The 230686-nt window shown below is 49.3% G+C and carries 228 protein-coding genes, 3 tRNA genes and 1 other RNA gene (1 of these 232 cut by a window edge); 183 read left to right on the forward strand and 49 right to left on the reverse strand.

Going from position 1 to position 230686, the window contains the following annotated elements:
* The 5 genes from tnpA to mgtE all read left to right on the forward strand — a co-directional run.
* A partial coding sequence (tnpA, locus tag ACYVSB_RS05845; RefSeq protein WP_461218746.1) for an IS200/IS605 family transposase occupies positions 1-395 on the forward strand: 395 nt, incomplete at its 5' end.
* A gap of 62 nt (positions 396-457) precedes the next feature.
* On the forward strand, positions 458-1240 hold the full coding sequence (locus ACYVSB_RS05850; protein ID WP_125600847.1) for a GTP pyrophosphokinase: 783 nt from the start codon (positions 458-460) through the stop codon (positions 1238-1240).
* Entirely contained in the window at positions 1237-2067 is an 831-nt protein-coding gene (locus ACYVSB_RS05855; RefSeq protein ID WP_125600845.1) for an NAD kinase, read from the forward strand. The genes ACYVSB_RS05850 and ACYVSB_RS05855 overlap by 4 nt, the downstream gene beginning before the upstream one ends.
* The gene (locus ACYVSB_RS05860; RefSeq protein ID WP_225422200.1) at positions 2054-2965 is read left to right on the forward strand and encodes an RluA family pseudouridine synthase; all 912 of its coding nucleotides are present in this window, start codon (positions 2054-2056) and stop codon (positions 2963-2965) included. The genes ACYVSB_RS05855 and ACYVSB_RS05860 overlap by 14 nt, the downstream gene beginning before the upstream one ends.
* 22 nt (positions 2966-2987) lie before the next feature.
* Complete coding sequence (mgtE, locus tag ACYVSB_RS05865; RefSeq protein WP_125600842.1) at positions 2988-4355, forward strand: magnesium transporter; 1368 nt, start codon at positions 2988-2990, stop codon at positions 4353-4355.
* 94 nt (positions 4356-4449) lie between these two features.
* Here the strand turns inward: mgtE and ACYVSB_RS05870 are convergent, their stop codons facing one another.
* The 5 genes from ACYVSB_RS05870 to ACYVSB_RS05890 form a co-directional block, all read right to left on the reverse strand.
* The gene (locus ACYVSB_RS05870; protein ID WP_379861687.1) at positions 4450-4758 is read right to left on the reverse strand and encodes a hypothetical protein; all 309 of its coding nucleotides are present in this window, start codon (positions 4756-4758) and stop codon (positions 4450-4452) included.
* A 116-nt stretch (positions 4759-4874) separates the two neighbouring features.
* Positions 4875-5273: a hypothetical protein gene (locus ACYVSB_RS05875; RefSeq protein WP_379861685.1), complete on the reverse strand. Its 399-nt coding sequence runs from the start codon at positions 5271-5273 to the stop codon at positions 4875-4877.
* A 210-nt stretch (positions 5274-5483) separates the two neighbouring features.
* Positions 5484-5609: a hypothetical protein gene (locus ACYVSB_RS05880; RefSeq protein ID WP_263853211.1), complete on the reverse strand. Its 126-nt coding sequence runs from the start codon at positions 5607-5609 to the stop codon at positions 5484-5486.
* A 77-nt stretch (positions 5610-5686) separates the two neighbouring features.
* A complete protein-coding gene (locus tag ACYVSB_RS05885) occupies positions 5687-6958 on the reverse strand; it encodes a sensor histidine kinase (RefSeq protein WP_125600831.1) in 1272 nt (423 codons plus the stop codon).
* Positions 6948-7652 carry a response regulator transcription factor gene (locus tag ACYVSB_RS05890; protein WP_125600828.1) on the reverse strand — a complete coding sequence of 235 codons (705 nt, stop codon included), beginning with the start codon at positions 7650-7652 and terminating at the stop codon, positions 6948-6950. The genes ACYVSB_RS05885 and ACYVSB_RS05890 overlap by 11 nt, the downstream gene beginning before the upstream one ends.
* A 364-nt stretch (positions 7653-8016) precedes the next feature.
* On the opposite strand from ACYVSB_RS05890, the gene ACYVSB_RS05895 reads away from it, so the two are divergent.
* Together ACYVSB_RS05895 and ACYVSB_RS05900 are read left to right on the forward strand one after the other, a co-directional pair.
* Positions 8017-10551 carry a glycosyltransferase family 39 protein gene (locus ACYVSB_RS05895; protein ID WP_461218909.1) on the forward strand — a complete coding sequence of 845 codons (2535 nt, stop codon included), beginning with the start codon at positions 8017-8019 and terminating at the stop codon, positions 10549-10551.
* A gap of 107 nt (positions 10552-10658) precedes the next feature.
* A complete protein-coding gene (locus tag ACYVSB_RS05900) occupies positions 10659-11627 on the forward strand; it encodes a glycosyltransferase family 2 protein (protein ID WP_125600822.1) in 969 nt (322 codons plus the stop codon).
* Positions 11628-11820: 193 nt separating this feature from the next.
* Here the strand turns inward: ACYVSB_RS05900 and ACYVSB_RS05905 are convergent, their stop codons facing one another.
* The 6 genes from ACYVSB_RS05905 to ACYVSB_RS05930 form a co-directional block, all read right to left on the reverse strand.
* Positions 11821-12471: a copper homeostasis protein CutC gene (locus ACYVSB_RS05905; RefSeq protein WP_125600819.1), complete on the reverse strand. Its 651-nt coding sequence runs from the start codon at positions 12469-12471 to the stop codon at positions 11821-11823.
* 13 nt (positions 12472-12484) lie between these two features.
* Positions 12485-13324 (reverse strand): undecaprenyl-diphosphate phosphatase, encoded by an 840-nt coding sequence (locus tag ACYVSB_RS05910; protein ID WP_191987502.1) that lies wholly within the window; start codon positions 13322-13324, stop codon positions 12485-12487.
* A gap of 40 nt (positions 13325-13364) precedes the next feature.
* Positions 13365-14396, reverse strand: a complete 1032-nt coding sequence (locus ACYVSB_RS05915) for a lactonase family protein (RefSeq protein WP_461218747.1) — start codon at positions 14394-14396, stop codon at positions 13365-13367.
* Positions 14397-14574: 178 nt separating this feature from the next.
* The gene (locus tag ACYVSB_RS05920) at positions 14575-14943 is read right to left on the reverse strand and encodes a hypothetical protein (RefSeq protein WP_379861681.1); all 369 of its coding nucleotides are present in this window, start codon (positions 14941-14943) and stop codon (positions 14575-14577) included.
* Positions 14925-15443: a hypothetical protein gene (locus tag ACYVSB_RS05925; RefSeq protein WP_461218748.1), complete on the reverse strand. Its 519-nt coding sequence runs from the start codon at positions 15441-15443 to the stop codon at positions 14925-14927. The genes ACYVSB_RS05920 and ACYVSB_RS05925 overlap by 19 nt, the downstream gene beginning before the upstream one ends.
* A 143-nt stretch (positions 15444-15586) precedes the next feature.
* A complete protein-coding gene (locus ACYVSB_RS05930; protein ID WP_461218749.1) occupies positions 15587-15877 on the reverse strand; it encodes a hypothetical protein in 291 nt (96 codons plus the stop codon).
* Positions 15878-16014: 137 nt separating this feature from the next.
* Here ACYVSB_RS05930 and ACYVSB_RS05935 point away from each other — a divergent pair, with 137 nt between their 5' ends.
* The 13 genes from ACYVSB_RS05935 to ACYVSB_RS05995 all read left to right on the forward strand — a co-directional run bounded on the left by ACYVSB_RS05935 (position 16015) and on the right by ACYVSB_RS05995 (position 32282).
* Positions 16015-16389, forward strand: a complete 375-nt coding sequence (locus tag ACYVSB_RS05935) for a PTS glucitol/sorbitol transporter subunit IIA (RefSeq protein WP_125600804.1) — start codon at positions 16015-16017, stop codon at positions 16387-16389.
* Positions 16390-16407: 18 nt separating this feature from the next.
* On the forward strand, positions 16408-17658 hold the full coding sequence (locus ACYVSB_RS05940) for an AI-2E family transporter (protein WP_125600801.1): 1251 nt from the start codon (positions 16408-16410) through the stop codon (positions 17656-17658).
* A gap of 546 nt (positions 17659-18204) precedes the next feature.
* Positions 18205-18714 carry a tRNA (uridine(34)/cytosine(34)/5-carboxymethylaminomethyluridine(34)-2'-O)-methyltransferase TrmL gene (trmL, locus tag ACYVSB_RS05945; protein WP_125600798.1) on the forward strand — a complete coding sequence of 170 codons (510 nt, stop codon included), beginning with the start codon at positions 18205-18207 and terminating at the stop codon, positions 18712-18714.
* Positions 18715-18843: 129 nt separating this feature from the next.
* Positions 18844-21360, forward strand: a complete 2517-nt coding sequence (locus ACYVSB_RS05950; RefSeq protein WP_461218750.1) for a DNA translocase FtsK — start codon at positions 18844-18846, stop codon at positions 21358-21360.
* 331 nt (positions 21361-21691) lie between these two features.
* Positions 21692-22990, forward strand: coding sequence for a M16 family metallopeptidase (locus ACYVSB_RS05955; protein ID WP_461218751.1), 1299 nt, complete (start codon positions 21692-21694; stop codon positions 22988-22990).
* A complete protein-coding gene (gene yfmH / locus ACYVSB_RS05960) occupies positions 22968-24206 on the forward strand; it encodes an EF-P 5-aminopentanol modification-associated protein YfmH (protein ID WP_125600789.1) in 1239 nt (412 codons plus the stop codon). The genes ACYVSB_RS05955 and yfmH overlap by 23 nt, the downstream gene beginning before the upstream one ends.
* On the forward strand, positions 24206-24946 hold the full coding sequence (gene ymfI / locus ACYVSB_RS05965) for an elongation factor P 5-aminopentanone reductase (RefSeq protein WP_125600787.1): 741 nt from the start codon (positions 24206-24208) through the stop codon (positions 24944-24946). Before yfmH ends, ymfI begins: the two co-directional genes overlap by 1 nt.
* Before the next feature lie 79 nt (positions 24947-25025).
* Positions 25026-25946 (forward strand): helix-turn-helix domain-containing protein, encoded by a 921-nt coding sequence (locus ACYVSB_RS05970; protein ID WP_125600784.1) that lies wholly within the window; start codon positions 25026-25028, stop codon positions 25944-25946.
* Positions 25947-25967: 21 nt separating this feature from the next.
* Entirely contained in the window at positions 25968-26552 is a 585-nt protein-coding gene (pgsA, locus tag ACYVSB_RS05975; RefSeq protein WP_125600781.1) for a CDP-diacylglycerol--glycerol-3-phosphate 3-phosphatidyltransferase, read from the forward strand.
* A 112-nt stretch (positions 26553-26664) separates the two neighbouring features.
* Positions 26665-27906, forward strand: a complete 1242-nt coding sequence (locus tag ACYVSB_RS05980; protein WP_461218752.1) for a competence/damage-inducible protein A — start codon at positions 26665-26667, stop codon at positions 27904-27906.
* A 92-nt stretch (positions 27907-27998) separates the two neighbouring features.
* Positions 27999-29054 (forward strand): recombinase RecA, encoded by a 1056-nt coding sequence (recA, locus tag ACYVSB_RS05985; protein WP_125600775.1) that lies wholly within the window; start codon positions 27999-28001, stop codon positions 29052-29054.
* Positions 29055-29490: 436 nt separating this feature from the next.
* Positions 29491-31059 (forward strand): ribonuclease Y, encoded by a 1569-nt coding sequence (rny, locus tag ACYVSB_RS05990; protein WP_125600860.1) that lies wholly within the window; start codon positions 29491-29493, stop codon positions 31057-31059.
* Between the two features lie 122 nt (positions 31060-31181).
* Positions 31182-32282: a glycosyltransferase family 4 protein gene (locus ACYVSB_RS05995; RefSeq protein ID WP_461218753.1), complete on the forward strand. Its 1101-nt coding sequence runs from the start codon at positions 31182-31184 to the stop codon at positions 32280-32282.
* Between the two features lie 167 nt (positions 32283-32449).
* Here ACYVSB_RS05995 and ACYVSB_RS06000 read toward each other — a convergent pair whose 3' ends face one another.
* Entirely contained in the window at positions 32450-33136 is a 687-nt protein-coding gene (locus tag ACYVSB_RS06000; RefSeq protein ID WP_461218910.1) for a YigZ family protein, read from the reverse strand.
* Between ACYVSB_RS06000 and ACYVSB_RS06005 the strand changes: the two genes are divergently transcribed.
* From ACYVSB_RS06005 to ACYVSB_RS06080, 16 genes are all read left to right on the forward strand, one after another.
* Positions 33135-34508, forward strand: coding sequence for a DEAD/DEAH box helicase family protein (locus ACYVSB_RS06005; protein WP_461218754.1), 1374 nt, complete (start codon positions 33135-33137; stop codon positions 34506-34508). The genes ACYVSB_RS06000 and ACYVSB_RS06005 overlap by 2 nt on opposite strands.
* Positions 34508-35197, forward strand: a complete 690-nt coding sequence (locus tag ACYVSB_RS06010; protein WP_461218755.1) for a hypothetical protein — start codon at positions 34508-34510, stop codon at positions 35195-35197. The genes ACYVSB_RS06005 and ACYVSB_RS06010 overlap by 1 nt, the downstream gene beginning before the upstream one ends.
* 128 nt (positions 35198-35325) lie before the next feature.
* Entirely contained in the window at positions 35326-35895 is a 570-nt protein-coding gene (gene hpf, locus ACYVSB_RS06015) for a ribosome hibernation-promoting factor, HPF/YfiA family (protein WP_461218756.1), read from the forward strand.
* Positions 35896-36304: 409 nt separating this feature from the next.
* Entirely contained in the window at positions 36305-38668 is a 2364-nt protein-coding gene (gene secA, locus ACYVSB_RS06020) for a preprotein translocase subunit SecA (protein WP_461218757.1), read from the forward strand.
* A gap of 92 nt (positions 38669-38760) precedes the next feature.
* Positions 38761-39877, forward strand: a protein-coding gene (prfB, locus tag ACYVSB_RS06025; RefSeq protein ID WP_461218758.1) for a peptide chain release factor 2 whose coding sequence is annotated in 2 segments (ribosomal slippage) — positions 38761-38832 and positions 38834-39877 — 1116 coding nt in all. Because the reading frame shifts where the segments join, the coding sequence is not laid out codon by codon here.
* 18 nt (positions 39878-39895) lie between these two features.
* On the forward strand, positions 39896-40609 hold the full coding sequence (ftsE, locus tag ACYVSB_RS06030) for a cell division ATP-binding protein FtsE (RefSeq protein WP_461218759.1): 714 nt from the start codon (positions 39896-39898) through the stop codon (positions 40607-40609).
* The gene (ftsX, locus tag ACYVSB_RS06035; RefSeq protein ID WP_461218760.1) at positions 40572-41459 is read left to right on the forward strand and encodes a permease-like cell division protein FtsX; all 888 of its coding nucleotides are present in this window, start codon (positions 40572-40574) and stop codon (positions 41457-41459) included. Before ftsE ends, ftsX begins: the two co-directional genes overlap by 38 nt.
* 391 nt (positions 41460-41850) lie before the next feature.
* Entirely contained in the window at positions 41851-42552 is a 702-nt protein-coding gene (locus ACYVSB_RS06040) for a response regulator transcription factor (RefSeq protein ID WP_461218761.1), read from the forward strand.
* Positions 42542-44254, forward strand: a complete 1713-nt coding sequence (locus ACYVSB_RS06045; RefSeq protein ID WP_461218762.1) for a sensor histidine kinase — start codon at positions 42542-42544, stop codon at positions 44252-44254. Before ACYVSB_RS06040 ends, ACYVSB_RS06045 begins: the two co-directional genes overlap by 11 nt.
* An 84-nt stretch (positions 44255-44338) precedes the next feature.
* Positions 44339-45202, forward strand: coding sequence for a phosphate ABC transporter substrate-binding protein PstS family protein (locus ACYVSB_RS06050; protein WP_461218763.1), 864 nt, complete (start codon positions 44339-44341; stop codon positions 45200-45202).
* Positions 45199-46128 (forward strand): phosphate ABC transporter permease subunit PstC, encoded by a 930-nt coding sequence (pstC, locus tag ACYVSB_RS06055; protein WP_461218764.1) that lies wholly within the window; start codon positions 45199-45201, stop codon positions 46126-46128. The genes ACYVSB_RS06050 and pstC overlap by 4 nt, the downstream gene beginning before the upstream one ends.
* Positions 46125-47021 carry a phosphate ABC transporter permease PstA gene (pstA, locus tag ACYVSB_RS06060; RefSeq protein WP_125600740.1) on the forward strand — a complete coding sequence of 299 codons (897 nt, stop codon included), beginning with the start codon at positions 46125-46127 and terminating at the stop codon, positions 47019-47021. The genes pstC and pstA overlap by 4 nt, the downstream gene beginning before the upstream one ends.
* A 2-nt stretch (positions 47022-47023) precedes the next feature.
* A complete protein-coding gene (pstB, locus tag ACYVSB_RS06065; RefSeq protein ID WP_125600736.1) occupies positions 47024-47833 on the forward strand; it encodes a phosphate ABC transporter ATP-binding protein PstB in 810 nt (269 codons plus the stop codon).
* 14 nt (positions 47834-47847) lie between these two features.
* Positions 47848-48612: a phosphate ABC transporter ATP-binding protein PstB gene (gene pstB, locus ACYVSB_RS06070; RefSeq protein ID WP_125600733.1), complete on the forward strand. Its 765-nt coding sequence runs from the start codon at positions 47848-47850 to the stop codon at positions 48610-48612.
* Between the two features lie 42 nt (positions 48613-48654).
* Positions 48655-49338 (forward strand): phosphate signaling complex protein PhoU, encoded by a 684-nt coding sequence (phoU, locus tag ACYVSB_RS06075; protein WP_125600730.1) that lies wholly within the window; start codon positions 48655-48657, stop codon positions 49336-49338.
* A gap of 231 nt (positions 49339-49569) precedes the next feature.
* A complete protein-coding gene (locus tag ACYVSB_RS06080; protein ID WP_461218765.1) occupies positions 49570-50256 on the forward strand; it encodes a YoaK family protein in 687 nt (228 codons plus the stop codon).
* Here the strand turns inward: ACYVSB_RS06080 and ACYVSB_RS06085 are convergent.
* A complete protein-coding gene (locus ACYVSB_RS06085) occupies positions 50194-50523 on the reverse strand; it encodes a hypothetical protein (RefSeq protein WP_461218766.1) in 330 nt (109 codons plus the stop codon). The two genes, ACYVSB_RS06080 and ACYVSB_RS06085, sit on opposite strands and share 63 nt — an antisense overlap.
* Positions 50524-50733: 210 nt before the next feature.
* Here ACYVSB_RS06085 and ACYVSB_RS06090 point away from each other — a divergent pair, with 210 nt between their 5' ends.
* From ACYVSB_RS06090 to ACYVSB_RS06105, 4 genes are all read left to right on the forward strand, one after another.
* Positions 50734-51051, forward strand: a complete 318-nt coding sequence (locus tag ACYVSB_RS06090; protein ID WP_461218767.1) for a hypothetical protein — start codon at positions 50734-50736, stop codon at positions 51049-51051.
* A gap of 125 nt (positions 51052-51176) precedes the next feature.
* Positions 51177-52796 (forward strand): daptomycin-sensing surface protein LiaX, encoded by a 1620-nt coding sequence (liaX, locus tag ACYVSB_RS06095; protein ID WP_461218768.1) that lies wholly within the window; start codon positions 51177-51179, stop codon positions 52794-52796.
* A gap of 29 nt (positions 52797-52825) precedes the next feature.
* Entirely contained in the window at positions 52826-53077 is a 252-nt protein-coding gene (locus tag ACYVSB_RS06100; protein ID WP_461218769.1) for a PspC domain-containing protein, read from the forward strand.
* An 88-nt stretch (positions 53078-53165) separates the two neighbouring features.
* Positions 53166-53465, forward strand: coding sequence for a hypothetical protein (locus ACYVSB_RS06105; protein ID WP_461218770.1), 300 nt, complete (start codon positions 53166-53168; stop codon positions 53463-53465).
* A gap of 67 nt (positions 53466-53532) precedes the next feature.
* Here ACYVSB_RS06105 and ACYVSB_RS06110 read toward each other — a convergent pair whose 3' ends face one another.
* On the reverse strand, positions 53533-53664 hold the full coding sequence (locus ACYVSB_RS06110; protein WP_461218771.1) for a hypothetical protein: 132 nt from the start codon (positions 53662-53664) through the stop codon (positions 53533-53535).
* A gap of 146 nt (positions 53665-53810) precedes the next feature.
* Here ACYVSB_RS06110 and hprK point away from each other — a divergent pair, with 146 nt between their 5' ends.
* The 16 genes from hprK to ACYVSB_RS06190 all read left to right on the forward strand — a co-directional run bounded on the left by hprK (position 53811) and on the right by ACYVSB_RS06190 (position 75036).
* The gene (hprK, locus tag ACYVSB_RS06115; RefSeq protein WP_461218772.1) at positions 53811-54761 is read left to right on the forward strand and encodes an HPr(Ser) kinase/phosphatase; all 951 of its coding nucleotides are present in this window, start codon (positions 53811-53813) and stop codon (positions 54759-54761) included.
* On the forward strand, positions 54762-55616 hold the full coding sequence (gene lgt / locus ACYVSB_RS06120; RefSeq protein WP_461218773.1) for a prolipoprotein diacylglyceryl transferase: 855 nt from the start codon (positions 54762-54764) through the stop codon (positions 55614-55616).
* Positions 55617-55905: 289 nt separating this feature from the next.
* The gene (locus tag ACYVSB_RS06125) at positions 55906-56928 is read left to right on the forward strand and encodes an NAD(P)H-dependent glycerol-3-phosphate dehydrogenase (protein ID WP_461218911.1); all 1023 of its coding nucleotides are present in this window, start codon (positions 55906-55908) and stop codon (positions 56926-56928) included.
* Positions 56929-57019: 91 nt separating this feature from the next.
* A complete protein-coding gene (gene trxB / locus ACYVSB_RS06130) occupies positions 57020-57967 on the forward strand; it encodes a thioredoxin-disulfide reductase (RefSeq protein WP_461218774.1) in 948 nt (315 codons plus the stop codon).
* Positions 57968-58182: 215 nt separating this feature from the next.
* Positions 58183-59589: an MFS transporter gene (locus ACYVSB_RS06135; protein ID WP_461218775.1), complete on the forward strand. Its 1407-nt coding sequence runs from the start codon at positions 58183-58185 to the stop codon at positions 59587-59589.
* A 274-nt stretch (positions 59590-59863) separates the two neighbouring features.
* On the forward strand, positions 59864-61174 hold the full coding sequence (locus tag ACYVSB_RS06140; RefSeq protein WP_461218776.1) for an NCS2 family permease: 1311 nt from the start codon (positions 59864-59866) through the stop codon (positions 61172-61174).
* A 323-nt stretch (positions 61175-61497) separates the two neighbouring features.
* Positions 61498-63219 (forward strand): phospho-sugar mutase, encoded by a 1722-nt coding sequence (locus tag ACYVSB_RS06145; protein ID WP_461218777.1) that lies wholly within the window; start codon positions 61498-61500, stop codon positions 63217-63219.
* 1280 nt (positions 63220-64499) lie between these two features.
* Positions 64500-65138 (forward strand): YfbR-like 5'-deoxynucleotidase, encoded by a 639-nt coding sequence (locus tag ACYVSB_RS06150; protein WP_461218912.1) that lies wholly within the window; start codon positions 64500-64502, stop codon positions 65136-65138.
* 215 nt (positions 65139-65353) lie between these two features.
* Positions 65354-67357: an excinuclease ABC subunit UvrB gene (gene uvrB, locus ACYVSB_RS06155; RefSeq protein WP_461218778.1), complete on the forward strand. Its 2004-nt coding sequence runs from the start codon at positions 65354-65356 to the stop codon at positions 67355-67357.
* Between the two features lie 2 nt (positions 67358-67359).
* Complete coding sequence (uvrA, locus tag ACYVSB_RS06160) at positions 67360-70230, forward strand: excinuclease ABC subunit UvrA (protein ID WP_461218779.1); 2871 nt, start codon at positions 67360-67362, stop codon at positions 70228-70230.
* A gap of 559 nt (positions 70231-70789) precedes the next feature.
* The gene (locus ACYVSB_RS06165; RefSeq protein WP_461218780.1) at positions 70790-71329 is read left to right on the forward strand and encodes an HdeD family acid-resistance protein; all 540 of its coding nucleotides are present in this window, start codon (positions 70790-70792) and stop codon (positions 71327-71329) included.
* Positions 71330-71393: 64 nt separating this feature from the next.
* Entirely contained in the window at positions 71394-72284 is an 891-nt protein-coding gene (rapZ, locus tag ACYVSB_RS06170; protein ID WP_461218781.1) for an RNase adapter RapZ, read from the forward strand.
* On the forward strand, positions 72281-73294 hold the full coding sequence (locus tag ACYVSB_RS06175) for a gluconeogenesis factor YvcK family protein (protein WP_125601255.1): 1014 nt from the start codon (positions 72281-72283) through the stop codon (positions 73292-73294). Before rapZ ends, ACYVSB_RS06175 begins: the two co-directional genes overlap by 4 nt.
* A gap of 129 nt (positions 73295-73423) precedes the next feature.
* A complete protein-coding gene (gene whiA / locus ACYVSB_RS06180) occupies positions 73424-74371 on the forward strand; it encodes a DNA-binding protein WhiA (RefSeq protein ID WP_125601252.1) in 948 nt (315 codons plus the stop codon).
* A 16-nt stretch (positions 74372-74387) separates the two neighbouring features.
* Positions 74388-74858, forward strand: coding sequence for a MarR family winged helix-turn-helix transcriptional regulator (locus ACYVSB_RS06185; protein ID WP_125601250.1), 471 nt, complete (start codon positions 74388-74390; stop codon positions 74856-74858).
* Between the two features lie 106 nt (positions 74859-74964).
* A tRNA-Arg gene (locus ACYVSB_RS06190) sits at positions 74965-75036 on the forward strand.
* 141 nt (positions 75037-75177) lie between these two features.
* Here ACYVSB_RS06190 and ACYVSB_RS06195 read toward each other — a convergent pair.
* The gene (locus tag ACYVSB_RS06195) at positions 75178-76104 is read right to left on the reverse strand and encodes an AraC family transcriptional regulator (protein ID WP_461218782.1); all 927 of its coding nucleotides are present in this window, start codon (positions 76102-76104) and stop codon (positions 75178-75180) included.
* A 251-nt stretch (positions 76105-76355) separates the two neighbouring features.
* Here ACYVSB_RS06195 and ACYVSB_RS06200 point away from each other — a divergent pair, with 251 nt between their 5' ends.
* The 5 genes from ACYVSB_RS06200 to clpP all read left to right on the forward strand — a co-directional run bounded on the left by ACYVSB_RS06200 (position 76356) and on the right by clpP (position 82389).
* Complete coding sequence (locus ACYVSB_RS06200) at positions 76356-77831, forward strand: alpha-L-fucosidase (RefSeq protein WP_461218783.1); 1476 nt, start codon at positions 76356-76358, stop codon at positions 77829-77831.
* A 421-nt stretch (positions 77832-78252) separates the two neighbouring features.
* On the forward strand, positions 78253-79461 hold the full coding sequence (locus tag ACYVSB_RS06205; RefSeq protein ID WP_461218784.1) for an MFS transporter: 1209 nt from the start codon (positions 78253-78255) through the stop codon (positions 79459-79461).
* 148 nt (positions 79462-79609) lie between these two features.
* The gene (locus ACYVSB_RS06210) at positions 79610-79927 is read left to right on the forward strand and encodes a hypothetical protein (RefSeq protein ID WP_461218785.1); all 318 of its coding nucleotides are present in this window, start codon (positions 79610-79612) and stop codon (positions 79925-79927) included.
* 844 nt (positions 79928-80771) lie between these two features.
* Positions 80772-81659, forward strand: a complete 888-nt coding sequence (locus ACYVSB_RS06215) for a glycosyltransferase family 8 protein (RefSeq protein WP_461218786.1) — start codon at positions 80772-80774, stop codon at positions 81657-81659.
* A 142-nt stretch (positions 81660-81801) separates the two neighbouring features.
* Entirely contained in the window at positions 81802-82389 is a 588-nt protein-coding gene (clpP, locus tag ACYVSB_RS06220) for an ATP-dependent Clp endopeptidase proteolytic subunit ClpP (protein ID WP_125601224.1), read from the forward strand.
* A gap of 142 nt (positions 82390-82531) precedes the next feature.
* Here clpP and ACYVSB_RS06225 read toward each other — a convergent pair whose 3' ends face one another.
* Positions 82532-83683 (reverse strand): cobalamin-independent methionine synthase II family protein, encoded by a 1152-nt coding sequence (locus ACYVSB_RS06225; protein ID WP_461218787.1) that lies wholly within the window; start codon positions 83681-83683, stop codon positions 82532-82534.
* Between the two features lie 113 nt (positions 83684-83796).
* Here ACYVSB_RS06225 and ACYVSB_RS06230 point away from each other — a divergent pair, with 113 nt between their 5' ends.
* From ACYVSB_RS06230 to eno, 7 genes are all read left to right on the forward strand, one after another.
* Entirely contained in the window at positions 83797-84723 is a 927-nt protein-coding gene (locus tag ACYVSB_RS06230) for a LysR family transcriptional regulator (RefSeq protein WP_461218788.1), read from the forward strand.
* 216 nt (positions 84724-84939) lie between these two features.
* Positions 84940-85221, forward strand: coding sequence for a hypothetical protein (locus ACYVSB_RS06235; protein WP_461218789.1), 282 nt, complete (start codon positions 84940-84942; stop codon positions 85219-85221).
* Between the two features lie 283 nt (positions 85222-85504).
* On the forward strand, positions 85505-86542 hold the full coding sequence (locus ACYVSB_RS06240) for a sugar-binding transcriptional regulator (RefSeq protein WP_461218790.1): 1038 nt from the start codon (positions 85505-85507) through the stop codon (positions 86540-86542).
* A gap of 35 nt (positions 86543-86577) precedes the next feature.
* Positions 86578-87603 (forward strand): type I glyceraldehyde-3-phosphate dehydrogenase, encoded by a 1026-nt coding sequence (gene gap / locus ACYVSB_RS06245; protein ID WP_125601209.1) that lies wholly within the window; start codon positions 86578-86580, stop codon positions 87601-87603.
* Between the two features lie 97 nt (positions 87604-87700).
* Entirely contained in the window at positions 87701-88912 is a 1212-nt protein-coding gene (locus ACYVSB_RS06250) for a phosphoglycerate kinase (protein ID WP_461218791.1), read from the forward strand.
* Between the two features lie 31 nt (positions 88913-88943).
* Positions 88944-89699: a triose-phosphate isomerase gene (gene tpiA / locus ACYVSB_RS06255; RefSeq protein WP_461218792.1), complete on the forward strand. Its 756-nt coding sequence runs from the start codon at positions 88944-88946 to the stop codon at positions 89697-89699.
* An 89-nt stretch (positions 89700-89788) separates the two neighbouring features.
* Complete coding sequence (eno, locus tag ACYVSB_RS06260; protein ID WP_461218793.1) at positions 89789-91084, forward strand: phosphopyruvate hydratase; 1296 nt, start codon at positions 89789-89791, stop codon at positions 91082-91084.
* A gap of 257 nt (positions 91085-91341) precedes the next feature.
* Here eno and ACYVSB_RS06265 read toward each other — a convergent pair whose 3' ends face one another.
* Positions 91342-91557, reverse strand: a complete 216-nt coding sequence (locus ACYVSB_RS06265) for a hypothetical protein (protein ID WP_461218794.1) — start codon at positions 91555-91557, stop codon at positions 91342-91344.
* Between the two features lie 571 nt (positions 91558-92128).
* Between ACYVSB_RS06265 and ACYVSB_RS06270 the strand changes: the two genes are divergently transcribed.
* From ACYVSB_RS06270 to ACYVSB_RS06290, 5 genes are all read left to right on the forward strand, one after another.
* Entirely contained in the window at positions 92129-92344 is a 216-nt protein-coding gene (locus tag ACYVSB_RS06270) for a hypothetical protein (RefSeq protein ID WP_461218795.1), read from the forward strand.
* A 385-nt stretch (positions 92345-92729) separates the two neighbouring features.
* Entirely contained in the window at positions 92730-93587 is an 858-nt protein-coding gene (locus ACYVSB_RS06275) for a carbohydrate ABC transporter permease (protein WP_461218796.1), read from the forward strand.
* 12 nt (positions 93588-93599) lie between these two features.
* Positions 93600-94412: a carbohydrate ABC transporter permease gene (locus ACYVSB_RS06280; protein ID WP_461218797.1), complete on the forward strand. Its 813-nt coding sequence runs from the start codon at positions 93600-93602 to the stop codon at positions 94410-94412.
* A 27-nt stretch (positions 94413-94439) separates the two neighbouring features.
* The gene (locus tag ACYVSB_RS06285; RefSeq protein WP_461218798.1) at positions 94440-95675 is read left to right on the forward strand and encodes an ABC transporter substrate-binding protein; all 1236 of its coding nucleotides are present in this window, start codon (positions 94440-94442) and stop codon (positions 95673-95675) included.
* Positions 95676-96058: 383 nt separating this feature from the next.
* Positions 96059-96682, forward strand: a complete 624-nt coding sequence (locus tag ACYVSB_RS06290; RefSeq protein ID WP_461218799.1) for a YitT family protein — start codon at positions 96059-96061, stop codon at positions 96680-96682.
* A 223-nt stretch (positions 96683-96905) separates the two neighbouring features.
* On the opposite strand, the gene ACYVSB_RS06295 is transcribed toward ACYVSB_RS06290, so the two are convergent.
* From ACYVSB_RS06295 to ACYVSB_RS06310, 4 genes are all read right to left on the reverse strand, one after another.
* Positions 96906-99116 carry a DUF4129 domain-containing transglutaminase family protein gene (locus tag ACYVSB_RS06295; protein ID WP_461218800.1) on the reverse strand — a complete coding sequence of 737 codons (2211 nt, stop codon included), beginning with the start codon at positions 99114-99116 and terminating at the stop codon, positions 96906-96908.
* Complete coding sequence (locus ACYVSB_RS06300) at positions 99100-100149, reverse strand: DUF58 domain-containing protein (RefSeq protein WP_461218801.1); 1050 nt, start codon at positions 100147-100149, stop codon at positions 99100-99102. Before ACYVSB_RS06300 ends, ACYVSB_RS06295 begins: the two co-directional genes overlap by 17 nt.
* Positions 100150-100152: 3 nt before the next feature.
* A complete protein-coding gene (locus tag ACYVSB_RS06305) occupies positions 100153-101091 on the reverse strand; it encodes an AAA family ATPase (protein WP_461218802.1) in 939 nt (312 codons plus the stop codon).
* Between the two features lie 147 nt (positions 101092-101238).
* On the reverse strand, positions 101239-101385 hold the full coding sequence (locus ACYVSB_RS06310) for a hypothetical protein (protein WP_461218803.1): 147 nt from the start codon (positions 101383-101385) through the stop codon (positions 101239-101241).
* A gap of 580 nt (positions 101386-101965) precedes the next feature.
* On the opposite strand from ACYVSB_RS06310, the gene ACYVSB_RS06315 reads away from it, so the two are divergent.
* Positions 101966-102193 carry a hypothetical protein gene (locus ACYVSB_RS06315; protein ID WP_461218804.1) on the forward strand — a complete coding sequence of 76 codons (228 nt, stop codon included), beginning with the start codon at positions 101966-101968 and terminating at the stop codon, positions 102191-102193.
* On the opposite strand, the gene ACYVSB_RS06320 is transcribed toward ACYVSB_RS06315, so the two are convergent.
* From ACYVSB_RS06320 to ACYVSB_RS06330, 3 genes are all read right to left on the reverse strand, one after another.
* The gene (locus ACYVSB_RS06320) at positions 102185-102913 is read right to left on the reverse strand and encodes an AzlC family ABC transporter permease (protein WP_125598276.1); all 729 of its coding nucleotides are present in this window, start codon (positions 102911-102913) and stop codon (positions 102185-102187) included. The genes ACYVSB_RS06315 and ACYVSB_RS06320 overlap by 9 nt on opposite strands.
* Before the next feature lie 119 nt (positions 102914-103032).
* A complete protein-coding gene (locus ACYVSB_RS06325; RefSeq protein WP_125598278.1) occupies positions 103033-103356 on the reverse strand; it encodes an AzlD domain-containing protein in 324 nt (107 codons plus the stop codon).
* A complete protein-coding gene (locus ACYVSB_RS06330; protein WP_461218805.1) occupies positions 103343-104050 on the reverse strand; it encodes an AzlC family ABC transporter permease in 708 nt (235 codons plus the stop codon). The genes ACYVSB_RS06325 and ACYVSB_RS06330 overlap by 14 nt, the downstream gene beginning before the upstream one ends.
* A gap of 248 nt (positions 104051-104298) precedes the next feature.
* Between ACYVSB_RS06330 and ACYVSB_RS06335 the strand changes: the two genes are divergently transcribed.
* The 3 genes from ACYVSB_RS06335 to ACYVSB_RS06345 all read left to right on the forward strand — a co-directional run bounded on the left by ACYVSB_RS06335 (position 104299) and on the right by ACYVSB_RS06345 (position 107818).
* Positions 104299-105474, forward strand: a complete 1176-nt coding sequence (locus ACYVSB_RS06335; RefSeq protein ID WP_125598284.1) for a polysaccharide deacetylase family protein — start codon at positions 104299-104301, stop codon at positions 105472-105474.
* A 155-nt stretch (positions 105475-105629) separates the two neighbouring features.
* A complete protein-coding gene (locus ACYVSB_RS06340; RefSeq protein ID WP_461218806.1) occupies positions 105630-106883 on the forward strand; it encodes a PTS transporter subunit EIIC in 1254 nt (417 codons plus the stop codon).
* A 2-nt stretch (positions 106884-106885) separates the two neighbouring features.
* Positions 106886-107818, forward strand: a complete 933-nt coding sequence (locus ACYVSB_RS06345) for an alpha/beta hydrolase (protein WP_125598290.1) — start codon at positions 106886-106888, stop codon at positions 107816-107818.
* Positions 107819-107972: 154 nt separating this feature from the next.
* On the opposite strand, the gene ACYVSB_RS06350 is transcribed toward ACYVSB_RS06345, so the two are convergent.
* A complete protein-coding gene (locus ACYVSB_RS06350; RefSeq protein WP_125598292.1) occupies positions 107973-108629 on the reverse strand; it encodes a cell surface protein in 657 nt (218 codons plus the stop codon).
* 390 nt (positions 108630-109019) lie between these two features.
* On the opposite strand from ACYVSB_RS06350, the gene secG reads away from it, so the two are divergent.
* The 7 genes from secG (at position 109020) to ACYVSB_RS06385 (ending at position 115489) form a co-directional block, all read left to right on the forward strand.
* Positions 109020-109256 (forward strand): preprotein translocase subunit SecG, encoded by a 237-nt coding sequence (secG, locus tag ACYVSB_RS06355; RefSeq protein ID WP_125598295.1) that lies wholly within the window; start codon positions 109020-109022, stop codon positions 109254-109256.
* Positions 109257-109352: 96 nt separating this feature from the next.
* Positions 109353-110096: an alpha/beta hydrolase gene (locus ACYVSB_RS06360; RefSeq protein ID WP_461218807.1), complete on the forward strand. Its 744-nt coding sequence runs from the start codon at positions 109353-109355 to the stop codon at positions 110094-110096.
* A 195-nt stretch (positions 110097-110291) separates the two neighbouring features.
* Entirely contained in the window at positions 110292-110480 is a 189-nt protein-coding gene (locus ACYVSB_RS06365; RefSeq protein WP_461218808.1) for a hypothetical protein, read from the forward strand.
* Positions 110481-110543: 63 nt separating this feature from the next.
* Positions 110544-112985, forward strand: coding sequence for a ribonuclease R (gene rnr, locus ACYVSB_RS06370; RefSeq protein WP_461218809.1), 2442 nt, complete (start codon positions 110544-110546; stop codon positions 112983-112985).
* A 45-nt stretch (positions 112986-113030) separates the two neighbouring features.
* Positions 113031-113492: an SsrA-binding protein SmpB gene (smpB, locus tag ACYVSB_RS06375; protein WP_125598674.1), complete on the forward strand. Its 462-nt coding sequence runs from the start codon at positions 113031-113033 to the stop codon at positions 113490-113492.
* 275 nt (positions 113493-113767) lie between these two features.
* Entirely contained in the window at positions 113768-114859 is a 1092-nt protein-coding gene (locus tag ACYVSB_RS06380) for an LCP family glycopolymer transferase (protein WP_461218810.1), read from the forward strand.
* 135 nt (positions 114860-114994) lie between these two features.
* Complete coding sequence (locus tag ACYVSB_RS06385; RefSeq protein WP_461218811.1) at positions 114995-115489, forward strand: hypothetical protein; 495 nt, start codon at positions 114995-114997, stop codon at positions 115487-115489.
* 147 nt (positions 115490-115636) lie between these two features.
* On the opposite strand, the gene ACYVSB_RS06390 is transcribed toward ACYVSB_RS06385, so the two are convergent.
* From ACYVSB_RS06390 to ACYVSB_RS06415, 6 genes are all read right to left on the reverse strand, one after another.
* Positions 115637-116902: an MBL fold metallo-hydrolase gene (locus ACYVSB_RS06390; RefSeq protein WP_461218812.1), complete on the reverse strand. Its 1266-nt coding sequence runs from the start codon at positions 116900-116902 to the stop codon at positions 115637-115639.
* A 336-nt stretch (positions 116903-117238) separates the two neighbouring features.
* The gene (locus tag ACYVSB_RS06395) at positions 117239-118495 is read right to left on the reverse strand and encodes a methionine gamma-lyase family protein (protein ID WP_125598315.1); all 1257 of its coding nucleotides are present in this window, start codon (positions 118493-118495) and stop codon (positions 117239-117241) included.
* Between the two features lie 574 nt (positions 118496-119069).
* Entirely contained in the window at positions 119070-120380 is a 1311-nt protein-coding gene (locus tag ACYVSB_RS06400) for an ABC transporter substrate-binding protein (RefSeq protein WP_461218813.1), read from the reverse strand.
* Between the two features lie 10 nt (positions 120381-120390).
* On the reverse strand, positions 120391-121212 hold the full coding sequence (locus ACYVSB_RS06405; protein WP_461218814.1) for a carbohydrate ABC transporter permease: 822 nt from the start codon (positions 121210-121212) through the stop codon (positions 120391-120393).
* Positions 121213-121230: 18 nt separating this feature from the next.
* Entirely contained in the window at positions 121231-122124 is an 894-nt protein-coding gene (locus ACYVSB_RS06410; protein WP_461218815.1) for a carbohydrate ABC transporter permease, read from the reverse strand.
* The gene (locus ACYVSB_RS06415; protein WP_125598327.1) at positions 122114-123175 is read right to left on the reverse strand and encodes an ABC transporter ATP-binding protein; all 1062 of its coding nucleotides are present in this window, start codon (positions 123173-123175) and stop codon (positions 122114-122116) included. The genes ACYVSB_RS06410 and ACYVSB_RS06415 overlap by 11 nt, the downstream gene beginning before the upstream one ends.
* Before the next feature lie 266 nt (positions 123176-123441).
* Here ACYVSB_RS06415 and ACYVSB_RS06420 point away from each other — a divergent pair, with 266 nt between their 5' ends.
* The 4 genes from ACYVSB_RS06420 to ACYVSB_RS06435 all read left to right on the forward strand — a co-directional run bounded on the left by ACYVSB_RS06420 (position 123442) and on the right by ACYVSB_RS06435 (position 127589).
* A complete protein-coding gene (locus ACYVSB_RS06420) occupies positions 123442-123963 on the forward strand; it encodes a hypothetical protein (protein WP_461218816.1) in 522 nt (173 codons plus the stop codon).
* Between the two features lie 228 nt (positions 123964-124191).
* On the forward strand, positions 124192-124764 hold the full coding sequence (locus ACYVSB_RS06425) for a GNAT family N-acetyltransferase (RefSeq protein ID WP_461218817.1): 573 nt from the start codon (positions 124192-124194) through the stop codon (positions 124762-124764).
* Between the two features lie 522 nt (positions 124765-125286).
* Entirely contained in the window at positions 125287-126282 is a 996-nt protein-coding gene (locus tag ACYVSB_RS06430) for an aldo/keto reductase (RefSeq protein WP_461218818.1), read from the forward strand.
* 77 nt (positions 126283-126359) lie between these two features.
* Complete coding sequence (locus tag ACYVSB_RS06435) at positions 126360-127589, forward strand: chloride channel protein (RefSeq protein ID WP_461218819.1); 1230 nt, start codon at positions 126360-126362, stop codon at positions 127587-127589.
* A 175-nt stretch (positions 127590-127764) separates the two neighbouring features.
* On the opposite strand, the gene ACYVSB_RS06440 is transcribed toward ACYVSB_RS06435, so the two are convergent.
* Both ACYVSB_RS06440 and ACYVSB_RS06445 read right to left on the reverse strand, forming a co-directional pair.
* Positions 127765-128289 (reverse strand): LURP-one-related/scramblase family protein, encoded by a 525-nt coding sequence (locus ACYVSB_RS06440; protein ID WP_461218820.1) that lies wholly within the window; start codon positions 128287-128289, stop codon positions 127765-127767.
* A gap of 15 nt (positions 128290-128304) precedes the next feature.
* Positions 128305-129180, reverse strand: a complete 876-nt coding sequence (locus tag ACYVSB_RS06445; protein WP_461218821.1) for a Cof-type HAD-IIB family hydrolase — start codon at positions 129178-129180, stop codon at positions 128305-128307.
* Between the two features lie 305 nt (positions 129181-129485).
* On the opposite strand from ACYVSB_RS06445, the gene ACYVSB_RS06450 reads away from it, so the two are divergent.
* The 4 genes from ACYVSB_RS06450 (at position 129486) to ACYVSB_RS06465 (ending at position 132302) form a co-directional block, all read left to right on the forward strand.
* Complete coding sequence (locus tag ACYVSB_RS06450; protein WP_461218822.1) at positions 129486-130205, forward strand: uracil-DNA glycosylase; 720 nt, start codon at positions 129486-129488, stop codon at positions 130203-130205.
* Positions 130206-130279: 74 nt separating this feature from the next.
* The gene (gene pta, locus ACYVSB_RS06455; protein WP_461218823.1) at positions 130280-131263 is read left to right on the forward strand and encodes a phosphate acetyltransferase; all 984 of its coding nucleotides are present in this window, start codon (positions 130280-130282) and stop codon (positions 131261-131263) included.
* A gap of 39 nt (positions 131264-131302) precedes the next feature.
* Positions 131303-131779 carry a tRNA (adenosine(37)-N6)-threonylcarbamoyltransferase complex ATPase subunit type 1 TsaE gene (tsaE, locus tag ACYVSB_RS06460; RefSeq protein WP_461218913.1) on the forward strand — a complete coding sequence of 159 codons (477 nt, stop codon included), beginning with the start codon at positions 131303-131305 and terminating at the stop codon, positions 131777-131779.
* Positions 131772-132302 carry a GNAT family N-acetyltransferase gene (locus ACYVSB_RS06465; RefSeq protein ID WP_461218824.1) on the forward strand — a complete coding sequence of 177 codons (531 nt, stop codon included), beginning with the start codon at positions 131772-131774 and terminating at the stop codon, positions 132300-132302. Before tsaE ends, ACYVSB_RS06465 begins: the two co-directional genes overlap by 8 nt.
* An 85-nt stretch (positions 132303-132387) precedes the next feature.
* Here ACYVSB_RS06465 and ACYVSB_RS06470 read toward each other — a convergent pair whose 3' ends face one another.
* On the reverse strand, positions 132388-132921 hold the full coding sequence (locus tag ACYVSB_RS06470; RefSeq protein WP_461218825.1) for a 3'-5' exonuclease: 534 nt from the start codon (positions 132919-132921) through the stop codon (positions 132388-132390).
* Between the two features lie 5 nt (positions 132922-132926).
* Positions 132927-133697 carry an exodeoxyribonuclease III gene (locus tag ACYVSB_RS06475; RefSeq protein WP_461218826.1) on the reverse strand — a complete coding sequence of 257 codons (771 nt, stop codon included), beginning with the start codon at positions 133695-133697 and terminating at the stop codon, positions 132927-132929.
* A gap of 694 nt (positions 133698-134391) precedes the next feature.
* Here ACYVSB_RS06475 and murB point away from each other — a divergent pair.
* Positions 134392-135315 (forward strand): UDP-N-acetylmuramate dehydrogenase, encoded by a 924-nt coding sequence (gene murB / locus ACYVSB_RS06480; RefSeq protein ID WP_461218827.1) that lies wholly within the window; start codon positions 134392-134394, stop codon positions 135313-135315.
* Positions 135316-135550: 235 nt separating this feature from the next.
* Here the strand turns inward: murB and ACYVSB_RS06485 are convergent, their stop codons facing one another.
* The gene (locus ACYVSB_RS06485; RefSeq protein ID WP_461218828.1) at positions 135551-136576 is read right to left on the reverse strand and encodes an acrylyl-CoA reductase family protein; all 1026 of its coding nucleotides are present in this window, start codon (positions 136574-136576) and stop codon (positions 135551-135553) included.
* A 356-nt stretch (positions 136577-136932) separates the two neighbouring features.
* Between ACYVSB_RS06485 and ACYVSB_RS06490 the strand changes: the two genes are divergently transcribed.
* The 17 genes from ACYVSB_RS06490 to ACYVSB_RS06570 all read left to right on the forward strand — a co-directional run bounded on the left by ACYVSB_RS06490 (position 136933) and on the right by ACYVSB_RS06570 (position 153683).
* Complete coding sequence (locus tag ACYVSB_RS06490; RefSeq protein WP_125598370.1) at positions 136933-137475, forward strand: helix-turn-helix domain-containing protein; 543 nt, start codon at positions 136933-136935, stop codon at positions 137473-137475.
* Between the two features lie 11 nt (positions 137476-137486).
* Positions 137487-138578, forward strand: coding sequence for an ABC transporter ATP-binding protein (locus tag ACYVSB_RS06495; RefSeq protein WP_461218829.1), 1092 nt, complete (start codon positions 137487-137489; stop codon positions 138576-138578).
* A gap of 6 nt (positions 138579-138584) precedes the next feature.
* Positions 138585-139418 (forward strand): ABC transporter permease, encoded by an 834-nt coding sequence (locus ACYVSB_RS06500; RefSeq protein WP_461218830.1) that lies wholly within the window; start codon positions 138585-138587, stop codon positions 139416-139418.
* On the forward strand, positions 139399-140223 hold the full coding sequence (locus tag ACYVSB_RS06505) for an ABC transporter permease (protein ID WP_461218831.1): 825 nt from the start codon (positions 139399-139401) through the stop codon (positions 140221-140223). The genes ACYVSB_RS06500 and ACYVSB_RS06505 overlap by 20 nt, the downstream gene beginning before the upstream one ends.
* Positions 140220-141296, forward strand: a complete 1077-nt coding sequence (locus ACYVSB_RS06510) for an ABC transporter substrate-binding protein (protein WP_461218832.1) — start codon at positions 140220-140222, stop codon at positions 141294-141296. Before ACYVSB_RS06505 ends, ACYVSB_RS06510 begins: the two co-directional genes overlap by 4 nt.
* Before the next feature lie 320 nt (positions 141297-141616).
* Positions 141617-142474: a diadenylate cyclase CdaA gene (gene cdaA / locus ACYVSB_RS06515; protein WP_461218833.1), complete on the forward strand. Its 858-nt coding sequence runs from the start codon at positions 141617-141619 to the stop codon at positions 142472-142474.
* On the forward strand, positions 142471-143568 hold the full coding sequence (locus ACYVSB_RS06520) for a CdaR family protein (protein WP_461218834.1): 1098 nt from the start codon (positions 142471-142473) through the stop codon (positions 143566-143568). The genes cdaA and ACYVSB_RS06520 overlap by 4 nt, the downstream gene beginning before the upstream one ends.
* Positions 143569-143586: 18 nt before the next feature.
* On the forward strand, positions 143587-144954 hold the full coding sequence (gene glmM, locus ACYVSB_RS06525; RefSeq protein ID WP_461218835.1) for a phosphoglucosamine mutase: 1368 nt from the start codon (positions 143587-143589) through the stop codon (positions 144952-144954).
* A 382-nt stretch (positions 144955-145336) separates the two neighbouring features.
* Positions 145337-147151, forward strand: coding sequence for a glutamine--fructose-6-phosphate transaminase (isomerizing) (gene glmS / locus ACYVSB_RS06530; RefSeq protein ID WP_461218836.1), 1815 nt, complete (start codon positions 145337-145339; stop codon positions 147149-147151).
* A gap of 275 nt (positions 147152-147426) precedes the next feature.
* Entirely contained in the window at positions 147427-148320 is an 894-nt protein-coding gene (locus ACYVSB_RS06535; RefSeq protein WP_461218837.1) for a DegV family protein, read from the forward strand.
* Entirely contained in the window at positions 148317-148991 is a 675-nt protein-coding gene (locus tag ACYVSB_RS06540) for a GNAT family N-acetyltransferase (RefSeq protein ID WP_461218838.1), read from the forward strand. Before ACYVSB_RS06535 ends, ACYVSB_RS06540 begins: the two co-directional genes overlap by 4 nt.
* Positions 148988-149707 carry a DNA/RNA nuclease SfsA gene (gene sfsA, locus ACYVSB_RS06545; RefSeq protein WP_461218839.1) on the forward strand — a complete coding sequence of 240 codons (720 nt, stop codon included), beginning with the start codon at positions 148988-148990 and terminating at the stop codon, positions 149705-149707. The genes ACYVSB_RS06540 and sfsA overlap by 4 nt, the downstream gene beginning before the upstream one ends.
* 41 nt (positions 149708-149748) lie before the next feature.
* Positions 149749-150045 carry a hypothetical protein gene (locus ACYVSB_RS06550; RefSeq protein ID WP_461218840.1) on the forward strand — a complete coding sequence of 99 codons (297 nt, stop codon included), beginning with the start codon at positions 149749-149751 and terminating at the stop codon, positions 150043-150045.
* A 176-nt stretch (positions 150046-150221) separates the two neighbouring features.
* Positions 150222-150512: a hypothetical protein gene (locus ACYVSB_RS06555; protein ID WP_461218841.1), complete on the forward strand. Its 291-nt coding sequence runs from the start codon at positions 150222-150224 to the stop codon at positions 150510-150512.
* Between the two features lie 350 nt (positions 150513-150862).
* Positions 150863-151822, forward strand: a complete 960-nt coding sequence (locus ACYVSB_RS06560; protein WP_461218842.1) for an ABC transporter substrate binding protein — start codon at positions 150863-150865, stop codon at positions 151820-151822.
* Between the two features lie 150 nt (positions 151823-151972).
* Positions 151973-152884, forward strand: coding sequence for an ABC transporter permease (locus ACYVSB_RS06565; protein ID WP_461218843.1), 912 nt, complete (start codon positions 151973-151975; stop codon positions 152882-152884).
* Positions 152877-153683 (forward strand): ABC transporter ATP-binding protein, encoded by an 807-nt coding sequence (locus ACYVSB_RS06570; protein WP_461218844.1) that lies wholly within the window; start codon positions 152877-152879, stop codon positions 153681-153683. The genes ACYVSB_RS06565 and ACYVSB_RS06570 overlap by 8 nt, the downstream gene beginning before the upstream one ends.
* A gap of 221 nt (positions 153684-153904) precedes the next feature.
* On the opposite strand, the gene ACYVSB_RS06575 is transcribed toward ACYVSB_RS06570, so the two are convergent.
* Positions 153905-155128, reverse strand: a complete 1224-nt coding sequence (locus ACYVSB_RS06575) for a DUF4097 family beta strand repeat-containing protein (protein ID WP_461218845.1) — start codon at positions 155126-155128, stop codon at positions 153905-153907.
* A 182-nt stretch (positions 155129-155310) separates the two neighbouring features.
* On the opposite strand from ACYVSB_RS06575, the gene ACYVSB_RS06580 reads away from it, so the two are divergent.
* The 18 genes from ACYVSB_RS06580 to ACYVSB_RS06665 all read left to right on the forward strand — a co-directional run bounded on the left by ACYVSB_RS06580 (position 155311) and on the right by ACYVSB_RS06665 (position 167041).
* Positions 155311-155844 (forward strand): VanZ family protein, encoded by a 534-nt coding sequence (locus ACYVSB_RS06580; RefSeq protein ID WP_263853229.1) that lies wholly within the window; start codon positions 155311-155313, stop codon positions 155842-155844.
* A gap of 201 nt (positions 155845-156045) precedes the next feature.
* Positions 156046-156780: a YebC/PmpR family DNA-binding transcriptional regulator gene (locus ACYVSB_RS06585; protein WP_125598421.1), complete on the forward strand. Its 735-nt coding sequence runs from the start codon at positions 156046-156048 to the stop codon at positions 156778-156780.
* Between the two features lie 195 nt (positions 156781-156975).
* Positions 156976-157959, forward strand: coding sequence for a competence type IV pilus ATPase ComGA (gene comGA / locus ACYVSB_RS06590; protein ID WP_461218846.1), 984 nt, complete (start codon positions 156976-156978; stop codon positions 157957-157959).
* On the forward strand, positions 157952-158944 hold the full coding sequence (locus ACYVSB_RS06595; protein WP_164511110.1) for a type II secretion system F family protein: 993 nt from the start codon (positions 157952-157954) through the stop codon (positions 158942-158944). Before comGA ends, ACYVSB_RS06595 begins: the two co-directional genes overlap by 8 nt.
* A gap of 2 nt (positions 158945-158946) precedes the next feature.
* Complete coding sequence (comGC, locus tag ACYVSB_RS06600; RefSeq protein ID WP_125598430.1) at positions 158947-159294, forward strand: competence type IV pilus major pilin ComGC; 348 nt, start codon at positions 158947-158949, stop codon at positions 159292-159294.
* 43 nt (positions 159295-159337) lie between these two features.
* Complete coding sequence (locus ACYVSB_RS06605) at positions 159338-159724, forward strand: substrate-binding domain-containing protein (RefSeq protein WP_125598433.1); 387 nt, start codon at positions 159338-159340, stop codon at positions 159722-159724.
* Between the two features lie 34 nt (positions 159725-159758).
* The gene (locus ACYVSB_RS06610) at positions 159759-159986 is read left to right on the forward strand and encodes a hypothetical protein (protein WP_164511111.1); all 228 of its coding nucleotides are present in this window, start codon (positions 159759-159761) and stop codon (positions 159984-159986) included.
* Positions 159919-160560 (forward strand): competence type IV pilus minor pilin ComGF, encoded by a 642-nt coding sequence (locus tag ACYVSB_RS06615; protein WP_125598439.1) that lies wholly within the window; start codon positions 159919-159921, stop codon positions 160558-160560. The genes ACYVSB_RS06610 and ACYVSB_RS06615 overlap by 68 nt, the downstream gene beginning before the upstream one ends.
* A complete protein-coding gene (locus tag ACYVSB_RS06620) occupies positions 160547-160738 on the forward strand; it encodes a hypothetical protein (protein ID WP_125598442.1) in 192 nt (63 codons plus the stop codon). The genes ACYVSB_RS06615 and ACYVSB_RS06620 overlap by 14 nt, the downstream gene beginning before the upstream one ends.
* Before the next feature lie 124 nt (positions 160739-160862).
* Complete coding sequence (locus ACYVSB_RS06625; RefSeq protein WP_164511112.1) at positions 160863-161876, forward strand: class I SAM-dependent methyltransferase; 1014 nt, start codon at positions 160863-160865, stop codon at positions 161874-161876.
* A 13-nt stretch (positions 161877-161889) separates the two neighbouring features.
* The gene (locus ACYVSB_RS06630) at positions 161890-163083 is read left to right on the forward strand and encodes an acetate/propionate family kinase (RefSeq protein WP_125598448.1); all 1194 of its coding nucleotides are present in this window, start codon (positions 161890-161892) and stop codon (positions 163081-163083) included.
* 79 nt (positions 163084-163162) lie between these two features.
* Entirely contained in the window at positions 163163-163624 is a 462-nt protein-coding gene (locus tag ACYVSB_RS06635) for a hypothetical protein (protein ID WP_125598450.1), read from the forward strand.
* A gap of 23 nt (positions 163625-163647) precedes the next feature.
* A complete protein-coding gene (locus tag ACYVSB_RS06640; RefSeq protein WP_125598453.1) occupies positions 163648-164094 on the forward strand; it encodes a hypothetical protein in 447 nt (148 codons plus the stop codon).
* 246 nt (positions 164095-164340) lie between these two features.
* Positions 164341-164799 (forward strand): hypothetical protein, encoded by a 459-nt coding sequence (locus ACYVSB_RS06645; RefSeq protein WP_125598456.1) that lies wholly within the window; start codon positions 164341-164343, stop codon positions 164797-164799.
* A gap of 5 nt (positions 164800-164804) precedes the next feature.
* A complete protein-coding gene (locus tag ACYVSB_RS06650) occupies positions 164805-166064 on the forward strand; it encodes an ABC transporter permease (RefSeq protein WP_125598459.1) in 1260 nt (419 codons plus the stop codon).
* Position 166065: 1 nt separating this feature from the next.
* A complete protein-coding gene (locus ACYVSB_RS06655; protein WP_125598462.1) occupies positions 166066-166743 on the forward strand; it encodes an ABC transporter ATP-binding protein in 678 nt (225 codons plus the stop codon).
* A gap of 2 nt (positions 166744-166745) precedes the next feature.
* On the forward strand, positions 166746-166898 hold the full coding sequence (locus tag ACYVSB_RS06660) for a hypothetical protein (RefSeq protein WP_164511113.1): 153 nt from the start codon (positions 166746-166748) through the stop codon (positions 166896-166898).
* 5 nt (positions 166899-166903) lie between these two features.
* Positions 166904-167041, forward strand: a complete 138-nt coding sequence (locus ACYVSB_RS06665) for a hypothetical protein (RefSeq protein ID WP_164511114.1) — start codon at positions 166904-166906, stop codon at positions 167039-167041.
* 160 nt (positions 167042-167201) lie between these two features.
* Here the strand turns inward: ACYVSB_RS06665 and ssrA are convergent.
* Both ssrA and ACYVSB_RS06675 read right to left on the reverse strand, forming a co-directional pair.
* Positions 167202-167568, reverse strand: a transfer-messenger RNA (tmRNA) gene (ssrA, locus tag ACYVSB_RS06670).
* 283 nt (positions 167569-167851) lie between these two features.
* A complete protein-coding gene (locus tag ACYVSB_RS06675; RefSeq protein WP_125598465.1) occupies positions 167852-168628 on the reverse strand; it encodes a Cof-type HAD-IIB family hydrolase in 777 nt (258 codons plus the stop codon).
* Between the two features lie 296 nt (positions 168629-168924).
* Here ACYVSB_RS06675 and ACYVSB_RS06680 point away from each other — a divergent pair, with 296 nt between their 5' ends.
* From ACYVSB_RS06680 to ACYVSB_RS06690, 3 genes are all read left to right on the forward strand, one after another.
* A complete protein-coding gene (locus tag ACYVSB_RS06680) occupies positions 168925-169275 on the forward strand; it encodes a hypothetical protein (RefSeq protein ID WP_125598468.1) in 351 nt (116 codons plus the stop codon).
* Between the two features lie 379 nt (positions 169276-169654).
* Positions 169655-170392 carry a response regulator transcription factor gene (locus ACYVSB_RS06685; RefSeq protein WP_125598471.1) on the forward strand — a complete coding sequence of 246 codons (738 nt, stop codon included), beginning with the start codon at positions 169655-169657 and terminating at the stop codon, positions 170390-170392.
* The gene (locus tag ACYVSB_RS06690) at positions 170392-171906 is read left to right on the forward strand and encodes a sensor histidine kinase (protein WP_125598474.1); all 1515 of its coding nucleotides are present in this window, start codon (positions 170392-170394) and stop codon (positions 171904-171906) included. Before ACYVSB_RS06685 ends, ACYVSB_RS06690 begins: the two co-directional genes overlap by 1 nt.
* A 261-nt stretch (positions 171907-172167) precedes the next feature.
* Here the strand turns inward: ACYVSB_RS06690 and ACYVSB_RS06695 are convergent, their stop codons facing one another.
* Complete coding sequence (locus tag ACYVSB_RS06695; RefSeq protein ID WP_191987495.1) at positions 172168-174399, reverse strand: LTA synthase family protein; 2232 nt, start codon at positions 174397-174399, stop codon at positions 172168-172170.
* Between the two features lie 294 nt (positions 174400-174693).
* Between ACYVSB_RS06695 and ACYVSB_RS06700 the strand changes: the two genes are divergently transcribed.
* The 3 genes from ACYVSB_RS06700 to ACYVSB_RS06710 all read left to right on the forward strand — a co-directional run bounded on the left by ACYVSB_RS06700 (position 174694) and on the right by ACYVSB_RS06710 (position 177949).
* Complete coding sequence (locus ACYVSB_RS06700) at positions 174694-175326, forward strand: VanZ family protein (RefSeq protein WP_125598481.1); 633 nt, start codon at positions 174694-174696, stop codon at positions 175324-175326.
* Between the two features lie 173 nt (positions 175327-175499).
* Positions 175500-176381, forward strand: coding sequence for a class II fructose-bisphosphate aldolase (locus ACYVSB_RS06705; RefSeq protein ID WP_125598484.1), 882 nt, complete (start codon positions 175500-175502; stop codon positions 176379-176381).
* Between the two features lie 227 nt (positions 176382-176608).
* Positions 176609-177949 (forward strand): glucose-6-phosphate isomerase, encoded by a 1341-nt coding sequence (locus ACYVSB_RS06710; RefSeq protein WP_125598488.1) that lies wholly within the window; start codon positions 176609-176611, stop codon positions 177947-177949.
* Positions 177950-178084: 135 nt separating this feature from the next.
* On the opposite strand, the gene ACYVSB_RS06715 is transcribed toward ACYVSB_RS06710, so the two are convergent.
* Positions 178085-178603 carry a hypothetical protein gene (locus ACYVSB_RS06715; RefSeq protein WP_125598491.1) on the reverse strand — a complete coding sequence of 173 codons (519 nt, stop codon included), beginning with the start codon at positions 178601-178603 and terminating at the stop codon, positions 178085-178087.
* Between the two features lie 298 nt (positions 178604-178901).
* On the opposite strand from ACYVSB_RS06715, the gene ACYVSB_RS06720 reads away from it, so the two are divergent.
* Positions 178902-179537 carry a superoxide dismutase gene (locus ACYVSB_RS06720; RefSeq protein ID WP_125598494.1) on the forward strand — a complete coding sequence of 212 codons (636 nt, stop codon included), beginning with the start codon at positions 178902-178904 and terminating at the stop codon, positions 179535-179537.
* Positions 179538-179571: 34 nt separating this feature from the next.
* On the opposite strand, the gene ACYVSB_RS06725 is transcribed toward ACYVSB_RS06720, so the two are convergent.
* On the reverse strand, positions 179572-180243 hold the full coding sequence (locus ACYVSB_RS06725) for a histidine phosphatase family protein (protein WP_125598497.1): 672 nt from the start codon (positions 180241-180243) through the stop codon (positions 179572-179574).
* A gap of 73 nt (positions 180244-180316) precedes the next feature.
* Between ACYVSB_RS06725 and ACYVSB_RS06730 the strand changes: the two genes are divergently transcribed.
* The 4 genes from ACYVSB_RS06730 to ACYVSB_RS06745 all read left to right on the forward strand — a co-directional run bounded on the left by ACYVSB_RS06730 (position 180317) and on the right by ACYVSB_RS06745 (position 181164).
* Positions 180317-180643, forward strand: coding sequence for a hypothetical protein (locus ACYVSB_RS06730; RefSeq protein WP_125598500.1), 327 nt, complete (start codon positions 180317-180319; stop codon positions 180641-180643).
* A complete protein-coding gene (locus ACYVSB_RS06735) occupies positions 180636-180833 on the forward strand; it encodes a hypothetical protein (RefSeq protein WP_461218847.1) in 198 nt (65 codons plus the stop codon). The genes ACYVSB_RS06730 and ACYVSB_RS06735 overlap by 8 nt, the downstream gene beginning before the upstream one ends.
* A 181-nt stretch (positions 180834-181014) precedes the next feature.
* Positions 181015-181086, forward strand: a tRNA-Glu gene (locus ACYVSB_RS06740).
* Positions 181087-181091: 5 nt separating this feature from the next.
* Positions 181092-181164: transfer RNA gene (locus tag ACYVSB_RS06745), tRNA-Gln, on the forward strand.
* Positions 181165-181510: 346 nt separating this feature from the next.
* Here the strand turns inward: ACYVSB_RS06745 and ACYVSB_RS06750 are convergent.
* Positions 181511-182011: a TetR/AcrR family transcriptional regulator gene (locus tag ACYVSB_RS06750; RefSeq protein WP_461218848.1), complete on the reverse strand. Its 501-nt coding sequence runs from the start codon at positions 182009-182011 to the stop codon at positions 181511-181513.
* 276 nt (positions 182012-182287) lie between these two features.
* On the opposite strand from ACYVSB_RS06750, the gene ACYVSB_RS06755 reads away from it, so the two are divergent.
* Together ACYVSB_RS06755 and ACYVSB_RS06760 are read left to right on the forward strand one after the other, a co-directional pair.
* Positions 182288-183238 carry a prolyl oligopeptidase family serine peptidase gene (locus ACYVSB_RS06755; protein ID WP_461218849.1) on the forward strand — a complete coding sequence of 317 codons (951 nt, stop codon included), beginning with the start codon at positions 182288-182290 and terminating at the stop codon, positions 183236-183238.
* Positions 183239-183242: 4 nt separating this feature from the next.
* On the forward strand, positions 183243-184229 hold the full coding sequence (locus ACYVSB_RS06760; RefSeq protein ID WP_461218850.1) for an alpha/beta hydrolase: 987 nt from the start codon (positions 183243-183245) through the stop codon (positions 184227-184229).
* A gap of 118 nt (positions 184230-184347) precedes the next feature.
* Here ACYVSB_RS06760 and ACYVSB_RS06765 read toward each other — a convergent pair whose 3' ends face one another.
* The 5 genes from ACYVSB_RS06765 to ACYVSB_RS06785 form a co-directional block, all read right to left on the reverse strand.
* Positions 184348-185748, reverse strand: a complete 1401-nt coding sequence (locus tag ACYVSB_RS06765; protein ID WP_461218851.1) for a glycoside hydrolase family 1 protein — start codon at positions 185746-185748, stop codon at positions 184348-184350.
* The gene (locus tag ACYVSB_RS06770; RefSeq protein ID WP_461218852.1) at positions 185748-188039 is read right to left on the reverse strand and encodes a helix-turn-helix domain-containing protein; all 2292 of its coding nucleotides are present in this window, start codon (positions 188037-188039) and stop codon (positions 185748-185750) included. Before ACYVSB_RS06770 ends, ACYVSB_RS06765 begins: the two co-directional genes overlap by 1 nt.
* Positions 188032-188712 (reverse strand): DUF624 domain-containing protein, encoded by a 681-nt coding sequence (locus tag ACYVSB_RS06775; protein ID WP_461218853.1) that lies wholly within the window; start codon positions 188710-188712, stop codon positions 188032-188034. Before ACYVSB_RS06775 ends, ACYVSB_RS06770 begins: the two co-directional genes overlap by 8 nt.
* Positions 188713-188802: 90 nt before the next feature.
* A complete protein-coding gene (locus tag ACYVSB_RS06780; RefSeq protein ID WP_461218854.1) occupies positions 188803-190674 on the reverse strand; it encodes a family 20 glycosylhydrolase in 1872 nt (623 codons plus the stop codon).
* A 192-nt stretch (positions 190675-190866) separates the two neighbouring features.
* Positions 190867-191328, reverse strand: a complete 462-nt coding sequence (locus ACYVSB_RS06785; RefSeq protein ID WP_461218855.1) for a hypothetical protein — start codon at positions 191326-191328, stop codon at positions 190867-190869.
* Positions 191329-191495: 167 nt separating this feature from the next.
* Here ACYVSB_RS06785 and ACYVSB_RS06790 point away from each other — a divergent pair, with 167 nt between their 5' ends.
* The 12 genes from ACYVSB_RS06790 to ACYVSB_RS06845 all read left to right on the forward strand — a co-directional run bounded on the left by ACYVSB_RS06790 (position 191496) and on the right by ACYVSB_RS06845 (position 205415).
* Positions 191496-192896, forward strand: coding sequence for an alpha-L-fucosidase (locus tag ACYVSB_RS06790; RefSeq protein WP_461218856.1), 1401 nt, complete (start codon positions 191496-191498; stop codon positions 192894-192896).
* Positions 192897-192925: 29 nt separating this feature from the next.
* The gene (locus ACYVSB_RS06795; RefSeq protein ID WP_461218857.1) at positions 192926-193885 is read left to right on the forward strand and encodes an ABC transporter permease; all 960 of its coding nucleotides are present in this window, start codon (positions 192926-192928) and stop codon (positions 193883-193885) included.
* A gap of 15 nt (positions 193886-193900) precedes the next feature.
* On the forward strand, positions 193901-194824 hold the full coding sequence (locus ACYVSB_RS06800) for a carbohydrate ABC transporter permease (RefSeq protein ID WP_461218858.1): 924 nt from the start codon (positions 193901-193903) through the stop codon (positions 194822-194824).
* Between the two features lie 30 nt (positions 194825-194854).
* The gene (locus ACYVSB_RS06805) at positions 194855-196516 is read left to right on the forward strand and encodes an extracellular solute-binding protein (RefSeq protein WP_461218859.1); all 1662 of its coding nucleotides are present in this window, start codon (positions 194855-194857) and stop codon (positions 196514-196516) included.
* A 70-nt stretch (positions 196517-196586) separates the two neighbouring features.
* Positions 196587-197618, forward strand: a complete 1032-nt coding sequence (locus ACYVSB_RS06810; protein WP_461218860.1) for a glycoside hydrolase family 18 protein — start codon at positions 196587-196589, stop codon at positions 197616-197618.
* A gap of 238 nt (positions 197619-197856) precedes the next feature.
* Positions 197857-198609 carry a class I SAM-dependent methyltransferase gene (locus ACYVSB_RS06815; protein WP_461218861.1) on the forward strand — a complete coding sequence of 251 codons (753 nt, stop codon included), beginning with the start codon at positions 197857-197859 and terminating at the stop codon, positions 198607-198609.
* A 240-nt stretch (positions 198610-198849) separates the two neighbouring features.
* Positions 198850-199518 carry a TetR family transcriptional regulator gene (locus ACYVSB_RS06820; RefSeq protein ID WP_461218862.1) on the forward strand — a complete coding sequence of 223 codons (669 nt, stop codon included), beginning with the start codon at positions 198850-198852 and terminating at the stop codon, positions 199516-199518.
* Positions 199511-201247, forward strand: coding sequence for an ABC transporter ATP-binding protein (locus tag ACYVSB_RS06825; RefSeq protein ID WP_461218863.1), 1737 nt, complete (start codon positions 199511-199513; stop codon positions 201245-201247). The genes ACYVSB_RS06820 and ACYVSB_RS06825 overlap by 8 nt, the downstream gene beginning before the upstream one ends.
* Positions 201240-203129 (forward strand): ABC transporter ATP-binding protein, encoded by a 1890-nt coding sequence (locus tag ACYVSB_RS06830; RefSeq protein WP_461218864.1) that lies wholly within the window; start codon positions 201240-201242, stop codon positions 203127-203129. Before ACYVSB_RS06825 ends, ACYVSB_RS06830 begins: the two co-directional genes overlap by 8 nt.
* A gap of 29 nt (positions 203130-203158) precedes the next feature.
* Positions 203159-203899, forward strand: coding sequence for a hypothetical protein (locus ACYVSB_RS06835; RefSeq protein ID WP_461218865.1), 741 nt, complete (start codon positions 203159-203161; stop codon positions 203897-203899).
* A 271-nt stretch (positions 203900-204170) separates the two neighbouring features.
* Entirely contained in the window at positions 204171-204332 is a 162-nt protein-coding gene (locus ACYVSB_RS06840; RefSeq protein WP_461218866.1) for a hypothetical protein, read from the forward strand.
* A 69-nt stretch (positions 204333-204401) separates the two neighbouring features.
* Positions 204402-205415 carry a serine hydrolase domain-containing protein gene (locus tag ACYVSB_RS06845; protein WP_461218867.1) on the forward strand — a complete coding sequence of 338 codons (1014 nt, stop codon included), beginning with the start codon at positions 204402-204404 and terminating at the stop codon, positions 205413-205415.
* A 3-nt stretch (positions 205416-205418) separates the two neighbouring features.
* On the opposite strand, the gene ACYVSB_RS06850 is transcribed toward ACYVSB_RS06845, so the two are convergent.
* Positions 205419-206768 (reverse strand): Mur ligase family protein, encoded by a 1350-nt coding sequence (locus ACYVSB_RS06850; protein ID WP_318531101.1) that lies wholly within the window; start codon positions 206766-206768, stop codon positions 205419-205421.
* A gap of 321 nt (positions 206769-207089) precedes the next feature.
* Here ACYVSB_RS06850 and ACYVSB_RS06855 point away from each other — a divergent pair, with 321 nt between their 5' ends.
* The 30 genes from ACYVSB_RS06855 to ACYVSB_RS07000 form a co-directional block, all read left to right on the forward strand.
* Entirely contained in the window at positions 207090-207680 is a 591-nt protein-coding gene (locus tag ACYVSB_RS06855) for a thymidine kinase (RefSeq protein WP_461218868.1), read from the forward strand.
* Positions 207681-207737: 57 nt separating this feature from the next.
* On the forward strand, positions 207738-208835 hold the full coding sequence (gene prfA / locus ACYVSB_RS06860; protein ID WP_461218869.1) for a peptide chain release factor 1: 1098 nt from the start codon (positions 207738-207740) through the stop codon (positions 208833-208835).
* Positions 208813-209682: a peptide chain release factor N(5)-glutamine methyltransferase gene (gene prmC / locus ACYVSB_RS06865; protein ID WP_461218870.1), complete on the forward strand. Its 870-nt coding sequence runs from the start codon at positions 208813-208815 to the stop codon at positions 209680-209682. The genes prfA and prmC overlap by 23 nt, the downstream gene beginning before the upstream one ends.
* A gap of 74 nt (positions 209683-209756) precedes the next feature.
* Positions 209757-210800 carry an L-threonylcarbamoyladenylate synthase gene (locus tag ACYVSB_RS06870; protein WP_461218871.1) on the forward strand — a complete coding sequence of 348 codons (1044 nt, stop codon included), beginning with the start codon at positions 209757-209759 and terminating at the stop codon, positions 210798-210800.
* Positions 210801-211071: 271 nt separating this feature from the next.
* On the forward strand, positions 211072-212310 hold the full coding sequence (gene glyA, locus ACYVSB_RS06875) for a serine hydroxymethyltransferase (protein ID WP_461218872.1): 1239 nt from the start codon (positions 211072-211074) through the stop codon (positions 212308-212310).
* Positions 212311-212378: 68 nt separating this feature from the next.
* Positions 212379-213008: a uracil phosphoribosyltransferase gene (gene upp, locus ACYVSB_RS06880; protein WP_125598573.1), complete on the forward strand. Its 630-nt coding sequence runs from the start codon at positions 212379-212381 to the stop codon at positions 213006-213008.
* A gap of 167 nt (positions 213009-213175) precedes the next feature.
* Positions 213176-213895 (forward strand): F0F1 ATP synthase subunit A, encoded by a 720-nt coding sequence (gene atpB, locus ACYVSB_RS06885; protein ID WP_125598576.1) that lies wholly within the window; start codon positions 213176-213178, stop codon positions 213893-213895.
* A gap of 30 nt (positions 213896-213925) precedes the next feature.
* Positions 213926-214141: a F0F1 ATP synthase subunit C gene (gene atpE, locus ACYVSB_RS06890; RefSeq protein ID WP_125598579.1), complete on the forward strand. Its 216-nt coding sequence runs from the start codon at positions 213926-213928 to the stop codon at positions 214139-214141.
* A gap of 48 nt (positions 214142-214189) precedes the next feature.
* A complete protein-coding gene (atpF, locus tag ACYVSB_RS06895; RefSeq protein WP_461218873.1) occupies positions 214190-214723 on the forward strand; it encodes a F0F1 ATP synthase subunit B in 534 nt (177 codons plus the stop codon).
* The gene (atpH, locus tag ACYVSB_RS06900; protein WP_461218874.1) at positions 214704-215261 is read left to right on the forward strand and encodes an ATP synthase F1 subunit delta; all 558 of its coding nucleotides are present in this window, start codon (positions 214704-214706) and stop codon (positions 215259-215261) included. Before atpF ends, atpH begins: the two co-directional genes overlap by 20 nt.
* A 29-nt stretch (positions 215262-215290) precedes the next feature.
* Positions 215291-216802, forward strand: a complete 1512-nt coding sequence (atpA, locus tag ACYVSB_RS06905) for a F0F1 ATP synthase subunit alpha (protein ID WP_318531100.1) — start codon at positions 215291-215293, stop codon at positions 216800-216802.
* Between the two features lie 53 nt (positions 216803-216855).
* Positions 216856-217788 (forward strand): F0F1 ATP synthase subunit gamma, encoded by a 933-nt coding sequence (locus ACYVSB_RS06910; RefSeq protein ID WP_125598591.1) that lies wholly within the window; start codon positions 216856-216858, stop codon positions 217786-217788.
* Positions 217789-217816: 28 nt separating this feature from the next.
* Positions 217817-219232 carry a F0F1 ATP synthase subunit beta gene (gene atpD / locus ACYVSB_RS06915; RefSeq protein ID WP_461218875.1) on the forward strand — a complete coding sequence of 472 codons (1416 nt, stop codon included), beginning with the start codon at positions 217817-217819 and terminating at the stop codon, positions 219230-219232.
* 13 nt (positions 219233-219245) lie between these two features.
* On the forward strand, positions 219246-219683 hold the full coding sequence (locus tag ACYVSB_RS06920; RefSeq protein ID WP_125598599.1) for a F0F1 ATP synthase subunit epsilon: 438 nt from the start codon (positions 219246-219248) through the stop codon (positions 219681-219683).
* A 147-nt stretch (positions 219684-219830) separates the two neighbouring features.
* Positions 219831-220487, forward strand: a complete 657-nt coding sequence (locus ACYVSB_RS06925; protein ID WP_461218876.1) for a YczE/YyaS/YitT family protein — start codon at positions 219831-219833, stop codon at positions 220485-220487.
* A gap of 192 nt (positions 220488-220679) precedes the next feature.
* Positions 220680-220910: a DUF1146 family protein gene (locus ACYVSB_RS06930; RefSeq protein WP_461218877.1), complete on the forward strand. Its 231-nt coding sequence runs from the start codon at positions 220680-220682 to the stop codon at positions 220908-220910.
* 18 nt (positions 220911-220928) lie between these two features.
* Positions 220929-222230: a UDP-N-acetylglucosamine 1-carboxyvinyltransferase gene (gene murA / locus ACYVSB_RS06935; RefSeq protein WP_461218878.1), complete on the forward strand. Its 1302-nt coding sequence runs from the start codon at positions 220929-220931 to the stop codon at positions 222228-222230.
* 239 nt (positions 222231-222469) lie between these two features.
* On the forward strand, positions 222470-223459 hold the full coding sequence (gene mreB / locus ACYVSB_RS06940) for a rod shape-determining protein MreB (protein ID WP_461218879.1): 990 nt from the start codon (positions 222470-222472) through the stop codon (positions 223457-223459).
* Between the two features lie 14 nt (positions 223460-223473).
* The gene (locus ACYVSB_RS06945) at positions 223474-223659 is read left to right on the forward strand and encodes a DNA-directed RNA polymerase subunit beta (protein WP_461218880.1); all 186 of its coding nucleotides are present in this window, start codon (positions 223474-223476) and stop codon (positions 223657-223659) included.
* 18 nt (positions 223660-223677) lie between these two features.
* A complete protein-coding gene (gene yidD, locus ACYVSB_RS06950) occupies positions 223678-223983 on the forward strand; it encodes a membrane protein insertion efficiency factor YidD (protein ID WP_125598614.1) in 306 nt (101 codons plus the stop codon).
* Between the two features lie 3 nt (positions 223984-223986).
* Positions 223987-224205, forward strand: coding sequence for a DUF2969 family protein (locus ACYVSB_RS06955; protein WP_125598617.1), 219 nt, complete (start codon positions 223987-223989; stop codon positions 224203-224205).
* A 27-nt stretch (positions 224206-224232) separates the two neighbouring features.
* The gene (locus ACYVSB_RS06960; protein ID WP_461218881.1) at positions 224233-225441 is read left to right on the forward strand and encodes an FtsW/RodA/SpoVE family cell cycle protein; all 1209 of its coding nucleotides are present in this window, start codon (positions 224233-224235) and stop codon (positions 225439-225441) included.
* 93 nt (positions 225442-225534) lie between these two features.
* On the forward strand, positions 225535-225882 hold the full coding sequence (locus ACYVSB_RS06965) for a cupin domain-containing protein (protein ID WP_461218882.1): 348 nt from the start codon (positions 225535-225537) through the stop codon (positions 225880-225882).
* A complete protein-coding gene (locus ACYVSB_RS06970) occupies positions 225879-226181 on the forward strand; it encodes a cupin domain-containing protein (protein WP_461218883.1) in 303 nt (100 codons plus the stop codon). Before ACYVSB_RS06965 ends, ACYVSB_RS06970 begins: the two co-directional genes overlap by 4 nt.
* Before the next feature lie 111 nt (positions 226182-226292).
* Positions 226293-226574: a hypothetical protein gene (locus tag ACYVSB_RS06975; RefSeq protein ID WP_461218884.1), complete on the forward strand. Its 282-nt coding sequence runs from the start codon at positions 226293-226295 to the stop codon at positions 226572-226574.
* Positions 226575-227522: 948 nt separating this feature from the next.
* The gene (locus ACYVSB_RS06980) at positions 227523-227840 is read left to right on the forward strand and encodes a hypothetical protein (RefSeq protein WP_461218885.1); all 318 of its coding nucleotides are present in this window, start codon (positions 227523-227525) and stop codon (positions 227838-227840) included.
* Between the two features lie 102 nt (positions 227841-227942).
* Complete coding sequence (locus ACYVSB_RS06985) at positions 227943-228245, forward strand: glycine cleavage system H family protein (RefSeq protein WP_461218886.1); 303 nt, start codon at positions 227943-227945, stop codon at positions 228243-228245.
* 116 nt (positions 228246-228361) lie between these two features.
* Positions 228362-229150 (forward strand): Fe-S cluster assembly ATPase SufC, encoded by a 789-nt coding sequence (gene sufC, locus ACYVSB_RS06990; protein WP_461218887.1) that lies wholly within the window; start codon positions 228362-228364, stop codon positions 229148-229150.
* Between the two features lie 11 nt (positions 229151-229161).
* Positions 229162-230490, forward strand: coding sequence for a Fe-S cluster assembly protein SufD (sufD, locus tag ACYVSB_RS06995; RefSeq protein ID WP_461218888.1), 1329 nt, complete (start codon positions 229162-229164; stop codon positions 230488-230490).
* A protein-coding gene (locus ACYVSB_RS07000) for a cysteine desulfurase (protein ID WP_461218889.1) crosses the window boundary here: on the forward strand, positions 230459-230686 show its 5' end (the start). The gene runs 1002 nt beyond the window's last position; 228 of the gene's 1230 nt are visible here — the first part of the coding sequence; the start codon lies at positions 230459-230461; its stop codon lies off the right edge, out of view. Before sufD ends, ACYVSB_RS07000 begins: the two co-directional genes overlap by 32 nt.

The raw sequence follows: 230686 nt of genomic DNA on the forward strand, positions 1-230686 counted from the left end.
ACCACCTTGTGTGGGTCACCAAATATCGCCGACCAATTTTTGATACACCGCAGTATGTGGCGGAAATGCTTGAGATCCTAAAAACCACGGCAACTGATAACGAGATCACGATTGAACAAGCAGAGGTCATGCCGGATCATGTGCACCTTCTTTTGAGCTTCAAGCCCAAGTATGCGCCCGCAAACGTTGTCAAGATCTTAAAGGGTGCATCAGCTCGGACATGGTTCACAGCTCATCCTGAGACCAAGAAACTCCTTTGGGGTGGACATTTGTGGGCGCCAAGCTATTACATGGGGACACTCGGCAACATGTCAAAAGAGACGGTTGCCAACTATATTCAAAATCAGAGAACAGAAAGGGGCAAGGCGGGACGACCAAGCAAGAAAGCTAACTAGCGTTAGCAAGTGCAGGCTTTCCTCCTCTGACTAAAGTCTGAGGTTTCCCGCTCAAAATTGTAATGAAGAATTGGTCGCAATTTTTAATGCCTTATGGACAAGCGGTTGACGAGCTAAAATTGAAGTTTCGGGCATTACGAAAAGTTTATCAAAATCAAGGGGAGCATTCGCCGATTGAATTTGTGACGGGTCGGGTCAAGCCGGTCAACAGTATTCTAGAAAAAATGCAACGGCGCTATATTCGCGAGGATGTCTTGGAAACTGATATGCAAGACATTGCTGGTTTGCGAATCATGTGCCAATTTGTTGAAGACATTTATCAAGTGGCTGACTTGATTCGCCAGCGTAATGATATGACGGTGATCGAGGAGCGGGATTATGTGTCGAACAGTAAGCCGAGTGGTTATCGGTCGTATCACATTGTGATCGAATATCCGTTGCAGCTGATCGATCAGGAGAAGAAAGTGCTGGTCGAGATCCAGGTGCGGACGTTGTCGATGAATTTCTGGGCGACGGTGGAGCATTCGTTGAATTATAAATATCAAGGCGAGTTTCCTGAAGAGATCAGTGAGCGCTTGAAACGGGCTGCCGAAGCGTCGTTCATGTTGGATCAAGAAATGTCGGAGATTCGCGAGGAGATCCAAGAGGCGCAGCGGTATCAATATGACCAGCAGCAGGGCGATCCGGCAAGTCTTGAGGCAGATCTGTCGGCGGCCGACACTGGCACCGGCGCAGCAGATCACGCTGCTGGAACGGGCGTGCCAGCAAGCGACTCGTCACTTGCTCAGTCCGATGAACCAACAGCACCACAACATCCAAATGATAAAAATGGGGCGGCGTCATGAAAATCGCAGTTTTTGGCAATAGTGGCAGTCAATCAACGCGGGTAACCAATGAATTAAAGGCACGCTTGGCCGCGGTCAATATTCTGGTGGATCCGATCGATCCTGATTTGGTGATCAGCGTTGGTGGTGATGGGACGCTGCTGAATTGTTTCCATCGGTATAGTCATCAATTGGATCGAGTCCGCTTTGTCGGTGTCCATACTGGTCACTTGGGCTTTTACACGGACTGGCGGGACTACGAGCTGGCAGAGTTGGTGGAATCGATCGTGGCGGACCAAGGTCAAAGTGTCAGTTATCCGCTGTTGAACGTTGAAGTGGACTATGATGATCAAAATGAGCCTAGTCATTTCTTGTCGTTGAATGAGTCGTCGATTCGGCGGAACGCGCTGACGATCAAGGCGGACATTTATATTCGCGATGAGTTTTTTGAAAGCTTTCGTGGCGATGGGATTTGTGTGGCCACTCCCACCGGTTCGACGGGCTATAGCAAGTCATTAGGCGGGGCGGTTTTGCATCCGCGGTTGGAGGCGTTACAATTGACCGAGATCGCCTCGATCAATAATCGGGTTTTCCGCACGCTGTCCTCGCCGATCGTGATCGCGCCTGATGAGTGGATCACGGTCAAAACCAGCTGTGCCGCCGATTACACGTTAACGGTGGATCAGTTGAGCAGCCATAACCGCGCAATCAAGCAGATCAAATATCGGATTGCCGATGAACGGATTCGCTTCGCCAAATATCGCCATATGCATTTCTGGTCGCGGGTAGAAGATTCGTTTTTGGGCGCCCATCGTGAGGATAATGATGAACAACATGATGGCGTATAAGTGGATCTATCGCCAGGCGCCACATGAACGGCCGCTACTTTTGCAACAATTCTTGAAGCAACATGGTTTTTCGAAGGCGCAGATTGCCCGCTTGAAATTCTCAGGCGGACAACTTTTTGTTAATCACCACCAGCGTTACACCAATTATCAGTTGACTGATGGTGATGTGGTTCGGGTTTACTTGGCGCCAGAACCAGTGGCTGACTCGATCAGTCTCAGTCATTCTCCGCTGTCTGTGATCTATGAAGATGAGATGTTTCTGGTTTTGAATAAGCCACCGCTGGTTCCTTCGATCCCGTCGCGAAGCCACCCAACGGATACGATGGCTAATCGCGTCAAGGGTTACTTGGCCGCCCAAGGAGCGCCGAGTTTGGCGATCCATATCGTGACCCGCTTAGATATGGATACGTCAGGGCTGATTCTCTTCGCCAAAAGTTCTTACGCCCACAGCTTAATGGCGCAACAGGCCCAGACCAAACGCCTGCAGAAAACATATTTGGCGATTGCCGCTGGTGTGTTGACGCCGGCGCAAGGGCAGATCGACTTGCCGATTCGGCGGGCGGCAGAACATGGCATGCGGCGGATCATCGCGGCGGATGGCAAGGCCTCGCGCACCGACTACCAAGTGGTGGCGACCAGCGCCCACGCGTCCTTGGTGCGCTTGCGCTTATTGACGGGGCGGACTCATCAGATCCGGGTCCACTTGGCCGCCTTAGGTCATCCACTTTACGGCGATGCTTTGTATCAGGGACCACAGTGTGCGCAAGCGCCACGTCAAGCGTTACATTGCGCCCAGCTAAGTTTTTATCAGCCGATCTTGAAGCGAGAAATCACGTTGGTAGCGCCATTACCAACAGATATGGCGCGACTTTGGGCAGCGTTGTCATTAACGACTTAAGGTCGCTCAATGAGGTGAGTGCATGGAAAATAAACAGGAACCAACTGAAATTTTAAATGCCAAATTACTACAAGCCTTGGTTAAAGGCGAAAATAAGGTTTTTCGCAAAACCTTTTTAAACATGCATTTTTATGATCAGGCGCAGTTTTATCTGGCGCTTACTGATGAACAACGGCATTTGCTTTATCATATTTTGGATCCGCATGAAGTTGGGGATTTCTTTGATACGATTGAAGATGACCTGCCTGAAATGACGGAGCTTTTGGCGGAAATGGATCCGCAATACGCGGCGGAATTGTTGAACAGCATGTTCGATGATAACGCGGCGGATATTTTGGAGCACTTGCCGAAAGAAGACGTGGACCATTATTTGTCATTGATGGACAAGGCCGACGCCATTCAGTTGCGGAAACTGCTCCATTACGATACAGAAACCGCCGGCGGGATCATGACCACCAATTTCGTCAGTTTGCGGGCTGATTTAACGGTCGGTCAGGCTCTGGCCGAGTTGAAACGGGAGGCTGACGAAGCCGAGACGATTTACTATGTTTATCTAGTCGATGCCGATCGTTACTTGGTCGGGGTGATCACCTTGCGTGATTTGATCATTACCGACAATCACACAAAATTAGCGGAAGTGATGACGCCTAATGTGATCACCGCCAGCGTTCATGACGAACAAGCTGACGTCGCTCAGAAAATCCGGGATTACGACTTCATCGCCTTGCCCGTTGTTGACGACGCTCAGAAATTAGTCGGGATCATTACCGTTGATGACGTCATCGAAGTCATTGATGATGAGGCTCAATCCGATTACTCCGGGTTAGCCGGGGTCGATGTGGATGACGTTTCAGAAAATCCCTTCAAGGCCGCCTCAAAACGGTTACCATGGTTGATCACCCTTTTGTTCTTAGGGATGTCTACCGCCACCTTGATCAACCACTATGAATCGCTGTTAAGCGAAGCCAGTATCTTGGCGGTGTTCATTTCGCTGATCACCGGGACAGCCGGTAACGCCGGTACACAAAGTTTGGCCGTGGCGGTGCGCCGCTTGGCCTTGAGCAATGATGACAAACCCAAGTTATTGCGGTTGATCGGGAGTGAGATCTTGACCGGCTTGGTGACCGGGGTTGTCACCGGCTTAACGATTACCTTGATCGTCGGGATCTGGAAGCAGAATTTTGTCTTGGGTCTGACCATTGGCTTGGCCATGACCGCCGCCATCACCGTGGCCAATTTGGCCGGCAGTTTGATTCCCATGTTGATGGACAAATTGGGCTTCGATCCAGCGGTGGCCAGTGGACCGTTCATTACCACCTTGAGTGACTTGACCAGTGTGCTGATCTATTTCAGCATCGCTCAGATTTTCCTGCATGCTTTTTTGAATTGAGAACGGGTACTGTTTTGCTGGGCTGATCCCCAGCTAAAAAACCTGAAAGTAACGTCAATCGGAACTTGGCTGATTGCTTGCTTTCAGGCTTTTTTTATTCATTCATTTGGCCGGGCGGGCATGAAAGTAGGTTGGCCGCGGCTTGCGCTGCGAAATTCGGGGTGAGCTCGCTGTGGGCGCTGTTTTGAGCCAATCCGCAAAGTGCGCGGCTTGTCTCAAAATCAGGCCTTGTCCTAAGCGGCAGAGCCGCCAAGGACAATTTCACGGCGATCTCACCCCGAATTTCTCCGCTCCAGCCGCTCAACGTTTTAACAGCCGTTTGAGCACTCACGCCAATTGACAAGCTATCGCCAATTGATGAGGAGCCCCGCAATTGACGACCGTGGTTAGTGGTTATCAGCATTAAATTGGTGACACCAGTGCAGTCTGTCTGATGAACAAACCTAGCTCTCAGCGAATCAACTGAATCAGTCGATTTCCAACCATGAATCGTTCAGGAAACGAGTAAAAATGTTCAACCTACGTAAAATGTCTCGACCTCCTAATCCAAATCCGTTGGTATTGCAGTGCCACCATCAAAAGTAGGTTGGCCGCGGCTTGCGCTGCGAAATTCGGGGTGAGCTCGCTGTGGGCGCTGTTTTGAGCCAATCCGCAAAGTGCGCGGCTTGTCTCAAAATCAGGCCTTGTCCTAAGCGGCAAAGCCGCCAAGGACAATTTCACGGCGATCTCACCCCGAATTTCTCCGCTCCAGCTGCTCAACGTTATAACAGCCGTTTGAGCACTCACACCGACTAGCCAGCTATCGCCAACTGATGGAGAGCCACGCAATTGACGACCGTGGCTAGTGGTCACAAGCTTTAAATTGGTGACACCAGCGCAGCCTGTCTGATGAACTAAGGCAAGTTCTTGATGAATCAACCGAATCAGTTGGCCTTCACTCAAGTATTGTCTAGGGAGCAGGTAAAGTTGGTCAACCTACACATGATGGTCCGACCAACAAATCCGAATCCGTTGGTGTTGACATACCACCTCAAAAGTGGGCGATTGTTTGACCTCTATCTTGCAAAACCACTTCGTCAGATATCCAACTTCGATTGCAGATAGGCTCAATTCTGCCTAGCAACCGCCTCAGGACGTGTGGCTCAGCGGTGAGATTATTCTTAGCGATTTATCGCTTAGAATAAGGCTCGATTTGAAGACAAGCCGCTGGGCTTGCGGATTGGCTTCAAACGATGCCCACCGCGTTCCAGCCACGACAAACGTCCTGAGGCGGTTGCGTCTCCACTCAAACCCAGCACACCTAAAATCAAGCGAAGACTCAAAAACTGAACTTAGACCTTCTGCGGTAGCGTGACGGTAAACCGGGCGCCTTGTGGTTGCTGGTCACTGACCGTGATTGTCCCATGATGCTGAGAAACGATCAACTGCGCGATTGCCAGTCCTAAGCCGCTGCCCCCGGTTGCTTTGGAGCGGGAAGCGTCAGCGCGATAAAAGCGATCGAAAATATGGGCCTTGGCGCTATCTGGAATGGTCACGCCGGTGTCACTGACGCTAAATTGTGTGCGACCGTTGATATTCTTTACATTGACTGTGATACTGTCGCCGGTCTGGGTGTATTTTAAGGCGTTATCCAGCAGAATCACCAGCAGTTGCTGGAGTAATTGAGGGTCGCCCTGGAAATCATGGGGTTCGTAGTTCAGTAGGGTCAGAGATTTCTGTTGGCTGGCGGCGATTTCTTGATAAGGCGCCAGAAAATCGTTCCAGAAACTTGCCCCGGAGATTGTTTGCAAGGTCATTGGTAGGGCAGTGGCATCGGCGCGCGCCAAGGTCAACAGGTCGTGGGTGATTTTTTTCAGGCGGGCGGTTTCATTCAGGGCAGTGGCGATCGTTTCCGCCTCGGTTTCAATCTTTTCTTGAGGTTGGGTCAATAAATATTCCAAATTATTCTGGATCACGGTTAGCGGGGTGCGCAGTTCGTGGGCCGCGTCCGCGCTGAAATCCCGTTGGCGTTGCCAGGCGTTGATGATTGGTTTCATGCTGCGACGCGTCAAGAAATAAGCCAAGCCCACTGCCAGTAATTCGCAGATTGCTAAACTCATGACCAACACCAGCCGGAAATTCTTTAGCGCCTGGATCTGAGTATCAATATTTTGGATCAACAGGACATAATGCCCGGCGTAATGGGGTTCAGGGTTGCTGGCGCTGACCTTGACGAGCAAGGTACGGAAGTTGGCGGTTTGCGCCCCGCTAGTCACGCTGGTGGTGACCAATTGGTTTTTCTGGTCTTTGTTCAACTTGATTTTCTTGAAAAAGCGGTAATTCTGCTGACCGAGGAAATCCACATTCGTGATGTTGCCCTGACTGTCAAAAACCAAGGCATTGGCTTGAAACGGAATGCTGGGGGCGTCGGCGGGTTGGGGCGCTCGATTGGAGCGCAGTTGAGTTTGTTGTTGCGTTAAATCTTGGTCCACCGTGCGAAACAAACTGCTTTGGTAGAGGTTCAAGATCACCACTGCCAGAATCGCGAAAATCAAGGTGAAGCTGATCAATTCACTCCAAAATAGCCGTCGTTGCTGGTGTTGACTCACGGGGTCAGTTTTCATCGGCAGGGCCTCCAGGTTGTTCCAGCAGATAGCCAGCGTTGCGGATCGTGCGGATCGTTAGGTTGGCTTGGGCCTGTTTCAGTTTCTTCCGCAGATTGCTGAGGTAGACCTCGACCACGGTTTGTGCCGTGGTCGAATCGAAGCCCCACAAGCGTTCGAAAATCTGCGCCTTGGTCAAAATGATCTTGGGATTTTGCAAAAAGTAAACCAACAGGTCATATTCTTTGCCCGCAAAAGTTAGGTCCGTGGCGCCCACGGTGACCTGGTGGGTTTGCAGATCAACTTGGACGTTTCCTAGGCGCAATTTTTCCACGGTCACATCATGGCCGGAACGCCGCAAAAGTGCCTTGACGCGCATCAACAATTCCTCGCGGTGAAATGGTTTGACCAAATAGTCATCGGCGCCGAGATCAAAGCCTTGAGCCTTGTCAGCCAGCGTGTCTTTGGCGGTTAAAATCAAGACCGGCAGACTCAATTTGTCCTGTTGACGCCAGGCTTTCAAGATCGCGTAGCCGCTTTTGCCTGGGAGCATTAAGTCGAGAATCACCAGATCGAAGGCGCCGGTTTCACCAGCGACTTGGCCGGACAAGCCATTGGTCTCGATTTGGATCGTCGCGTCGTTCTTGAGAAAACGTTGGATGCCCAAAGCCAATTCTTGGTCATCTTCAATTAATAAAATATTGGTCGAGGTCATATTTCCTCCTTTTCTGAAACGTGCTCACCACCCCAGTGCTTTCCGCTTAGCTACGCAATTGTTCCGAAAGCGAAACCCGCTTTCAAAACAATTGCTAGGCTAATGCTCAGAAGCTGCCCAGGTCGGCTTGCACTCTTAGAAGTTTCGCAAAATGTTCATGTTTATTTAAGCTGACTTTATGGTTGGCCGGGTAAACTGAAGTCATTCATTAGTTAATCAGTATTTTGTAGTCAGCAGACGATGAATTACGCTTATTTTAGCACGTTTGCTGAGATGAATGATAAATGAGGTGACAATTTTGGATAGTACAACGCAGCAACACCCGCAAGCGCCACAACCAGCGGCGGTCAACAAACAACGCCCAGTGCGCGCGCGTCGGCGGCTTGATTGGTTCTTAGTTGGGATTTTGATCAGCGCGCTCTTTCTTTACGCCTGGAAAATTTGGGAGGCTGGCAGCGCCAATGATTTCTATACCGCGGCCATTGTCAGTATGACCAAAAGTTGGAAGAATTTCTGGTACGCCAGTTTCGATCCGGCGGGATTCATTACGGTTGATAAGCCGCCAGTGGCCTTATGGTTCATGGCGATCAGCGCGAAGATCTTCGGCGTGCACGGCTGGAGTGTCGTCTTGCCATCGGTTCTTTTCGGCGTCGGTTCGGTCTACTTAATGTATCGCTTGGTCCAGCCGAAATTCGGGCGCATCGCCGGTAATCTGGCGGCGCTGACAATGACCTTGACCCCGATCGTGGTGGCCGATTCTCGAACCAATAATATGGACGCCACGTTGATTTTCTTCTTATTATTAGCGCTTTACTTTTTGCAAAAAGCGACCCAGGCCCAACGACCTTGGTTCGTGATGGTCAGTTTCGGCTTGATCGGAGTTGCCTTCAACGTCAAAATGTTGCAGGCCTTTATGATTTTACCGATCATGTATGTTTACTACTGGTTGGCCACGAAGAAGCCTTGGCGGCGAAAGCTGGGGCATTTGGCCCTCGCCACGCTTTCCTTGGTTTTCTTCACCTTATTGTGGCCCTTATCCGTTGATTTGACTAGCGCCAGCGAGCGCCCGTATGAAGGTGGTTCGGAAACCAATTCGGTTTTGGAATTGGCTTTCGGCTATAACGGGACCCAACGCTTGCTGGGACAAACAACCGGTACCGGTGCTCGATTCAGTGGGATGGGTGGCAGTCGTTCAGAAATGGGTGGCGGCCAAACGCCACCGTCTGGCGATGGCACCGCTCAGGCTGGTGGTAACACAGCTGGCGCCAGCGATGGCACCACCGGGAATACGAATGGTGGGAGTAATACGCAAGCGGGAACGCCACCAACGGGAACACCACCAACGGGAACACCGCCAAGTGGTAGTCCTGGAAGCAGTAATGGCGCCACTACTGGCAACAGCCAAGGTCAGGGTGGTACGCCGCCAGCTGGCACCGCGCCTAGCGGGAATGGCCAGACCGACGGCACCACTAACGGGAACACGACGGCCGGCAACGGCACTGATGGGACGACCAATGGCAACACGGCCAACGGGAACACCACAAATGGCAACAGCACCAACGGCAACACCACTAATGGGACGACGACTCCCGGCGGCCCTGGTGGTCAGCAAATGAGAACAGGTGGTCCTGGCGGTGGAAACGGTGGCGCAGGTGGGGCCTTCAATATTGGCACCGCGGGACCTTTCCGAATCTTCCAGAAGGCTCTTGGTCAACAGGTTAGTTGGCTGCTGGCCGTCGCGATGGTTGGCTTGATCGGCGCGTTTTATTTCTATCGCCGGCGCAAGAACCGTTGGTACCAAACCACCGCTCGCCAAAATGAAGTGATCCTCTGGGCGGGTTGGTTGATTTTGACTTATGGATTCTTCTCCGTCGCCAGTTTCTTCCACCCTTACTATATGATCATGTTGGCGCCAGCGATCGCCGCGTTAGTCGGCATTGGGTTACCAGCCATTTGGCGGCAATTCTGGGCCAAGCGGAACCACTGGACTTTGGCGCTTTTGCCCTTGGCCATTCTGGTCACCAGTGGGTTACAGGCTTGGTATGTCTATAGCTATTACCCATGGTTAAGCTGGATCTTGTTGCTGGCCGGCGCGACAGCCGTTGCTTTGCTGTTGATCGGTAAGTTCAGTAATTTGAAAAAGAAATTAGTTCCGAGCATTCTGGTATCCAGTACGATCGCGATGGTGATCGCCCCGGCGTGGTGGTCCTTGACGCCAACGCTTTCCGGCGAATCCGCGGCGATTCCTTACGCCAGTCCGTCACTGTTGAGTACGGGGGGTAGTCAGGCAGGTGGGCTTGGTAGCGAAACCGTTAATAGTGGGCTACTCAGTTATCTGCAGAAACATCAAGGCAGCGCGACTTACCTGTTTGCGACGACCGATTCTGGCACAGCTGCCCCTTATATTATCGCTACTGGTGACGCGGTGATGGCCATCGGTGGCTTCAATGGCACCGATCCGGCGATCACGTTGAAGCAATTCAAGCAACTGGTCAAATCCGGTCAACTGAAGTATTTCTATGTCGCTGGCAAGAGCAGCAACAATACCATTGTCAAATGGGTCGAGAAGTACGGGAAGCAAGTCGCCGCTAGCAAGTATGGCGGCACGGACACCACCAGCACCAGTCAAAATAGTGGCGCCGGCCAAACTAATGGGACGACCACCGATGATGGGGCGTCGAACGGGACGACTACCATTGATCCTGGCAGTGACGATTCAACGGCGACGACCACGGATACTACGACCACGGACACTACTACCACGACGAAGTTAGCCACAGGCAGCAATGGCCCAACCACGAACAACAATCAAACCACAACGACTCAGCAAGGTGGTCCTGGCGCAGGTCTAGGTGGTGAAAGTGGCACACTATACGACTTAACCGGTATTTTTGACTAAGCTGGCAAGTTCCGGTGGCCATACTTGACCACCTTGCAACTGAGAAAAAAGACGGTGCCCCTAGCTGACGCAGCGGCACCGCAACGAACAATGAAAGGAGTTGTGCTATGACTCAAGAAACGATTTCGATTGTGTTACCTGTGTTCAATGAACATGAAATTTTGCCGACAACGATCCAAACTTTAGAGAATTTCGTCGCGGCGCAGTCACAGAACTATGAATTGATCTTTGTTGATGATGGCTCCAGTGATTACAGCGCCACGATCATTGAACATGCTCGTCAGCATTATGCCAACATCAAGCTGGTGCAGTTTGCTCGGAATTTCGGTCATCAAATCGCGATCACTGCGGGGATCCGCTATGCCAGCGGCGATGCGATCGTCGTGATGGACGCCGATCTGCAAGATCCCCCGGAAGTGATCAACGCGATGATCGCGCAATGGCATCAAGGTTATCAAGTTGTTTATGGCAAACGCGTTCAACGCGATGGCGAAACCTGGTTCAAGAAAACCAGCGCCCATCTTTTCTATCGCTTGCTGGCGCGACTCACCGACGTGGCCATTCCCACAGATACTGGGGATTTCCGCCTGATCGATCGCCAAGTCGCCGAAGTTCTCAAACGAATCAACGAAGATGACCCCTATGTGCGCGGGTTGATCAGTTGGGTTGGTTTTCGGCAAACGGCGGTGAGTTATGAACGCCACGAACGCCTAGCCGGTGAAAGTAAATATCCCCTGCGGAAAATGATCAAATTGGCGCTGGATGGCATCACCTCGTTCTCGGAAGTGCCCTTGAAGTTAGCCACTTGGTTTGGCGGCGGCTTGCTAGGGGGAGGCCTGCTGATCGGACTGATCAATTTATTGACCGGTAACCTTGGCGGCACGGGACTGATTGCCTTCCTACTAGTGAGTCTAAGCGGCTTGATTCTCCTGACCATCGGGGTGTTAGGCGCCTATCTGGGACGCATCTTCACCGCCAGTCGCCAACGGCCATTGTACATTGTGGCCAAGACGGAGGGGTTTCGCCAGAGCAACAGCCACACCCTGACTTGGGAACAACGCCAGATGACCAATTGACACCGACCCACCAAAACACCAAACAAAAACGCTAGCGGCGGCAGCCGTTAGCGCTTTTTGGCAGTTCTGAAATTCGTGATGACGATATTGATCGTTCCGATCAGCTTGGTTGCAATCACTGCAACGCGCCGCTTGGAGCCGGTTCGTTTGCCCGCATGCCGCCGGTCACCTGGTGAACTGACGCTGCGTCATCCTACTCGGCGCTAAGATCACCTAAGATCTTGGTACCGTGCAATTGACGGACGCCTAATTCAGCGGCGATCCGTTCGGCGTTCTCGTTGGTAATGCCACCACCTGGTAAGATCTCAATGCGGCCAGCCGCCAAGGCGATCGTTTGCGCCAGTTGCGCGAAATGTTGGTCGATCGGGGTGTTCAAAGGCCCACCATGGGTCAAAATCCGACTGACACCGTGATCCACCAGCCAGTCGATCGTGGCTTGTTGGCGCTGCACGGGAATCTCATCGAAGGCCATATGCATCACGACTTGTAAGCCGCCCGCCGCGCCAATCAACATCTCCATCGCTTCCGTATCCAAAGCGCGATCGGCGGTCAAGGCGCCGAAAGTGACCGCGTCCACGCCGACTTGTTGAGCGACGAATAAATCCGATTCCATGATTTTCAGTTCCAGATCATTGTAGACGAAATTGCCGCCACGGGGTCTGATCATCGCCACCAAGGGAATCTCTTGTTCATTCAAATAGCGGGCCGCTTCCGCCATCACCCCGTGACTAACGGTGGTACCGCCAACCGCTAAGTTGTCGTTGAGTTCGATTCGTTGAGCGCCAGCCTGAACCGCCGCGGGAATCTGGGTATAGTTTTCAACACAAACCTCTTTTAACACCATTGATCACTCCTTGTTAGAAACCTAGCATCGCTTTCAGTCCGAAGAACGCGATGACGATCACACCCAGCGCGATCCGGTACCAGCCAAATGCTTGGAAATCGTTCTTCTTGATATAGTTGAGTAAGAAACGAATCGACAGGTAGGCAACGACGAAGGAAACCAAGGTTCCGACCAGCAGCACCAACGATTGTTCACCTGTAAAGGAATTCCCCTTTAGGAAATATTTGCCGATTTTCAGCAAGCTGGCGCCGAACATTGTCGGAATGGCCAGGAAAAAGGAGAATTCGGTGCCGACGAAGCGAGAAGTCCCGATCATCATTGCGCCCAGAATCGTCGCACCGGAGCGTGACGTGCCTGGAATCAAGGCCAGAACCTGGAAGAGACCGATAAATAACGCCGTTTTATAGGGCAGCTGATTCAAATCAGTCAGATCACTTTGGCGATTCTTGTTGCGCCGTTCGATCAAAATGAACAGAACCCCATAGACAATCAAGGTTGTGGCGATCACTGGCCAAGAGGTCAAATGAGCGTCCATCCAGTCGTTCAAAGGTAGACCCACAATGATCGAAGGGAGGACCGCCACCAGGACCTTCAGCCATAACGTCCAAGTCTGCTGTTTCTCGTGGCTGTTTTTCTTCGGTGAGAAGGGGTTGAGTTTATGGAAGTAGAGCAGGATCACTGCCAGGATCGCGCCGAATTGGATCACGACCATGAACATATTGATGAACGCGGTGGATTCCTTCAGTTTGACAAACTCATTGGCCAAGTATAAATGGCCGGTAGAGCTGATTGGTAGAAATTCGGTGATACCTTCAATGATCCCCAGGATGATAGCTTTCAGAATATTCAACAGGGTAACGTCCCTTCAGTTTTTTTAGATATAGTTGCCGTGCTTAACGGGTGGGCAGGAACAAAACGCAGACACTTTCAGGCGTGTTGATGTCTTGTTGGATCTTCGTCAACAGGCCGGTCGCGGTGTTGCGGCGATAAAGGGTCGTATTATCTGTGTTCTGATTGGCGCAAACTAAGAATTCCTCGGTAGGATCTAAGTTGAAGTCCCGAGGGAAATCACCTTCAGAGCTGATCCGCTGGATTAAATTCAAGTCGCGGCCATCAGCGGTCACCGCGAAAACAGTCAGTGAATTGTGCCCGCGATTCGACGCGTAAAGGAATTTGCCATCACGGCTGATCCGAATCGCCGCGCTCCCATTGAAATCGGTATAATCGTCAGGAATCAATGAGTAGGTGGTGATCAAACTAAAGTGACCATCAGGATGGTAAGCCAAAACCTGGACCTTACTGGAAAGCTCGCCCAGCAAGTAAGCAATCTGCCCATTGGGATTGAAAACCAAGTGCCGTGGACCATAGCCCGCCTCGGTTCGATAGCTGGCAACCTTGGCCAAGTCGCCACTAGGACTGACATCATAGGTAACCAATTCGTCGATCCCCAAATCGCAAACGACTAAACGGTGATCGGGCGCCAGATCGGTGAAATGCACATGGGCGCTATCTTGTTCCGGCCGTGGACCACTGCCGACGTGATTGACCACACTAGCCAGCTCCAAGCCACCGTTGGCCAAGATCCGGTAAACTTGGACCTGACCCTTATGGTAATTAGCGCCGTAAACCAGTTGCCGATCTTCGTCAACCGCCACATAAGCTGGCGGTGCGCCGGCCGACGTGACCCGATTGATCAGCCGCGGCGTTCCACCAGAAAGATCATAGGCGCTAAGTCCGCCTTCTTCGCCTTCCTTAGTGACCGTGTACAAAACTTGGTTCTGGCTAAGCGCCAAGTAAGTCGGCTGGCCCACTTTGATAAAAGCCTGCGGTTCGTCGATTACTGCTTGTTCAGTATCCAAGGTGGCCTCGTAAATACCTTGACCAACGCGACGGGTATAACCGCCGAAGAGAATTTTTTCTTTCATGGTGTACCTCCATAATTTATCAATGTTAGTATAGCATAATCTAACAAACAAGCGGGCTTTTCTCGATGGTGAGTTTTTGTGCGTTGTGCGGTAATGACAAGCATGATGCGCTGGTATGACTGGCAAAAGTAGGTTGGCCGTGGCTTGCGCTGCAAAAGTAGGTTGGCCGCGGCTTGCGCTACAAAAGTAGATTGGCCGCAGCTTGCGCTGCGAAATTCGGGGTGAGCTCGCTGTGGGCGCTGTTTTGAGCCAATCCGCAAAGTGCGCGGCTTGTCTCAAAATCAGGCCTTGTCCTAAGCGGCAGAGCCGCCAAGGACAATTTCACGGCGATCTCACCCCGAATTTCTCCGCTCCAGCCGCTCAACGTTTTAGCAGTCGCTTGAGCACTCACGCCAGTTGACAAGCTATGGTCAATTGATGGGGAGCCACGCACTTGACGACCGTGGTTAGTGGTCACAAACTTTAAATTGGTGACACCAGCGCGGTCTGTCTGATGAACTGAGGCAAGTTCTTGATGAAGCAGCCGAATCAGTCGTTTTCCATCCATGAGTTGTTACGGAAACGGGTAGAGATATTCAGCCTATGCAAAATATTCCAACCTTCTAATCCAATCCGTTGGTATTGCGGTACCACCTCCAAAAGTAGGTTGGCCGCGGCTTGCGCTGCGAAATTCGGGGTGAGCTCGCTGTGGGCGCTGTTTTGAGCCAATCCGCAAAGGACGCGGCTTGTCTCAAAATCAGGCCTTGTCCTAAGCGGCAGAGCCGCCAAGGACAATTTCACGGCGATCTCACCCCGAATTTCTCCGCTCCAGCCGCTCAACGTTTTAACAGCCGTTTGAGCACTCACGCCAGTTGGCAAGCTATGGTCAATTGATGGGGAGCCACGTAATTGACGACCGTGGTTAGTGGTCACCAGCCTCAAATTGGTGACACCAGTACAGTCTGTCTGATGAACTAGGACTTGATCTTGATGAATCTCAGCTGAGTCGGTCGGTTTCCACCCGTGGAGTGTTACGGAAACGCATAGAAATGTGTTTGGTTTACGCAAAATGTTCCGAACTTCTAATCTGAATCTGTTGGTGTTGCCGTACCATTAAAAAAGGGCAATTGGTTGACCTCTAGCTTGCAAAAACACTTCGTCAGATACCCAACTTCGATTGCAGATAAGCTCGATTCTGCCTAGCAACCGCCTCAGGACGTGTGGCTCAGCGGTGAGATTATTCTTAGCGATTTATCGCTTAGAATAAGGCTCGATTTGAAGACAATTCCCGCTTTTGGAATTGGCTTCAAACGATGCCCACCGCGTTCCAGCCACGACAAACGTCCTGAGGCGGTTGCGTCACCACCCAACCCTGCGAACCCGCGATCAAGCGGACGATCAAGAATAGGAACCAGTCGTTCCCGATCAATTTCAAACGATGCCCACCACGTTCCAGTCCGCAACAGCAGTCCCAGCCGGTTGCGCTCACGTGCAACACCCACCAAAACCCGCAATCAAGCGCAAGCTCAGAAGCAGAACCGAACGTTCGAAATCAGTTCCCGCTCTTGCCAGTTCCGACATCTGGCCAACTGTGCTAGAATGACAGTAACAACATTTCAAAACGAGGTAGGTTTTTGACATGGATATTGAAGCAAAAGTAACAGCAGTCGGTCCCCAAGCGTTGACCAGCGGGGATCCGATGGTGATTCTGTTTAACGAAACAGCCAGCGCGGCCTTGCGCGAAGTGGCGGTGATTCAAACCTTCACCGATCCGACACAGATGCAACACTTGACCCTGAAAGTCGGCGATCGTTTGACAATCGCTGGGCAGGATTATCCCATCAAGAGCGTGGGAGAATTGGTCGATAATAATCTCCGCTCCATCGGACACGTGACGTTGGTCTTTGACGAAGCGGCGCCTATGGGCTTGCAAAACGCGATTCATTTCGCCAAACAGCCCAAACCGGCTTTCAAAGTGGGCACCACGATCATTTATCACTGTTCATTGGCTTGACGCTAAAGGAGGCCACTAATGGCGGCACAGAAATCTGAGAAAAAGAAACCAGGTTCGTGGTTTTATCAGTGGTTTTTAAATAATAAAGTGACCGTGATCCTGATCAACATCTTGCTTTTCTTAGCGGTGATCTGGATTTTTGCTAGTGTTAGCTGGGTCTTTCAGCCGGTGGGGGATTTCCTGGCGGTGGCGTTACCGCCGATTCTGTTGGCGGGCATTCTCTTCTATTTGATCGAGCCATTGGTTGAGCTAGCGGAGCGCCATCTGAAAATCCCGCGGATCTTGACGATCAGTTTGATTTTTGTGGCGGTTTTCGCGTTGATTGTGTGGGGGATCGTTAATTTGATCCCGATCATTCAAAATCAAACCCAACAGATTTTAGACAATTGGCCGCTATATTGGAAGAATATCGAAAACACCACTCGGAAAATCCTGAATGATTCTGAATTTGCCACGGTGCGTGACCAGATCAATCAGCAGTTGCAAAATATTTCCTCAGAATTTACCAAGCAACTTAATAGTAGTATTTCTGGCTGGTTCAGCAATATTGGTTCCGCGGTGGGCGCAGTTACGAATGTTTTGCTGGTTTTGGGGACGGCGCCATTCATCCTCTTCTTCATGTTGAAAGATGGTCCAAAATTCAAAGGCTATTTGCTGAAGTTCGTTCCAACGAAATTTCGCCACTCTACCGGCGAGCTTCTGACGGCCGTGAACTTATCTTTGAGTAATTATATTCGTGGTCAGCTGACTGTCGCGTTCTGGGTCGGTGTGATGTTTTCGGTGGGCTATGCCATCATTGGTCAGAAATACGCCCTGACTTTAGGTGTCTTAGCGGGTTTTCTGAACTTGATTCCTTATCTGGGCTCATTTTTGGCAATCATTCCCGCGTTGATCATCGCAGCTTTCACGAACACTTTCATGGTCATGAAAGTGCTGATTGTTTTCATGATCGAGCAAACGATCGAAAGCCGGGTCGTTTCCCCGTTGGTCGTGGGTAGCAAAATGGAGATGCATCCTGCCACCACGCTGATTTTGTTACTGGCAGCCGGGAAAATGTTCGGCCTGCTTGGCGTCCTTTTAGGGATTCCAACCTACGCGGTAGTGAAGATCCTGGTTTCACGCCTGTTCGATTGGTTCAAAACGGTGACTGGTCTCTATGATGAAGAAGAGCAATTGGGCTTGGTCGCACCGTCAGATGATCCGACCGCTGGCGGAACGCCGCCAACGGCAGAGCAACCGAAGCAAGAGCAGCATTCACCAAAATCATAACCGTTTTTCGGAAAGATTCACGAATTCTTTTCAGAAAATTCACTTTTTTCAGAAATAGGCTTGCCAATACTGAAAAATGCGTGGTATATTAGGTTCAAGGTCGAAGTCGGGCTTTTATCAAGGGTTTCCTTTGCTAAAAGTGACGGTGATGGTCTTACTAATGTAGCTTCTCGCTGTTGAAAAACCGAGGGGCTACATTTTTTTGTTTTCAGAGCGATCCTGGTTGACCGGTGGGGACTTGCAACCTTGATCCGTTAGCCGCGACCAGTGATTTTCAGTGATCAGTTCTGGATCGGGCCCGCTTTTGTCTCCCTGCCAACTATGTTAGAATAAACGTTGAAACTATTTGCTCGAAGTGGTTAACCACGGGCAAATTTTCTGATCAATGGCGTGGGCGCGAAACGGCGCCAACCTGGCCTGACTTGTTGTTCAGGAGAGGTTAGCACCGTGGACGCTTCCAACTTTAACTGTTTTAGCGGTGGTTTGGTCACGAATCGGTGCTAATCCAGGACACGCCAAAATTATCTATATTGAAGGACTTAGAAAATGACAAATCATATTGCTTTGTACCAACCGTTAATGCCAGCGAACACGGGCAATATCGCTCGGACTTGCGCGGCGACGGATACCGTTTTGCACTTGATCAAACCCCTGGGATTCCAAACTGATGATAAACATTTGAAGCGGGCGGGACTGGACTATTGGGACAAAGTTCGCCTAGTTTATCATGACGATCTGGCCGCGTTTCTGGCTACTGTGCCAGAAATGAAACGTTTGTATTTGATTACTAAATTTTCTGACCGGGTGTACAGCGAACCTGATTTCTCCGATATTTCGCTGGATCATTATTTCTTGTTTGGTAAAGAAACCACCGGTCTGCCAGAGGACTTCATGCGCGAACATCAGCAGAATTGTTTACGGATCCCGATGACTGATAATGTTCGGGCGCTGAATTTGTCGAATACGGCGGCGCTGGTGATTTATGAAGCCTTGCGTCAGCAGCGTTTCACTGGCTTGGAGCTGACCCATCAGTATCCGCATGATAAATTGAAATAGATTTCGTGAAGGCAAGCGCGGGCAGGCGAGTGCAGGTGTTAAGCCGGTCAAGCCGGTCCCTGCTTAGTTTGCCTGACTCAAAGCGCGGGGTATCACGAGTTTAGAAAGCACAGGAGGGAGTTTGGTAGCATGGCGAAACGTAAAGGCAAACGGCGCCAGTCACGGCGTAAGAAAAAATCAAATCTAACCATGAATATCGTGGGGCTGGTCTTCACGCTGTTCGCTGTTTTGGCGATTTTTCGCTGGGGGTTCTTGGGGAATCTGTTTGCTAACACCTTCCGCTTGTTTGTCGGGGACACTTATTTGATCGCGGCAGTGGTCTTTGGGATGACTGGACTATACATGTTGGTTCTGGGACATTTTCCCGACCGAATCCCGGCTCAACGCTTGTGGGGCATGATCTTGGTCTATTTGAGTAACCTGATTTTAAGCGCGACGATTCTGTTTCAGCATAACGCGATCCATGGTCAATTTCTGAAAGTGATCTGGAGTTTACTAGAGGCTGACTTTCGCCGCGGGCGTGTGACCCAATCTGTTGGTGGTGGCTTGCTGGGGACGGCTGCCTATAGCGCGACTTACTTCTTGGCCAGCAATTGGGGAACCATTATTTTCGCAATTATTATGATGATTGCTGGTTTGATGCTGTTCACCAATTTGCCATTCCAAGATCTTGTGCTGGGTTTGCAGAAAATACTAGGTTGGCTTCAACACGCTTTTCAAAAAATGGTTGCGGGTATTCGCGGGTTTCATCAACGGTTCTTTCAATCCGAGTCTGATCATGTGACAGCATCTAGTGCCAGTGAACCAAAACAATCCAGTTCGACGCCAGCGGCCACTGCGGCAGCGGATCAAACTGCGGCACCGACCCCACCACTGGACAAAAGTCAGGCGTCGGTGGATGCCATGATGGCGACGCCCTTTACGACCAGCAGCGCGGCGACCAATGACACCGCCGCGCCGGATCCAACATCGACGTTGGCGACGGACCCGGGCCCAGCGACTGATGACACCGATTTGCCGCGCCCGCACGATGGCTTTGATGTTCATTTTACGCCGACCGGTGGGGTGGTGGAACACGCGGCGACGGCGGCCTCCGCGGTTGCGCCAACTAGCGCGATCAAGCCGACCAAGCCGGTCAGTGTACCAGAACCGGAGCCGCAACCTGATTATGATCATTATCAGTTACCGACGACTTCGCTGCTCAGCGTGATTCCCCCGACGGATCAGTCTGGTGAATTAGCGTTGATCCAGAAAAATCGGACCACGTTGGATCAGACTTTTCGCAGTTTTGGGGTGGATGTTCAGATCATTCACGCTGATCTGGGGCCGACGGTGACGAAATATGAAGTCAAACCCGGTTTAGGCGTCAAGGTCAATAAAATCGTCAATTTAGCTGACGATTTGGCCTTAGCCTTGGCCGCCAAGGATATTCGGATCGAGGCGCCGATCCCGGGGAAACCTTATGTTGGGATCGAAGTGCCAAATCGCACGATTGCCACCGTCTCTTTCCGCGAAGTGATCGAAAAGCAGCAACGCCGACCGGAAAAGGTTTTGGAGGTGCCCCTAGGCAAATCCGTCACGGGCGAAATTGTTAGCGCGGATCTGACCAAGATGCCCCATTTGCTGATCGCCGGGTCCACGGGATCAGGGAAATCGGTGATGATCAACGTCATCATTACCAGTATTTTAATGCACGCTCGGCCAGATCAAGTCAAATTGATGCTGATCGATCCGAAGATGGTGGAACTCTCGATCTATAATGACATTCCCCATTTGCTGTTGCCGGTTGTGACCGAACCGAAAAAGGCGGCCAACGCGTTGAACAAGGCGGTCAGCGAGATGGAAGACCGTTACCAACGTTTTGAAGCCGCTGGTGTCCGCGACATCAAGGAATACAATACCAAGGTTCACCAGAATAACAGTGATAAGGCCAATCCAGTCATGACAGAAATGCCTTATTTAGTAATCGTGATCGATGAATTGGCGGATTTGATGATGGTCGCTGGCAATGAGGTCGAAACTTCGATCGTGCGGTTGGCCCAGAAAGCCAGGGCGGCCGGCGTGCATCTGATCATCGCCACTCAGCGCCCATCCGTGGATGTGATCACGGGCTTGATCAAGGCCAATATTCCTTCACGGATGGCCTTCGCAGTGTCCAGTGGGATCGACTCACGGACGATTTTGGACATGAACGGCGCCGAGAAGTTATTAGGACGTGGTGATATGATGTACGCGCCCTTGGGCCTATCGAAACCCGTTCGTGTGCAAGGCGCCTTCATTTCCAGTCAAGATGTGGAAACGATCAGTGATTTCGTCAAAAATCAGCAAGACGCTGAGTATGATGAAGAGTTGATCGCCCACGTCAATGATGTGAGCGATGATCACCAACAGAATGAACACGACGAGCACTTCGCTGAGGCGGTGGCCTATGTGATCCAAGAAGATAAGGCCAGCACTTCCATGGTGCAGCGGCGGTTTCGGATCGGTTACAATCGGGCGGCATTGATCGTGGAAGACATGGAGCAAATGGGTGTCGTCGGTCCATCCGAAGGTAGTAAGGGACGCAAAGTGATTTGGACCATGGCCAATTACCAGCAGTTTATGGCCGCTGAGGGTCCGGCTGATGGCTCGACTTACTTGTCTTAAGTTGTTTTTGCAGTGAGTTTTTGAATCGAGTCTTTGTATTCGACTTTTTGCAGTCAGTCAGCGCATTCATTTTTTATATTTGGCTCTCGTATCGTGTCTTGGCATCAAGTCTTTCCATTTAGTTTTTTGCCGGGCGTTATTTATATTGAGCCCTGGAATATCGGGCCCTAGAACCAAGGTTTAGAACCCGTGCCTAGGCGTGGCGACGTTGGTGGCGCCAGTTAATCGCCTCAAGCTCATTTTCAAAAAAAGTATCAGCGAATTCGGCCGTTGCGGCGACCCCGTTGTTATGGCGGTGGTCGCTTGATTAAATTAAGATCGAGGTTGTTGTGTGATATTTTCTCTTAAACCTGGGGTCCAATTGACTTGGACCACTACAACTAAATTTCAAACCAATGCGATCGAATGCCATTTCCTGCAGGGCATCGATCAGGCTAATTTCGGTGAGCTTAATTTGTTGAGCCGAATTTTAAGCAGTGGGTGTCAACGTTATCCCCATAGTGAGGAGCTCAGCGCGGCTTTGGCGGCTGGGTACGGCGCGGATCTGCAGATCAGTAATCGACCATTGGGGCAGTGGCATGACTTGATGTTTCGGCTGACCTTTGTGGAACCGCAAGCTGGTGGTGGCAATTGGCAAACTTGCTTGGCGCTGTTGCATGAGGTGATTTTCAAATCCCTCTTGAATACAGACCAAGCGGCGACCGCTTTTCAAGTCGAGAAAAGAGCGCTGATCAGTGAATTGCGTGATCTGCAAACGGATAATGGCTTCCAGGCCTTTTGCCAAACGAAAGCGGCTTTCTTTGTTGAGCCTACGTTTGCCAGCCAATTACAGTCGCCGTCGGTAGGGACACTGGCGGAGGTGGCAGCGGTGGATCTGGCGCGGATGCGTCAGTTGTATCGGGAAATTTTGGCGCAATGGCCGGTGCGGATCATGGGGCTATCGGCGTTGACTTTGCCTGAGGTGCAAGCGCAGTTGACGGCGGCTTTACCGTTTAGCGCCCGGAAGACTACGGCGGTGACCTTGCCGTTAGTTGTGCCGCAACAAGTTCGACCATTGCAACGCCGCGAATTACCGATTGCCGGGGCGCAGAGTCGGTTGTGCCTCGCATACATGGCGCCAACGCCATTAGTGCAGCAGCAACGGGACAACCTGCTGGTCCTGGGCCAAGTATTGGGTGGCAGTGAGCAGTCACTGTTATTTCAACAGGTGCGAGAAGAGCAGGGGCTAGTCTATGACATTAGCGCTTATTTCGATTTCACCTTAGGCTGGCTGCTGGTGGATGCTGGGGTGGCCGGTTCGCAATTGGACCAGGTGGCAAGCTTGGTCAGCGCCGCGCTCCAACAAGTGGCGGCTGGGGCAACGCCGGCGACCTTAGTTGGCTTGGTCCAAGATAATCTGATCCAGCGCCGTCGTCTGGTGGGGGATTCCCCGCAACGGCTGCTCAACCGGCAATTGAATCGCGTACTTCAGCCCCAATCATTGCGTTCCGACGCGGATTTTGCGGCGGCCTTACGCGCGATCACACCGGCGACTTTGGCGGCCAGTGTGGGTCAACTGAATTTACAAGTGGTGACCAAATTGATTGGCCAAGGAGAGGAGGAAGGCGATGAAAACGATGCAACTGAGTAATGGCTTGATGATCGATTTGATTGATAAGCCCGGCTATCTCAGTCAATTTGGCTTGGTGATGGTTGATTTCGGGGCGATCGATCGCCAAGCGGTCTGGCAGCAGCAACAATGGCAGTTTCCCGCCGGCACCGCGCACTTTCTTGAACACCAGCTGTTTAATAAAGCAAGTGGTGACATCAGTGAACGTTTCGCCGTCAATCAAGCGGAAACCAATGCTTTCACCACGCCTTCCAAGACCGCTTACTATTTTGCTGGCGCCGGGCAACTGGCCGAGAATTTAGACCTGCTAGGCGAATTGGTGGCGCAACCCTACTTCACCGCGGCCAACGTTGAGAAAGAGCGCGGCATTATCACGCAAGAACTGAATATGTATCGGGATCAGCCTGATTGGGCCTTGGTGATGGGCATCATGGCCCGACTTTACCCGCAGGAACCGATCGCGGAAGACGTTGGTGGCACGCCTGCCGCTTTAGCTCAGATCACGCCGGAATTGTTGTTGGCTGCCCACCACTGCTTCTATCAACCACAACGGATGCGTGTCAGTGTGGTTGCTGATCTCAGTCGGGTGGACTTGCCCCATTATTTCGCGGCGGCCTCAGTTTGGCAAAACCTGGGCCAGCTGCCCGCCCCAGCGCTGCGGGCGCCGAAGTTGGCTCCGTTGGCACGGGAGCAGGTGCCCACGGATAGTGTCGATGGTCCCACCAAAATTGCCCTAGGCTTTCGTGGTCAGCCATTGACTTCAAGTTTAGCGGCCATGACATTGCAAGTTGCCCTGGAGTTGGTTTTGACCACTTTATTCGGTGAAACGGCGAAACAATGGCGGCAATGGCGCGACGCCGGATTGGTGGATGACAGTTTCCAGTTCACGACTACGGTTGAACGGGCCTTCAATTACGTTTTATTGACCACTAACACCCCGCGACCGGCGGAATGCTTGGCGACGTTGCGGCAAGCGATCTTAACACCAGCAACCGTTGATGTGGCTGCTTTTGAGTTGGCGCGCAAGGAAATGCTTGGTAATGTGATGTTCAGTCAAGATAATTTGGAAAATCTCGGGGTCGAGGCCGCAGAATTAGGCTTTTACCACTGGGATTCCTGGGCCTTACGTGAGTATTTACAGACGGTCACGGTGGAACAAGCTTGGCAACAGGTGCGTCAATTCTTTGCGACCAGCAAAATGGCGGATTATCAAGTTATTGGAGATGACCAGGACTGATGGCAGACACAGCATATAAAGGGCGGGCCGTTGTTTTCGGCGCCTCGGGGAATATTGGCGGGGCGATTTGTCGCCAGTTGGCCGCCGCGGGTTGGTCCGTGACCATGCAGGCCTTTAAACACCAGGACGTGGTGCTGGGATTGATCAAGGAATTGAGCCGCGCTTACCCGCAACAGGATTTTCAGAGTTTTATCTGCGATCTGACCCGACCTGTGGCGCCTGATTTTTGGCAAACCCGGGGGGATTTCCAGGCCTTGGTGTTTGCGCAAGGGACGACGGATTATCAACTCTTTAGTAGCTTGTCCCGTGACCAGATCCAACGGATGTTCCAATTGCACTTATTGACACCGATGCAATTGATCCAACAGGCAGAGGCGAAACTTCTCCAACAGGAGCATGGTCGGATTGTCTTTGTGGGGTCGATCTATGGCGGGGTCGGTAGCGCGATGGAAGTGAGTTATAGTACCGTCAAGGGCGCTCAGTCTAGTTTCGCCAACGCTTACGCTCGGGAAGTGGCCGGCAGTGGGCTGACCGTCAATGTGGTGGCCCCTGGCGCAGTAGCCACGGCGATGAATGCCGATTTTTCTGACCAGGAGTTGGCCGATCTGCGGCAGGAGATTCCGCTGGGACGTTTAGCACAACCGGAAGAAATTGCGCTATGGGTCACCAATTTGGTGGCGCCGCAAGCGGATTATTTAACGGGGCAAACGCTGTACGTTGATGGCGGTTGGTTAAGGTGAAATATTAAGGAATCTTAATAGGTCTAATATTGAGAGTATGATATAATAATAACGATAATAGCTGGTGGTGAAGAAAGCGATGGACGAAGTAGGAAAGAAGTTAAAGAGTGCCCGGATCGAAAAGGGGTACACTTTAGATGATCTGCAACAGATCACCAAAATCCAAAAGCGATATTTGATTGCGATCGAGGACGGTAATTTTGATCAATTGCCGGGTGATTTTTATGTGCGTGCTTTCATTAAACAGTACGCCGAAACGGTCGGTCTGGACAGTCATGAGTTGCTAGATGAATTCAGTGACACGATCCCAGAAACCCAACCGCAAGACTACGTTGAAAATTCGATCGAGAACAAAAAGCGGACATTACACGATGAAACCAATTCGTTTGGCTATTGGTTACGTAATAATCTGGGCAAAATCATCATTGGTGTGGTGATCGTGATCGTGGTCGCCAGCTTGTATTTCTTTGCGGTTCGCGCGGCCAATCAACGCAAGACCCAGATCCCAGATGAGAGTTCTGCCTTGACCTCATCGACCAAGAGTAAGCAAAGTAGCAAAAAAGCCAGTTCAGAGAGTGCTGCCAAGTCTAGCTCCAAAGCGAAGGAATCGAGTCGCTCCAGTGAGAGCTCTGCCAAGAAAGACGAATTGAAAGTCACCGAAAACGGAACCAACGCCTTTACCGTTACCGGCTTGGAGACAACTGCGGATAACAAGCTGACTTTAGGTGCGTCTGGAAGTTCGGCTTGGGTCCAAGTCACGTTCCCCAGTGACACCAGTAGTAATTGGCAAAGTGTGTTGACCGACGGCGGGACCCATGAGCTGACGATTCCAGCTGGAACCACAACGTTCACATTGCAAAGTGGGAACACACCTTCAACGACTTTAAAAATCAATGATACAACCGTTTCGTTACCAACGGGTACTTCGGTTGTTCAGACCTTTACCTTTACGGTGCAGGCGACAAGTGATGATTCAAGTTCCAGTAGCGTTACTGAATAATAGTTGGGGTGGTTTTGTGGCATGAATTTACCAAATAAGTTAACTGTTTTTCGGATTATTTTGATTCCGGTATTCATTATTTTACTCGTTTTTAATTGGCCATGGGGACAAGTTAGTTTAGTTGGTTCGGTGATTCCGTTGCAGCAGTTTATCGCGGCCATTGTTTTCATTGTGGCGTCATTGACGGACTTGTTGGATGGTAAGATTGCCCGCAAGCACCATTTGGTCACTAACTTCGGTAAGTTCGCCGATCCGTTGGCGGATAAAATGCTGGTGATGACCGCGTTCATTTTCCTGGTTTCTTTGGGCAAAGTCCCGGCCTGGGTGGCAGCAATCATTATTTGTCGCGAACTGGCGGTGACCGGCCTGCGTTTGCTGATCGTGGAGCAAGATGGCCAAGTGATGGCTGCAGCGATGCCTGGCAAGATCAAAACAACTACTCAGATGTTGTCGATTGTTTTCTTACTCTTGAATGATATTTTCTTTGCGGGGATCCATTTTCCGATTGGCACGGTGCTCCTGTATATCTGCCTGTTTTTCACGATTTATTCAGGGGTCGATTACTTCGTCCAAAATCGCAATGTGTTTCAAGATACCAATGACTAATTAATAATGACTGAAAACGACAGGCTGTGGCAGATGCGCACCCTGTTCGTTTTTTTATTTCAAGATTTTTCGGGAAAATAGGTTGAGTTGGCGTACTTTAGGAGGTAGCAGCTTGAAAGCAGAAATCATTGCAGTTGGCACCGAAATTTTATTGGGTGAAATCGTGAATACGAATGCGCAGACAGTGGCTCAATTACTGGCTCGCCTGGGCATTACCGCCCAATATCAAACGGTAGTTGGCGATAACCCGCAGCGATTGACAGAGGTGATCACCACCGCTGAACAACGCAGTCAGGTGATTTTTTTGATTGGCGGTTTGGGGCCGACGCCGGATGATTTGACCAAGCAAACGCTAGCAACACATTTGCAGATCAAGTTGGCTCAGGATCCCCAGGCCGTGGCGAAGTTGGTGGCGTGGCATCAGCAGAAGCAGCAGCCAATGCCGGCAAATAACTTGGCCCAGGCCGAATATTTAGCTGGGGGTGAGCCTTTGACCAACGAAATTGGGTTGGCGGTGGGCAGTTACCTGAAGACGGAAGCTCATGCCTATTTTATTTTGCCAGGACCGCCACGGGAATTTGGTCCGATGTTGCGCCAACAGGTTCAGCCGCGATTAAGTCAGCTTCTAGGGCGTCAACAAGTGATCGTTTCGGAAATGGCGCGTTTCTTCGGGATTGGTGAATCGCTAATGGCCGAGCAACTTCAAGATTTGATCGCGACACAAACAAATCCCACCCTTGCGACCTATTTGAAACATTTTGAGGTTGGGGTGCGGATCACCGCTGCTGCAGAGAGCCAGGTTGCGGCCGAAGCACTGATCGCTCCGGTGTTGCAAGAGGTTAAACGCCGCCTCGCGCCATATTACGTTGGCCTAGGGGAGGAGCGGACACTGCCGGAGGAGGTCTTGACCCTGTTGCGGCGTCGACAAGCAACGGTCACCGCGGCCGAAAGCTTGACCGGTGGTGCCTTTCAAGCTCTATTAACCGGATTGGCGGGTGCCTCTAATGTGTTCCCCGGTGGTTGGGTGACTTATGCCAATCAGGTAAAGGCACAATTGCTGGGAATTGATCCGCAGCTGATCGCAACGGCGGGTGTTGTTAGTGCCCCGGTGGCGCAAGCGATGGCCGAACAAGCTCGACAATTGCTGGATACCGATTTCGCGTTGGGGTTCACCGGCGTGGCTGGACCGGATTCGTTGGAGGGTCAGCCGGTCGGGACGACCTTCATTGGGTTGGCCGAACGTGATCGACCCACGCAAGTGATCGAGTGTCATTTCGCCGGTGTCCGGAATGAGATTCGACAGCGCGCTGCGTTGAGTGGGTTCAAGTTACTTTATGATCGGTTACAACAGTGAATTAGAACATTTGTTCGCATTTTTCTTGATTTTTGACACGATTATCTGTAAAATTGTAGTTGTGACTAAGCGGATGCTTAGAAGGAGGACATATGGCTAAAGACGAGCGACAGGCGGCCCTAGATGCCGCACTTAAGAAAATTGAAAAGAACTTCGGTAAAGGCGCCATCATGCGGATGGGGGACAAGGTTGACACGCAGATCCAAACCGTATCGACTGGTTCGCTGGCTTTAGACCATGCGCTTGGTGTTGGCGGGTATCCCCGTGGCCGGATCGTGGAAATTTACGGACCAGAAAGTTCCGGTAAAACCACTGTCGCCCTTCATGCGGTGGCAGAAGTACAGAAGCAGGGTGGCACGGCGGCCTATATTGACGCGGAAAACGCGATGGATCCTGCTTATGCAACGGCGCTGGGTGTCAACATCGACGAATTGCTACTTTCGCAGCCGGATACCGGTGAGCAGGGGTTGGAAATTGCGGATGCCTTGGTAACCAGTGGCGCTGTGGATATTGTTGTGGTTGACTCGGTCGCTGCGCTAGTACCTCGAGCCGAAATCGAAGGCGAGATGGGCGATGCTCACGTTGGTCTGCAAGCACGTTTGATGTCGCAGGCCTTGCGGAAGTTGTCAGGCTCAATCAACAAAACGAAAACAATTGCCTTATTTATCAATCAAATCCGGGAAAAAGTCGGAATTATGTTTGGTAATCCAGAAACCACTCCTGGTGGCCGGGCGCTTAAGTTCTATGCGACGATCCGCTTAGAGGTTCGTCGAGCAGAGCAGATCAAGAACGGGACCGACATCATTGGGAACCGGACCAAGATCAAGGTTGTTAAGAACAAAGTTGCGCCGCCATTTAAAGTGGCTGAAGTCGATATCATGTACGGTCAAGGGATCTCGCGGAATGGCGAATTACTGGATATGGCGGCCGACAAGGATATTATCAAGAAGAGCGGCTCTTGGTATTCTTACCACGATGAGCGCATTGGTCAAGGACGGGAAAATGCTAAGCAATACTTGACCGATCATCCCGAGATGGAGACCGAAGTCCGCCATCTGGTCCGGGTCAGCTACGATATGGACCAAGATAGTGCCGCCGGTGAAACTGATTCGGTTGATGAAACAGTTTTGCCAATTGATAAAGAATAGGCGTTACGACGCTATAACGGTCGGCTGCGAGAATCAAGTCAACGCTGGATCCCTCAACGATTCAATTGACTCACCAGGGGTTTTCGCTAGACGCGTTCTGTGTCAGCACAAGTAGATTCATGCGTTATAACGGCGTTCCATCGATGGCTCGCTGGCTTGAAACCAGTTGTTAAACGATTGTTTAGTTGGTGTGATCATTCAAATGATCACGCCTTTTTTGTTGCAGGCCGTTGTTCTCAGGCGTCTAGGAATCACGATTACCGCTGAGAAACTTGGCTACCAATTGTTAAAATAAATGAGTAAAGCCAGCAGCTTCGATTGACACACTATCCGCTAACGTCTAGAATAGAAAGTGTGTAATCAATCTAAAATTTAACATCTTTAAAAATTACGTTTAGTATTTTTTGATGATGCGGAGGTGGATAGTATGGATAAAATGGGTCCTAGCCTACCGGTAATCCTCGTAATCGCATTCATCATGTTGGCACTTGGTGTTATTGTTGGCTATTTGATTCGTAAGGGAACTTACGAGGAGCAATTAAAGGAAGCTCAGGGAACAGCTGAGGATATTTTAGCCAGGGCCAAAAAAGAAGCAGAGACTGCAAAAAAAGCAGCATTGGTGGAAGCACGGGATGAGAGTCATCGTTATCGTGCTGAAATCGAAAATGAATTGAAGCAACGACGCAACGAAGTTCAACGTTCAGAAAATCGCGTGGTTCAGCGGGAAGAGACGCTGGATCGGAAAGATGATGCGCTAGATAAGAAAGAAGCCAATCTTGATGATCATGAGGCTCGCTTGAATAATCGGCAGGCTAAAATCGAGCAACAAGAGGTCAAAGCGCAAAGTTTAGTGGATGAACAAGCAACCGAGTTAGAACGGATCGCCGCCCTCACGAAGACTGATGCACGTCATGAGATTCTTGATGAATTGAATGGCCAGTTGGTTCATGAACGTGCGGTTCAAATCCGAGAAAGCGAAGCCGATGCAAGACGCGAAGCAGACAAGAAGGCGAAGAGCCTAGTTGTTGATGCGATCCAACGCAGTGCGGCTGATTTAGTCACGGAGAATACTGTGACGGTTGTCAACCTCCCTAACGATGAAATGAAAGGGCGTATTATTGGGCGTGAAGGCCGAAATATCCGAACTTTGGAGACTTTGACCGGGATCGATCTGATTATTGATGATACCCCAGAGACTGTCGTTTTAAGTGGTTTTGACCCCATCAGACGGGAAATTGCCCGTTTGGCATTGGAGAAGTTGATTCAAGATGGGCGGATTCATCCGGCGCGCATTGAAGAAATGGTGGAGAAGGCTCGCAAAGAAATGGATGAGCGCATCCGCGATTTAGGTGAACAGGCTATTTTTGAGCTGGGCATTCATTCGATGCATCCGGATCTGATCAAGATCGTTGGTCGGCTTCATTTCCGGACCAGTTATGGTCAAAATGTGTTAAACCACTCCATCGAAGTGGCGAAATTATCTGGAGTTCTTGCTTCTGAACTTGGTGAAGACGTAAATTTAGCGAAACGCGCAGGATTATTACACGATATTGGTAAGGCAATCGACCATGAAGTCGAAGGATCTCATGTTGAGATCGGCGTCGAATTAACGACGAAGTATCATGAACCAGAAGTGGTGATCAATACCATCGCTTCGCACCACGGAGACGTAGAACCAACCTCAGCGATCGCGGTTTTGGTCGCGGCGGCAGATGCCATTTCAGCTGCTCGTCCTGGGGCCCGTTCAGAATCATTGGAGAATTACATTCATCGCTTGGAGAAGTTGGAGAATATTACCAAGACCTTCCCCGGTGTGGATCACAGTTTTGCGATCCAGGCTGGTCGTGAAGTGCGGGTAGTCGTGAAGCCAACCGAGATTTCTGATGATCAATCCGTGATTCTAGCACGGAACATCCGTAATAAAATTGAAAATGAATTAGAATATCCTGGTCATATCAAAGTGACCGTGATTCGCGAAACGAGAACCATTGAATATGCAAAATAGCCGGTTACCGGCTATTTTTTTGTTGCTGTTTTTTCTTGACTGAAATTTAATCGAAATAAAATGTTAAACTAGCGGTAACCGTTGTATAATAGTTGTTACTGAGTGAGAAAGCGAGCTTATCAATGCTTAGGATTATTGTTAAACTTTTTCTAACTATGATCATTGCGGCGGTGATCACACCGTTTGTTCGGCGGATCGCGTTTGTCTTAGGGGCGGTGGATAATCCCAACGCGCGACGGGTCAATAAAAAACCAATGCCAACAATGGGCGGCTTGGCGATTTTTATTGCCTTTAATTTTGCTGTCTTCGTGTTGTTGCGCCAGCAATTCCCGACCCACGAGCTTCTCGGGATCACGATGGGTGAGTGTGTGATCGTGTTGACCGGGATGATCGACGATATTGATGAATTATCACCGAAGAAGAAAATGTTAGGCATTATTATTGCTGGTATCGTTGTTTATTTTGTTGGTGGCGTGCGGATGGATCTGGTCTCCTTACCGTTGATCGGCACGTTCCATCTGGGTTGGGCCAGCTTCCCGATCACGATTTTCTGGATCATGGCGATCACCAACGCCGTTAACTTGATCGACGGGTTGGATGGCTTGGCGACAGGCGTCTCGATCATTGCGCTGTTTACCATGGGGGTGATGGCGTATTTCTTCCTATCCGTTGCCAACACCTATGTGGCCATCATGATTTTCGCGTTGGTTGCTGCTTTGATCGGCTTCTTGCCCCACAATTTCCACCCGGCGAAGATTTTCCTTGGGGATACCGGGGCGCTTTTTATCGGTTTTATGATCGCGGTCTTGTCGCTTAAGGGTTTGAAAAATGTCACCTTCATTACGTTGGTGATTCCCGTGATTATTCTCGGCGTGCCGATCACCGATACTGTTTACGCGATGTTGCGCCGATTATTAAATAAGCGGCCGATTTCGGAAGCCGATAAACACCATTTGCATCACCGTTTGATGCAGTTAGGCCTGTCGCATCGCCAAACAGTTCTGGTTATCTACGGCTTAGCCTTGATTTTCTCCTTTATCGCGTTACTTTATCCATTGTCGTCCTTGTGGGGCAATATTTTATTGACGATCGCGGTTTTGGTGGGGCTGGAACTATTCGTGGAAGTGATCGGGCTTGTCGGCGAGAATCGCCAGCCATTATTGCGCGCGATCAGGCGCCTCGTTAAAAAGATGGAACGGCATTCTGATACCCCGGAGAACTAGGTCTGGGGTAATGTCTTCGGGTCGCGGCCGGCGCAGTCTGCTTTGCGCGATGACAACTAGGGACATGATGTTTCTAATTAATCTAAAAACCCTCAAGCCAAACTTAGCGGCTGAGGGGTAAAATAAATTTTTGACCCAAGAGAAAAACGTAGCCCGTGGCGGCTACGTTATTTTTTTGCAGTGAGCGGGACTTCGCGAAACGAGGTTTGTAACTGTTCAACTTGAACTTGCCCCCGGAGCCAATCTTCGATCTGCGCCATTTGGGCAGTGGCAGTTTGCTGGTCCAGCCAGATCGTCAGGCTGACTTGATCGGTATAATCACTGGCGGCCACCGTGATCTGGGCGCGCTGTAATTGATTCTGTAAATAATCCAAGTCACTATAAGCAAAAGTCAACCGATAGGCCGTTTGCTCGATCCCTTGGACCAAACCAGCGGCGTTGATCGCGGCGGTGGTCGCTTGGCCATAAGCGCGGATCAAGCCGCCAGCGCCAAGTTTGATCCCGCCAAAATAGCGGGTCACAACACAGAGAAGGTTATTTAAATTTTCCTGTTGGAGGACATTAAGAATCGGCGAGCCGGCCGTGCCGCTTGGTTCCCCATCATCACTAAGGCGCTGGATCTCATTAGCGAAGCCTAATTGATAGGCGAAACAATTATGGGTGGCCTTATGTTGTGCTTGGCGAACTTCAGCCAATTGGTCTTGGGCTTGGGCCTCGCTTTCGACTCGAAAAACTTGCCCAATAAAGCGCGATTTCTTGATCAGAAGCTCGGCTTGCGCGTTTTGCGCGATCGTGCGATAAGTTTCGATGAGAATCAGTTCCTTTGCGTAATTAGTTATGGTGATGACAATGATGAAAGTGTGTGAGCAGAGTGAAGCAGAAGCCGCCTTGATCCAGCAGTGGGGCTGGCTACTTGCCGGTCGGCAATTATTACTGGGGACACTGCCTCAGGAATTGCAGGTGGCGCTTAAGGAGCTGGGCACCAGCGGCCAACAAATTCAGTTGGTTCCCGGAGCTTTTGCCCAAGGATCACGGTGGTATTGTCAGCGGTGTGGTAGTCGCTTGCGAGCCGATCAACGGTTACCAAGTGGTCAACTTTATTGTACCGCTTGTTTGGCGTTGGGTCGAGTTTGCCAAAATAGTCAATTGGTCCGCTTTCCCAGCGCGAACCATTTTTCTGTGCAGACGCCGGTGTTAACTTGGACGGGGGAATTAACGCCGCAGCAAGAAAAGCTGACCCGGTCTTTGCTGGCTGGTTATCAACAAGGGGCGTCGGTCCAACTGTTGTGGGCGGTGACGGGTGCAGGTAAGACGGAGATCACATTTAAGCTGATCGCGGCCTATTTGGCCCGGGGAGCGCGGGTAGGCTTCGTCTCGCCGCGTGTTGATGTTTGTAATGAGATTTATCCCCGATTGCAGCAGGCGTTCGCCCAGACCAAGATCGGCCTTCATCATGGTCAAGCGAAGCCAGTGCCGCAAGCGGAACAGTTAGTGGTCGCCACGATCCATCAATTGATCCGCTATTATCAAGCCTTTGATTTGTTGATCGTGGATGAGGTCGACGCCTTTCCCTATGTCGGCGATCCCATGTTGGAGCGGGTGATGCGGCAGGCCGTCCAACCCACGGGTCAGCGGCTTTATTTGAGCGCGACGCCGCCGGCCACCATGCGGCGCGCGGCGCGTCGTGGACAACTGCCCCTACATTACTTGGCCCGCCGCTTTCACGGACGCCCTTTAGTCCAGCCCCGGGTCGTTTTCGGGCAAGTCTTTCAACAAGATCAGTGGACCGGGCGTCTGCGCCGACTGTTAGCGCCTTGGCTGGGGCGTCAGCGTCGCTTATTGATTTTCGTGCCCCAGGCCGCTAGTTTACCCCGCTATTTGGCCGCCTTACAACAGGCGTTCCCCAGTGTTCAAGCGCAAACGGTCCACGCCCAAGATCCCCTGCGCTTGGAAAAAGTCGCTGACTTTCGCGGCGGTTCGGGGCAAGTCTTGTTGACGACGACGATTTTGGAGCGGGGCGTGACTTTGCCCCATGTGGATGTGCTGGTTTTGGCGGCGGATCATCCTAACTTCAATGTTGCAAGTTTGGTTCAAATTGCCGGTCGGGTCGGGCGGGCACCCACGAATCAAGGAGATCAGGTGGTCTTCTATTGTCAATATGAGAGTTGGGCGATCAGTCAGGCGTGCCATCAAATCAAACAACTGAATCGTCGTGGCGGCTTCTGATGGTCGTTTGTTTGTTGTGCGGTCAGTCGTTCACGCCGCGCTATTCGTTGAAGCAATTGTTGGTGGATCGTCATTGGTATTTGGACCGACTTTGTCCCCTTTGCTTGCGCGGATTTCAGCCCCTTGACCGACGCCACGCCTGCCCCCAGTGCGGTCGCCTGTCAGAACAGGGGCAACGCTGTTATGATTGTCAACGCTGGGCTTTGACGGCTGAGCTCCTGACTAACCGGGCTTTGTTTACTTACAACGAGGCGATGCAGGCCTATTTTCAACAGTATAAAGGGGTAGGGGATTATCGGTTGCGGTTGGTTTTCGCCGGGCATTTGCAGGCGGTGTTCACGGCGTTGCCCCGCCGGACGCTGATCATCCCGATCCCCACCAGTCCCAGTCACTGGACCCAACGCCAATTCGATCCGGTTCTAGGACTGATCGAATCGGTCTCCCGGCCGGACCGACGTTTAGCCAGTCAAGAACAATTGCAGCATCAGGCTCAGCTGACGCGGCAGGAGCGTTTGGTGAGCCCACAACACTTTTATTGTCCGCAGCCTTGCCCTAGCGCCGACCAACAACGTCCAGTCTTATTAGTCGATGACATCTATACCACTGGGCGCACTTTGCGTCATGGACAGGCGGCCTTACGCCAGGCTGGTTATCAGGGAGAAATCACTTCATTAACAGTGGCGCGGTGAAGGGCTTCTGTTTCTTTTTTATGATTTTTACAGTCTTTTCATTGTTAAATGGTAAGCGCTTCGATATAATAAAGGTGAGCCAATCATTATCATTGGCTACTGATGTAACTTGAAAGGAGCGAACGACTATGTTATCGTTCAATGTTCGTGGTGAAAATATCGAGGTTACCGAGGCAATTCGGAGTTACGTGGAGAAACGATTAAGCAAGTTAGATAAATATTTTGAAGAGCCTGCTGATTCAATTGCCCATGTTAACCTAAAAGTTTACACAGATAAGACCGCAAAAGTCGAAGTGACGATCCCACTTCCTTACTTGGTTTTGCGGGCTGAAGAAACATCTCCTGACATGTATGCCAGTGTCGATCTGGTCACAGATAAGCTTGAACGGCAGATTCGCAAGTACAAGACAAAAATCAATCGCAAGAGCCGGGAAAAGGGAATCAAGAACTTTGAGTTGACTGGTCCCGCTAATGGCGCGATCGATGTTCCTGAACAAGCACCCAAGGCTAAAGATGAGATGGTTGTCGTTCGCACCAAGCGGTTAGCGTTGAAACCAATGGATTCAGAAGAAGCTATTTTACAAATGAATATGCTTGGCCATAATTTCTTTATTTTTGAAGATGCTGAAACCAATGGCACTAGTATTGTTTATCGTCGTCGCGATGGTCGTTTCGGTTTGATCGAAACCGACGAATAGCGAGTGAACAATTGAGTAGAGTTGATTGAAATGGTCGCGCGGTTGCGCGGCCATTTTCTAATGGTGTCTGTTTGTGTCGTTGGGGGGATGGTTGACGCCGCTGGGATCAGTCCAAGCCATGGCCGGTCAACTGTCACCCTGAACGAAGCCAGCACAACGCCAGTTGCAGGAAACGTCTTTGCAAATCTGGCTAAAATAACTTGCTGGCGATTGCCCCTTTTTTTATGCAGCGTTTTTGGTTACAATGAAGATAATGCAGTTTGGCATCGATGATGGGAATCAAACGAGTGGGGAACTTGCTTGTTTATTTAAATCAATCTATTCACACGCAGGTCTTTTAATGATAAAATAGATTGAATACTGTCAAATGACAACTAGAATTCGATTGACAGGAGAGGAATTCTGATTTATGGCGAATATTTTAAAGAGATGGATCGAAAGTGATAAGCGTGAGGTTGCTCGGATGGGCAAGATCGCTGATAAGGTCGAAGCTTACGCTGACCAGTTCGCTGAACTTTCCGATGAAGAATTACAAGGTAAAACAGAGAAATTCAAGGCGCAAGTGGCTGGTGGCGCGACCCTTGATCAAATTCTGCCAGAGGCGTTCGCGGTGGTCCGTGAAGGTTCACGGCGGGTTTTGGGCTTGTATCCGTTTAGGGTCCAGATCATTGGCGGGATCACCTTACATGAAGGTAATATCGCCGAAATGAAAACCGGTGAAGGTAAAACTTTGACGGCGACCATGCCAGTTTACTTGAACGCGCTGGCTGGTAAAGGTGTTCACGTTGTCACGGTCAATGAATACTTATCAAGTCGTGACGCGGAAGAAATGGGCGAACTCTATCATTGGTTAGGCTTGAGCGTTGGCTTGAACCTGAACAGCAAGAATACCGATGAGAAGCGGGAAGCCTACAATTGTGATATCACTTATTCCACGAACAGCGAACTTGGGTTTGACTATTTGCGGGATAACATGGTGGTTTATAAGGAACAAATGGTTCAGCGGCCGCTGAATTACGCAATCGTCGATGAGGTCGATTCGATTTTGATCGATGAGGCGCGGACACCGTTGATCATTTCCGGTCAGGCCACAGGTACGACGGCGATGTATGTGCGGACCGATCGTTTCGTCAAGACTTTGAAAGAAGACGACGATTATAAGATTGATTGGCAGACCAAGTCGATTGCCTTGACTGAACAGGGTATCCAAAAGGGCGAAGCTTATTTTGGCACCAAGAACCTTTATGACATTGACAATACCGTCCTGAACCACCATTTGGATCAGGCGTTACGGGCGAACTATGTCATGTTACGTGATGTGGATTACGTGGTCCAAGATAACAAAGTCCTGATCGTTGACCAATTTACTGGTCGGGTCATGGATGGACGTCGTTATTCTGATGGGTTGCATCAGGCGATCGAAGCCAAAGAAGGGGTCAAGATCGAAGAAGAATCCCAAACAATGGCCAACATTACTTATCAGAACTACTTCCGGATGTACAACAAGCTTGCCGGAATGACTGGGACGGCCAAGACCGAAGAAGAGGAATTCCGTGAGATCTACAACATGGATGTCATTTCGATTCCAACTAACCGGCCGGTGATCCGGGTGGATCATTCTGATCTGCTCTACCCTTCATTGATGAGTAAATTCAATGCGGTCGTTGGCGATATCAAACAACGCCACGAAAAAGGTCAACCGATTTTGGTCGGGACTGTCGCCGTTGAATCTTCTGAATTATTGTCCCACTTATTGGATCAAGAACACATTCCTCATGCGGTCTTAAACGCTAAGAACCACAAAAGAGAAGCGGAAATCATTATGAACGCCGGTCAACGTGGCGCGGTTACGATCGCGACCAACATGGCTGGGCGGGGAACCGATATTAAATTGGGACCTGGCGTGGTTGAATTAGGTGGTTTGTGCGTGATCGGGACCGAACGACATGAGTCGCGGCGGATCGATAATCAGCTGCGGGGCCGTTCTGGTCGTCAAGGCGATCCTGGCGTCACACAATTTTATCTGTCCTTACAAGATGATTTGATGAAGCGGTTTGGTTCCGAACGAATCAAAGCCTTCCTTGATCGCTTAAATGTCACCGAAGACGAGCAGGTGATCCAATCACGGATGATTACGCGTCAAGTCGAAAGCGCGCAGAAGCGGGTCGAAGGGAACAACTACGATACGCGGAAGAACACGTTGCAGTATGATGATGTTATGCGGCAACAGCGTGAAGTCATTTATCAGCAACGGCAACAAGTGATTTCGGCAACGGATAGTTTACAAGATGTGATTCTGCCAATGATGAAGCGGACTGTGAGCCATCAAGTCGATATGCATACGCAAGGGGCGCAAAGCGAATGGAATCTGCAAGCTTTGTATGATTACGCTTTGGCCAACTTGGTCAGTGACAAGCAATTGAAACTGGCCGACCTTGAAGGCAAATCAGTGGAACAATTGAAGCAATTGTTGACTGACTTCGTTGAAGCCAACTACCAGGATAAGAAAGAAAAACTGGTTGATCCTAGCCAAATGCTGGAATTTGAAAAAGTCGTTGTGCTGCGGGTCGTGGATGATCATTGGACCCAACATATTGATGAAATGGATCAATTGCGGCAATCCATTGGTTTACGTGGTTATGGCCAAATGAATCCGTTGGTCGAATACCAAGAAGAAGGTTATCGCATGTTTGAAGAGATGATCTCCGATATTGATTTCGATGCGACGCGTTTATTCATGAAGGCAGAGATTCGTCAAAATATTCGGCGTTAAAGTCGGAAAACATAGAGAAGGACGCTGAACAAAATGAAGTAATTTTGGCGGCGTCTTTTTCTTTATCGAAGGTTGCGAAAGGGTGTTTGAAAATGGAATTTGCTGAAATGCGCCATGCGCTGGAAGACGCGCAAACAAAGATCAATCAATTTAGGGGGTCTCTTTGACTTAGATGGCCTCGCCGAGGGAATCGCGGCAAACGAAGATGAAATGAGTCGACCTGATTTCTGGGATGATTCCGAAAAAGCTCAAAAAGTCATCGATGATAACAATAATTTAAAGGAAAAGTATGACAATTTTAATCAGTTAGTTACAATGGCGGACAATATTTCTGTTACGCTAGAGTTATTGCAAGAAGGACCAGACGCGGAGTTACAAACGGAAGTGGAAGCAGATTTGGTCCAATTGCAAAAACAACTACAGGATTATGAGTTGAACCTTTTGCTTGCGGAGCCCTATGACAGTAGCAACGCGATCTTAGAAATCCATCCTGGCGCTGGCGGCACCGAGTCCCAAGACTGGGGCGCGATGTTATTACGGATGTATCAGCGCTGGGCCGCCAACCATCATTTCGGCGTGGAAATGGCCGATTATCAGCCAGGCGATGAAGCCGGGTTGAAGAGCGTTACCCTAATCATCAAGGGGCATAACGCTTATGGCATGTTGCGCTCCGAAAATGGTGTCCATCGGTTGGTGCGGATCTCGCCGTTCGATTCTGCCGGTCGGCGGCATACGTCTTTCGCATCGGTGGAGATCATGCCTGAATTAGATCGCTCGATCAAGGTCGATATTAGTCCCGATGACTTGCGCGTCGATGTTTTCCGTTCTAGCGGCGCTGGTGGTCAGCACATCAACAAGACCTCTTCCGCCGTGCGACTCACCCATTTACCAACGGGGATCGTGGTCAGTTCGCAAGCCCAACGTTCGCAATTGCAGAACCGAGAAACAGCGATGGCGATGCTGGAGGCCAAGTTGTACCAACGGGAACAAGAAGAACAACGCCAAAAAGAAGCGGCGATCAAGGGCGAGCAGCCAGAAATCGGTTGGGGTTCACAGATTCGCTCGTATGTTTTTCATCCCTACACCATGGTCAAGGATCACCGCACCAACTATGAGACCGGTAATGGTCAAGCAGTGATGGATGGCGATCTCGATGGCTTCATTTATAGCTATTTGCAATGGCAATTACAACGAAAAAATCCGAAATAGAAACTTTGAGGTGACAAAATGCTTAAGCTTTTAAATGTTGAGAAACGCTACGACAATGGCGTCTCGGCTTTAAAAAATGTAACGCTGACCGTCGAACAAGGCGAATTTGTCTATTTAGTTGGACATAGTGGCGCCGGTAAATCGACGTTGATCAAGCTCATGTACCGTGAGCTGGTGCCAACCAGTGGCTTCATTCAAATCAATAACTTCGATCTGCGCCAAATGAAAGAGCGACAAGTGCCTCAATTGCGGCGGACACTAGGGGTCGTGTTCCAGGATTTTAAATTGTTGCCGAAAATGACCGTCGGCGAGAATATCGGCTACGCGCTCCAAGTTATCGGGAAAAGCGATTCCGAAATCAAAGAAGCGGTCGAGCAAGTTTTGAACGATGTGGGCTTGGAAAAGCAGGCCGACCATTTTCCTAACGAGTTATCCGGGGGTCAGCAGCAGCGGGTCGCGATCGCCCGAGCCATTGTCAATCGGCCGAAAATTCTGATCGCTGATGAACCGACGGGGAACTTGGATCCCCAAACCACTGAAGGCATCATGGATATTTTGCAACGCATCAATAATCGCGGGACAACGATCATTATGGCAACCCATAACCAACAAATCGTTGATGAATTACCCCATCGTGTGATTGAGATCTCTGCAGGTCAAATCATTCGTGACGAACAAGGAGGACAATACACACATGAATTGGACAACAATCAAACGACATCTGCGCGATAGTCTGCGGAGCCTGAAACGTAACGGCTGGATGGCTTTCGCGGCAATCAGTGGGGTCGCCGTGACAATTCTGTTGGTGGGGATCTCCTTAGCGGTTGTTTTCAACGTCACCAAGCTGTCTCATGACGTGGAAAGCGACGTTCGGGTCCATGTTTTGGTCGAGCCCAAGACCACCAACGCGCAAAAGGATCAATTGGAAACAAAATTAAAGTCGCTGCAAGGCGTGACCAAAGTGACTTATTCTTCGAAAGCGAATGAATTGAAGAAAGTTGTCAGCCAGTATGGGGATTCTTTCAAAATGTTCGGTGGCGATGATAATCCGTTGAATGATGTTTATACGATCAAAGCGACCAACCCTGAACAAACCGTCGCCATCGCGAAAAAGGCCGCCAAATTGAAGCATGTCGCCAAAGCAAATTATGGTGGCGATGAGGCCAAGAAATTGTTCCGAACGATGGATAGCGTCCGTAATTATGGCGTGGGCTTCTCAGTCCTTTTACTGATTGTGGCGATCTTCTTGATTGCAAACACGATTCGGATTACGATTTTGTCGCGGCACAATGAAATTGAAATCATGCGCTTAGTTGGGGCGACTCGGTGGTACATTCGCTGGCCGTTCATTCTGGAAGGCGCATGGACCGGCTTGCTAGGGGCGATCGTGCCGCTGGTGATCATTGATCTTGGCTATGCCAATGTTTTCCGCGCGGTTGGTCGGCAATTGGCGACCTCTGGCTACAGTTTGATGACACCGGGTCAATTGATCTGGCCGTTGAACTTAACGTTGGTTTTAGTGGCCATGTTGATCGGGGCTTTCGGCGCCGCCATCTCCATGCGTCGTTTCTTGAAGGTCTAGGGCCTTTACCACAAGTCACGTATTTACCTGAAGGCTGGCGCTATTTTTAAGGTCGGCTAGGTTGCAGTTGCTGTTGAATCTATCATTGAATAGCTCATTGAATAGATCATTAAAATCTATCATTGAATAGCTCATTAAAATTGGTCTAGAATTTTTTGGGGTCATTAAAGTAGCTCTTTAAATAGATCATTCAAAAGAACCAAGTCAAGAAGTCTGTTCGCGCTGGCGATCAGGCTTTTTTTCGTGGGTGTGGCGCCGGGGATCCAGGGAGATTTGCTGGAATTGAGAACCGCATTCAACTTTTACGGCAGAAAATGCTATACTTAAATCAGTAGATTAGCTAGAAAGCGCTGACTCGATTAGACATTACTTGGGGAACGTGGGGTTATTTATGGTGAAAATCTTGGTCGTTGATGATGAGGTCGCGATCCAGCAATTGATCAGCTACAACCTGGAACAAGTTGGTTATCAAGTTGCGACTGCCGGTGATGGGGAAAGCGCCTATCAGCTGGCTGTGGCCGAAGAGTTTGATTGTATTGTTTTAGATTTGATGCTACCGAAAATGGACGGGATCGAAGTGACCAAACGCTTGCGTCAGGCCGAGGTCCAAACACCGATCATTATGTTGACGGCCCGTCATGAGGAAGCCGACAAAATCATTGGTTTAGAACTTGGCGCGGATGATTATATGACGAAGCCGTTTAGCCCCAGGGAATTGCTGGCGCGGATCAAAGCAATCCGGCGGCGCGTCCAGGTGACGACGGCGCCGTTGACCGGCGACCAAGTCGTTTTCGCGGAAACCACCTGGCAAACTGGGGAAAGCTTCGTGACCCGGGCAGGTGAACGGCTTCATTTGACCCGCAAAGAATTTGAGTTGTTGACCTATTTGGTGCAGCACCGCGGCAAAGTGATCTCACGGCAGCAGATCATGACTAATGTTTGGCAGACCCATGAAGCCATTATGAGTCGGATGGTGGACATGCAGATCAGCCATTTACGAGATAAAATCGAACCAGATCCGAAACACCCAACGTTTTTGTTGACGGTGCGGGGGTTTGGTTATCGTTTGGAGGTTACGAAAGTTGAAGCATAAACAGAAATTACGCTGGTTGATCGTCGGAATTTGCGCGCTCATTTTTTATTTTGCCTTCTTTTTCATGGGCAATCATTTCATTCAAAGTACCCAAAAGGAACAGGTCAAAGCGCTGGGACAGGATTATCAGGATGCCCTCTTGGGTCAGGCCAAGGCCCAAACTTTGAAGCGCTGGCAACGAAATTATCAAGTTGAAGTGGTTGATTTGCCGGTCACTGGCACGTCTGAGTTGGCCAAGGTCGCCCAAAACGTGGCGAAACATAATTTGGTCAATACCGGCGCGCCTTATTTGAAGGTGGAGTATCGGCAACGTCGGTATTTGTTGTACCTGATCAGTGACAGCGCCTCTAAGCAGAACGAGGCCATGCTGGTGCAACCGTTGGCCAGTATTTGGGGCGATTTCCGGGCGCTTTGGGTGACCTTTTCGCTGCTTTATTGGCTGTTGATCGCGGCCTTTTTCTGGTTGATGTGGCAACACCAAAAGAGTGTGCGTCGTAAGCTAGGCTTATTGCGCCACAATGTGGTGGCGATCACTCAGCAGCAGGAACCGGAACCGGTCCTTTTCACGGCGGACGATCCTTTCTTCCTCTTAGGCAATCAATTGAAGGATTTGAGCCAGATCCGCGATCAACAATTGTTGGCGGCCCAACTTCATGAGAAGAGTTTCCGTTCCCTGATCAATAATTTGCCCTTGGGCGTGATGCTACTCGATCGTGATGGTCGCGTGGAAATGGCCAATCAAGCGGTCGCGACGATTTTGAATGTGGCGAAAATCGACAGCGCCGCGGAGAATTATGTGGATTATGTCAAAACTTATGCCCTCAGTCGCATGATCGAGCACGCGCTGCGGCAGCCAACGGTCAAGCGTCATCAACGCCGGGATATTCAGTTGGTTGGCGATGACGGGCGCTTTGTGGAAGCTGATGTGATCTCTTTGATCGGCGATGAAGCGGAACTGAATGATATGCGCGTTTTGGTGATGTTGTATGATCTGACCGAGATCAAGCAAAATGAACAAATGCAACTGGACTTTGTCGCCAATGCCAGCCATGAGTTGCGCACACCGGTGACCGTGATCGCCGGGTATGCGGAAACATTGTTGGCCGGCGCGCAACATGATTCGATCAAATCACGGGAATTCATCCAAACGATTGCCGAACAGGCTCATCATTTGGAGGAGTTGATCCACGATATCCTGTTGCTCTCTCGGGCCGATCAAGACATGCCGATCAAATGGCAGACAGTCAATTTGGAGCAAGTCGCGCAACAAACAATCAAAGTTTTGCAAGACCCGATCAAGGCCAAGCAATTGAAAGTTAATCTTGATGTGGCGCAATACACGGGTCCGATTCTGTCGGATGAAGTGAAGTTGGAACAGATCATCAAGAATTTGGTGACCAACGCGGTCCGTTACAATCGGGAACAGGGCGAAATAACGCTGGCCTTGGCGACGACGGCGACCGCCACCACGATCAAGGTGCGTGATACTGGGATCGGGCTGACAACGGAGGACCAGACGCGGATCTTCGAACGCTTTTATCGGGCCGATCACGCTCATAACGCTACGGAGAAGGGCACCGGCTTGGGCTTGGCCATTGTCGCCAATCTGGTCGATCAGCTCAATGGTCAGGTGACCGTGCAAAGCCAGTTAGGGGTCGGTTCCACGTTTATCGTGACCTTACCAGTCAACCACGTTGAATAATTTACCTAAAATTTACAAAGAACGTGATTATCTGTTACATTGGCCTCGTATACTAGTTAGGTAGTTAACTTGGAGGACTTAAACTTGAAGAAAAAATGGCTCTACTTGCTAGGCCTGCCAGCCTTGACCTTGATGCTGACGGCCTGCGAATTCAAGCAAACCGGACAGTCGATCACCGCCGTCGGCTCCTCGGCGTTACAACCGTTAGTTGAAGCGGCGGGGGATGAATTTACCAAAGAGAACAGTGGCGAATTCGTCAACGTTCAAGGTGGCGGGTCCGGGACCGGCTTGTCGCAGATCCAATCGGGTTCAGTGGAAATCGGCAATTCCGATTTGTATGCCGGCCAGAAAAGCGGGATCGACGCCAGTAAATTGGTCGATCATAAAGTGGCGGTTGTCGGGGTCACCCCGGTGATCAATCCTAAATTGAAATTGACAAATTTGAGCACCGCGGAGTTGGCTAAGATTTTCTCCGGGGACATCACGAATTGGCAACAATTGGGGGGACCTGATCAGACCATTGTGGTGATCAATCGGGCTCAAGGTTCGGGCACGCGCGATACTTTTGAGCGTTGGGTCATGAAGGGGCAGACCTCAATGCAGGCTCAGGAACAGGATTCAACCGGCATGGTGCGCCAGATCGTGGCTTCCACCCCGGGCGCGATCAGTTACATGGCCTTTCCCTACGTTGATAAAACGATCAAAACCATTAAAGTTGACGGGGTGAGTCCAACTTCGGCCAATGTGACGACCAACAAGTGGCAGATCTGGTCCTATGAGCATATGTACACCAACGGCCAACCGACTGGCCTGACCAAACGTTTCATGGCTTACGTGCTGTCTGACAAGATCCAACAGAAGGTCGTCGCGGAAATGGGTTATATTCCCGTCAACGACATGAAGGTCAGCCGGACATTGAAAGGAAAGGTGGCGAAAATCAACTCATGAAAAATGATGAAATTCGTGCGAGTTTGTTGAAACGCTCGCGGGCAACTAAAAACGAACGCTTTGGGAAGATTTTGACCGGGTTGTGTATCGCGATTATCTTGACCGTCGTCTTGGCGATCTTCTACTTCGTCGCCTCAAAAGGGTTGGCGACGTTCTTTAAAGATAAGGTCAATCTTTGGAAATTTCTGACCGGGACCGTCTGGAACCCAGGCACCACCGATGCGCAAGGCAACCCTCAAGTCGGGGCGCTCCCCATGATCGTGGGCTCTTTCGGCGTTACTTTCTTAGCGGCGATCGTCGCGACGCCGTTCGCGATTGGCGCGGCTGTCTTTATGACCGAGATCTCACCGAAAGTCGGCAAAAAAATCTTACAGCCAGTGATCGAATTGCTGGTGGGGATTCCTTCCGTTGTTTATGGGTTTATTGGCCTGTCCGTCGTGGTTCCTTTTGTGCGGCGGACCTTTGGAGGTAGTGGTTTTGGCATCTTGTCCGGGACCTTTGTCTTGTTTGTCATGATCTTGCCCACCGTCACGTCCATGACCATTGACGCTTTGAACGCGGTCCCGCGAAATTATCGTGAGGCATCCTTAGCGTTGGGCGCGACTCGCTGGCAAACGATTTATAAAGTGGTTTTACGGGCGTCAACTTCTGGCATTATCACCGCGATCGTTTTCGGGATGTCTCGGGCTTTTGGCGAGGCGTTAGCCGTGCAAATGGTGATCGGGAACGCGATGCTGCTACCAAGTAACTTGATTTCTCCCGCGTCCACCTTGACGTCAGTTTTGACCATGGGCATGGGGAACTCAGTGATGGGCACCTTAAGTAATAACGCGCTTTGGTCTTTGGCCTTATTGCTATTGATCATGCCGTTAGTCTTTAACCTCATTATTCGGCGAATTGCCAAGAAGGGAGCGATGCATCGATGACACCACGTAAATGGGATAAAGTGGCGACAACCATGTTGTACCTGATTTCGGGCTTCATCATTGTCGTGCTCGCTTTCTTACTCTTGTATATCCTGATTTCTGGTTTGCCCCATGTGACTTGGAAATTCATTACCGGCCGCTCAAGCTCGTTCGCCGCTGGTGGTGGGATCGGCATCCAGCTATTCAACTCCTTGTATTTATTGATTCTCTCCATGTTGATCTCAATTCCGCTGTCTTTAGGCGCCGGCATTTATCTCTCTGAATACGCGCCGAAGAATTGGTTGACCGATTTGATCCGCAACATGATCGAAATCCTGAGCTCCTTGCCATCAGTTGTCGTGGGCTTATTCGGCTTTCTGGTGTTCTCGATCAACATGAAGTTAGGCTTCTCGATTCTTTCCGGGGCCTTGGCCTTGACTGTTTTCAACCTGCCCTTATTGACGCGAAAAGTTGAAGATTCCTTACAAGCAGTGCATTACACCCAGCGTGAAGCAGGGTATGCATTAGGCTTGTCACGCTGGGAAACCGTGACGCACGTGGTCGTTCCGGCGGCGTTACCTGGGATTCTGACGGGGATGATCCTCGGCGCCGGCCGGGTCTTCGGTGAGGCGGCCGCGCTGATTTATACAGCTGGCCAAAGTTCACCGCCACTAGACTTCAGCAATTGGAATCCAACTTATATTGCCAGTCCCCTGAATCCATTGCGCTCCGCCGAAACATTGGCGGTCCACATCTGGAAGATCAACTCTGAAGGCATTATTCCTGATGCCAGCGCAGTCTCTGCCGGTTCATCAGCAATCTTGATCTTATTCGTTTTGTTATTTAATTTTGCGGCTCGGTATTTCGGTAATAAATTATATCGTCATTTGACGGGCGCAAGGGAGCGAGGTTAAGCATGGAAAAATATGATCGTTCCCAACGTTATTTGAAAGAATTAGATGATGGTCAACATGAAATTGCCTTGTCCACAGATGACCTTCACGTTTCTTACGGCACGAAAGAAGCGATTCACGGCGTTTCCTTGGCTTTCGAGCGTTTTAAGATCACCGCATTGATCGGCGCCTCTGGTTCGGGGAAATCCACTTATCTGCGTTCGTTGAATCGGATGAATGATAATATTTTCGGAACCAAGGTCACTGGTAAAATCATGTACCGCGGTCTGGACGTGAATAGCAATGACATTGATGTTTATGAAATGCGCAAGCATATTGGCATGGTCTTCCAGCAGCCTAATCCCTTCGCTAAATCGATTTACGACAACATCACCTTCGCGCCGAAACGCCATGGTGAACGGCGCAAGGCCGCTTTGGACGAGATGGTGGAAACGACCTTGAAACAGGCGGGCTTGTGGGAACAGGTCAAAGATGATCTGCACCAAAGCGCTTTGGCATTATCCGGTGGTCAGCAGCAGCGACTTTGTATTGCCCGGGCCATCGCGATGCAACCGGATATTTTGTTGTTAGATGAACCGGCGAGTGTTTTGGATCCGATTTCTACCGCCACCGTCGAGGACACGCTACTGCAATTGAAGGAACATTATACGATCATTATCGTGACCCACAATATGCAGCAAGCTGGACGGATCAGCGATTACACCGCCTTCTTCCATTTAGGCGATGCGCTGGAATACGATGAGACCCGGAAGATCTTCACCCGACCGAAAATCAAGGCCACTGAAGATTATGTTTCCGGACATTTCGGCTAAAAAGGAGTTTGAGCATGGCAGAAAACAAAAATGTGATCACTGTTCAAGATCTCCATTTGTATTACGGACAGCTTGAGGCCCTGCGTGGTGTCTCCATCGATTTCCGTAAAAACGAGATCACGGCGGTCATTGGACCGTCCGGCTGCGGCAAGTCGAGTCTCTTGAAAACCATTAATCGGTTGAATGACCTGATTCCCAATGTGACGGTGACCGGCACGGTCAAGTTAAATGACCAAGATATTTATGCGCCCAGCATGGACGCGGTGGAATTACGTAAACAAGTAGGGATGCTGTTTCAACAGCCCAATCCCTTTCCTTTTTCGATCTATGATAATGTGATTTATGGCCTGCGGATCTCGGGTGAGAAGAATAAGCAAGTTTTGGACGAAGCGGTGGAGCGTAGTTTGCAAGCCGCCGCGATCTGGGATGAAGTGAAGGACCGGTTGCACGAGAACGCGATGGGCCTATCTGGTGGTCAGCAACAGCGGATCTGCATTGCCCGCGCTTTGGCGACGCGGCCGAAGGTTCTGTTGATGGATGAACCAACCAGCGCGCTGGATCCAATTTCCAGTAGTGAGATCGAACGAACCATGTTAGAATTAAAAAATGATTATAGTATTGTCATTGTGACCCGGAATATGCAACAAGCTTCCCGAATGTCTGATCGGACCGCCTTTTTCTTACAAGGTGAGTTGATCGAATACGGTCAGACGCGGGATATTTTCCTCCAGCCGCAACAGAAAGAAACGGAAGATTATATTTCCGGACGCTTTGGCTAGTTGAGATCATGACAATCAAGAATGAATAGTGAGGTAAAGTGAATGTTCAGAAGAAATTTTGAAGATGAGTTGAATGATCTCCACGTCCGTTTCTCAGAAATGGGAATGATGGTCAATGAAGCCATCTATAAATCCGTCAATGCCTTTATCAATCATGATAAAACGCTAGCCAAGGAAGTGATTGAGGCCGACGCGCGCATCAACCAGCGTGAAGTCGATCTGGAGAAACGTTCCTTCGAAATGATTGCCCTACAACAACCCGTGACTGGTGATCTGCGAATGATCGTCACGGTGATGAAGGCCAGCTCCGATCTGGAACGAATGGGTGATCATGCGGTCAGTATCGCCAAGTCAACGATTCGGGTCAAGGGCAATGTCCGTGTTCCTGAAATTGAACAAACCTTGGCGGAAATGGCGACCAAGGTCAAGCAGATGGTCGAAGAAGTTCTGGACGCTTACGTCAAGGCAGACATGAAACGGGCCCGGGAAATCGCCTTGGAAGACAAAAATATTGACGCTTTCTCCGGCAAAGTTTATAAAATGTGCCTGAAACAAATGCAATCCGACCCAGATACCATTGTTGGTAGCATGGATTATATGTTGGTTGACAGCTATTTGGAACGGATCGGCGATTACGTGACCAACATCTGTGAATGGATTGTTTACCTTGAAACTGGGAAATTGGTGGAATTGAATGCCAATGCCAAAGAGGACAACATCTTCTAAAACGAATGTTATGAAACAGACCGGGTTTGCTTGGGTCTGTTTTTTCATTGTTTTCGCGATCATGTGCGTTCGCGAAATGCCTTGCTAATGGCCAAGGCAGGTTTATTTAATGCGAATTTGCTGATTTCTGCTATTTTTTTCCGGATTTTCCGTAAAAAGGGCGGGAAAGCTGGTCTTTTTTTCTGAAAATAGTATACTAGAAGGCATAACGTTTGAGGAGGAGACCAATTTTTGTCTAAGGAATGCGATCCCATGCATGAGCACTTACTGATCGGCTTTTTGCTGACCATGGCCGGTGGGGCATTGGACGCTTACTCATATCTTAATCATGGTCAAGTTTTTGCGGGACTACAAACCGGTAACGTGATTTTGCTGACACTGCATTTGGCGCAGGGTCACCTGGAAATGCTGGGGCGTTATCTGTTTCCTTTGCTGGCCTTTTTCATCGGTGTTTTCGCGACGGTCTCGATCGAACACCACTTTGACAAGAATGATCGCTTTCTTTGGCAACACATTGTCCTGATCGTGGAAATCGTCGGGCTGATCATTGTAGCGTTTGTCAGCCCCCATCTCAAGAATATTTGGGTCACCTGCTTGATTTCATTGATTGCCTCGATTCAATATCAAACTTTCAGAAAAGTTCGCGGCCGTCCTTTTGCCACCACCATGACGACCGGTAACTTACGGAATACCGCCGTCTTTCTCTGGTTGGCCCTCCTGAAAAAAGAACCGGAGAACTTACGTAAGGCGCTAGAAACGCTATTGATCGTGGTGGCGTTTATGCTGGGCGCGGTGATCAGCGGGCTGTTGACGCCGATTTATCACAACGCGACGGTGTTGTTCATCAGCGCCGATCTAGCTTGTGTCTTGGCGATTCTGCTGATTATGCAACGGCATGGCCAAGAAGAAGCCATTTAATCTGTTATTTTGCGAACGTTCCTTTGCGGAACGTTTTTTTGATTTCTTCTGATTGCAGATTTGGTAGGGCGTTGTGCGTGAGCGCAACCGGCTGGGACTGCTGATGCGGACTGGAACGTGGTGGGCATCGTTTTGAGCCAATCCGCAAGACCGGCGGCTTGTCTCAAAATCGAGCCTTGTCCTAAGCGGCAAAGCCGCCAAGGACAATTTCACCACTGAGCCGCGCAGTCCCAGCCGGTTGCTGAACAGAATTGAGCCTATCTGCAATCAAAGTTGGGTATTAGGCGAAGTGGTTTTGCAAGCTAGAGGTCAAACAATTGCCCGCTTTTGGGGTGTAGTATGGCAACATCAGCAGATTTGAATTAGTAGGTCGATACAGTTTGCATTGATTGGACATCTTTACCTGTTCCCTAAACAATCTACAGATGGAAATCGGCCGATTCAGTTGATTCACTAAGAACTGGGTTTGTTCATCAGATGGGCTTCATTGGTGTCACCCATTCAAAGCTTGTGACCACTAACCACGGTCGTCAAGTGCGTGGCTCCCCATCAATTGACGATAGCTTGCCAGATGGCGTGAGTGCTCAAACGGCTGTTAAAACGTCGAGCGGCTGGAGCGGAGAAATTCGGGGTGAGATCGCCGTGAAATTGGTCTTAGTGGCTCTGCCACTTAGACCAAGGCCTGATTTTGAGACAAGCCGCGTACTTTGCGGATTGGCTCAAAACAGCGCCCACAGCGAGCTCACCCCGAATTTCGCAGCGCAAGCTGCGGCCAACCTACTATTATCGTTTTAGCCATTCTCCGCAAAAAAGTCACAGGTCTGAGCCGAAAATCCACCCTAAGGCCTATGACGAAACCGAAATAAACAGGCATAATAGAGAATGTAATCAATGCGAAGTGACCAATGGAGGTTATCGATATGAATGAACGTCAACGTATTCTAGAATTAGTTAAAAAAGGTGTCATTACCTCAGAAGAAGGTTTGGTTCTGCTGGAGAACTTAGCCAAGAAAAATTCCGAAGCCGAACAAACTGTTAATTTCAAAACCAACCAAGCCACGTCAGAACCTGAAGCTAAACAAGCTGATGCCACTTCGACCCAAGTTAAAGATACTGATGAAGCTGCCGAGGCAGAGCGCGATCGCGCCGAGGCCGAAGCTGATAGAAAAGAAGCCGAAGCAGATCGGGCTGAAGCCGATCAGCAACGCGCTGATGATGATGCCGCTGCTGGCGACGCAGACCAACAACGCTATGAAGACGAATTGAATCGGCTGAAGGCGGAGTTAGGTGAATGCATCCAGTCACAATCAGAAACCAATCGGAAAATTGCCGCAGTGCAGAAGCAGATCGATTTTGATCAAGAGCACATCACGGTGATCGATGCGATGGAAGATCTGGATAGCTTGACCGATGAGAAGCGTGAAGAGCGTGGTGCGGCAAAACGCCGGGTCGTGGAATTGCAGCAGACCATCGAAAACTTGCAGTTGACCCTGGATGAGCTTAATCACAAAATCAGCGATTTGAATAAGCAGATTGCTAAGATCACCCGGGACCGGATCAAGGCCAGTATCCATTTCGATGATATTCGCGATCAAACCGCGGAAACGTTCGGTAATTTCGGCGATAAAATGGCTGATTTTGGCACCCAAATAGGCGGATACGTTCGCGATACCGTCAAAAGCGTGGTTGACAATATTGATTGGAACGATGTGACGGTCAAGGTTCCTGGCTTGGCTTCAACAAGTTTGAAGCATGACTTCGTTTATCCGGCTTGCACCGCTTCGATTTTAGATATTAAGAATGCCAATGGTGATGTGGTTTTACAAACTTGGGACAGCGAGGACATCAAGGTCGTTGCCGATATCAAGTTTTATGGTAAGTTGGATGGCGATTTGCTTTCAGCTTTCGCGGAGCGTAGTCGCATCGATGTGAACGATGATCATTTCATCTTCCAGGTGCCGAACAAGCGGATTCGTGCTAATCTAGAGATTTTCTTGCCTGAACGGACTTATGACCACATCAATGTTCGATTATTGAATGGCGGCCTGCGCGCGGAACAATTGCACTTCAAGGATGCGTACCTCAAGACCACCAATGGCAAGATCACGCTAAATGGCGCTGAGGGAACCATGGTGGAAATTGAGGATACCAACGGCACTGTAGAGTTACAAGGAGTTGATTTGCGCCAAGGTCTGCTGAGTACAGTCAATGGTTCGGTGATCGTCGCAGGCAAGGTCCAAGCTGGCGAATTCTCCACGGTCCACGGCTCGATCAAAACGTCATTGACCAACAACGATTTGCATCGCCTGAACATTTCCTCTGTCAATGGCAATGTGAAAGTTTCGTTACCACGGGACCTGGCTTTTGCTGGTCACGGTCAAACGAAATTTGGCAATGTTAATACCCGCAGTTACAACTTGGAAATTGTTGATAGTCGGTCAACCACCGGTGCTAACGTGACCTTTAAACGTGGCGATAATGGTGCTAAAATTGAACTGACGAGTACTTCTGGTTCGATTTTCTTGAAAGACAACAATTAGAAACGGTTTGACTCGGGGAGGAGTTTAGGATGAAAAAGAAATTATATCGCGCCCGTCATGATGTGAAAATCGCCGGTGTGTGTAGCGGTTTAGCCGATTATTTCAATATCGATGTGACCTTGATTCGGGTGATCTTCGCGGTGTTGGCGTTAGGCTGGGGCTCGACGATTGCCCTGTATATCATTTTGTGGATTGTCATTCCGGAAGAACCTCGGGATGCGGGGCACAGTGAGAAGAAATGGAAATCAGTCGATGACAATGGTCAATGGAGCGATTTCTAGAGCAGCCGGCACGCCTGGCGGGACTCGGTTAGTTTCAAGTCGATGAGGTGTGGGTTGCCAGACCACGGATAATAAGCGAGGTGTTAATATGTTAACGTTGATTTTACTTTTGATTTTCATACCAATATTGTTGATCGTGGTCTTCAGTCTGATTGCGGGCGCGGTTGGCTTGGTCTGGGGGATGTTCAAATTCCTTTTGCCAGTGATCATTATCGCTGCCTTGATCAATCTCATCTTTAGTCGGCAACGTCGCGAGCCCCGGCCGCGACCGATGACCTATGAGAGTTACGACGAGCATCAGTCAACGAAACGGCCGCGGAAAGATTTGCATGATGTCCATGTGCGTGATCAACATGCTGATGATGACGACGAGTGGAGCGACTTCTAAGCTGGACCACTCAGATAAATGAAAACTGCTTTAATGAGCGAGAAGCTTGGGTAAACATTGTGTTTGCCTAGGCTTCTTTTTGCGAGCTGTGCTGGCGCGGCGGTCGCGTTTGCGTCGCTTGCGGCGTCAATTGTTGAGCGCCGGCGCTGTTCGCTAGGTTGCTGACGCTGGCCGTGGGACTGACAGTGCTGGGGGGCATGACCTTGACCGCGGCGGGTTGCCGCGGTTTTGCAGACGAGATTTGCGGGGTCCTTGGTCTTGCCCGAAAGTAAACTAGTGAATTTCGCTGAAAAAGCAAGGGAATAATGTTAAAATTAAAGGTAAATGAAGGCGCAGGAGGAAATCATGGCTGAAGGTATTACAGTTAAACAATTAGTTGATGCGGTGGGATTGCACGTTTTCTCAGGAAAAGAGTTCTTGGGTGACCGACAAATCACGATCAGCGATATTTCGCGACCAGGCTTGGAATTGACTGGTTACTTTACTTATTATCCCCATAATCGTTTGCAAGTGTTTGGCCGGACGGAATCGGCGTTCGCGGCTAGTCTAACGGCGGAAGAGCGTAAAGTTATTTTCCAACGGATGTCGGAGAAGGACACGCCGGCCATGGTGATCAGTCGTAGTTTGCCTGCGCCGGATGAATTGATTGCCATGGCGACGGCGGCCGGGATTCCGGTCTTAGGTTCGGATTTGCCGACGACGCGCTTATCCAGTGTACTGACAGAATATCTCCACGATCAGTTGGCTGAACGCCGCAGTATGCATGGTGTTCTAGTCGATGTTTATGGGTTAGGCGTGTTGATCGTGGGTAACTCTGGCGTCGGTAAAAGCGAAACCGCCCTGGAACTGGTCAAGCGGGGTCATCGCTTGATCGCCGATGATCGGGTGGATGTCTATCAAAAAGATGAGAATACCATTGTCGGCGAAGCACCGAAAATCCTGAAGAATTTAATGGAAATTCGGGGCATTGGCATTATTGATGTGATGAATCTGTTCGGCGCCGGCGCTGTGCGGACGGAAACGGAGATTTCTTTGATCGTCAATTTGGAAAACTGGCAGAAAGATCAAAATTATGATCGCCTAGGAACCAATGAGGCGCAACAATTGATTTTTGATGTGCCGATCCCTAAAATCACCGTTCCTGTTAAGGTGGGGCGTAACTTGGCCATTATTATCGAAGTCGCGTCAATGAACTTCCGGGCGCGGAAGATGGGTTATGACGCGACAGAAATGTTTGAAAAGAATTTAAGTTCCTTGATCAAGGAAAACTCTGCGACAGACGAGGGTGACCACTAGATGACGAATTTGATCCAAGCTTTGAATCCAACAGCATTGCGGATGGGCCCTTTGCCTATTCAATGGTATGGCATTATTATTACAGCTGGCGTTTTGATCGCGGTTTACATGAGTCTACGTGAAGGCGCGCGCCGTAATATCAGCGGTGATGATCTGATGGACCTGATTTTCTGGATGTTGCCGCTATCCCTGGTGGGCGCGCGGCTGTACTATGTGATTTTCGAATGGGATTATTATCGCGCGCACCCGGCGGATATCATTAAGATCTGGAACGGCGGAATCGCCATTTATGGCGGGCTGATCGCCGCTTTGATCGTTTTGCTGATTTTCTGCGCGAAACGGTTCATTCCGGCTTGGCTGGTCCTCGACGTGATTGCGCCAACCGTGATCTTGGCCCAGGCCATTGGGCGTTGGGGTAACTTCATGAATCAAGAGGCCTATGGCGCCAAAACCACGCTGGGCTTCTTGCAGTCGTTACACTTACCGAACTTTGTGATCAAGCAGATGTTGATCGATGGTGCTTATCGCCAACCGACTTTCTTATATGAATCGGTTTGGAGCTTACTGGGGTTTATCCTTCTGATGGCATTGCGTCACCGTCACCACTTGTTCAAGCAGGGTGAGATCTTCCTCAGTTACGTGGTCTGGTACGCGATTGGTCGTGCGGTGGTCGAAGGAATGCGGACCGATAGTTTATACCTGTTCGGTTCAATTCGCGTTTCCCAGGCATTGTCGCTAGTCCTGATCGTGGTGGGAATCGTGTTGATCATTGCCCGTCGCCGCCTAGACCCACCAATCGAATGGTATTTGGACGGAAATACCTTATTTGGACCAGCAAAGTCAAAAAAAGAGTGAGAGCTGACCTGGTCAGCTTCAGAGCATTAACCTAGCCAGGATTTTGGCGGCGGGGTCATCGCCACCGGAAGCCTGGCGTAGTTAAGCGGAAGAAGCTAGGTCAGCGAACACGTTTCAAAAAAGAGTGAGAGCCACCCCGGGTAGCGCTTGAGCATTAGCCTAGCGATTGTTTTGGAAGCAAGGATTTGGCTTCCAGAGCAATCGCGTAGCTAAGCGGAAAGCGCTGGGGAGGCGAACACGTTTCAAAAGAACTTAAAGATTAGGAGTGGATTTTTTGCCAAGTCAACCAATGAAAATCGCAGTATTAGGTGCCGGATCTTGGGGCACTGTCTTAGCGGATCTGTTGGTCCATAATGGACACCAGGTGATGCTGTGGGGCAATAGCCAGCCAGTCGCCGACGAAATCAATCAAGCCCATACGAATCGGCATTATTTGCCGGAGTTTGCCATTGATCCTGCCGTCGAAGCAAGCATGGATCTAGAAGCAACTTTGGCGGATGCGGCGGGCGTTTTGTTCGTGATTCCCACAGCGGCGATGCGGATCGTCGCGAAACAAGTCGCGGCGGTTTTGGCTCAAACCGGGGCGAAACCAATCTTGATCAGCGCGACGAAAGGCCTGGAACAGAATTCCCACAAGCGGATCTCCCAGATTATTGGCGATGAATTTCCTGCGGAATTGGCGCAAAGTTTGGTGATCTTCTCAGGTCCCAGCCACGCGGAAGATGTGGCGACCCACGATATTACCTCGTTGACCGTTGCCTCGGAAAACATCAAAGACGCAGAGTGGGTCCAGGGCATTTTTATGAACGAATATTTCCGGTTGTATACGAATGATGATATGGTTGGCGTGGAATTAGGCGGCGCTTTGAAGAATGTGATCGCGATCGGCGCAGGCGTGCTACACGGCTTGGGGTATGGTGATAATACCAAGGCGGCGTTGATTACTCGCGGCATTGCGGAAATCAGCCGGCTGGGCATTGAACTGGGTGCGAATCCCTTGACCTTTATGGGCTTGTCAGGCATTGGCGACCTGATTGTTACCTGTACCAGCGTCCATTCCCGTAATTGGCGTTGTGGCAATGCGCTTGGTCAGGGTCAGAAGTTGGCCGATGTGCTGACCAACATGGGCATGGTTGTGGAAGGTGTGGGCACCGCCAAAGCTGCCCACGAACTGAGCGCCCAGTGCGACGTGGAAATGCCGATCTCCGAAAGTATTTATCGGGTCCTCTATGAGGATGCTGATGTTCATGAGGAAATCGATCGGTTGATGCAACGTAAAGGCAAGCGGGAGCTAGATTTTCAACGTTATTAAGCCGCCGTTTTTAGTAGTGTGAACTAATTAGTGGACAAAAAAGGATTTTTGTAGTATATTTTAGCTTATTAAAAGTAAGGGAGATTTGACCATGACAAAGCAATATGATGTGATCGTGATCGGGGCCGGTCCTGGTGGGATGACGGCGGCCTTGTATGCATCGCGCTCAAATCTGTCGGTATTGATGCTTGATCGAGGAATTTATGGTGGTCAAATGAATAATACCGCAGAAATTGAGAATTATCCTGGCTTTACTTCGATTTTAGGCCCAGAATTGGGCGAGAAAATGTACGCGTCGGCCACTCAATTTGGCGCTGAGTACACCTATGGCACCGTTAAAACAGTTGAAGATCATCATGATTATAAAACCGTGATCACCGATGAAGGTGAGTATCAAGCTAAAGCGGTCATCATTGCTACTGGTGCGGAACACCGTCATCTAGGGGTTCCCGGCGAGGAAGACTATTCCGGCAAGGGTGTTTCCTACTGTGCGGTCTGCGACGGTGCCTTCTTTAAGGGCCGCGAAGTCGCGGTAATCGGCGGCGGGGATTCGGCTGTTGAGGAAGGCATTTATTTGGCGCAGTTGGCGAGCAAGGTGACGATCGTTCATCGCCGGGATCAGCTACGGGCGCAAAAGATTTTGCAACAACGGGCTTTGGCCAACGAGAAGATCGAATTTGTTTGGAATGCCCAAGTTGAAGCTATTGAGGGTGACGGCCAGAAAATCACTGATGTTCGTTATCGCGATAAGGTCAGCGGGGTAGAAAAGCAGTTGCCGGCGGCTGGGGTCTTCATATATGTCGGGATTGAACCGATGACCGAACCGTTCCGCGCGTTAGGCGTGTTGGATGAAGCGGGTTGGATCCCAACCGATGAGCAGACTCGAACCAAGGTACCCGGCGTCTTCGCGGTGGGTGATGTACGTGCGAAGCATCTGCGCCAGATCGCCAATGCGGTCGGTGAAGGTGGTCAGGCTGGACAAGCGGCCTTCGATTTCATTCAAGAATTACAAGACGAACAAAGCGGGCGGACCGCCTAGTTAACGGATATAGCAAGACACTGAACGTCATTGATCGGTTTGACAAGGATCAATGGCGTTTTTTCAATGGCGTGGAAATTTTCCGGGGGAGCGCGGACCCAGCAGCTCGGCTTGATGTTGTAACGGCGTTATAGCGGTTGTGCTGCTGAAAGATCCGTCCTATACTAAAGATTAATAAAAGCGCTAGTCCAGTTTGATCAAGGCAGGTAAAGTAAATGGAAAATGAAAAAATTTCTCCTAAAGTCGTTGGTGCGGTAATTGCCACGGGGTTGCTCTCCTTTGCGGGAGTGATCGTGGAAACGGCGATGAATATTACGTTTCCGACGTTAATGAAAGTTTTCGGCGTGAACACAGCGACGGTTCAATGGATGACCACCTTATATTTATTGATTGTGGCGATCATGATGCCTTTTTCGGCCTTATTGAAACGGTCTTTTCCCGCTAAGCAGTTGTTCTTGGTGGCTAATTTGCTCTTCCTAAGTGGGATTGTGCTGGATTATTTCGCGCCCAGTTTTGCACTACTGTTATTAGGCCGGGCGATTCAAGGTTTAGGCACGGGCATCGCGTTGCCCTTAATGTTTAATATTATTTTGGAACAGGTTCCGGCCAGTAAAGTGGGAATGATGATGGGGATCGGGACCTTGATCACCGCAATCGCGCCGGCGATCGGCCCGGTTTTTGGCGGTGTCGTGGTGACCAAAATGAGTTGGCGGGCGATTTTCCTCTTTTTGGTGCCGGTGTTGCTAATCTCACTGGGGCTAGGGCTGACTTGCCTGGAACAGAAGCATGCCGTTCAGCGGCAGAAAGTTGATCTACCAAGCTTGTTGGCGGTCGTTGCCCTTTTTGGCGGCGCCATTTATGGGGCGAACATGATGGGCGCGGTTGGATTAAAGAGCCTGCAGGTCTGGGTGTCGCTAGCGTTAGCCGCCTTAGGATTGGTTGGGTTGATCTGGCGCAGTCGCCGGATCGAGGCGCCAATTTTAGACTTGCGTGTTTTCCGCAATCGCCGGTTTAGCGTTAATTTGGTCGGGTTCGTCCTGTTTCAAATGACCGCTTTGGCCCTGTCGTTTATCGTGCCGAATTATATCCAATTGGTGAATCAGCAGTCGGCCCTGACCGCCGGACTGACTGTCTTGCCTGGCGCCGCGATTGGGGCATTGTTAGCGCCTTTTGGTGGCCGAATCTATGATCGGGTCGGCGCGGCGAAACCGATAATCCTAGGTTCGAGCTTATCTTTGGTTGGGTTGATTCTCTTCGCGCTTTGGGGCCAGCGTTTATCACTGAGCTTGATCAATCTGTTTTACATTGTTTACATGCTGGGGACGGGCATTGGCTTTGGCAATGTGATGACCGTTGGGCTGAAAAGCTTGCCAGCCAACGAACAAACAGACGGCAACGCGATCATGACGACGATGCAGCAGTTCGCGGCGGCCTTAGGGACAGCGATTGTTTCAGCAATCATTAGCCAAGCGCAACAAGGCGCCAACAACTTGCGCCAGGCCACTGCCCGCGGCTCGCAGCAAGGCCTGGTTGTGCAAGCGGTCTTCGTCTTGATTGAATTGCTTTGCATGATCTATGTTACCCGCGCATCGAAAACACCAACAAAAACATCAGCGGATTAATCTTGATCAATAAAGGTCGCGTCATGGCCCGACACGCTAGCGTTAGCGCTGGAGTGGGGTCATGACGCGACTTTTTTTCGTGGCTGCAGGCGCCATGCCAGTGTTTGAACTTTGCTTGCTTGCCATTGGTTCATCATAAGCAGATGAGTAGTGACGCTATCATCAGCCCTCAGAAAATAAATAATGTTTGTCTTTACAAACCTGCTTCAGTTTATTATGATAAAAGATGGTTTTAAAAATGCAAAACACGAACATTAGATTAGAGGAAATAATTATGCGGGCAAAACTAGAACATTACTTCATGTTTGATCAACTCAAGACCAATTGGCGTCGTGAGGTTTTGGCAGGGTTAACCACCTTTGTTAGTATGTGTTATATCTTATTCGTCAATCCCAGTGTTTTAGGCGCGGCGGGTATGGATAAAGGGGCGGTTTTCACCGCCACGGCTTTGGCCAGCGCCTTTGGCTGTTTGGTCATGGGGATTTTTGCGAAATATCCGATTGCTTCGGCGCCGGCTCTGGGAATCAATGCGTTCTTCGTGTACACCGTGGTGATTGGAATGAAGGTGCCTTGGCAAACAGCCTTGGCTGGCGTCTTTGTCGCTTCGTTGATCTTCATCCTGATTACGATCTTGAAATTACGGGAAAAGATCATCAACGCGATTCCCGCTGATTTGAAATTCGCGATTTCTGCCGGGATCGGCTTGTTTATCGCTTTTATTGGGTTGCATGATGGCGGCTTGATCGTCGCCAATAAATCGACAGTAGTTGGCTTAGGTTCGTTGCAGACGCCAACAACTTGGTTGACGATTTTCGGGTTGATCATCACCGTCATCCTGATGATCCGGCAGGTTCCTGGCGCGATTTTCGTGGGCATGGTTTTGACCTCCGCTTTGGGCATGGTCACGGGCTTGATTGCCTTGCCTAAAGGGATCCTCTCGCCAGCGCCCAGCTTGGCCCCAACTTTCGGCGTTGCCTTGAAAAACGTGGGTCAGATCAATAGTTTACAATTGTGGGTGGTGGTCTTGACCTTCCTGCTGGTGACCTTCTTCGACACAGCGGGTACCTTGGTGGGCTTAGCGCAACAAGCTGGTTTCATGAAAAATAACAAAATGCCGCGGGTTGGTAAGGCCTTGGCGGCGGATTCGTCGGCCATGTTTGTCGGCTCAATTTTGGGGACTTCTCCGGTTGGCGCTTATGTGGAATCATCCGCGGGTATCGCGGTTGGCGGTCGGTCAGGGGTCACCGCGATCAGCGCCGGAATTTTCTTCATCTTGGGGATGTTCTTCTCGCCATTGTTGGCCGTGGTCACCAGCCAAGTAACCGCGCCAGCCCTGATTATTGTGGGCGTCTTGATGGCGGCCAACTTGGCGCACATCGACTGGTCCAAGCTAGAGATCGCGGTGCCCGCCTTTCTGATCCTGATCGGCATGCCGCTGACCTACTCGATTTCAGACGGAATGGCCCTAGGAATGATCACCTATCCCATCATGATGATCGCGGCCAAACGCGGCAAGGAAGTCTCCGGCGTCATGTACGGATTGGCCGTCATCTTTATCGGCTTCCTTTGGATCCTAAATATTTGAGAACAGAGTGCGGAGAGGTGCGATTAGACCGTGAGCATTAATTTATCTGATTGACTAAGCCGCGAAGCGGATTGGGCAAGCAGATACTTTAAGGCGCAGCGGTCTGCACCCCGCAGCACGTTTTGATAGAGTGCGGAACGCAACGGTTTGACCTTGAGCGTTTTAGCATCGACCTGCGTAGCTTCAGAGCATCAGCTTCGTCCAAACGGGCGGGGCTTTTTTAATTGATCTAGACCAATAAAAAGGCGGAATTTTCCCGCTGAAGGCTGTTCAGTAACAGGGAATCAGGTATAATGGAACCAGTAATGAAAGGTGGTTTTTTGATGAGTTGGCAGGATAATTATCAACTTTGGCAAAAGGCAGATCTAACCACTGATCTGCGGCAAGATCTAACCGCGATGGCTCACGATGAAGCGGCGTTACAAGAGGCGTTTACTCAGCCCTTGGAGTTCGGTACGGCAGGCATGCGTGGTGTGATGGGTCCTGGCATCAACGCCTTGAATATTTACACCGTTCAACAGGCGACTGAAGGGCTAGCTTGCTTTATGGACCAACTTTCAGCTGAACAAAAAGCGGCCGGCGTGGCGATCAGTTACGATTCACGCTATCATTCGCAAGCGTTCGCTTTTGTGGCGGCAGGTGTCTTAGGCGCCCACGGCATCAAGAGTTATGTCTTTGATTCGCTGCGGCCAACGCCAGAACTTTCTTTTGCTGTTCGTCACTTGCACACTTATGCTGGCATCATGATTACGGCTAGCCACAATCCAAAGCAATACAATGGTTATAAAATTTACGGGCCTGATGGTGGGCAAATGCCACCGGAAGAAGTGGGGCAAATTGTCGCTTATATCGAGAAAGTGACCGACCTTTTCCAGATCAAGTCCTTGCGCCAGAACGAATTACGTGACGCTCATTTGCTGCAATTGATTGGTGAAGACGTGGACCAAGCCTACTTGGCGCAATTAGCCACCGTCACGGTCCAACCTGAACTGATCAAGAAAGTTGCCGCTGACTTCACGCTGGTTTATTCGCCGCTCCATGGCACCGGGAAAATGCTCTATGAGCGGGTTTTCCGCCAAGCAGGCCTGACCAAGATCCAGGTCGTTCCTGAACAGGCGATCCTTGACCCTGAATTTTCGACGACACCGTTCCCGAATCCGGAATTTCCTCAGGCCTTCGAATTGGCTGAGGCCCTCGGCAAGAAAACCGGGGCGGATCTCTTGATTGCCACGGATCCTGACGCGGATCGGTTAGGCGCGGCAGTGCGGCAACCAAATGGCGACTATCATTTATTGACGGGTAATCAAATCGCCGCCTTGATGGTCAACTATCTTTTGGAAGCTTATCAGGCCCAAGGCAAGTTGCCCGCTGACGGGGTGATCGTCAAATCGATCGTTTCCAGCGAATTTCCAGCTAAAGTCGCCGCTCACTATAATATCGAGACTCGCAACGTTTTGACCGGTTTTAAATATATCGGCGAGCAGATCGAACAAATGGAAGTTAGCGGCCAAGGCCACTTCCTCTTCGGCTTTGAGGAAAGTTATGGCTATTTGGTCAAATCCTTCGTTCGTGACAAAGACGCCATGCAAGCCGCGGTCCTCTTAGCGGAAGTGGCCGCTTATTATCGGGAAAAAGGCTTGACTATGTATGACGGTCTGCAAAGTCTCTATCGCGAATTTGGGCATTTCCAAGAACGGACCGTTTCCTTTGATTTCGAAGGACTAGCTGGCCAAGAGAAAATGGCCCAAGTCATGACCGAATTTCGGCAGAACCCAGTTAGCACAGTCGCTGACGTCGCTGTCACGCGCGTGGAAGATTACCAAGCGCAAACCGCAACCTTGGCAGATGGCACGATCAGCAAACTGGCTTTACCAAAAGCTAATGTTTTGAAATACTATTTAGCAGATGAAACTTGGATCGCGGTTCGTCCATCCGGGACCGAACCGAAGATCAAGTTGTATTTCGGCGTCGTTGCCGACAGTGAAGCGGCTGGTCTGCAAAAACTTGATCGCTATCAAGCAGCGTTGAGTCCCCGTTTACAATAATGTTTTCATCCTCAAGTCGAGTTGGCTTGAGGATTTTTTTGTTGTTGGGCTTGCAGATTTAATTGGGTTTGGATGTAGACGCAACCGCCTCAGGACGTTTGTCGTGGCTGGAACGTAGTGGACGCTGTTTTGAGCCGATTTGAAAAGTGCGGCTTCTGTATTTGCTGCATTGCCTGCTTGCAGATGTGGCTGGGGTTTGATGGTGACGCAACCGCCTCAGGGCGTTTGTCGTGGCTGGAACGCAGTGGACGCTGTTTTGAGCCAATCCGCAAAGGGCGCGGCTTGTCTCAAAATCAGGTCTTTGTCTAAGTGATAAATCACTAAGACAAATCTCACTGCTGAGCCACACGCCCTGAGGCGGTTGCTGGGCAAGTTTGAGCCTATCTGCAAACTGGGCGGAATATTTAATAAAGTGCTTTTGCTTGTGTGGCCGGGTTCAGTTGAGCCGACGAAATAAAAAAACCACCCGCTATGCAGGTGGATAAAAAGGTGATACCAGATCGACCTCCCAAAATGTTAGAATGCGTTCCATCATCGGTCAGTTTAACAATCAGTATGAGTAGGAATAACACAGCCTAAAGTGGTAGCGAACGTTTGCGATGCCGATGAGAGATGAGCCGGAGAAGAGCCTGACTTTGATGATTTTGGAACAATCAGGCAACTACTCTTTCATTCGTTTTACAAGACTATCTGGAAGCCAAATAATAGCGATCATGACCAAACCAAGTAGAATCTGGACAGGCTTTCCTAAATGGTAGTTGAAAACAAGATAGTATAAGATAATCATCAGGATAGTCTCTGCGATTCTCCTGAATAACTGTTTCTTTATCATTGTCTATTCACCCGCATTCATCTTTTTTAGTGAATTATTTAATAACTATACCAAATCTATTCAAGGGAAAGAAGGTTGAACACAATGATTTTTGAAATACCTGAAGATGGTATCTGGGAAGTCGTACCGCCATTGTAAATAGCTGGGATCAGCGCTAACGCGGTCAAGCCGTATGCTTCGACCGGCGTTATTCGAAGCGATCATTAAATAGGTATGCTTGGAATGGGCATGCTTGACTTGAAATAAGTGATGCGCCCCGTGGCAAGCAAGTCCGCTACCTAAACCGATCAGTCAGACCAGACTTTTTTCGTAGTTCGACGATCGAATCGCTGTCTGACTTTCGCCACAATCGGGATGATGGACCCGATTCGGTTGCGCGCTACCATATCTTGTGCTAGAATAGATAAAATTTTAGATCAAGATACCAGCAATGGATGGAGGCCAACTCATGGGCATGCACGCTTATCTACAAGGATTGAGTAATTTGGAAACACTGAATCGGGCGCCAGGCTTTTTCAAATATCAGGAGCACACGGTGGCGGCTCATTCATTCAAGGTCGCGGAAATCGCCCAAATGTTAGGCGACATTGAAGAAATCCACGGCGCTAAAGTGGACTGGCAGCGACTGTACGAAAAGGCGCTCAATCATGATTACACGGAGCGCTTTATTGGTGACATCAAGACGCCTGTCAAGTACGCGACACCGGAATTGCGCCATCAGTTGGCCGAAGTTGAAGCGCGAATGACGCAAAACTTTATCAAAAATGAAGTGCCGGAATTTTTGCAGGATCGTTATGCGCGCCGCTTGGCTGAAGGCAAGGATGAAACGCTGGAAGGCCAGATCCTATCGATCGCCGATAAAGTTGACTTGCTGTACGAGTCTTTTGGCGAAATCGAGAAGGGCAATCCCCAATCTGTTTTTTTGGATATTTTCCGCGAGAGTCTGACGACGATTTTATTGTTCCGCGAACGGCCTTCGGTGCAATATTTCTTGAAGGAAGTCTTGCCTGAACTGCTCCAGGAAGAGTTTGCGGATCGGGAACGTTTGATTCGAGTGACCCGAGAATTAATGCCCGCTGATCTCTGATTTCTTCGCGAATCAGTTCGGCGGAAAACTAGCAAAAAGATAGCGAAAATATGTTCGGTGTGGTACACTGAAACATAGTCAAGGTCGCTTGATTTCTAGCCTGATTGTTGGAAAGCGGCGACCTGTGTGATTGAGTTTATTGTTGATCGTAAAGCCCTTCATGGCCAGTCTGGCATCAAGGGCTTTTATGTTCGGATGTGTTTGGGGGTCAAAATTTGTTAAAACGCGAGACAGATCATCAATTCGAATTGGTTTCAAAATATTCACCTGCCGGCGATCAGGGTCAGGCGATCAAGCAATTGATCCAAGGCTTTGAACAGGGTGAGAAGGCTCAGGTGCTGCAAGGCGCTACGGGGACGGGGAAGACGTTCACAATGGCGAATGTGATCGCCAAGTTGAACAAGCCCACGCTGATCATCTCCCATAATAAGACCTTGGCAGGGCAGCTCTATGGTGAGTTCAAGGAGTTCTTCCCCCACAACCGGGTGGAATATTTCGTCAGTTATTATGATTATTATCAACCTGAGGCGTACGTGCCCTCCAGTGATACTTACATCGAAAAAGACTCCTCGATCAATGATGAGATCGATAAGTTGCGGCACTCGGCGACCAGCGCATTGTTGGAACGGAACGATGTGGTGGTGGTCGCCTCGGTTTCGTGTATTTTCGGTTTAGGTGATCCTCGGGAATATCGGGATAGTGTGCTCTCATTGCGGGAAGGCATGACCGTTGAGCGCAATGACTTATTGCGTCAGCTTGTCGGTTTGCAGTTTGATCGCAATGATATTGATTTTCAGCGGGGCCGCTTCCGGGTTAGGGGCGATGTGGTCGAGATCTTCCCAGCTTCACGGGATGACCACGCGTTACGCGTTGAATTCTTCGGCGATGAGATCGATCGGATCGTGGAAGTCGACGCGCTGACCGGCGAAGTCATTGGCGAACGGGAACAGGTCTCGATTTTCCCGGCGACGCACTTTATGACCAATGATGTGCAGATGACGGAAGCCATCGCCCGGATCCAAAAAGAGTTGGATCAACGGCTGGTCGAGCTGCGGGGGCAGAATAAGTTGTTAGAAGCGCAACGTTTGGAGCAGCGGACCACTTACGATATCGAAATGATGCAGGAAATGGGCTACACTTCTGGAATCGAAAACTATTCTCGTCATATGGAAGGGCGGGCGGAAGGCGAGCCACCCTTTACGTTGTTGGACTTCTTCCCACCTGATTTCAACATTATGATCGATGAGTCGCATGTGACCATGCCGCAGATTCGCGGGATGTACAATGGGGACCGGGCGCGGAAGCAAATGTTAGTGGATTATGGTTTTCGCTTGCCTAGCGCGCTGGATAACCGGCCGCTGACCTTGGCTGAATTCGAGCAGCACGTCCACCAGATCATGTACGTTTCGGCGACACCGGGTCCTTATGAATTGGCGGCGACCAATGATGTGGTCGAGCAAGTGATTCGGCCAACGGGCTTGTTGGATCCGAAGGTGGAAGTGCGACCGATCATGGGCCAGATCGATGACTTGGTGGGCGAGATCAATCAACGTACCGAGCAACATGAACGGGTCTTTGTCACCACCCTGACGAAAAAAATGGCCGAGGATCTAACGGATTACTTAAAGGATTTGGGAATCAAGGTCAAGTATCTGCATAGTGACATCAAGACCTTGGAGCGGACCCAGATCATTCGGGATCTGCGCTTAGGTAAATTTGATGTTTTGGTGGGGATCAACCTCTTGCGTGAAGGAATCGATGTGCCGGAAGTGTCTTTGGTCGCGATTTTGGACGCGGATAAGGAAGGCTTCTTACGCTCCGAACGTCCGTTGATCCAGACAATCGGTCGTGCGGCGCGGAACGTTCATGGGCAAGTCATCATGTACGCTGACAAAATGACTGATTCAATGGATGTGGCCATTCGAGAAACTAACCGGCGCCGCGAGATCCAAGAGAAATTCAACGAAGTGCACCATGTGACGCCGACGACGATCATCAAGCCGATTCGTGACGCGATTACCGCGACGAAATCGGTGGGCGATGAACAAGTGGCGGAAACCGCGGCGGAGCTTAACGTTGATGAGATGAGTAAGGCCGAGAAGAAGGACCTGGTGGCCAGCTTGACCCAACAAATGCAACAGGCCGCTAAAGAATTAGACTTCGAAAACGCGGCGAATTTACGCGATATGATCATGGAATTGAAGACTGAGGTGGATTAATTTTGGCGAATGATAAGATTGTGATCCATGGCGCGCGCGCCCACAACTTAAAGAATATTGATGTAACCATCCCACGGGATAAATTAGTCGTTGTCACCGGCTTGTCAGGCTCCGGTAAGAGTTCGTTGGCGTTTGACACCCTTTATGCGGAAGGGCAGCGGCGCTATGTGGAGAGTTTGTCCGCATACGCGCGGCAATTCCTGGGCCAAATGGACAAGCCAGATGTGGATAGCATTGACGGGCTTAGTCCCGCGATTTCCATCGATCAGAAGACAACTTCGAAGAATCCCCGCTCAACCGTGGGGACGGTCACCGAGATCAACGATTATCTGCGACTCCTGTGGGCGCGGGTGGGAACACCAATCTGTCCCAATGATGGCACCGTGATTTCTAGTCAGTCGGTGGATCAAATGGTCGATCGGGTGCTCCAGTTGCCTGAGCGAACGAAGGTACAGATTTTCTCACCGATCGTCCGTCAGAAGAAAGGCCAACATAAGAAAGCCTTTGACATGATCAAGCGCGAAGGTTACGTCCGGATGCGTGTTGATGGCGAATTGCACGAGATCAGCGATGAATTTGAGCTGGACAAGAACAAGAAACATGATATCGACATTGTTGTCGATCGGTTAGTCGTTAAGAATGGGATCCGTTCGCGCTTATTTGATTCCTTAGAGGCGGCTTTGCGCTTGTCTGAAGGCTATGCCAATGTGGATGTGATCGGCGGCGAAATGTTGGTTTTTTCCGAACATTACGCTTGCCCGATCTGTGGGTTCACGGTCGGCGAAATGGAACCGCGGCTGTTCTCCTTCAACGCGCCGTTTGGGGCTTGTCCGGATTGTGATGGCCTTGGGGTCAAATTGGAAGTCGATTTGGATCTAGTCGTTCCTGACCCCAGTTTAACCTTGCGCCAGGGGGCTTTGGCGCCGTGGAATCCGATCAGCTCCCAGTATTATCCGGAACTATTGGAACAGGCTAGCAAGTCTTTTCGTATTAATTTAGATAAGCCATTCAATAAGCTGACCGAGCGGCAACGCAAGCTGGTTTTGTATGGTTCTGGCGAGCAAACCTTCCATTTCCATTATGAAAATGATTTCGGCGGTGTTCGTGATGTGGATACCGTTTTCGAAGGGGTCATTCCCAATGTAAAACGGCGTTATAACGATACTAGTAGCGACTTTACCCGCCAAGTCATGCGCCAATATATGACCGAGTTGACCTGCGAAACTTGCCATGGCGCCCGTCTTAACCCGCAAGCTTTGGCTGTCAAAGTGGCGGGCAAGGATATCGCGGAGGTTTCCGAATTCGCTGTCAAGCACGCGCTGCCGTTTTTTGACGGCTTGACTTTGTCAGAACAAAAGCGGACCATCGCCAAACCAATTCTCAAAGAAGTTGAAGATCGTTTGACCTTCTTGCAAAATGTGGGTTTGGATTATTTGACTTTGTCACGGGCGGCGGGCACCTTGTCCGGTGGGGAGGCCCAACGGATTCGCTTGGCCACCCAAATCGGGTCTAATTTGTCTGGCGTCATGTATATCCTGGATGAACCTTCGATCGGTTTGCATCAACGGGATAACGATCGGCTGATTGCGTCATTGAAGAAAATGCGTGATTTAGGCAATACCCTGATTGTGGTCGAACACGATGAAGACACCATGCGCGCCGCTGATTACTTGATCGATATCGGCCCTGGCGCCGGCGAGCAAGGCGGCCGCGTGATGGCGGCGGGGACGCCTGCGCAAGTCGCGCGGAATGCCAAGTCGTTGACCGGACGCTACTTGTCTGGCAAGGAATTTATTCCGTTACCTTTGACGCGTCGTCCCGGCAATGGTAAGAAAATCACCGTCCAAGGCGCGGCGGCGAATAACTTGAAGCAAATCGATGTTGATTTTCCTTTGGGTAAGTTTATCGTGGTGACTGGCGTTTCTGGATCGGGCAAGTCAACCTTGGTCAATCTGATTTTGAAACGGGCCTTGGCACAGAAACTGAATCGCAATTCTACCAAACCGGGCAAATACGCCGGTTTGTTGGGATACAAGAATATTGATCGCCTGATCGATATTGACCAAAGCCCGATTGGACGGACGCCACGGAGCAATCCGGCGACTTATACCGGAGTATTTGATAATATGCGCGATCTGTTCGCTCAAACCAATGAGGCTAAGCTGCGCGGCTATAAGAAGGGGCGTTTCAGCTTTAACGTCAAAGGTGGTCGCTGTGAAGCTTGCAAGGGCGATGGCATTATCAAAATCGAGATGAACTTCTTGCCCGATGTTTACGTTCCTTGCGAGGTTTGTCACGGGCAACGTTACAATTCCGAGACGCTGGAAGTCACTTATAAAGGCAAAAATATCGCTGAGATTTTAAACATGACTGTCGCTGAAGCGCTGGACTTCTTCAGCGCGATTCCCAAGATCCGCCGCAAATTGCAGACGATCGTGGATGTGGGACTTGGCTACGTCCAACTAGGTCAGCCAGCCACTACTTTGTCTGGTGGTGAGGCTCAACGGATGAAACTGGCTTCTGAGCTACACAAACAATCGCCAGGTCATAACTTGTATATCTTAGATGAGCCGACCACGGGGTTGCACTCAGATGATATCAAGCGTTTATTGGAAGTTTTGAATCGCTTGGTCGATGATGGCAATACGGTTTTGATCATTGAACATAATTTGGATATCATCAAATCCGCTGACTATCTGGTTGATCTCGGCCCTGAAGGCGGTGAAGGCGGGGGGACAATCGTCGCGACCGGGACCCCTGAAGCAGTCGCCCAAGTAGCGGAAAGCTACACAGGTCAGTATTTGGCGCCAGTGTTGCAACGAGATCGGGAACGAACGCTGGCCAGCGAGGCGAAAACCAAAACTAAACGCTAGTATTTTGCAAGCAGCTTCAATTTACAGCGGTTTTAAATGCGGCGGTGGCAGTGTAAAAGACGCTGTCCTGGCGGCAAGGGTTACCAGAACCATGCAGGAATAAGCGCTGGGCACCTCAAATAATCAAATCTATCGATGGCAAGCATATGCCATCCGCACGAGCTCTCGTCAATTTGGCGAGAGCTTTTTTGAAACTGATCAGGGCGTTATGATCAACGTGATTTCTGGTTGACATGTTCAGTCAAACTGCTATCCTAAAACTAGCTATATTTTTTTGATTCAGAGTGCGAGCCACCCCGGGTAGCGCTTGAGCATTAGCCTAGCCATTGTTTTGGAAGCCGCACCATGCTTCCGGAACGATGGCGTAGCTAAGCGGAAAGCGCTGGGGTGGGGAACACGTTTCAAAATTAGAGTGCGAGCCACCCCGGGTAGTGCTTGAGTATTAGCCTAGCAATTGTTTTGGAAGCTGCACCATGCTTCCAGAACAATCGCGTAGCTAAGCGGAAAGCACTGGGGTGGGGAACACGTTTCAAAATCAGTGTGATTGAGGAGGAATATTATGTTCTGGCGGCAAAAATCTTGGGGTTTTGATTGGCCGGCCTTTATGTCCGGTATTATTTATTTGATTGCGGGTTTCTTCCTATTCGCGAAACCATCAGCTTCAATCGTCAGTATCGTGTTATTGTTCGGGATCATGGCGATCGTGCAGGGGATTTCTTGGATCGGGAACTTCTTCCATTATCGGGATTATCTCAGTGGGGCCAGTGTTTTCGTGCTGATCGCGGGTATTTTGGATATCTTGATCGGGATCGTCTTTATCACTAAAATTTACGCCGGCGCGATCGTGATCGCTTATGTGTTCGCGACTTGGTTCTTGATCGACTCATTGATCGGCCTCGTTGTGGTCAGTCATTTGCGAAGTTTCGGCCGTGGTTATTTCTGGGCGGCGCTGATCTTAGAAATCCTTAGCGTGGTGGTGGCCTTGATGTTGATCTTTAATCCGCTGTCATCTTTATTGACGTTGACCACGTTGCTGGCGTTTTATTTCGTGATTTTCGGGATCAACAACGTGATCGTGGCGATTGCCCATCGCGGCTAAGACTTGAACTAGAATAAGAAACGCCCGGTATGTTATACTATGATGAGTAAAGGGATGTGTGCTGATGGCAAAAACAGATTCATTGCAACTCGTGATCATTACCGGGATGAGCGGTGCTGGTAAAACCGTAGCGGTCCAGTCTTTCGAGGATCTGGGCTATTTTTGCGTAGATAATATGCCGCCTAGTTTGTTGCCGAAATTCTGGGAACTGGTGCGGCAAACGGGGCAAATATCTAAAGTGGCGTTAGTCGTGGATTTGCGGGCCCGGTCGTTTTATGATGAAATCATTACGATGTTGACCGACTTGGATGAAAGCCATGTGGTGAGCACGCGGATTCTGTTTCTTGACGCTTCAGACGAGGAATTGGTCAGTCGCTATAAGGAAACGCGCCGATCCCATCCACTGGCGATGGAAGGCCGTTTATTAGATGGCATTTCGAAAGAGCGGACCTTATTACAAGAGATGCGTAATCGGGCGCAAACAATCATTGATACCACTGATTTAACGCCGCGACAGTTGCGGGAAGCGATCTTCAAGCAATTCAAGGCCAGTGGCTTGCCCACTTTCCATATTGAGGTGATGTCCTTTGGCTTCAAGTACGGGCTGCCGATCGACGCTGATATTGTAATGGACGTTCGCTTCCTACCCAATCCGTATTACGTGCCGGAACTTAAGCGAAAAACCGGCTTGGATCCAGCGGTGGCGGCCTATGTCAATCAACAGCCGGCCACGAATGTGTTTTATCGGCAGTTCATGGCGATGCTGGAAACAGCCTTGCCGGGTTATGTCAAAGAAGGGAAAACGTCGCTGACGATCGCCATCGGTTGTACCGGTGGTCAGCATCGCTCGGTGGCGCTGGCACAGCGGATCGGTGCGGATTTGCAGGCGGATTACCCGGTTGACATCACCCATCGTGATCTGACCAAACGAAAAGAGACGGTGAATCGCTCATGAGTCGGAGTAATCGAATTGTCCGTGTCATTAAAGGACGCCGGCCTAAGGTGGTCGTAATCGGTGGCGGCACCGGCCTACCGGTGATCTTAAAGAGTTTACATTTACAAAACGCCGATATCACGGCGATCGTGACGGTCGCTGATGATGGCGGCTCCTCCGGCATTATTCGCGATTATATCAACGTGGTGCCGCCTGGTGATATTCGTAATGTGTTGGTTTCTTTGTCGGATATGTCACCGGCTTATTTGGATATTTTCCAATATCGCTTTGAAAGTCAGGATTCCTTCTTCGCCGGCCATGCGATCGGCAATTTGATCATCGCCGCGCTCACCGAAATGGATCACAATATTTTCGACGCGGTCCAAAAATTGTCGCAAATGATGCAGGTGGATGGACATGTATTCCCAGTGGCCAATGATCCGCTGACCCTAAACGCGGAATTTCTTGATGGGACCGTTGTTGCTGGTGAAACCGAGATTTCAGGCCAGCGCAAGCAGATCAAGCGGGTTTGGGTGACGGACACCAATGATCAAGCGAAAGAGCCTGAAGCCGTGCCCCAGGTCATCGCGGCGATCCAAGATGCCGATGTGATCGTCTTGGGCCCCGGGAGTTTGTTTACCAGTATTCTACCTAACTTGATGGTGCGGAACCTGAGCGAGGCCTTACTTCAGTGTTCGGCGGAGGTGATCTACATCTGTAACATCATGACGCAAAAGGGTGAAACGGAACATTTCTCCGACGCGGATCATGTGGCGGTGATCAATCAGCATCTAGGCGCCAAACGGGTCAATACCGTCTTGGTCAATAGCGAACCGGTGCCCGCCAATTATCTGGACTATCAAAAGTATGATGAATATTTATTGCCAGTCGGTCACGATTTCGCCGGTTTGCGATCCCAGTGTGATCGCGTGATCTCCAATGATTTCCTATCATTGCACGATCGCGGTGTTTTCCACGATGGGGATAAAGTGGCCCGGGAGATTCTAAATCGCGCTTTTCAAAGTCATTAGGTGCCCCTGTGGCCCTGACCAGCCCGAAGAGCAAGCGTACCAAAATTATCAATACTCAGTTAAAGTAACAGGACGCTGCAATCAGCGCTGACCAAGCTTTAATGATCAAGTAAGAATGCAGGTGAGTCCATGGCATCTTATGCCAGTGAGGTCAAGAAAGAGTTGACCCAGTTAGAAGTCCATCCAGCCCATGCGCGGGCCGAATTAGCGGCCCTTTTGCGCATGAACGGTTCTTTGGCGATCGCCCATCATCAGTTCGTTTTGAATGTGCAAACGGAGAACCCGGCGACGGCGCGACGGATCTATTCTTTGTTGAAGCAGACCTATACGGTGGAAGCGGAATTGCTGGTGCGCCGGAAAATGAAATTAAAGAAGAATAACCAATATATTGTCCGAGTGGCGAAAAACACCCAACCCATTTTGCGCGATCTGCAAATTTTAGCGCCGGAACAAATGGCGATTTTGACCAAGGTCCCTGATTGGATCTTGGCAGATGAGCAACTGGGCCGGTCGTACTTACGCGGCGCGTTTCTAGCTGGGGGTAGTGTCAATAATCCGGAAACCAGTCGTTATCATTTGGAAATCTATTCATTATATGAAGATCATAACCAGGATATTCTGCAATTGATGAATCGCTTCCAGCTCCATGCGAAAACCACCGAGCGGCGGAGTGGCTACATTAGTTATTTGAAAGAGGCCGAACGGATCGCTGATTTCTTGCAAGTCATCGGGGCGACCAACGCGATGCTCAAATTCGAGGATATTCGGATCGTACGGGATATGCGGAATTCGGTCAATCGGCTGGTCAATTGCGAGAACGCCAATATGAATAAAACAATTGACGCCGCCACTCGCCAGATCGAAAATATCAAGTATTTACAGACCGCGGTCGGCTTGGAAAATATCCCACCGAAGCTCCGGGAAATCGCTGAATTACGGCTGGCTTATCCGGAAACCACATTAGGTGAGTTAGGCCAAATGGTTCCAGGCGGGGGGATCTCCAAATCCGGGATCAACCATCGGCTGCGCAAGTTGAATGAGCTGGCGGAAGGAATGCAAGCTCGCATTATTAGTTAGAAGGGAGTTAATTGTGATGACTGAGCCAATTTTACTAAGTCAACAATTGTGTTTTGAATTTTATCGCACCCACAAAGCGTTCAATCGTTTTTACGCGCAAGCTTTAGCCCCCTTCAAGCTGACTTACGCGCAATATATCGTCTTGCTGGTCCTTTACGAGCAAGGCACGCTGTCAGTGAAAGAACTGGGCCAAAATGTCGGCCTGGATTCGGGAACCTTGACGCCCTTGCTGCGCCGGTTGGAGAAGGATGATTGGATCCAGCGGCAACGCAATGCGTTAGATGAGCGCCGTTTGGATATCGTTCTCACGCCCCGGGCCCAAGCGGCCAAGGACGCGCTGTTCAGCCATGTCCAGGGCTGCGCGGAAACGTTGGCGCTGCCAGTCGCGGATTATCAACGGATGATGACCGACGCGGCCAGCCTGTATGATCGTGTCGAACAGGCCACCACCGCGTTGAGTGACCAAGAGAAATCAGTCGCTGATTAAGCGCCTTGCAATTGGCCCTGATCCGCAAGCAAAGGCCATGATTAAATTACTTTAAGAAAACACTTGCTATTTGCCTGAGTTTTAGGTAAAATATTCAGTGTTGCTTGGGCCCTTAGTGTAATGGATCGCACGTAAGATTCCGGTTCTTGAAATCTGGGTTCGACTCCCAGGGGGCCCATAAATGCTTCAAATCACGATTAACAATGGCACTATCATCGCGCCCTTGTTGTGGTCGTGTCGTAAAATTTTGAACGATTTTACAAATCATGAAAATAGCCGCTGACTTTCTTCAGAAAGTTGGCGGCTATTTTTGGATTCGCTAACGATGATTGCTAAGCGCGGTTTTGCAATGCCCCGCGCCGCTGGGTGGCATGCTTGCGCCTTGCCGGAAGGCGCGGGGGCTTTGACCATAATAATTCTTGAAGGCGTGGGAGAAGTGCTCCAACGAGGTAAAGCCGACCGCGGCGCCGATCGTGGAAATGCTAGTGGCGCTTTCGTTAAGCAGCATGGCCGCCGCGGACATGCGGGCCTCGGCTTTCTTCTCACGGAAGGTTTGACCATAAAGTCGTTGCAGCCAGCGTTCGGTTTGCCGCGGACTGCTGTCGATTTGGCGGGCCAAGTCAGTTAGACTGGCTTGTTGATAGTCGTAGAGAAAGTAACTTTCAATGGTCAAAGCGATCTGGTCCGCGGGCACCAGCCGCGCTTGCGGGTGTTCTAGACGCGGACGGCCTTGGTAGTTGCGTAACATTTTGACGATCAGTTGCTGGAACAAGGCGCTTAACGTAATTTGAAACCCACTTTGTTGCTGGGCCATCTCTTGAAAAATTTCCTTGAAAAGGCGGTCCAGTCCTTGCTGGTCCCGCCCAATCCAGCAAGTCGTGGTCAAGAACTCTTCCAGATTGGCGGCCATGGTTTGTGGCGGCGGGGTTGCCATGTGGGCGGTTGGCTGGTCAGCGGTTTTCAAATAAACGCATAATTCCCGCATTGGCTGGGTCGCCGCCGGCAGTTGGGCGTGGTCCACGCCGGGTCCGGTCATGTAGAGACTGCCGGGTCCCAGGGCGTGTTTCTGCCCCGAAATCAGCACCGCGCCGTAACCACTAGCGATATAGTGGATCTCATAACTGGTCCGGCCGTGATGATGACTGGGGATGACCTGCTGAATAACGCCATCTAGCAAATTGATGATTTGAAATTGATGTCCCGCCAGTTCGAACCGCACTGTTAATTCCTGAAATGAACATGCCATCTGTAAGACCTCGTTGCCTGACTTATTTGACTGCTTGAGTTAGTTGACTGCGATCCCGCAAATTGCTGAGCGTGATTGAAGCCTCCAGCTGTTTGTGGTCAGCTTCAGTTTACCAGATGTTAACAACTTGCGCTAATCCGACAAAAAAAGTGATATGTTGGCGTGATTGGCGCTAATGTTTAAGTTTGTCCTTGGTTATAATGAAGTTGCATGATGTTTGGCAGTTTTGGAAATGATCAAGGAGGGCAAACATGAACAAAATCAATGACTATTTGGCGCGGATCGATCGGGTCAATCAAGCGGGGACCTACCAGGATAATTGGGATTCGCTGGCGCAGCATCCGTTACCGCGGTGGTTTCGTCAAGATAAGTTTGGGATTTTTATCCATTGGGGCGTTTTCAGTGTCCCGGCTTTTGGGAGTGAATGGTACTCCCGCTCGATGTACGTTCAGGGGTCGCCGGAATATGAGCACCATCGGGCAACTTATGGCCCCCAAGACGAGTTCGGCTATCAGGATTTCATTCCCCAGTTTAAGGCGGAGCGCTTCGATCCGCAGGCGTGGGCGGCGCTCTTCAAGGAGGCTGGCGCTAAGTATGTGGTGCCAGTAGCCGAACACCACGATGGTTTTCAAATGTATCGTAGTGACCTATCGCCGTGGAACGTGGCGGAAATGGGACCGAAGCGTGATGTTTTGGGCGAATTAGAACAGGCTTTCGCGGAGGTTGGCCTGGTGACCGGCGCGTCCTCACACCGGGCGGAGCATTGGTTCTTTATGGGCCATGGCAAGGAATTCAAAAGTGATATTCATGAACCGCTGCAGCCTGGCGACTTTTATTGGCCAGCGATGCCTGAGCCCGATCACTACGATCAACATAGCGAACCGGCGCCGTCAACTGAATTCTTGGATGATTGGCTAGCCCGGACCTGCGAGTTGATCGATCGTTATCGGCCGCGGTTGTTGTATTTCGATTGGTGGATCCTCCACGCCTCCTTTAATCCCTATTTGAAGAAAATGGCGGCCTATTATTATAACCGCGCTGAAGAATGGGGTCAGGAGGTGCTGATCAATTATAAGAACGATTCCTTTATGTTTGGCACAGCGGTCGTTGATATTGAGCGGGGTCAATTCGCGGCGGCCAAGCCATATTATTGGCAAACTGACACCTCGGTGGCCTTGAATTCATGGGGCTATACCGAAAACAATCAATATCGCACCGCTTCCGAATTACTCTGTGACCTGGTGGATGTTGTCAGCAAAAATGGGAACTTGTTGCTTAATGTGGGCCCCAAGGCTGATGGCACGATCCCAGATGAAGATCGGCAAATTTTATTGGAGATGGGTGCGTGGTTGCGGATCAACGGTGAGGCCATCTATGACTCCCAAGTTTGGCGCAAGTTGGCGGAAGGACCAACGCCGGTGGTTGAAGGGCAGTTCTCTGATGATGAGCAGGAGCCTTATACGTCCGCGGATGTGCGCTACACAGTTCGTGGTCATAATCTTTATGCGATCGCGTTGAAAGGCGCGCCAGATGGTCATTACGATTTTCCAGCCCTAGGAGAACAGAATGCGGAAAAGGGCGCCGAATTCCACGGATTGATCAAGTCCTTGACCCAGCTAGGCTCTGACGCAGCCGTTGAGTATACCCGCGATCCAAGAGGCTTGCATTTACAAACGGCTGGCAATTCTGGCACGCAACCCGTTGTATTCCGTCTGGAGTTGCAGTAGCCCGCGCCGACTTCATCTAGACCGTTTGAGCGGGTGATCAAACGCGGCGGCTAAGACGAACCAGTACTAGCAAGGCCCAATGATTATCAACTGGTGCAAACAAACACCAAGGCGTACCAACCAGTACTAACAAGTTTCCACGATTACCAACCAGTAGCAGAATTACCAATGAGTACCAGAAAATCACAAGGATTATCAGCAAACCCAGTGAAAATCCAACGCTAAACTAACTTTTTGTCAACTTTCCAACGAGTAATCGCGGGAAGTTGGCTTTTTTTCGGTGTTTCTCGGGCAAAAAAGTGCTTGTTCCAATTGCCAGTCGCGCCAATCAATGATACGATGCTTTTATGTGTTTTTGATTTCCGCTGGTTTTGTGTGATCTTTTTAAGGTCGGCACGCCGGCAGTTTAAGGGGTATTTGAATGTTCTCTCTATTACTTGTGGTGATTTACGCGGCGTTTATTAGTTTGGGTCTGCCGGATTCGTTGATTGGTTCTGCTTGGCCGGTGATGCATGGGCAGTTGCACGTGCCTGTTTCCTATGCGGGGATGGCGACCATGATTATTGCTGGCGGGACAATTATTTCTAGCTTGTTTTCTGATCGCTTGATTCGCCGTTTTGGCGCTGGCGTGGTGACCGCAGCCAGTGTGCTGACCACGGCGATCGCCTTATTTGGCTTCTCATTTAGTCCGAATTTCGTGGTGCTTTGCTTATGGGCAGTGCCTTACGGTTTAGGCGCCGGCGCCGTTGACGCGGCTTTGAACAATTATGTCGCCTTGCATTATAAGTCGCGGCAGATGAACTGGCTGCATTGTTTCTGGGGTGTGGGCGCGGCAATCAGTCCGGCAATCATGGGCGGCTTCTTAGCGCGAAACAACAATTGGCAGGGTGGTTATCGCGCGGTTGGCTATTTGCAAATTGGGCTGACCATTATTTTGTTCTTGAGCTTACCTTTGTGGCAACACAATCGTCCTCGGCCAAAAGTTACGTCCACCACCACGGATGCACCAACCGAAATGGGCACCGCCGCTGAACCCCGGCTAAGTTTACCGCAGATTTTGCGGATGCCAGGGGTGGTGACGGCTTTGGTAGCCTTCTTCGCTTATTGTTCCCTGGAAGGAACGACCGGTTTATGGGCCAGCAGTTACCTGGTGCAAGCTAAAGGGGTCGCGCCAGATGTCGCGGCGCGGTTTGCTTCCTTATTCTTCATCGGAATCACAGTCGGTCGCTTCTTCAGTGGCTTGGTCGCCGATCGTTGGGGTGATCATCAGCTGGTGCGCGTCGGTATTAGCATTTTATTAGTGGGCGTCTTTTTGTTGATCTTGCCGGTGCAAGCGACCCAGTTGTCCCTGATTGGCCTAGTAGTGATTGGCTTGGGCTGCGCGCCGATCTATCCGGCAATCATTCATGCCACCCCGATGAACTTTGGCGCCGAGAATTCTCAGGCCATTATCGGGGTCCAAATGGCCAGCGCTTATGTGGGCTCAACCTTCATGCCCCCCTTGTTTGGCGTGTTGGCCAGTACGTTCTCCATTGGCCTCTATCCTGTTTACCTGTTGATTTTCGCCCTGATCCTGTTAGTCATGACCGAATGGCTCAGTCAACAGGTGCTGCATAAGGCTTGGGACTAAGATAATTGCGTTTGGAAAAATAGATTCGTTTGCGGTGGAGCGGTGCTGAAGAGCGCCGCTTTTTTCGTCGGCAATTGTTTGAAGTTTATCCGCGAAATGCGCTAGTTTCTGTTTCCGATTTCTTGCTTTGGGGCAGGTGTGGTGGGGTTTGGCGCGTAGGCGCAACCGGCTGGGACTGCTGATGCGGACTGGAACGTGGTGGGCGTCGTTTGAAGCCAATCCGCAAAGAACGCGGCTTGTCTTCAAATCGAGCCTTGTCCTAAGCGGCAAAGCCGCCAAGGACAATTTCACCACTGAGCCGCGCAGTCCCAGCCGGTTGCTAGGCAGAATTGCGCCTATCTGCAATAGAAGATGGGTATCTGACGAAGTGCTTTTGCAAGCAAGAGGTCAAAACAATCGCCCCTTTTTTGGTGGTACAGCAACATCAACTGATGCGGATTATAGCTGGTTGGTCCAGTTTGCGTAGGCTAGAAATCTTTACCAGTTTTCTCAACAATCCTTGGCAGGATACTGACCGAATTAGCCGATTCATCTAGAACTTACCTCAGTTTATCAAGCAGACTGTACTGGTGTCACCAATTTAAAGCTTGCACCCACTAATCACGGCCGTCAATTGCGTGGCTCCCTATCAATTGGCAACAGCCTACCAGTTGGCGTGAGTGCTCAAACGTCTGTTATAACGTTGAGCAGCGCAAGCCGCGGACAACATTGAAACGTGTTCGTCGACCCAGCTCCTTGCGCTAGCTACGCAATTGTTCCGGAAGCATAGTGCGGCTTCCAAAACAATTGCTAGGTTAATGCTCAAAGTCAACCCGTTGTGTTCCACACTCTGGCGTTGGTGGTTCGTTTGTTAGTTGGCGGAAGGTCGGGCTGGGGGTGAGTCAGCCGCGATATTATTGTTGGCGATTTATCGCCTACAATAAGGCCGAGTTTTGAGATTTTCGGTGGGTTTCCGAAAAGCTCAAAATCGTGCCCGCCGCGTTCCACCACCCCCAGCCCGACCTGGAGCCCCACCACATCTGTCAACCACCAACGCCACGAGCAGCGCAAGCCGCGGCCAATCTACGCTCGCACTTTCCCGATTGCAAAAGCAGGCAAACCTTTTTATAATGAATAAGTCACTTAGGACATTTGCTTCGGGCCCATCTGCCACACCCTGCGTCGCTGAGAATGCAGTTGGCAGCGCGGACCCAGCGCAGAAACTCACAGCCCTAACGTCAAGCATCAAGTAAATATTGGTTCCTAGCGCGGTTGGCCGTTCAGGCAAGACCGGCGCCGTGCAAGGACAAAGAAGGTTGAGTACTCAAGCGATGGCACAACGAATTGAGATTCTAGTTACCCTGAATGAAGCCTATTTGCCGCCGCTCCAAGTCATGTTGGTTTCATTGTTTGAAAATAATCCCCAGCAGTCCTTTCGCATCTGGCTGATCCATCGCCAGATTCCTGCGGCGAAATTGGCCGCGTTAGGGCAGTTGGTCCATAGTTTTGGTGGTCAATTGAAACCGATTCAGGTTGATGGGCAGCATTGGACCGGCGCGCCAACGGAAAACCGCTATCCAATGGAAATGTATTTCCGCTTGTTGTGCGCTAATATTTTACCGAAAAACGTCAAACGGGTCCTTTATTTGGATCCGGATATTCTGGTGGTCAATCCAGTCCAGCAACTTTGGCAAGTGGAACTGGACGGCAAAATGTTGGCGGCGGCGACGCATTCGGGCATGACGCACCTGGTCACTGGAATCAATAATATCCGCCTAGGCACCGACCACGGTTACTATAACTCTGGGGTGATGCTGATTGATTTGGTGCAAGCGCGGAAAATCATCAAGTTTGCCGACATCGAACAGATCATTAATGAACACAGCGACTTGTTGCTGCTGCCTGATCAGGATATTTTAAATTTCTTGTACGGTGAGGACATCAAAGAAATTACTGAGGAAAATTGGAATTACGACGCGCGGAAATATCCCCTTTATTTTACCCGCAGTCTTGGCAAACATGATTTGCAGTGGACCTTGGCCAACACGGCCATTTTACATTTTTGTGGCCATCCTAAACCTTGGGAAGCCCATCATGACACGCGCTTCACCGCGCTGTATCTCAATTACCAGCAGTTGACGGCTCGTCGTTTGCGGACTTTGGCGCCAGCGCTGGTAGAACCTCCAGCAGAATCGACCGCGACCAGTGACAGCCAGTGAGTTTTTGGTGTAAACTAAAGGCGTGTCAAAAAGCAAAAAAAGTAAGTAAAATTGTTTGACCTATTTTGACTAATATGCTAAATTAGCAGAGTAGTTCGAACAGTGCTAATTGAAAAAGAACTAAACTCAAGGAGGCTACACGATGTTAGTACCTACAGTTATTGAACAAACTTCCCGGGGCGAACGCGCTTATGATATTTACTCACGCTTGCTGAAGGATCGGATCATCATGCTGTCTGGCGAAGTCAATGACCAGATGGCCAACTCGATCATCGCCCAATTACTCTTCTTGGACGCTCAAGATTCAACTAAAGATATTTCCCTTTACATCAACTCACCAGGTGGGGTGATCACTTCAGGTTTGGCGATCATGGATACGATGAATTTCATCAAGTCCGACGTCCAAACAATCGCGATCGGCATGGCCGCTTCCATGGCCAGCGTCCTGTTGACTGCTGGGACCAAAGGCAAGCGCTTTGCCTTACCTAACTCAACGGTTTTGATCCATCAACCTTTGGGTGGCGCTCAAGGCCAAGCCACAGAGATCGAGATTGCCGCGGAAGAAATCATCAAGACCCGCAAAAAGATGAACCAGATCTTAGCTGACGCCACTGGCCAAACCTTGGAAACCATTCAAAAGGATACTGAACGGGATAATTATATGACCGCTCAGGAAGCTTTGGATTATGGTTTGATCGACAAGATCATGGTCAACATGAACGATAAATAAAGTATTGAAATCAACTCAGATCAATTAAGTTAGAAAAACGCTACGGCCGGTTGCCGTAGCGTTTTTTGGTATTTAGATCAAGTTGAGCGAGCTCAATTTCAGCGATTAGCAGTCAAGGCGCCTTTTGACGAGGTTAGTTAAATCATTGCTGCCAATAATCAGCGGCGATCCGTTGACCTTGATCGATCTTGGCCCATTGTTGGTCGGCGGTCAGCTCGTTGCCGCCATCGCAGGAAGCAAAACCACACTGATGGGACAAGTAAAGGCGCTCCTTGGGAATGATCTGGCTGGCCTGGTCCAATAGGCGATAAACCCGGGCTTCATCATCCAAATGATCGGTCTTGCTAGAAAGCAAGCCCAAGACAACGGTGACCGCCGGTTTATTCGCTAGAACAGCCAGCGCGGAAAGGTCGCCGGCCCGCTCGTCGTCCCATTCCAAAAAGAACCGATCATAGTGTTGCTCGCCGAGAAACTTTTGCGCGATCGTGGCGTAACTGCCACCAGCGGCGTGCCGGCTAGCGTAGTTACCGCGACAATTGTGGGTCCAGACTTTTAGCCCCAAAGCGTGGCCGTAATCGGCGACTTCATTATTGATCGCGATGAAGGTATCCGCCAAATCGATAACATCACCATTACCAGCGGCGAAGAAACTTTGTTGATTATCCGGCGCGAACAGTTCCCAGAGGCAATCGTCAAATTGAATGATCGTTCCGCCAGCGTCGCGATAATCACGCAGAAATTCTTTGTAGGCGTTGATCAACCCCGCGCGGAGTTCAGCTTGATTGGCGTAAACTTGATCGGGTCCATATAAATGATCAAAAATCGCCAATTCCGTGAAAGCGTGGGCCGCGCCCCAAACAGTGGTTTTGACAGTGGTCGCGCCGGCTTGAGCTTTGAGCGCTTTGAAGATATCAATGAAATGATGTTGGCGGCCAGATAAGGGGGCGGTGATCCGCAAGCCAATGTCCTTGCGGGTCTCAAACGCGCCACCGTCGTGATCTTGGAAGGTGTAACCTTGCTTGGCGATGTAGCGTTCAACGCCGCCGAAGCCCCAGATGAAGTCCAAGTGCCACATTGATTTAGAATATTCGCCGTCAGTAAGGACACTTAGTCCGTGGGCTTTTTGTTCCGCAACGACCGTTTTGATCGCGGCAGTCTCAGCGGCCTGATAACCAGGAAAATCGTGATAAAACGGATAGGTGATATCATCGCGTTGTTCGATTTGGTTTTTATAAGTCAAGAGTGAAGTCGGTCGTAATAATGAACCAACTGTTTGAAAATGAGTTGTTGTCATGGGAATCCTCCAGAAATAAGTCTTGAGGATATCATAGCAAGTTTTTCGGATAATAGATAATACCGGTTAACTTTGTGCTATGATAGGTAAAAACTATAACGGAGGGGCAAACCATGCGCATCCAACAACTAACCTATTTAGAAAAAATCGCGGCAACCGGCTCGATCAACGAGGCCGCCAAACAACTCTTTATCAGTCAACCCTCGTTGTCCCAGGCAATGAAGGAGTTGGAAAAGGAATATCACTTGCAATTGTTTTATCGCAGCAAATTAGGAATCACGCTAACAGCTGAGGGGCGGGAATTTCTGAACTACGCGCGGGGAATCTTGGATCAGGTCAATTTATTGAATGACCATTTCGATGTGGACGTGGTTCGCAAGCACGTTTTTAGTGTTTCCGGGCAGCATTACGCCTTTGTGGTCCACGCTTTTGTCGAGTTGGTCAAGCGGATCGGCCAAGATGAATATCAATTCACCTTGCGGGAGACGCAAACGCAGAATGTCCTAGATGATATTCAAACTTTTCGCAGTGAGATCGGAGTGATCTACTTGAATCAGTTTAATCGAGCGGTGCTAACGCGGTTGATTGCTGAAAAGGATTTGAGCTTCACACCATTATTTGTGGCCCAACCTCATGTTTTTGTTGGGCGTGACAATCCACTGACCAGTAAAGCTCGCCTGACTTTGACGGATCTGACTGACTATCCCTATCTTTCTTATGAACAAGGGGAGAATAATTCGTTTTATTTTGCTGAGGAAATCTTGAGCACCATGCCTCACAAAAAGCAGATCCAGATCAGTGATCGCGCGACGATCTTCAACTTAATGGTCGGGTTGAATGGCTATACCATCAGCAGTGGCATCATCAGTAGTGAACTCAATGACGAGAAAATTGTGGCGATCCCCTTGGATGTGCCGGACTCGATGACCTTAGGCTACTTGACTCATAAGAAAATCGAGTTAAGCAACTTGGCGACAGAATATTTGGTCCTCTTGAAACAGCACATTCGTAACTACGGTTTTACAATCATCGGCGACTAGCTGACAGGTGTTCGACAGCATTGGCATCTGCGCTTAGCCACTCGGCCCGGGTCGCGCTCTTTTGAAACGTGCTCACCAGCCCAGCATCTTCCGCTCAGCTACGCAACTATTCCGGGGGCATAGACCAGCCTTCAAAATGGTTGCTAGGCAAATGTTCTGAAGCTACCGAGGCTGGCGCTCACACTTCTTTTGAAACATACCGGCCACGGTCGTTAATTGCGTAGGACCCCATCAATTGGTCATAGCTTGCCAATTGGCGTGAGTGCTCAACCGACAGTTAAAACGTTGAGCGGCTGGAGTGGAGCGCTTCGGGGTGAGATCGCCGTGAAATTGTCCTTGGCGGTTTACCGCTTAGGACAAGGCTCAGCTTTGAGATTTTCGACGTTCTTCCGAAAAGCTCAAAGTGACGCCCACAGCGATCTCACCCCGAAACGCGCAGCGCAAGCCGCGGACATTGTAGGAACGTCATGCGCGCTAGCCCAGTTTCTTCTATTTTAACCAGTTGAGTCGTACAGCAGGTCTTGGCGTTTCAATGAAGGAAGCATGAAGAACCCGTGCTTAAAGCAATCAATCATGCTTTTAATAAGCTTGAAACATGAAATTTTCAGGAAATTACTGATAAAGCGGTTGCAATTCTTGCAAATGAAAATCACAATTGTTATAATGATTTCGGTGCTTGAGATAGGGTAAGACTTTTGATCAACGCTATATTTTTTGGCACTGATGGGTCGCAATATGACACCGTTGGACGATTATTGTCCCGCTGAAAGGTCTGGCTTTGATGCAGAATGACTTAACGTGGTTAGATACGATCGCCCCGGGTTTCTTGAATACGATCAGACAGCGGTATTTGATCTTGCAGCGGATCCAATGGCTAGAACCTGTTGGCCGGCGCACGCTGGCTCAAGAGCTTGGGCTCAGCGAGCGTGGACTACGAACAGAAACTAACATTTTGAAAGCTTCAGGATTGATAAATTCCTCGAAATTAGGTATGGTATTAACGGAGAGTGGCCGTGATATTCTCGGCAAACTCGATGATCTTATGTCTGATTTGCTGGGTTTTCCTAAGAAGGAACGGCGCTTAGCCGACGTCTTGGGAATCGACCATGTCTTGATCGTTTCCGGCGATTGTGATTCGCAACCGCGGGTACTGGAATCCATGGGTCAACTGTTGAACAAGACCTTGGCGGTGCTGTTACCTGATGGCGAGAATATCATCGCCGCGATGGGTGGCACCACCATGGCGGTGATGGCCAAAGAATTAACGCCGGCATTGGCGAAACAACGGGATTTGTTGTTTGTACCTGCCCGTGGTGGTGTTGGTGAACTGGTCGATATTCAGGCCAATGCGATCTGCTCGGAAATGGCCAAGCAAACTGGTGGTCGGCATCGGAGCTTGTATGTTCCCGAGGATATCAGCGAGCGGACCTATCAACCGCTGCTCCAAGAACCATCGATCAAGTCGGTACTTGATTTGATCGGCCAAGCTAATGTGGTGATCCACAGCATTGGTGAGGCGATGACCATGGCGCAACGACGTAACATGTCGGCGGAGATCATTGGAGAATTACAGGCCAAGCGGGCAGTTGCTGAGGCTTTTGGTGATTTCTTCGATGAAAGTGGTCAAGTTGTTTACAAGATACCGCGGATTGGTTTACAGATTCCGGATCTTACTGAAGTTCCTTATGTATTCGCCATCGCGGCGGGCCAGAATAAGGCCAAAGCGATCCGCGCATACATGCACAACGCGCCGCAACAAACGTGGTTGATCACGGATGAGGGCGCTGCTAACTCGCTTTTAAAAGGGGCAACCTTTTAAAGAAATTTTTTATTTCCTGAAGGAGGAAATTTTGTATGACTGTAAAGATTGGTATTAACGGTTTCGGACGTATCGGACGTTTGGCATTCCGCCGTATTTTGGACTTGGGTGCTGAATCAAATGAAATCGAAGTAGTTGCAATCAACGACTTGACTTCACCAGCTATGTTGGCTCACTTATTGAAATATGATTCAACTCATGGCACTTTGGATGCTGAAGTTAGTGCGACTGAAGACTCAATCGTTGTTAACGGTAAGTCATATCGTGTTTACTCAGAACCACAAGCAGACAAAATTCCTTGGGTTGCAAACGATGGCGTAGACTTCGTACTTGAATGTACTGGTTTCTACACTTCTAAAGAAAAGGCTTCAGCTCACTTGAAGGCCGGCGCTAAGCGTGTCTTGATCTCAGCTCCTGCTGGTAGCGATCTTAAGACTATCGTTTATAGCGTAAACGATGATACTTTGACTTCTGACGATACAATCGTATCTGCAGGCTCATGTACAACAAACTCATTGGCACCATTCGCACAAGCATTGAACAATGAATTTGGTATCGAAGTTGGTACCATGACAACAATCCATGCTTACACTGCAACTCAATTGATCCTTGACGGCCCAGACCGTAAAGGCAATCGTCGCAATGCCCGTGCTGCTGCTGTTAACACAATTCCTCACTCAACCGGTGCTGCTAAGGCTATCGGTTTGGTATTACCTGAATTGAACGGCAAGTTACAAGGTCATGCACAACGTGTTGGTGTGCCTGATGGTTCTGAAACAGAATTAGTTGCAATCTTAGGCAAGAAAGTTAAAGACGCTGACGAAATCAACGAAGCTGTTAAGAAGTATACGATCGATAACCCTTCATTCGGTTACAACGAAGACGAAGTTGTTTCTTCTGACATCGTTGGCACGACTTACGGCTCAATCTTTGACCCAACTCAAACTGAAGTAACAACTTCAGGTGATCACCAATTGGTTAAGACTGTTGCTTGGTATGACAACGAATACGGCTTTACTTGCCAAATGGTTCGTACTTTATTGAAATTCGCATCTCTTTAATAGAAAGCTAATAATTTAGAGTTTCGATTTTTTGAGGCGGAGGGAGGTTGACTCCTTTCGCCTTTTATCATGAATTCTTTACGGAGGTTGTCCATAAATGGCAAAATTAATCGTTTCTGACGTTAACGTTAAAGACAAAAAAGTTTTGATCCGGGTCGACTTTAATGTGCCGATCAAAGACGGCGTGATCGGTAATGATAACCGGATCGTTGCCGCTTTACCTACGATCAAATATGTAATCGAAAACGGCGGCAAAGCCATCTTGCTTTCTCACTTAGGCCGGATCAAGAGCGACGACGATAAGAAGAAATTAAGCTTACGTCCCGTTGCGGCTCGTTTGGCTGAATTGTTAGGCAAGGATGTTAAGTTCGTGCCGGTCAATGAAGGCGCTGAATTAGAAGACGCGATCAACGCAATGGTTGATGGCGATGTGATCTTAATGGAAAATACCCGTTTCCAAGACATCGACAATGATTTCGGCAAACGCGAATCTAAGAATGATCCTAAGTTAGGCGAATATTGGGCTTCCTTAGGCGACGTTTATGTCAACGACGCTTTCGGGACCGCGCATCGGGCCCACGCTTCTAACGTTGGGATCGCCACAGCAATGAAGGCTGCGAACAAGCCTGCTGCTGCTGGCTTCTTGATGGAAAAAGAAATCAAGTTCTTAGGGACCGCTGTTGATCAACCAGTTCATCCTTTCGTGACCATCTTAGGTGGCGCTAAGGTTTCTGATAAAATCGGCGTAATCGAAAACTTGATTCCAAAATCAGATCATATCTTGATCGGCGGCGGCATGGCTTATACCTTCTTAGCAGCAAAAGGCTACCAGATCGGCAAGTCATTGTTTGAAGCTGACAAGCTTGAATTGGCTAAGGAATTGTTAGCTAAGGCTGGCGACAAACTGGTCTTACCTGTTGATAACGTTGCGGCGACTGAATTTTCAAATGATGCCCCTCACGAAATCGTTGGCGATGATATTCCTGAAAATGAAATGGGCTTAGATATCGGTCCTAAATCGATTGCTTTGTTCAAAGATATTTTGAAGGACGCGAAGACGGTTGTTTGGAACGGCCCAATGGGTGCGTTTGAAATGAGCAACTACGCTGAAGGTACGTTGGAAGTTGGTCGCGCTTTAGGTGCTTTGACTGACGCAACCACGATCATCGGTGGCGGGGATTCCGCTGCAGCTGCGATCCAATTAGGCATCGCTGACCAGATCACCCATATTTCAACAGGTGGCGGCGCTTCGCTTGAATACTTGGAAGGCAAGACCTTACCAGGTATCGCTGCGATTTCCGAGAAATAATTTCCAAAAATAATTTTTGAGGTGAAAGATATTGCGTACACCAATCATTGCCGGTAACTGGAAAATGAACAAGAATCCGCAAGAAACACAGGCTTTCTTGGAAGCAATCAAAGGCCAATTACCAGATCCAGCGCAAGTTGAATCAGTGATCGCTGCGCCTGCGATCGACTTAAACGCATTAGTATGGTTCTCCAAGGATTCTGCTTTAAAGGTTGCCGCTGAAAACTGTTATTTTGAAGACGAAGGCGCTTATACCGGTGAAACTTCACCGAAAGCGTTAGCTGAAATGGGCGTTGACTATGTGGTCATCGGTCACTCAGAACGTCGCCAATATTTCCACGAAACTGATGAAGACATCAACAAAAAGGCGAAAGCGATTTTCCGCAACCAAATGTTGCCGATCATTTGCTGCGGCGAAACGTTGGAAACACGTGAAGCTGGCCATGAAGTTGACTGGGTCGTTGGTCAAATCAAGGCTGCTTTGGCTGGCTTGTCCGCTGAAGAAGTTTCTAAATTAGTGATCGCTTATGAACCAATCTGGGCCATTGGGACTGGCAAGACCGCCAGCTCTGACCAAGCTCAAGAAATGTGCCATGAGATCCGTGAAGCTGTCAAGTCATTGTATAATGAACAAACCGCTGAGAACGTTCGGATCCAATATGGTGGTTCTGTTAAGCCAGCTAATGTGAAGGAATTAATGGCTAAACCTGACATCGATGGTGGTTTGGTCGGTGGCGCTAGCATGATTCCTGAATCATTTTTAGCCTTGGTCAACTACCAAAAATAATGCCGCGTTGGAGTGTTAAACAACACTAAAATTTGGTACTATAATGAATGTAAGCCGATAAATCGGGAAAAAGAAAAGGAGCGAAACAAATGTCTGTAATTACTGATGTTTTAGGCCGCGAAGTTTTAGATTCACGTGGCAATCCTACTGTTGAAGTTGAAGTTTATACTGAATTAGGTGGCTTCGGCCGCGCGATCGTCCCTTCAGGCGCTTCAACTGGCGAACACGAAGCTGTTGAATTGCGTGATGGCGACAAATCACGTTTTGGTGGCAAGGGTGTTTTGAAGGCCGTTGCTAACGTTAACGACGTTATCTCAAAAGAAGTTATCGGGATGGACGCAACTGACCAACGCGCTTTAGACCAAGCGATGATCGAACTTGATGGCACACCTAACAAAGGCAAATTGGGTGCTAACGCGATCTTAGGCGTTTCCTTAGCTGCTGCTCGTGCTGCTGCTGACGAAATTGGCTTGCCATTGTACGAATATCTTGGCGGCCCTAACGCTCATTTGTTGCCAACACCAATGATGAACGTAATCAACGGTGGCGCGCACTCAGACAACAAGGTTGACTTCCAAGAATTCATGATCATGCCTGTTGGCGCTAAGTCAGTTCACGAAGCTGTTCGGATGGGCGCGGAAACTTTCCACGCTTTGAAGAGCTTGCTGGCAGCTGACGGCAAAGCAACTTCTGTTGGTGACGAAGGTGGCTTCGCTCCTGACTTCGCTAACAACGAAGAACCTTTGGAATACTTGGTTAACGCAATCCAAAAAGCTGGCTACAAGCCTGGCGAAGATATTTCAATCGCTATCGACGTTGCCGCTTCTGAATTATGGGATGCTGACACTAAGCAATACAAATTACGCTGGTCAACTGGTGAAGAGATGGATACACCTGCATTCATCGCTTACATCGAAGGCTTGGTCAACAAATACCCAATCGTTTCGGTTGAAGATCCAATCGACGAAAACGAATGGGAAGACTGGCAAGAAATTACCAAACAATTGGGCAAGAAAGTCCAAATCGTTGGTGATGACTTGTTCGTAACTAACACTGATTACCTCAAGAAGGGGATCAGCATGGGCGTTGCTAACTCAATCTTGATCAAAGTTAACCAAATCGGTACTTTGACTGAAACTTTTGAAGCCATCGAAATGGCTAAAGAAGCTGGTTACACTGCCGTTGTTTCTCACCGTTCTGGTGAAACTGAAGATACAACGATCGCTGACTTGGTTGTTGCGACTAACGCTGGCCAAATCAAGACTGGTTCAATGAGCCGGACTGATCGGATCGCGAAGTACAACCAATTGATGAGAATCGAAGAACAATTAGGCGATGCTTCTAACTACAAAGGTATCAACAGCTTCTACAACTTGAAAAAATAATTAGCTTCCTGTGAAGCTACTGACCGTCTATCCGTTGGGTAGGCGGTTTTTTTTGTCTTGGTTTTGGTAAAGCAGCGCTTCTGGATTTGGTGCGTTGCCAGATTGCAGGTGTGTTGGGTTTGGTGGGGACGCAACCGCCTCAGGACGTTTGTCGTGGCTGGAAACGTGCTCCGCACAACTGACTTCTGTGCTTAGCTACGCAATGGTTTCGGAAGCGAAGCCCGCTTCCAAAGCCATCGCTAGGCTAATGCTCGAAGTCAACCCGTTGCGCTGCGCTCTGGCTTGGAACGCGGTGGGCACTGTTTTTGAGCCAATCCGCAAAGACCGCGGCTTGTCTCAAAATCAGGCCTTATTCTAAGCGATAAATCGCTAAGAATAATCTCACCGCTGAGCCACACGTCCTGAGGCGGTTGCTGAACAGAATTGAGCCTATCTGCAATCAAGGCGAAGGATTTGACGAAGTGCTTTTGCAAGCTAGAGGTTAAAACAATCGCCCTTTGTGAGGTTGTACGGAAATGTTAACTAATTCTGGAAAGCGAGATGCCGTTCTTGATCCTTCGCTTAATTGTATGTGTGGTGGGTTTAGGTGGGGACGCAACCGCCTTAGGACGTTTGTCGTGGCTGGAAACGTGCTCACCGACCCAAGCTCCCTGTTTTTAGCTACGCAATTGTTCCGGGAGCAAAATACAGCTTCCAAAACAGTTATTAGGCTAATGCTCAGGAGCTGGTCAGGTCGGCTCTCACTCTGGATAGAGTCGCGCAGTCCCAGCCGCGGTTGCTAGGCAGAATTTCGCCTATCTGCAATCGAAGCGAAGTATCAGACAAAGTGCTTTGGCAAGTAAGAGGTCAAACAATTGCCCGCTTTTTGGTGGTACGGCAATGCCAACCGATTCGGATTAGGAATTGGGACATTTTGCGTAGATTGAACATTTCTGCTTGTTCCCTTAACAATCCTTGGTTGGAAACCGACCAGATTAGCCATTTTATCAAGAACTTGCGTCAGTTCATCAAGCAGACTGCACTGGTGTCACCAATTTAAAGCTGGTGACCACTAACCACGGTCGTCATTTGCGTGGCTCCTCATCAATTGGCAACAGCTTGTCAGCCGGCGTGAGTGCTCAAACGTCTGTTATAACGTTGAGCGGCTGGAGCGGAGAAATTCGGGGTGAGATCGCCGTGAAATTGGTCTTAGTGGCTATGCCACTTAGACCAAGGCTCAGCTTTGAGATTTTCGGCGCCCTTCCGAAAAGCTCAAAGTGACGCCCACAGCGAGCTCACCCCGAATTTCGCAGCGCAAGCTGCGGACAATCTACTTTTGTTAGGCTAATGCTCACAGCCGCGTATCCTCGCTGCGCACTCTGAAACGTGCTGCGCGACCCAGCTTCTTCCGCTTAGCTACGCACTTGTTCCGGAAGCAAAGTGCAGCTTCCAAAACAAGTGCTAGGCTAATGCTCAGAAGCTACCCGGGTCGCTCCGCACTCTGATTTTGTCTAGACATCTTTTCGTCGTTTGGCTGGCAAAATTGGCACATAATCTTTGAAAATTGAAGCGTTTTCTTTTACGATTACGGTGATAAAACGTCACGATTACGCCGTGAGAGGGGGATAGGCGATTCCGGCACGCGGTTTTATTAGGGGGAAGTACCATGCGCTGGTTAAAGAAATACTATCTTGAATTATTGTTGGTACTGCCGATGACAGCCTATATTCTGGGTTTCACCTTAGTGCCACTGATCAAAACTGTGATCTTGGGGTTCCAGGATCGCTATACGGGCAAGTTCTCTTGGTCAACGTATCAGACCTTGTTCGCGCGACCCGATTTCATTCAATCGATTGGTAATACGGCGGGCATCTCGTTGATCAGTTTAACGATCCAAATGTTTTTGGCCTTTGTGATCGCTAATGTCTTAAAACAGAAATTTCATGGCCGGGCGGTTGTCCGGTCGTTGGTGTTGATGCCCATGGGGATTCCGACGATTGTGTCCGGCATCATTGCGCTCTATATTTTTGGGACGTCAGGCTATTTCAATGAACTATTGCTGAAGCTGCACTTGATCACGCGGCCGGTCCAATGGCTGACCGAGGGTTTTCAGGGGTTATTGGTGATTTCCTTGGCGGATACTTGGAAAGTGCTGCCGACTTTGGTGCTACTTTTACTGGCGGGGCTTGAGGGAATCAGTCACGAGATTTATGAAGCGGCGGCGATCGATGGCGCTTCACGTTGGCAAACCTTGTGGCGGATCACATTGCCATTGTTAAAACCGACGATTACTATGGCGGTTCTATTTCGCGCCGTGGATGTTTTTCGGATTTTTGAGTTGCCGCAGGTTTTGGTGGGCCAATCGGTACCTTTTGTGGCCACGTTTGCCTATCAAGAATACAATTTGAATAACCCCAATGGCTCCGGCGCGGCCTCGACGATTTTGTTAGCGATGATTTTGACCTTTGCTTTGCTGTGGTTGAAATTTGTGGACCGGGGCGCGGGTTTCGCGGACCAGAATTGAGGGGTGATCATGATGAAAACACGCAAGTTACATTTCGGGCGGATCATCCTGATTACGGTCATCAGTACCTTAATGGTGATGCCGGTTTATCTGCTCTTTAAGATTTCCATCAGTAGCCCTAGCGAAGTATTGACGCAACACCCAACTTTCTTGATCCATCATTTCGACTTTTCTCATTGGCGCGATGTCTTTCAATCTGGTAATATTTGGGCGCCGCTGGAGAAAAGCCTGATCGTGGCGACGGGGACGATGGCGCTGGCCACCCTGATCGTCGCGCCAGCTTCGTACGCGATTTCTCGTTTGAATCGCAAGGTACGCTTCGGTTATATCGCGGCGTTGTTTTTCACGAAAATGTTTCCGACGGTGGGGATCGCGTTGCCGATTGCCATTACTTTCACCAAGTGGGGGTTGGTGGACTCGGATTTCGGGTTGGTCATGGCGCATTTGATCGAGGAAATTCCTTTCATGGCTTGGATCCTGTTGTCAACGTTCAGCGCGATCCCGAAAGCGTTGGAGGAGGCGGCCATGGTCGATGGCGCCAATCGGATGCAGGCGCTGCGCTACGTGGTCTTTCCCGTGGCGGCGCAAGGAATCGCGGTGGCGGCGATGTATGTTTGGTTAAATTCCTGGAATGAATTCACTTTCGCCTTATATTTGTCTCTGACGACGAAAACTTTACCTTTGGAAGTTTACTATTATGTGCAGCGTGGCGGCTTCTTTGAAACTGCGGCGTACTCAACCTTGCTGGCGGTGCCGGTGATCTTGATCACCTTCGTGCTCCAGCGCTATCTCAAATCAGAATATTTAAGCGGTGCGGTGAAGTAACAAACTTTTTGTTTGGGGGGAAACAAAATGAAGAAAAAAATTTGGTTGCGCGGGTTAGTTGGTGTAGGCGTGTTGGCCAGCCTAATTCTATTGGTCGCTTGTGGTGGCCCGACGAAGAAAGCGGCGACGCCAACTTTGAATGTGACCATGGGCCTGAGCGATGAAGAATGGAAGGTCATGAATCAAGATGTTTTGCCGGCTTTTGAGAAGGAATCAGGCATCAAGGTCAACGCGATCCAAATGGAAGCGGCGGATGTGGCGAAGAAGCTCCAAGCCTCGGTCGCGGCCAAGAAGAATGACATTGATGTTATCTCGCAGGATGTGAACACAACGGCCCAGTTGGTTGCGGACGGTTATATGGCGGATCTAAGTGACCAGACGAAAATAATTCCTAGTAGCACCTATCCGATTCAGAAGCAGGTGGGCGTTTTCAACGGGAAGACCTACTTCTTGCCCTATCGGCCTAACGTGGAAATCAATTATTACAACAAAACCAAATTCGACAAATACGGGCTACAACCACCGACGAATTGGGACGAGTTATTGACCGTCGCCAAAACATTGAAGGCAAAGGAAGGGATTGGGCGCGTCGCTTTCAAAATGAGTGGCGATGTGATCGAGCTAGTCGAATTCATTCGGAGTGCCGGTGGGGATCCGCTGAACCTCAATGATGCTGGCACGATTACGGCTTTGACCTATTTGCAGAAATTGATGCCTTTTCTGTCTGATGATACTTTGAAGGGGACGTTCTCGACCACGAATACTTTTTTAGCCAAGGATGAGGTTTATTACATGCCCAATTGGCCCTTTGCCACCAATATTATCGTTGGTGATGGTGGCCGAAAGGATATTCACGCGACCGCTGGCTTTGCGGGGCCAAAGAAGGCAGTCAAAACCTTGGGCGGTGAAGTCTTAGGTGTCGTTAAGGGTACCAAGAATAAAACGGCGGCCTTGAAATTCATCAAGTATTTGGAAAGCAAAAAAGTCCAGCAACTTTTGCTCAAGAAGAACGGCTGGCCATCCTTCCGCGCCGATGTGACCGGGACAGTGACTGGCTGGCAGGCGCCTTATTACCAAGCGACCGACGCGGCGTTGAAGATCGCCCAGCCGTTGCCGAATGTGACCTACATGCCCGACGTGAATAAATTGATCAACGATATCTTCCAAGAGACTTGTGTTCAAGGTAAAGACGTCAAGACCGTGTTGAAGGCTTATCAACCAAAGTTGGCCAAAATCAAATCCGAGGCCAAGAAGACCCAGTAGCATTGAGTGCCGCGTCCACCGCAGTAGGTGAGCGCCCGCCAACTTGAGGCCAATGATTGTCGGACAGCACCACTTAGCTAGCACTGATCCAACGATCAGTGCTAGCTTTCTGCCCTTGAATCGACTATACTGGTGGATGTTGTGCCGGTGAGCACGTTTAAAAAGAGAGTGCGAGCCGGCCTGGGTAGCTTCTGAGCATTAGCCTAGTAACTATTTTGGAGGCCGGACTTTGCCTCCGGAATAGTTGCGTAGCTAAGCGGAAGAAGATAGGCCGGTGAACACGTTTAAAAAGAGAGTGCGAGCCGGCCTGGGTAGCTTCTGAGCATTAGCCTAGCTGGACGGCCGACGAACAAGTTTCATTAAAAACAGTGTGGGGTCAATTCATGCAAACGTGGAAACAAGAAGCGCCGAAGTTGGCGAAAATTTTTGTAGGAAATCTCATTTTGGGTATCGCCTATGCCAAATTGATGGTGCCGGACAAAATTATTAATGGTGGGGTCACTAGCTTGGCTTTGGTCCTGGCTAAGGTGACGAAATTGGATATTGTGGTCTTGACCAACGGTTTGACCGTTTTGTTGCTACTGATTTGTTGGCTGGGCTTGGGTCGGGCCACATTATTGAAATCATTGTTTAGCAGTGCTTGCTATTTAGGTAGCTTTTCCTTCTTTTCGTGGCTACCGCTGAAATTGACGACGGTGCTTCCGGTGGATCTGGCTTTGGCCTGTGGGTTGATTGCCCTGGGTTACTACTGTTGTCTCAGCGCGGGGTCATCAACGGTGGGAATGGATGTGCTGGCCTTGATCATCCATCAACATCAACCCCGTTGGGCGGTGGCCCGCATCATTCGTGATTTGAATTTTGTGGTGCTCTTACTGGGGTTGGTCACTTATGGCTGGCAAGCGGTGGTGATTGGCTTGATTTTCAGCTTCGTTTACGCCTGGTTGTTGGACAAGTTACTGGTCCACTACCAACAGCGTATTGAGCGTCAGCCCCAACAAAAGGCCTGAAGCAAAATTGGCCCCGTTGCGACAGTGACCAGGATTGGGGCAAGCTCGGCCACTCAGCACAGACGGTGTTACGGGTTCCGCAAATCCGAGTCGCCTCAACAAGCGTTCAGGCAATACCTTGCAATAATCAAAAAAGCCGCTGGCGGCTCTGCACTCAATGGGATCGTTGAATCTTGTTGAGTGGTGAGCCCCAGCGGCTTTGGTCTTATTTCCGGTTTTAGGTTCAATGATGCCGTTGCTGCAGCAATTGGCGCCAATTACTCCGACGTAACAGGGCACTGGTGAACTGGCGTAGCGCTTGCGGCGGTAAGGCCCGGATCTCTTGGCCAAACGTTTGCGCTTGGTAAACTTCGGTGATTTGGCTGAAAGTTTCCGCGAGACCAAGGTGCTGATCGATTTCTTGGGCGTAGGCGCTAAGTGACTGGCTTGCCGGTCGCCGCCAGCAAGGCTGGAGGCCGCGCAAACTATAACGATAGAACTTACTGAAATTTGTTTGCTCGAATTGGCGGGCCCAAATCCACAGAATCAATGGTCGTATTTTGGGCAAAAGTAATAGGATCAAGGCGATGAGTGCCAGCCAAATGACTAACTGCAGCCAACCAGGTAGGTTAAACGTGATTTTAGTGCGGCGGGTGCTGGTGGCCGAGTCTTCTGAGCTGCTAACGGTTTGTCTTTGCGAGCTGGACTTACTGCGGCTACTGGCACGACTGCTGGTACTGCTGTTGACACTACTTGAATTCGCCGTGTTCGTTGCTGTCGAGGTAGTTGTGGTTACTTCGTCGCTATTGGTGAAACCAGGCGTTGGTTCAAAAGGGAGCCAGCCATATTCGCCGAAATAAACTTCTGGCCAAGCGTGGGCGTCCGAGTTGGTCACGGTGTATTCGCGTTGATCACCGCTAAGCGTTTTGGTAACTGTGCCTGGCGCGAAGCCCTTGGCCCAGCGTGCCGGGATACCAATACTACGCAATAATACGACCATCGCGGTGGAAAAGTTGTCACAATACCCTACTTGAGAATCAAATAGGAAATAATCAACGTAGTCACGACCTTGTGGGAGCGCAGGCGTGTCAATTTTAGAATAGACCAAGTCAGCGGAATCTGCCAAGTAGTCTTCAATCGCCATGACTTTGCCATAATAGGTAGGGATTTTCTCAGTCAGTTTGACTGCCAACCGGCGAACCCGAACCGGTAACGAGCTGGGCAGGGCCAGTTCCTCAGTGTAGTTGGTCGTTGTCGGGGCGGCCATGGCGGCCAGTTCCGCGGGGACAATTTTCTTCGCATGCACACCCAGCTGTAATTGTTTAACATCATTAGCATTGCCGTAAAGTCGCTGGGAAGAATTATCGTAGAACGTACTATCCAAGGACCCCGGTTCAATCGCTTCGATTTCGATCTGACCATAGGGGAGGCCAATATAATCTTGATTGTTCAGCGCGGTTAGCCGCACCGCTTCTGACGTGTTTGCGTAGTCAACTGTGGCGGCGCCGTCACTGATCACCCGCGGTGCATCTAAGTAACGTTGGATCGCGCGGGTATCTTCGCTGACCCAGCGGGAATTCGTGGGGCTACGCCAACCTTGACCTGTGTAGTCAGTTTTGACCTGAATGCGTAAATAGTGCGGTTGTGTTGCCCGAACTTTGACCACGGCCGTCGGATCATCGTAAAGCGGTCCGCCCAGTTGATTATCATCTTCGGAAAAGCCCGTCCGACTGGCACCACGAGCATAGCGTTCAATACTTTCATAGAAACCGACTTGATTGAGCTGGCTCCGTAAATCGGCTGACCAAGCGGCTAATTGCGTGTTGATGGCGGGCAATTGGATTGTCGCGCCCCAAACTGCTAAAACGAGGACAATTGGCAGTAGGGGCGCCAGCGACCGCCGGCCCTGGTTAGGCGCCCACCATTGCCGCCAAGCCCGACTGATACAGAAAATCAAGGCTAGTTGTAACGTCGCGCTAGTTAGCTCATTGCCATTAAAAATATGAACCGCCAATAAATAACTGAATACAATTAGCACGCTGAGCTCCGGGCTTGACCAATAGCAGCTTAACATGAAGATCAACGCTAGTGCTAGCAGGGCCAAGGTCACACTGAGCGTCGCCGTCAACTCAGCAGAGCCACTGGTCAATGAGGTGGTGATCGCCGTTTTCAAGCGACCGAAATAAGTTTTCATCCAGGCCCACGATAGTGATTGGTCATAGGGTAGCAGCCACCACGTCGTCAACAGTTGAACGATGGCCATGAGCAGTAAAGTCGGTGCCCAGTGGACGTGCAATAAGGTCAGGATCAACACCAAGGCACCCATGATTCCCAATGCAAACCAGAGCATTTGTTGATTGCCGATTTCGTTAACAGCGAGGAAGCTTTTGAGGAAAAGATAGGCCAGCCAGAAACCACAAGCGGCCTGGCCGGTTTTTTCAAGCACGCGGGTCATGAGGCACCTCCCACTGTAGTTGAACTTGTTGTTTATTGGTGCTAATCGTCAAAGTAGTTGGCGCCACACAAACTAAGATCAATTTCTGTTTGGGGAAGTGAGCGCTAGCGGCGGCATACGTCAAGGGCGTGGCGCTGAAGACAATCAATGCCGGAGTTTGTTCCAAGGTATCGGGCAGCTGTGAGGGTAACTCAGGGCTGGTTGTCCAGGCGGCTAACTGAGTCCAACTGGGCTGAATCAGTGGCTTCGCGCCGAGATAGAACCCGCGTTGCCAGAGATGGGTCTCCTGATCGATGGTTGTAAAGGCGCCCAGTAGTGCCTCGAAAGCGGGACCAGGGGTGCCCAGCAACACGCCGGCCCATTGTGGCTTTTGTTCAGGGCGATTCTTGCGCACAGTGGTCTTATCGCGTCTGGCCGAAACTTTCCAATCAATCGAATGCAGCGGAATTCCCGGGCGGTAGTCACGCAAAGATTCCAAATCAAACGAGGGCGTCGCATCATCCGCATTGGCGCGACGGACGAAATCAGCTAAGCCGTCAAGCAATGCCTGACTCAATCCTGCTTCTGTGGCAGGACCAACGATCAATGGCCGGCTTAGCTGGACCTGGTGTTGTTTGGTGGCGATGCCCAGCAGATCCCATGCCTGTAGCGTCAAGGGCAATTCCTGATGAATCCCCCGGTCTAAGTGGTTCGGCCAAATCACCTGCCGGGTTCGCCCGTAATAAGTGCCCCGCCAGTAAATCTGCTGGCCTTGGCGCACCGCCAAACTGGCAAAGAAACCGGGACCTTCAAGCCGCAGATTGATTGGCACGTGGGAATGCGCTCTTAACGGTTGTGGATCGGTGGTGATTTTCAACCGGGTTAGCGGCCATAGCAAACTCAACCCGCTGAAAATCAACGTTACCCCAGCAAAATCAGTGATCAACCAACTGGTGGGGGTATTGAAAATCGGGCCAAGAATGAAGAGTAATAATAAAACAATCGTGGTGCCTAGGTTGCGGCGCCAGTGACGCCAGTGTCCGCGCAAAATCATCGCTCACCTCGTCAGGGGGACAGGAATGTGCTGCAGCAAGTCGGCCAAGACTTGGTCGCTGGTCAGTTGGATCCCCGGTTGCAGAATCAGTCGATGTCCCAAAACTAACGGGGTCAGCCGCTGAATGTCCTCGGCCAACACAAAGCCGCGTCCCTGAGTCAACGCATAGGCACGAGCGGCAGCAGCCAATGCTAGGCTGCCCCGGGGACTGACACCTAAACGAATTCGCTGATCGTGCCGCGTCGCCGTCGTAATGTTGAGCAGGTAATCCAAAAGTGAGTCCGCAAAGCGAACCTTTTGAACTTGTTCCTTCAATTCCTGAACCTGCTCCGCCGTGATTACCTCGTGCGCTTCCGGCGCAGTGGCTGATCGATCGGCCAAATTCAACATTGCTAACTCAGCGGGCTTATCAGGATAGCCAATGCTTAACCGCATTAGAAAACGGTCCATTTGGGCCTCAGGGAGTGGGTAGGTCCCCTCATAATCACTGGGGTTCTGCGTGGCCAGCACGAAGAAATTATCATCGAGGGGATAGGTCGTCCCATCCAAGGTCACTTTTCGCTCACCCATAGCTTCTAACAACGCGGATTGGGTCCGTGGCGTCGCCCGATTGATCTCATCGGCCAGCACGAAGGTGGCGAAAATTGGCCCCTGTTGAAATTCAAAACTATTCGCGTGACGGTTGTAGATCGAAACGCCGGTAATGTCACCGGGCAGTAAATCAGGCGTGAACTGGATGCGGTGATAACTTCCAGCAAAGACCTTCGCCAATGTCTGAGCCAATGTCGTTTTACCAACACCAGGGACGTCCTCAAAGAGTACGTGCCCGCCGGCTAGAAAAGTGGTGATCGTCAGCTGGATGATTTCACGCTTGCCCACGATCACCCGTTCGATTTCGTCGATTCCTTGATCAATCAATGTTTTTGCCGCAGTCGCTTCCATAAGCAGAACCCCCTTTTCTTTATTATCTGACACTTACTATTCTTTAACAAGTGAAAGCCCCGGCTTTTCCTGTAAAAAAGTAGGTTGGCCGCAGCGTGTGTTGCCGTGGCGGAACGCTGTGGTAGGAGAAAGTAGCATGCCCGCGGCTTACGCTGCGAAATTCGGGGTGAGCTCGCTGTGGGCGCTGTTTTGAGCCAATCCGCAAAGTGCGCGGCTTGTCTCAAAATCAGGCCTTGTCCTAAGCGGCGAAGCCGCCAAGGACAATTGGTTCTTTCTATACTTTGGCGAAGACACAATCAACACTGATTTAGCGGCTTTCAAGACAACGAATAAATACTTCAACTAAATTAATTAGCGCGATAGGAGATAAATCGCCGCATCAACCATCCTAATTATCTAATGTTGAGTGTTACAATTTTCCAAATTTCGAACACAAGGACCTAAATTATCGATAAATTTTAAGGCTATTCGCCAAACCTTAGAAAGAACCGGACAATTTCACGGCGATCTCACCCCGAATTTCTCCGCTCCAGCCGCTCAACGTTATAACAGCCGTTTGAGCACTCACGCCGACTGGCAGGCTATCGCCATTGATGGAGAGCCACGCAATTGACAGCCGTGGTTAGTGGTCGCAAACTTTAAATTGGTGACACCAGGACAGTCTACCTGATGAACAGCGGCAAGGTCTTGATGAATCAGCCGAATCGGTCGGTTTTCAACCAAGGATTGTCTAGGAAGTAGATAAAGATGTCCAACCAAAGCAAAATATCCCAACCTCCTAATCCAAATCCGTTGGCATTGCTGTACCACCTCAAAAACGGCGATTGGTTGACCTCTGGATCGCAAAAGTACTTCGTCGAATCCTTAGCTTCAATTGCAGATAAGCTCGATTCTGCCTAGCAACCGGCTGGGACTGCGCGGCTCAGTGGTGAAATTGTCCTTGGCGGCTTTGCCGCTTAGGACAAGGCTCGATTTGAAGACAAGCCGCGTACTTTGCGGATTGGCTTCAAACGACGCCCACCACGTTCCAGTCCGCATCAGCAGTCCCAGCCGGTTGCGCTTACGCGCAACACCCGCAATCAAAAAAACCACATCAATGTGATGTGGTCTGGCCAGGGTAGAAACGATGTTTGATGAAGACGCCGCAGCTACAGCCGACAATAGTCACCACAATAATCAGCAGATTGCTGGGAATGAAAACAGCACCGAAATAACTCAATGCCAGCGTCAACCCAATCATCAGCAGTTGCAAAGACAGCGCAAGGCTACGGTCGGCGCTGACCTGCAAATAGAGTAAGCCGATAAACATGGCGATGATCGCAAAATCCAGGCCCAACTGTTGTGGGTCGGCGATATAATTGCCAATCAAGGCGCCAATCAACGTGGCAATGTTCCACGTCGCGTAGGCCAGCAGATTGACGGTGTTGAACCAGGGAAAGTTAAGGCGACCTTGGGTGAAGTTAAGTTTGTTCATCCCTAAGGCGAAACTTTCATCCGTTAATAAGGTGCCTAGGAAAATGTTTTTTGCCAGACTGGCCTGTTTGAAGTAGGGGGCGATCGTTAAGCTTAAGAGAATCATCCGGGCATTGACGAGAAAGGTGGCTAAGACGATGGAAATGATCGGACTGTGGCTGACAAGTAAACTAACGGTGATAAACTGGGCTGAGCCGGCGTAAATAAACAGCGACATGAAAAGAACTAACCAGGGACTAAAGCCACTGGCGCGGCCGACAACGCCGAACGCGATGCCGATCCCTAAATAACCGAACACGGTTGGCAACGTTTCTTTGACCGCGGTATGTTGATCGAGTTGATGATCCATGCTGGAAACCTCTTTTATTGACTTGGTGTGGCCGGTTGACGGTGATGTTGATCAAGCGGCCCTGGTGTGGCGTCAATGGTCGCGCGGTTGGTGCTGTTTGATGGCGAAACTAGCCGAAGCTAAATCAGGCGAATCAAGGCCAACGAAACAATGCCCACGGTCACGATCACCAACAAGTTTTTGGAAATGATCGCGCTGATCAGTGTGGGCACCGAGGCGAGGCAGTTTTCCAGATTTAACTGGGGCAAATGACCGAGATCTTGGGTAAACAGATTGCTGAACCAAAGCGCCGACATGATCACGATCGGCACGAAGCTAAGGAATTCGCGCACGGCTGGTGAGAGGGTCATTTTTTTGAGTAAAATGAAGGGGAGAACGCGGGATAGCCAAGTAATCAAACCGCAGCCAATGATCGTGATGAGGGTATATTCAAAAGAAGACATGTTTAAGCACCACTCCTAGGGGACATCCCACCAAGGTCACGACAAAAATCAAGAGGTTGGCGGGAATGAAAATCATTCCAAAATAGATAAAAAGTAAAACTAACCCCACGAGCAGGAGTTGAAGGCGGCGATCGATCGTGCGGTCGGCGTTGATTTGTAAATAAACGAGTCCAATAAACATGGCGATGATCGCGAAATCAAGTCCGAGACTTTCAGGATTTGGAATATATCGCCCCAACCAAGCGCCAGCGAAACTGGCGCAGATCATCATTAAATAGGGAGGAACCTCCGCCGGATAGAACCAACGAAAGGTGAGCTTACTACCGGTGTAGTTCGCCTTATTCATCGCCAAGGCAAAGGTCTCGTCAGTTAATAAACTTCCCATCAAGATGTTTTTCCACAGTTTGGGTTCCTCGAAATGCGGCGCCACCGTCAAGCTCATTAGGATGATCCGGGCATTGACCAGGAAGGCCGCGCCAAAAATCGCCAGGATCGGAGTGTGACTGGCCAGCATGCCAATAATGATAAATTGAACCGAACCGGCGTAAACGAAAAGAGAAAGTAGGAGCACCAGCCAAAGGGAAAACCCATTTGTCTGGGCAATCACGCCAATAGCGAAGCAGATGCCGAAATAACTGAACACGATCGGCAAGGTTTCTCGTAAACCGGTACGGGGGTCCAGGTCATGACTCATGCGCAAACTCCTATCAGAAAGGTGACAACAAAGACATTTTAGGTAATGGCATAATGATACCATACTGCCTAGGCTTCCGGTAACCTTGCTGGAATATTTTTTGGTGAGTGACTGGCTGGTCCTTTCCACTGAATAAGTAAACAATTATCGGTTTGGAAAGTATGACACGAATTGAACCAAATTGCCCAAGCATGGCGCTAGATTTGGTATAATCAAGATGAGAAAGCAACCATGGGGAGGTCTCTAAAATGGGCAAGCGACCACAGCACGTTAAGCAACAACACCAGCGGCATTGGGGCCGCTGGCTGATCGGAATTTTCAGCGTCGTCGTCTTAGTCGGACTGATTGGCCTGATGATGGTCCAGGTGTTGGATTTCTCCGCGCCGGAAACGTCCTCTGGACAATCAAACCAGACCGATCCAGCACAGCAGCACCAAACTAGCCGCCAACAGCCGACCAGCCAGGACCACTCGCACGCGGCTGAATCGAGTGGCCATCAAGCGCACGGGTCGAAATCCAGTAGCACAGCAGCTGCCAGTTCCAGCTCAAGCAGCGCTTCAACTGGTCGTAGTTCTTCCAGTCAGTCCGCAACCGGTGTCGTTCCAGATGCCGCGGCTGGTTCATCAGCCAATGCCGACGGGGCCACAAGCACCCCTAGGGCAAACGATGCCGATCCAACCCCGCAAGCGCCAACCAATGTCACGCCTGCTCCCGGACAGAACCATCTTGCCGCGGCTAGTCAATACGCTTTTGATGTCCAGCAGGTTCGGGCGCAAATGTACGGTCAAGGTAGCGCGATCGGGCAGAAAACTGTTTTTCTGACGTTTGACGATGGCATTAATCCCACGATCACGCCGCAGATCCTGGCAATCTTGCACCGCTATCAGGTTCACGCCACTTTTTTCTTAGTGGGCAAAGCCATCAATCAAAGCACTCGCGCCTTGCTGCTTCAGGAGTATCAGAGTGGGCATGGTATTGCTATTCATAGCTTTGATCACAATTACAGCCGCTTGTATCCGAAACGGCGCGCCAACGCTTCGCAGATTTTGGCTGAGGCGGAACAAACTCAGGCGGTCCTGCGGCAATATCTAGGTCAGCAGTTCCGTACTCGGGTCTGGCGCTATCCTGGTGGCCACATGTCTTGGCAAAATTTAGCGCCGGCGGACCTGGCTTTGCGGCAACATGGGTATTACTGGATGGATTGGAACGCCGCTTCTGGCGACGCGCTGGGGGCGAAGGAAGCGCCGAAAACAGTGGCGCAGATGGTGCAATATCAAGCCTATTCGCTGTCTTATTTCCCTGACCATGGAGTGCGGGTGGTTCTGATGCATGATGCCGCGGGGAAACAGTTGACGGTGGCGGCGCTACCTCAGATCATTGAGTTTTATCAGCAACGGGGCTATCGTTTTGGTATTTTGAGTTAAAGCCAGCGGCAGCGAACGTCGCGCGCAGGCAGATCAGCACGCGCTAACGCCCACTCAACTTCTTGACTTTTCAGCTCAGGTTTGTAAAATCTGGGGTGTAAGGGAAACTTACGATTGGGGAGAAGGTGGGCACCATCACTGGAATTGTTAATTTCTTGGCCAAAGTCCGATCTTTGTCGTTTATTCAGATCATGCAGCGGACTTTGGTCATTTTGTTTCCATTTGCGTTGTTTGGCGCATTTGCGCAAGTATTTGCCGCGTCGTTTTTGTCTGTCGGTGGGTTCTTCGGCAGTATCTTCGATGTGGACGCATGGTTGCCACACTATGAAGCTTTGCGCGTCTTGTTCGATGATATCAGCCAGCTGACTTTGGGCATGCTGACGGTCGCCGGCGCGTTTCAGGCGGCGAAGTACACCGCCAAGTATTATCACAAAGATGACCAGATGGCTGGCCTGACTGGGGCGGTTGGCTATTGTTTGATTTTCTTCCACCATACCACCACCGAGACGGGGATCGCCGTGGAAATGCGGTACTATGATTATCATTGGCTGCTAGTCGGCGTGTTGATCGGTTATGGTGTGGGACAATTATTTCGTTGGTTTGGCCAATCAGAGAACGCGACCGCTGCGGATTCTGCTTTGATTTTGAATCGGGCCTTTCTGGCGATGCGGCCAATCGCGATCACGCTATTTTGGGCCTTGGCGCTCCATACTGGGTTCGCGCTGTTGCGCTACGCGAAGATCGATCAGTATATCACCACCGGAGTCCAGGACCTGGCCAATCAAAAAGCCAGTTTGCCGATTACGTTTGGCGCCGCGCTTTTGACGACGGTTCTAGGTTGGTTTGGGTTTACCGGTCCTCTGGCGTACACCAGTAAAATTTCGGAGATCGAGATTTGGGATAACTTGGATACGGCGTTGAGTCAGGGGAGCAGTTGGCATGCGCCTCACCCATATACCGCCTTGTCGTTGTATCATAGTTTTGGGACTTTTGGCGGGACGGGCGCGCTGTTGGCCTTATTGATCGGGCTGATTCTGCTTAGTCGCAATCGTAATTCGCGTTTGGTGGCGCAGTGGAGTTTCTTCCCGGCGATTTTTAATGCCAGTTTGCCGACAATGTTGGGCATTCCGATTCTGTTGAACCCGCTGTTCTTCTTGCCCTTTACCTTGATTCCGTTGGTCAATATGGGGTTGGCCGCCGGCGCGATCGCACTTCATTGGATGCCGCCAGTGGTCTATCCGGTGCCAGCGGGGACGCCGGGGCCGCTGGTCGCCTTTATTGGAACCAACGGTAATGTTCCGGCGCTGTTGTTTGGCATTGGCTTGTTGGTGGTGGATGTGTGCCTGTACTGGCCGTTTATCCGCTTAGCCGAGAATGTGAACCAGCATTTGCGAGAAGAGGCGATGTGAGCATGGCATTTCAGAAGATCCGTCAATGGCCGAAAGCGGTCTGGCACTGGTTGTTCTTGGGCTTGTTCTTATTGCTGATCGTCGGGCTGGCCTGGCCGTCCTATTCGTGGACGCAGGCGAATGTTAAGCAAATGGCCACCCGTCACAACGCCAAAATGTCGCCGGTGATCATGATCCCCGGGAGCAGCGCGAATGAAAGTCGCTTCGATGATCTGATCACGACCATCAACAAAACCGATCATCAAAATCATAGCTTGTTGCGGCTGCATATTTACACCGATGGGACCATCAAAGCGACCGGCGCGATTCGGCCCAATGATCGGGAACCTTTTATCGTGGTCGGCTTTGAGAACAATGATGATGGTTATGATAATATCAAGCAACAAGCGAAGTTGTTCGGGCAGGCCTTCACGCAACTGACCAAGAAGTATAATTTCAACAATTTCAAGGGCTTCGGTCATTCCAATGGCGGCTTGATCTACACCGACTTCTTGGAGCATTATTTCAAGGACGATCAAATCACCATGAAACGTTTGATGACCGTGGGTACGCCGTATAATTTCGCCGAAAACTCCACCAGTCGGAAAACGCAAATGCTGGCTGACTTCATTAAAGACCGGAGCGCGATTCCCGAGAATTTGGTTGTTTACTCTGTCGCCGGAACGGAGAATTATGATAATGATAGTATCGTGCCGATCAAGAGTGTGGCGGCGGGTAAGTACATCTATCAGGGTCAGGCGGCGCAATACACGCAGATCACCGTGACTGGGAAAATGGCCCAGCATTCCGAACTTTTGGCCAATCCCCAGATCATTGAGTTGATGACCCGCTATTTATTGGATCCAGTCAAGGCGCCGACTAAGAAGACCACGACGCGAACCTATCACGATGCCGATCCGACGAATAGTTTAGAAAATGACGCTAACGGTCAGTGACCCGGCAAACAGGCAATTGGTCAATAGAGCACGGCGGAACCGCGACTGAGGTCGATACTGGCGCCGTCAATGCGGCAACAAAAAAACGTCCCTGACTTTTCATGACGAAAAATCAGGGACGTTTGCTGATTACAACGATCGCTTGAGCGGGCGATTACTGTCGGCTGACATCATAATCGGAAACAAGCGGTTCAATATCAGGATCCGGCGTTTGCTGAGCAACGGCGCGGACATATTTTTGGTAAACTGAAGTTGTTTTGATTTTAGCCACTGAATCGGTCTTGCTGGCGTCATCATCAAGGAGAACATTCGAATTTGGTCCCGAAACCAATAATGAACCATCCTGCTGGGTGTAGGCGATGAATAAATAAGTCTTGCCCGCTTGGGGTAAGGTATCATTTTCAAACAAGTCGTAAGCAGTCTTGTCTTCCCGCAGGCCACCTTGTTTGGCGAGGTTGATCGGCTTGTTCGTGATCAACTTGTTCTTCAAATTGGTCAAAACCTTGACTTGATACTGGGTATAAGCGGAACCAACATATTCGACGGAACCATTTGCGCGCTCCAGCGGCACCTTGTCTTCATAAGTTGTTCCTGTCAATTCGGTGACCTTGCCGACAAAGACGTAATTTCCCGAACCAACTACCGCCTTGGGGTCGGTGACATTAATGTTATAATCACCCTGAATGGTATGGGTCGGTGGATTTTCCGGGATCTTACTCGCGTTATAACGATCCAAACCATGACTTACGGCAACTAAACTGACCACTGTTAACAAGGTGATCAATCCGAACTTAAGCTTGTTCTCTTTCATGGCGAACCTCCCTTGATTCAAAAAGGTCACAAACTGTGACGACGCAACTAGTCAAATGGACCGCGACCGTGACTCGGTCAAGTTACCCGCAAAGTGAAATCTTGTTCAGTACTCACAAATAAATAATAGTGCGAAAACGCTTTAATGTCAACGAACGGTTATGGTCGGGATGCTTGAGAGTAGGTAGTGCTGCAAAATAATCTCATTGTTTGTTTTGCAGTTTGACAGCGGCGTGTTCGTGCTGTTGGATCAGCAATCGGGGACGAAGGTTCAATGGCTTTCAATCGTCGGGCCATTTGTGAGAATGGTCAACTTTTGCTGGAAATGTTGGGTCATCTATGATAGAGTGGTATGAGTAAGAATTACAGGAATTTGTCCGGAGGCAACGACGTGTATAATATTATTCAGATTTTACTGATCATTGACTCGATTGCGATCATTATCGCAGTCATGATGCAACCATCTAAACAACAAGATGCCCTGAACGCCTTGTCTGGTAGTGGCGGCGAACTCTTTGGCCAAACCAAGAAGCGTGGGTTTGAAGCGGTCATGGAGCGGGTCACAGCGGTCCTTGGTGTGATCTTTTTCGTGCTAGCGCTCATCTTGGTTTACTTGTCCTCACATTAATCGATGGTCAGGCTCCTGCGATCAGCAGGGGCCTTTTTATTAGCATTTTGACCGAATCGCTGGCGGGTTCGCTGCGGTTAGATAGGAGCAACGATGGTGAAGAAATGGCCCCAACCCCTTTATTTGCCGGGGACCAAAGCCACTGGCGTTTTACTTTTACACGCGTATACGGGCAGTTCCAGTGATATGCGCTTGCTGGCCCAGGCGCTGAATCGGGCTGGTTATGGTGTTAATGTGCCGCATTTGGCAGGCCATGCGACGGCGGAACCTTTGGATATTTTGACCCAAGGCAGTCCCGATACTTGGTGGGCCGATACTCAACGTGGTCTGGCTTTTTTGCAGGAGCAAGGCTATCAACGCATAGCCGTTTTCGGTTTATCCTTAGGCGGTGTTTTCGCCACCAGAGCTGTTCTGGAACAGCCAGGTGTTTGCGCCGGTGGTACGATCAGCGCCCCGATTATGACTACCGATTTCTCACGGATCGGGCCTGAGTTTCTAAACTACGCGCGTAAAATTTATCAACTAACAGGACTTCCGGCTGATCGTGTGGCGACTCGCCTAAAAAAGGTCCAAGAATTATTGCCGCGGCAGTTAGCTGAGGTGCAGGCGTTCATTACGCCGTTACAAGCAGAACTAACTTCAGATTCCAATCCGTTTTTTGTTGCTCAGGGCGGCGCCGATCAACTGATCGATTCCCAGGCGGGTCTGCGTTTGCAGGCGGCTTTACCACCAGCATTGGTTGATTTTCATTGGTACCCTGAGGCGGGGCATGTTTTGACGGTCAATTCGGCACATCGGCAGTTGGAGCAGGATATTTTGACTTTTTTGGCGGGTCTGTAGCGCAATGGGCATCGTTTGAAGCCGATTTGAAAAGTGCGGTTTCTGTATTTGCCTGTTCCGCTTGATTGCAGATTTGTTGGGTTTGGTGGTGACACAGCCGCCTCAGGGCGTTTGTGGTGGCTGGAACGCAGTGGACGCTGTTTTGAGCCAATCCGCAAAGAACGCGGCTTGTCTCAAAATCAGGTCTTTGTCTAAGTGGCAAAGCCACTAAGACCAAGGCTCAGCTTTGAGATTCGCGTACTTTGCGAAGCTCAAAGTGACGCCCACAGCGAGCTCACCCGCCACACGCAACGCAGCCCGCGGCCAATATTGAAACGGAACAGCGAGCTCATCGGCCACACACAACCCAGCGACGGTTTGACAAAACAAGGTAATTATCGTTAAAAAGGCGTTACGCCGTGATAAAATGAAATAAGACAATAATGAATGAGTGAAATGAGGTATTCGATGACACAAACAGATTTTTTAACCGCGGAAGTATTGGAGATCTTCCGTAATAACCCCAATCGTAAATATGGTGTTCAAGACATCAATGATATTTTGAAATTAAAAGGCTCAACTTCCTTCAAACGCGTGGTCAAGGTCCTGGCGACCTTAGAAGGTGAGGGTATTGTTGACGTTAATAATGGTGGCCGTTTCAAACTGAAACCAACTTCGGAAGAAGTTAGCGGGCGTTTCTCCGCCAATGATAAAGGCTTTGGCTTTGTGCGCTTGGAACAAGATCCAGCCAGCACCGAGCAAGTGCCTGATGTTTTCATTCCTAAATTCAAGACCGCCCACGCGCTGCAAGGTGACACGGTCAAAGTTCGAATCGTTAAGGCGGCCAATCCTTGGAATGGCAAAGGCCCGGAAGGTGAGATCCTGGAGATCACCGAACATGGCATGACCCAGTTGGTTGGCGAGTTCACGCCGGCCAGTGACGCCCAAGTGGCGCGGACCGGACTTTTAGGCAGTGTCCGCAGTCATGACAAGAAATTGGCGAACTATCCAGTGATGATCAAGGACACGGGGATCCATCCTCAAGCCGGTGACATGGTCCAAGTTGAGATCACCGAATATCCTAGCGAAGATTACCCCACTCGGATGCTCGGGATCGCCATGCAAACCCTGGGGAACAAAAACGATCCAGGCGTTGATATTTTATCCTTGGTTTATCAACACGGTTTACGGGTCGATTTTCCGGATGAAGTGATCAAACAATCTGAACAAGTTCCTGACGAATTGCTGCCCCAGGATCGGGTCAATCGGCGCAATATTACCGATCAAATGGTCGTGACCATTGACGGCGATGATTCCAAGGACTTTGATGACGCGGTCACGGCTTGGCGTTTACCGAATGGCAATTACCACTTGGGTGTCCATATCGCTGACGTGAGTTACTATGTTCGTGAAGACACACCGCTCGACGAAGAAGCCTATGCGCGGGGAACAAGTACGTATTTGACCGACCGGGTGATCCCGATGCTGCCCTTCCGGCTTTCCAACGGGATCTGTTCTTTAAATCCCAACGAGGATCGGCTGGCGTTGACCTGTGACATGGAAATTGATGGCCATGGCCGGGTTGTCAATCATGAAATTTATCCTAGCGTGATCCGCTCGAAGGCGCGGTTGACCTATAACAACGTCAATAAGATCGTCACCGACCAGGATCCTAAATTACGAGAAGAGTACGCTAAATTAGTTCCGATGTTAGATTTGATGGCCGAGTTGCACAAAATTCTATTCAAGAAGCGGCATGATCGGGGCGCCATTGATTTTGAAGAAACCGAAGCGTCGATCAAAGTCGATGAAAAAGGTTGGCCGATCGATATTATTTTGCGGGACCGGGGCACTTCTGAACGGATGATCGAATCCTTCATGCTGGCGGCCAATGAAACCGTCGCTGAACATTTCAGCAAGGCGCAAGTACCGTTTCTCTATCGGGTCCACGAAACGCCAGATGGAGAAAAGGTCAAGAACTTCTTCGAATTCGTTTCTGCTTTTGGCATTGTCGGTCATGGCGCGGCGGACGATATTAAGCCGATCGAATTGCAAAAAGCGCTGGCCAAAGTTGCTGGGACACCGGAAGAAATGGTGGTCACCACCATGTTATTGCGGAGTATGAAGCAGGCCCATTATTCGATGGATCAATTGGGCCACTTTGGGATCGGTGCGCAATATTACACCCACTTTACCTCACCGATCCGGCGTTATCCGGATTTGATCGTTCATCGTTTGATCCACAGCTACGCGGCGGTTGGTAAAACTGAGGCCAATAAAGAAAAATGGCATGAGAAGTTACCAGAAATCGCGACGTTCACCTCTGAACAGGAGCGGCGTTCGATCGATACGGAACGTGATGTAGATGACCTGAAGAAGGCGCAATACATGATGTCCAAGGTCGGTCAAGAATTCCCGGGCGTGATTGCTTCCGTTACCAAGTTCGGGATGTTCGTTTCCCTAGAGAATACAGTCGAAGGTTTGATCCATATTTCGAACTTACGTGATGATTACTACGATTATGACGAGAAACAAATGACCTTGACCGGCTCGCGGACTCATAATACGTTCAAGATTGGCCAAGAGATCCAGGTCAAAGTGTTACGGGCTGATCCTGATCAAGGCCAGATCGACTTTATTATCGCTGGGCAAGATACGCCAGCAGATTTTCTTCCCGAGAATGAAAAGCCCAAATCAGCAGGATTCAGCGGTAGTCGCGGCGCCGGTCAGCGTGCTGGCGGCAATAACGATCGTCGTGGCGGTAATCAAAACGGTCGCGGTGGCAACCAAAATAATCGCGGTCAAGGGCGTCGTTCGTCCAGCAATGGCAACAAGTACGAGCGGCGGCAAGGCGGAAATGGCAATAAATATGAGCGCCGCACTGCCAACGCTAACCAAGGTCGGCACTAGGCGTTAACTGATTTTTGTAAAAAGGTGGTGTTCAATTTGGCTAAAATGAAAGAGAAACCACGGAATCAAGTCGCGACTAACCGCAAGGCCTCCCACGATTATAATATTGGCGAGACTTATGAGGCTGGTTTGGTTTTGACCGGGACTGAGATCAAGTCGGTTCGCGCCGGGAAAATCAATCTGAAGGACGGGTTCGCCCAATTGCGTCAGGGTGAGCTTTGGTTGGAAAACGTCCACATCAGTCCTTATGAGGCGGGCAACCAGTTCAATCACGATCCCTTGCGCAACCGCAAGCTGTTGTTGCATAAGCGGGAACTAGCGAAATTGGCTGGCATCGTGAAGGACAAAGGGGTCACCGTTGTCCCACTCAAGGTTTATTTGAAACACGGGTTTGCCAAGGTGTTGATTGGTGTAGCCACCGGGAAACACGAATATGACAAGCGCGAAACTATCAAACGGCGCGAGCAAAATCGCGAATTGCAGCGCGTTTTGAAAAATAACTTTTAATGACGATCACCGATGTGCTAAGCATGTCGGTGATTTTGTTTTTTGGCACCGGGTGACGGGGTGCGGATAATTGCAGTGCATTTCACGTGTTTAAGAATAAATTATGAAAAAAAGCGAATTTTGATCAGTGAATCATGATATACTGAATGTCAGTTATCAAACAATAATTCGCTCATGCGAGCGATAAAAGCGACTGTCAAGGACGTGGCCAGGGGGCAATTCTGGCGAGATCAAGGCTGAAATGGGACTTGGCGGGCAGAGATAGGGTGAATCAAATGGCAAAACACGCTCGACGCGATCGATTAAAGGCGCAGGCGGGGACAACGGGGAAAAAGTCCCACCATGTTCTGAAATGGATTTTATTGACGGTCATCGTCATTTTATTTGCTGGCGCCTCTTACGGTGTCCATATGTATATTCAAGCTAAAAGTGCTTTGGATAAAACTTATTCTTCGGTTGACACGAAGAAGGAAAAGAAGGCCAGTGTTACCCTGGCGAAGCGCGATCCATTAGGGGTATTGTTGTTGGGCACCGATACTGGCGATGAAGGTCGGACCGAAGTCAATGGTAACTCAGATACGATGATTGTGGCGACGGTTAACCAAAGCACGAAGAAGACCACCCTGACAAGTATTCCCCGCGATACTTTGGCAGAAATGGTTGGGGCCGCTAGTTTTAATTTCCGCCGGATCAATGCTGCCAATAATATTGGCGGCTCTAAAATGGCTCTGGCCTCAGTTTCATCGTTGCTGAACGTGCCGCTGACTTATTATGTTTCAATTAATATGAGTGGACTCAAACAGATCGTTGATGCTGTTGGTGGTGTTGATGTCGAGGTGGCCTTCGACTTTGCCTATAACGGTTCTTCCTTTAAGAAAGGGCAGATGCACCTTAATGGACAGCAGGCGCTGGATTATGCGCGGATGCGGAAAGATGATCCTGAGAACGACTATGGGCGCCAGAAACGGCAGCGACAAGTGATCACCGCAATCGTGAAATCAGCCAGTTCGGTTGGGACGATTGCAAATTTCACCAAGTTATTGAATGCGATTTCGGCGAATATGCAGACTAATTTCACCACGGATCAAATGATCGATATTTTCAAAAACTATCGGGTAGCGGCGAAGACGGTTTCCAGTGATTACATCAAGGGCGTCAATGCTTGGGCTAATTCCGCCGCGATCCAAGTCGCGCCAACCGCGGAATTGCAGCGGAACTCCGATGCGATCCGCAGTGAACTGGAGTTGTCCCAGGAGACGTTGGATAATGCGGTCACGAAAGAAAATGCGCTGAATGGACAAAGTGGTTTTATTTTTGAAAATCCGACGATCAATCAGAATTATACGATTTATCCATTAAGTAATTAAGGCGGACCGATGCGCTCGATCCGAAAATGCGGATGGTCAAGCTTGATCTGGGCAAACGTGGCCGGGTCGGGCTTTTTTTTGAAAACGTGCTGACTGATCTGATTGGTGCGCACGGGAACTTTGGAGGGAGCATTCTTGTTGACTAAGCAGCGTTATCGCCAAACATTATTCAAAACATTACCCGCACTGCTCGTCTTGCTGCTGTTTACGCATTTGAAGCAAACCAGTGGCTTTGACTGGCGCCCGCGCTGGACGGATCTTTACCTGTTGATCAGTTATGGCGCCGGCGTACCTTGGGCCCACTGGCTGGGGCAGCGTTATTGGCGGCGGCGGCGTGAAGCAAAAGCCCGGTCAAAGACTGGGATGCATTCGGCGGCCGCAACGACCAGTCGGCCAACCTCGGACCAGTCGACAGCAACTGTGACACCGACTGCTCCTACAACTGCGTCCACAACCGAGGCGCCAGCTAGCGCAACACCACAATCACCAGGTGTTCGACTGACCTGGTTGGATCATGTTTTTACCTTTTGTGGCGAGTTGGTTCTGGCTTGTTTGTGGTTGTTGATCGGCGGCCTGTTCGCGCTGATTTATTGGCCAGTGACGGGACTGAAACAGCGTGGACATCAGTGAGTTTCACTATTTGCCAGCGCTAAACGCTGAAAAATTTTAGACCTAAAAAACCTAGTGACTCTGGATTCGTTCATACTCCGGAGATCACTAGGTTTTTTTGGTAGATCATTGAATAGATTTTGCTTGTATAGCGTTTGATCAGTTAGCCTAGTCGAAACGATAATAAATGTCCGTCTCGGGCAGCCAGGGTTCAGTCCGCGTTTGATAGAGCAAGTCGGCCATCCGTTCTGGCTTGAAACTGTGCCAAGGTACGGTGCGGCGGGCGTTGATTTTCTCGGCTAAGGTCAAGAGGTCTTCACGTCGAGCGTGACCACTAGCACCAAAGGGAATGATCTGATAGTGGTGTTCCGCCAGGAAAGTTTGTAAGGTTGCGAAGCGGGGGTCATAGTCACCCAGCGGTTCGCCATTACTGTGGAGATAGGTCCCACTAGTAAAGGCCGTCAAGCGCTGCAAGTGGGCCCAAGAATTATGCAAAATAAACTCTCGTGGATCCGCCGCTAATCGCCGCTGCACTTCAGCCCAAGAATAGACCGTGGTGTTGGCTTGGTCCAACGGCGTCGCACTAATGACGTTGAGCGGTTCATCAGGCGCGAAAGCCCCGATGATCTGCGCAAATTCTGGTTCCCATAGAATCGGCCGGTGACTTTGGCGTGCGGCCTGATTGAAGGCAATCAGCCGTTCAACGTTGCGTGGATAAGGATTGACCACGAGTAGTCCAGGCGTTTCCTGGGCTTGTGCGCGAAGAGCCGCCGGCAAGTCGCCCTCGCTGTAAGGATGCTCATGGTGACCATTCTGGATCATTTGCGGTTGCTCGCTAGTAAAACTATAAGTAGTGGCTTCGCTTAAATAAACATCAAGGTTGTTCTTGACCTGATCAGACCAAGCGGCCACCCGCTCTGGATGGGGGCCATTGAGGCGAACATCGCCGGAATGAACAAAGCGATGCTGCCCATCGTCCACCAGCAAGGCCAGGGCGCCAATCGTATCGTGATCGCTTAACATCCCAGTAACTGTTAGGCTGCCAATGGTGAGCGGTTGGCCCAGCGTCAGGGGATGAAGATTAGCAATCGGCGGTTCGACGCCTTGGGCAATCAAGATTTGATAAAGTTTCAGCGCGTCCGGTGACAGGTAAATGGGAATCTCGTGATTCTGTAAATAGCGTAAAGCGCCCATATGATCCAGATGGAGATGGGAAATAAAGATGGCTTGATGGCGGAAAAGAGCCGGCTGATCCGGTAAAAGCAGATCAGGCAAGTGGGGCAAAGTGTGGTCCGCCATCGCTTCAGTGACGGTTTTCGTGCCCATTGAGGCAACCATCCCGAAATCCATCAGAACGCGGCTATCCCCTTGGACAAATTCAACGATATTCCCACCAATCGTGGTGGTGCCATTTAAGAAACGCAATGTGGTCATTTGTTTTCCCCCTTACGGTAACACAACAGTGTAACGCAACCCTTTGCAAAAAGCGAGACTTATTTATTCGGAAGAGCAACCTTTACTGGCGTGATCCCGCCAAAAAAATCAAAGCCAAGCTCGTTTCGAAATTGCCGCGAACTGTGCGCTAGAGGCAAACACCCCCACTCAGATCGTTCTCGTTCTGAATGGGGGTGTTTAACAGTTGGCGATCGCAATCGTGACGATCGGCAAGAATCAATTGCCAAGCTTGTATTCTCAGCGCCAAATAGCCATTGTCAGGTCTTAGTCGCGAAGTCGTGAGAATCAGCGGTGACTGACGATCTCACTAGCGAGTTAATGCTGATAGAAGGTGCTTTCAGCGGCCTGAATGATGCCCAGCTTAATATGGGCGTAAGTCAACCCACCTTGAAGATAGAGCGTGTATGGCGGCCGAATCGGGCCATCACCAGAGAACTCAATGGTTGAGCCAGAGATAAAGGTTCCGGCAGCCATGATCACTTCGTCTTCGTAACCGGCCATTTGTTCGGGAATCGGTTCCACATAGGAATCAACGGGCGAGCTTTGTTGGATTGCTTTGGCGAATTTGACCATATCGGCTTTATTACCGAAGTTGACGGTTTGAATCAAGTCTGTCCGCGGCTCCTGCCACTCTGGCGAAACACTCAGTCCTAATTCCGCGAGTAGCGCTGCTTCGAAAATCGCCCCTTTAATAGCATTCCCCACAGTTTGCGGTGCGACGAAAAAGCCTTCAAACATATCCAATAAATAGCCGTAAGTCGCGCCTTCTTCACCACCGATGCCAGGCACAGTAAAGCGATAACTGACCCGCTCCACGAGATCTTTGCGGCCGACAACATAACCACCAGTTTTGGCCAAACCGCCGCCGCCATTCTTGATCAGTGAGCCGGCCATGATATCAACGCCCACATCAAGAGGTTCCAAGGTTTCTGAGAACTCGCCGTACGCGTTGTCGGCGAAAATCCAGACGTCAGGTTTGAGACCGCGCACGAAGTCAACCATCTCTTTGATTTTAGCGATCGTGAATGATTTCCGCGTGGCGTAACCACAAGAACGTTGAATCACGACGAGCTTAGTTTTGTCAGTGAGGGCTGCTTTGACCGCAGGGAAATCGACTTCGCCATTGTCTTGCAACGGCACATAATTAGCCGCGATTCCATACTCTTTAGCACTACCGATGCCATTACCGCTCATGCCGAGCACTTCTTGCAAAGTGTCGTAAGGCTCACCTGTGATATATAGGATTTCATCGCCAGGGCGTGTCAGACCTAAGAGGGCGGTTCCGATCGCGTGGGTTCCCGACACGAACTGAGGACGAACCAAAGCGGCCTCACCACCCAGAACATCCGCGTAAATGGCTTCTAGCGTGTCGCGACCTTCATCATAATTACCATAGCCTGTCGTCCCATTTAAGTGGGCCTCTGAAACGCGATGGTCTTGAAAGGCGTGGAGCACCTTCGCCTGATTATCAAGAATTTGGTCATCCAAGGCTGCCAAACGAGGCGCGATTTTTTGATCGACCTGGGCGACGATCGCCAATAATTTAGGATCGATCGAATCTTTCCAACTCACAATAAATTCCTCCTACAACTGATTTGTTACCATCACTCAAAGCGAATCATCGAATTGGATTCGTCTCAAGTCTTCTTCTTAAGTATACTGATTTTACCGCAGATGTGTAGGGTAAATTCTAGAATTTACGTGGGAAAATGGGCCTGGTCAACAGTCCCGAATGCTTTTTTTACAGGATGTTGGGAAACGCTATCAGCGTGTTGACCTGGATCTCGATGGGAAATTTTGATTGGAGGCTTGACTGGGACCTTGATCCGCGGCTTGAGCGAAAGTTTGACTGAGAGCTTGATCAGAAGCTTGACCGAAAGCTCGCTCTGAACTGCGATTTGAAGGTCAATGAATCAACAGGGTGGGGCAGAGGGGCAATTCTCGCCAGCTGGGTTCAAATGAGCAACACCATAGGCCAGCAGGTTAGGCACCCAGCGCTTTTTCTGCCTAGATCCGTCAATGCCCAGACTTTTGCCGATAGAAAAATAAATATTTCAGGAATATTCGGGGCTCCCAGCATTTTTCGCGTAATTTAAAAGGACTGGGAAAAATCCCAGTCCTTTAAGGCATCGTTCAATGTTATGGTTTATTTGTTGTCTTTGATGATCGTTTCAGTTTGATCTTGCAAGTTGTCTAAAGCTTTCTTGACGTCTTCGTTCTTCGTCAACATCGCGTCGACAGCTTCAAGTAATCTGGTCCGATATTCAGAGAAACCTTTGAAGGCAGTTGATTGGAAACCATCAGGTAATGAATCAACGGCAGCCTTGTTATAAGGCTTTTCTTCCAGATATTTCTTGAAATCAGCATCTTTCGTTGCGGATTCCCGAAGTGGCACATAACCGGTTGAACGAGCCCACTTAGCTGTTTCTTCGGTGGACATCAGGAATTTCATGAAGGCCCAAGCGCCCTTCTTTTGATCAGCGCTAGCGCTCTTGAACATCACGATGTCGTTACCAGCGATTTCAGTGGCTTTCTTGTCATTGTAGGCTGGTAATGGCATTGTACCCCAGTTCAAGGTCTTCGGTGCTTGTGCGACCATTTGAGTCACACCTGCGGAAGAACCGGCGTAGAAGGCTGATTTGCCCTGAGTAAAGGCTTGGGTCCAGTACATGTCTTCGCCAGCGGTTTTAGCGGTGCCAGCTTTGATCATGTCCATGATGAAGTTCGCTGCTTTCAAAGTATCAGCGGTGTTTAAGTTCGCCTTTGGCCCTTTGGCAACCAATGGATTACCAGCTTGACGCGCTAAACCTTCAAATTCCATATCCCATGACTTGTCATAGCCCATGGCATAGATTTTGTCTTTTTTCAGTGTTTCGCCAGCTTTAGCGATGTCATCCCATGTTTCTGGTTTGGCGATGTTGTACTTGTCCAGAATATCCTGGTTGTAGTAAAGAACGCGGACGGACTTACTGAATGGAATGGAATAGTACTTGCCATCGTATTTGGAGCTCGAGAGAAATGAAGAATAAATATCCTTTAAATCAGAATCAGATAATTTGTTATCACCTTTCAACATGTAGTTGTCAAGAGGTTCGATAAGACCGTTCTCTGTGTAATCAGGCACAGTGGTGTAAGTTGTCTGTGAGATTACTGGCAGTGTGTTTGACTTAGCAGACGCCATGATCTTTTGTTGCAGTTGAGTATAGCCCCCTTGTGAGGTACCAACGACTTTGTAATCAGATTGCGACTTGTTGAAGTCCGCAATGATTTCGTTCAAAGCCTTTTGGTAAGGGCCGTTCATGCCATGCCAAAAAGTAATTTTGACTGGTGTTTTCGACTTGGTGCTGGATTCATCGGCACCTGAATCCTTTGATTGGCTGCCACATGCGGCCAATCCCAAAACTAAACCCAAAGAAGCGACTGCGAGTAGTGCACGTTGCCAACTTTTTTTCTTCATTACTTAAAACCTACCCTTTCAATCCAGTTTTTGAGATGCCTGCAATAATGTACTTTTGAAGGAAAATGTACAGAATCACCATAGGTAAAATGACGAACGTCGATGCTGCCATCAGCAGCGCGTAATTTGTCCCCGCATCGGTGGTAAACGCCTGTAACCCAACAGGCAAGGTGCGAAGATTCTCAGTGTTGGTCACGATCAACGGCCACATGAAGGCGTTCCAGGACCCAATCACTTGTAAAACAGTGACGGCCGTAATCGTTGATTTGGATATTGGTACCAGCACGTGCCAGAGAAAATGCCAATCGGTGGCGCCGTCGATCTTGGCGGCGTAATACAATTGATCCGGCACAGATTGGAAATTTTGTTTTAAGGTGAAAACGGTGAAGAAACTGGCCAACCAGGGAACAATCAAGGCCCAATAGGTATTGATCATATGGAACTTCGACAAGGTGACGAAGTTAGGAATAATCAACATTTCCCCAGGAACCATCATCGTGCCCAAGAAAATCACGAAGATGATATTCTTGCCGTAGAAGTTTAATCGCGAAAACGCGAAGGCGGCCAGAATACTCGTGAACAGCTGGCCCACAGTCGTGACTGTGGTCACTAAGACGCTGTTGACGAAGTAACGGGCGAAGGGCGCGGCCTTGAAAGCCTCGATGTAATTGGCCCATTGTAATTGCTTAGGTATCCAGATCGGTGGAATCTTAACCGTTTCTGGTTGTGTTTTTAAGGACGTTGAGACCATCCAGAGGAAAGGCATCAACATGATGATCGCGCCGAGGACCAAGATCACATAGCGTAGAACCATGGCAACTTTAACTTTCATTGTTTACTTGACCTCCCTTTAGTAATGGACATGTTTCTTGCTGTACCACATTTGAATCAAGGTGACTAGCAAGATCATGAAGAACAGCACAACACCACTAGCGGCGGCGATGCCGTATTTCCACTCGGTATAGAATTTCTGATAAAGGTAGTAAACGATCGTTAAGGCTGATTTACTTGGTCCCGGGGTCCCGTTGAACAGGGCGAAAATCTGATCGAAGACCTTGAAACTACCGATCACCCCATTGACACTGACTAAGAACGTGATCGGCGAGAGCAATGGCAGGGTCACGTTGGTGAATTGATGCCAAGCGTTAGCGCCATCGATTTCCGCCGCCTGATAGTAGCGCTCGTTGATGTTGTTCAAGCCAACTAAGAATAAGACGATATTGAAGCCTAAGCTCTTCCAAATACTCATGATGATCAAGGCCAGCATGGCATATTTCGGACTCTCCAACCAAGCAATCGGGTTGATCCCAAAGAGGCTGAGGAAATAGTTCAATAGACCATAATCGCTGTTGTAGATCCAATGCCAGACTTGGGCGATCGCCACGGTACTGGTAACGAATGGCAAGAAGTAAACGGTTCGGAACAGGCCACTTAGCCATTTGATTTTATTCAAGAGGAGGGCGATGACCAATGAGATGATCACGGTCAACGGCACGACCCCAACGACGAAAATCAACGTGTTCTTAACGGCTAAATGGAAATCGGGATCACGGAAAATAAAAGTAAAGTTGCTCCAGCCCCATTGCTGCACGATGTCTTTGAAGAAATCGTACTTGGTGTAGAAGCTCATAATAAATGATTTCAGAATTGGATAAATGTTGAAAATGATCGTAATGACCAACATCGGGAGTAAATAGAGGAGTGCTTTAGCAGTTGATTTTAAAGTTGGCTTCTCATTCAACATCTTGTTCACCACCAAAAATGCGCTCGCCTGCTTCATCGAATAGATAGAGTCCGGATTTCTGCAGGTAAAGCGTCAGATCCTGATGATTCTCAAGACGACCTTGAATCTCGGTACTGAGAAGTTCTTGCCCATTATAATCAACCAAGGCGTTCTTTTCACGGCCGTACTTTTCGTAGGCCTTGACTTTGGTTGTGATCGTGGCGAAGGTATTGGCGTCGATCGGGTGATCCTGTAAAGCCTCGGGTCGAATTCCAACCGTGGCCGTTTTCGCCAAAATCTCCGCAGGGACCGCCGCGTCCAAATCATGACCAAAGGCGGTGATCGGCACGGTGTTGATCACCGGTTCGCCAATGAATTTCGCGACGAAGAGATTGCTTGGATTGTCGTAAAGTGTTTCCGCGGAGCTGAATTGCTGAATGTCGCCTAAGTTCAAGACCATGATGTGGTCGGAAATGTGTAAGGCCTCATCTTGATCATGGGTCACGAAAATCGTCGTGACGCCAGTTTCTTGTTGGATCCGCCGAATCTCTTGCCGCATTTCGATCCGTAAACGGGCATCCAAGTTTGACAGTGGTTCGTCAAGCAACAGCAGACTGGGTTCCTTGGCCAACGCGCGGGCAATGGCGACCCGCTGTTGCTGACCACCGGAAAGCGCGCCGGGTTTCTTGTCCAGCTGATCATCAACGTGCACCAGTTTGGCCAATTTCAACGCCTTTTCCCGACGTTCCTCTTTCTTGATCTTCGCCATTTTGAGTGGGAACATGATGTTTTCAAGGACAGTCAGATGTGGGTATAATGCGTAGTTCTGGAAAACCATTCCAACTTTACGTGCTAACGCGTCTTGTTTGGTGACATCTTGATCACCAAAGAAAATTTTGCCCTGCGTTGGCGCCAATAAACCAGAGATCAACATCAAAGTCGTTGATTTACCGCAGCCACTGGGTCCCAAAATTGAAACCAAGGTCCCCTCAGGAATCGTGAAGTTCAAATGATGTAAAATTTCTCGTGTCCCATCATAGGACAGCGAGACATCTTTGAAGGTAACTTCCAACAGTTTCGCCCCTTTAGAAAAATGTTTTTCGACCACAAGATAACAGATTAGTCTAGATTTATATTACAACATTTTGTGGGTAAAGTCTTGACCGATTTCAAATTTAGACAAGTTTTTTGGTCAGTAAATCCGCAAAAAATGCGTTTATTTACAGTAATTATTAGGTGATTGCGATTTTGAACCAAATAAGCTAACATTAGATAGCGGTTACATTTGAATAATTATATTCATGAAACTGTTTTATTCTAACTAGTAGGTGATCGATAATGACACAGTTGCTCGTCAATGCGGTTTGTGGTGTTGCCCGCCAGGACCTTTCCGGGGCTTATTTACGCCGTTACACAGCCAGCGAACTAATTGCGAAAACGCAGATCTCTCGGTCAGCATTCTACCAACACTTTGATGGTGGATTGCGCGATGTTTTCTCCACGACCATTGAAAATGAAGTTTTGCGACCTATGCGGCTGGCTCGTTTCTCTTGGCCGGAAGCAGTGGATTTTGTTTTGAATTATGTTCGTCATAATCAAATTTTAGTGCGTAATCTTTATGAGTTGGGCTCGGGTCCACAAAAAATCTGCTGGTTTCGGCAGCAGTTGGTTGCGGTGATCTGGCCTCATTATCATCCCGACGAACCACTTACGTCAGATTGCTGTTGCTGGCGTCAGTTGAGTTTACTTTGTGGTGCTCTTGTTGGTGAGATCCAGTGTTGGACGTGCAGCGACTTTCAGGAGGAATCGTGGCGCATTCGGTTACGCTTACAAAGCTTTGATTTAGACACTTCGGCCTAAGTGTCAAAAAAACGAACAAATTCGCGAAACTGTCTGTTGCATTATTTGAGCAACCACATTATGCTAAAAAGTATCACACTGATGAAACTTGCCGAAGCGCAGAGCCTAGATGGGACGATAGGGGAGTTCTTACTTTGATCAAGAGAACAAGTGAAATTCAGCGGGCACTTTCTGACAAAGTCTGCTAGAATGGGCTGAGTATTAAAAAATGTTTATGAGGTGACATAATTGATTCGTCCCGCAGTATTATCGGATGCACCACAAGCAATGCCAATTTTGATGCAGATCATTCATGACATGGAAATTCCTGAGGTTCAAGCGATTGGTGAACCGAAAATCGAGTCCTTGTTTGAAGCGGCGTTCGCGGCGCCAGATTACCGATATGGTTATCAGCAAATGTTAGTTTATGTTGATGATCCAACGCAGAAAGTTTTAGGTATCTGCGTGGGCTATCCGGCGGCCAAGGAAGCGACCATCGATGACGCGTTACGCCCTTTTCTGAGCCAACTAGGCTTGCCAGGGGATTTGCGGCTGTTCAAAGATGTGGAGGCCCAACCAGGCGAATGGTATTTGGATTCCTTAGCCGTTGCCCCAGCCGCTCAAGGACAGGGCATCGGTGGGCAGTTGCTTGATTTCCTGCCGACATGGTTGGCGCCAAAAGGTGAAACCGTGATCAGTTTGAATGTTGATCTGGGAAATCCGAAGGCTAAGCAGTTATACAGTCATCATGGCTTCCGCAAAACCGGTGAGATCATGATTGGCGCTCATCGCTATGAGCATTTACAAAGACCCATTATCTAGCAAGACTTGCCCAACTTAATTGCGTTCAACTGTTTTGTACAAGTTGAGCGCTTTTTTGTTGGCAACCACTTTAGTTGAACGCTTTCTTTTCTCCACGGAGACGCTTATACTTAGACCAGCAATAAAAAAGAGTGCGAAGCGCAACGGTTTGACTTTGAGCATAACCTAGCTAGGCTTTTGGAGGCCGGGCCTCGCCTCCAGAAGCCTAGCGTAGTTAAGCGGAAAAGTCAGTTGCGCGGAGCACATTTCAAAAAAAGAGTGCGAAGCGCAACGGTTTGACTTTGAGCATAACCTAGCTAGGCTTTTGGAGGCCGGGCCTCGCCTCCAGAAGCCTAGCGTAGTTAAGCGCAAGGAGCTGGGACGGTGAGCACGTTTCCAAAAACAGAGTGCGAAGCGACCCGGGTAGCTCCTGAGCATTAGCCTAGCCATTGTTTTGGAAGCCGCATTTTGCTTCCAGAACAATTGCGTAGCTAAGCGCAAGGAGCTGGGACGGTGAGCACGTTTCCAAAAGGAGGAAATTTCATGTACGCTGCAAGTGAAAAACGCTATTCGTCAATGCCTTACCAGCGCGTGGGCGCGTCAGGTTTGAAGTTGCCCCGGATTTCATTGGGGTTATGGCACAACTTCGGTGATGTGGACCGAATTGAAAACCAGAAGGAAATTATTTTTGGCGCCTTCGATCGCGGCATCACGCATTTCGATTTGGCGAATAATTATGGTCCACCGGCTGGTTCGGCGGAACGGAATTTCGGGCGGATCTTACGGGAAGATCTGCGCGGATATCGTGATGAAATGATTATTTCGAGCAAGGCCGGCTATTATATGTGGCCTGGCCCATATGGGGAGTGGGGTTCTAAAAAGAACATCATTGCCAGTTGTGATCAAAGTTTGCAACGCTTAGGCTTGGATTATCTGGATATTTTCTACCATCATCGTCCCGATCCTGACACGCCATTGTTGGAAACGGCTCAGGCTTTAGATTTGCTGGTTCGCCAAGGGAAGGCGTTATATATTGGCGTCTCCAATTATTCTGCCGCCCAAACCCAAGCAATCGCCCAGATTTTCAAACAGTTAGGGACACCTTTTATTATTCATCAACCGCAGTATAATATGTTCAACCGTTCGATCGAACAAGGGTTGACCGACGTGCTGGCGGCCGAGCACTTAGGCGCGATCACCTTTAGTCCACTGGCCCAGGGGCTGTTGACCGAGCGTTATTTGAACGGGATCCCGGCCGATTCGCGGGCCGCTCGCTCTTCAAGTCCGTTTTTACAGCCAGATAATGTGGAGGCGACGCTGGCCACCGTTCGCCAATTACATCAAATTGCCGTTGAGCGGGGCCAGTCTTTGGCGGAAATGGCGCTAGCTTGGAATTTGCGGCAACCAACGGTGACCAGTGTGCTGGTGGGCGCGTCTCGCTTGAGCCAACTGGAGGATAGCTTGAAAGCCTTGGATCATTTGGATTTCAGCCCTGAAGAGTTACAAAAAATCGACCAAACGTTGGCCCAGGCGCAATAGTTTTTGTGCGAGTTTGCTTGGATAAGTCTGATCGGACAAGTATGATCAATTGATTTTAGATGAATCAGGTGAGTGTCATGACACGCTGGCAAGGCAAAATTGGATTATTGGGTTACGGCCTGTTTTTGAGCGCTTTGATCGGCGTGATCGGTTTCATTTATATTGTCGTCGTTGAGCAATTAACTGCGTTGCTGTGGCAACATTTGCCGCAGCAACTTGGTCCGCGCGGCGGCTTGGTTTTTCTGTTAGTGGCGGTGGGCACGGTCCTAGTGGGACTGGGCCATCGCTATTGGGGGCCGGACTTGCCCTTAACGGCAGAGCGCGCTTTGAAAACGTTGCGGCAAACGAGTCGATTGGCGTATCAGCACGTTGGTCGCAATTTATTGATGGCCGTGGTCATCCTGATTTTTGGCGCGGGAGTCGGACCGGAAGCGGGGCTCCTGAGTACCACGGTGGCGTTGTCTGTTTGGCAAGCTGATAAATTGCGGTATTATTTCTTCCGCTATCAAGCCTTACACAAATTAAGTCTGGGGCAAAGATGGCGGTGTTTACTGACGCCACATCGCTATTTACTCCCCTTTGATCAGGCGAAGGCGGCCAAGTTAGGTCAGCGGCAGCAGAAACGGTTCTTGATCGCCACCTTTATTTTGAATGGGATCGTGGCCTTTGTCGTTTTGATGCGGGCCGCGGGGGTGCCGTCTTTCGTGGTCAAAATGGGGCCAACGAATTGGCAGTGGTCTGACTTATGGTTAGCATTGCCCTTGATGCTTTTCGGGGGCGCGCTGGGCGTCGGTTATCGCTGGCTGAGTCGCCAGTTTACCCAGTGGTTTGACTTTTGGCAAAAGCGCCCGATCGCCAAGGCGGCTTTAGGTGGTTTGGCGATTTTCGCGATTGGTGTTTGGGCGCCACATCTGCTCTTCTCCGGGCAAAGTGCCTTGAGTCTGGCGCCAATTCTGGGCTTGAAACGTTCCCCAGGTTGGTTGGAAGTCGCGGTGCTCCTGAAAATACTGCTCCTGCTGGTCTGCTTGAACACCGGTTGGCGCGGCGGCGATATCTTTCCGATTGTGTTTGCGGCCATCACCCAAGGCTATGTTTTGGCGCAATTGTTACCAGGATTTGATGCCTTATTCGTGGTAAGTGTGACAGCAATCAGTCTCGTTGTGACCATTTTTCAAGCGCCTTGGTTAGGCGGCTTCTTCGTGGCCTTATTCTTTCCCTGGCAGCTATGGCCGGTTTTGGCGGTGGTCAGTGGGGTGTTCTGGCTGGTTCAGCGGTGCTTGACGCACTTGACCACCAAACCCGCTTAAGCTGGGGAAGGTGTCAGCGTCAACTTCGATCAAAAAAACGCCACCGTCAGAGTGAAGTGTGCCACCCCAGTTTAGCTGGGGTGAGCAACTTCATTCATGATGGTGGCGCTTTTTGTTGCCAATAAATGGTGCTAAGCCCTTCTGTGCAGGCCGCTGACCGAGCCAATCGGCCAGTTTAATTCGTCGCGATATTCATAAACGGATCCATCAGGTGATGCGGCTTACGCTGGGACCACAAGACCCATTGATTCAAGGTGGCCGCCACCAGGAAGACATCGGCCTGATCTTGGTCGGCCGCGACAGTTAATTTGAGGCCATCAAGATTCTTCTTGGCGATGGTCGGCTCCGTGCTGAAAATTTGATGAACACCGTGGGTCGCTTGATAAGTGTTGTTGGCGACGGAACCCAGAATCGTCCAGTTCAGACCAGATACAAAAGCGAACTGGTGCCAGACACCGCTTAATCGGTTCATTTGTCCAATTTCGCGGCCTTGTTTTTCGATGTGGAACGTGGTCAAGTGTTTGCGACGGATCTGGGTGACACTGCCCACATATTGCCCGTTGATGGTCAACAATTGGAGGCCGTCTTGGTTGAACCCAAAACGGCCGGTAATGATCATGATCGGATGATAATCTTGGTCGAAAACAAACTGGCTGTTGATGCCACCGATCGTTTGGTTGAGTAAATAATAGATCGTCATTGGCGCAGCCCGGCCCTACGCATCGTGATCATGGGCCAGCGCCCAATTGATCGCCTCAGCCACCCCATCATTCAGATTGGTGGCGGTGGTGAAGCTGGCGATTTTCTTGATCGCTGGCAGGGCATTGCCCATGGCCACCCCCACGCCAGCGGCCTCGATCATGGAATAATCGTTGAGATTATCACCGATTGCCATAACATTTGCGGCGGGCACACCTTTTTGCTGGGCGTAATCCAAGAGGGCGAGGCCTTTCTGCGCTTTGATACTGTTGATTTCGATATTGTTTGGTGAAGAGGAGGTAATCACCAACTCTTCACTGCCAGCGTATTTGGCGCGGATGCTGGCGAACGCGTCTGGTCCTTCCTCAGAGAACACAATCAGTTTCATGATTTGAATCGTGGGATCGTCGACTAATTGTTGATAGTCAGTCACATAGTTGATGTTGACGATCTCCAGGCGCGCGGCAGCCAGGGCGACGGCGATTTTGTACGAGGTGTCGGGGTTTAAATTGACCAACAGATCGGCCACGTGCTGGATGCGTCGGACTTTACTTTCCGAGAAGATCCCCCGATTTGTCACCAGCTCGAAATAAAACTGCCGCGTTTTGAGCAGGGTAACCAGTTCTTGAGCCAACTGCTTGGGCAATGGTTCGGAGACGACCAGCTCACCAGCGGCATTATAAACTTGGGCACCATTCAGGGTGATGTAAGCAGGATGAAGACCGCTTCGTTGCAGAATGGGTTTGGCTTCGCTCAGACCGCGACCAGTGGCGACCATAAACTCGATCCCCGCTTCTTGAGCCTTCTGGATCGCCGCGACTGTTTTCGGTGAAATCTCCATGTGATCATTCAATAAAGTACCGTCCATGTCTGATGCTATGATTGAAATCAAAAAATCACCTTCTTATAGAGTTAATTTTAGTGTAGCATAGAGTTGAACAATATTGTATCAACCACCACTAACTATTATCAGGAGTTGATCAGCTGGTCAGCTTCAGAGCATTAGCCTAGCAACTGTTTTGGCGGCGGTTTATGCCTCCAGAATATCTGTGTAGCTAAGCGGAAGAAGCAAGGTCGGAGAGCACGTTTAAAAAGAAAGGGGCCGGCGGGACGTCCAAGTCGTTGAATTAACACAGATTAGTTCGGATTGGACTTTCCTTCTCAGACTGAACTGAGGGGGTTCCGCCTAAATTTGTCATGAAACAATTGATTCCTAATGACTGGCAAGCTATTCTTGAACCAGTTTTCGCTTCGCCAGAATACACGCAGTTGCACCAGTTCTTGCGCCAAGAATACCAAAATCAGACCATTTATCCTGATATGTATCATATTTTTCAAGCGTTTGACTGGACTCCCTTCGCTGAAACGAAAGTAGTGATTCTAGGGCAAGATCCCTATCATGAACCGGGGCAGGCTCACGGCTTGAGCTTTTCCGTTCGGCCGGGAATCGCGATTCCACCGTCGTTACGGAATATATACCAGGAGTTGGCTACTGACGTGGGCGCACGGCCGGTGCAGCACGGTTATTTGAAGGCTTGGGCAGATCAAGGGGTCCTATTGCTCAACTCGGTATTGACGGTTCGCGCCCACCAAGCATACTCGCACCGAGGGCGTGGTTGGGAAATGTTGACAGATCAGGCAATCAAGGCGCTTTCTCAGCGTGGTGGGGTGGTGTTTATTTTGTGGGGCGCGGCGGCCCGGGCTAAGCGTGAGCTGATCGACGAAACGCGCAACACCGTTTTGACATCGGCCCATCCTAGCCCTTTATCTGCTTATCGTGGCTTTTTCGGCTCGAAGCCTTTTTCTCAGGCCAACGAAGCCTTACAACGCTATGGGGAACAGCCGATCGATTGGCAGTTACCGACAACGCCAGAGACCCCAATAGCAGATAAAAAACCACAGCATCCAGCGAATTAGGCTAGGCGAAACGACGAAAACGCGGTAGAATGGAAGCTGTATGTAAAAACGCTTTCTCACGGAGGGAATTATTCATGGATTTATTTGAGAGTTTAAAAGGAAAAATCAACGGCAAAAATATTAAAATTGTTTTCCCAGAAGGGGTCGAACCTCGGATCATTGGCGCGGCGGTCCGACTCAAAGCTGATCAGATCTTAGATCCAGTTCTGTTGGGCCCGATTGATCGGATCAAGGATGTAGCGGCTAATAATGGCTTTAATGTTAGCAACCTGACTTTGATCGATCCTAACACCTATCCTGAAGCTGATTTCGCAACGATGGTGGCGGCTTTTGTCGAACGTCGTAAGGGTAAAGCAACTGAGGAACAAGCCCAAGCAATTTTGCGCGATGGCAATTATTTCGGGACCATGTTAGTCTATTTAGGTGAGGTTGAGGGGATGGTCTCAGGCATCGTTCATTCAACTGGGGAAACGGTGCGGCCAGCATTACAGATCATTAAGACTAAGCCTGGTGTTTCTCGGACTTCAGGCGCATTCATCATGCAGCGGGGTCGAGACCAAGAGCGTTATCTCTTCTCTGATTGCGCGATCAATATCGATCCTAGCGCGCAGGAATTAGCGGAAATCGCGGTTCAATCAGCGAAGACGGCGGAGTTATTCGACATTGACCCTAAAGTCTCCATGTTGAGTTTCTCAACGAAAGGGTCGGCGAAATCGCCACAAGTAGATAAAGTGGCGGAGGCGACGAAGATTGCCCAAGAATTGGCGCCAGAATATGTGATCGATGGTGAATTACAATTTGACGCTTCTTATGTGCCATCGGTTGGCGCGCAAAAGGCACCAGGTTCACCAGTGGCTGGGCAAGCGACTGTTTATGTTTTCCCAGAATTGCAATCAGGCAATATCGGCTACAAGATTGCGCAACGGTTGGGTCATTTCGAAGCGATCGGACCGATTTTGCAAGGCTTGAACAAGCCCGTTTCCGACCTTTCTCGGGGTGCTAATGAAGAAGACGTCTATAAATTGGCGATCATCACAGCGGCGCAATCTCTGCAATAATCATTTCAGTACTGATTCTGGAACAATAAAGGAAGAACAATTTTGCAATTTCAAACAAGAAACGCTGAGGAAACAATCGCGGTGGGTCAGTTGTTTGGTCAGCAGGTCACGGCCGGCGATGTTTTATTGTTGACCGGAGACCTCGGCGCCGGCAAAACAACTTTTACCAAAGGGTTGGCGGCCGCGCTGGGCATTACCCGTCCAGTCAAAAGCCCCACCTTTACCATTATTCGTGAATACCGTACCGGCCGCCTACCGCTGTTTCATATGGATCTATATCGGTTGGAAAACAGCTCGCCGGCGGAGCTGGGCTTGGAGGAATATTTCGCTGGGCAAGGGGTTTGCGTGGTGGAATGGCCACAGTTCGGCGGTGATGAACTGCCACTTGATTATTTGGCGGTTACAATCCAGCGGGTGGCTGACGCCGACGAGCAACGGAAGTTCACGTTGACCGCCACGGGGCCGCAGTCACAAGCGCTGTTACAACGGTTGCAAGCGGGGTTGCCCCATGACTGAGCCGCGTGATGTGACGGTCTCTTTGCGTAGCGCGGAACCTGAGGACGCAGCGGCTTTACAGGCGTTTTGGCGGCAGGAGGTGGCGCCCTGTGATTTGATCACGGGCGACGACGCCACGCTGACCATGAGCTTGCCCCACCTGGCTGATCAGTTGGCGGCAATCGCGGCGACGCCCAACAATTTGTTATTACTGGCGTGGGCGCCGGAACGAGAATTGATTGGTTATTTGCGGTTGGCCGCCAGTAGCGAGACGGCGGTCGCCCAGGTCGCCGAGTTGGGCTTGATCGTGGCTGCGGATTATCGGAATCAGGGGTTAGGTCGGGCGTTAATGACCACGGCTTTGGATTGGGCTGAGCAGGAATCACCGCTTCATCGAATCCAATTGGAAGTGCAGCAGCGTAATCAGGCGGCGCGGCGGTTGTATCAGGCGCTGGGATTTCAAGAGGAGGGCCACTTGGTTGACGCCTATCGCGCCACGTCTGGACAGTGGCTTGACACGATTTTAATGGCGCGGCTGCTTTAAAAACGTCCGCCTCGGCCAGAACTGCTGTACCACAAAAAAACATGATCCGGTCAGGCGACTGGGTCATGTTTTTTAGTAGTGTGAATTAGGCGACGGTGACCATTTTGCGCAAAAGCGCGGGGCCAAATTGCTGGGCTTCTGTGAGTAGGATCTGAGCGCAAGCATAGCTATCAGCCAAAGCGTGGTGATGATTGACCAGATCCAGCTGCAAATAATCGGCTACGGTGTTCAACTTATGATTCGGCAGCTCCGGGTAAAAGCGGCGGCTGGTTTTGACCGTATCTAGGGTTAGAAAGTGGGGCGGCTCGATCTGGTAGTGGGTCAAGGTTGACTGGAGCACCTTCACGTCAAAACGAGCGTTATGTGCCACCACCAGTTGGTCCAGTGAGAACAAAGGGGCAATATGTGGCCAAACGGTGGCGAAAGTTGGCGCGCCGGCTACCATTTGCGCAGTTAATCCGTTCACCTTGGTGTTCCAATAACTAAATTCCGCCTGTGGATCGATCAAGGTGTAGAAATGGTTGACGATTCGATCGTTGCGCACCACGACCAAGGCTAAAGAACAAGCGCTTTCTGGTCGCGGATTGGCCGTTTCGAAATCAATTGCTGTAAAATTCATGACGGTTATCCTTCAATTCCTAAATCATCGGTGAGCAGTTCCACCGGACAGTGATCAGAGCCGTAAACGTCGGTGAGGATGCGGGCATCTTTTAGGTGCGACGTCAGATCTTGAGAAGTGACGAAGTAGTCGATCCGCCAACCGGCGTTGTTGTCCCGTGCGTGGAATCGGTAGCTCCACCAAGAATAAATACCACTTTGATCCGGATAGAAATGGCGAAAGGTGTCTGTAAAGCCAGCGTCCAAAAGGGTGGTGAAACTTTGCCGCTCCTCATCTGAGAAACCGGCGTTGCGCCGATTTGTCTTGGGATTTTTCAAATCGATTTCTTCGTGGGCGACGTTGAGGTCCCCACAGAAGATGACACTTTTCTTGGTGGCCAAGTCACTCACGTAAGCGCGGAAAGCCTGATCCCAGCTAAGCCGGTAATCAAGGCGTTTCAATTCGGCTTGCGAGTTTGGGGTGTAACAGGTGATCAGGTAGAAATTAGGATATTCCAGGGTGATCGCGCGCCCCTCTTGATCGTGTTCGGCGATGCCCAACCCATAGTGGACACTTAACGGCTGATGTTTAGTGAAAATCGCCGTCCCAGAATAACCTTTCTTCTGGGCGTAATCGAAGTATTGTTGATAACCGGGCAGATCCAACTCGACTTGCCCCGCCTGCATCTTCGTTTCCTGCAGACAGAAGAAATCGGCGTCTAATTGATTAAAGGTGTCGATAAAATCCTTTTTGAGGACAGCGCGTAAGCCATTCACGTTCCAAGAAATAAACTTCATTTTCCGCTAACTCCCTGCTAATTGATTTTTTGAAAATCGTGATGATCGCCGGCGCCAGATTTCACGCCAACGCAATCACCAAGCCACCCTCTAGTTTACCAAATTTTCGCCATCCCCGCTGAGAAAAAATAGAGTGCGAGCCAGCCCGGGTAGCTTCTGAGCATTAACCTAGCTAGGCTTTTGGAGGCAGGTCTTTGCCTCCGAAAGCCTAGCGTAGTTAAGCGGAAGAAGCTGGGCTGACGAGCACGTTTCAAAATAGAGTGCGGAGCGCAACGGGTTGCTTTTGAGCACGACTAGCGATTTGTTGCAGATTGGCGCAGACAATCTGTGACAAATCGCGTATCGGCGCAGAAAGCAGTTGCGGGCAGCACGTTTCAAAATAGAGTGCGAGGCGCAACGGGTTGACTTCGAGCATTAACTTAGCTAGAATTTTGGAACCTTGACGGTGCCGGTTTTCTACGGAGTGCTAGGCTGATGATAGTTATTTAGCTGATTATTTGGTAAGATATTGAAGGAGACAAAGCCAAACGCTTGCCAGACTGACTTTTTACTCGGGGCCGATTTGGGGGCTGGCGTGATTGGCTGGCAGTGATGACCTGCCAGTTGGACCGGGGAGTCCGCTGATCATGGCGAAGCAGTCAAAGCAAGAAAGCAAAGTTAAGAAATCTAAATCATAAAAAGGATCCGATCGTTGATGTTAAATTCATTATTTTCTGATTTGAATATTCCAATTCAGGCAAATGCGCCGATGTCCGACTATACTTTCACGCGGACAGGGGGGCCGGCGGAATTGCTGGCCTTCCCCGAAACGGAGTCAGAAGTGGCTGCCTTGGTCCAGCGCGCTTATCAAAAGCAGATCCCGGTCACCATTATTGGCAACGCGAGCAATCTGATTATTCGCGACGGTGGTTTAGCGGGGCTAGTGGTTTTGTTGACGCGGATCGACGACATTCGCCATGAAGGGTTGAACTTGGTCGCCAGCGCCGGCGCTCCGCTGATGGCCGTTTCCGAGGCCGCTTATCAGTTTGGGCTGACTGGACTAGAATTCGCGGCTGGCATTCCCGGCAGTGTTGGCGGCGCGGTTTTCATGAATGCCGGTGCCTATTCGGGCGAGGTCAGTGATGTGATCACGAGTATCAACGTGCTGGATGAGCGCGGAAACTTGCGGCGCATCAGCGGGGCCAACCTTCATTTCAGCTATCGGCATAGCGTGATTCAAGAGCAGGTCTTGACGGTTTTGAGCGCGACCTTTGCGCTCCGCCCAGGCGAACGGCGAACGATTCGCCAAAAGATGGATGAACTCAACGCGGCGCGCGCCAGTCACCAACCGCTGGAGCTGCCTTCTTGCGGCAGTGTCTTCAAACGTCCACCTGATCACTATACCGCGCCCCTGATCCGTGAAGCCGGCCTGCAAGGTAAAATCATTGGTGGCGCCCAGGTTTCGTTGAAGCACGCTGGTTTTATCGTCAATATCGATCAGGCCACGGCGACGGATTATTTGCAACTGATCGCGTTGATCCAACAAACAGTTTGGGCTAAGTTCCAAGTTCGATTGGAAACTGAGGTGCGCATCATTGGCCGTGAACCAGAAGCAATCCCTGCCCAGAACGCCGAGTAACGACGGCATGCGCGGGCCCAAGCGGGTCAATTTCGTCCGCTGGTTACACGAAGTTAAGCTGGACCCCCGAAAAATATAAAATATCAAAAAAGCCGCGTACTTGGCGGCGTTCGCTGGATTCGCAGAGTCATCTGCGCCTTGAACGCCCACCAAGACGGGCTTTTTTACTGTTTGTCAGGAGAAAGTCGATCAATTAGGCCTGCTCCTTTTTGTTTGGGGTGGCGCCGATTCAAGCTTAATTAGGTTGAGTATTGCGGGGACGGCGGCTGCGCAGTTTCACTAAGGTGCGTTGATGATGCGGGGTTTGGGTGTAGTTTTGCAAAACTTCCAGTAGTTGATCCAAACCGATTTCCGTGAAAGTAGGGCGCTTGTCCGCCGCCGGCCAGAAATTATTTTCGAAGAGTTGCCATAATTCTTCGCGATCGCTGGTCGGATAATTGACCGAATCAACCCCATGTAAGGTGATCCCGCGAAGAATGAAAGGAAGCACGGTTGTGGTCAGCTTGATGCCGCTGGCGTTACCGCTACTGACGACTTGACCATTACTCTGGACTTGGGCCAAGACATCGGCTAAGAAATCACCGCCTAAATTATCGAACACCACCGCATACTTTTGGCGGGCCAATGGCTTCTTCGGGGTCAATTGTAAGTCGGCCGGATCGATCACCTGGGCCGCTCCCAGGGTGGTCAGTCGCTCGGTTAGCGCCGTTTGCCGGGTGACGACCGTGATATTGCTGTAACCCAATTGGGCCAGGATCGCCAACTGCCAGCCACCAACGCCACCAGTAACGCCACTGATCAGGATTGGGGTATCCTTCGCAGCCATCGCGCGACTGTCCAGCACTTTCGTTAAGCCAATGGCCGCGGTGACACCGGCGGTTCCAATCAAGGCCGCGTCTTGGACCGTGCGCTTTCCAGTCAATGGATGGAGGAAATCTCCAGGGACATCAACGATTTCTTGATAGCCGCCGTCAATTTGAATGCCAATTTGCCAACCGGTGCCCACAACGGCATCGCCGCTTTGAAAACGATGATCCGTTGATTCGATCACCCAACCGCTGAAATCAATGCCTGGAACCCGTGGAAAGTCGCGGACGACACCGCTCCGTGGTTTCAGGACCAGCGCGTCTTTATAATTGATATCGCTATAAGTAATCTGCACGCGGACGTGATCAGGGGCCAAAGTTGTCACCGGGCGGTTCGTGAGGCTGGCCACCGGTTGGTCATCGATCAGTTCAACGACTAAAGCTTTTTTCTGCATAGTTTCTCCTTCAGTGCGCTGTTATTTATCCCACCTGAGCTGCTTGGCCAACAGATGAAGCGCATTCTTCTATTTGTATTATAACCTGAAATAGCTGCGCTGACTAGGCGGCTCGTCTGGTGATTTGGCGGCCCAGGCAGTCGAATGACGGTGCCGATCAAGCGAAAGCATCCGCCCGTCCAGAACTAAGCGGGCATCGGTGAAAAAAACCAGCCGCTTTTGTTCAAAATACTTGGCAGAAGCAGGGAAAATCAGTTATACTGAGTGAAGTTTTGGTAAACTCAAAGTTAGATAACTTTTTGTTTACTAATGATTAGAAAATGGACAACTTGGGAGCAGACAGAGGGAGGTTGAGCATGGCATTTGGGCAGAAATTACGGGCTTTGCGGGTGATGAAGAACCTGACGCAAGAAGAGTTGGGCGAACGAACGGATCTGACGAAGGGCTATCTCTCGCAATTGGAGAACGATCAAGCGTCGCCAACGGTAGACACTTTGACCGACATTTTAACGGTGCTGGGCGTCAGTCTGGCGGAGTTCTTCACGGAAGAACCTAGTCAGGCGACGGTGTTATTCGGAATGGATCAGCAAGTAGATCATGTGGATGAGGGCTTAGGTTATCATTTGCGTTGGTTGATCAATGATTCCAACGAACGGGAAATGGAGCCGGTTTTATTGACGATCGAACCTGGCGGCAAATTTAAAGCGTTTGATCCGTCACCGGCGGAAACGTTTGTTTATGTGCTTAAGGGCAGCGTTGGTTTACATTTAGGCGATGAAGTGATCAACGCCCGAGCGCACGAATCGCTTTATTTCACGGCGACTAATCCGCACCAGCTAACGAATACTACGGCAAAACCGGTCACACTCTTGCTAGTGGCCACCGCATCATATTTATAGGGGGCAGGGTAATGGCAACACCGATCATTGAATTAAAGGGCATCACGAAACAGTACGACGATGGTTTCGTGGCTTTGACAAATATTAATTTGACCATCGAACAGGGTAAATTCTATTCCCTACTAGGCCCATCTGGCTCTGGGAAAACAACGATTTTACGGATCATTGCTGGTTTTACTACCGCCAGTCAGGGGCAAGTGTTGTTCAATGGGCAACTGATCAATGACCTTCCGCCAAACCAGCGTAAGGTCAACACAGTTTTCCAGAATTACGCGCTGTTTCCACATTTAGATGTGTTTGATAATGTGGCGTTTGGCTTAACGTTACAGAAGCGCCCAAAGAAGGAAATCAAGCGCCGGGTGCTTGACGCGCTTAAGCTGGTTCAGCTACCGGGGTACGCCAATCGGGAGATCAGCGAACTGTCTGGGGGCCAACAGCAACGGGTGGCGATTGCCCGAGCGATTGTCAATGAGCCGGCGGTATTATTGCTGGATGAGCCGTTGTCGGCGTTAGATATGAAGTTACGGCAGGATATGCAGTACGAATTGCGGGAGTTGCAACAACGGCTAGGCATCACGTTTATCTTCGTGACCCATGATCAGGAAGAAGCGCTGGCCATGAGTGACGAGATCTTTGTGATGGATAATGGCAAGGTGCTCCAAAGTGGGACGCCGGTGGATATTTATGATGAGCCGATCAACCATTTTGTCGCTAACTTTATTGGCGAGAGCAATATCTTACCTGGGAAAATGTTGGCCGATTATCAAGTGGAGTTCGTGGGCAAATCCTTTGAATGCGCTGATGGGGGCATGCGGGCCAATGAAGCGGTGGAAGTGGTGCTGCGGCCGGAAGATCTGGATATTACCACCGCTGATCAGGGTAAATTAGTCGTCAAAGTCGATACGCAACTTTTCCGTGGCGATCATTTCGAAATCATTGGCATCGACGCCGATGGGAACGAATGGCTGATCCACTCCACCAATCCGGTGCGTGACGGTAAGGAAATCGGGTTGACCTTCGAGCCGGAAGATATCCACGTTATGCGTTTTGGTGAGAAAGAGGCCGATTTTGACGCGCGGTTGGAGCAGTACGAGGAGGATTGAGCGTTCATGAAGAAAAGCAAACAGTTTTTTATGGTGCCTTACTTCCTCTGGATCGCATTGTTTGTGGTGGCACCGCTACTCTTGATCCTGTATCAGTCCCTAACTGATGGACAGGGTCATTTCACGATCCAGAACTATCTGACCTATGGTTCGTCTTCAGTCTATTTGAAAATGTCGCTGAATTCTTTGTGGTACGCTTTCTTGATCACTGTGATCACTTTGTTGATCAGTTATCCCGCGGCGTATATTCTAAGTCGGCTGAAGCATCAACAGTTATGGTTGTTGTTGATTATTTTGCCCACGTGGATCAATTTGTTGCTGAAGGCCTATGCTTTCATTGGCTTGTTCAGTCGCGCTGGGGCGGTCAATCATTTCCTCATGTTCATTGGGATCGGTCCGAAGCAGATTCTGTTTTCAGACTTCAGTTTCTTATTGGTGGCCAGTTACATTGAAATTCCCTTCATGATTTTGCCGATTTACAACGCGATCGTGCAATTGGATCCGGCCTTGCCAAACGCCAGCCGAGATTTGGGCGCCAGTCCTTGGCAAACCTTCCGGCTGGTGACGTTCCCCTTGACCTTGAGTGGGGTCAAGGCGGGGGTTCAGGCGGTCTTTATTCCTTCACTATCCTTATTCATGCTGACCAGGTTGATCGGCGGCAATCGCGTCATCACTTTAGGAACCGCGATCGAGGAACATTTCCTGACGACAATGAACTGGGGGATGGGCTCAACCATTGGCGTGATCTTGATCGTGATGATGTTTGTGATCATGATTCTGACCAATGATCGGAAGAAGAAACGGCGGGAGGTCTTGGAAGATGAAAAAGCCACGCATTAGCTCGTTATACTTGATTTTGGTGTTTATTATTTTGTACACACCAATCTTCTATTTGATCTATTATTCCTTCAATGCCGGCGGTAATATGAATAATTTTACCGGCTTTACCTGGGAGCACTATCGCACCTTGTTTTCTGATCAGCGGATCTTGGTGATTGTCTTGGACACCTTGCTGATCGCGCTGCTGTCGTCCTTGGTGGCGACGATCGTGGGGACCTTTGGCGCTTTGGGTATTTCCGGGCGCAAGAAGGCCGCGACCCGTTCGACGTTACTGACCTTAAACAACGTGCTGATGGTGTCTCCGGATGTGATCATTGGCGCCAGTTTCTTGATTTTGTTCACCTCATTAGGCATCGGGCTAGGCTTCGGGTCTGTTTTAGTGAGTCATATCGCTTTCTCGATTCCGATTGTGGTGTTAATGGTTTTGCCGAAAGTCAACGAGCTGGATCCGGCTTTACTGAACGCGGCCCAGGATTTAGGCGCTAGCAAGGCGCAGACCTTTTGGCGGGTGATCATTCCTTACATTACCCCGGGCATCTTGTCCGGCTTCTTCATGGCCTTCACCTACTCACTGGATGATTTCGCGGTCACCTTTTTCGTGACGGGCAATGGCTTCACCACCTTGTCTGTCGAAATATATTCGCGGGCGCGGCAAGGTATTAGCCTGGAAATCAACGCGTTATCCGCTGTGATGTTCATTTTCGCCTTGTTGTTGGTGGTTGGTTATTATTTCGTCAACCAATATTCTCGCAGTCGTCGGCAACGGCAGAAACGCCACGAACAGGCGGAGGTGACGTTAAGATGAAGAAAATCATGATGATGATGGCGACGATCTTGGCTCTATGTGGGGTTTTGTTCATTGGCAGTAAACAATTGTCGGCGCAAGCTGGCGCGACCACCCAAGCCAACACCCTGAATCTTTACAATTGGGGTGACTATATTGACCCAGCGCTGCTCAAGAAGTTCGAGAAGCAGACGGGCTATCACGTGCAATATGAAACCTTTGACAGTAATGAGGCGATGTTTACCAAGATCAAGCAAGGGGGCACTGCCTACGATTTGGCCATTCCCAGCGACTACATGATTGAGAAGATGAAGAAGGCCAAATTGCTCCTGCCTATCGATCAGCAACAGTTGTCTAATTTCAAATATCTGGATCAGCATTTCCTCGATCAGTCGTTTGATCGTGGTAATCGCTATTCGATTCCTTATTTCTGGGGAACGTTGGGGATCATTTACAATGATCAGCAGGTCAAAGCCAGTGAAGTTCAACATTGGGACGATCTTTGGGCGCCTAAATGGCAAAATGACTTGATGTTGGTGGACTCCGCCCGGGATATTCTGGGCATGACTCTGATTTCGCAAGGGCAATCGGTGAATACCACCGACACGGCGATCTTGAACCAGGCCTCGCGGAAGTTAGACCGACTTTCAATCAATGTTAAAGCGATCGTGGCTGACGAGATCAAGACTTACATGATTCAAAACGAGGCACCCTTGGCTGTGACCTGGTCAGGGGAAGCTGCGGAAATGATCGATCAGAATGACCATCTGCACTATGTGGTGCCCAGTGAAGGCAGCAACGCGTGGTATGATAACATGGTCATTCCCAAAACGGCCAAGCATCAAAAGGCCGCTTATGCGTTCATGAATTTCATGTTGGCGCCAGAAAACGCGGCCCAAAACGCGGAATACGTTGGCTACGCGACGCCGAACAAAGCGGCCAAAGCGCTCTTACCGCGGAAGATTCGGGCTGACCGCCAATTCTATCCGCCCCTGAGCACCGTTGAAAAATTGGAAGTTTATCAGGATCTGGGTTCAGAGAAAGTCGAACAGTACAATGACCTCTTCTTGAAATTTAAAATGTATCGACAATAATAATCAGAGTGCGAGCCAGCCCGGGTAGCTTCTGAGCATTAACCTAGTCAGGGTTTTGGAAGCGGGTTTCGCTTCCGGAATCCTGACGTAGTTAAGCGGAAGAAGCTAGGCAGTGAGCACACTTCATCTGCAATTCGTCAATCATCCGGACCCCAGTCGGTTCGGGTGTTTTTTTTGGTAATCGACGCATTGATCGGGACGGGCCGTTGACCAGGTGAAGCGGATAAGTTTGCTGTGATTGTGCGCGCAATTTGCACTGGGAAGTACCGAAGTTATGATAACATGTTATAATTAATTATCATGATGCAAGGAGGATGATCATGAGTCTAGCAAGTATCAACTGGAGCTCGATTTTTGTTTGGCAGAATTTAATGAATGTGATCGATATTCTCGCGGTTTGGTTCTTGATCTATAAGGTCATCATGTTGCTACGGGGCACCAAGGCGGTGCAGTTGTTCAACGGGATCTTGATCATTATCGCCATCAAAGCGGTCAGTTATGTCCTGAATTTGCACGCGCTGTCGTACATCGTTGATCAGGCAATCAACTGGTCGGTGGTCGTGCTGGTCGTGATTTTTCAGCCTGAGATTCGACGGGCGTTGGAACGATTAGGACGCAATCAGATTTTCGCCACGGGTCACAAGGAGAATGACGATGCCAATCATTTGATCGAGGGGCTGGACAAGGCGATCCAGTACATGTCAAAACGGCGGATCGGTGCCTTGATCACAATTCAAATGAATACCGGATTGGAAGACTATATTGAAACCGGGATTCCTTTGGATGCGGACGTTTCCGGCGAATTATTGATCAATATTTTCATTCCGAACACCCCACTTCACGACGGGGCGGTGATCATTCGCGACAACAAAATCGCTGTTGCGGCGGCTTATTTGCCATTGTCCGAAAGTAATATGATCCCGAAAGAATTAGGGACGCGACATCGAGCCGCCGTGGGGATCAGCGAAGTGACCGATGCCTTGACCTTGGTTGTTTCTGAGGAAACCGGCGCGGTCACGATCACCAAGAATAGCCAATTGATGCATAATTTGAGCCGAGAGGATTATTTGAAGTTTCTTCATGTTCATCTCGACCCACCAGAAGTAAAAAACAATTGGTGGCAGAACTTCCTGGGCTTCTTTAAGCCGAAACAATCGAAGGAGGAGACCAAGAAATGAAAGATTTTTTCAATCGTCCTTGGGTTTATCGCGTTCTCTCCTTAGGATTGGCCGTCTTATTGTTTGTCTACGTTCAATCGAACAATTTGGGTTCAACCATGTCTGATCAAAGGCAAAACAGCGAGCAAACCGCCATCGCGCAGACCAAAACAACCATGCGCGTCTCGTTACAGGTGGAAGCTGATGTTGAGAAATATTTCGTTACCGGCTATCCTGAAAAGGTTGACGTAACGATTTCCGGTTCTAAGGCGCTGGTGGCCAGCACGAAGAATATGCAGAATTTCCGAGCGTATATCGATCTGCGTGACTTGTCAACCGGCACGCACACTGTTAAAATCAAAATTTCGGGTTTGAGCTCATCGCTGAGTTACTCGGTCAAACCGGAATCGACGAAAGTTAAGATCCAAACCCGGTCTGATCGCACATTGCCGATCCAGGTCAACTATAATTCAAGTCGCGTCGCTGATGGTTATTTGGTGGGTACGCCGACGATCAGTCCGGAAACGGTCCGTGTTTCTGGGTCGAAGTCTGAGGTGAAACGCGTCAAAGAAGTGGTTGCAGATCTTGATCTAAGCGCGAATACCAAGGCTAATTACGAACAAGAAGTCATGCTCAAGGCGCTGGATAAGAATGGTAAAGATGTTGATGTTTTAATGAGTCCGCAAACGGCCCATGTCGAATTGCCGATTTCCTTACCAACCAAGAAACTTAGTCTGAGTTTCAGCCAAGATGGCGATGGTCAAGATGGGTTGCTCTATGCATTTACCAGTTCGGTGACCCAAGTGACCGTTTCGGCGCCCCAAAGCGTTTTGTCCGATTTGCCGAGCACGTTGACCATGACAATCGATGTCAGTGATATCACGGCTTCGGTGCAAAAAACCATCACTTTGACCAAACCTGATGGTGTCGTCGCGATCGATCCGAAGTCGGTGGCCGTTAATATTAAGGTCACTCAGAGCAATTCTGAAAGTAGCTCGTCTAAAAGTTCCAGTAAATCAAGTCAGTCAACATCAAGCTCTAAATCAAGCTCAAGTTCAACATCCAATGGCTCATCTGCCGATGATGAAACCGAAACAGATTCAGATTCTGAATAGTTAAGAGGAGAGAGAACAATGGTAAAATATTTTGGTACTGATGGTGTGCGCGGTGTCGCCAACAAAGAATTGACTCCGGAATTAGCGTTTAAATTAGGACGTGCTGGTGGTTATGTTTTAACTCAGCACGCAGAGCGGGAGTCGGATCATCAAGTCCCCCGGGTTTTAGTGGCCCGGGATACCAGAGCGTCAGGTGAGCTATTAGAATATGCCTTGATCTCCGGCTTGTTATCGGTAGGAATCGAAGTTTTAAAATTGGGCGTGATCACCACGCCAGCCGTCGCTTATCTGGTGCGGGCGCAAGGCGCTGACGCAGGAATCATGATCTCGGCGTCCCACAATCCGGCTCAAGATAATGGCATCAAGTTCTTTGGCTCTGATGGCTTCAAGCTGTTGGACAGCGAAGAAGAAGAAATCGAAGTTTATCTCGATGCCACGGAAGATCGCCTGCCCCGGCCAGCAGCAGAAGGTTTGGGGACTGTTGACGATTATCCAGAGGCTGCCCAGAAATACTTACAATTTATCGAGCAGACCGTGCCCGATGATCTCTCTGGTGTGAAAATTGTTTTAGACGCCGCCAATGGTGCGACCAGTGGCTTAGTCAATCGTTTGTTCGCTGATCTGGAGACCGATTTCACTACGATCGCCACCTCACCAGACGGGTTGAATATCAATGATCATGTTGGCTCGACTCATCCGGAAAAATTAGCCGCAAAAGTTGTCGAGACCGGCGCTGATTTAGGGCTGGCTTTTGACGGGGATGGGGATCGCTGCATTGCGGTTGATGAAACCGGCGCGGTGATCGATGGTGACAAGATCATGTATATCTTGGGCACTCATTTCGCCCAACGCGGACGTTTGAAGAAAGACACGATCGTCACTACGGTGATGAGCAACATCGGCTTGTATAAAGCCATTGAAAAAGCTGGGTTGAAGTCTGTTCAGACGCAAGTTGGCGACCGTTATGTTGTCGAAGAAATGCGGGCCAATGGCTATAATTTAGGTGGCGAACAGTCCGGCCATATTATCATGTCCGATTTCCACAATACTGGAGATGGCATGTTGACCGGGATCCAATTGCTGAACATCATGAAGCAATCAGGTCAGAAATTATCCGAGTTAGCGGCGCCGGTCAAGACTTACCCGCAACGACTGGTCAATATCAAAGTAACTGACAAGAAGAGCTGGCAAGATCATCCCACGATTATGTCGGCGATTGATACCGTTGAAAAAGAAATGAACGGCGATGGCCGCGTCTTAGTGCGCCCAAGTGGTACGGAATCCTTGCTCCGGGTCATGGCCGAAGCGCCAACTCAGGAATTGGTTGACAAATACGTTGATCAAATCGCCGATGTTGTCCGTAATGAAATCGGCGTGCAAGAATAGCAAGACAACAGGCCCTGGTTCTCACGATTGTTCGTTTCGCCAGCGCGGGTGCCGCGTTGAACTGACAAACGTGGGCGAGGGGTCCTCTGAATCAAGCACAACCAATCAACAGCTAGCGCTTAATAACAAGCCGCTAGCTGTTTTAATTTGGGTCTAGAATTTTTGGTGTTGAAAGATGATTTCACACCAGGGGTTCTGGCCTTTTTTTGCCTTAAATTTAGTTTCGCGGCGCGACTATTTTAACGATACCAATTATCTTAATTCAGATATACCAATTCGAAACATTTTCTTGACAACTTGATAATATAGCGATATTATTTCATTTGTTACCAAGATTTAACTTTAAAAATGATATATACCAATTATGAAAAGGTGATTAGACATGTGTGGAATTGTTGGAACGATCGGAACTGGGGCAACGACTCGGATTTTGTTAAAGGGACTTAATCGACTGGAATATCGCGGCTATGATTCCGCCGGTATCTACGTCAATGATCAAGATGGCCAAGATTATTTGGTTAAAACCGTTGGCAAGATCGCCGCGTTGGAGGCGGCAGTTGGCCCGCAAGTTCAAGGTCGGATTGGAATCGCCCATACACGTTGGGCCACTCATGGTCAGCCTAGCGTAGCCAACGCTCATCCGCAATTCTCCGGTTCGAAGCGTTTTTACTTGGTGCACAATGGGGTCATCAGTAACTTCGCTGCGCTGAAAGAACAATATTTAGCGGGTCAAACCTTCGCTAGTCAAACCGATACAGAAGTGATCGTCCAATTGATCGCGCACTTTGTTGAGGCGGAAGCCATGACTACTTTGGCCGCCTTCCAGAAAACGCTGAGCCTCTTGACCGGTTCCTACGCGCTGCAATTGATCGATCGCGAGGACCCGGAAGTCCTGTACGTCGCCAAAAACAAAAGCCCCCTGTTGATTGGATTGGCGGCAGGCTATAATGTGGTCACTTCTGACGCCTTGGCGACTTATGATTTGACCAATGATTACTTGGAGTTGCGTGATGGTGAAATGGCCTTGGTGCGGGCCAACGACGTGACGATTTTGGACCAGCAGGGTGACACTCAGGGTCGGGAACCAATCCAGATCAAAGTTGAGGCGGACGCCATTGGCAAAGGGACTTATCCGACGTTTATGTTGAAAGAGATCGATGAACAACCGGCGGTGATGCGGCGGATCAGTCAGCACTATTTACCCACTGATGAACCGATTGCCATCGATCCAGCCTTGATCCAACAAGTGGCTCAGGCTGATCGCCTTTACTTCGTGGCTGCCGGGACCAGCTACCATGCCAGTCTTGTGGGCAAACGATTATTTGAGCGTTATGCCCAGATCCCAGCCGAAGCCGGGGTTGCCAGTGAGTTTGGTTATCATTGGCCCTTACTTTCTGCCAAACCTTTCTTTATTTTCTTATCCCAAAGTGGGGAAACCGCCGATAGTCGCCAAGTCCTGGTTGAAGCCAAACGCCGGGGGTTGCCCACGCTGGTAATCACCAATGTCGCTAATTCGACCTTGGCACGAGAAGCTGATTACCATTTGCTCCTCCACGCCGGTCCCGAAATCGCTGTGGCCTCAACCAAGGCGTACACCGCTCAAATCGCGGTTGAAGCGGTTTTGGCTAAAGCGGTTGGGGAAAAGCGTCAACTTGCGGCGGCGCAAACCTTTGATTTGGCGGGGCAACTGGCCTTAGCCGCCAATGCGATGGATGAAATCACGGATAATCACCAGGCCTGGGATCAATTGGCCGCCGAATATCTGGGCAGCGCCACCGACGCCTTTTACTTGGGGCGCGGCATTGATTATGACGTTAGTTTGGAAGCGGCCTTGAAGTTGAAGGAAATCTCGTACGTTCATACGGAAGGTTTCGCAGCCGGCGAACTGAAGCACGGCACCATTGCCTTGATTGAACCCGGCGTGCCGGTGATCACCTTTATCACGGAGCAAGCGACCGCCGCTCATACCCGCGGAAACGTCCAGGAGGTCAAGGCTCGCGGCGGAAATGTGCTGGTGATTGCCAGTGAAGCCTGTCAACAAGCGGGGGACCAAATCGTGATTCCGACGTTAACTGACGAGTTGATGCCGCTGGTGACGGTGGTGTGCGGCCAATTGCTGGCTTACTATGCCACATTACAGCGAGGCTTGAATGTGGATCAACCGCGGAATCTCGCTAAGAGTGTGACGGTCGAGTAATTTTTTCAAATTGATTTTAGAAACTGACTTTCTTAACAGCTTCTGTTCTTAATTCCAAGTCTGCTGGCAGATTTGTCGGATTGAGAACGGAGGCTGTTTTGACACTAATGCCAAACTGCTATCGTTGCGCAGACTGGTGTGATGGCACTTAATCAGGACGTTGGTCGCCATCGCGGGTCAGCCGCAAGTCCCTCAGTAAAATCGGGCCAAAATAGGACTGTACTTTTTGCTGACTTTTAGTAAAATAAGACTAAACGATGAAAAGCAGGGCAACCATGAAAACAGCCATTTTAACAGACAGCGCTTCGTATCTGACGCCAATGGAAGCAGCCGCGATGAACGTCAAAATGTTACCAATCACGGTCATTTTCGGTGAGGAACAATATTTAGAAAATGTCAGCATTACCGCGCCTGATTTCTATCAGCGCCTCCATCAAGAAACCAAGTTGCCAACCACGGCGCAAATTACCATGCACCAAATGCAAACCGCCTTCGATGAGTTGACCGCGGCTGGCTATGATGAAGTGATCTGTATCAATTTGTCCAGTGGCATTACCACGTTCTTCGAAAACTTGTCCCGCTATGCGCAAACGGTCACGACGATCAAAGTTTATCCCTTCGATTCGCTGATCGCCAGCGCTGGTGAGGCAGACTTGGTGCGGTATGCCCAGTCCTTAGTGGATCAAGGTGAGCACGCGTCAACAATCATGCCTAAACTGACTGCGTTGCGTGCAACGTTGGGCGTGGATTTTGCGGTGGATAATTTGAAACATTTATTGCGAACCGGTCGCGTTTCCAATGCCAGCGCCTTTTTGGGCGGGCTGTTACAGGTGAAGCCGATCTTGCAATTTGATGAAGCCGGCAAAATCGTCGCGGTCGCGAAAGAACGAACGATGCGCCGGGCCTTGCAACATGCGCTGCAGGATTTAACTGACGCCCAGGCCGCCGCGAATTATCCGCTGCAAGTCACGGTGATCGATGGTAATGCGCCAGAGACATCCGCGCAATGGCAGGCGCAAGTTGCCCAAGCTTTTCCCCAAATGCGGGTCTTGACTAGTCATATTGGCCCCACGATCGGCGTGCATACAGGTGAAGGCGTCATGGGACTCTTGTGGTCGCGAGATTGGCGAACAGAAGCGGCCAGCTTAGGCCAGGAGGCGGAAGCATGATTGGTTATCAAATTGATGCCGAGCTTTATTTAGCTTTGCCCCGGGCTCAAGACGCCAGCACGCTGACGGCGTTGATTCGCAACAATTGCGCTTATTTGAGTCAGTGGCTGAATTGGCCGGCAGGGACGACCTTGGTGACGGAACAACAGGTGATCCAACAAAGCCGCCGTGATTTTGGCACCGATAAGAGTTTGGTTTTAGCGATTTGGTGGCGCCAACAAATTGTGGGGATGATCAGCTTCAACGGCTTTCGCGCCGATGGTAAAATCAGCGACGTCGGTTACTGGCTCGGCCAAGAATTCCAAGGGCAGGGCATTATGCATCGCGCGCTGCTGGCGTTAGTGCAGATCGGCTTTACAGACTATCAGCTGGAAAAAATCGTGATCCATGCGGGCGTTGGCAATCAGCCCAGTAACGCTGTTGCTAGGAACGCCGGCTTCAAATTTGACGGTATGCTTCGTCATGACGAATTCTTGACCAGTCAAGGTTGGATCGATCTCAATTCTTATAGTTTGTTGCGGCAGGAATGGTTGGCCCAACAATCGAACACGGCGCCAGCGAACGCGGACCAACCAATTGGACAACAATTGGTAGCGAACCAAGAAAATATAAATCAATTGGACGTCAATCAAACGAATGTGGACCAATCAGAGCTGGACCAGCCGCAATGAGATACCCGCAAGTCAAACTGGCGGTTTTCCAAACACGCCCGAATCGTTTTATTGCCAATTGTCAACTGGACGATCAACCAGTGGTCGCTCACGTCAAAAACACGGGCAAGTGCCGCGAACTGTTGCTCCCTGGCGCCACCGTTGCCTTGACCTACTGTCCTGGTCCTCAACGTAAAACGGATTACGATCTGATCGCGGTCCTGCACGCGGGGCGCTGGATCAATCTTGACTCCCAAATCCCGAATGATTTGGCGGCGGCTGGCGTGCGCCGTGGTTTGATCACCTTGCCAGGCATGGCTCCAGTCGCCGTGGTTCGTCGAGAAGTGGTCTTCCAAGATTCGCGGTTGGATCTAGCTGGGACTAGCCGCGACAATGAGGCTTTCTTCGTTGAGGTCAAAGGGGTGACCTTACTCAATGGCGAGCTGGCCGCCTTTCCTGATGCGGTGACGACCAGAGGATTGAAACACGTTCACACCTTAATGGCTGCCCAACGAGCCGGCTATCAGGCCTATCTGCTGTTTATCGTGCAGGCGGCCGGGATTACGACTATGACGATCAATCGGCGCTTGCAACCAGAATTGGCCACGGCGATTGCTGCGGCGCAGGCCATTGGCGTTCAGGTTTTAGTTTACGGCTGTCAGGTGACCGCAGATTCGATTGAGGTGGCCGAGCCGTTACGCTTCTCACTGGATGCTGATTTTGTTTTGCCGGAATAGTTTGGGTGTTTGCCGATTTTTTCGAAAAAAATGGCGTTCTGTTGTCAAATTTACGCTTGATTGCAGGTGTGGTAGGTATTGCGCGTGGGCGCAACCGGCTGGGACTGCTGATGCGGACTGGAACGTGGTGGGCGTCGTTTGAAGCCAATCCGCAAAGTGCGCGGCTTGTCTTCAAATCGAGCCTTGTCCTAAGCGGCAAAGCCGCCAAGGACAATTTCACCACTGAGCCGCGCAGTCCCAGCCGGTTGCTAGGCAGAATTGAGCCTATCTGCAATCGAAGTTGGGTATCTGACGAAGTGTTTTTGCGAGCTAGCGGTCAAACAATTGCCCGCTTTTGAGGTGGTACGGCAATGCCAACGGATTTGGATTAGGAGGTCGGGACACTTTGCATAGACCGAACATCTCTACTTGTTTTCTTAATAATCTTCGGTGAAAACCGATCAATTCAGTTGATTCACCGAGAACTAGCTAAGTTCCTCAGGCAGACTGTACTGGTGTCGCCAATTCAAAGCTGGTGACCACTAGCCATGGTCGTCAATTACGTGGTTCCCCATCAATTGACGATAGATTGCCAAGTGGCGTGAGCGCTCAAACGGCTGTTAAAACGTTGAGCGGCTGGAGCGGAGAAATTCGGGGTGAGATCGCCGTGAAATTGTCCTTGGCGGCTTTGCCGCTTAGGACAAGGCCTGATTTTGAGACAAGCCGCGCACTTTGCGGATTAGCTCAAAACAGCGCCCACAGCGAGCTCACCCCGAATTTCGCAGCGCAAGCTGCGGCCAATCTGCTTTCTTATCTCGAGAAATGATAAATAAATTAAAAAGTACTTGACTTTTATCATTCAAGCCAGTATTCTTAAAGACATCTTAATAAACTGTTGGAGTGATCGTTATGTTAAGCAACGCGACCTGTCAACAATTGAATAGAAATTATTACTACGCCTATTATGGATAGCGGGTTGCACCGTCAGGATGCAAGCCGCGCGCAGGTTTGTATCCGTGATGGTCGTAGCTTTTAGTGAGACTAAGCTAACCACATGGATGAGATGGATTCCATGTGGTTTTTCTTTGGACGTTTACCTTAGCGGGACGTTTTCAACCAGCCACAAGAATCTTTCTTGTGACTGGTTTTTTTGTCCGTAGGGAATTGGAGGAGCACATGCGTAAACGAACATTGTTTATCTTGCTGGGATTGTTATTGGTTTTGGTTTTTGGGACTGATTATTACAGCAAGCAGCAAACTGATGATGGCAAAGTCCACGTCGGTATTTTGCAATTAATGGATCAAAGCGCCTTGGACCAAGCACGAAAAGGGTTCATCGCCGAATTGAAAAAAGAAGGGTATTCGCAAGACAAAAATTTGGTGATCGATTATGTCAATGCCCAGGGTGATCAGGCCAACTTGCGGGCAATGAGCGAGCGGTTGATCAATCACCATAATGATTTGAATTTAGCGATCGCTACACCGGCGGCTCAGGCGTTGTTGGCAGTGGATCAGAAAACGCCGTTGTTGTTTACCGCGATCACCGATCCAGTCGATGCTGGCTTGGTTAAGTCCTTTGCCCATCCGGACAAGAATGTGACCGGGGTGACCGATAGCGTGCCGGTCAGTGAGCAAATCGCTTTGCTTCAGAAAATGTTTCCTCAAGCGAAAACGGTTGGTTTGCTCTACAACGCGGCGGAACCGAATTCGGTGATCCAGATCAAGGAAGCTCAGAAAGTTTTGCAAAGCGCTGGTCTGAAAGTGGTCGCCCGGACGGTGGCCACCACCAACGATGTGGAACAGGCGGCGACCAGCTTGGCCCGTCAAGTCGATGTGATGTACCTGCCTGCCGATAATGTTTTGACGGCGGCGATGGCCTTGATGGGGAAGGTGTCGGAGAAGACGAAAACACCGGTGATCCCCGCGACCACGCCGATGGTGCAATTGGGTGGTGTTGCGACCCAAGGGATCAATTACTATCAATTGGGTCAACAGACGGCGCAAATGGCGGTCAAGATCTTGAAAGGTAAGCAGATCAGCCAATTACCGGTGGAGAAGCCGGCCAAGAGTTTCCTGAGTTTCAACAAGAAATTGGCCGCTGTTTTCAAGATCGATCCGGCGAAATTTGGCAAATAACCACGCCGCTTCGCAATCAAATGATGAATCAGCTTAACGTGTAATAACTTGATTTTAGCCGTTTTACCGGTAGCTTGACCAAGTTTGATCTTGGTCGCACCCGTCCACGTGAATGGCCAGATCATCAATTAAGAAAGTAGGTTGGGAAAAATGGATTTATTGATTTCAAGTTTATCCTTGGGGCTTTTATGGTCGATCATGGCGATCGGCGTTTACTTAACATTTCGAATTTTAGATATTGCGGATATGACCGCAGAAGGTAGCTTTCCGCTCGGCGCGGCGATCACCGCCCGGCAGATCGTGGCCGGGGCAAATCCGTGGCTAGCGACCTTATCCGGTTTTCTCGCCGGTTGTTTGGCGGGACTGATCTCTGGATTTATGCACACCAAACTGAAGATTCCGGCGTTATTGACGGGTATCCTGACCCTGACCGGCTTATATTCAGTGAATTTGTTGATCATGGGTCAATCCAATATTTCTTTGTTGGGTCGGGTCAAAACCGTGATCAGTTTGTTGCCAGACATGAGTACTTCCAGCGCGGCGATTCTGATCGGCGTGGTGGTATTGGCCTTGGTGATCGGCTTGTTGGTGGTCTTCTTCAATACTGAAGTTGGTCTAGCCGCGCGGGCAGTGGGCAACAACGAGGAAATGAGCGCCGCCAATGGGATCAATGCAGACAATATGAAAATCATCATCTACATGATCTCCAATGGGCTAATTGCTTTGGCAGGGAGTCTGATGGCCCAGATCAATGGCTACGCCGATAGCAGCATGGGGATCGGGACCATCGTGATCGCCTTGGCCGCGATCATTATCGCCGAGGTGCTGGTCGCCAATCTATCCTTCGGGATGCGCTTGGTTACCATCGTGGGCGGCGCGATCATTTACCGCTTGATCATCGCCTTAGTCCTGCAATGGGGCGTTGATCCTAACAACTTACGCCTGTTCTACGCTTTGATGTTGGCCTTGTTCTTGTCTGTGCCGCTGTTACAGAAACGAATCGGCCAACGCCGGCGTCGCCAGAAAAATATCGCTGAAATGGAGGCAGATCAAGATGACTAACGCATTAGAATTACGCAAATTACATCAATTTTTCAACCAGGGGACGGTCAATGAACGTCACGTCCTCAAGGGAATCGATTTAAAGTTGGCGCCGGGAGAATTTGTAGCGGTGATCGGCGGTAATGGCGCCGGCAAGTCAACCCTCCTGAATAGCATTGCCGGCAGTTTGCCGGTGGATCAAGGCCAAGTCAAGATTGAAGGCGAAGATGTCACTTATGAAACGGTGGCTAAGCGCGCGCGCTTGATCGGCCGTGTTTTTCAGGATCCACAAATGGGCACTGCCCCACTGTTGACCGTTGAAGAAAATCTATCTTTAGCTCTTTTACGAGGGCAGAAGCGCAATTGCTGGTCTTTTGGCGTCAAAAAGAAACAACGGCAGTTTTTGCAAGAACAGTTGGCCTTGTTGAATCTGGGCCTGGAAGATCGTTTGAGCGCTGAGATCGGCTTGCTTTCCGGCGGCCAGCGTCAAGCCATCACCTTACTGATGGCCACCTTACAGAACCCGGCGTTGTTATTGTTGGATGAACATACCGCCGCTTTGGATCCGCAAACCAGCCAAATCGTCATGACTTTGACGGCACAGTTGGTTGCGGAGAAGCAACTAACGACGTTGATGATCACCCATAATATGGCCGATGCCTTGAAATTCGGTAACCGCCTGATCATGTTGGATCAGGGGCAAATCGCCATTGACGTGGCTGGCGCCGAGAAAGCCCAGCTGACCGTGCCCGACCTGTTGGCCCTCTTCAAGCACAAAAGTGGCCAGGACCTGACCGACGATCGGGTCTTACTGAGTTAGGCCACTGTTAGACAATCAAAAACGCGATCCTCCCGGATCCGCTAAGCTTGTGAGCGGATCAGGTTGGGGAATCGCGTTTTTTTTGGTCTGTTTTTGTTGGCCTGTTTCATTCGGGTGAGTCGATCGCATCTAGGTGCTGGCCAACCGCGGCGGCTAGGACGTGGTCAGTGCCAAGCTGCCGGCAATGATTCGTTTGGCCGCTTGGGCGACGCTGGGCCAGTTTATTTGACCTCAATCAAGCCAGAGCTGGTGTGGGCGGTCAATTTAAAGGTGGGGTCGGCCCCTAACTGGCCATGTTGCTGGTGGCGGGTGCGCGGCGTTTCATAAAGCGCTGCTTCGGGCAAGACCAATTGACCAGAGCGGTTATTCAGGTGGAAGTAGTAATGACTGGTTTGGGGGAAACGAATTTTGAGCCAGCCACTCTGGTTGATACAGGTTAGATCAGTCGCGATCTGGGTAAAACTTAGATTCACGTTGCCGCTAGTGTTCTCAAAATGACCGCCACCTGACAGGTGCTGCCCGTTGATTTCTCCAGAACGGGCGTAGAGATGGAAACGCTGGGCTGTCAACTGATCGGCGCTAATATTGCCACTGGTACATTCTAGATTGATTTCGGCGGCCTGCAGTTCAGTCGTCGTCAGGATGCCACTTTTGGCCAGGATGCTGATCATGCCATCGGTGCCACGACCCTGTCCCTGACTGAAGTGAATTCGGCCGCTGGTGGTCTGCAGGGTCAACTGTTGTCCTTGCAAATCGTGGGCGTTGATCTGGCCACTTTTGGTCTGTAAATGGATTTGATCCAGCTGCAAATTACGGGTGCGAATCGCGCCACTGGTGGTACTCGCTTCTAGAATATAATGTCCCGCCAGATCTACCAAGTGCAGGCTGCCAGTCTTGTTACTCAAATAGACGAAGCCGGTGTAATCTGCCGGCACGATGATCTCAACGTGAATCCGTAGGAATGCCAAGGGAACCCGTGCTGGTTGAATCAGCTTGAGCTTATCACCTTCGTTTTTGCCACTGAGGTAGGTGTTGGGGCGCGCCAAGTTGCAGTACTCATTGACCACTAGATCGGCGCCCGCTGCCCCAGGAAGCAAGCTGATCTTCGCTTGACGGTAGCTGATAATGATTTGATTCAAATGGTCGCAGGAGAACTTGGAACTGTTGACTAGTTTCAAGGCGAGAAAGTGATCGTAAAGTTGGCCTAAGCGGCGATGATCCACCGTTTTCTCATTATCGGTCACTGCTTGGAGAATCTCATCAAGGTCAGGTAAATTGGCCAGCGTCTCTTGGATCGCGGCGGGTTGATCTTGACCTTGGCAGATTTTATCGGCGACGGTTTCATTTAGATCAATCAGCAAATTGCGATAAATTTCTTCTGTTTCTGGCGTTGTCGGGAATTTCTGGAAATGTTGTTGTAAGGCGGTCCGAATTTCAGGAAACATTTCGGTCTTCCTTTCCGTGATTTGAGCGAACGTCAACTTAATGCTAAAATAATAAAACGTTCGTTAATCGTAATGCTCTTATTTTAGCATATAATGACTGAAATTATTGTTGAAAGTCACTGGCACTTTTCTTAAGCGCCACAACAAATCTCAAGTTTGCGTTGAGCAGGAGGTACAGATCTTTGTCACGTCGTGGTGAAAGACTTTTTTTAGGATTAACGTTAATGGTGATGCTCATTTTGTTTATCAGTTCGGCGATGACTTATTCGCAACAAACGCTAGTGCCCACGCTGAATGGGCACCGCTTCGATTGGCTGGCTAGCTGGGTCAAAGATTGGTCTGTGACCTATGCGGGCAGAACTCATTCGGTGCAAGTAGATGGGTCGGCGGCCTTTATCGAATTTTTATTGCGGAAGACCGCCCATTTCGGTAGTTATTTGTTGCTGGGTGGTTTCGCCTATCTGGGCTTAAGTCGGCAACTTCCCCGGCCGGTGTTTCGCCTGCCGGTGACTTGGTTGGCGACGACTGGCTACGCGGCGACCGACGAGTTTCATCAATCACTGACCGGTGAACGGAGCCCGCTGATCCAAGATGTCATGCTGGACGCCACGGGCGCGCTTTGTGGGATTCTCCTGTGCGCTTTGATTTGGGCGCTGGTGCAACAACGCCGGCAGCGACGCCAAGGTTTGGCGCAACCAATGAGACGATTGAAATAGTAACAGCCACGGGCGTTGGCGATCGTTAGTCAAACTCAACGGCCAGACCCGATTTTGTGATTTGATCATTTAGGCTGGCAAAGAGGTCCGAAACTGATCAAATTCCGATGCAGAAGTCGGCGCGCTATTGCGGCGGGCCCGTTTTTTTGGTATGATAGGAAAGGTTTTTACCAAGTTTGTAGATGAAAGAAGGAGAAGCGAATGTCAGGACATTCAAAATGGCACAATATCCAAGGCCGCAAGAATGCGCAAGACTCTAAGCGGGGCAAAATTTTCCAAAAATTGTCACGTGAACTATATATGGCTGCAAAGAGTGGTGATCCTGATCCCGCGAACAACCCTTCATTACGCTTGGTGATGGATAAGGCGCGGGCAGCAAACATGCCGAAAGATAATATTGAACGTGCAGTCAAGAAGGCCCAAGGTGGCGACGGCGCTAACTACGAAGAAGTCACTTATGAAGGCTATGCCCCAGGTGGTGTCGCTATTCTGGTCGAAGCGTTAACGGACAACAAGAACCGGACCGCTTCCTCAGTACGGGTAGCGTTTACTCGGAATGGTGGCAACTTAGGCGCGACTGGTTCAGTTAGTTACATGTTTGATCGTCGCGGCTACATCGCTATTGATCGGACAACCACCGACGCGGATGAAGATCAGATGTTGGAAGATGTGATGGACGCTGGCGGCGATGACTTGCAAACGTCTGATGATGTTTACGAGATTTACACCGACGCGAAGGAATTCGCAGCTGTTCGGGATGCTTTGGAGAAGAAGGGGTATCAGTTGGCGAACGCGGAATTGACCATGATCCCGCAAAACACCACCCCAGTTCCCGCGGATAAAATTGAACAATTTGAACGAATGATCGATGTTTTGGAAGACGACGATGATATTCAAGAAGTTTATCACGCCGGCGAATTACCAGACGAAGATTAAAACTAGCTAACCCTGGCACTTCTAAGAAAGGCCGAGCCCCCAATTTGGGACTCGGCCTTTTTGTGTCCCTTTTTATAGCCATTCCCGGTTGAGCAGGCCTGGGCACCATCGGTTTTCGGGGACCAAGCAAAAGTTTCAAGCGTAAATAAAAAAATTAGCGCTTCGTCGCGTATTTAAGGTCAAGGAGGTGAGAAGATGATTGCCGATCAAGCTTATGACTTGCTTCAACAGGCGGCGCAGCGTGGTGATAATGACTTGTTTTTGAAGCCAATTGTGATGGGCTGGTTGATTTACGGACGTCAAACCGGGCAAAGTGTTTTTGTGATGCAATTGGATCTAGCTCAGGGGCAGGCATTGATCAACTATTTCAAGTTCAATGCCCAAATGGATCTTAGTGAGCAACGCCGACCACAAATCGGTGCTTGGCATTATCAAGAGCAACGGCTGACCTTGGATCTGCGCTTGACAAGTGTGGCCGATTTTCAAAATCGGGAATGCCTGGTGATCCGGTTACTTTATCCGATTCGCGCTGATGGTCACTTTATCAATGAACAGCGGTTTCAAATATTGCGCGGGCAGTTGCTTCAGCGGGGCCTATTTCTTTTCTCGGGGCCGACTGGTTCTGGGAAAACGACTTTGCTGTACCAATTGGCCCAACAATTGGCGCAATCACAAATGGTTTTGGCTATTGAAGATCCCACCGAAATCAATGCGCCGGAGATCACCCAGCTACAGGTCAATGATTTGGCAGAGATGGATTATCAAGCCCTTTTGAAAATCAGCTTGCGCCTCCGTCCCGATATTTTGGTCATTGGCGAGATCCGTGACGCTCAGACAGCCGCAATCGCCGTTCAGGCCGCGTTAAGCGGGCATACTGTCTTGGCGACGATCCATGCTCGCAGCGCACCAGGGACATTATTGCGTTTGGCAGACTTGGGTGTTGCACCAGCCACGATTGCCAGCGTCGTCACGGTTGCTAGTTATCAACGGTTAGTCCCTTTGATCGATGGGAACTTAGCAGTTGGCTTGGATCTGATGACAGCATCCTTGATCCAGCAATGGGTCAAGGATCAGAATCACCATGTCGATCAATGGGAGGTGTGGCAAAATGATTTACAGCAAGCCTGCGAACAAAACCGAATCACTTCAACCGTTTATCAGCAGTTCGCCTGTGGTTAAGCAACGATTAAAACCGCAACAGCTGATCGACTTTTTGGATCTTAGTGGCCAACTATTGGCAAACGGATTCAACGAAGCCGCGATTTTCCAAATGGCCTACGATTTGAAATTGCTATCACTAACGCAATATCAGGCTGCTCAGAGTCAACTCGCCAACGGAGCCGACTATGGCCAAGCTTTGGCCCAGATCTGCAGTGATCAAGAATTATTGATGCAGGTGACGCTGGCAGCGCAACAGGGGAACTTGACCGTTTGTTGCCAAGAGAACAGTAAATTATTGCGTAGCCGGCAACAACAATTACGCCAATTACGGCAACTCTTGACCTATCCCTTATTATTGCTGGCGATGTTGTTGGTCATGGCAGCTTTTGTTCGGTTCTACTTACGCCCCCAGATCCTGCAGTTGGTGCCGGAGAATCAACAGGCTCAGGGGTTGGGGGTTTACGGTTGGGTGATTTTCGTTGGCCTGATCCTGGTGGGATTGTGCGCTTGGTTGAGGTGGCGGCGCCGATCACGTTTGCAACAACTTCGTCGACGTTTGCGTTGGCCGATCCTAGGCAAGGTTTGGCGAGATTATACCGATTACTTGCTTTACACCGATCTGGCCCAGCTGATAGCTAGTGGGCTACCATTGCAAGATATTCTGACTTTATTGATCACCACGGTTCCCCAGTCCCTACAAGGGCAAGTGGCCGCGTTAGTTCAGCTGAAGTTGCAAGCAGGCCAGCCACTGGCGACCGTCATTCAAGAAGAACCCTTGTTGCCCCGGAAGCTCACCTTATTGCTGGCACAAAGCCGCCCCCGTGCTTTCCAGGGGGCCGCGCTGAAAACACTGGCCCAGCAAAGTTACCAGCGGCTCGATCAACGCTTACAACATCTGATCGATCAAGTTCAACCGCTCTTATTCGTGGTGATTGCATTGATGATCACCCGTTTGTATTTACAAATTCTCTTACCGATGTATCACATGATGAAAGGATTTTAACAATGAAGAAGATGGACCTACATTTATCCCGCCGCCAGCAAAAGCGATCAGGCTTTACTTTGATTGAAATTTCTCTGGTTTTGTTAATTATCGGCCTGCTGTTACTTATCATGATTCCGAATCTCAATCAGCAGAAGAAGATGGCCGAGCAACGAACTGACGCGGCATTTGTAACTAATATGAACACCCAAGTGACCTTGTACCAAAATGATGAGCAGGAGGCACCAGTCAGCTGGTCCTCCTTGGCTAAGGCAGGTTTGATCAGTTCGAAACAGCAAAAAAAGGCGGAACAGATGAAATTGACGATTCGCACGGATGAGTCAGGTAATTATTGTGTGGAGACAGAATAAGAACAGTTGTCAAGCCGCGTTCACTTTAGCTGAAATCAGTCTAGTGCTATTTTTGATCAGTGCGGGGTTGATCATTGGTGGTTATTTTTGTCGGCCAAATTGGGATGAACTCCTTGAACGGGCAGCCTTCCAACGCTTTCAAGACGCCTATGAACAGGCCTTTGACTATAGTTTGGCTCACCGTGAGGACGTTACCATGATGATCGACGAGCCAGGTAAACAAGTTGTTTTCGAGGCAGCGGCCTGGCGCCAACCGCATTGTGTACATTATCCCGCAACCGTAATGATCGAAAAGAACTGGACCAAACGGATGTTGATCAGTCAAGGACGGGTCAAATCACCAAATACGATTCGTTGGCGTGGTCAATATTGCCAGTATGATCTCAAACCACAAATGCGCTGGGGGCGATTGAAAATTGATCGGAAATAGCCAGTATCCTCGCCGACAAACGAATCATAAAGTGGTGTGTTCTCAGAAAAACGCCGGATTTATCTTGTGGGAAACTGTCGTGGACTTGATTGTGGTTATCTTGATCAGCTTTTTCTTATTTGAAACGATCACGGTCGATCAACGGCAACTTAATCAATTGCAGGCCACGAACCAAAGATTGATCGAGGAGAATAATGAACTCAAACAAACTTGGGCAGTCCAACAGCCCCAAACGCAATTTGATCCGGAAGATTCTGAATAAACAGTGTGCTGGGTTCACCTTAGCCGAAGTAACGGCCAGCCTATTCATTATGCTGCTGACCTGTCAGTTATTAGTGGGCAACTTACAATTATGTCGGATCGGCGCACAACTGGTCCAAACAGGTCAGCAGGCGCCCACCGAGGTAGGCTTGCTCCAACTGGAAGAAACGCTTCAGGAAATGACGATCGATTGGTCTTGCAGCACGAAAACCAAGTTATTGCTGGTCGATCAACAAGGTAAACGGTTCTATTTGTCACATAAATTGGAAAAGCCTAAAAGCGCCAGTTATCGTGATGTTCTGCTGTCGGCGGAAGATGGTGCGGGCTACATGCCTTTGTTACAACGAGTGTTGCGGATCAGCTGGGACTATCAAGCGCCACTCCTGACTTTGGATTTGAAAATGATGGATGAGAAGCAGACAACCTATCACCGCTGTTATTTAATCTGGCCGAACCAGCGCCCAACCAAAAATGAGGCGAACGCCGCTGATACCAGTCCTGAAGATGTCAGTGACAAGCACCAGAAAATTGAAGACCAGCGAGACATGAGTGAGGTGACAGATGGATCCAACTAACTTTTGCAGGCGGAAACGTGCTGGTAGTATTACGTTATTAACTTTGACGATTCTAACCTTTGATCTCCTCTTGATCGGATTGTTCCAAAGTTATTACAGCCAGCGCGTGACCCATTATCAGAATCAAAACTTTTATTATCAACAGCAAAATCAACAATTACGGCGTCAACTCAAGTAAGTTCACCGCCATTGGTTGCCCGATCTGAACTAGACCACGCTTGCGATTCGTCTGAAAATGCTTGCATATCCGTGACGATATCGGTAAAATGGCAACTAGGTTCATCATTGATTGGAGTGACGGGATGACGGCGAATTTGGATCAAATCGAGAAAACGTATCAGCAGATTGATTCTGCTGTGGCACTGTTACGATCAGCGTTGAATTCTGACTATCTAACTGCTTTGACAGAAACATTGAGTAATCTGCTCCAGCATCAAGTTCATGTGGAAAATGGTGCTCCCAACGCTGAAACGGTTGCTGACTTAGAGGCAAAGTATGCCCAGATCGAATGGGTCTCCTTATCGGCAGCACAACGGCTAGAACTCAGTCAGTTATTATTGTTCCGACGCCAGCAACAAGACCATCCACAGGCCAACTTCCAAGCGACGCCAAATGCGATCGGCTTGTTGATTAGCTTGTTGTTGGTGACCTTCATGAAGCAAGACACCCCGGCCTTATCGATCGTGGATCCTACGGTTGGCTCGGGCAGTTTGCTGTTCACGTTACGGCAGCAACTGCGGTTTCGTGTTCCTGAGGTCAGGTTAGTGGGGCTGGATAATGATGATGATCTGTTGGCGCTAGCGGCGGTGTTAAGTGAGTTTCTTCCTAGCGACTTGGCTCTGATGCATCAAGATGCGTTGATGCCTTGGTTATTGGATCGTGCCCCTGATGTGGTTGTTGCGGATTTGCCGGTGGGGTATTATCCGGTGGATTCACGGGCGCAAGCTTATGACCTGCATGCAAAAAGTGGCCATTCTTTTGCCCATTTCTTGCTGATCGAGCAAAGCATCAAAATGTTAGCTCCTGGCGGGTGGGGGATCTTTGTGGTCCCAGCGAACCTGTTTAATAGTGCGGGTGCCCTAGATCTGTTGGGTTGGCTGACCAAACACGCTTATTTACAGGCGTCTTTGAGTTTAGCGAACACGACTTTCCAAAATCAGCAGGCTGAAAAGGCATTGATCGTCTTGCAAAAACACGGCGATGATGCGCAGCAGGCCAAGGAAGTTTTGATAGCCAAAGTTCCAGATTTAAATAAAGTTACTGCCGTTCAGCATTTCTCACAGGAGTTGCAAGGCTGGGCGCGGGATAATTTATAGAGGAGATTGACAAATGGTTAAGATTTTAGCGGTAAATGCGGGAAGTTCGACACTAAAGTGGAAGCTCTTCGAAATGCCTCAGGAAACGGAAATCGCTTCGGGCATGGTCGATCGTTTAGGCCTTCCAGGTTCGACGTTCGCAGTGAAATTCAATGGTACGAAAACAAAAGACGAGATCGATATTCCCGATCAAGAAAAGGCAGTTAGTTTGTTGCTGCAACGCTTGACGGATTCGGGAATCATCGCTGACCTGACCGAAATCAAAGGTGTTGGTCACCGAATCGTTGCTGGCGGTGAATTTTTTAAAGAGTCTGCTGAAGTCACCCCAGAGAATCTACAAAAGATCATTGAATTATCTGCCTATGCGCCATTGCATAATCCTAATGAGGCCAAGGGAATCCAAGCATTCCAGCATAATTTACCACATGCCAAGCAGGTTGCTGTTTTTGACACTTCTTTCCATACGTCAATGCCAGAAGTCAATTACCTTTACAGCGTGCCGATGGATTACTATCACAAATATGGTGCTCGGAAATATGGAGCGCACGGAACTAGTCACCGCTATGTTTCACAACGAGCGGCGGAAATTCTGGGCGTGCCTTTGAAGAGCCAGCGGATGATCACCATGCATTTAGGCAGTGGTGTTTCGATCACCGCCATTAAAGATGGTAAATCATTTGATACATCAATGGGCTTCACACCGCTGGCAGGTGTGACGATGAGTACACGCTCCGGCGATATTGACGCTTCTCTAGTTGCATTCTTAATGAAGAAACTCTCAATTACGGATCCCGATGAGATGATCGACATCCTTAATAAGAAATCTGGTTTGCTGGGCATTTCGGGGCTGTCTCCTGATATGCGTGATTTACTTGATACCAGAGCTGAGCGTCCAGAATCACAGTTGGCGATTGATATTTTCGTTAACCGCATTGTTCGTTATGTTGGACAATACGTGGCTGAAATGGGTGGCGTCGATACTTTGGTCTTCACCGCCGGGATGGGCGAAGGCTCGATTCCAGTTCGGAAGATGATTGTCGATAGTCTTGGCTTTATCGGTGCGAAGCTGGATGAGGAAGCTAACAAAGTTCAAGCCGTTGAACGGGTGATTTCAGCACCGGATTCAAAGGTCAAGGTACTGATCGTGCCAACGAATGAAGAGCTGATGATCGTTCGCGATGTGATCAAATTGACGAATCTAGCGTAGACAATCGAGTGACAACAATACTGAGGGCGGCACTGACCGCCCTTTTTTTGCTAAGAATGATTGTTTGGGAGGTGGCGTGATGGCAGTAGGTTATTTGTGGTTAGCGATCGTGATCGGAATTTTCGACTTGGTTGCCTTGGCCACGAACTGGTTCTTCTTGGAGATCCATGCAGGTTGGTCAATGGTCCGCTTGATCATTGGCGGGATCCTAGCCGTGGGACTCACGATTTTGAATTTACGCTTGTCGGCGACCACTGATGCGGTCCAGCACCTGGTTTTGGCGATTTTCGCGTTGACCGCACTGCTTTGGGCCGTGATTCGGAAGGGGTTGGGCAAGCGCTATGTTTTGACCTCTTTAAGTACTAACGGCCTCAAGGACTGGCGGGCCTTTAGTGATTTCCGGATTGAAACGGATACGGCCGATCGCACGCTTCTCACGTTGATCGACTTCGGTCAGCGCGAGTATCAGCTCAAGTTGATGGCCACCGAGGCGGAAGTTCGGGACTTCGTGACAGCACACATTAATCAGCAATCATCATGAACAGCAACAATGGAGTGGAAAAAATGGCAATTGAACAACGAAAGCAACGTATTTTTTATGGCCGTTGGTGGCAAGGTAGCAATCAGGCGACCCGAGATGGCGAATTGAACAATGAAATCGAGAAATTTCTGGCTCAATACCCTGATCTGACTCAGTTTACTGGGATTGCTTTTCATGATATCCCAGGTGGTCTCCGCTACTTTATTGGTTCGGAAAACTTGGGGATCGGTGAGGCTTTCACTTTGATCGCCGATGATTACTGGATCGAACCGGTGAAGAACGGTCGGGTGAAGCCGGTTTATCAGCGGATCCAGCGAGCGTTTAAAACAGATGATCTATCCGTGATCATTGAACCACTGGCTAATAGTACTGATTTCTTACCGATCAAGATCGAGAATTACCAGGTCGATGAAGAAACCGGTGAATTTCAGGTGGTCCAAGTGGAGATCCCGATCGATCCCAAACACTGATTTATATTCTCAATAATCTAACTGCGAAATCGTTTCTTTTTCAATTGGGCCAAAGCGCCTGATTGTTTTGAGAAACGATTTTTTGCGTGGGCGGATCCGGGCACCAACTAACGGCAACAAGCGAGAAGCTAACGATTAAGGGTTTATTAAGAATGTTCACAAAGATTAAGACTAGCTTGATAATAACAAGATAAGGAATAAAATAAGAAATGAAAGCGCGTTCAACTATTCGGGAGGCTTGGGCGAATGGACAAGGATGTGGTGTTGTGTGGCAATCGAATCATCATTCTGATCATTGATCTGCTATTTGCCGGTCTGTTGGCTGTGACCTTAGTTTTGTACCAAGCTGATTTCCAAACGACGAATCGCTGGCTCCTGTTGTTGACGCTACATCCGCCGCTGTTGTTCGGCTTGCTACTCTTCTTTGACTTGGGTGGATTATTGGTGATTTATCACCTGAGTGAACAAACGCGAGTTGAGCGGCGGTTGCGCGTTATTCTGGGGGCGACCGCGGCAAGTGTCAACGGCTTGCCACTAGTTGATTTAAGCATCATCGGGGCGGCGGCCGGTATCCTTGGTTTGGGCGGGTGGTTCGCGTTGGCGTCGCGAACTTGCTCGATTAGCTTAGTTGGTTGGTTTGCGCTGATTTTGGGTCTCTTTGTCGGGCAACAAGTTGCGCTTTGGTTGTATTTAGTGGGCAGGTGACGGGGTTGAAATATTTCGAATTTATTCGGCATGTTTATTTGAAGCGGATGGTGCTGACGATTTTGGGCGTGCTCTTCATGATGGCGTTTGCCTTCATCGCCTTTATTTGTACGAGTTCGCTTGTTTCGGTCGTCCGTGGTTATCAGGGGCTGGCGGCGTTGCGCAGTGAAGAGGTTTACGCGGGAAATAATCAGTCAGATCCAGAGAAATTGAATCAGGCTTACCAAAATGATCCGGAGAAACTCGCCAAAAATACAGCTGCGATCATGGCCAGTCTGGAAAAGACTGGTGATTACGTGTTGCACTGGCGCTATACGACGACGCAAAAATTTCCGAACGCCAAGGGGACCGAGAGTTTGACGGCGGAATTAATGTTTGCCAATCAGCATTTTTTCAAATTCTATCCGCTGACCGTGGTTCAAGGTGAGCCGTTGGACAATGCCGTTTTCCAACAAACGGGGTCAAAGATTCCGGTTCTTGTCGGGGCGAATTTAGCGGCGGCCTTACCCTTGGGGCACACATTCAAACTAACAGATCCCGGTTTGGGGCGGTCGGAGTCTTATTATGTGCGTGGTATTTTGCAAGCGAATCAGGGCATTCAGTCGATGTACATGCTGGATTCTGAAGATTTATTGAATAATACGATTGTTCGACCATTGCGGCAGCGAGATCTGGCGACCCTTAGTCCGGATCAGCTGTCAGCCGGGTTGCAGGACCTGCTTGTTTTTGGCAAAGCCACCAAACAGTTACCAGCAATCAGCCGGCAAATCAATCGAGATCAGATCTTCAAGGTGAAATTCTATTCCGTCGAAGCCAATATCAATGAATTTCTCACGTTTTATCGTCAACAGGATCCTTTAGTCATTATTGCACTGGTCATTTTGCTGGGGACTGCCGGCTTTTTAGTCTGGAATACCATCAAAACAATCAGGGATTCTCAAAAAGAAATTACGCTTCGTTTGGCGCTGGGCTTGGCGCCGAATGATGTTTTCCTGGCAACTTTTATTTTGGAAGCCTTGGCGTCCGTGATCGCCTTAGGTCCGGCGGTGGCTGCCGCGCGAATGCTGGCCCGATTTATGCAAGATCCCGCGTCATCTGGAGGCGTACAGCTGGCCCAGACAACCTTGATCAGGAACGATGATTTGCTTGCCTTAGCCATTGTGGCGCTGATTTTATTGGTGCTGGCGCTACTGCTTAGCGTGATTGCGCGGCGAACTGTCCGTCAAGGAACCACACGTCATGGAACAACGATCGAGGTCAATTAAAATGGTTAAACTTACTGGCGTTAAGCTTTCAAAATCCTTTTCCCAACATGGTCAGGAGCAGCGAGTGCTGTGGGACCTGTCACTGGCGCTGACGCCGGGAACGATGACTGCGTTGATTGGGCCATCGGGAATCGGGAAGAGCACGTTGCTAAATATTCTCGGGTTATTGGATCGTGACTATCAGGGCACGGTCAGTTTGGATCAAACTGTGACCAACGATCTCAATGACCGTGAGTTAGCGCATCTGCGTAATTCTCAGATCGGTTTTGTCTTGCAGGAGGCGTTATTGATTGAAAGGCTGACGGTTCGAAAGAACATTTTGTTGCCAACGATCTACGGGGACAAACAGGATAAAGCTGTGCTGGCCCACCGCGTTCAGCAACTGGCGACACAGATCGGCATCGAAACCCTCTTGGATAAGTATCCGCGGCAACTTTCAGGCGGGCAGAAGCAGCGGGTCGTGTTGGCCCGCGCTTTGATCAATGACCCCGATATCATCTTGGCGGATGAACCGACGGGGTCGTTGGATGAACAGAACGCCGCCAGCGTGGTGGCCTTGTTGGCGCAGTTGGCCGCCCAAGGGAAGACGGTATTGACGGTGACCCACGATCATTTGGTCGCCGAGCAGCATCAGTATATTTTTCGGATGGCGTCCGGGCAATTAGTGAAGGAGCGATAACAATGGGATTTTGGGCAATGATAGGTTCATTCTTTCTGGGGTTGATTTTGGTGGTCCTTAGTTTTCAAGCGAAAATTCGCCGTCGCTGGCCGCAATATCTTCTCTTATTGCTCGGCGTCGCGCTGCTTGTTGTCGCAATCATCTTGGCGCTCTGACTCTGTTGGCTGATGATGAATTTTTTGAAATTGATGAGATCATGGCCACCTTGCTTCAAACAGCGAGTTTTGACGTCAAATATGGGCCTATGAGAATCGGTTGGATGTATGAAAGCATTCGAGACACCATGGCGGAGATGTAGCACCTAGTAATTGCGCTAAGTGCTATTTTTGTACCCAAAAAAATGCGCACATCATGTGCACGCGCGATTTCAAATCAAGCAAAACGAGTGCAAACAAAAACCGTCAAAATGTTGATTTGACAACATTCTGACGGTTCAAAGGAAGCAATTAAAAGCCTGGAAATGGAGGCGAGGGGAATTGAACCCCTGTCCATCCATACTGCAACGCAAACGTCTACATTCATAGCTGTACTATTTGGGATTTAATCATCAGCGCGCGCCGCACCGCATGGCTAACCGCTAATGACGAGTCTGCGAATCTCTTCACCACGCCTCAGACGGCAACGTGGTGCGTAACCTAATTAATTTGAGACCCTAAATCTGAACCTTAGGTAAATCCAGCAGGATCACGCTAGCTGGTTTTTAGGCAGCTACTGCGTAAGTGTTTTCTTTGTTTGCAGTTAGATTAACTGTGGCGTTTTTACGTAGACGCGACCTACGGAATGCAATTCACGCCCAGATACAAATGTCGAATCCAGAACGCCCCCGATTTGGGTTACTTAAGTATTATACCACAGTGCCCGCATGTGACAAGCAAATCCATTGGCATTAGAGTGCGAGCTACCCCGGGCAGCTTCTGAGCATTAGCCTAGCCAGGATTTTGGAGGCTGGGCTTGGCCTCCGAAATCCTGGCGTAGCTAAGCGGAAGAAGCTGGGGTAGCGAACACGTTTCAAAAAAGCGTGGCTGATGATCTGGCAGTGTTGGCATTCAAAGTGATCTTCTGGAGGCGAAAAGGACCGGCTGATTTATGAGGGCGTTCATCGATTCATTTAGATCAAATCGAAGTGTTGCAGACCTTTAATGATCCCCCCGTCACGATTACTATTGGTGACAAACTCGGCGGCTTCCTTGGCTGCCGGGATGCCATTAGCCATAGCGACGGCGTGATCAACGTAATTCAACATGGTCAGATCGTTGGGACCATCGCCGAAACCGTAAGTCGGCAGATCAGTCAAATGCAGGCGATCGATCAGTTCAATGATCCCATTCATTTTGGAGTTTCCTTGGCGCACGGTATCGATGGAGTAGGCGCCGTTCCGGTAATAAGTGAACTCTGGAAAACGTTCTTGGTAGATCTGGTCGTTTTTCGTGGTCAGCACCAGCAACATTAGAATTTCGTGGGTCAGATAGTAAGCTGGCTCGATCGTCGGCACCGGTGTGTGGATCGAATGGTAAGAGGCTTGTAGATTAGCGTCATCCTTGATGGCGTGGATCGCGTCTTTGCTATAAAACGATAATGAGTCATTTAGTTCGGTGGCGAGGTCAACCATGCCGCGAATCAGTTCTGTCTCAATGACGCCTTGGTAAACCGGGCGTTGGCGATGTTCCAAATAACTGCCATTTAGGGAAACGAAGGTATCGATGCCAGTTGCCTGGCAAGTGTCCACGATTTCCAAAGGCGAACGGCCAGTGTTGATCACGGGCAGATAGCCATTTTTCCGTAATTGATGGATCGCCGTGCCCACTTCGGGACTGATCTGTGAGTGTTCGTTCAGTAAGGTGCCGTCAAGATCGAAGAAGACGACGCCACGATATTCTGTTGCCAAATTTGTGACCTCCGTGTGTCAATTTAACTTGATTCTATTTTTGCTGGATTCCATTTTAACTTGATTCCATAGCTAGCTTGATTCTGTTGCTAACCTGATCTTGCTCTAAAGATCGATCGTTTCCATTTTAACAGATAACTGGGGCTTGGTAAAATTACCTTATTCTGAAATCACAAGGAACTTGGAAACGGTAAATCGATGAAGCGCTTTAATTAAATTTATGATAAGACGCGCAGGTTGGCCATATTCCATAGAAAACATGATATACTAGACATATCTGTAGGAGGAATTGCCTAATGATCAATACAGTACTTGGTAGTGCATTTGTTATTTTTGGTTTGATTTTTCTCTTTCATCCCGCTCAAAAACCATCGACCGTGCTTAGCTATAAATCTTTGTTGGCCCGTCAAACGACCAGTGGCTTTTATTTGGCGCAGCGTTGGTGTCGGGATATGCTTTTGTTGACAGGTGTCTTACAATTAAGTATGGGGCTGGTCATCAATTACTATCACTTGAACCATTTGAGCCCGCTATGGCTGGCCTTGACTGGTTTACTGGCTTGGGGTAGCTTTCTGCTTTTGGAAAGTAAATTACGTCATTATTTGATGCGGATCGGACAATTACCAATCAAATATCAGTCTAAATAGTCGCGCAGCAGCGAAACGTGATCGCCAACCTAGCTTCTTCCGCTTAGCTACGCAATTGTCTAGGAGGCAAGAATCGCCTCCAAAACAATTGCTAGGCTAATGCTCAGAAGCTACCCAGGTTGGCTCACACTCTTAGACGAAACGTGATCGCCAACCTAGCTTCTTCCGCTTAGCTACGCATTTGTCTAGGAGGCAAGAATCGCCTCCAAAACAATTGCTAGGCTAATGCTCGGAAGCTACCCAGGTTGGCTCACACTCTTAGAAGTTTTTTGTTCACAAAAAAGTAGTATTTGAAAAATGTCGGTTTTTTAAGTGAATTTGCTTTTTTCACGGCGTTTTATCGTTATAATACTTATCAAACGGGGATGTGCAAGCTTTTATGAAATTATTGATGGTCGAAGATAATACGTCAGTTTCTGAAATGATGGGGATGTTTTTCCAGAAAGAGAAATGGGACGTGGATTTCGCTTACGATGGCAACGAAGCCATGGACAAGTTCAAGAGTGACCCAGAAAGCTGGGACATGATTACGCTGGATCTCAATTTACCTGGTAAGGATGGCATGCAGGTTGCCAAGGAGATTCGCGAGATTTCAAAGACCGTGCCTATTATTATGTTGACGGCGCGGGATAGTGAAAGTGATCAGGTTCTTGGCTTAGAGTTGGGCGCCGATGATTATGTGACGAAGCCGTTTAGTCCGATTACCTTGATCGCACGGATCAAAGCGATCCATCGGCGGGCGGACTTAAACAATGGTCACACAGCGGCCGATGGCGATGGTGACGTGGACGTCAATCAAAGCCAATTCGATGTGACTACGGATAATTTCAAACTAAGCTCGAAGACCCGAGAAGCCTTCTTGAATGGTAAGGAGATCCAGGGGTTGACGCCAAAGGAATTCGATTTGTTGAAGACCCTGGCCAAGAAACCGCGGCAAGTTTTCTCACGTGAACAATTGTTGGAATTAGTCTGGGATTACGAGTATTACGGTGATGAACGGACAGTTGATGCACACATCAAGAAATTACGACAAAAAATTGAGAAAGTGGGGCCACAGGTGATCCAAACTGTTTGGGGCGTCGGTTATAAATTCGATGATTCGGAAGCAGGTCGTTAATGAAACTTATTTATCAACAAATGATTGGCTTTTTTGTGGTGATTCTGACCACACTCTTGATTGTTAGCGCGGCCGTCATTAATTACAATAATCGCCAAGCTTACGAGACCACCTGGGTTCAGTTGGAAGGTTACGCTCGTAATTTTGGCGATCTTTTCACAACTAAGGATAAACGTACTGGCGAATATACGGCGATTTCCACGGACTTCTTGGATGAGGTCCAAATGGTGTTGCGCAGTGACGCAGTGGTTTACGCTGTTTATAATGCAGACAATGAGCAGATCTACCCCAGCTACTCCGTCAGCAAGGGTAATCAACCGTCGCTTTCCAGCAGCGTTTGGAAAACGTTGAAGTCTGGTAAAAGCGTGCGCAAGCAAACCAATCGTGCGAGTGGTACCCAGGGACCTGCCCTAGGCAATGGCGCCGAGTTGACTTATGTGATCTATCCTTGGTTTGATAGCAATAAGAAGTTTGTTGGCGCGATGTTTATTGCCTCCAAGGTGACCAAGATCAGGTCAACGGTGCAGGAAATGGAAAAGAATCTGTTTACGGCACTGTTGCTTTCGTTGTTGGTGGCGCTGGGGCTAAGCTTCCTGCTGGCGCATTTCTATGTGCGTCGGATCAACCGATTGCGGTCAGCGACGCGGGCCGTGGCTGATGGTAATTTCGACGTGGAGTTGGTGTCGCGCGGCCGCGACGAAATCGACGATCTGGCCAATGATTTCAACTTAATGGTTCATTCTTTAGATGAATCCAATAAAGAAATTGCCCGCCAAGAAGAACGACGCAAGCAATTTATGGCCAATGCGGCTCATGAAATGCGGACACCGTTGACTACGATCAATGGGCTTTTGGAAGGCTTGGCTTACGACGCGATCCCTGAAGAGGCCAAGGACAAGAGCATTACACTGATGCAAAATGAAACCAAGCGCCTGATTCGACTGGTCAACGAGAACTTGGACTACGAGAAGATCAGGAACAATCAGATCGTCTTGAACAAACGAACCTTTAATGGGACTGAGGCGTTAAGTAATATCGTCAGTCAGCTGCAACAGAAGGCGGAGGCGGCTGGTGACCAGTTACTTTTGACCAGTCAGGAGCCGGTGACGGTTTTCGCGGATTATGATCGCTTCGTCCAAGTTGTTTTCAATATCAGTCAAAACGCGATCCAGTTTACGACCAAGGGGCAAGTTACCCTGAGCATTACCAGCGTTGATCATGGTGTGAAGATTGTCATCAGTGATAATGGCATCGGCATGAGTGATGATCAACTGCAGAATATCTGGGAGCGGTACTATAAAGCGGATCCTTCACGCAAGAACACCAAATATGGCGAGTCGGGGCTGGGCTTAGCCATCGTCCATTCGCTGGTGGAACAACACTATGGCACGGTTTCGGTGACTTCGGCGTTGCATCAGGGGTCGACTTTCACGGTATTCTTCCCTGATGAGGCCACGGCCAAAGAAAAAGCGATCACGGCCGAGAGGAAGACAATCAAGCCTAAAGATAATTGATCGATTGATAGCGCAAAGGAGCGTGATTCTCAGAAGTTTACTTCTGAAGAACCACGCTCTTTTTTTTGAAATGTGTTCGCCACCCCAGCTCCTTGCGCTTAACTACGCCAGGCTTCTGGAGGCCAAGCCCCGCCTCCAAAATCCTGGCTAGGTTAATGCTCAGGGGCTACTCGGGGAGGCTCTCACTCTTTTTTGAAACGTGTTGCCACCCCAGCTCTTTGCGTTTAACCTCAGTCGAGAACGTGCCTACTTGCGCCTGGCTTAGTTGGACTTGCTGGCGTTTTTCGTCTGACTGGAGCTACTTTTGGAAGTTTGCTTTGAGCTAGTGCTACTTTGGGCACCCTTCTTGGTGGTATCGATCTCGGGAAATTCTTCAATATCATTTTCAGGGTCAGTCAGCTCTGGTGCGTCGGTTTTGTACATTTTAGTAGTAGTGTGACCAGTTTGGCTATAAAGGGAGGTTGATTGATCGCCTAATTTATCTTGTTGCTGGATCAAGGCGTTGATTTCGTCTAAATAATCAAATTTAGTAGGATCAACGGGTCGGAAGCCAGTCGGTGTATAAAAGCGGAGAAGGTTCTTATAATTCAACGAGTCGGACAGTGACAGGGCTTGATCCACCTTGTCTTGGTCCTGATCGATCGCTTTCGTTTGCGTGTCAGTCAGTTCAGTCAACAGTTGTCCCGTGGCGTTATCATAGACACTACTTTTGGCGCCCTTACCGCCGAGGACGGTGTATTGCTTGGTGATAAAATTATTATTTCGAAAGGCGACGATTTGTTGATGATCTTTAGAAAGTAAATCTTGACCGAATTGAATATAATTGGTTGTTTTGACGCCCAGTAAGTGGAGAAGTGTTGGTAGCACGTCGATTTCACCGCCATAAGTATCTTTGATGCCACCCTTCAAACCGGGCATGTGGATGATCAATGGCACCCGCTGTAATTGCGCGTTGTCAAAGGCGGTCCATTCTTCTTTATCAGGATCCAGTAAGGTCGCTAACGCCTTGTTGTCGGTATTGGAGAGGCCATAGTGGTCGCCATAAAGCATGACCAGGGAATTCTTGGCCAAACCGGAACGATCCAAGTAATCGAAGAATTCTTCCACCGCCTGATCAAGATAGTGGGCGGTCTGGAAATAGTTGTTAACGGAACTGTTGGCCGTGTCAGGAACTTCAAAGTCGGTATCAGCCTTGGCCAAATCGAAAGGAAAATGGTTGGTCACCGTAATGAATTTCGTATAGAAAGGTTGTTGCAGGCGCTCCAAGTATTTGACGCTCTCGGCAAAAAACAGTTTATCTTTCAAACCGTAGCCGATATTCGCATCGGCACTGGAATTGAAATAGCTTGAGTCGAAGAAGTAATCATAACCGAGATTCTTATAGGTATGATTACGGTTCCAGAAGCTACCCACATTACCGTGGAAAACGGCACTGCTATAACCGTCTGTTTGTTGCAGAATCGCTGGCGCGGCCTGGAAAGTGTTGTCTGTGCCCAGGGAGGTGAACGCCGATCCTTGTGGTAGTCCGAAAACACTATTTTCTAACATATTTTCGGCGTCAGAAGTTTTCCCTTGACCTACTTGATGGAAGAAATTACTGAAGCTCAAGGAATTCTGATCGTGATACAGCTGATTGAGGAACGGGGTGACCTCTTGGCCGTTGACCTTGAAGTCTAGCAGAAATTGTTGGAAGCTTTCCAGATGAATAATGATCACGTTTTTGCCCTGGGCCTTGCCAAAGTAGGCGGCATTCGGGGCTGCCTGGTGGCTACTGTTATAGTTCAAGACTTCGTTGATGTCGGTGCCGTCCGCCGAGGCGCGGATCTGGTTGTTCTGGGCTGTTTTGACGCCATCGTAGACCATGAAGGTATTCAAGCCCAGATATTTGACGATGTAGTTTCGGTCAAAAGTTCGTGTCAGCAATTGCGGCCGATTGGATTCACTGAGGGTCAAATTGAGCAGGAAGATAAAGGCCCCCAGAGAGGTCAAGGTGAAAGCCTTGACGGTGCTATATTGCCGTTGATCGATCTTGATCCAGCCGCGTAGCAAGGCAATCAAGATCACAATCATGTCAAGAATCAAGAAGAGGTCAGGCCAGGTTAGAATCGAATTGATACTTTTGCCTAAGCCGTTGGTCACTTTCCCGACGCCGGCGATGGTATTGATCGTTAGAAAGTCCGTGAATTGGCGATAGTAAATAACATTGGCCAGTAGCAGGATACTATCGAGGACATAAATGCCGTACATGACCCAATAGCTTAAACGGGGACGCTTGATGTAAAAGCCGAATGATAGTAAGAGGATCGTGGTTCCAATGGGATTGAAAATCATTAATAAATGTTGAAGCGGATCGCTGGCGCCTAGTGAAAAGCCAAGATAATAACTGGCAACTGTTTTGACCCAGATCAGGATAGTCAAAAGAGAAAAGAAGCCGAGTCGCGTTTGCAGCCAACGCTTAAGGGGCAATTTTTTCAATGATAAAACCTCACACATAGAATGTCTTTATTCTACAATGTTTTGACCCTAATAAGCAATTTATCCCGAATCGTGTTCTGAAAGCGACGCTGCCGCAAGCCTTGATGAGCATGGATTTGTGGTCATCAGTTAAACTTTAAATAAGTTTGCGCGCCGATGAGGTGGGGACTGATCGGCGGCCAACGGGGCGTCGTGGTGATCGCGCCAATGGGCAATGTTTAGCAATTTCTTTAAAATGTCACAAAAACAAACCGGTGACGCGACTTTCTGGTAAACTAAGCTTGAAGCATTTCGGTGGGAAGAGGTAATGCCATGTATTTTTTAGGGCCGCTGTATCGGATCGTGGTTGCGCACTATGCGGATCGGATCAATCATTTTCCGTTGGTTAAATTGGTATTTTATAGTTTAGATAAAACGATTTTGTATTTCATCATTTTCATGATCTTGCGGGTGTTGTATCTGAAGCTGACGGGACGTCCTTGGCGATGGGGACCGGAATTATTGCGGGCGGCGTTTTTATTCTATCTGCTTTTGCTGTTGGCGCTGACCGTCTTTCGCGGCATCTATTTCCCGTGGCAAATCAAGATCTATTGGAATCGATCTCCAGCGTTGATCAATTGGACGGTCTTGACGGAAACGCTGAAATTGCAATATGCACAGTCAAAACTTGATTTCCTGTACAATTTCTATGGAAATATTCTTTGGTTCATTCCTTTTGGCTTGATGTGGCCCCTGGTCCATCAGCGTCGAAGCGGGCTAATGTCGACGGTGATCACAGGCGCGCTTCTCTCGGTGTTGATTGAAACGATCCAATTCTTCTTAGCAACCGGTGTGAGCGACATTGATGACGTGATTTTTAACACGGTGGGGGCTTTGCTGGGTTACATCATCTATTTGGTGTTGATTCCGCGACGAATCCGGCGAAAAAAAGTTATCACCACATGAAATCGCTGACATTGAGCTGTGAGTAAGTCAGCTCGCATTTGCAGAAATAGCTATTTTCTGAAATATTGCTAAATCAGCAAAATTTCTTTCAAAATATTACCATTTTATCTCAAAAAATGATAAAGTAACAATGTAGGTAAAATTATAATTTACACACACAGGAGGATTCATCAATGTCATTAGTACATGGTACAGAAATTTTTGCCGCTGCACGTAAGGGTCATTATGCAGTAGGTGCGTTCAACACAAACAACTTGGAATGGACTCGCGCAATCTTGTCCGCAGCCCAAGAAAAGAATGTGCCCGTTTTGATCCAAACATCAATGGGTGCTGCAAAATATATGGGTGGCTATGAACTTTGCCAACAATTGATTGCTGCAACAGTTAAGAGCATGGCAATTACTGTTCCTGTTATTATCCATCTTGATCATGGTAACTACGAAGCAGCTAAAGAAGCCATCGCTGCTGGTTACAACTCAGTTATGTTCGATGGTCATGACTTACCATTTGCTGAGAACTTGGAGAAGACCAAGGAAATCGTTGAATTGGCTCATGCTAAAGGCATCTCTGTCGAAGCAGAAGTTGGTTCGATCGGTGGCGAAGAAGACGGTATCGTTGGCGAAGGCGAATTAGCTGACGTTGAAGAAGCTAAGCAATTAGCTGCAACTGGGATCGACTTCTTGGCAGCAGGGATCGGCAATATCCACGGCCAATACCCAGCTAACTGGACTGGTTTACACTTTGATCGTTTGCAAGAATTAGCTGACGTCATCTCAATTCCTTTGGTATTGCACGGCGGCTCCGGCATTCCTCAAGACCAAGTTGAGAAGGCTATCTCAATGGGTGTGGCTAAATTGAACATCAACACTGAATGCCAATTAGCATTTGCTAAAGCAACTCGTGAATATATCTTAGCTGGCAAGGATCAAGAAGGTAAAGGCTTTGATCCTCGTAAGTTATTAGCACCTGGTACTGAAGCAATCAAGGATACTGTTGAAGAGATCATCGACTGGATGGGTACTCGTCCAATCAAATTGGTTCCTGAAGAATTATAATTTAAATAAGTGGACAGCGGCTTTGTGAGCGCGGTCCAAACAAGTGAAACTGGGGTGGTTAGCCAACTTCCTCAGTTTCTTTTTGGTTGAAAGCCCGGTCAGGCTTGATTTTGTGGGAAAATCACTTGACTAGACCAATAGCCAATAACCTTGCAATTATTGATAAAAAAGGCTAAAGTTAACAAGTGAAAAGTCACTTACTTTTTATTTCTAGGAGGATCAGATCAATGGCACATATTTCTTTTGATAGTAGTAAATTAACACCTTTCGTTCACGAAAATGAATTAGGTGAAATGCAAGCGATGGTGACCGCGGCTGACACAGAGTTACGTCAAGGCACTGGTGCAGGCGCTGATTTCCGTGGCTTCATTGACTTACCAGTTGATTACGATAAGGACGAGTTTGCTCGCATCAAGGCTGCTGCTAAGAAGATCCAAGGCGACTCAGAAGTGTTCGTGGCGATCGGTATTGGTGGTTCATACTTAGGCGCGCGCGCTGCGATCGATTTCTTGAACAGCACTTTCTATAACATGGCGCCTGATCGCAAGGGCCCGCAAATTCTATTTGCTGGGAACTCAATCAGCCCTAATTATTTGGCTGATGTGGTCGCTTTGATCGGCGACCGCGATTTCAGTATCAATGTGATCTCCAAGTCAGGGACGACCACAGAACCTTCGATTGCTTTCCGGGTCTTGAAGGAAAAATTAGTCGCAAAATATGGTCGCGAAGGCGCCAAAGGTCGGATCTATGCCACGACTGATCGCGCTAAAGGGGCTTTGAAGTCTGAATCCGATACAGAAGGCTACGAAGAATTCGTTGTGCCTGATGATATCGGCGGACGTTTCTCCGTTCTTTCTGCAGTTGGCTTGTTGCCGATCGCCGTTGCTGGTGCTGATATTGACGCCTTGATGCAAGGTGCTGCTGACGCGCGCAGTGAATACAACGATCCTGATTTGACCAAGAACGAAGCGTACCAATATGCGGCCTTACGGAATATTTTGTACCGCAAGGGCTTCACAACTGAATTGCTCGAAAACTATGAACCAACTTTGCAATACTTTGGTGAATGGTGGAAGCAATTAGCCGGCGAATCAGAAGGTAAGGATCAGAAGGGCATCTACCCATCATCCGCAAACTTCTCAACGGACTTGCACTCATTGGGTCAATATATTCAAGAAGGTCGCCGCAACCTGATGGAAACCGTCGTCAAAGTTGACGCACCTCGGGCTGATGTTCAGATTCCTTCTGAAGAAAAGGACCTGGATGGTTTAGGCTATTTGGAAGGCAAGTCAATGGACTATGTCAATGACAAGGCTTATAAGGGCGTTGTCTTGGCGCATACTGATGGTGGTGTTCCGGTCATGACTGTCAATATTCCTAAGCAAGATGAATACACGTTAGGCTACATGATCTACTTCTTTGAAATTGCCATTGGCATTTCTGGCTACTTGAACGGAATCAACCCATTCAACCAACCAGGTGTGGAAGCTTACAAGAAGAACATGTTCGCCTTATTAGGCAAGCCAGGCTTTGAAGCGTTAGGCAAGGAATTGAACGAACGCCTGTAAGACGGCTGCGTCCGGCGAGCAGTGGACGCTGGCGTTAGCTTTTACCATTAATCTGACCGCTGCGCTTGACTGAATTTAATCAAAAAAATCTGTTTCCTGCGCTTTTGAGCGGCTGGAAACAGATTTTTTTATTTTCTACAAATGATCGTTGATCTTACCGGTTTTTTCCATGTGTTCTGCCCGCTCAATGGCACGCAGGAACTTCCGTTGATATTGCCGATATTGACTATTGTCTTTCTGATTGTCGATGAAGTCCTGCAATAGGGCGACTTCATTGCGATACTGCCGCATTTGGTGATAATTAGCCGCAATCCGCTCAGTGATCACGCCGCGCATATATGAGTGCTCAGCAGGAATGTTCTCCAATAATGGCAAGAGCAGATCCTGTGATTCGGCGCAATAGCCATCATTGGTCAATCTTTCCGCTGTCACCAAAGGACGCCGAATTTCTGCCTTTTGACGTTCCTGCTCCTGCAACCAAGCTCGTCGATTCTCCACATTCTCCGTAGTCAGAGAATTCAATATTTCTTGGCGTTCTAAATAATTCTGCTTGGCGGTGGTACTTGTTTTCTCAGCAGTTGAATCTGGTCCGGTAGTGGGACCGTCTCGTTTTGATTTTGGTTGTTTTTTAAATAGATTTGTAAATATGCCCATTTTTATTAATCCTCAGCCTAATAATCTTAACTCATGTGGTTCCGTGTTGTGTTGTCAGTTTTTCGTTCGTTCGGAGCCCTTAACTACATTATAACGTGATTAGTTTTTATTGAAAGGTATTTACGACTTCTTGTCCAAGTATTTTTAGATAATGGCTTTAAACGTGGATTCTGGGTTAAGCCAGCTGGCGTGTACCTATGATTTCCGAATCTTCAATAATAACGCACAAGCAAAAAGATTGCGACGACTGATTTGATTCGATAATATTTGCTTATGGTTATCAAAAGGAGGAAATAATATGAAATTTCAATTGGCGCCGTTACCTTACGCGTACGCAGCTCTAGAACCGGTGGTCGACCGGGAAACGATGCAGCTTCACCATGATCGTCATCACGCTGCCTATGTTAATAATCTGAACCAGGCCATTGCCAAGGTTGGCGGGATCTGGGCGACGCGCTCGCTGCCGGAGTTGCTGCTGGATCTTTCGGCGCTACCGGTTTCGATTCGTGAACTTGTCCGCAACAATGGCGGAGGTCATTTGAATCACACGTTATTCTGGCAGATGCTGCAACCAGGAGGCGTCACGAACAAACCAGCCGAATTGACCACGGTGATTCAACAGCAATTTGGTGGCTGGTCACAGTTAAAAGAACAAATCATCACTGCTGGCCTAGGCCGCTTCGGTTCTGGTTGGGTTTGGCTGGCGCAAGATGAACTGGGTCATTTACAAATATTGACGACCGCCAATCAGGATAATCCGCTGAGTTCCGGTTGGCATCCGGTACTGGGTCTCGACCTGTGGGAGCATGCCTACTATTTGCAATATCACCAGCAACGCGCGATTTACCTGGAAAACCTCTGGCAGATCATTGATTGGAAATTCGTCCAACGCTTATGGCTAGATCCCACCCGCGTTCAGCATATAATTTACTAAAGCAAGCAGGCTGGTCAAGCCAAACCTGGGCGCTTTAGGCGCGTAGCAGGGTCTGAATTGTCGCGGGATCAGTCAAGTTGACGGCGCGGACCTGGAAGCCGGCCGCGTCTTTGGTAAGAATCGAAACACTGGTGTTTTTCAGCAAGAAGGCTGGCAATTCCTGCGGGGCCAACAAATGGATCATCATACTCAGCAGGAGTCCGTGGGCGACAACCAAAACATTGCCATCGCTTGGGTTCGTCGCATAGGTGTCCAACAATTGTTGGGCACGCGCCTTGAAGTCGGGATACGTCTCGGCTTGTTTGGTGTTATCTAGGGCGGCGAACCCGCGCACCAGCTGCGGGAAGCCTGAGCCGCGGCGGGTACAGTTCAAGGTCTGGCGCAGGCCAAATTTCCGCAGAAAGTGGCGCAGGATCTCACCTTCGTCTTGGCCTTCCAAGGCCCCGAAATAATACTCCCGCAAGAGCGGCTCTGTTGTGATCGGGACTTCCGGGAAACGGTGAGCCAAAATCAAACTGGCCGTATCTTCGGCTCTTTCGCGGTCGCTGGTGTAGGCGGCCGTTAATTTGATCGGTTCTAGGACCTGCCGTAATTCTTTGGCCGTTTCCCGTCCTCGTGTTGTTAGCGGGGCATCGATCCAGCCCTGAAGTTTGTTTTGAGCGTTAAGTTCTGTTTGACCGTGACGAACAAGAATCAAGTTTTTCATTTTGGGACCTCCACTGATTTTTAGCTAAGTAAGTATGTTAAAATAAGACTAATAGGAAAGTGTGGCTTGAAAGATGACAGAAAAAGAAATTGTTAAAGCAATCATTAACTTCATTTTAACCAATTCAGGCGTTGTACGCGAGCCCCGTGTTTATATTAATCAAATTACTTTTGCTTTCGCCGACAATTTACCGGTGCCTGGGGATGACGTCTTCTTCCCATCCATGCGGTTACATGTGTTTCGACTGACCCCAGAATTCGTTAAAGAAAACCAGGCCATACTCCAGCAACTGTTTGCGCAAACAGCCGAGGCCAAGTCCGAATCTTACGACCAAGTCTGGTTTACCAGCTCGCATTTGACCGATCGCCACTTGAACTTGGTGGAGTTCTCCTTTGAATAGATGGCATCTATTTGGTGATCGGGTCAGCCAAACGACTGGCTTTGCGGTGTTGACTTTAGTTTTGCGTTTCATGGAATTGGGCTTTAGCTTGCCGGTCCTGCGCTATTTTGTTGCTGTCAGCGGCGGCGTAACAATCGTCCTTTTGATTTGGACGATCTGGCAGGCGCTCTTGACCCACCGGGGACGATAAGGACGCAATGGACCTTGTGGGTGCAGTTCGCTGCAGTCACGCGTTACTTGCAAGCAACCGGAACAAGATTTGCATGGTTGAACGCGGGCCAAGATAAAAACTAAAAAGGCTGACTGTAAAAACTAAAAAAGGCTTGACGTTCATATTTAGATACGCTAAACTATTACTTGTGCTTTTTAATTGCCCGTTGGTCAAATGGTTAAGACGCCACCCTCTCAAGGTGGAGTTACGGGTTCAATTCCCGTACGGGTGATTCATTGGGATATAGCCAAATTGGTAAGGCGGTGGACTCTGAATCCATAATTTCTTGGTTCGAACCCAAGTATCCCAATATTCTTATCAGTAAAGTCTATCTGTCAGGATAGGCTTTTTTTGTGCGCCGCTTTTGGTGCGGCGGCAACGTTTTCCGTGGTGAAAATAAAAAAGCAAACCCTGTTTATGGAACAATGGTTTGCTTCCGGTATTGAATTGGGTTAATTAAAATTTTTAGACCTATAAACTATTCCCAATTATTGGAAACCTCTTTTTTATGAAAACAAAAAGTTATGCTGATAAAGGCAACTTATTTGAAATAAACAAGAAAAGAAATAAAATTTACCATCATGTATCGGAATATAGAAACAAATAAACTTTGGCTTAGTAGGAAAACTGAAAATTTTACGTGTTGACTATTAAATCTATTTAACTGTTGAAAAAATAAAAGAAATATCCTCTGCACTTTCTTTCATTCCTCGGTTTAACCAAGTTTCAACCCATCCGTAAAGAATGTATATGACATATGATTTCATATACGCTTCCATTGCAGTGGACTCAGGGGTAAGATCCATGGAATCCGTCATAATATCCTTAAACAAATATAATAGTCCCTGTTCATTTAATCTTTGGTAAAAAACTTTATTATCCTCACAATGAGAGAAAATAGACTTTAGCTTTTCAGAGAATGACAAATCATTTTGTCCAGTCACTGCAGAAAACCAACTTTCAGATAGATCTTTAAGATGCTTTTTTAAAATATCTTCTTTATTCTCAAAATTTCTATAAAAGGAATTTCTACTAACCTCAGCTTTTGTAATAATTTCACTAATAGATATTTCCTGCCATTTTTTATCTTGAAAAAGGATTAGTGTAGCTGAAATGATTTGGTGGATAACATATTTATTTCGCTCTTTGTTTCCCATGATGGAACAAACTCCTCCTTTTGTACCTTTTTCCTTTTTTATTGTTTTATTTTTTGATGCGGTGGTATAATTGTACCCTCAACAATAAAGAAAAACAAGAGGAGCTTTTATGAATATTACAAGTAAGAGAACTATAATACTTTTAATTGTTATAGCAGCAGGAATTGTATTAGGAAGGTTAGCTGTTAGAGCTGTACTAAACTTTCTAATGGGTGGAACACTATTCGGGGGAGATTTTTTATAACGAAAAAACACAATGGGAGATTGAAATGGTTTATGATTTATACCTTTGCGTTTATCTTAGCTTTTGTAGGTTCGGTAGTTGTTAAGATGACCTATACACCGAGCTGGTCTAAAAATTACATGGTTCAGTGGAGCGAAAAAGTAGGAACAATCCACAAGGATATAGCCTATGGTACAGAGGAATCCAATAAATTTGATTTGTATCTTCCATCGAATACTACAAAAAATTCATACGGACTTGTTGTGTATCTTCATGCAGGTGGTTTTGCAACGGGAGACAAAAAGGACGATAAAGAGATGCTTCAATGGCTCGCATCAAAGGGATATGTTGCGGCAGGGATTAATTATACCTTAAGAAATGAGGATAATCCTAAAGCAAGCGTATATACACAATCTCTTGAAATAAAAAAAAGCATTCCAAAAGTAATAGAAATAGCTGCGAAGGAATTGGGTTATAACATTGATAAAATGGCATTAAGCGGTGGCTCTGCAGGTCACACACTTGCCATGATTTATGCTTATCGTGATGGAAAAGAAGCTCCTGTGCCAGTAACTATGCTTTTTGGAGCTGTAGGACCCTCATCTTTTTACAATGAAGATTGGTCAAACTATGGTTTAAATAAGGACGATGAAGAAACAAGGAAAGCAGCCGCAGATCTATTTGGTGTAATGGCTGGAAAAACAATAGAACCTGAAATTTTAGGTACCAACAAATATGATGAAGAAATAAAGGATATTTCTGCTCTTCTTTGGATCGACGAAAATACCGTCCCCTCATTATTAGCTTATGGTAAATTTGATAAGGTTCAGCCGTTTGAAGCATCAAAAAGATTAAATAAAAGACTTGAAAATTACAATGTTCCTCACGATTATTTGGTCTTTGAACATTCAGGTCACGGGCTTCAAAATGATTCAAAGATGATGAAGTTATATTATGAAAAAATCGAAGACTATTTAGAGAAGTATTTATCGACGGAGGAGTAAGTAGATGAAAAGAGGAATTAAAATGCTTTTTAAAGTTTTTGGGATTATAGTACTTATTATTTGCGTGATATCAATAGGATTGATAATGCTAGCAAAACATAAAGAAGAAAACTATTATAAATATACAAAGGTTTCCGGAAATTTAGAAAAAAAATATACAGCAATGGGCAGTGAAGAAGTTTCATATAAAGAGTTTGACACAAAAGATGAGGTTATGAAAAAAATTGCAGTTTGGTATCCTAAAAATATGGAAACTGGGAATAAAAAGTATCCAGTAGTAGTCTTTGCCAATGGAACTGGCAGCACGTCAAAAACTTACAAATCATTTCTGAGTCATCTTGCCTCTTGGGGGTTTATTGCGGTAGGAAATGAAGATCCAAACACACATACTGGAAAATCCATGAATGACACAATAAGCTTCTTAATTAAAGAAAATAAAAATAATAATAGTATGTTTTATCAAAAGTTTGATGTAGAAAATATAGGGATAGGGGGCCATTCCCAAGGCGGTCCGTCGGTATTCAATATGGCTGGAAAACAAAGCAATAAAGATAGAATTAAAGCTGTGTATGCAGCAAGCCCTACTTCTTCTTACCACACAAACATTTTCAAAGATGGCTGGGAATATGATCTGTCGCTTATTGATGCTCCAACATTTATGACAGCAGGTACAGGATCTTTTGACTCAGGTACGGCTCTAAGTAAGAACATCCAGTCCGATGAAAAAGCAGGAATTATGCAAGGTATCACTCCCTTATGGAGCTTAGAAGAAAATTTAGAAGATTTGCCGAATAACATCGACAAGGCCTTTGCAAGAAAAAAAGAAGTTGATCATGGAGATTCTTATTTACAATTTGATGGATATATGACCGCTTGGTTCAGGTACTACCTAATGAATGACACTGAGGCAGGAAAAGTCTTTTATGGCGAATCACCAGAACTATTAAAAAATGATTTATATCAAGATGTTAAGGTATTAAAGCATCAATAAAATACAAAATTAATTATCAACAGACGATAACAAGAACATTTAAGATGCACTACAAGTCGGCCTGCTAGCCGGCTTTTTATTGCGTTTTGGCGCCTCTGGTCTGGGCGTGATCGCGAACTTATTGGTCCAAACTAAAGCCGTTATTCTGGCTGAGGTCGTGGAACCAGTAGGCTGAGCGCTTCAAGGTTTTGGTTTGGGTATGGATCTCGTTGCGAATCAGACCATAGCGATTGCGATAAGCATTGGCCCACGACCAGCAGTCGATCGGGGTCCAAACATGGTAACCGTGGCAATTGGCGCCTGCCGCGATGCCTTGATGAAGGTAAGCCAAATGTTGCGCCATGAATTTGATGCGATACGCGTCGTTGATCAGGCCCTCCGCATCAAGAAAACGCTCCTCCTGATGGACGCCGATGCCATTCTCGGAGACGTACCAAGGAATATTGTCATATTGGTCGCGAATCGTGATGGCGATGTCATAAAGACCGCGGGGATAGATTTCCCAGCCTTTATCCAAGTTCATCATGCGCCCAGGGAGTTGGTAGCCGCGATAATATTTGCTGGGGCGCCAGGCCATCAGGCTATCGGGAGAAACGTTCGGGCGTTGCACGCGTAAAGGTTGGTAATAATTAACGCCCAGTTGGTCAATGGTTTGTGCCTGGATCAGGGCGAGTTCATCAGGTGTGCTCTCCCACAATACCCCGTCTTGGCGCAGCATTGCCACCAGCTCAGGCGCAAATTGACCTTTGATTGCTGGACCGAGGAAAAGCTGATTGACCCATAAATCGGCCATATGCGCCGCTGCTAGGTCGGCTGGTTCCTGCGTTGCCGGATAGATCGGCGCCAGATTAAGGATGATCCCAATTTTGCCTTGATTGTGCTGGTCCAGTTGGCGGTATTTGGCTATGGCTTTGGCCGAGGCCAAGGAGAGATTATAGGCAACCTGAACGGCCTTGTGACCATCAACCAGTTTGGGATATTGGTATTGCGAAAGGTATTGTCCGTCCACCATCACCAGCGGCTCGTTGAAAGTAAACCAGTTGGTCACACGGTCGCCAAAGAGCTTGAAACATTGTTCGGCGTAAGCGGCGAAGAGATCGGTGACGTGCTTGTTCTCCCAGCCGTGATAGCGTTGATAGAGTTCGATCGGCAGGTCGAAGTGGTTGAGGTTGATGATCGGGGTGATTTGATTGGCTAAGAGTTCATCGATCAGCGCGTTATAGAAGCGAACGCCATCCAGATCAGGCGTGGCCGTTTCAAAATCGGCAATCAGCCGACTCCATTGGATCGACGTGCGCAATGAGTTGAGACCGGCCGCCTTCATTAACTGAATATCGGCCCGAAAACTGTGATAGAAGTCGGAGGCGGTATCTGGACCGACGAACTCATAGAAATCCTGTGGTTGGGTGTCGTACCAGTAGTCAAACATATTGGCGTGGGGTTTATGGAAGCGACCTTCACTTTGCGGGCCAGAAGTTGCGGCGCCCCACCAGAAATTCTTTGGAAAAGTAAGTTGCATCAGCTTTTATCTCCTGTCGTGGTCTGATCGGATTCAAAGGGACGATGGTGCGGTTGGTGCGTGCGGCGATAAGCCCCAGGTGTGATGCCGGTCAGTTTTTTGAATTTGCGGGTGAAGCTGGCCACGTCATAGTAGCCATGTTGTTCGATAATCGCTTTGATCGGTAGATCGGTGGTGGTTAGGGCGTATTGAATCATTGTCATCCGCCGTTCTGTGACGAAATCGGTGAAAGTTTTCCCGGTCACCTCCTTGATGTAACGGCTGGTGTAGGGGACGGACAAGTCAAAATGATCGGCCACATCGACCAAGGACAGCGTTGGTGAACAGACATTGGCGATGATGTATTGCCTTAATGCTTCACCTTGTTCTGCCGGCGTGGGCGTTGGTGTTGGTGTAGGGTCAGCGGTTGTGATCCGCTGGATCGTTTTCAGCAAAATCCCGTGAAGTTGGCTGAGGGATTCATTCATCAACAGTTGCGAAACGAGCTCATCATTGACTTCCGCGTGTTTTTGATAGTCAGCCTTGAGGATACGCGTAATTAGGTTTGACATGCCCAAATCGAAGCGGGCCCGAGGATCATAACTTTGACTAGCCAGGTTGAACAATTTCTCGAAGGCTTCTTGGGCGTTGCGATAATTTCCCTGAATAAGGCTGTTATCCAATTTCAGTTCACTGGTAAAATCAAATAAATCTTCACCCAGCAAGGTCTGATCGTTGGCAGTGTCATAGGTGACTGTTTCACCCACCCGCGGATGCGCCGTGATCTGGGTAGAAATGGCCTCGATATAGGCTTCATGAAGGTCGCTGAGTTGATCCAGCGAGCGACTTAGGTAAATCGCGGTTTCTGGACCGATCAGCGGCACTTTCTCCCTCAGCGTCGCGGTCAGCTTGGTCAACGGTAATTCATTGGTGTAATTGAGTAAGATGACCACTTGTTCTTGGGTAACTTGATAAATGAAGTACGCCGAGAAATCGGGCGTGGTCAAGGGATCCAGCGAACTGTTATCTTTCCAAGAAACAGGTGCATCAATCAGCACCAGCATCCAATGGGGACGTTTGAACTCAATCGCGGCGATGGTGAGAAAGTGTTTGATAATCACGGGATCGACCACACGACCGTTCAGGATCAATTGTAGAATCTGATTTTGAACGAAAGGTAATTGGTTCTTGGAGGTGAGAATGAGGTCCTGATGACTGGCTACATAACGGTCAAAGGATTGTTGCAGTTGGGCTGCCTCAGAATGGGCCAAGCTATCACTGAGCGGCTTGGGGAGACTGGCTTCCAACTGACGGATGATCGAGTATTGACGTTTACTGAACCAGTGGATCAACAGACCACCTAAGGTCAAGATCAAACAAAAGAGCCATAAGTAATGATTGAGAAAGGTCAGCAGCGGGTGACTAGGGGCAGCTGGACGTGTGTAGGAAACGACTTTGAAAAAACCGGTATCGCTCGACCGTGTTTGCAACGCAATCGTTGTTTTGTCACGCTTGAATTTCACAGGTTGGTTTTGCGAATGGTTATTTTCCAGCAGTTGTCGACCAGCCGGACTTGCAGTGAGTTCTGCTAAAGAGATGCCAGCTAGCTGGTCATGAGGTAATAAAATGCTGCGTTGGTTCTGAGCGATGCCTAAGACTTGATTCTTAGAAACGGCGCTGGTCGCCAGCCAATCTTGTAGGCGGCCGCTGTTCAGCACAAAGAAGACGGTGCCTTTAGGACCAGTATCATGTACCACCAGCGGAACTTTCAGGCAAAGCGTACTTTCTAAGGCCCCATTTGGATTGCTGATGGGAGTAATGACCAATTCTGGGGTACTGGTGTGCAGAGCGGCTGTGATTTGTGCCGGCTGCAGTTGCGGCGCCAACAGATGATAGGTCTGAATTGCTGGGTCCGTGTCATAGGTGCCATCCGTTGCATAAAGCGTGTTGGGATTTCGATAAAGGTTAATAAAAATTTTATCGATCAGGGTGGTGCTGAGATTATAGCGTTGGATCGCCTGCTCGATCGTGTGAAAATCTTCTGGGGTATTAGGTTCCACAAAGAAATCATCATCAAGTGCGATCTGGTTGGCGGTGCTAATCAAATGGGCAATGGTGTTATCTAGGCCGTCAGTGATCTGATCCAAGGCGTGTTCCTGGGTAGTGGCCACAATGCGTTTTTGATTGGCGACTTCTTCACGGAGCCAATTGCCGCTGAGAATCAGAATCGGGATCAAGAAGATCACGAGAAAGAAGAACCAGTACATGGTGATGATTTTTTTAGGTTGCCAGTGACGCAACCACTTAATCAAGGTTAGTCACATCCTGTTGGCTAATGAAAGCCTCGACGAAAAGACAGGAGCGATAGGAGAACCAGATCAACGGGGTCAAGTACAGCGGGATCAGTGCGATGATCGAGAGGACTGGGAAGAGGACAATCAAGGCCGTGATCAAAACGATTCCTAGGGCGATCGCTAGTGTGTTGCTGAATTTCGCGATCGAGATGATCCAGGCTTGGCGGAAATATTGCCAGAAGGTCAATTGGTAGCGGGCGTAGATCGTGAGAATATATAACCAGTAGATCAAAGTCATCGCTAGTAAAACAATCAAGCCATACTGGAGCCAGGTGGAGTGCAAGAAGCTGCGGTTGACCGCAAAGTCCACCAAGAGTAGTGCCATTAGAATGGCACCTAAGTAGCTAATCCCATTAAATTCACAGAAAGATGTTTGATAGAAGTTTTGAAATTCTTGATAGAGCGGCGCGAAACGTTCGTTACTTCCCGCGAAACGGTTATGCCAGTCGTCAGTCCGTGTCAGTCGACGAATCAATAACTTGGCGCAGCTGGCCAATGCTGGAAAGAACCCCAACACGACGAACCCGCGGATCGTGAACCACAGCCAAAGCAATTGTAGCTTGAGGCCAAAGACGAGTAAATAACCAAGATCGATAGTTAGTTTGACGATACCACGTGGTTCTGTTTTCATGTTGATCAGACTCCCTTACTTTGTTCTGGCCAGTTTGTCAGCCGGCTCCCGCCTCCCATTATAATGAGTTTGCGGGGAAGTGCTGCCGGCTTATACGCCAGAAATTTTACTAGTTGTGACAATTTCTGAATAGAGACCGCGACCAATACTATTTGCGGTGACGGTACCATTGACTAAGTTAGGTTCAGTTAGTTCGGGCAGTGTGTTGACCGTACCATCGGCCCAGTCCATTAGGCGGACCTGGCTAGAGTGGCAGCGCGCGATCAATCCGCCATAACGAATATCCATGACTTCCCAGCCAAACGGCGAGTAGAGGCTTAGCCACACTTGGCGATGGGCCGTCTGCAAGGCCGTTAACTGTTGGGCGAGTTTGGTTAATTCAGGGACAACCTGAGCCATTGCTGAGCGATCTTGTGCCTGGTAATGCTGTTGAATCAGAGTCAGGAGCCGATTTTTCAAGACCAATGTCCGTGCTAATTCCTGATAAAAGCGGAAAAGTTCGGTCTCGTCCGGCTGCACCTGCACCTGATCCAGTTTCGCCTGTAATTGTTGATAGTGTCTGGCCAAATCAACTTGGGCGAAATTAGCCTGAAACAGAGGATGCAGGAGGTCCTCATATAGTAGGATCTTACTTGGATTGGTGGCGTCGGGATTGCCCGCGGTCAATTCGGGTAATTGGTCGAATTCATCGAGCAACCAGTAATTAGCGGCTTGTTTGTTCTGATAGGTGCTAAAAGCGGCTGCCAATGCTTCCGAGGTTGGGGTAGCTTGATGATAGACTTGCTCCGCGAACGCTTGAATGCCCAAGGCGCCTGCGGTGAATGGCGTCTCACCACCGTCATCGCCCCACATGGTGGCGTAAACGGTTTTAACACCAACTTTCTTAGCACCGGCCATTCCTGCCGCCATTGTGCGCATGGTCTTGCCATAGTTTGGTGCCAACCCATTCCAAGTCCAAACACCTGTCGCGAAACTGACCGGTGTGCCTAATTCTTGTTGGAGGCGTAGAACTTGTTCGTAATTCTCTTGGCTATTGTTGTAATAGTCCCAATACATCAAATCAACCTCGGGAATCTGCTCCTTCAGGTCCTCAGGAAAGACGGTCTGGGGATCACCATAACCAAAACCAGCGGCGTTGAACCACATGTCACTCCACATGATCGCATCGAGATCCAGGGACTTGGTAATGGCGATCACTTGGCGAACGTGATCCAGCATGATTTTGGTGCGGTCGACCCAACCGTGTTGATTCAAATAGATGCCACGGCCAAGGTCGTGTGCTTCATCCATGCCGATATGGATCTTCTGCGAACGAAATGGTCGGGTTGCCGCCGCAATGATTTTGCGTAGGAAATCGTAGGTTTTCGGTTCATCAACTAGAAGAATGCCATCAGTGTCGCGAATCTGATCCATAAAATGCCATTTCATCGGGTTGATCAAGTGGGCGAGGGTTTGGATGCAAGGAATCAATTCCACACCCAGACTGTGAGCGTAATCATCGGCAGCTTGTAACTCTGACTCTGTCAAACGACCGCGTTGGTAACCCCAATAAGGATAGTCTTCAACTTGATACACATCTTCCATATAAAGGAGGGCCGCATTCAGACCTAACTTGGCGCTGAGGCGAATCATTTGCTTGAGCCCGGTGAGATTCAGAGCGGCATTACGAGACATATCGATCATCAAACCACTAGTTGTAAACTGAGGAGTCTCGTTCAGTTGCAGCGGTTGGTCTGTTTTGATGGCGGCGACCAGAGCCGTCAATCCCCGGAAGAAGGCGGCTGGGTATGGGTAGGCGATGGTCGCCTGACCTTCTTGGTAAGTGACCGTCAAATCGGTGACCTGAGTTTGCGCCGTGATGGGTACACCATCGGCTGCGATCTGGTAACCTAATTCGGTTTGCAGCAAGTCGATTCCGGTGGCTAATTCACCGGGTACGGACATGAAATTCAATTTGATCAAAATGATTCCCTCCATAACTAGATTGGGGGTTGAACCCCCATAAATTCAAAAATGCACCGCGCAAAACGGCGTTATAACGATATAGCGCTTACATTTATCGTGCCAACATCTCTTTAGTTTACCTGATATATCAACAATCAACACTGACAAAACTATAGATTTTGTGCAGAATCAATGGAACTTGAAGATCCGTCAATTGGTCACGACATTGAAAAGAATACTTTGCTTGATGTACCATTGCTGACCTTGCCGCGTGAATTCCAGATTACTTTCGAGCACCTGCTGTTTGGCTTGACCTTTAGTAGTCTGAAGCTGATCAACCTTCGCCACGAGACGATCCGCTGTTTGTTTCTGCACGGTGAAGTGTCGAAGTTTGAGCTGGGTGTGTTGTTGCTTGAATGTTGGCGCTAGTTCTTTCTCCGTTGTTGCCCGTTTTGAAGGTGCAATTGTGGCCAAATAAGCCGCTAGATCACCTTGATTGGTGGCCTTGATATTGGCCTGCAAAACGCGTTTGGCGGCTTGACGATCCGCTTGAACCGTTGTAGGCGCTAAATCAGCCACCACTACTTGACGGTCCTTCTGCGAGAACCAAATCAAACCGATCACCAATAAGCTGGCCAAACTAATGACGAAAACTTTTCCAAATTGACGCATGTCTCAACCTCCTCTGTGATGAAAAGGCTATCATTCACGCTATGAAGTATAGCAGGTGTAACGCCACAGCGACAAGCAAAGGTTAAGAACTGCATAGTCTAAAATTTCGCATATTGTAATCGCTTACTCATCCGGGTTATGCTCGATATGCAAAAAGGAGGGAGCACATGTCAGAGCAAGATTCTGAACGTCAAGATATTGAGCAAGCCAAGGCAGGGCCGTTAACGCCAGCCGATTTTGCTCAATATCCTGAATATTCAGCTTTAAAAAAGAATTGGCACTGGTTCCAAAATCAGAAGATCGGCGTCCTACTTCACTGGGGCTTATACACCGTCCCGGGCATGGTGGAGTCGTGGCAACTATCTGATGAGGATACTTGGGCGCGAGGCAATAAACCTTTTCGGCCGAATATGCGGCAATTGAAACGGGATTATTGGGGCTTAGCTAAGCAATTCGTTCCTGATTACTATGATCCAGATGCATGGGCCCGTCTTTTTAAAGAGGCAGGGATTCGGTACGCGATCCTAACCACGAAGCATCATGATGGGTTCACTCTATATGATACAGCGCTCAGTGATTTCAAGGTGACCAATCCTGATTATCCCGCGGCGCATCTCCAGCAACCAGATCTGTTTGGTAGTTTTACGACAGCAATGCGCGCTGCTGGCGTCATGCCTGGTGCGTATTATTCTAAAGCGGACTGGCATTATCCGGATTATTGGCGCCACGATGGGTTACCTAAAGGGCGGCACGCGGACTATCTGCCCAGTTCGGATCCGCAACGCTGGCAGCGCTTCGTGGATTTCGTCCATCAGCAACTGTTAGAGATTTCCGGGAATTATGGGCCACTGGGAATGCTCTGGTTAGATGCGGGTTGGGTCGGCAATCAGCGCGAACCGTTGAATTTTGATCCGCTGATGGCACAGATCCGGAAACTGCAGCCAGAGATGTTGATCGTTGATCGCACGATTGGTGGGCGCTACGAGGAATATGTGACCCCCGAACGGCAAGTCCCAGATCCGGATCACTTACCGACGATGCCTTGGGAGAGTAATATTCCCTTGACCCATGATTGGGGCTATGTCCCTCATGGTCAATATAAATCGATCGCAACGGTAATCGCCACGATTTTACGGGTGGTTAGTTTAGGTGGAAATATTGTGCTTGGGGTAGGTCCCAAGGTTGATGGCACGATTGCGCCGCCTTATCGCAAATTGTTACGGCAATTGGGCGCTTGGTTACAGCTGAACGGTCAAGGAATTTACGGTACTCGAGGTGTGCAGCCAAGCTTGTTCAAGCGAGCAGCACAACTTGGTTGGTTCGTGACTGAAGATGCCGGGCACTACTATCTGTTTCCACAAATGACAGTGCCACCGCGGCAACTTGACTTGAAACGCTTTGATTTCCCTGAACCGATCAGCAAGGCCACCTTGTTGGGTCGCACCCAGGCCGCATTGCCACTTGCGCCGACAGGTTGCTTAGGATTACCCGGTGGTTTACGCCAACAACTGTATCCTGGCATCATGTGTGTGAAAGCAACTGCAGGTGCGCCCGAAGTATCAAAATGATCCGATGATAAAAGAAAGGAGTTGCTGAAATGGCTGCTGCAACCGCAACTGTAAGTGCACCAAAACAAAAAAAGATCCGTGAACCACTTTTTTCCAAACGACGACTGAAACAGAATTGGCAATTATATATTCTGATTTTACCTGCATTCTTGTCCTTCTTGATTTTCTCCTACATTCCGATGTATGGGATTTTGATCGCGTTCAAGGATTACGTGCCAACTTTGGGCATCTGGGGGTCACCGTGGGTCGGTTTCAAATATTTCAAACAATTTTTTGATTCCTATTACTTCTGGGACTTGATCCGCAACACCATCGGGATCCAAGTTTACGGATTGATCGTTGGTTTTCCATTGCCCATTATTTTGGCCTTAGCACTCAATGAAATGAAGGATGGTTTTTGGAAGAAATTCGCGCAAACGGTGACTTACGCGCCAAACTTCATTTCAATCGTTGTGATGGGTGGGATGTTGATTGCTTTCTTGGATCCATCAACGGGGATCATCAACCATGCCCTGGGCTTCTTCGGAGTCAAGCCGATCGCCTTTATGTCTGACCCGAAATGGTTCAAAACCGTTTACGTCTTGTCTGGCGTTTGGCAGGGGACTGGCTGGGGTTCCGTCATTTATTTAGCCGCCTTGGCCGGGGTCGACCCGAGCTTGCATGAGGCGGCGATCGTTGATGGCGCCTCGCGGGTCCAACGAATCTGGCATATTAATTTACCGGCGATCGTGCCAACAATGGTTATTTTACTGATCATGAACGTGGGGAGCTTGTTCTCCATGGGCTATGAGAAAATTCTGTTGTTACAAAATCCGCTGAATATGTCCAGTTCAAATGTGATCGCGACCTTTGTTTATAGTCAAGGGTTGATCAACGGACAGTATAGTTATGCCGCCGCGGTTGGCTTGTTCAATGCTGCAATCAACGCCGTGCTTTTGATCAGCGTTAATGCCATCGCCCGGCGTGTATCAGAAAACAGTTTATGGTAGAGAGGAGATCAACAAATGACCAATACGAATCATTTGATCAAGGATACCAAAGCTGATCGCGTCTTTAAGGTCTTTCTCTACATTTTCATTTTCCTTGCTGTCGCAATCGTGGTTTACCCCTTGGTTTATATCATCAGTGCTTCAATTAGTTCGCCACAATCCGTTAACTCCGGAGCGATGTGGTTCTTCCCGAAAGATGTCACTTGGGAAGGATATGGCGTCATTCTCAAATATAAAGATATCTGGCGTGGATACGGCATGACGATCTTTTATACCGTAACCGGAACGTTAGTCAGTTTGATTTTGACGATTCCTTGCGCCTATGCGATTTCTCGCCCGGATTTCTCGGGTAAGAAATGGTTCACCAGTTTCATGCTGGTGACCATGTTCCTTAACGGTGGCTTGATCCCCACCTACCTCTTGATCCGGAATATGGGGATGATCGACACCGTCTGGGCCATTATCTTGCCCGGTGCCGCTTCAGTTTACAATATTGTGGTTACCCGTTCGTTCTTCCAGTCCAGTGTTCCCTGGGAAATGCAAGAGGCCGCGAAAATCGATGGCGCCTCCGATTTCCAAATTTTCTTCAAAATTGTCCTGCCCCTATCCGCGCCGATCATTGCGGTAATGGCCCTGTTCTATGGGGTGGGGATTTGGAATTCCTATTTCAGCGCGTTGGTTTACTTGCAAAATAAGGCACTGTACCCGTTACAAATGGTTCTACGTCAAATCTTAGTGCTGCAAGATATGCAACAAGGTGCGGCCACTGGGGCCAATGTGACTGCCAGCGCAGCGCAAGCAGCCTATGATAAAGCAACTTTAGCCGCGATTATCAAATATGGCGTCATGATCGTTTCCAGTTTGCCGGTCATTATTGTCTATCCATTTTTACAGCGATTCTTTGTTAAGGGTGTTTTGATTGGATCTTTAAAGGGTTAATCAGCGTTTAAAAATGAGAGGAGCAAAATCATGCATTTATCAAAAGTAATCAAAGGGCTAGGAATCACAGCATTGGCCGCACTCGCTTTGGCAGGCTGCGGCAAAAAGAACGATTCCGGAGGTAGCGCCACGGCCAAAAATGATGCGAAAGTCGCCACTTCCGGCTTTCCCATCGTCAAGGACAAGCTGAGCATGACCTTGATGGCGCCAAGTATGGGCGAGGCCGAATGGAAGGACATGCAAGTTCTGCAAGATTACGCAAAAAAAACAGGAATCTCGTTGAAGTACAACACACCGCCTAACAGTGATTTTGGAACGAAATTAAATTTGGCGTTCGCATCCCAGGACTTGCCGGATATTATCTATGCGGCCGGGACCGCCAACTTGACACCGGCTAATGAAGTGACTTATGGAGAACAAGGGCAGTTAATCGCTTTAGAAAAGTTGATTCCTAAATATGCACCTAATTTGAATAAGTTAATGAAAGAAGATCCAAGTATCGCGAAATCGATCACGACACCAGATGGTCATATTTATTCATTGCCAATGTTATCACGGGGCTCGACTTCGGCTTGGTACATTGGGCCAATGTGGTATAACGGGGAATGGCTAAAGAATTTGGGTGTGACTGAATTGCCAAAAACCGCTGATGAGTTTTATGATTTACTGAAACGGTTCAAGAATGAAGATCCAAACAAAAACGGGAAAGCCGATGAAATTCCACTAAGCGATGTCAAGTTAGATGCCAGTCGTTGGTGGCTCATGTCGATTTTCGGCTTATTGACAAACGATGTTCAAAATAATGGCGATAAAGTCTTCTATACGCCAATTTCCAATCAATATAAAGAATACCTGACCTATATGCATAAACTATACGAAGAAGGCTTATTGGACAAGGATACCTTCTCCCAATCAGATGATCAAAAGAAGGCCAAAGGGAAGGCCGATCGTCTTGGGGTGTTCCAAGATTATTACTCACTATTCACCACGGGTCGTTCACAATCAGAAGCGATGAGTGATCCGATGTGGCAACCTTTGACCAGTTCTGTTTCTAAGAAGGCGGTTGTCCCTGGGAATCCTCGAATTAGTCGCGGTAATTTCGCCATCACGAAGAATAATCCTTCACCAGCTGCAGCATTACGTTGGGTCGACTATTTCTACTCACCAATTGGCGCAGCATACCTAGCTAGCGGTCCAGAGGGTCTACTTTGGAAGTACGAGACGAATAAGGAAGGTGAGAAAGTCCGTGTTTATGCTGATGGCGTCAATTCGGAGAATGCCGAGGAGAAGCGGTCTAAGATAACCCCAGATTACGGTCTGACTGTACCAAAATTATCCGGTTCCGACGCCAAAGGTGAGGCTGAATACAAATACGCGATTCGGTCATCGGCAGATGCTAGTCCAATTGATGACTTCACCAAGTTTATCAATAGCGAAACTGCTAAAAAGATCGATCCTTATGCAACTGTTCCATTCCCATTGATTTACCTAACCAAAGCTGAACAAGATTCCGTTTCAGCTACCGCCAACGATTTAAAGACCTTTGTAACGCAATCTGAGGCCAAATTTATTACAGGTGTGACACCGTTGTCCGATTGGGATAAATACGTGAAAACTATTGAAGGCATGAACGTCAAACAATATGTCAAAGTTTATCAAACGGCCTATGATCGGTGGAAGAGCGCCAAATAATTTGGAATGAATGGTCGAATTAAGCAGTGTCGCAAGCAATTGCGGCACTTTTTTAGAGGAGGAAAATGCCGTGACTGAAGTGATTGTGTACTTAGATGATAATTCAACCTGGACGCAAGCTGAGATTCCTTGGCAAAACCTGACGTGTATCAATTATGCCTTTGGGAAAATCAATGGAACCACGATCGTTCCCGAACTTAAGAAGATTGGCCTGATCAATGCGCTGAAAAGAGCACATCCGGAGTTACGGACTTGCTTGAGTATTGGTGGTTGGAGTACTGAGGGCTTTTCCGATGGCGTGGCAACCGCTGCGTCGCGGCAGGCGCTAGTGTCCAGCATTGTTGCTTATTGTCAACGCTATGATTTCGATGGGGTCGATCTTGATTGGGAATATCCCGGGATGGATTTGGCCGGGATCAAGGCACGGCCTGATGATGCTGCCCATTTTCTCGCTTTCGTGCAGGCCTTACGTCAGGCGTTGGACCAGGCCGAAAATGGTCATTCGCGGCGTTACTGGTTGACGGCAGCGATTGGGGCGGCGAAACCGCTGTTAGATACAATGAGCCCCGATGCGGATTATCACTATCTGGGTTATCTCGATTTTGTCAATGTGATGACTTACGATCTGCGGGGGAGCTGGACCCATGAAGCTAGCCATCATACCAATTTATTTGGATATGGCGACACGGCGTTCACAGCTTTATCGGCGGATCAAGCGGTTGCCAATTTGCTGGCCAAGGGGATCAGTCCCGCCAAAATCGTGATTGGGGCGGCCAGTTATAGCCGCGACTGGTTCGGCTTTCCCGCTACCGCAATTAGCGGTTTAGGGGCTCAGGCCGAAACTCTAGGCACGGGTACGACAGATTACAATCAGTTGCGCCAATTGATTGCATCCCACCCCGAGTTTCGCCATTGGGACGAGCAGGCTCAGGCGCCTTATTATTTTGATGGTCAACGTTTTTCTTCCTTTGATGATCCGCAATCAATCAAGGCTAAAGCGAACTATATCAAGCAACACCAGTTACGGGGAATCATGTTCTGGGAATATTCACTGGATCACTCAGGGGAGCTGCTGGCGACCGCGGCAGCGGAACTGCGCTGAGCTTTGCTGAAAAATTACAATAGGGATCGCTGTTCCCTAAGCAGAACAATCTGATCAGAACCGCCGAACACCGGTGAGGTTGGCAACAACTTCCTGTGGTTTGGTGGTTTTTTTCGGACAGCTGTTGGCGTTAAAGCTAGCATTGCCATTTGCCGAATGCAAATCGGTTCATTCTTGTGGAGCGCTTGAGCCGGTCAATGTGCTATGATTGCAGGTAAGTAAGAAGGAGGCCTGTTTGATGAAATATCAAGATATCAATGCGCGCACGATCGATCAGTGGGTTCGCGAAGGCTGGCAATGGGGGATTCCAATCGATCATCCCACGTACTTGGCGGCCCAGCAAGGCCAATGGTCGATGGTGTTGACGCCGACGAAAAGTGTTCCGCGGAATTGGTTTCCGGCCACTTTCGATCATTTGAAGGTGCTAGGCTTGGCTGCTGGCGGCGGCCAGCAAATGCCGATTTTCGCCGCGCTGGGGGCGACGGGTACGGTTCTAGACTATTCGCCGGCGCAGATTGCCAGTGAGCAGATGGTAGCCAATCGCGAAAAATATGAGATTGAGGCGATTCGTGGTGACATGTCAAAGCCATTACCCTTCGCGGATAATAGTTTTGATTTGATTTTCCACCCGGTCTCAAATGTTTACATCGCCGATGTGCGACCGGTTTGGGCGGAGTGTTATCGCATCCTCAAGCCTGGCGGTCGCTTGTTGGCCGGCTTGGATAATGGGGTGAATTTCCTGTTTGCTGATGATGATGAAAGCCAGGTCAAATTTAGCCTGCCATTTGATCCGCTGACTCAGCCGGAGCAAATGGCATCGTTACAAGCCAGCGATAGTGGGGTCCAATTCTCGCATACCTTGGATGAGCAAATTCGCGGGCAACTCCAAGCGGGTTTTAAATTACGGGATCTTTATGAGGATACCAATGGGGCAGGCTTCTTGCATGAGCATGGGGTGCCCACATTCTGGGCCACTTGGGCCGAGAAATAATTGTTTCTTGCTAGCGGAAAATGCGTTGACTTTGGGCCAACGCTTTTTTTGTTGGCGTGGTGGCCAGGTGAAGTGTGGCCGTGGTCATGCGTCTTTTTGAATGAAATACGCAGACGAGCGCCAACTTGCCGATGATAAAAAATCCTTGCATCTGCTGGCGAGGGTGTTATAATGACACAGTGTCATATGACAAGCCGTCATTTTTTGGCAGTTGAATCTTTAATGAGAGGAGTTGCGGTTATGCCCAGTCGTACCTTTTTCGGTTTGTCGGCAGGCAAACAACGGAAGATCATTCAAGCCGCGCGGACCGTCTTCGCGGCAGCGCCTTACACTGAGGTCACCATCGCGGATATCGTCAATTTAGCTGAGATCCCGCGGGGCAGTTTTTATCAGTATTTCACTGATAAGGAGGATCTCTATCTTTACCTTTTGAAAACATTCATGGATGATTTCCAGGCTAAGTTTCTGAGTAATTTGGTTAGTTTAGATGGCGATTTATTCGCGACTTTTCGCTTAAGTTTGCAACAAACGACCGCTTTCTTGGCCACAAGTCCTGATCGCGGCCTGTTACGGAATTTGTTTATGCGCATCGACTATCATGATTTTCAGAAGTTTTCGCAACGTCAGCCGCATCAACCGCCCCATCCTCATCATTTATTATCAAAGTGGAGTGCTGAGGTGGAACGGCAAACAGATTTTACGAAATTACGGATCGACCCAGATCAATTCTATCTTCTGTTTCGAATGTTGCTAATGATCCTGGGTCATTCAATGGCCCATTACTTCACAACCGTCGAGGAACAGCCAGAAAAAGCCAGCGCAACCTTTCAGCAACAATATGAAATGGTCCTGAGTTGGTTCGAGCACGGCGTAGCACTAAATTCGCAAGGAGGAAACAAGGATGCTTAAAATCGCTAGGAATCGTGTTTCCATTTGGGCAGTCATTGGAGCAATCCTGTTCATGACTGGCCAAGTGATCACGAATCTTTATTTACCGAACTTAACCTCGGATCTGGTTAACGACGGGGTCGCCACCGGGGATGTTAGGATGATCTGGCAGATCGGTGGGAAAATGTTGGTGGTTTCATTTCTAACGGTGATTTTCGCCTTCGGTAATGTGCTGCTGGCCGCCCGGACGTCACAAACATTAGGGAAGAATCTCCGCAAAGATATTTATAAAAAAGTCCTGTACATGTCTAACGATGAATTTGATCAGGTCGGGACTTCCTCACTGATCACGCGGACCACCAACGACGTGATGCAGATCCAAAACGTGGCGATGATGGCCTTGCGGATGATGATCATGGCGCCGATCACCTTGATTGGGGCCAGCTTCATGGCTTATCAGAAGGACGCCGAATTGACGGGGATCTTTCTGGTCGTGATCCCGATTATTATTGTGGTGATCGGCGTGGTAATGTATTTCGCCGTTCCATTATTTAAGGCGATGCAGTCAAAAACAGACCGGTTGAACTTGGTCTTTCGTGAAGGCTTGACCGGTGTACGGGTCATTCGGGCCTTTATTCGGGATAAATTCGAGCAAGATCGCTTTGATGTCGCTAACAAAGATTATACCGATAACGCCCGGCGTGTTTTCTCGATCATGGCGGCCATGTTGCCGATCATGACCTTGGTTATGAGTGGGACCAACATTGCCATTACGTGGATGGGTGGTCATTTGATCGCCAATCAATCCATGCCAGTAGGAAATATGTTGGCCTTCATGACTTACGCGATGCAGATCTTAATGAGCTTCATGATGTTGGCCATGGTCTTCGTCTTCATTCCTCGGGCCCAAGCTTCGGCGGAACGGATCCAGAAGGTCTTTGATTTGGAGACACGCTTAACGGAACCAGAGCAACCCCGGGACGTCCAAAACGTTGCCGCTGCCTCCTTAGACTTCGATCAGATCGTTTTCCGTTATCATGGCGCCGAAAAACCAGCGTTGACTGGGGTGGACGCGCATCTACGGAGTGGTCAGACCTTGGCGATCATTGGTGGGACTGGCGCCGGCAAATCGACGCTGACCAACTTGATTCCCCGCTTTTACGATGTTGAATCCGGCGCGGTCAAGGTCAATGGTTATAACGTCAAGGATGTCGCTAAAATGGCCTTGCAAGATGTGATCGCGTTGGTCCCCCAAAAAGCGGTCCTCTTCAAAGGAACATTACGGGAAAACTTGCTTTATGGGAATCCTGAAGCCAGTGATGAACAACTCTGGCACGCCTTAGAAATTGCCCAAGCGGCCGATTTCATTCGCGAGAATGATGGCTTGGAAACCTTTGTGGAACAAGGCGGGAATAACTTCTCTGGCGGTCAGAAGCAGCGCTTGGCGATTGCCCGGGCGCTGGTCAAGAAAGCGTCGATCTACATTTTTGACGATTCGTTTTCTGCCTTAGATTTCAAGACTGATGCCTTGTTACGCCAAGCCTTACGCCAAGACGCGACGATTCAAAAGGCAGTCGTGGTGATTGTCGGTCAACGGGTTTCGACCGTCGCTGACGCCGATCAGATCATTGTCCTAGAAGACGGCAAAATGGTCGGTCGGGGCACGCATCAGGAATTAAAGGCGACCAACGAAACTTATCGCGAGATCGTCGATTCACAGATCAAAGAAGGGAGTGCCACCAATGAGTGAGAAAGAAACGAGTCGTCCGCAACCGCGGCCAATGGGCGGTCACGGTCCTGGCGGCGGTGGCCGCATGGGGATGCCTGGTGACAAACCCAAAAACTTCTGGGGCACCACCAAACGTCTATTCAATTACATGGCTAAATATCGGATCGCGCTGATCATCGTGATGATTTTTGCGATCGCCTCCCAGATCCTTCAAGTTCGGACACCTAAAATCTTAGGGAAAGCGACCACAGAGATCTTTACTGGGGTCATGAGCGGGACGGCCATGCAAAAAGCCGGCATCAGTATGAAACAATTCCCGATTGATTTTGGTAAGATTGAGTCGATCATCATTACGGTGATCTTCATGTATGTCGCTTCGGCGATCTTAAATTTCGTGATGCAGTTCGTGATGACCCGGATCTCCCAGGAGACGGTTTATCGGCTGCGGAAAGAAATGAAAGCCAAGATGCAGACTTTGCCGATCAATTATTACGATACCCATTCCAACGGTGATATCATGTCCCGCGCGATCAACGATATGGACAATATCGCCGGCACCTTGCAGCAAAGTGTCACACAGTTGATCACCAGTACAGTGATGTTTGTCGGCACATTGTGGATGATGTTGACGATCAGTTGGCAATTGACCTTGGTCGCGTTAGCTACGATCCCATTGAGTTTAGTGATCGTCGGCGTCGTCGCACCACGTTCGCAAAAATATTTCGCCGCACAACAGAAGAGCCTAGGTTTATTGAATAATCAGATCGAAGAAAATTATTCTGGTCAGATCATCAATAAGAGTTTCAATCATGAAGAAGCGGCCATCGGCGAATTCGTTGAAGAAAATGAGCGCTTGTATACCGCCTCTTGGAAGGCCCAACTGATTTCGGGGATCATCATGCCTTTAATGACCTTCGTCAATAACTTAGGCTATGTTTTCGTTGGGGTCCTTGGTGGGATCGGCGTCGCTAACGGTACGATGACTTTAGGGAACGTGCAGGCGTTTCTGCAGTATACTCAACAATTCTCGCAACCGATCACGCAATTGGCCAACTTGGCTAATACAATCCAAGCTACGGTCGCTTCCGCGGAACGGGTCTTTGAAGTTCTGGACGAACCAGATATGACCGATGATCACGTTGATTTACCAGCAGTGACAACGGATGATATTTTGACGATGGAACATGTGCAATTCGGTTATCAAGGTAAGGATTTATTGATGACGGATTATAATTTGCAGGTCAAACCGGGACAAATGATCGCCATCGTTGGCCCGACTGGCGCCGGTAAAACCACGATCATCAATTTGTTGGAACGCTTCTATGATATTTCCGACGGTTCGATCCGCTTAAAGGGGACGGACACCCGGAATATGAAGCGCGCTGAGTTGCGGAAGCATTTCGCCATGGTTCTGCAGGATACCTGGCTGTTTACGGGCACGATCTACGATAACTTGAAGTATGGACGCGAAGAGGCGACCCACGATGAGATCATTACCGCGGCCAAAGCAGCCCACGTTGATGAGTTTGTGCGGCAATTACCGGATGGCTACGACACGATTTTGAACGAAGAGGCCTCCAACATTTCTCAAGGGCAACGGCAATTGTTGACGATCGCCCGGGCCTTCGTCGCTGATCCAGAAATCTTGATCCTAGACGAAGCCACTTCTTCAGTTGATACGCGGACAGAGTTACAGATCCAGCATGCCATGGGCTTACTGTTGAAAGGGCGGACCAGCTTCGTGGTGGCCCACCGGTTGTCAACGATTCGTGACGCCGACAATATCTTGGTCATGAATCATGGCGCGATCGTGGAGACCGGCAATCATGATGACCTAATGGCGCAAAACGGCTTCTATGCGGATCTCTATAATTCGCAATTTTCCGGAAACGTTGAGATCTAAGCGCGTGTTGAGCGAAAGGAGTTTTTATGATGAAGTTAAAGAAAGCCGTAATTAGCGCGCTACTGGCGGTCGGTTCACTGTTCCTCTTGGCAGGTTGTGGCAACGATTCGCTAAAGCTTGACCCCAGCGCCGCCAGTTACAGTCCTGATGGGATCGTGACGGTCGTTAAAGGAAATGTCGCTAAAAAGGCCAAGCTGACCTATCAAATCGGCGACGGCGCGAAGCAAGCAGCCCATGTGGAAGATGGGACATTCGTGATCCAAGTGCCCAGTCAGTTAAGTGATACCAAAGTCAAATTGACCGCTACCGAAGCGGGAAAAACCGCCACGAAAACAGTGACCGTCAAGAAGACCAAGTCACTGGTGCCTTACACGCAGTTTGCGATGGCCTACAACATGGCCAATCAACAGCTGAAAACCGGCGCCAAGGCCTTTCCCGTAACCATCAAGGATGGCCTACATGACCTGGTCGATGCCAACGGGATGCGGATCCGCGTCAATGTTCAGAATCAGAATGTGGTTGGCGTCGCCTATGTTTTCGCCGTCAAGAAGATGAAGAACAAGACCCAAGTCAAGAACTTCGCCATGCAATTGTCGATTTTGGCGCAAAGTGTGGGCGCTGATGGCAAACAAGTTTTGAAGGATTATCAGAAGCTTGCCAAAAAGGCGGAAAACGGCCAGACCACGATTGATAATATTTATAGCAAATCGGTCAAGTTTGAAACGAACTTCTCTACCGAAGCGCTCTATATGTATATGTTGAAGAAATAAGCTGACCTGATCAAGCTCTCATTCACGGATAAAGTGGATGAGGGCTTTTTTGGTTCGTTTTTAAAAATACCATTCCTGATTTTATTACTTTGCTTGATTGCAGATTTGGTGGGTTTGGGCGTGTGCTGGGTAAGATTGAGCCTATCTGCAATATAGGCGGAGTAAGTTACGAAGTGTTTTTGCAAGTGTGTCAGTCAAACTAGTGTCATTTCGATTGGAAAAATGGTGTGACAACTTTAACTGGCTATAATCGTTGAGTAACTGCAACGGAGTGGTTCGGGGTAAGGTCGCCGTGAAATTGGTCTTAGTGGCTGTGCCACTTAGACCAAGTCTCAGCTTTGAGATTCGCGTTCTTTGCGAAGCTCAAAGTGATGCCCACAGCGAACTTGCCCCGAACCATGCAGTGAAAGTTACAGCCAAGATACAGAAGTAGAAGCACAGCGAGCGGACCACGAATTTGTGTTAAACTAGAACCGCTTAACAAATCACGGAAAACGAGGTCGTGTCATTGTATCCGCAAACAATCAAGCTTTTAAACGAATTGGTCAGTGCCAGAATCGTTCCCGGAATCAGCTATGCCCTGATCGACCGACAACGGGTGCTCACCGAAGTCCGGGGCCAGCGGCGTTGGTTACCCACGCCGGCGCCGTTAACACCAGGCCTACGCTACGATTTGGCCAGCCTAACCAAGGTGATCGGGACGGCCACGGTTATTTTCCAGTTGGTGGCACAAGGGAGCGTCGCGCTGACGGATCCTGTCCAACAATATCTGCCGGAATTTACGGATGCCCGCGTTCAAATCCAACATTTATTGACCCACACTTCGGGCATTCATGGCTTTATTCCCCAACGCGATCAACTCAGCGGCGCCGAACTGAAGCACGCTCTGCTGCGGCTACCGGTGACGGCAACCTTTGAACGGAAAATGGTTTACACCGATGTTGGTTTTCTCTACTTAGGGTGGATCATTGAAAAAGTTACCGGCCAACCTGTTCAAACGGTGATCCAACAACAGGTGTTGACGCCGCTGCATCTATGGGAGAGTTCGTTCGCGCCGCCTGCGTCTGCTTGCGTGCCGACAACTTACGCCCATGGCATTCTCCGTCAGGGGGAAGCGCATGATCCGAAGGCGCGCCAACTAGGGGTCCATTGCGGTTCGGCCGGGCTGTTCGCCTCGCTGGCCGACGTGGTTACTTTCAGCCAATGGTACTTGGGTCAACGTCCGGATCTGCCGGCACTGCTCAGCCCACAATGGCGTCAGCGCTTGTGCCAGGATTGGACGCGCCGGCATTTGGGACGCTCCTTGGCCTGGGATCTGCGTCAAGATCAAAGTGACGGCCACCAGCTTCTTTACCATACGGGCTTCACCGGAACGTTCCTATTGCTGGACCTGGCGCGGCAACAGGGCTTGATCGTCTTAAGTAATCGCGTCCATCCCAGCCAAAAAAACGACCCCTTCTTGCAACAGCGAGAAGTGATCGTTCAGCGTTTTATTCAAGAGTTACCACGGCGCTGATCATCAATAACCAGCGGCGATGAACCCTTGTTCGGCCAGCAATTTCCGTAGCGCTAACATGGCGGTATAGGTGGTCAAAATATAAATTTTCTCATTAGGGATCTGGCCAGCTTGGGTGATGAAATCGCTCAAAGATTGGGTTTCTTTGATCTTTGCTTGCGGAGCCTCAGCGACTTCAAAGCGTAATTTGATATCTGCTTGGCGTTCACCGCCGACCAAAATCTCCGGAATCGCCGTCAGCGGTAAATCCTCAAATTCGCCGTCCCAGATCCAGCTGGTATCACGACCATCGGCGGGATTAGCGTTGAGGAGGAAACCGAGGGCGAAGGGATCAGGATCGGTTTTGATCAGGTCAAAGACTTGATTCAGACCGACGGGATTTTTGACCAAAATGATCGTGGCGTGCTTGCCATTGAGTTTGATGACCTCTTGGCGCCCAAATACTTGCTCGTCGTGGCGTAAGGCCTGCACGATTTGCGCCGGCGCGACCGCTAAATAGGTCGCGGCGCTGTATGCGGCCAAGGCGTTGTAAATATTATACATCCCGCCAACATGGATCTTAAAAGGCGTGCCGTTGATCATAAACTTGGAGAAATTAGGCCGGAGCTCTTCCACCGCGGTGACTTTGTCCGTCAACTCTGGTCGGTGGAAGCCACAATTCGGGCAGAAGTAGTCGCCTAGATTGGCGTAGGTGATACTGTGATAGTGCAGAATATGATGACAGACTGGACATAAGACCCCGTCTGAATTGAAACTGGCGCGTAAGTCGGTTTCGCTGTCATCATTGGCGAAACCATAGTAAATGATTGGGTTGGGCAGTTGGCGGTCATTGAAGATTGCCGCGTCACCATTCACGATCAAAGTTGCCGCCGGCGCCAGTTTGATGCCATCAACGATTTTTTGATAAGTGGTGTAGATCTCACCGTAGCGGTCCATTTGATCGCGGAAAATATTGGTCAGCACGAAGGCCTTAGGGGTCAGTTGCGCGCAAATCGGCGCCACATTGGCCTCATCGACCTCAAGCACGGCCAGCGCGCGGCCCTGCGGTTTCTTCGCCGCCAGAAACGCGGTCACGATGCCTTGAACCATGTTGGAACCACTGGGATTAGTCAGAACTTGATCATATTTCTGATCGAGAATTTTGGTGAGCAGGGAAGTGGTCATGGTCTTGCCATTGGTACCGGTGACGATGATCACATCGTAGCTTTTCCCGAAACTGCGCAGAAATTGGGGATCAAGTTTCAGCGCGATCTTCCCGGGAAAGGAACTACCGCCGCCGCGAAAAGTGTGCAGGAACCAATAACTGCTGCGACCAAGAAGCTTAGCTAAAGACGTCTTCAATGACATTGTTATACCTCGTTTAAATTGATGAGACTCAGCGCAATTTTTGACTGGAAATCGTGGGTGCGCTCAAGTGAAGCTGAGCGGCTTCAACAAATTTCAGCGGCGCAGAGCGTCAAGGTGAGTCTGGACTTATTTTAGCATATTTGGCCGGAGCACAACAAATCTGGCTCAAGAAATTATCAGGCGGCTGGGATTTGCGTTGTTGACGAAACGGGGCCAGGTTGCCCTGGCGCGACTTAAATGAGTGCGACCCAATCGTAATTTTTATTGGGCAATTGCGCGAGAATCGGTTATACTAAAAAGCGGAATGTATTTTTGGGAGGTAGACAAATGGCACAGCTATTCTTTCGCTATGGTGCAATGAACTCTGGTAAGACGATCGAAATCTTGAAGGTTGCTCACAACTATGAGGAAGAACATAAGGCCGTGATTCTTCTGACGAGTGGCATCGATTCCCGCGATGGGGTCGGTTACGTGTCCAGCCGCATTGGGTTGAAGCGGAAAGCTGAGCCGATCTTCCCAGAAACGAATATTTTTGAGACGGTCAAGACCATCAATCCAACCGCGGCTTGCGTGCTGATCGATGAGGCGCAGTTCTTGGAGAAACACCATGTCTATGAAGCGGCGCAAGTGGTGGATCAATTGAATATTCCCGTGATGACGTTTGGTTTGAAAAATGATTTTCGCAATGAATTATTCGATGGATCGCGTTACTTACTGCTATACGCGGATAAAATCGAAGAAATCAAAACGATTTGTTGGTTCTGTTCACGGAAAGCGACGATGAATTTGCGGGTCCATGATGGGCAACCAATTTATGAGGGCGAACAGGTCCAATTAGGCGGCAATGAATCCTATTACCCCGTTTGTCGCCAACATTATTACCATCCTGACCTGAGCCAAAATGTGCTGGATCAGTAGCTAGACACAGCTAATCATCCTTGGGTTTTTGTGAAAGAAATGGAACAGGTGAATTAAATGGATAAAATTCTAGCACAGCTAGACGGACTATTGATCCGGTATGAAGAATTAACTGAAATGATGGCGGATCCCGAAGTCATTGGGAATACCAAACGGTACTTGGAGGTCTCCAAGGAATCCGCGGGAATGACTGAGATCGTCAATAAATATCAACGCTATAAGGAAGTCATGAAAGAAATCGCGGATAACAATGATTTGATCCGCGAGAGTAATGACAAGGAATTGACCGATCTGGCGAAAGAGGAATTGGCGGAGCTAACGACAGAACAGGGCGATCTTGAACACGAGATCATGTTATTGATGTTGCCAACGGACCCGAATGATGACAAGAACATCATCATGGAGATCCGTGGCGCTGCCGGTGGCGATGAGGCCTCACTTTTCGCCGGGGATCTCTTGAATATGTATCATCGTTACGCTGAGCGGCAAGGCTGGCAATTTGAGCTGGTCGACGAGAACCGGACCGAAGTCGGTGGCTACAAAGAAGTTGCCGCGATGATCAGCGGCACCAACGTTTATTCCAAACTGAAATATGAAAACGGCGCGCATCGGGTGCAACGGGTGCCGGAAACAGAATCGCAAGGGCGCGTGCACACGTCAACGGCCACGGTGGCAGTGATGCCTGAGTATGACTCGGTTGATCTGGAAATCGATCCTAAGGATATCCGGGTTGATGTTTACCGGTCATCTGGCGCTGGTGGTCAGCATATCAACAAAACCTCGTCCGCCGTGCGGATGACCCATTTACCGACAGGAATCGTGGTTGCCATGCAGGATCAGCGGTCGCAGCAACAAAACCGGGAAAAGGCCATGCAAATTTTGCGGTCACGGGTCTATGACTTTTATGAGAGTGAGAACCAAAGTGAGTACGATGCCAGCCGGAAATCCGCGGTTGGGACCGGGGACCGTTCGGAGCGGATCCGGACCTATAACTACCCACAAAATCGGGTGACGGATCACCGCATCGGCTTGTCGTTGAACAAGTTGGATCGCATCATGAATGGTGAGATGGATGAGATCATTGACGCGCTGATCGTGTCGGATCAAACCAAGAAGTTGGAGCAGATCACTGATGACAACACCAACGTACTCTAAGGCCCTTAGTTGGGCTTTTTTGCTGTTGCAGGAAAAGGGACTGGATGATTATGGCGCGGAATATGTCCTGCTAGAACGCCAGAATTGGCGCAAGACTGATCTGTCCTTTCATGAACGGGAGTCAATGCCAGCGCCAATCTGGCAGCAGTTTCAACAAGATGTGCAAGCACTTTTGACTGGCGAGCCGGCCCAATATTTACTAGGAGCGGCTTGGTTTGCGGGCTTGCAGCTAAAAGTAACCCCGGCCACTTTGATTCCTCGTCAAGAAACAGAAGAACTGGTCGCCTGGGTCGCGGCGTTTGCCCAACAATTCCCCCGGCCCCGGATCTTGGATCTAGGCACTGGCAGTGGCGCGATTGCCTTAGCCTTGCAGCAACAATTGCCGCAAGCGGAGGTCTGGGGCAGCGATCTGAGCGCCGCGGCGTTGGCAGTGGCTGAAACCAACGGACAACGCTTGCAGTTACCGGTCAGGTTTGTGCAAGGGGACCTCTTCGCGGCAGTCGCGGCGCAACCGCCCTTCGATGTAATCGTTAGTAATCCACCGTATATCAGTCACCGCGAAGAGCCGGTGATGGATTATTCGGTCAAACACTTTGAACCGCAGCTGGCCCTGTATGCGGACAATGATGGCCTGGCCATTTATCAGCGCATCGCCAGTACTTTTTCTGCGCACTTGACGCTATCTGGTGCCTTATTCTTGGAGTTTGGTTACCAACAAGCGCCGGCGATCAAACGCCTTTTCGGTGGGGACCAAGCGCGCCGGCCGCTGGTGATCCGCCAAGATTTGGCTGGGTGGCCACGCATGGCCCAGGTCGGACCAGTGACGACGAAAGCGCCACGCAGCTGACCATGGCAGTTCTAACCGGCAGATTAGGAAAATGTTTATTTGATTAGAATTTGATGAAATGAGACGACTATATAATGGAAACAAAAATTTTCGACCCCAGTGAAATTCCGGCGGCAGCGGCGTTGTTACGGCAGGGACAGCTGGTCGCTTTTCCCACAGAAACTGTTTATGGTTTGGGCGCGGTAATCAACAACGAGACCGCCGTCAAAAATGTCTATCAAGCCAAGGGACGGCCCAGTGATAATCCCTTGATCGTTCATGTGGCCACGCCGGAGATGGTTTGGCAATATGCGCAACCTAACAAACTGGCGCAACAGTTGATGACCCATTTCTGGCCGGGACCATTGACGATTATTCTACCATTGAAGCCGCAAAGTCTCTTGCCAGTGGTGACTGGCGGGCTGAGTACGGCGGCTTTTCGGATGCCGGACAATGCGGCTACCTTGACGTTGATCAAGGAAACCGGGATCCCCATTGTTGGGCCTTCAGCCAACACCTCTGGCAAACCCAGTCCGACCACGGCGCAGCATGTCAATCATGATCTGGCCGGGAAAATTGCCGGGATTTTAGACGATGGTCCGACCAAGGTTGGCCTGGAGTCGACGGTGATCGATCTGAGTGTGCAACCGGCGGCGATTTTACGACCGGGCTATATTACCGCTTCGGCGCTGACGCCTATCCTGGGTGAAGTTGAAACGGAGCAGCATCATGTGGCCGCAAACGTTGTCCCGAAAGCCCCGGGCATGAAATATAAGCATTATGCGCCCAACGCTCAAGTGTTGATCGTCGCGCCAGAAGTGGACTTTGCGGCGGCGGTCCAAGCCACCAGGCTGCAAGAGAGCGGACCATTAGGCGTTCTGGCCTTTGATGATCAATTGCGCCAAATCACAGCCGCGGGCAATCACGCGCCGGCTGTGGCGAGTTTTCCGTTGGGCGATGATCTGGAGCAGGCGGCACAGGAACTCTTTGCCGGGTTGCGGGCGTTCGATGATCAACCCGCGATCAAAACGATTTTGGCCGCCGGCGTTCCAGAAACAGGTCTAGGCATCGCCTACATGAATCGATTGAAGAAGGCGGCTGGCGGCCAGTTCTTTAGTTTTGACAGCATCGAAAAGTAGACTAGTTCAATTTCGGCTAGGCGAGCCAAGTTTGGCGACTTACCGTTGGCGCTGGCGCTGATGACGGCAATCGCTCATGGTTCATGAGGAATGCGGTCCGCGCCGGGATCGACGCTGGGTGATCTGAGAGAATGGCCAACCTTTGATCAGTTTCAAAGGGCCGCGTTAGTCGTGAGTGGACCAGGAAGCAGCGTGAGTTTGTTCGCTGGTTCCTTTTCTTTCGCTTATTTGCGGAAATCGGTATAATATGAGTGACAAGGAGGGGTTGCGTTTGGATTATATTGAAAAGGATCAAGAAGTTTGGGCGGCGATTCATCGCGAAGAGCAACGCCAGCGACGAAATATTGAATTGATTGCTTCAGAAAATGTGGTTTCCGAAGCGGTGCGCCGGGCCCAAGGTAGTGTTTTGACCAATAAGTACGCGGAGGGTTATCCTGGTCACCGCTTTTATGGTGGGTGTGAGTACATCGATCAGGTTGAAGATATCGCCATTGCCCGCGCTAAGAAATTGTTTGGCGCGGAATATGCTAATGTTCAACCACATTCTGGCTCGCAGGCAAATGAAGCCACTTATCGCGCTTTGTTAAAGCCAGGTGATCGGGTGCTCGGGATGGATTTGACTGCAGGCGGTCATTTAACCCATGGTTCACCGGTGAACTTCAGCGGTCAGACTTATGAATTTCACAGCTATGGAGTCGATCCCGAAACGGAGCAGCTGGATTATGCGGCAATTTTGGCACAAGCCCAGGCGGTTCAGCCGAAACTGATCGTGGCCGGAGCTTCAGCTTACAGCCGAACAATTGATTTCGCGGAATTTCGGCGGATCGCTGATGCGGTTGGCGCGCTATTGATGGTGGATATGGCCCATATTGCGGGGTTGGTGGCCGCTGGGGTCCATCCAAACCCCGTCCCATATTGCGATGTGGTCACGTCGACGACCCACAAGACGTTACGTGGCCCTCGCGGTGGGTTGATCTTGGCCAAGGCGAAGTATGCCAAGCAGCTGAATGCGGCGGTCTTTCCCGGGACGCAGGGGGGACCGTTGGAGCACGTGATCGCCGCCAAAGCCATTGCCTTTGGTGAAGATCTGCAACCGGAATTCAAGGATTACGCGGCGCAGATCATCAAGAACGCCCAGGCGATGGCCGAAGTGTTCAACGCTGATCCCACACTGCGCTTAGTCTCCGGTGGCACGGATAATCATTTATTGCTCCTTGACGTGACCGGAACCGGGTTGTTTGGTCGGGATATTCAAGAACTGATGGATTCGGTCCAGATCACGTTGAACAAGAATACCATTCCTTTTGAGCAGAATGGCCCCTTTAAGACATCGGGGATCCGCATTGGCACGCCAGCAATCACGACGCGTGGGATGAAGGAAGCTGACGCCCGTCAAGTAGCGCAATTTATCTTAGCCGTTTTGCAGAAACGTGATGAACCTCAAACAATCAATCGGTTACATCAGGAAATCAATGCTTTTGCTGAAAGTTTTCCGATAAATTGGGGCTAATCAGGTAGCTATTTAGGCTTAACTAGCATATCATTGATATGATTTAAATATTGAAAGGTGGCAAAAGTATGGGAAAGTTTACGGTTTTGAATCATCCGTTGATCCAACACAAGTTAACGATCATTCGTGACAAGTCAACGGGTACAAAGGTTTTTCGTGAGGTGGCCAACGAGATAGCGGAATTGATGGTTTATGAGATCACCCGCGATCTGCCCTTGACTGACGTCGAGATCGAAACACCAATGGGAAAAACCGTTCAAAAACAATTAGCTGGTAAGAAACTGGCTGTCGTTCCAATTCTACGGGCTGGCTTAGGCATGGTCGATGGGGTCCTAGAATTGATTCCAGCGGCAAAAGTCGGTCATATCGGGATGTATCGTGACGAGAAGACCTTGGAACCCCATGAGTATTTCGTTAAAATGCCGCCAGATATCGATCAACGGATCCTGTTTATCGTGGATCCAATGCTGGCGACTGGTGGTTCGGCCAACATGGCGATCGAGGCCTTGAAGGCTCGGGGCGCGAAAAGTATGCGTTTAGTTGTTTTAGTGGCGGCGCCTGAGGGAGTTAAAGCCGTTCAGGATGCCCATCCAGATGTGGATATCTATGCCGCGGCTTTGGATGAAAAATTAACTGAAACTGGATATATCACGCCAGGTTTAGGCGATGCCGGTGACCGCCTATTCGGTACCAAATAAGGCTTTATTCGATAAAGCCCTTACAAAGCCAACTTTTCTTTGAATTTTATTTTTGCTGGTGGTAGTATGAAGGTTGTGTTTTCTGAACATGGTTTAGAGGCTGAACACAGTATTGCCGTCAAGCTTGACTTGCCGGGATTCATAGATTGTTGGGAAGGAGGCGCGCTTTGGAGAATAAATATCAATACCTAACTTTTTTAGGACTTACATTTAATGTGGCCAACTGCCTTTCAATTATTTTGACAGCACTGGTCGTCTTCTTCCTTGTTTTCTTCCTCTCACGGAAGATCACAATGAGGCCGGGTAAACGCCAAAATGTGTTAGAGTATTTGATTGATTTTAGTAATGGGATCGTGAAGTCGATCATGCCAGGTGATGAGGGCAAACCGTTTTACTTCTATATTTTCGTCTTATTCCTTTTCTTGCTCGTTTCGAACATCTTAGGGCTGTTTCTCGAAATTAAAGTCAATGGCTTTACTTATACGAAATCACCGACGGCAGATCCAATGGTCACGATGCCACTGGCTTTGATGTCCTTAGTTCTCTCGCACTATTACGGTGCTGAAAAGTATGGGTTCAAGGGATACTTAAGTAATTTCGCTCGCCCAGTCGGTTTCATGTTGCCCATGAACCTGATTGAAGAGTTTACCAATTTCCTGACTTTATCGTTACGTCTTTATGGGAATATCTTTGCTGGCGAAGTTTTGATTGGATTGTTAGTGATGATGACTCAAGGTGCTGGTTTGTCTGGCGTCTTCGGGAGTATCGCCGCGATTCCATTGATGATGGTCTGGCAAGGGTTCTCTGTCTTTATCGGTGCGGTACAAGCTTATATCTTTGCCACATTGACTTGTGTTTACTTCTCGCGGAAAATCACCCGAGAATAAAGTTTTAACAAACTAGGAGGAATTTACAAAATGACTAAATATGTCGCTGCTGCTATTGCTGCAGGTATTGCTGCCTTAGCTACTGCCTATGGTAACTCAAAGGTTATTTCTAAAGCTATTGAAAGTATGGCGCGCCAACCAGAAATCGCTGGCGAGATTCGGAGCACAATGATCATTGGGGTTGCCTTGATTGAAGCGGTTCCTATCTTAGCAGTCGTTGTTGCCTTCATCATCCTTTTTGTCTAATAATCATTGTGACACCAATTTTTATTAGATTAGAAGGGAGCGTTGTTCATGGCAAATGGATTAGTTATTGCTGCCAAGGCTACCATAATTAACGGTAGTACCGGCGACTCGCTTATTCTGATCATAGCTTTCATTCTGTTATTGATTCTGTTGAAACATTTCGCTTGGAAACCGGTCGTTAAAATGATGGACGATCGCCAAAAGAAAATCTCAGATGACCTCGATGGCGCTGCTGATTCTCGGGCTAAAGCTGAAGCGATGGCCGCCAAGCGTCAAGCAGAATTGAAGAATTCTAAAGCTGAAGCAATCCAAATTGTAAATACCGCCAAAACAAATGGTGAGAAACGCCGTGATCAAATCGTCACCGACGCCCAAACCGAGGCTGCGCAAGTCAAGGATAAGGCGCACGCGGACGCGGATCAGGTTCGGACCGAGGCCTTAAATAGCGCTCGTGCCGAGGTTGGTCAGATCGCGATCGATATCGCTGAATCACTGATCAAGAAGGACTTGGATACCCAGGATCAACAGAACTTGATCGACGCGTATATTAAGGGGTTGACGAATGCCGATGAAACAAAATAAATTTTCAATGGCAAAACGTTACGCCAAAGCCCTTTTTGAATATAGTGACGAACAAGATCAATTGGCAACCGTCTATCAAGAGTTGCTGACGATCCAACAGGTTCTGCAAGAAACACCGGATTTTCTGGCGGTGATGAAGCTGGATTCCGTCACTACGGCGGAGCAAGTCAAACTTGTGACGACACTGGCGCAACCATTCTCGCAAACGACGCAAGACTTCTTGCATCTTGTTTATGATTATGGGCGTCTCGCCGACTTAGATTTGATTATTGCCGAGTTTGTCGAACGTTACAATGCGACGCAGGGGCTGGTCATGATCCATGCGGTCAGCGCCACCTCTTTGTCGGTGGCACAACGTCAACAGATCGGTCAGGCTTATTTACAACGTTTTAATGGAAAGAGCGCCCAAGTCACCAATACGGTCGATCCCGATTTGATCGGCGGCGTTATCGTTGAAGCCGAAGGTCGGCGGATCGATGGCAGTATTAAGACGAAGCTACTCAAAATGCGGGCGTTACTAGCTCAGCCACTTAGATAAGTTACGAGAGAAAAAGTGAGGTGAATCGGTTGAGCATCAAAGCTGAAGAAATTAGTGCATTAATCAAACAACAATTAGCAAATTATCAAGACCAACTCAAAGTTGAAGAGATCGGCACAGTCACGTATGTTGGTGATGGGATCGCGCGGGCTCATGGCTTGGATAACGCCATGGCCAGTGAGTTGCTCCAATTCTCCAACGGCTCCTATGGGATTGCCCAGAACTTGGAAGCCAATGACGTTGGGATCATCGTCTTAGGTAAGTTCGATGATATTCGCGAAGGCGACACAGTTAAGCGGACTGGTCGAATCATGGAAGTTCCTGTTGGGGACGAAATGATCGGGCGGGTCGTGAATCCTTTGGGTCAACCGGTCGATGGTGCAGGTCCGATCCATACTGAGCGGACACGGCCAATTGAAAGCCCCGCACCTGGGGTTATGCAACGGCAATCCGTCGATCAACCATTACAAACCGGTTTAAAGACGATCGATGCTTTGGTTCCAATCGGTCGTGGTCAGCGTGAGTTGATCATTGGTGACCGGAAGACTGGTAAAACATCGATCGCGATCGATACGATCTTGAACCAAAAGGGTCAAGATACGATCTGTATTTATGTGGCGATCGGTCAGAAACAATCAACCGTTCGGGCGCAGGTGGAAACATTACGTTCCTTTGGCGCGATGGACTATACGACAGTTGTCGTCGCAGGTCCTAGTGAACCCGCGCCAATGCTGTATATCGCGCCATACGCGGGTTCCGCGATGGGCGAGGACTTCATGTATCGGGGCAAGCATGTTTTGATCATCTTTGATGATTTAAGCAAGCAGGCTTCCGCTTATCGTGAAATATCCTTGCTGCTTCGGCGTCCGCCTGGTCGTGAAGCCTATCCTGGGGATATTTTCTACTTGCACTCACGTTTATTGGAACGTGCGGCCAAGCTGAGTGATGAATTGGGCGGTGGTTCAATGACTGCCTTGCCAATTATCGAAACCCAGGCTGGGGATATTTCTGCCTATATTCCAACCAACGTGATTTCAATCACCGATGGTCAGATTTTCTTGGAAAGCGATTTGTTCTATTCTGGTACACGTCCCGCCATGGATGCTGGTAACTCAGTTTCTCGGGTTGGGGGCGCGGCGCAGATCAAAGCGATGAAGAAAGTTGCCGGTACTTTGCGTGTGGACTTGGCTTCTTATCGTGAATTGGAATCATTCGCCCAATTCGGTTCTGACCTAGACGAAGCGACTCAAGCGAAATTGAATCGTGGCCGCCGGACGGTTGAAGTCTTGAAGCAACCATTACACAAACCACTGCCTGTCGAAAAACAAGTTGTCATTCTCTATGCGTTGACCCATGGTTTCTTAGACAGTGTTCCTGTTGATGATATTCAACGGTATCAAGATGAGCTTTTTGCGAATTTCGATAGTAATCATGAAGATCTGTTGACAGAGATCAAGACAACTGGCAACCTTCCTGATGAAGCTAAAATGGACGGTGCGATCAAGGCCTTCGCTGAAGGTTTCACCCCATCGGCTAATTAGTGTTGATCAGTTGCGTGTTTTTCGATTTAGTGAGCAAAGGAGTGGTGAAGTAATTGGCTGAATCATTGATCGATATCAAACGGCGGATCACTTCGACCAAGAAAACCGGTCAGATCACCAGCGCGATGCAGATGGTCTCCGGGGCGAAGTTGATCAAGCTGGAAGATAAATCAAAGAATTATCAAATCTATGCCAAAAAAATACGGGAAATCGTCACCCATCTTGCTGCTAATAAGGTTTTAGAACTTGCAGTGATGCGTCAGCACGCTCAAAGCAAAACTGGGACCACCGAAGAAGATGTCCTCTCTTTGAGTAATCTTCTCGTTGAACGACCAGTTAAGAAAACCGGTTACTTGGTGATTACCAGTGATCGGGGCCTGGTCGGTGGTTATAATAGCAATATTTTGCGCTCGGTGATGGATATTTTGTCCGACCATAAGGATCCTAGCGAATATGCCGTCATGGCAGTCGGTGGGATGGGCGCGGAATTCTTCAAGGCGCGCGACATCCAACTCGCTTATGAGTATCGTGGTGTCAGCGATGTTCCGACCTTTAATGAGGTCCGGGAAATCGTTAAAACAATGGTGACCATGTTTGATGATGGTGTTTTCGACGAACTTTATGTTTGCTACAATCACCACGTCAACTCCCTGTCATCAGCGTTTCGAGCTGAGAAGATGTTGCCGATCACCGATTTAGATACCGACAAAGTCAATGATGACGCGGCGACGGAATATTTAGCAGATCCTTCTGTTGACGTTGCGTTGAACGCCATTTTGCCTCAGTATGCTGAGAGTTTGATTTTCGGCGCGATCATGGACGCCAAAACGGCGGAGCACGCTTCGTCGATGACGGCCATGAAGAGTGCCACGGATAACGCCAATGATCTGATTCGGGACTTGTCGACACAGTTGAACCGTGCGCGGCAGGCTCAAATCACAACGGAAATCACCGAAATCGTTGGCGGTGCTGCAGCATTAGAATAATCATAAAAGATGGGAGGAATTAAAACGCATGAGTGTTGGTCATATTGTTCAAGTTATTGGACCAGTTGTTGACGTTGAGTTTCCCCTCGATGAAGGGTTACCTGATATCAACTCTGCATTAAAAGTAACGAAAAGCGACGAGACGACCGTTGTTTTGGAAGTTGCCCTTGAACTGGGCGACGGTGTAATGCGGACAATTGCGATGGAATCCACCGATGGCTTGCAACGGGGAATGGAAGTAGCTGATACTGGCGCGCCCATCTCTGTGCCGGTTGGTAAGGAAACATTAGGCCGGGTTTTCAACGTTCTGGGCGATACAATCGACTCAGGACCGAAATTCGGCGCTGATTTCCGTCGCGATAGTATTCATCGAGAAGCGCCTAAGTTCGAAGAGTTGAGTACGAGTTCTGAGATCCTTGAAACTGGGATCAAGGTTATTGATCTATTGGCGCCTTATATTCGTGGTGGTAAAGTCGGCTTGTTCGGCGGTGCCGGCGTTGGTAAGACCGTCTTGATCCAAGAGTTGATTCATAATATTGCCGAAGAGCATGGTGGGATCTCTGTCTTCACCGGTGTTGGTGAACGGACGCGTGAAGGGAACGACCTTTATTTCGAAATGAAGGGTTCCGGTGTTCTGGAGAAAACAGCCATGGTGTTTGGTCAGATGAATGAGCCGCCTGGTGCCCGGATGCGGGTTGCCTTGACTGGTTTAACGATCGCGGAATATTTCCGTGATGTTGAAGGTCAGGACGTCCTGTTGTTTATTGACAACATTTTCCGGTTTACTCAGGCTGGTTCTGAAGTTTCGGCATTGCTAGGTCGGATGCCGTCAGCCGTTGGTTATCAGCCAACTTTGGCGACAGAAATGGGCCAATTGCAGGAACGGATCACTTCGACTAAGAAGGGTTCCGTCACATCGATCCAGGCGATCTATGTGCCTGCCGATGACTACACTGACCCGGCGCCAGCGACTGCTTTCGCCCATTTGGACGCGACAACGAACTTGGAACGTAAATTGGTTGAACAAGGGATCTACCCAGCCGTGGATCCGTTGGAGTCTTCGTCAAGCGGTTTGGATCCCCAAATCGTTGGTCAAGATCACTACCAAGTTGCCACCCAAGTCCAGCATGTTTTACAGCGATATCGTGAATTACAAGATATTATCTCCATCTTAGGGATGGATGAATTGTCAGATGACGAGAAGATCTTAGTTGCGCGAGCGCGGAAGATCCAGTTCTTCCTCTCGCAAAACTTCTTCGTCGCGGAAGCCTTTACCGGTCAACCAGGCGCGTATGTGCCCGTTAAAGATACGGTAGCTGGCTTCAAGGCGATTCTTGATGGTCAATATGATGATTTACCTGAAGATGCTTTCCGAAACGTTGGGAAGATCGAAGATGCGGTCGCAAAGGCTGAGAAGATGGGCTATCATCATCAAGCAAACTAAGGGGGCGTGAGCAATGGCAACTTCACAGAAAGTGTTGACAGTTAATATTGTGACGCCTGATGGCTTGGTCTACGATCACCACGCAACCATGTTAGTGGCTTGTGCCGTTGACGGTGATTTAGGGATCATGGCCAACCACGAACCGATCATCGCGCCTTTAAAAATTGGGGAAGTCCGGGTCAAACGCACGGACAATCCTGATCACGAAGATGCGGTGGCGGTCAATGGTGGTTTTCTTGAGGTCAATGATAATGTGGCATCAATCGTCGCTGATAGTGCGGAACGTGCGCGAGATATTGATTTGAAGCGGGCGGAAACAGCCCGCGAACGGGCCGAAAAGAAGATCAAAGTTGCCGAAGCGCAGCATGATATTGACGAGGTTCAACGGGCGCAAGTCGCGTTGAACCGGGCAATCAACCGGATCAATGTTTCCAAACACCGTCGTTTCTAGCGGCGTGTCAAAATATAATGAATTTTCAAGGTCGAGCTTGCTCGACCTTTTTTTATTGGCGTAAATGGGTTAAACTGAACATATTCGCTTGGTGACGCTTAGATTCTGTTAACCAGCGAGAATGAGAAAAGGATCGGGTAGTTGCACGTGCACTCACAACAAGATTTTCCGCGACGCCTAGGCTATTTGGTGTTTGCGATTGTGCTAGACGCCGCCGCCAACGCGTTAATGATCAATAGCAATTTAGGCAGCGCCGTTTGGACGGCTTCTGGGGTCAATCTGGCCCAAGCATTGCAGGTTTCTTATGGGACAACTTTGTTTGGCTACGCTTTAGTGGTCACGGTGGCCAATCAATTTCTTTTGCGGCACTTTGATGGTCGCATGCTGATTTCAAACTTGATTTTCTCGTTACCCTTTAGCTACTTGGTCAATTTCTTTGTCTGGCTTTATCAGCCCCTTGCCTTAGGGCAGTTGCCTTTATTCTGGCGGCTACTCGTCAATTTGCTGGGGCTATTCGGGGTGGCCGCGGGGGTTTCGATTTACCAGCGCGCGAATGTGGTGCAGCATCCCAATGACGAACTGGCCTATTTGCTGCGTTTCAAGTACCTTCACGGGTCGGCAGTCTGGGGTCAATTGCTGAGTTATACGCCGCCGATCCTGGTGATGTTGGGGTGCCGGCTAGTGACGGGACATTTGACCGCCATCGGGATCGGAACCTTTTTGGCGCTGACCGTCCAAGGATTTGTGATTGGTTGGTCTGACCAGCATTTGATTCCATCGCTGAAACACCACTATTCTTTTTGATTGACTGGGCTTTCTGGTCGCCGTTACGCTGGACGGGCCTTGTGGTCACAAGCTAAGCGAAACATCATCCCCGTGTAGCGGGGGACATGAGATTAGCGGTTAGGTTCGCGTTTTCCCAACAAAAAAGTAAAAAATACGCTGATCGATCATGAAATATGATAGACTGGGGTATAATCATTTGGAGGGCACAACATGAGTTCAGTTACAATTACGGCATTATTTACGATTTTGTGTCACTTGGCTTTTATTTATCTGGCGTATCAAGTGTTGGATGTGATTCGCTTTGATGTTTTTTTGCATAGTCACCAAGAGGGTAAGGCTCGTTTATTGCGGGTGATCCTCGCGATTGCGCTTGGCTTTGCGGCCAGCTCGTTCCTACTTTCAGTTATCAACAACTTGAGCACCGTTTTCTTTGGGCTCTGATCAACATAAGGAGTTTATATGGAAGAAATCATTATCAATGGCGGTCATCGCTTGCAAGGCACTGTTGAAATCGACGGGGCTAAGAACGCGATTTTACCGATCATGGCAGCGAGTCTGCTAGCGACAGAAGGTGTGACAGAGATTGACGATGTGCCGATTCTGGCCGATGTTTACACCATGGCTGCGGTGCTGGAGTCATTGGCCGCAGAAGTGGCGTTTGACAAGAACAGTCAAAAACTGCGGATCGACGCCAGTAAATCCCTAAATTATGAAGCCCCCTTCGAATTGGTTTCACAAATGCGGGCGTCCATTATTGTGCTAGGGGCGTTGTTGGCTCGCCTAGGTGTTGCCAAAGTCGCCATGCCTGGTGGCTGCGCCATTGGCTCGCGACCCATCGATCTGCATTTGAAGGGGTTGCGACAATTAGGCGCGCGCATCACCCAAAACGGTGGCTACATTGAAGCGCGCGCGCAGAAATTGATCGGCGCTGATATTTATTTGGACTTTCCTAGTGTCGGGGCCACAGAGAACATTATGTTGGCGGCGACCTTGGCGGAAGGCACGACTTTTATCGAAAATGCGGCGCGGGAACCTGAGATCGTTGACTTGGCCATCATGCTAAGCGAGATGGGCGCCCATATTTCTGGCGCTGGGACTGAAACAATCAAGATCGTTGGCGTCAAGAAACTGCATGGGATCAGTCATCAGGTCGTTCAGGATCGAATCGAAGCCGGGACAATGATGGTGGCCGCCGCGATCACCCAGGGGCACGTTCTGATCAAAAACGCCATTGGTTATCATAATCGCCCCTTGATTTCTAAATTGACCGAAATGGGCGTTAAAATTGACGAGCGCGATGATGGGATTTTGGTTGAAGGACCAGAAAAGTTGCGACCGGTCAATGTTAAGACGATGCCCCATCCAGGTTTTCCGACGGATATGCAACCGCAAATGACGGTGGCGCAGTTGTTGGCTGATGGGGTCAGCGTGATGAATGAAACGGTGTTCGAGAATCGGTTCATGCACATGAATGAGTTGCGTCGGATGAACGCGGATTTTGAGATTGAAGGAAACACACTGCTACTCCATGGACCTGCCGATTTGCGCGGCGCTCAAGTTGAGGCGACCGATTTACGGGCGGCGGCCGCATTGGTTTTGGCTGGGTTAGTCGCGGATGGTGAAACGCGGGTCGGTCAGTTGCAATACCTAGACCGCGGTTATTATTTATTGCATCAAAAGCTGAGTTTATTGGGCGCCGATATTCGCCGCGTTGAGGTTGATGCTAGTGGTGAAGAACATCCGGTTTTGTCAGCGATTTAAGTAAAATCAAATAGTTCAGCACCAAGTTTGATCGGGCGTAAACGAGTTTAACTCTAACGCCCGATTTTAGCGGGCACCGCCAAATCCACCAATGAAGCAAATGAAGCTAATGAAGTTAGGGTAGTCACGTAAAAAGTCTGAATATTCTTTAAACTTTCGTGAACCTATCCCTGAGCGTCTTGGTTGGACTTGGGAAATGTGATATAATTTTTCAGTGAATAGCGAGAGGAGCAACAAATATGGCTAAAGATATCGGGGTCGATCTGGGGACGGCCAATGTACTGATCAATGTCCGCGGGAAGGGCATTGTCTTAAACGAACCATCTGTCGTCGCAATTGACACAACGAATGGTAGCGTCGTTGCCGTGGGCGAGGATGCTTATAAAATGGTTGGTCGGACGCCAGGCAATATTCGCGCGATTCGCCCGTTAAAAGACGGGGTAATCGCTGATTTCGATATTACCGAAGCGATGCTAACGTATTTCATCAATAAATTAAACGCGAAATCATTTATGTCGAAACTGAATATTTTGATTTGCTGTCCAACCAACATTACTTCTGTTGAGCAGAAAGCGATTGTGCAAGCGGCGCAGGCAGCCGGTGGCAACAATGTTTATCTGGAGTTGGAGCCAAAAGTCGCGGCGGTCGGCGCGGGGATGGATATTTTCAAACCCCAAGGTAATATGGTGATCGATATCGGTGGCGGGACCAGCGATATTGCAGTGCTTTCCATGGGCGAAGTGGTCACTAGCCGTTCATTGCGTCAAGCCGGGGATAAGATGGATGCGGCGATCGTCAATTATGTTAAGCAGAAACATAATTTGCTGATCGGCGAACGCACCGCCGAAACCATCAAGAAAGAAATTGGCACCGCCTATGAACCTGAAGAAGACGCCACATTAGAAGTTCGCGGGCGTGATTTGGTCGATGGCTTGCCGAAAGAAATTACGATTGACGCGGTTGAAGTGGAACAAGCCCTTCACGAAAGCCTGATGAATATTGTCGCGGCGGCCAAAGAAGTCCTGGAACAAACGCCACCGGAATTGTCGGCTGATATTATTGATCGTGGGATCATGTTGACCGGCGGCGGCGCCTTACTAAAGGGCATCGATCGCCTCTTCTCGGATCAATTGAAGGTTCCGGTTGTCTTGGCGGAAAATCCACTGGATTCTGTTGCGTTAGGCACTGGCATGTTGCTCGACAACATTGCCCACCATCAACAGCATTAAGCGGAGTGATTTGATTGAAGTTAAAAGTAGATAAAGAACATGTGCTTTCAGTACTCCGATTTCTTGGGATTACTTTGTTAGCCATGGTCATCGCGTTGTTGGTGGGAAGCGTGATCGGTTACGGGATTTCCGGCAAGGGGAATCCGTTTCAAGTTTTCTCACCAAAAACATGGCAGCATGTGCTTGATTTTTTGCGTTAGAATGGAAGGAGTTCGTTGATGCGGCGATTCTTGATTGGCGTGGTCCGCTTTTATCAGCGGTATATTTCCCCATTGTCGCGGCCGCACTGCCGTTACTATCCCACTTGTTCGAGCTACATGGTGACGGCGTTGACGAAGCATGGCGCCTTTAAGGGAACACTCATGGGGATCGCGCGGATTTTGCGGTGCAATCCCTTTGTTCGTGGCGGGTTTGATCCGGTTCCGGATCACTTCAGTTTACGCCGTCATCCTCATCCAGAATTGTTTGAAGATGAGATCATTGCTGCGAAATTTCACCCCGATAAAGTCCAGCCAAAGGAGTAAAATATGACAAAAGTAACCCGTCCCGTTGAGATTCGATTAGTTGATCAAGATGACCAGCATTGGCAAGTAGAAACTGGCCAAGGTCATTTTATTGGACGAATCGAGCAAGATGGTAAGAAATTCTTGAGCTTTTACGGTTCAGAAGAACAAGCTCATCGTCATCAGAACCTTGATGAAGCAACTCATGAGCTGATCATGCAGTTCAATTTGCACCAACATTGATTGGTGCTGACGTAAGGTAGGGAAAGTATGCCAGTAGAGAAACATTCAGAAGAGAAAAGATCGAATCGCATAGATTACGGTGTTCTTTTTTCGGTGATGATGCTGGCCATTTTCAGTATCGTTGCCGTTTATGTCGCGACTTATCATGATAGCACGGCCAGCAGTCCGATTCGCGCGGCGATCATGCAAGTGGCTTGGTATGTGGTTGGCGCCATCGCGGTGGTGGTAATCATGCAATTTGACGCCGAACAGCTGTGGAAGATTGCCCCCTATGTCTATGGAATGGGGATCCTCCTCCTGTTAGCAGTCTTGGTTCTGTATGATCGTCAAACTTTTACCAACACCGGCGCGAAAAGTTGGTTCAAATTCCACTCGTTCACGTTTCAACCGTCTGAGGTGATGAAGCCCGCCTTTATTTTGATGCTGGGCCGCGTGGTGACGGAACACAACGTGAAGTACCCCACCCATAGTGTGAAAACCGATTTCCTGCTCTTGGGGAAAATGCTTGTTTGGACGGTACCGGTGGCCATTTTGCTGAAATTGCAGAATGACTTTGGGACCATGCTGGTTTTCTTAGCTATTTTCGCCGGGGTCACCTTGGTTTCCGGCGTGACTTGGAAAATCCTATTGCCGGCAATTTCCGCGGTGGCGGTGATTGGTGGCGGGGCCATCTATCTGGTTACTCAAGACTGGGGTCAGACTTTCTTGCGCTCAGTTGGCTTTAAGACCTATCAATTCAATCGGGTCCTGAATTGGCTGAATCCGTCACAAGATACGAGTAACAGCGGGATGCAACTTTGGCAAAGTATGAAGGCGATTGGTTCGGGTCAAATGACCGGCCGTGGTTTCAATAACATTAAAGTTTACGTTCCCGTTCGTGAATCCGACATGATTTTCTCCGTGATTGGGGAAAATTTCGGCTTCCTGGGGAGTTGTGCCTTGATTTTGTTGTACTTCTTGCTGATTTACCAGATGATCAAGGTAACCTTCGATACGAAAAACGAGTTTTACGCTTACGTTTCGACCGGGGTCATTATGATGATCCTCTTCCACGTTTTTGAAAATATTGGGATGAGCATTGGCTTGCTGCCATTGACCGGGATCCCGCTGCCGTTTATTTCGCAGGGGGGCTCGGCGCTGCTCGGTAATATGATCGGCATTGGCTTGATCATGTCGATGCGTTATCATTACAAGAGCTATATGTTTACCAACAAAGAGAATGAAGAGTTTGACTAAACGTGTGCCGCGCTGGTTTTTGGCGCGGCATTTTTGCGTCGTGTTCAGGCTCGCAAGTTAACGTACTGAATTTAATTTGGAAAAGGTGATCAAATGTCATTAATTAATAAAATCCCTGCGGAAAAAGTTCTAGATTTTCGCCAAGAGGTGCCGATCGAACCAGAACAGATGCTTAGCAAAACCTTGGTTCAGCGTGATTCCTTAGGTATCACGGTTTTTGCTTTGGATCAAGGCCAAACGATCCAGCGACACCAAACAAACGGCGACGCGTTGGTCAATCTTTTGTCCGGCGTGGCGAAAATCACGATCGGGACCCAAGATTATTTGGTTCATGCTGGCGAAAGTCTGCTCATGCCCCAAGGCATCCCCCACGAACTGCACGCCGAGGAAGCCTTCCAGATGTTATTAGTTGTGGTCAAACCCGAAGGAGCCCAGGTATGATCTATGATTTAGCGGCGCTGGTCAATTATCATGACCAGCAGATCACCAGTTGCGAATTGACTGAGAAATTCGGCCTGCCCGCGGCCACGACCCTTTATGCATTTGCGGCCGGTGAGACAATCAGCGCCGAACAAAGCCCGCAAAACAAGCTGTTGTATGTCCTTGAAGGGGAGCTAACGGTTGTCACCGATCAATCGCTGACGATTCAATCAGGACAGCTCTTGACCTTGGCGGCTGGCGTCACTCATCGGTTGGTGGCGAATCAACCTTGTAAGTTTTTGCAGATCGAATTAGGCTAGACGTTCAGATTGCTGAACGCCTTTTTGCTTGATTGCAGGTTTTGGTGGGTGCTGCGCGTGGACGCAACCGGCTGGGACTGCTGTTGCGGACTGGAACGTGGTGGGCATCGTTTGAAGCCAATTCCAAAAGCGGGAATTGTCTTCAAATCGAGCCTTGTCCTAAGCGGCAAAGCCGCCAAGGACAATTTCACCACTGAGCCGCGCAGTCCCAGCCGGTTGCTGAACAGAATTGAGCCTATCTGCAATCGAAGTGAGGAATCTGACGAAGTCCTTTTGCAAGCTAGAGGTTCAAAACAATCGCCAATATTTTTGGTGGTACAGCAATACCAACTGGTTTTGATCAGGAAGTCGGGACACTTTATGCAGACTGAACATCTCTGTCTGTTTTCTTAACGATCCTTGGGTGGAAGCCGACCGAATCAGTGATTAACCAAGGACTAGCTTTGTTTATCAGGCGGATTGTACCGGAGTCACCAATTTAAAGATTGTAATCACTAACCACGGCCGTTAATTGCGGAGCGCCCTCATCAATTGGCCATAGCTGGCTAGCTGGCAGGAGCGCGCAAATGGCTGTTAAAACGTTGAGCGGCTGGAGCGAAGCGTGGCGTTGAAACGTGTTCGCCGACCCAGCTTCTTCCGCTTAGCTACGCAATTGTTCCGGAAGCAAAGTGCGGCTTCCATAACAATTGCTAGGCTAATGCTCAGGAGCTACCCGGGTCGGTTCGCACTCTGGCGTTGGTGGGCTGTTTACTAGTTGGCGGAAGGTCGGGCTGGGGGTGAGTCAGCCGCGAAACGTGTTCGCCGACCTAGCTTCTTCCGCTTAGCTACGCAATTGTTCCGGAAGCAAAGTGCGGCTTCCATAACAATTGCTAGGCTAATGCTCAGAAGCTGCCCAGATCGGCTCCCACTCTGAACCAATTATTGTTGGCGATTTATCGCCTACAATAAGGCCGAGCTTGAAGATTTTCGGTGGGTTTCCGAAAAGCTTCAAGTCGTGCCCGCAGCGTTCCACCACCCCCAGCCCGACCTGGAGCCCCACCACACCTGCAATCCACCAACGCCACGCGCAGTCCCAGCCAGTTGCTGAAAATAATTGTGCCTATCTGCAATCGAAGTTGGGTATCTGACGAAGTACTTTTGCAAGCTAGAGGTCAAAATAATCGCCAATTTTTTTGGTGGTACAGCAACACCAACTGATTTGGATTAGTTGGCTGGTACAGTTTACATTGGTTGGCCATCTTTACCTGCAAGTTAGACAATCCTTGGTGCAATCGACTGATTCAGCCAAGTCATCAAGAACTTGCCTGAGTTTATCAGACAGACTGCACTGGTGTCACCAATTTGAGAATTGTAACTACTAACCACGGTCGTCATTTGCGTGGTCTCCCATTAATTGGCGATAGCTTGCCAAATGGTGGGAGTGCTCAAACGGCTGTTAAAACGTTGAGCGGCTGGAGCGGAGAAATTCGGGGTGAGCTCGCCGTGAAATTGACCTTAGCGGTTTACCGCTTAGGTCAAGGCCTGATTTTGAGACAAGCCGCGCACTTTGCGGGTTGGCTCAAAACAGCGCCCACAGCGAGCTCACCCCGAATTTCGCAGCGCAAGCTGCGGCCAACCTACTTTCATGGCGATTTAAGTAATCTCAGCGAAAATCAGTAACAAAAAATAAGTAAAACTGAAATGAAAAAAGCAGCTGTGTTATAATGCAACTAGTAAAAGTAATTTAGCTTGTGTACGATCAAATTATTGGAGGATCTCAAAATGGCGGAACAAACATATTTTTGGCAAGAGAAAATGGCTAATGGCCAAATCAAATTAGGCTTGAACCAAGCCGCACGCGAAGAACTGGGCCAGGTCAAGTACGCGGAGTTACCGCAGGTCGATCAAGAATTGGCGGTTGGCGACACGTTACTTGCGGTCGAGGCGCAAAAAATGGTCCAGGATTTACCCACACCGATTGCTGGACGGATCGTGGCGACCCACGAGGCGTTAACAACCACGCCTGAACTATTAGATACGGATGATGACCAAGAGAATTGGATCGCGATCGTTGCCCAAGATTAAAGGTTAACTGCCTAATATTCTAGAGTTGCTTTATTTTTGGACTGCTGGTCAGGCAATATTTTAAAGCGCTGGAAGTTACTAGTTTTCAGACTATTTTTGATAAAGAGAGGTTGCTTATGTCAGTTTTAGAAGTGCGCGATCTACACGTTCGTGTTGATGATCAGAATGAACATAAAGAGATACTAAAGGGTGTCGATCTGACCATGAAAACCGGAGAGATCCATGCGGTGATGGGGCCCAATGGTACCGGGAAATCGACCTTATCTGAGACGATCATGGGGAATCCGCGCTATCAGGTGACTAGTGGCGATATTCTGTTGGATGGGGTCAGCTTGCTGGATAAGCCGGTGGACGAGCGGGCGCGGGCCGGGCTGTTTCTAGCGATGCAGTACCCAGCGGAGATCGTTGGCGTGACTAACGCGGAATTCATGCGGGCCGCGATCAATGCCCGCCGTCCTGACGATGATCCGATTTCTGTGCGCCAGTTCATCAATGAGCTTGATCACAATCTGGCGTTGCTGGACATGAGCGAAGGCATGGCTGAGCGGTATTTGAATCAGGGTTTTTCTGGCGGTGAGAAGAAGCGGAATGAAATTTTGCAATTGTTGATGATCAAACCGACGTTCGCGATTTTGGATGAGATCGATTCTGGCTTGGATATTGACGCGATGAAGGTTGTCGCTAAAGGGGTCAACTCCATGCGGGGCGCAGATTTTGGCTCACTGATCATTACGCATTATCAACGTTTATTGGATTATATCAAGCCTGATGTGGTCCATGTGATGATGGGCGGACGCGTGGTCAAATCTGGCGACGCCGATTTAGCGCGGAAGCTGGAAGACGAAGGTTACACTGGTTTGCGGGACGAACTAGGCCTGGATATTCAATTAACGGATGAGAACTAGGGGGTGTTGAGATGGTTCGTGTAAAACCTTTCACCACAGCGGCCGAACTAGCCACGTTCAGTGCAGCTCATCATGAAACGGCATCATTAGCAGCGTTACGTCAACAAGCGCTGGTGGCCTATCCACAGTTGCCCTTACCAACGTTTGAGAAAATTCGCTATCAACGTTGGCCGCTTTTTAATGGGGATTTGACGCCTGAGCAAGCTGCCAATCAAACGGCGAAGTCAGCGCCAGCGGTCACGTTAACGACCACTGACGCGGCTGACCAGGAACCGGCGATGATCCAGCAGCTAGATCTGCAGGCGCCGCGGGTCCAGTTATCGGCTGAGGCTCAAGCCCAAGGTGTTGTCGCGCTAGATTTCTTTCAAGCGCAACGAGAATATCCGCAACTTTTCGCTAAGTATTATGGGACCCTGGCAGCGCCGGCGTTGGCCAATCGTTTGGCGGCGTTCCATACGGCGGCAGTCAACGGCGGGTTGTTGATCTATTTGCCAGCAGGCGTGAAATTAACGGCGCCGCTGACTTTAGAACTCACACAAAGTGGGGACACTGGCCAATTGTATGCGCAACATCTCTTGCTGGTTGCCGGTGAAAATAGCGAAGCGACGATTTTGGCGACGCGGCAGACCACAACCGCCGGCAGCGCTAGCGCGAGTATTGTGGAAGAGTTGATTCTCGAGCAGGGGGCGCGGCTACGTTACACTGCCATTGATGGCTTGAAAAATACCACCTATCTTGCGCGGCGGGCCTATCTTTTCGCCGACGCACGGATCGATTGGGCGCTGGGCGAGATGAATGATGGCGATATCGTCACCGATTTCAATACCGATTTGGTCGGCAATGGCAGTCAGGCTGATTTCAAGGCGGTGGCGATCTCGACGGGCAGCCAGTTCCAAGGCATCACTACGCGCTTGACCAATTACGGCCTGCATACCGTGGCGAATATTTTACAGCACGGGGTGATCTTGTCTGACGCCACGCTGACCTTTAATGGCGTGGGTCACATCGTCAAAGGCGCTTGTGATTCCGATTCTCAACAAGAAAATCGGGTTTTGATGTTATCACGGACTGCCCGGGGTGACGCGAATCCGATTTTACTAATTGATGAAAATGACGTTCGCGCTGGCCACGCCGCTTCAGTTGGCCGGGTCAACGAAAGTCAGATGTATTATTTAATGAGTCGTGGTCTGTCGAAAGACTTGGCCGAGCGGCTGGTGATCCGGGGTTTTCTGGGTTCTGTTTTGACGGAGATCCCGGTGGCCGCCGCTCGCGCCGCCTTGACTGCGACGATTGAAAGGAAGCTTATTGATGGTCAACGACATCGCGATCGCGCGCAATGATTTTCCGATTTTGAAAGAAGTGGTCAATGGCCAGCCCTTGGCCTATTTGGATAACGCCGCGACCACTCAAAAGCCGCAAGCGGTGATCGACGCGCTGGTTCATTATTACCAGCATGATAACGCCAATATCCATCGGGGGGTCTATACCTTAGCAGAGCGGGCCACCGAGCAATATGAGGCGGTGCGCCAACAAGTG

Source organism: Lapidilactobacillus salsurivasis (genome assembly GCF_054785215.1).

Bases quoted from the DNA above. Each gene is read 5' to 3' on its own strand.
- ACYVSB_RS05850 (WP_125600847.1), top strand. From the start codon at position 458: ATGAAGAATTGGTCGCAATTTTTAATGCCTTATGGACAAGCGGTTGAC.
- ACYVSB_RS05855 (WP_125600845.1), top strand. From the start codon at position 1,237: ATGAAAATCGCAGTTTTTGGCAATAGTGGCAGTCAATCAACGCGGGTA.
- ACYVSB_RS05860 (WP_225422200.1), top strand. From the start codon at position 2,054: ATGATGGCGTATAAGTGGATCTATCGCCAGGCGCCACATGAACGGCCG.
- mgtE (WP_125600842.1), top strand. From the start codon at position 2,988: ATGGAAAATAAACAGGAACCAACTGAAATTTTAAATGCCAAATTACTA.
- ACYVSB_RS05870 (WP_379861687.1), bottom strand. From the start codon at position 4,758: ATGCTGATAACCACTAACCACGGTCGTCAATTGCGGGGCTCCTCATCA.
- ACYVSB_RS05885 (WP_125600831.1), bottom strand. From the start codon at position 6,958: ATGAAAACTGACCCCGTGAGTCAACACCAGCAACGACGGCTATTTTGG.
- ACYVSB_RS05890 (WP_125600828.1), bottom strand. From the start codon at position 7,652: ATGACCTCGACCAATATTTTATTAATTGAAGATGACCAAGAATTGGCT.
- ACYVSB_RS05900 (WP_125600822.1), top strand. From the start codon at position 10,659: ATGACTCAAGAAACGATTTCGATTGTGTTACCTGTGTTCAATGAACAT.
- ACYVSB_RS05905 (WP_125600819.1), bottom strand. From the start codon at position 12,471: ATGGTGTTAAAAGAGGTTTGTGTTGAAAACTATACCCAGATTCCCGCG.
- ACYVSB_RS05915 (WP_461218747.1), bottom strand. From the start codon at position 14,396: ATGAAAGAAAAAATTCTCTTCGGCGGTTATACCCGTCGCGTTGGTCAA.
- ACYVSB_RS05920 (WP_379861681.1), bottom strand. From the start codon at position 14,943: ATGGATGGAAAACGACTGATTCGGCTGCTTCATCAAGAACTTGCCTCA.
- ACYVSB_RS05935 (WP_125600804.1), top strand. From the start codon at position 16,015: ATGGATATTGAAGCAAAAGTAACAGCAGTCGGTCCCCAAGCGTTGACC.
- ACYVSB_RS05940 (WP_125600801.1), top strand. From the start codon at position 16,408: ATGGCGGCACAGAAATCTGAGAAAAAGAAACCAGGTTCGTGGTTTTAT.
- trmL (WP_125600798.1), top strand. From the start codon at position 18,205: ATGACAAATCATATTGCTTTGTACCAACCGTTAATGCCAGCGAACACG.
- ACYVSB_RS05950 (WP_461218750.1), top strand. From the start codon at position 18,844: ATGGCGAAACGTAAAGGCAAACGGCGCCAGTCACGGCGTAAGAAAAAA.
- yfmH (WP_125600789.1), top strand. From the start codon at position 22,968: ATGAAAACGATGCAACTGAGTAATGGCTTGATGATCGATTTGATTGAT.
- ymfI (WP_125600787.1), top strand. From the start codon at position 24,206: ATGGCAGACACAGCATATAAAGGGCGGGCCGTTGTTTTCGGCGCCTCG.
- ACYVSB_RS05970 (WP_125600784.1), top strand. From the start codon at position 25,026: ATGGACGAAGTAGGAAAGAAGTTAAAGAGTGCCCGGATCGAAAAGGGG.
- pgsA (WP_125600781.1), top strand. From the start codon at position 25,968: ATGAATTTACCAAATAAGTTAACTGTTTTTCGGATTATTTTGATTCCG.
- recA (WP_125600775.1), top strand. From the start codon at position 27,999: ATGGCTAAAGACGAGCGACAGGCGGCCCTAGATGCCGCACTTAAGAAA.
- rny (WP_125600860.1), top strand. From the start codon at position 29,491: ATGGGTCCTAGCCTACCGGTAATCCTCGTAATCGCATTCATCATGTTG.
- ACYVSB_RS05995 (WP_461218753.1), top strand. From the start codon at position 31,182: ATGCTTAGGATTATTGTTAAACTTTTTCTAACTATGATCATTGCGGCG.
- ACYVSB_RS06005 (WP_461218754.1), top strand. From the start codon at position 33,135: ATGAAAGTGTGTGAGCAGAGTGAAGCAGAAGCCGCCTTGATCCAGCAG.
- ACYVSB_RS06010 (WP_461218755.1), top strand. From the start codon at position 34,508: ATGGTCGTTTGTTTGTTGTGCGGTCAGTCGTTCACGCCGCGCTATTCG.
- hpf (WP_461218756.1), top strand. From the start codon at position 35,326: ATGTTATCGTTCAATGTTCGTGGTGAAAATATCGAGGTTACCGAGGCA.
- secA (WP_461218757.1), top strand. From the start codon at position 36,305: ATGGCGAATATTTTAAAGAGATGGATCGAAAGTGATAAGCGTGAGGTT.
- ftsE (WP_461218759.1), top strand. From the start codon at position 39,896: ATGCTTAAGCTTTTAAATGTTGAGAAACGCTACGACAATGGCGTCTCG.
- ftsX (WP_461218760.1), top strand. From the start codon at position 40,572: ATGAATTGGACAACAATCAAACGACATCTGCGCGATAGTCTGCGGAGC.
- ACYVSB_RS06040 (WP_461218761.1), top strand. From the start codon at position 41,851: ATGGTGAAAATCTTGGTCGTTGATGATGAGGTCGCGATCCAGCAATTG.
- pstC (WP_461218764.1), top strand. From the start codon at position 45,199: ATGAAAAATGATGAAATTCGTGCGAGTTTGTTGAAACGCTCGCGGGCA.
- pstA (WP_125600740.1), top strand. From the start codon at position 46,125: ATGACACCACGTAAATGGGATAAAGTGGCGACAACCATGTTGTACCTG.
- pstB (WP_125600736.1), top strand. From the start codon at position 47,024: ATGGAAAAATATGATCGTTCCCAACGTTATTTGAAAGAATTAGATGAT.
- pstB (WP_125600733.1), top strand. From the start codon at position 47,848: ATGGCAGAAAACAAAAATGTGATCACTGTTCAAGATCTCCATTTGTAT.
- phoU (WP_125600730.1), top strand. From the start codon at position 48,655: ATGTTCAGAAGAAATTTTGAAGATGAGTTGAATGATCTCCACGTCCGT.
- ACYVSB_RS06090 (WP_461218767.1), top strand. From the start codon at position 50,734: ATGGGCTTCATTGGTGTCACCCATTCAAAGCTTGTGACCACTAACCAC.
- liaX (WP_461218768.1), top strand. From the start codon at position 51,177: ATGAATGAACGTCAACGTATTCTAGAATTAGTTAAAAAAGGTGTCATT.
- ACYVSB_RS06100 (WP_461218769.1), top strand. From the start codon at position 52,826: ATGAAAAAGAAATTATATCGCGCCCGTCATGATGTGAAAATCGCCGGT.
- ACYVSB_RS06105 (WP_461218770.1), top strand. From the start codon at position 53,166: ATGTTAACGTTGATTTTACTTTTGATTTTCATACCAATATTGTTGATC.
- ACYVSB_RS06110 (WP_461218771.1), bottom strand. From the start codon at position 53,664: ATGCCCCCCAGCACTGTCAGTCCCACGGCCAGCGTCAGCAACCTAGCG.
- hprK (WP_461218772.1), top strand. From the start codon at position 53,811: ATGGCTGAAGGTATTACAGTTAAACAATTAGTTGATGCGGTGGGATTG.
- lgt (WP_461218773.1), top strand. From the start codon at position 54,762: ATGACGAATTTGATCCAAGCTTTGAATCCAACAGCATTGCGGATGGGC.
- ACYVSB_RS06125 (WP_461218911.1), top strand. From the start codon at position 55,906: ATGAAAATCGCAGTATTAGGTGCCGGATCTTGGGGCACTGTCTTAGCG.
- trxB (WP_461218774.1), top strand. From the start codon at position 57,020: ATGACAAAGCAATATGATGTGATCGTGATCGGGGCCGGTCCTGGTGGG.
- ACYVSB_RS06135 (WP_461218775.1), top strand. From the start codon at position 58,183: ATGGAAAATGAAAAAATTTCTCCTAAAGTCGTTGGTGCGGTAATTGCC.
- ACYVSB_RS06140 (WP_461218776.1), top strand. From the start codon at position 59,864: ATGCGGGCAAAACTAGAACATTACTTCATGTTTGATCAACTCAAGACC.
- ACYVSB_RS06145 (WP_461218777.1), top strand. From the start codon at position 61,498: ATGAGTTGGCAGGATAATTATCAACTTTGGCAAAAGGCAGATCTAACC.
- ACYVSB_RS06150 (WP_461218912.1), top strand. From the start codon at position 64,500: ATGGGCATGCACGCTTATCTACAAGGATTGAGTAATTTGGAAACACTG.
- ACYVSB_RS06165 (WP_461218780.1), top strand. From the start codon at position 70,790: ATGTTCTGGCGGCAAAAATCTTGGGGTTTTGATTGGCCGGCCTTTATG.
- rapZ (WP_461218781.1), top strand. From the start codon at position 71,394: ATGGCAAAAACAGATTCATTGCAACTCGTGATCATTACCGGGATGAGC.
- ACYVSB_RS06175 (WP_125601255.1), top strand. From the start codon at position 72,281: ATGAGTCGGAGTAATCGAATTGTCCGTGTCATTAAAGGACGCCGGCCT.
- whiA (WP_125601252.1), top strand. From the start codon at position 73,424: ATGGCATCTTATGCCAGTGAGGTCAAGAAAGAGTTGACCCAGTTAGAA.
- ACYVSB_RS06185 (WP_125601250.1), top strand. From the start codon at position 74,388: ATGACTGAGCCAATTTTACTAAGTCAACAATTGTGTTTTGAATTTTAT.
- ACYVSB_RS06195 (WP_461218782.1), bottom strand. From the start codon at position 76,104: ATGGCATGTTCATTTCAGGAATTAACAGTGCGGTTCGAACTGGCGGGA.
- ACYVSB_RS06200 (WP_461218783.1), top strand. From the start codon at position 76,356: ATGAACAAAATCAATGACTATTTGGCGCGGATCGATCGGGTCAATCAA.
- ACYVSB_RS06205 (WP_461218784.1), top strand. From the start codon at position 78,253: ATGTTCTCTCTATTACTTGTGGTGATTTACGCGGCGTTTATTAGTTTG.
- ACYVSB_RS06215 (WP_461218786.1), top strand. From the start codon at position 80,772: ATGGCACAACGAATTGAGATTCTAGTTACCCTGAATGAAGCCTATTTG.
- clpP (WP_125601224.1), top strand. From the start codon at position 81,802: ATGTTAGTACCTACAGTTATTGAACAAACTTCCCGGGGCGAACGCGCT.
- ACYVSB_RS06225 (WP_461218787.1), bottom strand. From the start codon at position 83,683: ATGACAACAACTCATTTTCAAACAGTTGGTTCATTATTACGACCGACT.
- ACYVSB_RS06230 (WP_461218788.1), top strand. From the start codon at position 83,797: ATGCGCATCCAACAACTAACCTATTTAGAAAAAATCGCGGCAACCGGC.
- ACYVSB_RS06240 (WP_461218790.1), top strand. From the start codon at position 85,505: ATGCAGAATGACTTAACGTGGTTAGATACGATCGCCCCGGGTTTCTTG.
- gap (WP_125601209.1), top strand. From the start codon at position 86,578: ATGACTGTAAAGATTGGTATTAACGGTTTCGGACGTATCGGACGTTTG.
- ACYVSB_RS06250 (WP_461218791.1), top strand. From the start codon at position 87,701: ATGGCAAAATTAATCGTTTCTGACGTTAACGTTAAAGACAAAAAAGTT.
- eno (WP_461218793.1), top strand. From the start codon at position 89,789: ATGTCTGTAATTACTGATGTTTTAGGCCGCGAAGTTTTAGATTCACGT.
- ACYVSB_RS06275 (WP_461218796.1), top strand. From the start codon at position 92,730: ATGCGCTGGTTAAAGAAATACTATCTTGAATTATTGTTGGTACTGCCG.
- ACYVSB_RS06280 (WP_461218797.1), top strand. From the start codon at position 93,600: ATGAAAACACGCAAGTTACATTTCGGGCGGATCATCCTGATTACGGTC.
- ACYVSB_RS06285 (WP_461218798.1), top strand. From the start codon at position 94,440: ATGAAGAAAAAAATTTGGTTGCGCGGGTTAGTTGGTGTAGGCGTGTTG.
- ACYVSB_RS06290 (WP_461218799.1), top strand. From the start codon at position 96,059: ATGCAAACGTGGAAACAAGAAGCGCCGAAGTTGGCGAAAATTTTTGTA.
- ACYVSB_RS06295 (WP_461218800.1), bottom strand. From the start codon at position 99,116: ATGACCCGCGTGCTTGAAAAAACCGGCCAGGCCGCTTGTGGTTTCTGG.
- ACYVSB_RS06300 (WP_461218801.1), bottom strand. From the start codon at position 100,149: ATGATTTTGCGCGGACACTGGCGTCACTGGCGCCGCAACCTAGGCACC.
- ACYVSB_RS06305 (WP_461218802.1), bottom strand. From the start codon at position 101,091: ATGGAAGCGACTGCGGCAAAAACATTGATTGATCAAGGAATCGACGAA.
- ACYVSB_RS06320 (WP_125598276.1), bottom strand. From the start codon at position 102,913: ATGGATCATCAACTCGATCAACATACCGCGGTCAAAGAAACGTTGCCA.
- ACYVSB_RS06325 (WP_125598278.1), bottom strand. From the start codon at position 103,356: ATGTCTTCTTTTGAATATACCCTCATCACGATCATTGGCTGCGGTTTG.
- ACYVSB_RS06330 (WP_461218805.1), bottom strand. From the start codon at position 104,050: ATGAGTCATGACCTGGACCCCCGTACCGGTTTACGAGAAACCTTGCCG.
- ACYVSB_RS06335 (WP_125598284.1), top strand. From the start codon at position 104,299: ATGGGCAAGCGACCACAGCACGTTAAGCAACAACACCAGCGGCATTGG.
- ACYVSB_RS06345 (WP_125598290.1), top strand. From the start codon at position 106,886: ATGGCATTTCAGAAGATCCGTCAATGGCCGAAAGCGGTCTGGCACTGG.
- ACYVSB_RS06350 (WP_125598292.1), bottom strand. From the start codon at position 108,629: ATGAAAGAGAACAAGCTTAAGTTCGGATTGATCACCTTGTTAACAGTG.
- rnr (WP_461218809.1), top strand. From the start codon at position 110,544: ATGACACAAACAGATTTTTTAACCGCGGAAGTATTGGAGATCTTCCGT.
- smpB (WP_125598674.1), top strand. From the start codon at position 113,031: ATGAAAGAGAAACCACGGAATCAAGTCGCGACTAACCGCAAGGCCTCC.
- ACYVSB_RS06380 (WP_461218810.1), top strand. From the start codon at position 113,768: ATGGCAAAACACGCTCGACGCGATCGATTAAAGGCGCAGGCGGGGACA.
- ACYVSB_RS06390 (WP_461218812.1), bottom strand. From the start codon at position 116,902: ATGACCACATTGCGTTTCTTAAATGGCACCACCACGATTGGTGGGAAT.
- ACYVSB_RS06400 (WP_461218813.1), bottom strand. From the start codon at position 120,380: ATGAAGAAAAAAAGTTGGCAACGTGCACTACTCGCAGTCGCTTCTTTG.
- ACYVSB_RS06405 (WP_461218814.1), bottom strand. From the start codon at position 121,212: ATGAAAGTTAAAGTTGCCATGGTTCTACGCTATGTGATCTTGGTCCTC.
- ACYVSB_RS06410 (WP_461218815.1), bottom strand. From the start codon at position 122,124: ATGTTGAATGAGAAGCCAACTTTAAAATCAACTGCTAAAGCACTCCTC.
- ACYVSB_RS06420 (WP_461218816.1), top strand. From the start codon at position 123,442: ATGACACAGTTGCTCGTCAATGCGGTTTGTGGTGTTGCCCGCCAGGAC.
- ACYVSB_RS06430 (WP_461218818.1), top strand. From the start codon at position 125,287: ATGTACGCTGCAAGTGAAAAACGCTATTCGTCAATGCCTTACCAGCGC.
- ACYVSB_RS06435 (WP_461218819.1), top strand. From the start codon at position 126,360: ATGACACGCTGGCAAGGCAAAATTGGATTATTGGGTTACGGCCTGTTT.
- ACYVSB_RS06440 (WP_461218820.1), bottom strand. From the start codon at position 128,289: ATGACGATCTATTATTTACTCAACCAAACGATCGGTGGCATCAACAGC.
- ACYVSB_RS06450 (WP_461218822.1), top strand. From the start codon at position 129,486: ATGAAACAATTGATTCCTAATGACTGGCAAGCTATTCTTGAACCAGTT.
- pta (WP_461218823.1), top strand. From the start codon at position 130,280: ATGGATTTATTTGAGAGTTTAAAAGGAAAAATCAACGGCAAAAATATT.
- ACYVSB_RS06465 (WP_461218824.1), top strand. From the start codon at position 131,772: ATGACTGAGCCGCGTGATGTGACGGTCTCTTTGCGTAGCGCGGAACCT.
- ACYVSB_RS06470 (WP_461218825.1), bottom strand. From the start codon at position 132,921: ATGAATTTTACAGCAATTGATTTCGAAACGGCCAATCCGCGACCAGAA.
- ACYVSB_RS06475 (WP_461218826.1), bottom strand. From the start codon at position 133,697: ATGAAGTTTATTTCTTGGAACGTGAATGGCTTACGCGCTGTCCTCAAA.
- murB (WP_461218827.1), top strand. From the start codon at position 134,392: ATGTTAAATTCATTATTTTCTGATTTGAATATTCCAATTCAGGCAAAT.
- ACYVSB_RS06485 (WP_461218828.1), bottom strand. From the start codon at position 136,576: ATGCAGAAAAAAGCTTTAGTCGTTGAACTGATCGATGACCAACCGGTG.
- ACYVSB_RS06490 (WP_125598370.1), top strand. From the start codon at position 136,933: ATGGCATTTGGGCAGAAATTACGGGCTTTGCGGGTGATGAAGAACCTG.
- ACYVSB_RS06495 (WP_461218829.1), top strand. From the start codon at position 137,487: ATGGCAACACCGATCATTGAATTAAAGGGCATCACGAAACAGTACGAC.
- ACYVSB_RS06500 (WP_461218830.1), top strand. From the start codon at position 138,585: ATGAAGAAAAGCAAACAGTTTTTTATGGTGCCTTACTTCCTCTGGATC.
- ACYVSB_RS06505 (WP_461218831.1), top strand. From the start codon at position 139,399: ATGAAAAAGCCACGCATTAGCTCGTTATACTTGATTTTGGTGTTTATT.
- ACYVSB_RS06510 (WP_461218832.1), top strand. From the start codon at position 140,220: ATGAAGAAAATCATGATGATGATGGCGACGATCTTGGCTCTATGTGGG.
- cdaA (WP_461218833.1), top strand. From the start codon at position 141,617: ATGAGTCTAGCAAGTATCAACTGGAGCTCGATTTTTGTTTGGCAGAAT.
- ACYVSB_RS06520 (WP_461218834.1), top strand. From the start codon at position 142,471: ATGAAAGATTTTTTCAATCGTCCTTGGGTTTATCGCGTTCTCTCCTTA.
- glmM (WP_461218835.1), top strand. From the start codon at position 143,587: ATGGTAAAATATTTTGGTACTGATGGTGTGCGCGGTGTCGCCAACAAA.
- glmS (WP_461218836.1), top strand. From the start codon at position 145,337: ATGTGTGGAATTGTTGGAACGATCGGAACTGGGGCAACGACTCGGATT.
- ACYVSB_RS06535 (WP_461218837.1), top strand. From the start codon at position 147,427: ATGAAAACAGCCATTTTAACAGACAGCGCTTCGTATCTGACGCCAATG.
- ACYVSB_RS06540 (WP_461218838.1), top strand. From the start codon at position 148,317: ATGATTGGTTATCAAATTGATGCCGAGCTTTATTTAGCTTTGCCCCGG.
- sfsA (WP_461218839.1), top strand. From the start codon at position 148,988: ATGAGATACCCGCAAGTCAAACTGGCGGTTTTCCAAACACGCCCGAAT.
- ACYVSB_RS06560 (WP_461218842.1), top strand. From the start codon at position 150,863: ATGCGTAAACGAACATTGTTTATCTTGCTGGGATTGTTATTGGTTTTG.
- ACYVSB_RS06565 (WP_461218843.1), top strand. From the start codon at position 151,973: ATGGATTTATTGATTTCAAGTTTATCCTTGGGGCTTTTATGGTCGATC.
- ACYVSB_RS06570 (WP_461218844.1), top strand. From the start codon at position 152,877: ATGACTAACGCATTAGAATTACGCAAATTACATCAATTTTTCAACCAG.
- ACYVSB_RS06575 (WP_461218845.1), bottom strand. From the start codon at position 155,128: ATGTTTCCTGAAATTCGGACCGCCTTACAACAACATTTCCAGAAATTC.
- ACYVSB_RS06585 (WP_125598421.1), top strand. From the start codon at position 156,046: ATGTCAGGACATTCAAAATGGCACAATATCCAAGGCCGCAAGAATGCG.
- comGA (WP_461218846.1), top strand. From the start codon at position 156,976: ATGATTGCCGATCAAGCTTATGACTTGCTTCAACAGGCGGCGCAGCGT.
- comGC (WP_125598430.1), top strand. From the start codon at position 158,947: ATGAAGAAGATGGACCTACATTTATCCCGCCGCCAGCAAAAGCGATCA.
- ACYVSB_RS06615 (WP_125598439.1), top strand. From the start codon at position 159,919: ATGAACTCAAACAAACTTGGGCAGTCCAACAGCCCCAAACGCAATTTG.
- ACYVSB_RS06620 (WP_125598442.1), top strand. From the start codon at position 160,547: ATGGATCCAACTAACTTTTGCAGGCGGAAACGTGCTGGTAGTATTACG.
- ACYVSB_RS06625 (WP_164511112.1), top strand. From the start codon at position 160,863: ATGACGGCGAATTTGGATCAAATCGAGAAAACGTATCAGCAGATTGAT.
- ACYVSB_RS06630 (WP_125598448.1), top strand. From the start codon at position 161,890: ATGGTTAAGATTTTAGCGGTAAATGCGGGAAGTTCGACACTAAAGTGG.
- ACYVSB_RS06635 (WP_125598450.1), top strand. From the start codon at position 163,163: ATGGCAGTAGGTTATTTGTGGTTAGCGATCGTGATCGGAATTTTCGAC.
- ACYVSB_RS06640 (WP_125598453.1), top strand. From the start codon at position 163,648: ATGGCAATTGAACAACGAAAGCAACGTATTTTTTATGGCCGTTGGTGG.
- ACYVSB_RS06645 (WP_125598456.1), top strand. From the start codon at position 164,341: ATGGACAAGGATGTGGTGTTGTGTGGCAATCGAATCATCATTCTGATC.
- ACYVSB_RS06655 (WP_125598462.1), top strand. From the start codon at position 166,066: ATGGTTAAACTTACTGGCGTTAAGCTTTCAAAATCCTTTTCCCAACAT.
- ACYVSB_RS06660 (WP_164511113.1), top strand. From the start codon at position 166,746: ATGGGATTTTGGGCAATGATAGGTTCATTCTTTCTGGGGTTGATTTTG.
- ACYVSB_RS06680 (WP_125598468.1), top strand. From the start codon at position 168,925: ATGATCAATACAGTACTTGGTAGTGCATTTGTTATTTTTGGTTTGATT.
- ACYVSB_RS06685 (WP_125598471.1), top strand. From the start codon at position 169,655: ATGAAATTATTGATGGTCGAAGATAATACGTCAGTTTCTGAAATGATG.
- ACYVSB_RS06690 (WP_125598474.1), top strand. From the start codon at position 170,392: ATGAAACTTATTTATCAACAAATGATTGGCTTTTTTGTGGTGATTCTG.
- ACYVSB_RS06695 (WP_191987495.1), bottom strand. From the start codon at position 174,399: ATGTGTGAGGTTTTATCATTGAAAAAATTGCCCCTTAAGCGTTGGCTG.
- ACYVSB_RS06700 (WP_125598481.1), top strand. From the start codon at position 174,694: ATGTATTTTTTAGGGCCGCTGTATCGGATCGTGGTTGCGCACTATGCG.
- ACYVSB_RS06705 (WP_125598484.1), top strand. From the start codon at position 175,500: ATGTCATTAGTACATGGTACAGAAATTTTTGCCGCTGCACGTAAGGGT.
- ACYVSB_RS06710 (WP_125598488.1), top strand. From the start codon at position 176,609: ATGGCACATATTTCTTTTGATAGTAGTAAATTAACACCTTTCGTTCAC.
- ACYVSB_RS06715 (WP_125598491.1), bottom strand. From the start codon at position 178,603: ATGGGCATATTTACAAATCTATTTAAAAAACAACCAAAATCAAAACGA.
- ACYVSB_RS06720 (WP_125598494.1), top strand. From the start codon at position 178,902: ATGAAATTTCAATTGGCGCCGTTACCTTACGCGTACGCAGCTCTAGAA.
- ACYVSB_RS06725 (WP_125598497.1), bottom strand. From the start codon at position 180,243: ATGAAAAACTTGATTCTTGTTCGTCACGGTCAAACAGAACTTAACGCT.
- ACYVSB_RS06730 (WP_125598500.1), top strand. From the start codon at position 180,317: ATGACAGAAAAAGAAATTGTTAAAGCAATCATTAACTTCATTTTAACC.
- ACYVSB_RS06750 (WP_461218848.1), bottom strand. From the start codon at position 182,011: ATGGGAAACAAAGAGCGAAATAAATATGTTATCCACCAAATCATTTCA.
- ACYVSB_RS06755 (WP_461218849.1), top strand. From the start codon at position 182,288: ATGATTTATACCTTTGCGTTTATCTTAGCTTTTGTAGGTTCGGTAGTT.
- ACYVSB_RS06760 (WP_461218850.1), top strand. From the start codon at position 183,243: ATGAAAAGAGGAATTAAAATGCTTTTTAAAGTTTTTGGGATTATAGTA.
- ACYVSB_RS06765 (WP_461218851.1), bottom strand. From the start codon at position 185,748: ATGCAACTTACTTTTCCAAAGAATTTCTGGTGGGGCGCCGCAACTTCT.
- ACYVSB_RS06775 (WP_461218853.1), bottom strand. From the start codon at position 188,712: ATGAAAACAGAACCACGTGGTATCGTCAAACTAACTATCGATCTTGGT.
- ACYVSB_RS06785 (WP_461218855.1), bottom strand. From the start codon at position 191,328: ATGCGTCAATTTGGAAAAGTTTTCGTCATTAGTTTGGCCAGCTTATTG.
- ACYVSB_RS06790 (WP_461218856.1), top strand. From the start codon at position 191,496: ATGTCAGAGCAAGATTCTGAACGTCAAGATATTGAGCAAGCCAAGGCA.
- ACYVSB_RS06795 (WP_461218857.1), top strand. From the start codon at position 192,926: ATGGCTGCTGCAACCGCAACTGTAAGTGCACCAAAACAAAAAAAGATC.
- ACYVSB_RS06800 (WP_461218858.1), top strand. From the start codon at position 193,901: ATGACCAATACGAATCATTTGATCAAGGATACCAAAGCTGATCGCGTC.
- ACYVSB_RS06805 (WP_461218859.1), top strand. From the start codon at position 194,855: ATGCATTTATCAAAAGTAATCAAAGGGCTAGGAATCACAGCATTGGCC.
- ACYVSB_RS06815 (WP_461218861.1), top strand. From the start codon at position 197,857: ATGAAATATCAAGATATCAATGCGCGCACGATCGATCAGTGGGTTCGC.
- ACYVSB_RS06820 (WP_461218862.1), top strand. From the start codon at position 198,850: ATGCCCAGTCGTACCTTTTTCGGTTTGTCGGCAGGCAAACAACGGAAG.
- ACYVSB_RS06825 (WP_461218863.1), top strand. From the start codon at position 199,511: ATGCTTAAAATCGCTAGGAATCGTGTTTCCATTTGGGCAGTCATTGGA.
- ACYVSB_RS06830 (WP_461218864.1), top strand. From the start codon at position 201,240: ATGAGTGAGAAAGAAACGAGTCGTCCGCAACCGCGGCCAATGGGCGGT.
- ACYVSB_RS06835 (WP_461218865.1), top strand. From the start codon at position 203,159: ATGAAGTTAAAGAAAGCCGTAATTAGCGCGCTACTGGCGGTCGGTTCA.
- ACYVSB_RS06855 (WP_461218868.1), top strand. From the start codon at position 207,090: ATGGCACAGCTATTCTTTCGCTATGGTGCAATGAACTCTGGTAAGACG.
- prfA (WP_461218869.1), top strand. From the start codon at position 207,738: ATGGATAAAATTCTAGCACAGCTAGACGGACTATTGATCCGGTATGAA.
- prmC (WP_461218870.1), top strand. From the start codon at position 208,813: ATGACAACACCAACGTACTCTAAGGCCCTTAGTTGGGCTTTTTTGCTG.
- ACYVSB_RS06870 (WP_461218871.1), top strand. From the start codon at position 209,757: ATGGAAACAAAAATTTTCGACCCCAGTGAAATTCCGGCGGCAGCGGCG.
- upp (WP_125598573.1), top strand. From the start codon at position 212,379: ATGGGAAAGTTTACGGTTTTGAATCATCCGTTGATCCAACACAAGTTA.
- atpE (WP_125598579.1), top strand. From the start codon at position 213,926: ATGACTAAATATGTCGCTGCTGCTATTGCTGCAGGTATTGCTGCCTTA.
- atpF (WP_461218873.1), top strand. From the start codon at position 214,190: ATGGCAAATGGATTAGTTATTGCTGCCAAGGCTACCATAATTAACGGT.
- atpH (WP_461218874.1), top strand. From the start codon at position 214,704: ATGCCGATGAAACAAAATAAATTTTCAATGGCAAAACGTTACGCCAAA.
- atpD (WP_461218875.1), top strand. From the start codon at position 217,817: ATGAGTGTTGGTCATATTGTTCAAGTTATTGGACCAGTTGTTGACGTT.
- ACYVSB_RS06920 (WP_125598599.1), top strand. From the start codon at position 219,246: ATGGCAACTTCACAGAAAGTGTTGACAGTTAATATTGTGACGCCTGAT.
- ACYVSB_RS06930 (WP_461218877.1), top strand. From the start codon at position 220,680: ATGAGTTCAGTTACAATTACGGCATTATTTACGATTTTGTGTCACTTG.
- murA (WP_461218878.1), top strand. From the start codon at position 220,929: ATGGAAGAAATCATTATCAATGGCGGTCATCGCTTGCAAGGCACTGTT.
- mreB (WP_461218879.1), top strand. From the start codon at position 222,470: ATGGCTAAAGATATCGGGGTCGATCTGGGGACGGCCAATGTACTGATC.
- yidD (WP_125598614.1), top strand. From the start codon at position 223,678: ATGCGGCGATTCTTGATTGGCGTGGTCCGCTTTTATCAGCGGTATATT.
- ACYVSB_RS06955 (WP_125598617.1), top strand. From the start codon at position 223,987: ATGACAAAAGTAACCCGTCCCGTTGAGATTCGATTAGTTGATCAAGAT.
- ACYVSB_RS06960 (WP_461218881.1), top strand. From the start codon at position 224,233: ATGCCAGTAGAGAAACATTCAGAAGAGAAAAGATCGAATCGCATAGAT.
- ACYVSB_RS06965 (WP_461218882.1), top strand. From the start codon at position 225,535: ATGTCATTAATTAATAAAATCCCTGCGGAAAAAGTTCTAGATTTTCGC.
- ACYVSB_RS06970 (WP_461218883.1), top strand. From the start codon at position 225,879: ATGATCTATGATTTAGCGGCGCTGGTCAATTATCATGACCAGCAGATC.
- ACYVSB_RS06985 (WP_461218886.1), top strand. From the start codon at position 227,943: ATGGCGGAACAAACATATTTTTGGCAAGAGAAAATGGCTAATGGCCAA.
- sufC (WP_461218887.1), top strand. From the start codon at position 228,362: ATGTCAGTTTTAGAAGTGCGCGATCTACACGTTCGTGTTGATGATCAG.
- sufD (WP_461218888.1), top strand. From the start codon at position 229,162: ATGGTTCGTGTAAAACCTTTCACCACAGCGGCCGAACTAGCCACGTTC.